The 230,686-nt window shown below is 70.5% G+C and carries 196 protein-coding genes, 4 tRNA genes, 2 pseudogenes and 1 riboswitch (2 of these 203 only partly in view); of the genes and pseudogenes, 140 read left to right on the forward strand and 62 right to left on the reverse strand.

From position 1 onward, the window contains the following. A protein-coding gene (locus tag HUT18_RS21400; protein ID WP_254879062.1) for a PepSY domain-containing protein crosses the window boundary here: on the forward strand, positions 1-896 show its 3' portion. It extends 553 nt beyond the left edge of the window; the window shows 896 of its 1,449 coding nt (coding positions 554-1,449); the start codon falls outside the window, past its left edge; the stop codon is at positions 894-896. A gap of 143 nt (positions 897-1,039) precedes the next feature. On the opposite strand, the gene HUT18_RS21405 is transcribed toward HUT18_RS21400, so the two are convergent. From HUT18_RS21405 to HUT18_RS21425, 5 genes are all read right to left on the reverse strand, one after another. Further along, on the reverse strand, positions 1,040-2,098 hold the full coding sequence (locus HUT18_RS21405) for a 2-oxoacid:ferredoxin oxidoreductase subunit beta (protein WP_176104712.1): 1,059 nt from the start codon (positions 2,096-2,098) through the stop codon (positions 1,040-1,042). A 34-nt stretch (positions 2,099-2,132) separates the two neighbouring features. Beyond that, positions 2,133-4,145, reverse strand: coding sequence for a 2-oxoacid:acceptor oxidoreductase subunit alpha (locus HUT18_RS21410; protein WP_176102198.1), 2,013 nt, complete (start codon positions 4,143-4,145; stop codon positions 2,133-2,135). 213 nt (positions 4,146-4,358) lie between these two features. After that, positions 4,359-5,018: a response regulator transcription factor gene (locus HUT18_RS21415; RefSeq protein ID WP_303246583.1), complete on the reverse strand. Its 660-nt coding sequence runs from the start codon at positions 5,016-5,018 to the stop codon at positions 4,359-4,361. A 325-nt stretch (positions 5,019-5,343) separates the two neighbouring features. Further along, on the reverse strand, positions 5,344-6,711 hold the full coding sequence (locus tag HUT18_RS21420; RefSeq protein ID WP_176102200.1) for a sensor histidine kinase: 1,368 nt from the start codon (positions 6,709-6,711) through the stop codon (positions 5,344-5,346). 149 nt (positions 6,712-6,860) lie between these two features. Next, positions 6,861-8,078, reverse strand: a complete 1,218-nt coding sequence (locus HUT18_RS21425; protein WP_176102201.1) for a sensor histidine kinase — start codon at positions 8,076-8,078, stop codon at positions 6,861-6,863. A gap of 469 nt (positions 8,079-8,547) precedes the next feature. Here HUT18_RS21425 and HUT18_RS21430 point away from each other — a divergent pair, with 469 nt between their 5' ends. From HUT18_RS21430 to HUT18_RS21485, 12 genes are all read left to right on the forward strand, one after another. After that, positions 8,548-8,940, forward strand: coding sequence for an NADH-quinone oxidoreductase subunit A (locus HUT18_RS21430; protein WP_176102202.1), 393 nt, complete (start codon positions 8,548-8,550; stop codon positions 8,938-8,940). Continuing rightward, entirely contained in the window at positions 8,931-9,602 is a 672-nt protein-coding gene (locus HUT18_RS21435) for an NADH-quinone oxidoreductase subunit B (RefSeq protein ID WP_176102203.1), read from the forward strand. Before HUT18_RS21430 ends, HUT18_RS21435 begins: the two co-directional genes overlap by 10 nt. Further along, positions 9,599-11,116: an NADH-quinone oxidoreductase subunit C gene (locus HUT18_RS21440; RefSeq protein ID WP_176102204.1), complete on the forward strand. Its 1,518-nt coding sequence runs from the start codon at positions 9,599-9,601 to the stop codon at positions 11,114-11,116. The genes HUT18_RS21435 and HUT18_RS21440 overlap by 4 nt, the downstream gene beginning before the upstream one ends. Continuing rightward, positions 11,113-12,078: a complex I subunit 1 family protein gene (locus tag HUT18_RS21445; protein ID WP_176102205.1), complete on the forward strand. Its 966-nt coding sequence runs from the start codon at positions 11,113-11,115 to the stop codon at positions 12,076-12,078. Before HUT18_RS21440 ends, HUT18_RS21445 begins: the two co-directional genes overlap by 4 nt. A 197-nt stretch (positions 12,079-12,275) precedes the next feature. Continuing rightward, complete coding sequence (locus HUT18_RS21450) at positions 12,276-13,001, forward strand: 4Fe-4S binding protein (protein WP_254879063.1); 726 nt, start codon at positions 12,276-12,278, stop codon at positions 12,999-13,001. A gap of 23 nt (positions 13,002-13,024) precedes the next feature. After that, positions 13,025-13,756, forward strand: a complete 732-nt coding sequence (locus HUT18_RS21455; RefSeq protein WP_176104713.1) for an NADH-quinone oxidoreductase subunit J — start codon at positions 13,025-13,027, stop codon at positions 13,754-13,756. Continuing rightward, entirely contained in the window at positions 13,756-14,181 is a 426-nt protein-coding gene (nuoK, locus tag HUT18_RS21460; protein WP_176102206.1) for an NADH-quinone oxidoreductase subunit NuoK, read from the forward strand. Before HUT18_RS21455 ends, nuoK begins: the two co-directional genes overlap by 1 nt. Then, on the forward strand, positions 14,178-16,217 hold the full coding sequence (locus HUT18_RS21465; protein ID WP_176102207.1) for an NADH-quinone oxidoreductase subunit L: 2,040 nt from the start codon (positions 14,178-14,180) through the stop codon (positions 16,215-16,217). Before nuoK ends, HUT18_RS21465 begins: the two co-directional genes overlap by 4 nt. 3 nt (positions 16,218-16,220) lie before the next feature. Next, complete coding sequence (locus HUT18_RS21470; RefSeq protein WP_176102208.1) at positions 16,221-17,795, forward strand: NuoM family protein; 1,575 nt, start codon at positions 16,221-16,223, stop codon at positions 17,793-17,795. Next, on the forward strand, positions 17,792-19,549 hold the full coding sequence (locus HUT18_RS21475; RefSeq protein WP_176102209.1) for an NADH-quinone oxidoreductase subunit N: 1,758 nt from the start codon (positions 17,792-17,794) through the stop codon (positions 19,547-19,549). Before HUT18_RS21470 ends, HUT18_RS21475 begins: the two co-directional genes overlap by 4 nt. Before the next feature lie 215 nt (positions 19,550-19,764). Further along, positions 19,765-20,628: a zinc metalloprotease HtpX gene (gene htpX / locus HUT18_RS21480; RefSeq protein ID WP_176102210.1), complete on the forward strand. Its 864-nt coding sequence runs from the start codon at positions 19,765-19,767 to the stop codon at positions 20,626-20,628. Then, entirely contained in the window at positions 20,625-21,023 is a 399-nt protein-coding gene (locus HUT18_RS21485; protein WP_176102211.1) for a YccF domain-containing protein, read from the forward strand. The genes htpX and HUT18_RS21485 overlap by 4 nt, the downstream gene beginning before the upstream one ends. Here HUT18_RS21485 and HUT18_RS21490 read toward each other — a convergent pair. Further along, positions 21,007-22,257: an APC family permease gene (locus HUT18_RS21490; protein WP_176102212.1), complete on the reverse strand. Its 1,251-nt coding sequence runs from the start codon at positions 22,255-22,257 to the stop codon at positions 21,007-21,009. The two genes, HUT18_RS21485 and HUT18_RS21490, sit on opposite strands and share 17 nt — an antisense overlap. Positions 22,258-22,480: 223 nt before the next feature. Beyond that, positions 22,481-22,969, reverse strand: a complete 489-nt coding sequence (locus HUT18_RS21495) for a YajQ family cyclic di-GMP-binding protein (protein WP_176102213.1) — start codon at positions 22,967-22,969, stop codon at positions 22,481-22,483. A 265-nt stretch (positions 22,970-23,234) separates the two neighbouring features. On the opposite strand from HUT18_RS21495, the gene HUT18_RS21500 reads away from it, so the two are divergent. The 5 genes from HUT18_RS21500 (at position 23,235) to HUT18_RS21520 (ending at position 25,772) form a co-directional block, all read left to right on the forward strand. Then, a tRNA-Tyr gene (locus tag HUT18_RS21500) sits at positions 23,235-23,316 on the forward strand. Positions 23,317-23,451: 135 nt separating this feature from the next. Next, a complete protein-coding gene (locus HUT18_RS21505; protein ID WP_176102214.1) occupies positions 23,452-24,309 on the forward strand; it encodes a GAF domain-containing protein in 858 nt (285 codons plus the stop codon). A gap of 48 nt (positions 24,310-24,357) precedes the next feature. Then, the gene (locus HUT18_RS21510; RefSeq protein WP_176102215.1) at positions 24,358-24,942 is read left to right on the forward strand and encodes a hypothetical protein; all 585 of its coding nucleotides are present in this window, start codon (positions 24,358-24,360) and stop codon (positions 24,940-24,942) included. A 74-nt stretch (positions 24,943-25,016) separates the two neighbouring features. Next, entirely contained in the window at positions 25,017-25,406 is a 390-nt protein-coding gene (locus tag HUT18_RS21515) for a GntR family transcriptional regulator (RefSeq protein WP_176102216.1), read from the forward strand. A 150-nt stretch (positions 25,407-25,556) separates the two neighbouring features. Then, the gene (locus HUT18_RS21520) at positions 25,557-25,772 is read left to right on the forward strand and encodes a hypothetical protein (protein ID WP_176102217.1); all 216 of its coding nucleotides are present in this window, start codon (positions 25,557-25,559) and stop codon (positions 25,770-25,772) included. A 111-nt stretch (positions 25,773-25,883) separates the two neighbouring features. On the opposite strand, the gene HUT18_RS21525 is transcribed toward HUT18_RS21520, so the two are convergent. The 4 genes from HUT18_RS21525 to HUT18_RS21540 all read right to left on the reverse strand — a co-directional run bounded on the left by HUT18_RS21525 (position 25,884) and on the right by HUT18_RS21540 (position 30,348). Next, complete coding sequence (locus tag HUT18_RS21525; protein WP_176102218.1) at positions 25,884-26,489, reverse strand: hypothetical protein; 606 nt, start codon at positions 26,487-26,489, stop codon at positions 25,884-25,886. A gap of 396 nt (positions 26,490-26,885) precedes the next feature. Next, positions 26,886-27,650 carry a DUF899 family protein gene (locus HUT18_RS21530; RefSeq protein WP_254878742.1) on the reverse strand — a complete coding sequence of 255 codons (765 nt, stop codon included), beginning with the start codon at positions 27,648-27,650 and terminating at the stop codon, positions 26,886-26,888. A gap of 259 nt (positions 27,651-27,909) precedes the next feature. Continuing rightward, positions 27,910-28,566 (reverse strand): NAD(P)H-binding protein, encoded by a 657-nt coding sequence (locus tag HUT18_RS21535; RefSeq protein ID WP_176102220.1) that lies wholly within the window; start codon positions 28,564-28,566, stop codon positions 27,910-27,912. 315 nt (positions 28,567-28,881) lie between these two features. After that, the gene (locus HUT18_RS21540) at positions 28,882-30,348 is read right to left on the reverse strand and encodes an amidohydrolase family protein (protein WP_176102221.1); all 1,467 of its coding nucleotides are present in this window, start codon (positions 30,346-30,348) and stop codon (positions 28,882-28,884) included. A 407-nt stretch (positions 30,349-30,755) separates the two neighbouring features. Between HUT18_RS21540 and HUT18_RS21545 the strand changes: the two genes are divergently transcribed. From HUT18_RS21545 to HUT18_RS21580, 8 genes are all read left to right on the forward strand, one after another. Further along, positions 30,756-30,828 (forward strand) — tRNA-Thr (locus tag HUT18_RS21545). A 49-nt stretch (positions 30,829-30,877) separates the two neighbouring features. Then, positions 30,878-30,950 (forward strand) — tRNA-Met (locus HUT18_RS21550). A 93-nt stretch (positions 30,951-31,043) separates the two neighbouring features. Next, positions 31,044-31,208 carry a 50S ribosomal protein L33 gene (gene rpmG / locus HUT18_RS21555; RefSeq protein WP_004571794.1) on the forward strand — a complete coding sequence of 55 codons (165 nt, stop codon included), beginning with the start codon at positions 31,044-31,046 and terminating at the stop codon, positions 31,206-31,208. Positions 31,209-31,412: 204 nt separating this feature from the next. Continuing rightward, the gene (locus HUT18_RS21560) at positions 31,413-31,868 is read left to right on the forward strand and encodes a MaoC family dehydratase N-terminal domain-containing protein (RefSeq protein WP_176102222.1); all 456 of its coding nucleotides are present in this window, start codon (positions 31,413-31,415) and stop codon (positions 31,866-31,868) included. Beyond that, the gene (locus HUT18_RS21565; RefSeq protein WP_176102223.1) at positions 31,865-32,299 is read left to right on the forward strand and encodes a MaoC family dehydratase; all 435 of its coding nucleotides are present in this window, start codon (positions 31,865-31,867) and stop codon (positions 32,297-32,299) included. Before HUT18_RS21560 ends, HUT18_RS21565 begins: the two co-directional genes overlap by 4 nt. 141 nt (positions 32,300-32,440) lie before the next feature. Then, positions 32,441-33,007: a TetR/AcrR family transcriptional regulator gene (locus tag HUT18_RS21570; protein WP_176102224.1), complete on the forward strand. Its 567-nt coding sequence runs from the start codon at positions 32,441-32,443 to the stop codon at positions 33,005-33,007. Between the two features lie 189 nt (positions 33,008-33,196). Further along, positions 33,197-34,717: a DHA2 family efflux MFS transporter permease subunit gene (locus HUT18_RS21575; RefSeq protein ID WP_176102225.1), complete on the forward strand. Its 1,521-nt coding sequence runs from the start codon at positions 33,197-33,199 to the stop codon at positions 34,715-34,717. 58 nt (positions 34,718-34,775) lie between these two features. Continuing rightward, positions 34,776-35,831, forward strand: coding sequence for a UDP-N-acetylmuramate dehydrogenase (locus tag HUT18_RS21580; RefSeq protein ID WP_176102226.1), 1,056 nt, complete (start codon positions 34,776-34,778; stop codon positions 35,829-35,831). A gap of 56 nt (positions 35,832-35,887) precedes the next feature. Here HUT18_RS21580 and HUT18_RS21585 read toward each other — a convergent pair whose 3' ends face one another. After that, the gene (locus HUT18_RS21585; RefSeq protein ID WP_176102227.1) at positions 35,888-36,526 is read right to left on the reverse strand and encodes an NAD(P)-dependent oxidoreductase; all 639 of its coding nucleotides are present in this window, start codon (positions 36,524-36,526) and stop codon (positions 35,888-35,890) included. A gap of 324 nt (positions 36,527-36,850) precedes the next feature. On the opposite strand from HUT18_RS21585, the gene HUT18_RS21590 reads away from it, so the two are divergent. Continuing rightward, entirely contained in the window at positions 36,851-37,447 is a 597-nt protein-coding gene (locus tag HUT18_RS21590) for a TetR/AcrR family transcriptional regulator (protein ID WP_176102228.1), read from the forward strand. A gap of 47 nt (positions 37,448-37,494) precedes the next feature. On the opposite strand, the gene HUT18_RS21595 is transcribed toward HUT18_RS21590, so the two are convergent. Both HUT18_RS21595 and HUT18_RS21600 read right to left on the reverse strand, forming a co-directional pair. Continuing rightward, positions 37,495-38,553: an adenosine deaminase gene (locus tag HUT18_RS21595; RefSeq protein ID WP_176102229.1), complete on the reverse strand. Its 1,059-nt coding sequence runs from the start codon at positions 38,551-38,553 to the stop codon at positions 37,495-37,497. Between the two features lie 200 nt (positions 38,554-38,753). Next, complete coding sequence (locus HUT18_RS21600; RefSeq protein ID WP_176102230.1) at positions 38,754-39,980, reverse strand: pyridoxal phosphate-dependent aminotransferase; 1,227 nt, start codon at positions 39,978-39,980, stop codon at positions 38,754-38,756. Positions 39,981-40,215: 235 nt separating this feature from the next. On the opposite strand from HUT18_RS21600, the gene HUT18_RS21605 reads away from it, so the two are divergent. The 12 genes from HUT18_RS21605 (at position 40,216) to HUT18_RS21660 (ending at position 55,974) form a co-directional block, all read left to right on the forward strand. Next, a tRNA-Trp gene (locus HUT18_RS21605) sits at positions 40,216-40,288 on the forward strand. Between the two features lie 100 nt (positions 40,289-40,388). Continuing rightward, positions 40,389-40,673: a preprotein translocase subunit SecE gene (gene secE, locus HUT18_RS21610; RefSeq protein WP_176102231.1), complete on the forward strand. Its 285-nt coding sequence runs from the start codon at positions 40,389-40,391 to the stop codon at positions 40,671-40,673. Positions 40,674-40,754: 81 nt separating this feature from the next. Continuing rightward, on the forward strand, positions 40,755-41,699 hold the full coding sequence (nusG, locus tag HUT18_RS21615) for a transcription termination/antitermination protein NusG (RefSeq protein WP_176102232.1): 945 nt from the start codon (positions 40,755-40,757) through the stop codon (positions 41,697-41,699). A 381-nt stretch (positions 41,700-42,080) separates the two neighbouring features. Continuing rightward, positions 42,081-42,608 carry a hypothetical protein gene (locus HUT18_RS21620; RefSeq protein WP_176102233.1) on the forward strand — a complete coding sequence of 176 codons (528 nt, stop codon included), beginning with the start codon at positions 42,081-42,083 and terminating at the stop codon, positions 42,606-42,608. A 178-nt stretch (positions 42,609-42,786) separates the two neighbouring features. After that, positions 42,787-43,221: a 50S ribosomal protein L11 gene (gene rplK, locus HUT18_RS21625; protein WP_030359033.1), complete on the forward strand. Its 435-nt coding sequence runs from the start codon at positions 42,787-42,789 to the stop codon at positions 43,219-43,221. 104 nt (positions 43,222-43,325) lie between these two features. Next, positions 43,326-44,048, forward strand: a complete 723-nt coding sequence (gene rplA / locus HUT18_RS21630) for a 50S ribosomal protein L1 (RefSeq protein ID WP_176102234.1) — start codon at positions 43,326-43,328, stop codon at positions 44,046-44,048. Positions 44,049-44,386: 338 nt separating this feature from the next. Then, positions 44,387-45,274, forward strand: a complete 888-nt coding sequence (locus HUT18_RS21635) for a DUF1396 domain-containing protein (protein ID WP_254878743.1) — start codon at positions 44,387-44,389, stop codon at positions 45,272-45,274. Between the two features lie 193 nt (positions 45,275-45,467). Beyond that, positions 45,468-46,397, forward strand: a complete 930-nt coding sequence (locus HUT18_RS21640) for a hypothetical protein (RefSeq protein WP_176102235.1) — start codon at positions 45,468-45,470, stop codon at positions 46,395-46,397. Positions 46,398-46,777: 380 nt separating this feature from the next. Next, the gene (gene rplJ / locus HUT18_RS21645; protein ID WP_176102236.1) at positions 46,778-47,308 is read left to right on the forward strand and encodes a 50S ribosomal protein L10; all 531 of its coding nucleotides are present in this window, start codon (positions 46,778-46,780) and stop codon (positions 47,306-47,308) included. A gap of 116 nt (positions 47,309-47,424) precedes the next feature. Next, complete coding sequence (rplL, locus tag HUT18_RS21650) at positions 47,425-47,808, forward strand: 50S ribosomal protein L7/L12 (RefSeq protein WP_176102237.1); 384 nt, start codon at positions 47,425-47,427, stop codon at positions 47,806-47,808. A 637-nt stretch (positions 47,809-48,445) separates the two neighbouring features. Continuing rightward, positions 48,446-51,931 carry a DNA-directed RNA polymerase subunit beta gene (gene rpoB, locus HUT18_RS21655; protein ID WP_176102238.1) on the forward strand — a complete coding sequence of 1,162 codons (3,486 nt, stop codon included), beginning with the start codon at positions 48,446-48,448 and terminating at the stop codon, positions 51,929-51,931. 131 nt (positions 51,932-52,062) lie between these two features. Next, complete coding sequence (locus tag HUT18_RS21660; RefSeq protein WP_176102239.1) at positions 52,063-55,974, forward strand: DNA-directed RNA polymerase subunit beta'; 3,912 nt, start codon at positions 52,063-52,065, stop codon at positions 55,972-55,974. Between the two features lie 74 nt (positions 55,975-56,048). Here the strand turns inward: HUT18_RS21660 and HUT18_RS21665 are convergent, their stop codons facing one another. Further along, positions 56,049-56,546, reverse strand: coding sequence for an ATP-binding protein (locus HUT18_RS21665; protein WP_176102240.1), 498 nt, complete (start codon positions 56,544-56,546; stop codon positions 56,049-56,051). Positions 56,547-56,784: 238 nt separating this feature from the next. On the opposite strand from HUT18_RS21665, the gene HUT18_RS21670 reads away from it, so the two are divergent. The 46 genes from HUT18_RS21670 to truA all read left to right on the forward strand — a co-directional run bounded on the left by HUT18_RS21670 (position 56,785) and on the right by truA (position 91,609). Continuing rightward, positions 56,785-57,636, forward strand: a complete 852-nt coding sequence (locus HUT18_RS21670) for a DUF5753 domain-containing protein (protein WP_176102241.1) — start codon at positions 56,785-56,787, stop codon at positions 57,634-57,636. Positions 57,637-57,647: 11 nt separating this feature from the next. Next, positions 57,648-57,866 (forward strand): DUF397 domain-containing protein, encoded by a 219-nt coding sequence (locus HUT18_RS21675; RefSeq protein WP_176102242.1) that lies wholly within the window; start codon positions 57,648-57,650, stop codon positions 57,864-57,866. A 93-nt stretch (positions 57,867-57,959) separates the two neighbouring features. Continuing rightward, positions 57,960-58,628 carry a hypothetical protein gene (locus tag HUT18_RS21680; RefSeq protein WP_176102243.1) on the forward strand — a complete coding sequence of 223 codons (669 nt, stop codon included), beginning with the start codon at positions 57,960-57,962 and terminating at the stop codon, positions 58,626-58,628. A gap of 209 nt (positions 58,629-58,837) precedes the next feature. Next, positions 58,838-59,644, forward strand: a complete 807-nt coding sequence (locus HUT18_RS21685) for a hypothetical protein (RefSeq protein ID WP_254878744.1) — start codon at positions 58,838-58,840, stop codon at positions 59,642-59,644. A gap of 115 nt (positions 59,645-59,759) precedes the next feature. Beyond that, a complete protein-coding gene (locus HUT18_RS21690) occupies positions 59,760-60,419 on the forward strand; it encodes a hypothetical protein (RefSeq protein WP_176102245.1) in 660 nt (219 codons plus the stop codon). 80 nt (positions 60,420-60,499) lie between these two features. Then, positions 60,500-61,144, forward strand: coding sequence for a hypothetical protein (locus tag HUT18_RS21695; RefSeq protein WP_176102246.1), 645 nt, complete (start codon positions 60,500-60,502; stop codon positions 61,142-61,144). A 1-nt stretch (position 61,145) separates the two neighbouring features. Beyond that, a complete protein-coding gene (locus HUT18_RS21700; RefSeq protein WP_176102247.1) occupies positions 61,146-62,201 on the forward strand; it encodes a hypothetical protein in 1,056 nt (351 codons plus the stop codon). Positions 62,202-62,661: 460 nt separating this feature from the next. Continuing rightward, positions 62,662-62,976 (forward strand): hypothetical protein, encoded by a 315-nt coding sequence (locus HUT18_RS21705; protein ID WP_176102248.1) that lies wholly within the window; start codon positions 62,662-62,664, stop codon positions 62,974-62,976. 10 nt (positions 62,977-62,986) lie between these two features. Then, positions 62,987-67,462 carry a DUF6531 domain-containing protein gene (locus HUT18_RS21710; protein ID WP_176102249.1) on the forward strand — a complete coding sequence of 1,492 codons (4,476 nt, stop codon included), beginning with the start codon at positions 62,987-62,989 and terminating at the stop codon, positions 67,460-67,462. Positions 67,463-67,471: 9 nt separating this feature from the next. Continuing rightward, complete coding sequence (locus HUT18_RS21715) at positions 67,472-67,777, forward strand: hypothetical protein (RefSeq protein ID WP_176102250.1); 306 nt, start codon at positions 67,472-67,474, stop codon at positions 67,775-67,777. 372 nt (positions 67,778-68,149) lie between these two features. Further along, a complete protein-coding gene (rpsL, locus tag HUT18_RS21720) occupies positions 68,150-68,521 on the forward strand; it encodes a 30S ribosomal protein S12 (protein ID WP_003948652.1) in 372 nt (123 codons plus the stop codon). A 2-nt stretch (positions 68,522-68,523) separates the two neighbouring features. Further along, the gene (gene rpsG, locus HUT18_RS21725; RefSeq protein WP_003998848.1) at positions 68,524-68,994 is read left to right on the forward strand and encodes a 30S ribosomal protein S7; all 471 of its coding nucleotides are present in this window, start codon (positions 68,524-68,526) and stop codon (positions 68,992-68,994) included. Positions 68,995-69,033: 39 nt separating this feature from the next. Continuing rightward, entirely contained in the window at positions 69,034-71,160 is a 2,127-nt protein-coding gene (gene fusA, locus HUT18_RS21730) for an elongation factor G (protein WP_176102251.1), read from the forward strand. Positions 71,161-71,314: 154 nt separating this feature from the next. Beyond that, positions 71,315-72,508 carry an elongation factor Tu gene (gene tuf, locus HUT18_RS21735; protein WP_176102252.1) on the forward strand — a complete coding sequence of 398 codons (1,194 nt, stop codon included), beginning with the start codon at positions 71,315-71,317 and terminating at the stop codon, positions 72,506-72,508. Between the two features lie 176 nt (positions 72,509-72,684). Further along, the gene (locus tag HUT18_RS21740; protein WP_176102253.1) at positions 72,685-73,269 is read left to right on the forward strand and encodes a Uma2 family endonuclease; all 585 of its coding nucleotides are present in this window, start codon (positions 72,685-72,687) and stop codon (positions 73,267-73,269) included. Positions 73,270-73,738: 469 nt separating this feature from the next. After that, on the forward strand, positions 73,739-74,047 hold the full coding sequence (rpsJ, locus tag HUT18_RS21745; RefSeq protein ID WP_003948644.1) for a 30S ribosomal protein S10: 309 nt from the start codon (positions 73,739-73,741) through the stop codon (positions 74,045-74,047). 17 nt (positions 74,048-74,064) lie between these two features. Next, a complete protein-coding gene (rplC, locus tag HUT18_RS21750) occupies positions 74,065-74,712 on the forward strand; it encodes a 50S ribosomal protein L3 (protein WP_176102254.1) in 648 nt (215 codons plus the stop codon). Positions 74,713-74,716: 4 nt separating this feature from the next. Then, a complete protein-coding gene (gene rplD, locus HUT18_RS21755) occupies positions 74,717-75,373 on the forward strand; it encodes a 50S ribosomal protein L4 (protein WP_176102255.1) in 657 nt (218 codons plus the stop codon). After that, positions 75,373-75,792, forward strand: coding sequence for a 50S ribosomal protein L23 (rplW, locus tag HUT18_RS21760; RefSeq protein WP_176102256.1), 420 nt, complete (start codon positions 75,373-75,375; stop codon positions 75,790-75,792). The genes rplD and rplW overlap by 1 nt, the downstream gene beginning before the upstream one ends. 38 nt (positions 75,793-75,830) lie before the next feature. Further along, complete coding sequence (rplB, locus tag HUT18_RS21765) at positions 75,831-76,667, forward strand: 50S ribosomal protein L2 (RefSeq protein ID WP_176102257.1); 837 nt, start codon at positions 75,831-75,833, stop codon at positions 76,665-76,667. A 12-nt stretch (positions 76,668-76,679) separates the two neighbouring features. After that, positions 76,680-76,961, forward strand: a complete 282-nt coding sequence (rpsS, locus tag HUT18_RS21770; protein ID WP_003974263.1) for a 30S ribosomal protein S19 — start codon at positions 76,680-76,682, stop codon at positions 76,959-76,961. A 42-nt stretch (positions 76,962-77,003) separates the two neighbouring features. After that, the gene (rplV, locus tag HUT18_RS21775; protein WP_040252685.1) at positions 77,004-77,351 is read left to right on the forward strand and encodes a 50S ribosomal protein L22; all 348 of its coding nucleotides are present in this window, start codon (positions 77,004-77,006) and stop codon (positions 77,349-77,351) included. Beyond that, entirely contained in the window at positions 77,351-78,187 is an 837-nt protein-coding gene (gene rpsC / locus HUT18_RS21780; protein WP_176102258.1) for a 30S ribosomal protein S3, read from the forward strand. The genes rplV and rpsC overlap by 1 nt, the downstream gene beginning before the upstream one ends. A 5-nt stretch (positions 78,188-78,192) precedes the next feature. Continuing rightward, positions 78,193-78,612 (forward strand): 50S ribosomal protein L16, encoded by a 420-nt coding sequence (gene rplP, locus HUT18_RS21785; RefSeq protein ID WP_176102259.1) that lies wholly within the window; start codon positions 78,193-78,195, stop codon positions 78,610-78,612. After that, entirely contained in the window at positions 78,612-78,836 is a 225-nt protein-coding gene (rpmC, locus tag HUT18_RS21790) for a 50S ribosomal protein L29 (protein WP_003974259.1), read from the forward strand. Before rplP ends, rpmC begins: the two co-directional genes overlap by 1 nt. Next, positions 78,836-79,126 (forward strand): 30S ribosomal protein S17, encoded by a 291-nt coding sequence (rpsQ, locus tag HUT18_RS21795; protein WP_176102260.1) that lies wholly within the window; start codon positions 78,836-78,838, stop codon positions 79,124-79,126. Before rpmC ends, rpsQ begins: the two co-directional genes overlap by 1 nt. A gap of 171 nt (positions 79,127-79,297) precedes the next feature. Further along, positions 79,298-79,666, forward strand: a complete 369-nt coding sequence (rplN, locus tag HUT18_RS21800; protein WP_003974257.1) for a 50S ribosomal protein L14 — start codon at positions 79,298-79,300, stop codon at positions 79,664-79,666. 2 nt (positions 79,667-79,668) lie between these two features. Beyond that, positions 79,669-79,992 carry a 50S ribosomal protein L24 gene (gene rplX, locus HUT18_RS21805; RefSeq protein ID WP_176102261.1) on the forward strand — a complete coding sequence of 108 codons (324 nt, stop codon included), beginning with the start codon at positions 79,669-79,671 and terminating at the stop codon, positions 79,990-79,992. After that, on the forward strand, positions 79,992-80,552 hold the full coding sequence (rplE, locus tag HUT18_RS21810; RefSeq protein WP_176102262.1) for a 50S ribosomal protein L5: 561 nt from the start codon (positions 79,992-79,994) through the stop codon (positions 80,550-80,552). Before rplX ends, rplE begins: the two co-directional genes overlap by 1 nt. 5 nt (positions 80,553-80,557) lie before the next feature. Next, a complete protein-coding gene (locus tag HUT18_RS21815; RefSeq protein WP_003956452.1) occupies positions 80,558-80,743 on the forward strand; it encodes a type Z 30S ribosomal protein S14 in 186 nt (61 codons plus the stop codon). Between the two features lie 263 nt (positions 80,744-81,006). Beyond that, positions 81,007-81,405 carry a 30S ribosomal protein S8 gene (rpsH, locus tag HUT18_RS21820; RefSeq protein WP_043443042.1) on the forward strand — a complete coding sequence of 133 codons (399 nt, stop codon included), beginning with the start codon at positions 81,007-81,009 and terminating at the stop codon, positions 81,403-81,405. Positions 81,406-81,425: 20 nt separating this feature from the next. Beyond that, positions 81,426-81,965, forward strand: a complete 540-nt coding sequence (rplF, locus tag HUT18_RS21825) for a 50S ribosomal protein L6 (RefSeq protein WP_176102263.1) — start codon at positions 81,426-81,428, stop codon at positions 81,963-81,965. Positions 81,966-81,968: 3 nt separating this feature from the next. Continuing rightward, positions 81,969-82,352 carry a 50S ribosomal protein L18 gene (gene rplR, locus HUT18_RS21830; RefSeq protein ID WP_176102264.1) on the forward strand — a complete coding sequence of 128 codons (384 nt, stop codon included), beginning with the start codon at positions 81,969-81,971 and terminating at the stop codon, positions 82,350-82,352. A gap of 39 nt (positions 82,353-82,391) precedes the next feature. After that, positions 82,392-82,997, forward strand: coding sequence for a 30S ribosomal protein S5 (gene rpsE, locus HUT18_RS21835; RefSeq protein ID WP_005313527.1), 606 nt, complete (start codon positions 82,392-82,394; stop codon positions 82,995-82,997). Then, positions 82,997-83,179: a 50S ribosomal protein L30 gene (rpmD, locus tag HUT18_RS21840; protein WP_040252703.1), complete on the forward strand. Its 183-nt coding sequence runs from the start codon at positions 82,997-82,999 to the stop codon at positions 83,177-83,179. Before rpsE ends, rpmD begins: the two co-directional genes overlap by 1 nt. 2 nt (positions 83,180-83,181) lie before the next feature. After that, positions 83,182-83,637, forward strand: a complete 456-nt coding sequence (gene rplO, locus HUT18_RS21845; protein WP_176102265.1) for a 50S ribosomal protein L15 — start codon at positions 83,182-83,184, stop codon at positions 83,635-83,637. 258 nt (positions 83,638-83,895) lie between these two features. Further along, complete coding sequence (secY, locus tag HUT18_RS21850; protein ID WP_176102266.1) at positions 83,896-85,209, forward strand: preprotein translocase subunit SecY; 1,314 nt, start codon at positions 83,896-83,898, stop codon at positions 85,207-85,209. Then, the gene (locus tag HUT18_RS21855; RefSeq protein ID WP_176102267.1) at positions 85,209-85,862 is read left to right on the forward strand and encodes an adenylate kinase; all 654 of its coding nucleotides are present in this window, start codon (positions 85,209-85,211) and stop codon (positions 85,860-85,862) included. Before secY ends, HUT18_RS21855 begins: the two co-directional genes overlap by 1 nt. Before the next feature lie 230 nt (positions 85,863-86,092). Beyond that, the gene (map, locus tag HUT18_RS21860; RefSeq protein WP_176102268.1) at positions 86,093-86,929 is read left to right on the forward strand and encodes a type I methionyl aminopeptidase; all 837 of its coding nucleotides are present in this window, start codon (positions 86,093-86,095) and stop codon (positions 86,927-86,929) included. Positions 86,930-87,137: 208 nt separating this feature from the next. Continuing rightward, positions 87,138-87,359 carry a translation initiation factor IF-1 gene (gene infA, locus HUT18_RS21865; protein ID WP_003948620.1) on the forward strand — a complete coding sequence of 74 codons (222 nt, stop codon included), beginning with the start codon at positions 87,138-87,140 and terminating at the stop codon, positions 87,357-87,359. A gap of 67 nt (positions 87,360-87,426) precedes the next feature. After that, positions 87,427-87,540: a 50S ribosomal protein L36 gene (gene rpmJ / locus HUT18_RS21870; RefSeq protein ID WP_003948619.1), complete on the forward strand. Its 114-nt coding sequence runs from the start codon at positions 87,427-87,429 to the stop codon at positions 87,538-87,540. Between the two features lie 243 nt (positions 87,541-87,783). After that, positions 87,784-88,164 (forward strand): 30S ribosomal protein S13, encoded by a 381-nt coding sequence (rpsM, locus tag HUT18_RS21875; RefSeq protein WP_176102269.1) that lies wholly within the window; start codon positions 87,784-87,786, stop codon positions 88,162-88,164. A gap of 95 nt (positions 88,165-88,259) precedes the next feature. Then, positions 88,260-88,664, forward strand: coding sequence for a 30S ribosomal protein S11 (gene rpsK / locus HUT18_RS21880; RefSeq protein ID WP_003948617.1), 405 nt, complete (start codon positions 88,260-88,262; stop codon positions 88,662-88,664). Between the two features lie 265 nt (positions 88,665-88,929). Continuing rightward, a complete protein-coding gene (locus HUT18_RS21885; protein ID WP_176102270.1) occupies positions 88,930-89,952 on the forward strand; it encodes a DNA-directed RNA polymerase subunit alpha in 1,023 nt (340 codons plus the stop codon). Positions 89,953-90,106: 154 nt separating this feature from the next. Then, positions 90,107-90,610 (forward strand): 50S ribosomal protein L17, encoded by a 504-nt coding sequence (gene rplQ / locus HUT18_RS21890; RefSeq protein WP_176102271.1) that lies wholly within the window; start codon positions 90,107-90,109, stop codon positions 90,608-90,610. A gap of 138 nt (positions 90,611-90,748) precedes the next feature. After that, positions 90,749-91,609 carry a tRNA pseudouridine(38-40) synthase TruA gene (gene truA, locus HUT18_RS21895; protein ID WP_176102272.1) on the forward strand — a complete coding sequence of 287 codons (861 nt, stop codon included), beginning with the start codon at positions 90,749-90,751 and terminating at the stop codon, positions 91,607-91,609. 108 nt (positions 91,610-91,717) lie between these two features. Here truA and HUT18_RS21900 read toward each other — a convergent pair whose 3' ends face one another. Then, positions 91,718-92,833 carry a hypothetical protein gene (locus HUT18_RS21900; RefSeq protein WP_176102273.1) on the reverse strand — a complete coding sequence of 372 codons (1,116 nt, stop codon included), beginning with the start codon at positions 92,831-92,833 and terminating at the stop codon, positions 91,718-91,720. A 375-nt stretch (positions 92,834-93,208) separates the two neighbouring features. Here HUT18_RS21900 and rplM point away from each other — a divergent pair, with 375 nt between their 5' ends. The 3 genes from rplM (at position 93,209) to glmM (ending at position 95,859) form a co-directional block, all read left to right on the forward strand. Beyond that, positions 93,209-93,652 (forward strand): 50S ribosomal protein L13, encoded by a 444-nt coding sequence (gene rplM, locus HUT18_RS21905; protein ID WP_176102274.1) that lies wholly within the window; start codon positions 93,209-93,211, stop codon positions 93,650-93,652. Between the two features lie 38 nt (positions 93,653-93,690). Further along, on the forward strand, positions 93,691-94,218 hold the full coding sequence (rpsI, locus tag HUT18_RS21910; protein ID WP_176102275.1) for a 30S ribosomal protein S9: 528 nt from the start codon (positions 93,691-93,693) through the stop codon (positions 94,216-94,218). Between the two features lie 282 nt (positions 94,219-94,500). After that, the gene (gene glmM, locus HUT18_RS21915; RefSeq protein ID WP_176102276.1) at positions 94,501-95,859 is read left to right on the forward strand and encodes a phosphoglucosamine mutase; all 1,359 of its coding nucleotides are present in this window, start codon (positions 94,501-94,503) and stop codon (positions 95,857-95,859) included. A gap of 199 nt (positions 95,860-96,058) precedes the next feature. Here glmM and HUT18_RS21920 read toward each other — a convergent pair whose 3' ends face one another. From HUT18_RS21920 to coaA, 3 genes are read right to left on the reverse strand one after another with little or no spacing between them, the layout of a single operon-like run. Next, positions 96,059-96,760, reverse strand: a complete 702-nt coding sequence (locus tag HUT18_RS21920; RefSeq protein WP_176102277.1) for an alpha/beta fold hydrolase — start codon at positions 96,758-96,760, stop codon at positions 96,059-96,061. 47 nt (positions 96,761-96,807) lie between these two features. Then, positions 96,808-97,857 carry a DUF389 domain-containing protein gene (locus HUT18_RS21925; RefSeq protein ID WP_176102278.1) on the reverse strand — a complete coding sequence of 350 codons (1,050 nt, stop codon included), beginning with the start codon at positions 97,855-97,857 and terminating at the stop codon, positions 96,808-96,810. A 57-nt stretch (positions 97,858-97,914) separates the two neighbouring features. Further along, on the reverse strand, positions 97,915-98,904 hold the full coding sequence (gene coaA, locus HUT18_RS21930) for a type I pantothenate kinase (RefSeq protein WP_176102279.1): 990 nt from the start codon (positions 98,902-98,904) through the stop codon (positions 97,915-97,917). 370 nt (positions 98,905-99,274) lie between these two features. Here coaA and HUT18_RS21935 point away from each other — a divergent pair, with 370 nt between their 5' ends. From HUT18_RS21935 to HUT18_RS21960, 6 genes are all read left to right on the forward strand, one after another. Next, positions 99,275-99,643, forward strand: a complete 369-nt coding sequence (locus HUT18_RS21935; protein WP_254878745.1) for a holo-ACP synthase — start codon at positions 99,275-99,277, stop codon at positions 99,641-99,643. A gap of 91 nt (positions 99,644-99,734) precedes the next feature. Then, a complete protein-coding gene (locus HUT18_RS21940) occupies positions 99,735-101,165 on the forward strand; it encodes an NAD(P)H-hydrate dehydratase (protein WP_176102281.1) in 1,431 nt (476 codons plus the stop codon). Between the two features lie 190 nt (positions 101,166-101,355). Continuing rightward, positions 101,356-102,510, forward strand: a complete 1,155-nt coding sequence (gene alr / locus HUT18_RS21945) for an alanine racemase (protein ID WP_176102282.1) — start codon at positions 101,356-101,358, stop codon at positions 102,508-102,510. Positions 102,511-102,817: 307 nt separating this feature from the next. Next, a complete protein-coding gene (locus HUT18_RS21950; RefSeq protein ID WP_176102283.1) occupies positions 102,818-104,080 on the forward strand; it encodes an alpha/beta fold hydrolase in 1,263 nt (420 codons plus the stop codon). Further along, positions 104,037-104,612: a tRNA (adenosine(37)-N6)-threonylcarbamoyltransferase complex ATPase subunit type 1 TsaE gene (gene tsaE, locus HUT18_RS21955; RefSeq protein ID WP_176102284.1), complete on the forward strand. Its 576-nt coding sequence runs from the start codon at positions 104,037-104,039 to the stop codon at positions 104,610-104,612. The genes HUT18_RS21950 and tsaE overlap by 44 nt, the downstream gene beginning before the upstream one ends. A gap of 196 nt (positions 104,613-104,808) precedes the next feature. After that, positions 104,809-105,066 carry a hypothetical protein gene (locus tag HUT18_RS21960; protein WP_176102285.1) on the forward strand — a complete coding sequence of 86 codons (258 nt, stop codon included), beginning with the start codon at positions 104,809-104,811 and terminating at the stop codon, positions 105,064-105,066. Between the two features lie 186 nt (positions 105,067-105,252). On the opposite strand, the gene HUT18_RS21965 is transcribed toward HUT18_RS21960, so the two are convergent. Next, positions 105,253-105,804, reverse strand: coding sequence for a hypothetical protein (locus HUT18_RS21965; protein ID WP_176102286.1), 552 nt, complete (start codon positions 105,802-105,804; stop codon positions 105,253-105,255). Positions 105,805-105,929: 125 nt separating this feature from the next. On the opposite strand from HUT18_RS21965, the gene tsaB reads away from it, so the two are divergent. The 4 genes from tsaB (at position 105,930) to HUT18_RS21985 (ending at position 108,813) form a co-directional block, all read left to right on the forward strand. After that, a complete protein-coding gene (tsaB, locus tag HUT18_RS21970; RefSeq protein ID WP_176102287.1) occupies positions 105,930-106,628 on the forward strand; it encodes a tRNA (adenosine(37)-N6)-threonylcarbamoyltransferase complex dimerization subunit type 1 TsaB in 699 nt (232 codons plus the stop codon). A 95-nt stretch (positions 106,629-106,723) separates the two neighbouring features. Continuing rightward, positions 106,724-107,356, forward strand: coding sequence for a GNAT family N-acetyltransferase (locus HUT18_RS21975; protein WP_176104715.1), 633 nt, complete (start codon positions 106,724-106,726; stop codon positions 107,354-107,356). Continuing rightward, the gene (gene tsaD / locus HUT18_RS21980) at positions 107,349-108,530 is read left to right on the forward strand and encodes a tRNA (adenosine(37)-N6)-threonylcarbamoyltransferase complex transferase subunit TsaD (RefSeq protein ID WP_176102288.1); all 1,182 of its coding nucleotides are present in this window, start codon (positions 107,349-107,351) and stop codon (positions 108,528-108,530) included. Before HUT18_RS21975 ends, tsaD begins: the two co-directional genes overlap by 8 nt. A 10-nt stretch (positions 108,531-108,540) precedes the next feature. Next, complete coding sequence (locus HUT18_RS21985; RefSeq protein ID WP_176102289.1) at positions 108,541-108,813, forward strand: hypothetical protein; 273 nt, start codon at positions 108,541-108,543, stop codon at positions 108,811-108,813. 47 nt (positions 108,814-108,860) lie between these two features. Here HUT18_RS21985 and HUT18_RS21990 read toward each other — a convergent pair whose 3' ends face one another. The 5 genes from HUT18_RS21990 to HUT18_RS22010 form a co-directional block, all read right to left on the reverse strand. Further along, complete coding sequence (locus HUT18_RS21990) at positions 108,861-109,862, reverse strand: alpha/beta fold hydrolase (RefSeq protein WP_176102290.1); 1,002 nt, start codon at positions 109,860-109,862, stop codon at positions 108,861-108,863. A 161-nt stretch (positions 109,863-110,023) separates the two neighbouring features. Continuing rightward, the gene (locus tag HUT18_RS21995) at positions 110,024-110,395 is read right to left on the reverse strand and encodes a hypothetical protein (protein ID WP_176102291.1); all 372 of its coding nucleotides are present in this window, start codon (positions 110,393-110,395) and stop codon (positions 110,024-110,026) included. Further along, the gene (locus tag HUT18_RS22000; protein WP_176102292.1) at positions 110,370-111,638 is read right to left on the reverse strand and encodes a CHAT domain-containing protein; all 1,269 of its coding nucleotides are present in this window, start codon (positions 111,636-111,638) and stop codon (positions 110,370-110,372) included. Before HUT18_RS22000 ends, HUT18_RS21995 begins: the two co-directional genes overlap by 26 nt. Next, positions 111,635-114,076, reverse strand: coding sequence for a hypothetical protein (locus HUT18_RS22005; RefSeq protein WP_176102293.1), 2,442 nt, complete (start codon positions 114,074-114,076; stop codon positions 111,635-111,637). Before HUT18_RS22005 ends, HUT18_RS22000 begins: the two co-directional genes overlap by 4 nt. 244 nt (positions 114,077-114,320) lie before the next feature. After that, the gene (locus tag HUT18_RS22010; RefSeq protein ID WP_254878746.1) at positions 114,321-115,799 is read right to left on the reverse strand and encodes a class I SAM-dependent methyltransferase; all 1,479 of its coding nucleotides are present in this window, start codon (positions 115,797-115,799) and stop codon (positions 114,321-114,323) included. Here HUT18_RS22010 and HUT18_RS22015 point away from each other — a divergent pair. From HUT18_RS22015 to groL, 3 genes are all read left to right on the forward strand, one after another. Next, a complete protein-coding gene (locus HUT18_RS22015) occupies positions 115,798-116,775 on the forward strand; it encodes a polysaccharide deacetylase family protein (RefSeq protein WP_176102294.1) in 978 nt (325 codons plus the stop codon). The genes HUT18_RS22010 and HUT18_RS22015 overlap by 2 nt on opposite strands. A 290-nt stretch (positions 116,776-117,065) precedes the next feature. After that, positions 117,066-117,374, forward strand: coding sequence for a co-chaperone GroES (gene groES / locus HUT18_RS22020; RefSeq protein ID WP_176102295.1), 309 nt, complete (start codon positions 117,066-117,068; stop codon positions 117,372-117,374). A 159-nt stretch (positions 117,375-117,533) separates the two neighbouring features. Continuing rightward, entirely contained in the window at positions 117,534-119,162 is a 1,629-nt protein-coding gene (groL, locus tag HUT18_RS22025; RefSeq protein ID WP_176102296.1) for a chaperonin GroEL, read from the forward strand. A gap of 245 nt (positions 119,163-119,407) precedes the next feature. On the opposite strand, the gene HUT18_RS22030 is transcribed toward groL, so the two are convergent. The 3 genes from HUT18_RS22030 to HUT18_RS22040 all read right to left on the reverse strand — a co-directional run bounded on the left by HUT18_RS22030 (position 119,408) and on the right by HUT18_RS22040 (position 122,459). Further along, positions 119,408-120,697 (reverse strand): glycoside hydrolase family 27 protein, encoded by a 1,290-nt coding sequence (locus HUT18_RS22030; RefSeq protein ID WP_176102297.1) that lies wholly within the window; start codon positions 120,695-120,697, stop codon positions 119,408-119,410. Between the two features lie 185 nt (positions 120,698-120,882). Continuing rightward, positions 120,883-121,659 (reverse strand): SDR family oxidoreductase, encoded by a 777-nt coding sequence (locus HUT18_RS22035; protein WP_176102298.1) that lies wholly within the window; start codon positions 121,657-121,659, stop codon positions 120,883-120,885. Between the two features lie 119 nt (positions 121,660-121,778). Beyond that, complete coding sequence (locus HUT18_RS22040; RefSeq protein ID WP_176102299.1) at positions 121,779-122,459, reverse strand: MOSC domain-containing protein; 681 nt, start codon at positions 122,457-122,459, stop codon at positions 121,779-121,781. 79 nt (positions 122,460-122,538) lie between these two features. Here HUT18_RS22040 and HUT18_RS22045 point away from each other — a divergent pair, with 79 nt between their 5' ends. Further along, positions 122,539-123,435 (forward strand): LysR family transcriptional regulator, encoded by an 897-nt coding sequence (locus tag HUT18_RS22045; protein ID WP_176102300.1) that lies wholly within the window; start codon positions 122,539-122,541, stop codon positions 123,433-123,435. A 64-nt stretch (positions 123,436-123,499) separates the two neighbouring features. Here HUT18_RS22045 and HUT18_RS22050 read toward each other — a convergent pair whose 3' ends face one another. Next, positions 123,500-123,856, reverse strand: coding sequence for a WhiB family transcriptional regulator (locus HUT18_RS22050; protein WP_176102301.1), 357 nt, complete (start codon positions 123,854-123,856; stop codon positions 123,500-123,502). Positions 123,857-124,297: 441 nt separating this feature from the next. Here HUT18_RS22050 and HUT18_RS22055 point away from each other — a divergent pair, with 441 nt between their 5' ends. The 4 genes from HUT18_RS22055 to HUT18_RS22070 all read left to right on the forward strand — a co-directional run bounded on the left by HUT18_RS22055 (position 124,298) and on the right by HUT18_RS22070 (position 128,706). After that, complete coding sequence (locus HUT18_RS22055; RefSeq protein ID WP_003948568.1) at positions 124,298-124,909, forward strand: response regulator transcription factor; 612 nt, start codon at positions 124,298-124,300, stop codon at positions 124,907-124,909. 244 nt (positions 124,910-125,153) lie between these two features. Further along, positions 125,154-125,729, forward strand: a complete 576-nt coding sequence (locus tag HUT18_RS22060; protein WP_303246549.1) for a sigma-70 family RNA polymerase sigma factor — start codon at positions 125,154-125,156, stop codon at positions 125,727-125,729. Positions 125,730-125,953: 224 nt separating this feature from the next. Further along, a complete protein-coding gene (gene guaB / locus HUT18_RS22065; protein WP_176102303.1) occupies positions 125,954-127,462 on the forward strand; it encodes an IMP dehydrogenase in 1,509 nt (502 codons plus the stop codon). 119 nt (positions 127,463-127,581) lie between these two features. After that, entirely contained in the window at positions 127,582-128,706 is a 1,125-nt protein-coding gene (locus tag HUT18_RS22070; protein ID WP_176102304.1) for a GuaB3 family IMP dehydrogenase-related protein, read from the forward strand. A 139-nt stretch (positions 128,707-128,845) separates the two neighbouring features. Here the strand turns inward: HUT18_RS22070 and HUT18_RS22075 are convergent, their stop codons facing one another. Both HUT18_RS22075 and HUT18_RS22080 read right to left on the reverse strand, forming a co-directional pair. Then, positions 128,846-129,460, reverse strand: a complete 615-nt coding sequence (locus HUT18_RS22075) for a hypothetical protein (protein WP_176102305.1) — start codon at positions 129,458-129,460, stop codon at positions 128,846-128,848. A 100-nt stretch (positions 129,461-129,560) separates the two neighbouring features. Next, on the reverse strand, positions 129,561-130,814 hold the full coding sequence (locus HUT18_RS22080) for a nucleotide sugar dehydrogenase (protein ID WP_176102306.1): 1,254 nt from the start codon (positions 130,812-130,814) through the stop codon (positions 129,561-129,563). Positions 130,815-131,129: 315 nt separating this feature from the next. On the opposite strand from HUT18_RS22080, the gene HUT18_RS22085 reads away from it, so the two are divergent. Then, positions 131,130-132,836, forward strand: coding sequence for a glycerol-3-phosphate dehydrogenase/oxidase (locus HUT18_RS22085; protein WP_176102307.1), 1,707 nt, complete (start codon positions 131,130-131,132; stop codon positions 132,834-132,836). 418 nt (positions 132,837-133,254) lie between these two features. Here HUT18_RS22085 and HUT18_RS22090 read toward each other — a convergent pair. Next, positions 133,255-134,297 (reverse strand): annotated as a pseudogene (locus HUT18_RS22090) (serine hydrolase domain-containing protein). A 138-nt stretch (positions 134,298-134,435) separates the two neighbouring features. On the opposite strand from HUT18_RS22090, the pseudogene HUT18_RS22095 reads away from it, so the two are divergent. Next, positions 134,436-135,305 (forward strand): annotated as a pseudogene (locus HUT18_RS22095) (serine/threonine-protein kinase); the annotation flags it as partial. Positions 135,306-138,077: 2,772 nt separating this feature from the next. Here HUT18_RS22095 and HUT18_RS22100 read toward each other — a convergent pair. Further along, entirely contained in the window at positions 138,078-138,860 is a 783-nt protein-coding gene (locus tag HUT18_RS22100; RefSeq protein WP_176102308.1) for a hypothetical protein, read from the reverse strand. Between the two features lie 577 nt (positions 138,861-139,437). Between HUT18_RS22100 and HUT18_RS22105 the strand changes: the two genes are divergently transcribed. From HUT18_RS22105 to HUT18_RS22130, 6 genes are all read left to right on the forward strand, one after another. Continuing rightward, a complete protein-coding gene (locus HUT18_RS22105) occupies positions 139,438-142,638 on the forward strand; it encodes a protein kinase (protein ID WP_176102309.1) in 3,201 nt (1,066 codons plus the stop codon). Positions 142,639-142,847: 209 nt separating this feature from the next. Then, positions 142,848-144,389 (forward strand): serine/threonine-protein kinase, encoded by a 1,542-nt coding sequence (locus tag HUT18_RS22110; protein WP_176104717.1) that lies wholly within the window; start codon positions 142,848-142,850, stop codon positions 144,387-144,389. 174 nt (positions 144,390-144,563) lie between these two features. After that, a complete protein-coding gene (locus HUT18_RS22115; RefSeq protein WP_176102310.1) occupies positions 144,564-146,210 on the forward strand; it encodes a serine/threonine-protein kinase in 1,647 nt (548 codons plus the stop codon). A 195-nt stretch (positions 146,211-146,405) separates the two neighbouring features. Next, entirely contained in the window at positions 146,406-148,259 is a 1,854-nt protein-coding gene (locus HUT18_RS22120) for a serine/threonine-protein kinase (protein WP_176102311.1), read from the forward strand. Positions 148,260-148,540: 281 nt separating this feature from the next. Further along, entirely contained in the window at positions 148,541-150,172 is a 1,632-nt protein-coding gene (locus HUT18_RS22125; RefSeq protein WP_176102312.1) for a succinic semialdehyde dehydrogenase, read from the forward strand. Positions 150,173-150,270: 98 nt separating this feature from the next. Continuing rightward, complete coding sequence (locus HUT18_RS22130; protein WP_176102313.1) at positions 150,271-152,109, forward strand: GMC oxidoreductase; 1,839 nt, start codon at positions 150,271-150,273, stop codon at positions 152,107-152,109. Positions 152,110-152,217: 108 nt separating this feature from the next. Here HUT18_RS22130 and HUT18_RS22135 read toward each other — a convergent pair whose 3' ends face one another. Together HUT18_RS22135 and HUT18_RS22140 are read right to left on the reverse strand one after the other, a co-directional pair. Beyond that, complete coding sequence (locus HUT18_RS22135) at positions 152,218-154,749, reverse strand: polysaccharide lyase 8 family protein (protein ID WP_176102314.1); 2,532 nt, start codon at positions 154,747-154,749, stop codon at positions 152,218-152,220. A 298-nt stretch (positions 154,750-155,047) separates the two neighbouring features. Continuing rightward, positions 155,048-156,133 carry an LPXTG cell wall anchor domain-containing protein gene (locus HUT18_RS22140; RefSeq protein WP_254878747.1) on the reverse strand — a complete coding sequence of 362 codons (1,086 nt, stop codon included), beginning with the start codon at positions 156,131-156,133 and terminating at the stop codon, positions 155,048-155,050. A gap of 362 nt (positions 156,134-156,495) precedes the next feature. On the opposite strand from HUT18_RS22140, the gene HUT18_RS22145 reads away from it, so the two are divergent. Further along, positions 156,496-157,860: an MFS transporter gene (locus HUT18_RS22145; protein ID WP_176102315.1), complete on the forward strand. Its 1,365-nt coding sequence runs from the start codon at positions 156,496-156,498 to the stop codon at positions 157,858-157,860. A 71-nt stretch (positions 157,861-157,931) separates the two neighbouring features. Further along, positions 157,932-159,266: a GH1 family beta-glucosidase gene (locus tag HUT18_RS22150; RefSeq protein WP_303246550.1), complete on the forward strand. Its 1,335-nt coding sequence runs from the start codon at positions 157,932-157,934 to the stop codon at positions 159,264-159,266. 341 nt (positions 159,267-159,607) lie between these two features. Here the strand turns inward: HUT18_RS22150 and HUT18_RS33915 are convergent, their stop codons facing one another. After that, a complete protein-coding gene (locus tag HUT18_RS33915) occupies positions 159,608-159,838 on the reverse strand; it encodes a chorismate mutase (protein WP_254879067.1) in 231 nt (76 codons plus the stop codon). Positions 159,839-160,605: 767 nt separating this feature from the next. Here HUT18_RS33915 and guaA point away from each other — a divergent pair. Then, positions 160,606-162,186 (forward strand): glutamine-hydrolyzing GMP synthase, encoded by a 1,581-nt coding sequence (gene guaA / locus HUT18_RS22160; protein ID WP_176102317.1) that lies wholly within the window; start codon positions 160,606-160,608, stop codon positions 162,184-162,186. A 136-nt stretch (positions 162,187-162,322) separates the two neighbouring features. Here guaA and HUT18_RS22165 read toward each other — a convergent pair whose 3' ends face one another. Then, complete coding sequence (locus tag HUT18_RS22165; protein WP_176102318.1) at positions 162,323-162,802, reverse strand: pyridoxamine 5'-phosphate oxidase family protein; 480 nt, start codon at positions 162,800-162,802, stop codon at positions 162,323-162,325. Between the two features lie 131 nt (positions 162,803-162,933). On the opposite strand from HUT18_RS22165, the gene HUT18_RS22170 reads away from it, so the two are divergent. From HUT18_RS22170 to HUT18_RS22180, 3 genes are all read left to right on the forward strand, one after another. Next, entirely contained in the window at positions 162,934-163,719 is a 786-nt protein-coding gene (locus HUT18_RS22170) for a class II aldolase/adducin family protein (RefSeq protein ID WP_176102319.1), read from the forward strand. A gap of 193 nt (positions 163,720-163,912) precedes the next feature. Continuing rightward, a complete protein-coding gene (locus HUT18_RS22175; protein WP_176102320.1) occupies positions 163,913-165,175 on the forward strand; it encodes a hypothetical protein in 1,263 nt (420 codons plus the stop codon). A gap of 173 nt (positions 165,176-165,348) precedes the next feature. Continuing rightward, positions 165,349-165,996: a DoxX family protein gene (locus tag HUT18_RS22180; RefSeq protein WP_254878748.1), complete on the forward strand. Its 648-nt coding sequence runs from the start codon at positions 165,349-165,351 to the stop codon at positions 165,994-165,996. 68 nt (positions 165,997-166,064) lie between these two features. Here the strand turns inward: HUT18_RS22180 and HUT18_RS22185 are convergent, their stop codons facing one another. Beyond that, positions 166,065-167,204, reverse strand: coding sequence for a substrate-binding domain-containing protein (locus tag HUT18_RS22185; protein WP_176102321.1), 1,140 nt, complete (start codon positions 167,202-167,204; stop codon positions 166,065-166,067). 287 nt (positions 167,205-167,491) lie between these two features. On the opposite strand from HUT18_RS22185, the gene HUT18_RS22190 reads away from it, so the two are divergent. The 6 genes from HUT18_RS22190 to HUT18_RS22215 are packed head-to-tail and all read left to right on the forward strand — an operon-like array spanning position 167,492 to position 174,737. Continuing rightward, on the forward strand, positions 167,492-168,841 hold the full coding sequence (locus tag HUT18_RS22190; protein ID WP_176102322.1) for an ABC transporter substrate-binding protein: 1,350 nt from the start codon (positions 167,492-167,494) through the stop codon (positions 168,839-168,841). Continuing rightward, positions 168,838-169,776: a carbohydrate ABC transporter permease gene (locus HUT18_RS22195; protein ID WP_176102323.1), complete on the forward strand. Its 939-nt coding sequence runs from the start codon at positions 168,838-168,840 to the stop codon at positions 169,774-169,776. The genes HUT18_RS22190 and HUT18_RS22195 overlap by 4 nt, the downstream gene beginning before the upstream one ends. Continuing rightward, complete coding sequence (locus HUT18_RS22200) at positions 169,773-170,702, forward strand: carbohydrate ABC transporter permease (RefSeq protein WP_254878749.1); 930 nt, start codon at positions 169,773-169,775, stop codon at positions 170,700-170,702. The genes HUT18_RS22195 and HUT18_RS22200 overlap by 4 nt, the downstream gene beginning before the upstream one ends. Beyond that, positions 170,699-171,748: a hydroxyacid dehydrogenase gene (locus tag HUT18_RS22205; RefSeq protein ID WP_254878750.1), complete on the forward strand. Its 1,050-nt coding sequence runs from the start codon at positions 170,699-170,701 to the stop codon at positions 171,746-171,748. Before HUT18_RS22200 ends, HUT18_RS22205 begins: the two co-directional genes overlap by 4 nt. A gap of 59 nt (positions 171,749-171,807) precedes the next feature. Next, the gene (locus HUT18_RS22210) at positions 171,808-173,817 is read left to right on the forward strand and encodes a PQQ-binding-like beta-propeller repeat protein (RefSeq protein WP_176102324.1); all 2,010 of its coding nucleotides are present in this window, start codon (positions 171,808-171,810) and stop codon (positions 173,815-173,817) included. 50 nt (positions 173,818-173,867) lie between these two features. Then, positions 173,868-174,737, forward strand: coding sequence for a heparin lyase I family protein (locus HUT18_RS22215; protein WP_176102325.1), 870 nt, complete (start codon positions 173,868-173,870; stop codon positions 174,735-174,737). A 161-nt stretch (positions 174,738-174,898) separates the two neighbouring features. On the opposite strand, the gene HUT18_RS22220 is transcribed toward HUT18_RS22215, so the two are convergent. From HUT18_RS22220 to HUT18_RS22230, 3 genes are all read right to left on the reverse strand, one after another. Beyond that, positions 174,899-175,234 (reverse strand): cupin domain-containing protein, encoded by a 336-nt coding sequence (locus HUT18_RS22220; RefSeq protein WP_176102326.1) that lies wholly within the window; start codon positions 175,232-175,234, stop codon positions 174,899-174,901. Between the two features lie 134 nt (positions 175,235-175,368). Beyond that, positions 175,369-175,629, reverse strand: a complete 261-nt coding sequence (locus HUT18_RS22225; protein WP_176102327.1) for a hypothetical protein — start codon at positions 175,627-175,629, stop codon at positions 175,369-175,371. Next, entirely contained in the window at positions 175,616-177,022 is a 1,407-nt protein-coding gene (locus tag HUT18_RS22230) for a PspC domain-containing protein (protein ID WP_176102328.1), read from the reverse strand. Before HUT18_RS22230 ends, HUT18_RS22225 begins: the two co-directional genes overlap by 14 nt. Before the next feature lie 167 nt (positions 177,023-177,189). Here HUT18_RS22230 and HUT18_RS22235 point away from each other — a divergent pair, with 167 nt between their 5' ends. Beyond that, positions 177,190-178,482: an ATP-binding protein gene (locus HUT18_RS22235; RefSeq protein WP_176102329.1), complete on the forward strand. Its 1,293-nt coding sequence runs from the start codon at positions 177,190-177,192 to the stop codon at positions 178,480-178,482. Then, on the forward strand, positions 178,479-179,198 hold the full coding sequence (locus tag HUT18_RS22240; RefSeq protein ID WP_176102330.1) for a response regulator transcription factor: 720 nt from the start codon (positions 178,479-178,481) through the stop codon (positions 179,196-179,198). The genes HUT18_RS22235 and HUT18_RS22240 overlap by 4 nt, the downstream gene beginning before the upstream one ends. 78 nt (positions 179,199-179,276) lie before the next feature. On the opposite strand, the gene HUT18_RS22245 is transcribed toward HUT18_RS22240, so the two are convergent. Continuing rightward, entirely contained in the window at positions 179,277-180,356 is a 1,080-nt protein-coding gene (locus tag HUT18_RS22245) for an NlpC/P60 family protein (RefSeq protein WP_176102331.1), read from the reverse strand. A gap of 393 nt (positions 180,357-180,749) precedes the next feature. On the opposite strand from HUT18_RS22245, the gene HUT18_RS22250 reads away from it, so the two are divergent. Then, positions 180,750-181,103, forward strand: a complete 354-nt coding sequence (locus HUT18_RS22250; RefSeq protein WP_176102332.1) for a hypothetical protein — start codon at positions 180,750-180,752, stop codon at positions 181,101-181,103. A gap of 124 nt (positions 181,104-181,227) precedes the next feature. Here the strand turns inward: HUT18_RS22250 and HUT18_RS22255 are convergent, their stop codons facing one another. Continuing rightward, a complete protein-coding gene (locus tag HUT18_RS22255) occupies positions 181,228-182,388 on the reverse strand; it encodes a C40 family peptidase (protein ID WP_176102333.1) in 1,161 nt (386 codons plus the stop codon). 8 nt (positions 182,389-182,396) lie between these two features. Then, a riboswitch (cyclic di-AMP (ydaO/yuaA leader) is annotated at positions 182,397-182,562 on the reverse strand. Between the two features lie 223 nt (positions 182,563-182,785). On the opposite strand from HUT18_RS22255, the gene pcrA reads away from it, so the two are divergent. After that, complete coding sequence (gene pcrA / locus HUT18_RS22265; protein ID WP_217710510.1) at positions 182,786-185,278, forward strand: DNA helicase PcrA; 2,493 nt, start codon at positions 182,786-182,788, stop codon at positions 185,276-185,278. Between the two features lie 146 nt (positions 185,279-185,424). On the opposite strand, the gene HUT18_RS22270 is transcribed toward pcrA, so the two are convergent. Continuing rightward, the gene (locus HUT18_RS22270) at positions 185,425-187,653 is read right to left on the reverse strand and encodes a M23 family metallopeptidase (protein ID WP_368661549.1); all 2,229 of its coding nucleotides are present in this window, start codon (positions 187,651-187,653) and stop codon (positions 185,425-185,427) included. Positions 187,654-188,264: 611 nt separating this feature from the next. Continuing rightward, positions 188,265-189,149, reverse strand: a complete 885-nt coding sequence (locus HUT18_RS22275) for an alpha/beta fold hydrolase (RefSeq protein ID WP_176102336.1) — start codon at positions 189,147-189,149, stop codon at positions 188,265-188,267. A 725-nt stretch (positions 189,150-189,874) separates the two neighbouring features. On the opposite strand from HUT18_RS22275, the gene HUT18_RS22280 reads away from it, so the two are divergent. Beyond that, positions 189,875-190,285, forward strand: coding sequence for a cobalamin B12-binding domain-containing protein (locus HUT18_RS22280; protein WP_176102337.1), 411 nt, complete (start codon positions 189,875-189,877; stop codon positions 190,283-190,285). Between the two features lie 193 nt (positions 190,286-190,478). Here the strand turns inward: HUT18_RS22280 and HUT18_RS22285 are convergent, their stop codons facing one another. Together HUT18_RS22285 and HUT18_RS22290 are read right to left on the reverse strand one after the other, a co-directional pair. Then, positions 190,479-192,149 (reverse strand): DUF5691 domain-containing protein, encoded by a 1,671-nt coding sequence (locus tag HUT18_RS22285; RefSeq protein ID WP_176104724.1) that lies wholly within the window; start codon positions 192,147-192,149, stop codon positions 190,479-190,481. A gap of 363 nt (positions 192,150-192,512) precedes the next feature. After that, positions 192,513-193,886, reverse strand: coding sequence for an SWIM zinc finger domain-containing protein (locus HUT18_RS22290; RefSeq protein WP_176102338.1), 1,374 nt, complete (start codon positions 193,884-193,886; stop codon positions 192,513-192,515). Between the two features lie 275 nt (positions 193,887-194,161). On the opposite strand from HUT18_RS22290, the gene HUT18_RS22295 reads away from it, so the two are divergent. The 4 genes from HUT18_RS22295 to HUT18_RS22310 all read left to right on the forward strand — a co-directional run bounded on the left by HUT18_RS22295 (position 194,162) and on the right by HUT18_RS22310 (position 200,213). Continuing rightward, entirely contained in the window at positions 194,162-195,331 is a 1,170-nt protein-coding gene (locus HUT18_RS22295; RefSeq protein WP_176104725.1) for an AAA family ATPase, read from the forward strand. 59 nt (positions 195,332-195,390) lie between these two features. Beyond that, a complete protein-coding gene (locus HUT18_RS22300) occupies positions 195,391-197,922 on the forward strand; it encodes a DUF5682 family protein (RefSeq protein ID WP_254879069.1) in 2,532 nt (843 codons plus the stop codon). A 113-nt stretch (positions 197,923-198,035) separates the two neighbouring features. Continuing rightward, positions 198,036-199,223, forward strand: coding sequence for a VWA domain-containing protein (locus tag HUT18_RS22305; protein ID WP_254879070.1), 1,188 nt, complete (start codon positions 198,036-198,038; stop codon positions 199,221-199,223). 129 nt (positions 199,224-199,352) lie between these two features. Continuing rightward, positions 199,353-200,213 carry a barstar family protein gene (locus HUT18_RS22310; RefSeq protein WP_176102339.1) on the forward strand — a complete coding sequence of 287 codons (861 nt, stop codon included), beginning with the start codon at positions 199,353-199,355 and terminating at the stop codon, positions 200,211-200,213. A 400-nt stretch (positions 200,214-200,613) separates the two neighbouring features. Here HUT18_RS22310 and HUT18_RS22315 read toward each other — a convergent pair whose 3' ends face one another. Beyond that, positions 200,614-201,024 carry a hypothetical protein gene (locus HUT18_RS22315; protein WP_176102340.1) on the reverse strand — a complete coding sequence of 137 codons (411 nt, stop codon included), beginning with the start codon at positions 201,022-201,024 and terminating at the stop codon, positions 200,614-200,616. Between the two features lie 261 nt (positions 201,025-201,285). On the opposite strand from HUT18_RS22315, the gene HUT18_RS22320 reads away from it, so the two are divergent. From HUT18_RS22320 to HUT18_RS22335, 4 genes are all read left to right on the forward strand, one after another. Further along, positions 201,286-201,771, forward strand: coding sequence for a hypothetical protein (locus tag HUT18_RS22320; RefSeq protein ID WP_176102341.1), 486 nt, complete (start codon positions 201,286-201,288; stop codon positions 201,769-201,771). A gap of 308 nt (positions 201,772-202,079) precedes the next feature. After that, complete coding sequence (locus HUT18_RS22325; protein ID WP_176102342.1) at positions 202,080-204,026, forward strand: hypothetical protein; 1,947 nt, start codon at positions 202,080-202,082, stop codon at positions 204,024-204,026. A gap of 221 nt (positions 204,027-204,247) precedes the next feature. Beyond that, on the forward strand, positions 204,248-205,093 hold the full coding sequence (locus HUT18_RS22330; RefSeq protein ID WP_254878751.1) for a Clp protease N-terminal domain-containing protein: 846 nt from the start codon (positions 204,248-204,250) through the stop codon (positions 205,091-205,093). A gap of 32 nt (positions 205,094-205,125) precedes the next feature. After that, on the forward strand, positions 205,126-205,584 hold the full coding sequence (locus HUT18_RS22335; protein WP_176102343.1) for a GNAT family N-acetyltransferase: 459 nt from the start codon (positions 205,126-205,128) through the stop codon (positions 205,582-205,584). Positions 205,585-205,730: 146 nt separating this feature from the next. On the opposite strand, the gene HUT18_RS22340 is transcribed toward HUT18_RS22335, so the two are convergent. After that, positions 205,731-206,324, reverse strand: coding sequence for a DUF1062 domain-containing protein (locus tag HUT18_RS22340; RefSeq protein ID WP_176102344.1), 594 nt, complete (start codon positions 206,322-206,324; stop codon positions 205,731-205,733). A gap of 242 nt (positions 206,325-206,566) precedes the next feature. Here HUT18_RS22340 and HUT18_RS22345 point away from each other — a divergent pair, with 242 nt between their 5' ends. After that, on the forward strand, positions 206,567-207,598 hold the full coding sequence (locus HUT18_RS22345; protein ID WP_176102345.1) for a S66 peptidase family protein: 1,032 nt from the start codon (positions 206,567-206,569) through the stop codon (positions 207,596-207,598). Positions 207,599-207,653: 55 nt separating this feature from the next. Here HUT18_RS22345 and HUT18_RS22350 read toward each other — a convergent pair whose 3' ends face one another. The 13 genes from HUT18_RS22350 to HUT18_RS22410 all read right to left on the reverse strand — a co-directional run. Then, complete coding sequence (locus tag HUT18_RS22350) at positions 207,654-208,586, reverse strand: peptidoglycan-binding protein (RefSeq protein WP_176102346.1); 933 nt, start codon at positions 208,584-208,586, stop codon at positions 207,654-207,656. Then, positions 208,579-210,159, reverse strand: a complete 1,581-nt coding sequence (locus HUT18_RS22355; protein ID WP_176102347.1) for a DUF6519 domain-containing protein — start codon at positions 210,157-210,159, stop codon at positions 208,579-208,581. Before HUT18_RS22355 ends, HUT18_RS22350 begins: the two co-directional genes overlap by 8 nt. Before the next feature lie 75 nt (positions 210,160-210,234). Then, positions 210,235-212,451 carry a hypothetical protein gene (locus HUT18_RS22360; protein ID WP_176102348.1) on the reverse strand — a complete coding sequence of 739 codons (2,217 nt, stop codon included), beginning with the start codon at positions 212,449-212,451 and terminating at the stop codon, positions 210,235-210,237. Then, positions 212,448-216,260: a putative baseplate assembly protein gene (locus tag HUT18_RS22365; protein WP_176102349.1), complete on the reverse strand. Its 3,813-nt coding sequence runs from the start codon at positions 216,258-216,260 to the stop codon at positions 212,448-212,450. Before HUT18_RS22365 ends, HUT18_RS22360 begins: the two co-directional genes overlap by 4 nt. Next, entirely contained in the window at positions 216,257-219,517 is a 3,261-nt protein-coding gene (locus HUT18_RS22370) for a putative baseplate assembly protein (RefSeq protein WP_176102350.1), read from the reverse strand. The genes HUT18_RS22365 and HUT18_RS22370 overlap by 4 nt, the downstream gene beginning before the upstream one ends. After that, the gene (locus HUT18_RS22375) at positions 219,514-219,900 is read right to left on the reverse strand and encodes a GPW/gp25 family protein (RefSeq protein ID WP_176102351.1); all 387 of its coding nucleotides are present in this window, start codon (positions 219,898-219,900) and stop codon (positions 219,514-219,516) included. The genes HUT18_RS22370 and HUT18_RS22375 overlap by 4 nt, the downstream gene beginning before the upstream one ends. After that, positions 219,897-220,259, reverse strand: a complete 363-nt coding sequence (locus HUT18_RS22380) for a hypothetical protein (RefSeq protein WP_176102352.1) — start codon at positions 220,257-220,259, stop codon at positions 219,897-219,899. The genes HUT18_RS22375 and HUT18_RS22380 overlap by 4 nt, the downstream gene beginning before the upstream one ends. Before the next feature lie 19 nt (positions 220,260-220,278). Then, the gene (locus HUT18_RS22385) at positions 220,279-220,806 is read right to left on the reverse strand and encodes a phage baseplate assembly protein V (RefSeq protein ID WP_176102353.1); all 528 of its coding nucleotides are present in this window, start codon (positions 220,804-220,806) and stop codon (positions 220,279-220,281) included. 56 nt (positions 220,807-220,862) lie between these two features. After that, a complete protein-coding gene (locus tag HUT18_RS22390; RefSeq protein ID WP_176102354.1) occupies positions 220,863-222,002 on the reverse strand; it encodes a hypothetical protein in 1,140 nt (379 codons plus the stop codon). Next, on the reverse strand, positions 221,995-222,393 hold the full coding sequence (locus HUT18_RS22395) for a LysM peptidoglycan-binding domain-containing protein (RefSeq protein ID WP_176102355.1): 399 nt from the start codon (positions 222,391-222,393) through the stop codon (positions 221,995-221,997). Before HUT18_RS22395 ends, HUT18_RS22390 begins: the two co-directional genes overlap by 8 nt. Before the next feature lie 12 nt (positions 222,394-222,405). Next, a complete protein-coding gene (locus HUT18_RS22400) occupies positions 222,406-223,110 on the reverse strand; it encodes a hypothetical protein (protein WP_176102356.1) in 705 nt (234 codons plus the stop codon). A gap of 62 nt (positions 223,111-223,172) precedes the next feature. Next, the gene (locus HUT18_RS22405; RefSeq protein WP_176102357.1) at positions 223,173-223,748 is read right to left on the reverse strand and encodes a hypothetical protein; all 576 of its coding nucleotides are present in this window, start codon (positions 223,746-223,748) and stop codon (positions 223,173-223,175) included. A gap of 3 nt (positions 223,749-223,751) precedes the next feature. After that, positions 223,752-230,686, reverse strand: the 3' portion of a protein-coding gene (locus HUT18_RS22410; protein ID WP_176102358.1) for a DUF4157 domain-containing protein. It continues 49 nt past the right edge of the window; the window shows 6,935 of its 6,984 coding nt (coding positions 50-6,984); the start codon falls outside the window, past its right edge; the stop codon is at positions 223,752-223,754.

Consider the following 230,686-nt stretch of genomic DNA (forward strand, 5'->3'; position numbering starts at 1 on the left):
GGCTCGGCCGCAGCAGGGGGCAGCGCGCCAAGTCGGTACGGGGCGTCCTGGTGCCGGACCGTTCGGCCAAGGGAGTGCGGCGTACCCGGAGTCTGCACGCGGTGACCGGTGTCTGGCTCGCGCTCGGGCTGCTGTTCCTCAGCGCGACCGGGCTGACCTGGTCGACGTACGCGGGCGCGCGGTTCGACAAGCTCCAGGAGTCCACGAAGGCGGCGGCCCCGGAGCTGGACACCGCGCTGCCGGGCGCCGGTGCGGGGGAGTCGGGCGGCGGTGAGCACGCCGGGCACGGCGGTCACGCGGGCCACGGCACCAAGCCCGAGCAGGCCGCGGCCGACCCCGCCGACTTCGACAAGGTGCTCGCCGAGGCCAGGCAGGCCGGGCTCGGCGGCACCGTCAAGGTCGTACCGCCGACGGAAGGCGGCACCGCCTGGACCGTCGCGCAGAAGGACAACACCTGGCCGGTCCACTACGACCAGGTCGCCGTCGACGCCGAGCGGGGCGAGATCACCGACCGCACCCGCTGGGCCGACTACCCGGTGCTCGCCAAGCTCAGCAAGCTCGGCGTGCAGGGGCACATGGGCGTGCTCTTCGGTATCGCCAACCAGATCGTGCTGGCCGTCCTCGCGATCGCGCTGATCACCGTGATCACCCTGGGCTACCGCATGTGGTGGCAGCGCCGTCCGACCCGGGCGGACCGCAGCGCGCCGGTCGGCAAGGCGCCCGCGCGGGGTGTCTGGCGCGGTGTGCCGGTGCCCGTCCTGGTGGTGGGTGTGCCGCTGGTGGCCCTGGTCGGCTGGGCGGTGCCGGTGCTCGGCGTCACCCTGCTCGGCTTCCTCGTACTGGATCTGGCGATCGGCGCCGTACGGCATCTGAGGCGGACGCGGGCCGCCGGGTGAGCGACGCGGACTTAGCCGCCCGAGACACGAACAGGCCGGTGGCGGAAGGGAGTTGGTTTCTTCCGCCGCCGGCCTCTGTCGTTCCTGATCAGCCTCTGGTGTGCGTGCGGTCAGCCCGCGTCAGCCTCCGGCGTGGGTACGGGTCAGCCCGCGACCGTCCAGGTGTCGTTGCCGGACAGGAGGGCGCCGAGGTCGCCCTTGCCGTTCTGCTCCACGGCGGCGTCGAGCTGGTCGGACATCAGGGTGTCGTAGACCGGGCGTTCGACGGAGCGCAGGACACCGATCGGGGTGTGGTGCAGGGTGTCCGGGTCGGCGAGCCGGGACAGCGCGAAGGCGGTCGTCGGGCTGGTCGCGTGCGCGTCGTGGACCAGGATCCGGTCCGCGTTGGCGTCCGTGACCGTGACGATCTCCAGGTCACCGGTGGCCGGATTCCGTACGACGCCCTTGGTGTTGTCCGCGCCGAAGCGGATCGGCTGCCCGTGTTCGAGGCGGATGACCGCTTCCTGGGCCTGGTCCTTGTCTTTCAAGGCCTCGAAGGCGTTGTCGTTGAAGATGTTGCAGTTCTGGTAGATCTCCACCAGCGCGGTGCCCTGGTGGTCGGCCGCCTGCCGCAGTACCTCGGTGAGGTGCTTGCGGTCGGAGTCGATGGTCCGGGCCACGAAGGACGCCTCCGCGCCGATCGCCAGCGACACCGGGTTGAACGGGGCGTCCAGGGAGCCCATCGGTGTCGACTTGGTGATCTTGCCGACCTCGGAGGTGGGCGAGTACTGGCCCTTGGTCAGCCCGTAGATCCGGTTGTTGAAGAGCAGGATCTTCAGGTTGACGTTGCGGCGCAGCGCGTGGATGAGGTGGTTGCCGCCGATGGACAGCGCGTCGCCGTCGCCGGTGACGACCCAGACCGACAGGTCGCGGCGGCTGGTGGCCAGGCCCGTCGCGATGGCCGGGGCACGGCCGTGGATGGAGTGCATCCCGTAGGTGTTCATGTAGTACGGGAAGCGGGAGGAGCAGCCGATGCCGGAGACGAAGACGATGTTCTCCTTGGCCAGGCCGAGTTCGGGCATGAAGCCCTGCACGGCGGCCAGGATCGCGTAGTCACCGCAGCCCGGGCACCAGCGCACCTCCTGGTCGGACTTGAAGTCCTTCATCGACTGCTTGCCCTCGGCCTTGGGCACCAGCGAGAGCAGTGTCGGCGCGGTGGGCACGGGGCCGCCGGTGAGAGGCGTCTCGGTGAGGATCTCAGCCATCGAGGGACTCCTTGAAGACCGTGGCGAGTTGTTCGGCCTTGAACGGCATGCCGCTGACCTGCGTGTACGACCGGGTGTCGGTCAGGAACCTGGCCCGGATCAGCGTGTTGAGCTGGCCCAGGTTCATCTCCGGCACGATCACCTTGTCGTAGGCGGCGAGCACCGCGCCGAGGTTGGCCGGGAACGGGTTCAGGTGCCGCAGGTGCGCCTGGGCGATGACCTCACCGGCGCCGCGCAGCCTGCGTACGGCCGCGGTGATCGGTCCGTACGTCGAGCCCCAGCCGAGCACGAGCACCCGTGCCTGCCCCGAGGGGTCGTCCACGGCAAGATCCGGGACCTCGATCCCGTCGATCTTGGCCTGGCGGGTGCGCACCATGTGGTCGTGGTTGGCCGGGTCGTAGGAGATGTTGCCGGTGCCGTCCTGCTTCTCGATGCCGCCGATCCGGTGTTCCAGACCGGGCGTACCGGGCACCGCCCACGGCCGCGCGAGCGTGTGTTCGTCGCGCTTGTACGGCCAGAACACCTCGGTGCCGTCGGCCAGTGTGTGGTTGGGTCCCTGTGCGAACTGCACGCGCAGATCGGGCAGTTCGTCCGGCTCGGGCACCCGCCACGGCTCGGAGCCGTTGGCCAGGTAGCCGTCGGAGAGCAGGAACACCGGCGTGCGGTAGGTCAGCGCGATCCGGGCCGCGTCCAGTGCGGCGTCGAAGCAGTCCGCGGGCGTGCGCGGGGCGATCACCGGGACCGGTGCCTCGCCGTTGCGTCCGTACATCGCCTGGAGCAGGTCCGCCTGCTCGGTCTTGGTCGGCAGTCCGGTGGACGGGCCACCGCGCTGGATGTCGATGACAAGGAGCGGCAGTTCGAGGGAGACCGCGAGGCCGATCGTCTCCGACTTGAGCGCGACACCGGGGCCCGAGGTGGTGGTCACCGCGAGCGCGCCGCCGAAGGCGGCACCGAGCGCGGCGCCGATCCCGGCGATCTCGTCCTCCGCCTGGAAGGTGCGGACGCCGAAGTTCTTGTGCTTGGACAGCTCGTGCAGGATGTCCGAGGCCGGGGTGATCGGGTACGAGCCCAGGTACAGCGGCAGGTCCGCCTGCTGCCCGGCCGCGACCAGGCCGTACGAGAGCGCCAGGTTGCCGGAGATGTTGCGGTACACGCCGGGCGCGAAGGCTCCGGTGGCGGGCGCCACCTCGTAGGAGACGGCGAAGTCCTCGGTGGTCTCGCCGAAGTTCCAGCCCGCCCGGTAGGCCGCCAGGTTCGCCTCGGCGATCTCCGGCTTCTTCGCGAACTTCTTGCGCAGGAAGGCCTCGGTGCCCGCGGTCGGCCGGTGGTACATCCACGACAGCAGGCCGAGCGCGAACATGTTCTTCGAGCGCTCCGCCTCCTTGCGGGAGAGGTCGAAGCCCTCCAGGGCCTGCACGGTCAGCGTGGTCAGCGGCACCTGGTGGACGCGGAAGGCGTCCAGGGAGCCGTCCTCCCACGGCGCCGCCGCGAAACCGACCTTCGCCATGGCCCGCTTCGTGAACTCGTCCGTGTTCACGATGATCTCGGCGCCGCGCGGCACATCGGCCAGGTTCGCCTTGAGGGCCGCCGGGTTCATCGCCACCAGGACGTCCGGGGCGTCGCCCGGCGTCAGGATGTCGTGGTCGGCGAAGTGCAGCTGGAAGGAGGAGACCCCCGGCAGTGTTCCGGCGGGCGCCCGGATCTCGGCCGGGAAGTTCGGCAGAGTGGACAGATCGTTGCCGAACGACGCGGTCTCGGACGTGAAGCGGTCGCCGGTGAGCTGCATGCCGTCCCCGGAGTCGCCCGCGAACCGGATGATCACCCGGTCCAGACGGCGGACATCCTTCGCCGCGCCGGACTCCTCGGTGGCAGTCGGCTCGGCGGCGGTCTGTGCGGCAGCGGTCTGTGCGACCGGGCTGCTGACCTCGCTGGTCACTGAACTGGACCTCCCTCGAAACGGGTCGGCGGGAGCGGCCGGCGGACCGGTCCTCCCGAGCCCCACCATACGTGGGTAAGGGTTACCTTCCCCTGGTTCTCCGTGTCCCGGTCGTCACACCGGACTATCCGTTTGTCCTGTTGTGCCATGATTTCCGGCCCCCCTGGGCGCACCCTTCGGTGACCCGCCGCTCATCCATTGGTTCTAGGTCCTCGGACGTAGCCTTCTGTTCCGCTCCGCGCTGTCGAGTGCCGCTCCCCGGTCCGGCCCGTCCGGTTCCGCTCAGGAATTGAGATAGGTCAGTACGGCGAGCACGCGCCGGTGGTCGCCTTCACTCGGCGAGAGCCCCAGTTTCAGGAAAATGTTGCTCACGTGCTTCTCCACCGCTCCGTCGCTCACGACCAGCTGCTTGGCGACCGCGGAGTTGGTCCGGCCCTCGGCCATCAGCCCGAGGACCTCGCGCTCCCGGGGCGTCAGTCCGGCGAGGACGTCCTGTTTGCGGCTTCGGCCCAGAAGCTGCGCCACCACCTCCGGGTCGAGCGCGGTGCCGCCCTCGGCGACCCGGACCACCGCGTCCACGAACTCCCGCACCTCGGCGACCCGGTCCTTGAGCAGGTAGCCCACGCCCCGGCTGGACCCGGCGAGCAGCTCGGTCGCGTACCGCTCCTCCACGTACTGGGACAGTACGAGCACTCCCAGGCCAGGGTGCGCGCGCCGCAGTTGCACGGCCGCGCGTACGCCCTCGTCGGTGTGGGTCGGCGGCATCCGTACGTCCGCCACCACCACGTCCGGCAGTTCGTCCCGGTCGGCGAGTTCGCCGATCGTCTTGACCAGTGCCTCGGCGTCGCCGACGCCCGCGACCACCTCGTGGCCCCGGTCGGTCAGGAGCCGGGTCAGGCCCTCCCTCAGCAGCACCGAATCCTCGGCGATGACCACCCGCACCCAGTCCTCCACAGCTCTCGGTCCCACGGCGCCGCTGCCACGGCGCCGGACTGAAGCATCTCAGCATGCGGGATCCGTGTGCGCCCGGGCCGGACAAAGCCTGCCGTGCGGGCGGCCCGGGCCGAAGTCCAGTGGCCGGATTGAGGTGGCGGAGCGGAGCTGTCAGGGGGCGGACGGGGTGTGAGTGGGGGAGCGGGGGGTGGCACGGGGGTGTGCGGGTGGTGCCGGGCGCGGGATCCTCCCGCCGCTCGGGCGCCCGCGTACGTGCGCCGCGCGCCCACGCCCGCGTACGCGCTCCCGTAGGCACTCCCCGTACGCGCTCCGCTCAGCGCCGCCAGGGGAGTTCGGCCACGACCCGGGTCGGTCCGCCCGGCGGGGAGTCGACGACGAGGATGCCGTCGACCGCGTCGAGCCGCTCGGCGAGACCGGAGAGGCCGGAGCCCGCGGTGACGTCGGCGCCGCCCACCCCGTCGTCGATGACCTGGAGCATCAGCCGGTCGTCCACCCTCCAGACGTCGATCGTGGCCTGGGTCGCGCGGGCGTGCTTGCTGATGTTCTGCAGCAGTTCGGAGGCGGTGAAGTAGGCGATGCCCTCGATCGCGGCGGCCGGGCGGCTGGGCAGGTCGACCTCCACCAGGACAGGGACCGCGCAGCGCGAGGCGACCGCGGAGAGGGCGGCGTCCAGACCGCGGTCGGTGAGGACGGCCGGGTGGATGCCGCGGGCCAGATCGCGCAGCTCCTGGAGCGCGGTCTTCACCTCGCCGTGCGCCTCGTCCACCATCCGGGCCGCGGCCTCAGGGTCCTCGGCCAGCTTCTCCTTCGCCAGGCCCAGGTCCATGGCCAGGCTCACCAGGCGGGCCTGGGCGCCGTCGTGCAGATCGCGTTCGATACGGCGCAGATCGGCGGCCGCGGTGTCCACCACCACACCCCGGTCCGACTCCAGCTCCACCACCCGGTTCTCCACCTGCGAGGGGCCGAGCAGCCCGGAGACCAGCAGCCGGTCCACCATCGTCAGACTGCGGATCATCCACGGCGTCGCCAGCGTCAGGAGCAGGCCGACGAGCGCGGTGACCGTCAGCTCGAAGGGGTTGTCCAGATAGACGCTGTGCCGCTCGTCCCCGTAGAGCTGGATCCCGTCCACCCCCGCGTAGACCGGCAGCGCCCAGTGCCAGAGCGGGTAGGTGAGCGCCGCCCAGCCGTACGTCCACAGGGACACCGACAGGCTGAAGGCGAACACCGACCAGGGCATGTGCAGGACCGCGTACAGCAGATGCCGCCACGAGCTGCCGCTCTTGAGCACCGCGCCCATCCACGAGAACGGCGAGTTCTTCGCAGGCCGCAGCGGCGCCGGGGCGGCCACCTGGAGCCCGAGCAGCCCGCGCGCCCGCGCACGCTCCAGTGCGCCGAATCCGCGCAGCGCGAACAGGCCGAGCGCGAGCACCGGGATGCCGAGGAAGGTCACGAGCAGCCCGACCCCGAGCGCGAACATGGTCACCGCGAAGCTGAACACCACCACCGAGATCGGCAGCCCGACCACCTGGTAGCCCAGCTCCCGCAGCGTCCGCCCCTCGACAGGCGCGCGCAGCACCGCGGGGACCCGGTGCCGGGCCCCGCCCGCCGGACCGACCCCGGACCCGTCCGCCGCGCCGAACCCATGCCCGCGGCCGTACCCCTGTCCGTACTCGCTGGACATCGCTCACTTCCGTTTCTTCCCTGGCCGGTGCGCTCCTGGCCTGGCCGCTTCACTCCCGGCCGTCGCCCGTCGACCGGCCCACTCCACAGTCCTCCCGGACGCGGCCGCGGACCATGCGGTGCGTCGGTCTCTTCGGCCGGGGGTTTTCCCTACCCCCGCCGGACGTCGTCCCGCGTGGGCTCCTCGACGCGGTCCCGCCACGGCAGTTCGGCCGTGACGGTGGTCGGCCCGCCCTCGGGGGAGTCGATGACGAACAGACCGTCCACCGCCCCGAGCCGGTCGGCGAGACCGGCCATGCCCGTACCGCCGTCCAGATTCGCCCCGCCCCGGCCGTTGTCCGAGACCTGGATGAGCAGCCGGTCCTCGGACCGCCACACATCCACCGTCGCCGCGCTCGCGCCGCTGTGCTTGCTGATGTTCTGCAGCAGTTCGGAGACCGTGAAGTACGCGATGCCCTCGATCGCCGCCACCGGACGGCTCGGCAGCGAGGCCGTGACCGTCACCGGCACGGTGCAGCGCGAGGCCACCGAGGACAGCGCGGCGTCCAGGCCCCGGTCGGTGAGGACGGCCGGGTGGATGCCGCGGGCCAGATCGCGCAGCTCCTGAAGGGCGAGCTTCACCTCGCCGTGCGCCTCGTCCACCATCTGGGCCGCCCCGTCGGGGTCCTCCAGAAGCTTCTCCTTGGCCAGGCCGAGGCCCATGGCCAGATTCACCAGGCGGGCCTGGGCGCCGTCGTGCAGATCGCGTTCGATACGGCGCAGATCGGCGGCCGCGGTGTCCACGACCACACCCCGGTCCGACTCCAGTTCGGCGATCCGCCGCTCCAACTCGTCCGAGGGCGAGAGCAGTCCCCGGATGAGCATCCGGTCGACGTTGCTGAGCCCGCGCGCCAGGAACGGCAGCACCGGCCACAGCACGAACAGCGAGACGAGTACGAGGGCGAACGTCAGCACACCCCACGGCAGCCGGATGAACTCGTACAGCATCGTCCGCCAGGCCACCGTGTCCTTGAGCTGGGCCCACAGGCGGGTCAGGAACTCCTGGTCACGGCGCGGCAGCGGGCTCGGCTCGTCGATCCGCAGCCCGAGCAGCTTCCGCGCCCGCGCCCGCTCCGCCTTGCCGAGCTGCCGGGCCCCGAGCAGGCCGAGCGCCAGCAGCGGCAGACCGATCAGGGTCACCGTCAGGAACGCGCCGGTGGACAGCACCGTCACCGCGTACACGAACCCGATCAGCGCCGTCGGCAGGTTCAGCAGGAGATGCGCGATCTCCTTCCAGGTGAAGGCGTCGAAGGCGAAGCGTGGCTGCGGCGGACGGTCCTGGCCGTCCGCCTCGCCGCTCCGTGTCGTGGTGAGCGTGCGTGCGGTCATGGCGGACAGCCTGCCCGGCCGCGCGCCGCGGCGCCATGAGGTGCACCGGCCGGTTCAGCTGGGGTTAACCCCACCCTTCCCGGCCACCGGCGGTGCGCCTTCCCGCGCACCGGCCGGTACCGCTTCCCGCTCACCGGCCGGCAGCGCTTCCCGCTCACCGCCGTACCTGCTCCGGCCCACCGGCCCGATTCCGCCCGCCACTTGACGCCGCACTTGACGACCCGCCTGACGTCCCGCTCGACGCCACGCGGCGGACGCGCGCCGAAGTACCCCGGTCGCGACCCCCTGCCGCCACCCCTGCCACCCGCGAGCGGGCCGTCCCCCGCCCAGGTGTGCCCATCTCCCGGACCAGCACGTGAGACGGCCTGCTTACCCTGCCCTTAGCAGGGCCTAGACTCCCGTGCGTACAGGTTGTCGGACAGATCGAGCGCGGGCGCGAGAGCGCCGGGCCGAGGAGCGAGGAGCGGACGTGCAGGAACCGACCGTTCTCGCCGCAGGCTATTTCGCGTCGTATTCGACCGTCGGGCTGCTCGCCCTGGTCGGCGTGCTGTTCGTGGCCGTCGCCTTCGGCGCGAACCGGCTGCTGCGGCCGATGGTGCCGACCCCCGAGAAGCTGCTCACCTACGAGTGCGGCGTCGACCCGGTCGGCGAGGGCTGGGCGCACACCCAGGTCCGCTACTACGTGTACGCCTTCCTCTACGTGATCTTCGCCGTCGACTCGATCTTCCTGTTCCCCTGGGCGACGGTCTTCGCCGCGCCCGCCTTCGGCGCCGCCACCCTGGTCGAGATGTTCGTCTTCCTCGGCTTCCTCGCCATAGGGCTGCTCTACGCCTGGAAGAAGGGAGTCCTCTCATGGATGTGACCGAAACCCCGGGCGCCGGGGCGGCCGGGAACGCCGCACCCCACGGCGCCACCGCACAGGACCTGCCCGACCCGGTACGCGTCCCGGCCACCGGCCGCGGCAAACTCGGCGTGCTCTCGCGGCTCGCGCCCGAGCCGATGAAGGTGGTCCTCAACTGGGGCCGCCGCTACAGCCTCTGGGTCTTCAACTTCGGACTCGCCTGCTGCGCCATCGAGTTCATCGCCGCCTCCATGGCACGGCACGACTTCATCCGGCTCGGCGTCATCCCGTTCGCGCCGGGCCCGCGCCAGGCCGACCTGATGATCGTCTCCGGCACGGTCACCGACAAGATGGCCCCGGCGGTCAAGCGGCTCTACGAGCAGATGCCCGAGCCCAAGTACGTGATCTCCTTCGGCGCCTGCTCCAACTGCGGCGGCCCGTACTGGGACTCGTACTCGGTGACCAAGGGCGTCGACCAGATCATCCCCGTCGACGTGTACGTGCCCGGCTGCCCGCCCCGGCCCGAGGCGCTGCTCCAGGGCATCCTCAAGCTCCAGGAGAAGATCGCCGAGGAGTCGCTGCGGGACCGGTACGGCAAGCGGGCGGCCACCGCCCGCCCGTCCACCGCCCAGTTGCAGAGCGGCCTGGTCAAGCCGCCCGTACCGGGGGAGGGCGACCGGTGACCGGCTGGCTGACCGCACCCGTCGAGGAACTCTTCGGCGAGGGCGCCACGGCGGAGGAGAGCTACGACGTCCTCACCGTCGACGTCCCGCCCGAGCGCTGGACCGAGGCGCTCACCACCGCCCGGGACACCCTGGGCTGCACGTATTTCGACTGGCTGAGCGCCGTCGACGAGCCCGGCACCGGCTTCCGCGTCGCCGCGCACGTCGTGGCCCTCGCTCCGGTGCGCCGCCTCCTGGTCCGCACCACCGTCGCGCACGAGGCGCCCGTACTGCCCACCGCCGTCGGTATCTACGCGGGCGCGGGCTGGCACGAGCGCGAGACCCACGAGATGTTCGGCGTCGTCTTCGAGGGCCACCCGCACCTCGAACCGCTGCTGCTCCCCGAGAACTTCGAGGGCCACCCCCTGCGCAAGGACTTCGTCCTCGCCGCCCGCGTGGCCAAGGCCTGGCCGGGTGCCAAGGAGCCCGGGGAGTCCGAACACGGCGGGCCCAAGCGCCGTCAGATGCTGCCGCCCGGTGTCCCCGATCCCAATGAATGGGGGCCGCTCAAGGGGCAGTTGCCGCCTGCTCCGGCTCGGCCTGCCCGGGGGGCGGGGCGTGCGGCGGGTGCCGGTGGTGCGGGTCGTGCGGCCGGAGCGGAACGTGCGGCCGGTGGCGCTGCCGAGCGGGGCGCGCGGGCTGCGGCGCGGGGCGCGGGGCGTGCGGCCGGCGCGGGCGCGAGCACGGAGACGGGCACGGAGGCCGGCGCTACGGGTGCCGCCGAGGGCGCGCCCGCGGCTGGGCGCGCCGGTACCGAGCGGCCTGCGCGCCGGGCGCGGACGGCGGCCGAGGGGTCGGTCAGTCAGGCGCGGGAGATTGGCGCGGGGAACGGTGCTGGTGCCGGTACGGGCGCGGGTTCCGGTACGGACACGGGTTCCGGTACGGGCGGCGCGGGTGCTGGTGAGGGTTCGGGTGCCGCTTCGGCGGGTGCCGCGTCCGATGCTCCGTGGCACCAGGCGCGACCGGCCTTCGACGAGTCCGAGAGTTCGGCGGGGGAGAGCGGCGCGAAGGCCGAGGCGAAGGCTGACGCCGAGAAGTCCGACGCGAAGTCCGACGCGAAGGCTGCCGACGAGAAGGCTGACGCCAAGGCCCCGGAGACAGCTGCCGAGAAGGCCGCAGAGGAACCTGTCGAGAAGCTTGAGAAGGCCGACAAGGCCCCAGAGGCAGTCGCCGAGGAGAAACCGGCCGCTCCCGAGCCCTCGGGTGGTGGCGAGAAACCGCCGCCTCCTGCGCCGCCGTCCGATGGCGGAAAGTCCGGCGCACCCGAGGCGGGCCAGGCCGAAGTGACCGCCCCGGACAGCGAGTCCAGGGATCGCGAGTCCAGGGATCGCGAGTCCAGGGATCGCGAGTCCACGGACCGCGAGTCCAAGGACCAGGAGTCCACGGACAGCGAGTCCACGGACGCCGAAGACCCCCGCCCCACCCGCGAGCCCGACCCCACCCCCGACCCGGAAGCCCCCGGAGGTACGCAGTGAACGACGTGCTCGACGTCGCGCTGCGACTTCTGATCGTCTTCGTCGCATTCCTCGTGCTGCCGCTGGTCGTGGGCCAGACCGAGCACAAGGTGATGGCGCACATGCAGGGGCGGCTCGGCCCCATGTACGCGGGCGGTTTCCACGGGTGGGCCCAACTCGTCGCCGACGGCGTGAAGTTCGCGCAGAAGGAGGACGTGGTCCCGGCGGGTGCCGACCGGCGGATCTTCCAGCTCGCGCCCGCTGTCGCGCTGCTGCCGTACCTGCTCGTCCTCCTCGCCATCCCGGTCGGCAAGGGCGACGGGGCGGTCGGCGAGGTCATTGACGCGGGCATCTTCTTCGTCCTGGCCGTGATGGGTGTCGGCGTGCTCGGCTCGCTGATGGCCGGGTGGGCGTCCGCGAACAAGTTCTCGCTGCTCGGCGGTCTGCGCACGGCCGCGCAGCTCCTCGCGTACGAGCTGCCCATGCTGCTCGCCGCCGCCTCGGTCGCGATGGCCGCGGGCACGGTCTCGCTGCCCGGGATCGTGGACGCCTTCGAGTGGTGGTGGCTGCCCTGGCAGATCGTCGGCGCGCTGGTCTTCTTCATCGCCGGTCTGGCCGAACTCCAGCGCCCGCCGTTCGACATGCCGGTCGCCGACTCGGAGATCATCTTCGGCGCGTACACCGAGTACACCGGCCTGCGCTTCGCGCTCTTCCTGCTCGCCGAGTACGCGGGCATCGTCGTCCTGTGCGGACTGACCACCGTCCTCTTCCTCGGCGGCTGGCAGGGACCGTGGGGCGCCGACATCGGCTGGGTGTGGACGCTGCTGAAGACGGCCGTACTCGCCTTCCTCGTCATCTGGTTGCGCGTCACCTATCCCCGGCTGCGTGAGGACCAGCTCCAGAAGCTCTCCTGGACGCTGCTCGTCCCGCTCGCCCTCGCCCAGATCGCCCTCACCGGCGTCGTCAAGGTGGTGATCGAGTAACCATGACCGAATCCTCGCCGCACTCGCCGTCCTCGTCGCACGACCACACGCACACCCACTCCTCGCACGAGGGACACCAGCACGCGCACCCGTCCCAGGCTTCCGCCGGGTCCACGGCGCGCGCCGACAACCCCGCGCGCCGCTCGCGGTTCCCCGGCTCGGGCCTCGCGAAGGGGCTTGCCGTCACCCTGCGCACGATGACGAAGAAGACCGTCACCGCGCAGTACCCCGACGCGCTGCCCCAACTGCCGCCCCGCACCCGCGGAGTGATCGGCCTGTTCGAGGAGAACTGCACGGTCTGCATGCTCTGCGCCCGTGAGTGCCCGGACTGGTGCATCTATATCGACTCCCACAAGGAGACGGTCCCGGCCGCCACTCCGGGCGGGCGCGAGCGCAGCCGCAATGTGCTCGACCGTTTCGCCATCGACTTCGCGCTGTGCATGTACTGCGGTATCTGCATCGAGGTCTGCCCCTTCGACGCCCTCTTCTGGTCGCCGGAGTTCGAGTACGCCGAGACCGACATCCGCGAACTCACCCACGAGCGCGACAAGCTCCGCGACTGGATGTGGACCGTCCCCGAGCCGCCCGCCCTCGACCCGCGCGCCGAGGAACCCAAGGAACTCGCCGCCGCCCGCAAGACCGCGGACAAGCTGGCGGCCGAGGCGGAGGCCGCCCGGGAGGCACAGGCCGCCGAAGGCGCGGAGGCAGCGGACCCCAACGCCGCGACCGACACGGACAACGGCACCGGCACGGCTACCGGAACCGGTGCCGACACCGGCACGGGCAGCGGAACCGGTGCCGACACCGGCACGGGCAGCGCCACGGGCACTGGCTCCGACGCCGATGCCCGCCCCGCCGACGCTCCCGAGAGCGACCGGAAGAGCGGCCCCGAAGAGTCCGGCCCGCAGGGAGGAACGGCGTGAGTGACCTGAGCCAGGTGAGCCACGTGGGCCTCGCGGCCCAGACGCACGGGTTTCTGTCCCCGACCGGTGTGGAGGTCACCTTCCTGCTCGTCGGCCTGGTGACCTTCGGCGCGGCCGTGGTCACCGTCACCACCCGGCGCCTTGTGCACGCGGCGCTCTGGCTGGTCGTCGCGCTCGGCGGACTCGCCGTCGAATACCTCCTGCTCACCGCCGAGTTCATCGCCTGGGTCCAGGTACTGATCTACGTCGGTTCCGTCGTCGTCCTCCTGCTCTTCGGTCTCATGCTCACCAGGGCGCCCATCGGCCCGTCCCCGGACGCCGACTCGGAGAACCGCTGGGTCGCCCTCGGTGTCGCCGTCGCCGCGGCCGCCGCGCTGATCTGGGTCGTGGTGGACGCCTTCCGTACCACCTGGATCGACCTCGAAGGCGCTCCCCAGGGCAGCACCAGACTCACCGGAGAGAGCCTGTTCCGGGGCTGGGTGCTCCCCTTCGAGGCCCTGTCCGTGCTGCTGCTGGCCGCCCTCGTCGGCGCCATCGTCATCTCCCGCAAGAACGCGGAGGGCGAGACACCGGGCGGCGCCGACGGCGGTCGCACGGGCACCGGCGCCGCACCGGCCCCGACCCGCCCGGCCGACGGCCGCGCCCGCGCCGCCACGCCGGGCAGCACCCCGGCGCACACCCCCGCTTCGGGCAACGCCCCCGCCGACGTCCCTACTCGGGGAGACGCCCCCGCCAACGAGGAGGAGCAGCGCTGATGCACCTCGCCTATCCCGCGGTGCTGTCCGCGCTCCTCTTCTGCACCGGCCTCTACGGAGTCCTGGCCCGGCGCAACGCGATCCTGGTGCTGATGTCGGTCGAGCTGATGCTCAACGCCGTCAACCTGAACCTGGTCGCCTTCGACGCGTGGTTCGCCCAGACCGCCGAGGACACCCTGCACTCCGGCCAGGCGCTGACCCTGTTCATCATCGCCATCGCGGCCGCCGAGATCGGTATCGGTCTCGCCGTCGTCCTCGCGGTCTACCGCGCCCGGGGCACCTCCGACATCGACCGCCTCCGGGACACGGCCGAGGGCCACGGCCCGGACGACCCCCACGACCCTGACGACATCGTGGGCCCCGACGGCACCGGGACCGCCGCGGACGCCCCCGGCACGGCAGACAGGACTGAGGCCGCCGCGTGACCACCACGACCCTCGCCGTACTCGTCCCGCTGCTGCCCGCCCTCGGCGCCCTCGCCGGACTGCTGCTCGGCCGCACCGCCCCCGGCTTCGTACGGCCGCTCGCGGTACTGCCCACCCTGGCGGCGGCCGTCCTCGCGGTCACCGTCGCCGTCCGGCAGGGCGGCAACAGCCCGGTCGCCGCGGCCCGCGAGCTCACCCCGACCGGTTCGGTACCGATCGAACTCGCCCTGCACATCGACGGTTTCGCCGCCCTCGTGGCCGTGCTCGTCGGTGTCGTCGCCACCTGTGTGCAGCTCTACTCGACCGGCTATCTGCGGAACGACCCCCGCTACCCCTCGTACGCCGCGATCGTCTCGCTGTTCACCTCCGCGATGCTGCTCGTCGTCTACTCCGGCGACCTGATGGTGCTCCTGGTCGGCTGGGAGATCATGGGCATCTGCTCGTACTTCCTGGTCGGCCACTACTGGGAGACCCCCGAGGCGCGGGCCGCCTCGCTGAAGGCCTTCCTGGTCACCAAGCTCGGCGACGTCCCGTTCCTGATCGGTCTGTTCGCCCTGGCCACCGAGGCGGGGTCGTTCCGGATCACCCGGATCCTCGGCACCGTCGCGAACGGCGGCCTCGACCACCCCACGGTCATCGCCCTGCTGCTGCTCGCCGGAGTCGCGGGCAAGTCGGCGCAGTTCCCGCTGCACACCTGGCTGCCCGACGCCATGGCGGGCCCCACCCCGGTCTCGGCACTGATCCACGCCGCGACCATGGTCGCGGCCGGTGTCTACTTCATCGCCCGGCTCCTCCCGGTCTTCGTCTCCTCCGAGGCCGCCTTGGTCGTACTCGCCGTGATGGCGGCGGTGACCATGGTCGGCTCCGGCATCGCCGCCCTCGCCCAGGACGACATCAAACGGGTCCTCGCGTACTCGACGATCGGTCAGCTCGGCTACATGACCGGCGCCCTCGCCGTCGGCGAGCGCGGCGCCGCCGTCTTCCACCTCCTGTCGCACGGTGCCTTCAAGGCGCTGCTCTTCCTCGCGGCCGGTGTCGTGATCCACGCGGCCGGTACCAACTCGCTCGCCGCCATGTCCCGTATGCGCGGCCTCAAGGACCGGATCCCCGACGCCTACTGGACGATGACCGTCGCCCTGCTCGCGCTCGCGGCGATGCCGCCCTTCAGCGGCTTCTTCTCCAAGGAGGCCGTGCTCGGTGCGGCCGAGCACGCGGCCACCGGTCACGAGAGCCAGGTGCCGGGCGCGGCGGGCTGGATCGTGCTCGTCGCGGGCCTGGGCACCGCACTGCTCACCGCCGCCTACGCGACCCGGTTGTGGCTGCTCACCTTCCACTCCCCGCTCGCCGGTCCGGTACCGAACGGCAAGGCCGCCGCCGAGGCGGCCGAGGCAGGCGCCCACGGCAAGGAGCCGGTGGTGATGAACCTGGTGCTATGGGTTCTCGCCCTCCCCTCCCTCGCCTTCGGTCTCGCCGTCGGCGTCCTCCCGGACTGGTTCGACGGACACTCGCTCAACCCGACCCTGACCACCTCCGTACTGGGCACCGGCCTGGCACTCGTCGGCGGTCTGGTCACCTACGGCACCTGGCGGCACACCACCGCCATGGCCGCACGGTTCCCCATCGGCGCCGTCACCGCGCACCCTTCGGAGAGCCCCGCCGAGGTCGAGGCCGAGGCCATCGCCGCCCACGAGCAGGTGTACGGCAACATCGCCTCCGCACCCGACCCGGCCGACCCGGGCAGGCTGCTGCTCGGCCCGCTGCACAAGCCCGCCGCCGCGGGCTTCCACCTGGACGCCGTCTACAGCGCGCTGTTCGTACGCCCCGTCAAACAGGCCGCGCGGCTCGTGGCCTTCCTGGACCGCGAGGTCGTCGACACCTACGTACGGGCCGCCGCCACCGCGCCCCGATGGTTCGGCGCCGCCGTACGCCGCGCGCAGACCGGCAACGTCCAGACCTACGTCAGCGCACTGCTCGCCGGCTCCCTGGTCCTGGCGCTCGCCGTGGTCGTCCTTGCCAACGTCAACGCGGGGTCGTGAGCCGTGATCGATATCAGTTCGTCCGTGATGCAGCTTCTTCTCGCGTTGATCGTGGTCGGCCCGCTCATCGGCGCCGCCGCGGCCCTGCTGCCCGCCCCGCCCGGACTGAAGGGGAAATCCCCCGAACAGGCCGTACTGCGCCACGGCGTCGTCGTCACCGGCGCGGTGCTCCTCGCCGCGGTGGTCCTCGCCCTCGGCTTCGACCACGACCACCCGTCGAAGATCCAGGCCAGCACCGATATCAGCTGGATCCCGGCGCTCGACGTACGTCTCCACCTCGGTGTCGACGGCATCTCGCTCCCCCTTGTCGTCCTGACCGCGCTGCTCACCTTCCTGTGCGCGCTCTACAGCTACTTCAAGCGCCCCGAGGGGCCCGCCCCCAAGGCCTTCGTGGCCCTGGTACTCGTCCTCGAGTCCGGCACCCTCGCCACCTTCGCCGTCCTCGACCTGCTGCTGTTCTTCCTGGCCTTCGAGATGGTGCTCATCCCGATGTACTTCCTCATCGCCCGCTGGGGCGGCGAGGGCAGGGCCGCTGCGGCCTGGAAGTTCATCCTCTACACCCTGCTCGGCTCCGTCGTCATGCTCCTCGGGCTGCTGCTCGTGGGCATTGATTCCGGCACCTTCGACATGGTGGCACTCGCCTCTGACAACGGCCGCTCGCTGAGCACATCCGTGCAGGTCATCGCCGCTTTGTCGATCGGTATCGGGCTCGCCGTGAAGACCCCGATGTGGCCCCTGCACACCTGGCTGCCGGACGCCCACACCGCCGCCCCCACGGTCGGCTCGGTGCTGCTCGCCGGCGTCATGCTGAAGATGGGCACGTACGGCTTCGTCCGCATCCTGCTGCCGGTGGTGCCCGAGGGCGCGGAGACCTTCGCGCCCTATCTGGCCGCCTTCGCGGTGGTCGGCATCATCTACGGCTCGCTGGCCTGTCTCGCGCTGGCCCGGCAGGGCGCGGGCGGCGACCTCAAGCGGCTCATCGCGTACTCGTCCGTCGGGCACATGGGCTTCGTCCTGCTCGGTATCGCCTCGATGACGCCGACCGGGGTCAACGGCGCGCTGTTCGCCAACATCGCCCACGGCCTCATCACCGGCCTGCTCTTCTTCCTGGTCGGCGCCCTCAAGGACCGCACCGGCAGCAGCGACCTGGACGCCCTGGCGAAGGAGACCGGCGCCGCCCTGTACGGCCGCGCCCCCCGCTTCGGCGGACTGCTCGCCTTCGCCGCCGTCGCCTCGCTCGGACTGCCCGGACTCGCCGGATTCTGGGGCGAGATGCTCGCGATGTTCGGCTCCTTCGACCCCGCGGAGGGCCTGCACCGGGGCGCCTTCCTCACCTACACCGCGCTCGCCGGATTCGGCACCCTGCTCACCGCCGCGTACCTGCTCGTCGTCGTGCGCCGGGTGTGCATGGGCGCGGTCCCGGAGAAGGCGCCGGAGTTCGCCGAGGTCCGCGGCTACGAACTCGCGGCCTGGTCCCCGCTCGTCGTTCTCACCGTCGTCGCCGGACTGTGGCCCGCAGTGCTGCTCGGCCTCACCGACCCGGCGGTCCAGAAGCTGCTCGCCGGAGGCGCGTCATGACCGACCTTGCCGTGACGGGGCCCGCCGCGGGCGGCCTCGCGGAGTCGGCGGCCACCGGCTTCGCGCAGTCGGGGACCACCGGCCTCGCGCAGTCGGCGGTGCAGTCCATCGACTGGCTCGCCATCGCGCCGCCCACCGTGACCGCCGTCGCCGCGCTCGTGGTCCTGGTCGCCGACCTCTTCCTGCCCACCGCGCGCAAGCCGCTGCTCGGCTGGATCTCGATCGCCGGACTCGTGCTCGCCGGGCTGTCCCTGCTCCCGCTCCTGGACGGCGACCGGGACGCCTTCTGCCTCCAGGGCAAGCCGGACGTGTGCAGCTACACGGCGGACAGGTTCGCCCTGGTCGTCCAGCTCCTGGTGCTAGGCGGCGCCCTGCTCACCGCGCTGCTCTCCATGACGACCATCCGGGACTCGAAGCCGCACGCCCGCGCGGGGAAGGGCGCCACCGCGCCCGGTACCACCGGCGCGCGCTCCGGTGAGCCGCTCCCGGCGGGCGAGTACTGGTTCCTGCTGCTCAGCTCCGCCGCGGGCGCCGCCCTGCTGCCCGCCTCCCGCGACCTGGCGACCCTCGTCGTCGCCCTCGAAGTCGCCTCGCTGCCCGCGTTCGCGCTGGTCGGCCTGCGCCGCGGGGACCGCCGGAGCACCGAGGCGGCGCTGAAGTTCTTCCTGTCCTCGGTCACCGCCACCGCCGTGTCGCTGCTCGGCATCAGCTTCGTGTACGCGACCACCGGCAGCCTCTTCCTCACCGAGATCGCCACCGACATCGCGGACGTCGACGCGCAGTTGGAGACCCTCGCCCGTACCGGCGTCGTCCTCACCCTGGTCGGCTTCGCCTTCAAGACCGCCGCGGCGCCCTTCCACTTCTGGGTCCCCGACACCTATGTCGGCGCCCCCCTGCCGATCGCCGCCTACCTCTCGGTGGTCGGCAAGGCGGTCGGCTTCTCCGGACTCATCCTGGTGACGGTCGTCGCCTTCCCCTCCTACGGGCACGACATCTGGGGCCCGGCCCTGGCCGTCCTCGCCGCGCTCACCATGACCGTCGGCAATGTGGCCGCCCTGCGCCAGCGCGCCGACCGCGCCTTCAGCGCCGTACGGATGCTGGCCTGGTCCTCGGTCGGACAGGCGGGCTATCTGCTCGTCCCGCTCGCCGCGGCCGCCTACACCGACGACGGCCGGCGCACCATCGGCTCGACCCTCGCGTACGCCCTGATGTACGCGGCGGTGAACCTCGGCGCGTTCGCGGTGGTCGCCGTCCTCGCCCGTACGAAGCCGTCGGCGCGGATCTCCGACTTCCGCGGCCTGTACGCCACGCGCCCCCTGATGGCCCTGCTGCTCGGCTTCTTCCTGCTGTGCCTGGCCGGTCTGCCGCCCGGCATCATCGGGCTCTTCGCCAAGGTCGCCGTCTTCGCCACCGCCGTCGACGCGGGCCTCGGCTGGCTGGCCGTCCTGATGGGCGTGAACGTGGTGATCGCCCTCGTCTACTACCTGCGGTGGACGGCGGTGCTGTTCCGCGCGCCGCAGGCCGCGGGAGCCGAGGAGCCCACGGGCGCGGGCGTGGAAGCGGGCGCCCACGCGGGCGCGGAGTCCGGAGCGCGAGCCGGTACCCCGGCGGGCGGCACGCCCGTCGGCGCCGCACCCAAGCACCGCGTCCCCGCACCCCTCACCCTCGCCCTCGCGGCGACCGCCGTGGTGGCCGTCGCCCTCTCCGGCGCCCCGCAGATCGTGCTCCGGTTCGCCGATATGGGCCTCTTCTAAAGGCGTTCCGGGGGCCGCCGCTCCCGTCCCTCCCGCACCTCCGCCCCACCGTCACCCGCCCGGCCCACCCTCCCCACGTGCGCGTTCCCGGCCGACCGGGGAACTGGCGGTCCTCGCCTGGCGTTGACCAGTACGGGAGGGTCCACTGGAAGGTGGAAGGCAAGCAATCGGGTCAGCAGCGGGTTTCCCTGCGCGAGGCAACAGGAGGGCGTTCCGTGCACCGCCGGCACAACGGGCTGAGAACCGCGGTACTCCTCGGGGGACTGTCCGCGCTCATCATTCTTCTGGGCAGCTTCTTCGGGCGTACCGGACTGATCATCGCGGTCGTGGTGGCTCTTGGCACCAACGCGTACGCGTACTGGAACAGCGACAAGATGGCGCTGCGGGCCATGCGCGCGCGCCCGGTCAGCGAGTTCGAGGCGCCCGCGCTCTACCGGATGGTCCGCGAGCTCTCCACCCAGGCACGCCAGCCCATGCCGCGCCTGTACATCTCGCCGACCGAGGCGCCGAACGCCTTCGCCACCGGCCGCAATCCGCGCAACGCCGCGGTCTGCTGTACGGAAGGCATTCTGCGCATCCTCGACGAGCGCGAGCTGCGCGGCGTCATCGGGCACGAGCTGAGCCATGTCTACAACCGGGACATCCTGATCTCCTCGGTCGCGGGAGCCCTGGCCTCGGTGATCATGTTCCTGGTCAACTTCGCGTGGCTGATCCCCATCGGCCGCTCGGACAACGACGAGGGCCCCGGCATCTTCGGCATGCTCCTGATCATGCTGCTCGGCCCGCTCGCCGCCTCGATCATCCAGCTCGCCATCAGCCGCTCCCGCGAGTACGAGGCCGACGCCTCCGGGGCGCAGCTCACCGGCGATCCGCTCGCCCTCGCCAGCGCCCTGCGCAAACTGGAGGCGGGCACCAAACAACTACCGCTGGCCCCCGAACCGCGGGTGGAGACGGCCAGCCACATGATGATCGCCAACCCCTTCCGGCGCGGCGGTGGTATGACGAAGCTGTTCTCGACCCACCCCCCGATGGCGGAGCGCATCGCCCGCCTCGAAAAGATGGCAGGTCCCCAGCGATGAAAACAATCCTCAACGTCATCTGGCTCGTGCTGAGCGGATTCTGGCTCTTCCTGGCCTATCTGCTCGCCGGGCTCATCCTCTGCATCACCATCATCGGCATCCCGTTCGGCATCGCCTCGTTCCGGATCGCCGGTTACGCACTGTGGCCCTTCGGCCGGACCACCGTCGAACGGCCCGACGCCGGGGCGCCCTCGCTCGTCGGCAACATCCTGTGGATCGTGCTCGCGGGCTGGTGGCTGGCGCTCGCGCACATCACCACCGGCATCGTGCAGTGCCTGACGATCATCGGCATCCCGCTCGGCTTCGCGAACTTCAAGCTGATCCCCATCTCGCTGATGCCACTGGGCCGCGAAGTCGTCAGTACCGACCAGGCGTTCGCTACGACGCGCTGGTAGCCCCGCCGCCGCGCCGCCTCCGCAGGAAGTAGAGCGCCGCCCCCGCCGCCAGTACGGCCGCACCCGGCAGTACCGATCCGGCGGGCAGCGCACAGGCGAGCACCAGGCATCCGGCGAGCCCGACCGCGGGCAGCACCCGGTGCGAGCCGAGCGTCCAGGCCGAGGCATTGGCGATCGCGTAGTAGACGAGCACGCCGAAGGACGAGAAGCCGATGGCGCCGCGCACATCCGCCGTGGCGGCGACCACGGCGACCACCGCGCCCACCAGGAGTTCGGCCCGGCGCGGCACCTGGAACCGCGGGTCGACGTGCGCGAGCGCCTTCGGCAGATGACCGTCGCGGGCCATCGCGAGCGAGGTCCGCGAGACACCGAGGACGAGGGAGAGCAGCGAGCCGAGGGCGGCCAGCGCCGCTCCGGCCCGTACCACCGGCGCGAGTTCGGGCACCCCCGCGGCGCGCACCGCGTCGGACAACGGCGCACCGGCCGCGCCGAGACCGTCGGGCCCGAGCACGGAGAGCGCGGCCACCGCGAGGGTCGCGTAGACGAGCAGGGCCAGGCCGAGGGCGAGCGGGATCGCGCGCGGAATCGTGCGCGCGGGCTCGCGCACCTCCTCGCCGAGGGTGGCGATCCGCGCGTACCCGGCGAAGGCGAAGAACAGCAGCCCGGCACCTTCGAGCAGTCCGGATACACCCCCGGAGCCCGCCGGGCCACCGCTGGTGAGCCGGTCGGCCGCCGCCTCGGACGAGCCGAGACAGACAACGGCCACGACCGCCAGTACGGCAAGGACAACGGCGACGATCACCCGGGTCAGCCAGAGCGACTTCTGTACGCCCAGGCAGTTCAGCGCGGTGAGTACGACGACCGCCGCGACGGCGACCGCGTGCGCCTGCTCCGGCCACAGGTACGCGCCGACCGTGAGCGCCATCGCGGCACAGGACGCCGTCTTCCCGACCACGAAGGCCCAGCCCGCCAGCCACCCCCAGAACGGCCCGAGCCGCTCCCGCCCGTACACATACGTCCCGCCGGAGCGCGGATAACGTGCGGCCAGGCGGGCCGAGGACATGGCGTTGCAGTAGGCGACGAGGGCGGCAAGGGCCAGCGCGGGCAGCAGCCAGGACCCGGCCGCGCGCGCCGCGGGCGCGAACGCCGCGAACACCCCCGCCCCGACCATCGACCCGAGCCCGATCACCACCGCGTCGGGCACCCCCATGGTGCGCCTGAGCTGGTCGGACATGGTCCGTTCTCCGTCCTCGGTACGGCGGCGGCCCGGCCCGGCCGGAGCGCGCCCGGAGCCGACACGACGCAAACCCGGCGCCGCACTGTACGGCGCCGGGCTTGCGTCCGGTACGGGGGCCGGGTTACCGGCAGTTCACGATTCCTCGGCGGTTCACGATCCCTCGGTGGTTCACGCATGCCCGGCGGTTCACGACTGCCCGGCTGCGCGCGGGCCTCCGCTTCTACCGGTAGTTCACGAACTGCAGCGCGAAGTCGAAGTCCTTGCCCTTGAGGAGGGCGATCACGGCCTGCAGATCGTCACGGCTCTTGGAGGTGACCCGCAGCTCCTCGCCCTGCACCTGCGCCTTGATGCCCTTCGGGCCCTCGTCGCGGATGATCTTCGCGACCTTCTTCGCGTTGTCCTGGGAGATCCCCTCCTCGATGGAGGCGAAGATCTTGTACTCCTTGCCGGACAGCTGCGGCTCACCCGCGTCCAGCGACTTCAGCGAGATACCGCGCTTGACCAACTTGGTCTGGAAGACGTCGAGGATGGCGTTGACCCTGTCCTCGGAGTTGGCCTCCATCAGAATCTTCTCGCCGGACCAGGCGATCGAGGCGCCCACGTTCTTGAAGTCGTACCGCTGCGAGATCTCCTTGGCTGCCTGGTTGAGGGCGTTGTCGACCTCCTGCCGCTCGACCTTCGAGACGATGTCGAAACTGGAGTCGGCCATGTCCTGTGGCTCCTTAGGGTGCGTCGGGGCGGCCATCGAGCTGCGCCGCATCCCACAAAGCCTAGAGGAGTCGGATCCGGGAACCGGTCGCCCTGCGGCACGGTTCTCGCAGGCGGGGCGCTCTTGACGGCCCGCGCGGGACCCGGGCCGCCGAGTGATCCATCCGCCGGTCAACCGAGTGGCGAAGCACCCCGGGGGATCGGGTATCGTTTACGTCGTTGCCACGGAACGGCGCGAAAAGCGCGGTTCACCAGGCAGCAACCCCGGCGGTGTGCCCGAGCGGCCAAAGGGAGCAGACTGTAAATCTGCCGGCTTCGCCTTCCCAGGTTCGAATCCTGGCGCCGCCACTTCAGGGGAAGACCCCCTCCGGTCCACGGAAACGTGGAGCGGAGGGGGTCTCTCTGTATGTCCACCTGTATGCCCACGCGTTCGCCGCGCACGGTCAACTCCCATTCCGCTCCCTACAATTGGGCCCGTACCCGGTGGCGAAGGAAGCCCGGGAACGGGGGCAGTGGGGTGGGATGGCCTGGCTTCGCAAGTACTGGTTGAAGATCTTTCTGCTGACGCTGTCCAGCGTGCTGGCCGCGGGCGTGTTCGTGTCCTCGGTGCTCGCCGGGGACGAGAAGTTCAAGGACCGCGACAGCGCGCTGTGGATGGGAGCGGCGGCAGCCCTGGTCGTCGTGCTCGTGACGGCGAGCGAGACCGCGCTCAACGAGCGGGAGAAGACCAAGGCCCGCGAGGAGGCGCGCCGGACGGCGGGCCAACTCCGCCTCTGGTACAACGACGTTCTGGCGGACCTCTCCGAACCGCTCGGCAAACTCGCGCACGAGTACGCGCAGGCCTACGCGGCCACCACCGCCACCCCGCCCGCCGCTCTCACGGCGGCCCAGTCCGGTGAATCCACCAAGATCCTCCGCGCGGTGCTCGTCGGCGCCGCCACCCTGACCGCACCGCTCGACCCCGCAGGACTGCCCACCGCCCGCAGCGCCTTCTACCGCCTCACCGACCCGACGCGGCACGAGTTCACCCTGGAGGACTGGGCGGGCCGCCCCTACAGCCCGCGCGGCAAGATCGACGGCTCCGCCGGGAGCCACTTCCTGCACGACGTCCTGGAGGGCAGGGCCCCGTATCACGCGGGCGCGGACACCGGACTGGTCAGCAAGGTCGACCAGTCCGGCGCCCGCTATCGCTCGGTGATCGCGGTGCCGGTGGTGGCGGGCTCCCGGGAGTTCGGCGTCCTGGCCGTCGACGCTCCCGGGGACACCGACCTCACCACCCCGCATGTGCGCTCGCTGCAGAGCCTGGCCGAGTTCCTCGGTGCGACCCTGGCGTTGGCGTAGTCATGGTGCGGCTCGGGCAGCGGCCCCGTACGGGAGGAGGGACGGCACATGGCGCGTAACCCGCTCTCCGCCCTCGCCGCCCTCCGCGACCGGCGGCGGGAACGGCGCCGGGAACGGCGCGGCTACGAGGAGGAGTCGATCCCGGAAGGGATGAACCACGTCGGGCACACCCTCGCCCTCGCGCGCGCCCGGCAGCGCTACGAGGAGCAGGCGGGCCGCGAGTTCGACGACCTGGTGGCGCGGGAGAGCGGCACCTTCGGCTGGGAGACCTTCAACCTCTGCATCCTCGTCGCGGGCAGCGCGGGCTGCGCCGTCCTGGGCGCCGTCAACGGCATGGTCGGGCCCGCGTTGGTCCTCGGCGCGCTCGGGGCGCTGTGTCTGACGCTGATCCTGCTGCGGTGGTGGTACGCGGTGCGGTCTCGGCCGGGACGTGACCGCGAACCTGATCGCGAACCCGACCGCGCTTCGGACGACTGGAACGGGCGCGGTGGGCGGGGCGGCGGGGGAGCCGTGGTGGCTCGACCGGGTCTCCTCGAACGTCTGCGCCGTATCGGACGTTCTCGTCGTACGCGTCCGGGGCGTGGTGAGCGCCGTTCGGACCGTACGCGCGGTTCGGACGGGCCCTTCACCTGATCGTCGCGGAGGATTCGCCCGCGCTTCGGGCGGGCGGCCGGAGCCGCGCAGGTGGGGTGGCTAGCGTCCCCGGCATGGAGGGGCTGCGACAGAACATCACGTCCGAGGAGATCGCCGCGACGATCCGGGCGGACATCGAGGCCGGTACGTACCGGCCCGGTGACCGGCTGCCGGAGGCCAAGGAGATGGCCCGCGGACTGCGCCTCCTGGTGCCCCGTTCCGTGGATCTCGCGTACGGACTGCTCGTGGCCGAGGGGACGCTGGAGCAGGGGCCACCCGGACTGCCGCCCGTGGTGGCGGATCCCACGGAGGATCCCCGCGTACGTGAACTGCGCGCGACGGTACGGGAGTTGCAGGGCCAGGTGCGTCGGCTCGACGAGACCGTCGAGGAACTCACCCGGCGCACGCGCGCTTTGGAGCGCGGACTGAGGGAGACCCGGGCCGAGTTGCTGCGGCGGGCTTGAGGGCGGTGGGCTTGAGGGCGGCGGTCTTGAGGGTAGCGGGGTTGAGGGCGGCGGTTCGGGGCCCGACCGTCGGGGATGGGGCGGCGGCAGCGGGGCGCGCCAGGGGCTTTCGCCGGGGCGGTGTCAGTGGGGCGTCGCACACTGGGAGGCATGTCGTCGCGTCGCAGGAATTGTCCCGAGTGCCGCCGCGAGATCGCCGTCGTCGCGGGGCGCTTCGCCCGTCATGATCCGTCGGGGCCTCGCGGACCCGGTGAACTGGTCTCGTGCCCCGGCTCGTTGAGACGTGCGCCGTGGGAGGCGGAGAGTCAGCCGGACCTGGCCGGGTTCGTGGTGCCGGACTTCGCCGGGCAGCTCGCGCTGTTCTGAGCCACCCGGCGAAGTCCGGCAGTTCTGAGGAGGGGAGTACGAGGGAGGAGCAGGAGGAGGGAGTAGGAGGACAGGAACGCGCGGAGAGGGGCGCGCCGTTGAGGGCGGCGCTTACTTCGGGACCGTGATGCCGCCCTGGGCGTGCGCCGGGTTCCAGGTGCCGTCCTCGGTGCCCGGGTAGGCGGCCTCGTAACCGAGGCGCAGCGTCTGGGCGTTGACCGAGACGGGCTCGCTGTCGCAGAGCGCCCTGCCGTTGCGGTCGGTGTACGCGGTGCACAGGTGGGTGCCGTCGGCAGCCGTGAAGGTGATCTCGGCCCCGAACAGCGGGCTGCCGTCCTCGCGTTCGGCCGTGGCGGTCAGACCGTGGATCACGTACGGGTACATCGTCGTGGCGCGCGCCTGGCCCGCCGTCAGGGTCGGGGTGTGGTCGCTGGGTGCCGCCGCGGCACGGTCGCACCGGCTCGTCGTGGGGTCCGGGCCCGAACCGTCGACGTAGTACAGCCGTTGCCCCTGCTGGTCGAGCTCGCAGGGCGTCTCCTCGGCCGGTCGCAGCGGCCCGCAGGCGTAGAAGGAGTGGGCGTCGTTCGGGTTGGCGTACTCGCCCGCCGGGAGCCCCGCACAGCTCGGCTCGGTCTGGTCGGCGGAGAGCGCGGGCGTGGCCGGGCCGACGAGGAAGGCGCACGCCCCGAGGGCGCAGGCGCCGAGGGCCCTGGCCACGCCGAGTCCCAGCGGCAGGGGCAGCCGCCGCCGTCGCGGGCCGGACCGGAGCGAGGGGAGGGGGGTAGGACGGGTCGAGGGGCAGGGCGAGGAGGACGGGTTCGACTGGGGGGTGGCATACGTCATGGACGGTGATATTGCCGGGATTGTCCGAGCGGTCGTGGGCAACGCGCCGGGCGCGAGGGCGGCCGGTCGGTGCGGGCGTCGGGTCGGTACGGGCGGCGGGTCCGCAGGTCAGTACGTGCCGTCGGGTCCATTCGGTCAGTGGGACCGCCGGGTCTGCGGTCAGCGCGACCGCCGGGTTCGCTGCCCGGCTCAGCGTGGCCGTAAGCCCGCCCTTCAGTGGGGTTCGCCGCTCAGTGGGGTCGCCGCTCGGCGCGGCCGTAAGCCCGCCTTTCAGTGGGGCCCGTCCTGGCGGCCGAGGCTCTCCACCGGACCCGCCCCGGGGCGGGTCCACTGCGGTACGGGACGGCCGGTCGGGCCCCAGGTGGCGTTTCCGTCCGCGTCCGAGCGCCAGTACCAGCAGGCCTGGCGGCCCTCGGCCGGGTACCCCTCGCGGACGTCGCCGAGCACGGGCCGCCCCTCCGGGTTGTCCTCCCACGCCTCGCCGCGCCCGTACGGCGTCATGTCGAGGAGGCCCATCGCCGAGTTGACCCGCTCGTTGCCCCGGCCCGTTGTCGAGTAGGTCAGGAACGTGCGGTCGCCCTCGCGCAGGTAGCAGGTGAGGTAGCCCATCGCGCCACCGACCGGCTCGGCCACGTCGCGTACCGAGTACCAGGGCTGGGTGTAGCCCATGAACGCGACGTAGGCGGCCACTTCGTCGGCGCGGCCGGTGGTCAGGACGGCGAACGAGACGCCGCGGGCGTTGAGGTAGGCGGCGTCGTCCAGATGCCAGGCCGTGGTGGTGCAGCCCTCGCACTGTCCCTGGTGCGGCGCTCCGTCGTACCACATGTGCTTGTAGACCACGAGCTCGTCGCGGCCCTGGAACAGGTCCAGGAAGGGGACCGGGCCGTCGGGCCCGACGACCTCGACCGTCCCGTCGAACTCCACCATCGGCAGCCTGCGCCGGGCCGCGGCGATCGCGTCGCCCTCGTGGGTGTGGGCCTTCTCGCGGACAAGCAGTTCGTCACGGGCGGTCTGCCAGGTGGCCAGATCGACCACGGGCGGGAGGCCGGGGCGCGGGGCCGTCGGTTCGTTCGGCGTGGCCGGGCCATCATTCGGTGTGGCCGGTCCATCGTTCGGCGCGGCCGGTCGATCGTTCGGCGTGGCCGGTCCGTCCGGGGTGGTCGTCATGGTGTCCTCCGCGGTGTGCGGTGTCTCGTGCCGGGCGCGCCGTCGTACGACGGCGCGATGACGGTCACCAGTAAGGACTCGCGGCCGGGCCGGAACTCATCGCCGCGGTGGGCGCTCCCGGCCGCGCTCAGTTCCCCGAAACCGCCCGTACCGCGACCGGAACCGAGTCGCCGCCGCTGATGAGTTCCAGGGTGAGACCGGCGGTGGCCGGGGTTTCGAGGAGTTCGGCGAGCACGGCGGCGACGTCGTCGCGCGGGACCGGGCCGCGGCCGGTGGCGGCGGCGAGGCGGACCGTGCCGGTTCCGGCGTCGTCGGTGAGGATGCCCGGGCGCAGGATGGTCCAGTCGAGCGCGGTCTGTGCCGTCACATACGCGTCGGCCTCGCCCTTCGCGCGCAGATAGGCGTCGAAGACCTCCTCGCCCCGGTGCTCCGGGTCGGCCCGCATGGCCGAGACCACCACATGCCGCCGGACTCCCGCCCGTACCGCGGCGTCCGCGAACAGCACGGCGGCGTCCCGGTCGACGGTCACCTTGCGCGCGGCCCCGCTGCCCGGTCCCGCGCCCGCGGCGAAGACCGCCGCGTCGGCGCCCCGGAGATGTCCGGTGACCTCGTCCAGCGACGCCGACTCCAGGTCGCAGACGAGCGGTTCGGCCCCCGCGGCCCGCAGGGCGTCGCCCTGTCCGGGCGTACGGATGAGCCCCGCCACCTCGTCACCGCGCGCGGCGAGCAGCCGCTCAAGCCGCAGCGCGATCTGACCATGACCTCCGGCGATGACAATGCGCATGACTCGACCGTACGACGGCCAGCGGCAGTTCGCCCGCGCGGCCGGACCCCTGCGCACGGGCCACGGCCGCCCGCACGCCACGGCCGCCCACACGGGCCACGGCTGCCCGCACGCCACAGCCGCCCGCACGCACCGACCTCCCACATCGGCGTACGAGGCGCACGAAGCGTACGAGGCACACCGGGTCAGCCCGGCGAACACACGACCTCGACGCGCCCCACCGCCCCACCACCCCACCGCAACGCCGCCCCACCCCCCACACCGCCCCACCCCCACGCCTTCAACAGCCTTGCCCCCGGCCTCGGTTGCCCCGCCCTACCTGCCCCCGCCGGCGTCCCCGTCCGCCCCCGCACCCCCGCTGCCCCCACCCCCGGGCACCCGCACCTGACGCGGCAGGTCGAAGCCCGCCGCCACCGCCGAGTCGCAGTACTCGCGCACCGCGCTGGTACGCGCCACGACGCGGCCGCGGTGGATGACGATGCGGCTGTACGCGAGGGACAGCGCGGCGGACAGGTCGGTGCCCCGGACGGCGAGGAGTTCGGCCGGGAAGCCCGGGGCGATCCGTACCTCCGGCAGGCCCAGGAGGGCTCGGGCGTCGGCCGAGACGGCCGCGTAGGCCGCCGCCGGGCTCAGCCCGTGCTGGGCGGCGAGCAGGAACGCGGCCTCCAGCGGGTCGCCCCGGCCGACCGGACGCGCGCTGTCCCGCAGCGCCCCGCTCCCGGCGGCCAGCCGCACCCCCGCCGCACCCAACAGCCGCACCGGCGCCACCACGGACGGCCCGAGCCCGCAGCACCGCCCGACCTGGACCTGACACTCCGCACCCGCCCCGCCGCCCCGACCGCCCTCACACTCCGCCCCCGAACCGCCTCGCCACCCCGCCATCCCGCATCCCCCCTGCGGAAGGCAGATCACCCCGACCCCCGCCCCGGCCAGCCGTTCCGCGACGCGCGCGGCGGACTCGTACGGCAGGCGGGAAAGGCCGCCGCAGGGGCCGACCGTGACCGCGACGCCGAGCTCGGACGCCAGCGTGGCCAGCCGGTCGAGGAGCTTCGGGGCGCCGCCGTCCAGGTGCAGGTCGACGGCGCAGCCGCAGTCCGCGGCGAGTTCGAGGAGGGCGGTGATGTGGCCCTCCGGGTCCGGGTCGAGGTCCGGGCAGCCGCCGACCGCGCTCGCCCCCATCCGGACCGCGTCCCGCAGCAGCGCCCGCCCCTCGGCCCCGTCCCGGCCGGTCAGCACGCCCGCCACCGCCACCGTCGTCAGCTCGCCGAGTCCGTGCAGCGAACGCCGGGCGCGGAGCAGGGCCTGGAGACCGGCGAGCCCGTGCGGCCCGCCGACGCGTACGTGCGAGCGCATCGCCGTCGCCCCGTGGCCGAGCTGGAGCAGTGCCGCCTCGGTCGCTCGCCGCTGGATGTCGCCGGGCTGGTACGCGGGACCGGGCAACGGGCAGGCGCCGCCCGCCGGTTGGGACGAACCCTCCGCCCTCCCGCGACCGCTCCCCGCCCCATCCCCCTCCGCCGTCAGCGCCACGTCGAAGTGGGCGTGCGGTTCCACCGGGGCGGGGAGGAGGAGGTGGCCGTGCAGGTCGATGCGGGTGGCGGGGGTGGGGGCGGGGCGGGCGCCGGCGGGGGTGACGGCCGTGATGCGGCCCGCGTTCAGCCGTACGTCCACGGTCCGGCCGTCGGTCAGGCGCGCACCGCAGAGCACCAGTGAGGCGGGCTCGGACCTGCCGTCGCCGGGGCGCGGGCCCCGTGAGGACGGCTGCTGCGGCTGGCTGTCGGGCATCGCGCTCCAGAGCTCGTACGGCACTCGGCCCTGAGGACTCGTACGGCGCACGGCGCGTGGTCCGGCGCACGGGCGCGGGGGAGGGCGCCCATTCCGTGCAAGATCACTCAGCGTGACCCGAGCCTAGGACCGGGCCGGGCGGCGGGGGCGGAAGAGGGCAATAGTCGTACCGGTGTGGTGCGACGGTCCGGGCGGGCGCACGAGGGCTCTCGCGGATGCTTCGCAAGCGGTGCGACGGGTGGTCGCGGACGGCGTGCGCGGAGCGGTGGCCGGTGCCCTGTCGTGGCCGCCGGGGCGCCCGGGGCGGGGGTGAACGAGACCTGAACGGTCGCCGGAACATGCGAGGCCGCCCGCCCTGAAACGGATTTGGGCGAACGGGCGGCGAGCGTGTAATGTCTTCATCGCTCGCCCCAATAGCTCAGTCGGCAGAGCGTCTCCATGGTAAGGAGAAGGTCAACGGTTCGATTCCGTTTTGGGGCTCTGATGCAGTGAGAATTCCCGTCTCGTACGGGGGTCCGCATCGCATCGCAGCGGTGTAGCTCAGTCGGTAGAGCAAGCGGCTCATAATCGCTGTGTCACCGGTTCAAGTCCGGTCACCGCTACTCTCGGTAGCCGATTGTGGGCTCGGTCCTTCGATCGGCTACTCTTCTTTGCGTTAAAACATCTGTCCATCAGTTCGTCCTAGGAGCACTCACGTGGCTGCCACCGACGTCCGCCCGAAGATCACGCTGGCCTGCGTGGAGTGCAAGGAGCGGAACTACATCACCAAGAAGAACCGGCGTAACGACCCGGACCGTCTTGAGATGAAGAAGCACTGCCCGCGCTGCAACGCGCACACCGCGCACCGCGAGACGCGATAAAAACAGGCTCGATCGCGAGGCCGTCCCCGCACAGGGGGCGGCCTCGCGGCGTTCTCCCCGCGCGTGATACCAAGCGTCCGGGACGCTTCGCCGCCCGCCTCCGACACGGTCGCCGCCCGGCAACCCCGGTCCGGTACACAGGTCCTCGAGGCAGGCCCGTCGTTTGCCCCGAACTGTCTGTGACTCCCAGGAGGTGCCGAGCCGATGGCGCTCGATCAGTCCTTCGTCGGGCGGACGTATCCGCCCGCCGACTCCTACGAGGTCGGCCGCGAGAAGATCCGCGAGTTCGCCCTGGCCGTGGGCGACGGCAATCCCGCGTACACGGACCCGGAGGCGGCGAAGGCGCTCGGCTACGCCGATGTCATCGCCCCGCCGACCTTCTCGTTCGCCATCGCCTTCGCCGCCGCCCGCCGCGTGGTCGACGACCCGGCGCTCGGGCTCGACTACGACCGGGTGGTGCACGGCGACCAGAAGTTCGCGTACACCAGGCCGGTACGGGCCGGTGACCGGCTGAGGGTCACCTCCACCATCGAGGCGATCAAGTCCCTCGCGGGCAACGACATCGTGGACGTCCGCGGCGAGATCGAGGACGAGTCCGGCGAGCACGTGGTCACCACCTGGATCAAGCTCGTCTCGCGGGCGAAGGAGGACGCGGCATGACCACGGCAGCGAAGATCGCGTACGCGGACGTCGAGACCGGGACCGAGCTTCCCGCGCAGACCTTCCACGTCACCCGCGAGACCCTGGTGCGCTACGCGGGCGCCTCCGGCGACTTCAACCCCATCCACTGGAACGAGAAGTTCGCGCGCGAGGTCGGCCTGCCCGACGTCATCGCGCACGGCATGTTCACCATGGCCGAGGCCGCCCGTGTGGTCACCGACTGGATCGGCGACCCGGGCGCGCTCGTCGAGTACGGCGTCCGCTTCACCAAGCCCGTGGTCGTGCCCAACGACGACGAGGGCGCCACCATCGAGGTCAGCGCCAAGGTCGCGGCCAAGCTCGACGACAACCGGGTGCGGGTCGACCTGACCGCGATGTCCGGCGGACAGAAGGTCCTCGGCATGGCGCGCGCCGTCGTGCGCCTGGCCTGACCGGGGGACCTGGCTACGCCAAGAGGTTCGGGGGCGCTCGCTGTCGGCGGGCGCCCCTTTTTGCTGCCGGGCGGAGTCGGGCAACGGGCTTCGGTGGATAGGGACTTGCTTAGTTAGTGATTGGCCACTAACTTTCTCTTCATGGTCAGGATGAGTGCAGAGGAGCGGCGGGCCGCGGTGATCGCCGCGGCCGTCGAGGAGTTCGCGCGGACCGGTTACCGGGGGACGTCCACCGAGGTCATCGCCCGGCGGGTCGGCGTCTCGCAGCCGTACCTCTTCCGGCTCTTCCCGAACAAGCAGGCCATCTTCCTTGCCGCGGTGGAGAGTTGCCTGGAGAAGATGCGCGGCGTCATGGTGCGGGCCGGCGAAGGCGTGGAGGGTGTCGAGGCCGTCGAGGCGATGGGGGCGGCGTACCAGACCCTGATCGCCGAGGATCCCGCGGTGCTCGACATTCAGCTCCAGCTCTTCGCCGCCGCTGCCGCCGCCCGGGTCTCGGGCGACGAGGAGTTCGCGGCGGCGGTCCGGCGCAAATGGCTGGAGGTCTGGGACGCCATGCACCTGGCCCTCGGCGCTGACATCGAGGAGACCACCACCTTCATGGCGTACGGAATGCTCGTCAACGTCCTTCGTGCGATGGGCTTTCCGCCCGATCACCGCGTCTGGGACGGGATCTACGAGAAGGCCCGCCCGGTCGGTGACGTCGGCTGAGTGGTGGGTGCGGCCTGTCGGGTCGTGCCGTGCCGTGTCACGTTCCGCATCCGCCGTACCTACTGCTGTCCGCGAAAGTTAGTGATCAATAACTAATTGCCGTCGCCTGTTCCCGCCGCGTCGTACGCACCCGGCGAGCCAGGCACCCGCCACGCAAGTCCCGTGAATCACAGCTCACTTGGGGGAGTTATGCACAGCACCGACGACAGCAGTACTGACGACAGCAGCACCGACGACAGTGCGAGCGCAGGGCCCGACCGTGCGCGCGCCATATGGGCGCTGGTCATCACCAGCGCCGCCGGATTCATGGCGGCCCTCGACAACCTCGTCGTCACCACCGCCCTGCCTTCGCTGCGCAAGGACCTCGGAGGCTCGCTCGACGACCTCGAATGGACCGTCAGCGCCTATACGTTGACCTTCGCCGCGCTGCTGATGTTCGGTGCCGCGCTCGGTGACCGGTTCGGGCGCAGGCGGCTCTTCCTCGCCGGGCTCTCCGTCTTCACCGCGGCCTCCGCGGCGGCGGCCCTGTCGGACGGCATCGGGGAACTGATCGCGGCGCGTGCCGTGCAGGGCGTCGGCGCGGCCGTGATGATGCCGCTCACCCTCACCCTGCTCACCGCGGCCGTCCCGGCGGCCCGGCGCGGCGCCGCGCTCGGCATCTGGAGCGCCTGCCAGGGGCTCGCGGTGGCCTGCGGCCCGCTCATCGGCGGCGGTCTGACCGAACACATCTCCTGGCACTGGATCTTCTGGCTCAACGTCCCGATCGGCCTGCTCCTGCTCCCGCTCGCCCGGCTCCGGCTCGCCGAGTCCCACGCGCCCGGCGCCCGCCTCGACCCGGTCGGCACGGTGCTCGCCAGCGGCGGTCTGTTCGGGATCGTGTACGGGCTGGTGCGCACCTCCAGCCACCCGTGGAGCGAGAGCCTGGTGCTGCTCAGCCTGTTCTCCGGGGCCGCGCTCCTGGTCGCCTTCGTCCTGCACGAGCAGCGCACGCGGCGCCCCATGCTGCCGATGCGGCTGTTCCGCAGCCGTGCCTTCAGCGGCGTCAACGCCGCGAGCCTGCTGATGTACGTCGGCATGTTCGGCTCGATCTTCCTGCTCAGCCAGTTCATGCAGGTGGTGGGCGGGCACTCGCCCACCGAGGCCGGGCTGCGGATGCTGCCGTGGACCGGCGTACCGATGCTCGTCGCCCCGCTCGCGGGCATCCTCTCGGACCGCATCGGCGGCCGCCCGGTGGTCGCGCTCGGCCTGACCCTCCAGGCCGCCGGACTCGCGCTGTACGCCATGGTCGCCGCCACCGATGTGTCGTACGCGGCCCAACTGCCCGCCCTGATCATCAGCGGCGTCGGCATGGCGCTGTACTTCGCGCCCGCCGCGCACCTGGTGATGTCCAGCGTGAGCACCGGGGAACAGGGCATCGCCTCCGGCGCCAACAACGCCCTGCGCGAGGTCGGCGGCGCGCTCGGCATCGCCGTACTCGCCTCCGTCTTCTCCGCCCGGGGCGGGTACCGCGACCCGCAGGACTTCGTCGACGGGCTCGTGCCCGCGCTGTGGATCGGTTCGGGGGTCGTGCTTCTCGGCGCGGTCGCGGCGCTGCTGATGCCGCGCGGCGCCGGGCTGGACAAGGACGGGCAGTTCGGCGGGCAGCCCGGGAACGGACCGGAGGCCGGGCGCGGGGCCGCGCTGCCGGAGCGTGCCGGAGCCGGGGTCTGAGCGGACGCCCCGACGGTCCGTGGCCGGGCAACCGTGCCACGGACCGTAGGCTTGGGCCGTGCAGGAACTCCATGACGCCCCGCTCGCCCCGCTGACCACCTTCCGGCTCGGCGGTCCCGCGACCCGCCTGGTCACCGCCACCACGGACGCCGAGGTGACCGAGACCGTCCGGCGCGCCGACGCCGAGGGCACCCCGCTGCTCCTGATCGGCGGCGGCAGCAATCTGGTCATCGGGGACAAGGGCTTCGAGGGCACCGCGCTGCGCATCGCCACCCGCGGCTTCGAACTGCGCGGCACCGAGCTGGAGTTGGCCGCCGGTGAGGTCTGGACGGACGCCGTCGCGCGTACCGTCGAGGCCGGTCTCGCCGGAATCGAGTGCCTGGCCGGTATCCCCGGTTCGGCGGGCGCGACCCCGATCCAGAACGTGGGCGCGTACGGCCAGGAGGTCTCCTCGGTGATCACCGAGGTGATCGCGTACGACCGCCGGACGCACGAAACGGTCACGCTGACGAACGAAGAGTGCCGGTTCGCCTACCGCCACAGTCGCTTCAAGGCCGAACCCGACCGTTTCGTCGTCCTCAGGGTGCGCTTTTCGCTCAGTGACGAAGCGGGTCTGTCAGCACCGGTCAAATACGCGGAGACCGCCCGCGCCCTCGGCGTCGGGACCGGCGACCGCGTCCCGCTGGAGGACGCCCGCAGGACCGTGCTCGCCCTGCGTGCGGGCAAGGGCATGGTGCTCGACCCCGAGGACCACGACACCTGGTCGGCCGGGTCCTTCTTCACCAACCCGATCCTGGACGAGGCGGGCTTCGCCCTCTTCCGGCGCCGGGTGGCCGAGCGCCTCGGCCCGGACACCGAGCCGCCCGCGTACCCGGCCGGGCAGGGCCGCACCAAGACCTCCGCGGCCTGGCTGATCGACCGGGCCGGTTTCACCAAGGGCTACGGCGAGGGCCCCGCCCGTATCTCCACCAAGCACACCCTCGCCCTCACCAACCGCGGCTCCGCGACCACCGAGGACCTGCTCACCCTCGCCCGCGAAGTGGTGGCCGGGGTCCACGCGGCCTTCGGCATCACCCTCGTCAACGAGCCGGTGACGGTCGGCGTCGAGATCTGACACCGGCGCGCGCCCAGGGGCCCCGCGCGGTACGCGGCTTCCGCTCAGTACACGACTCAGTACGCGACCCCGACCGGCTTCCGCAGCGTCGTCGTGTCGTCGATCAGGGCCAGCATCGCGTGCGCCACGTCCGCCCGGCCGATGGTGCGCGCGCTCGGCGGATTGGCGCCGACCACCTTGCGGTAGCTGCCGCTGAGCGGGCTGTCGAGCAGGCGCGGTGGGCGTACGCACGTCCAGTCCGCGGCACTGGACGCCAACTCGGCCTCCATCCGGGCCAGATCGGCGTAGGTGGCCCGGAGCACCGACCTGATCACCTTCAGCGCGAGCCGGTCCTGGAGCGGCTGGCCCGCGGGCGCCTCGCCCACCGGCACCGCGCTGACGACGAGCAGCCGCCCCCGGCCCTCCGCCTCCATCGCGGCGAGGACGCTGCGGGTGAGGCGGGTGACGACGCCCGCGCTCGCGTCCCGGCGGCTGCGCGCGCCGAGCCCGGACAGCACCGCGTCGCTCCCGGCGACCGCGGGCCGCAGCGCCTCGGGGTCCGACAGGTCCGCGCGTACGAGTTCGAGTCGCGGCGTGCCGCTCGCGAGCTTCGAGGGATCGCGTACGACCGCCGTCACCTTGTGGCCCGCGGTCAGCGCCTGCCGCACGATCTCCCGGCCGACTCCGCCCGTGGCTCCGAACACCGTGAGCCGCATCGGTGCACCTCCAGCTCTCGTGAGAGCTCCGGCGGGAGCACTCATGACCGTTGATGACAGTTCTTGGACGACTCCGCGAGCGTGATTGTGACAACCCCTGAGAAGTATGTGCGGGAGCACGCGTCGGGTGAGTGAATACTTACCCACCGAGCGGGAGCCTACCGGGGGCCATCTCCGTACGATCCGCCGGTGTGTCCGCGGAACCGGCCGCGCGCCGGATACCGTCTGTCGTCCCGTCCGCCACCGCAATACGGGAGCCCCGGGCCTCCCATCGGCCCGGACCCACTGCCCGCCGTCACCGCCCGGAAGGAAGTCAGCGACCCCATGCCGCAGCAGCCGACCAGGCTCCGCATCCTCGACGCGGCGCACGAGCTGATGCTCCGCCTCGGCCTCGCCCGCGTCACCACCAAGGAGATCGCGAAGGCGGCGGGCTGTTCCGAGGCGGCGTTGTACAAGTACTTCCCGAGCAAGGAGGAGCTGTTCATCAGCGTCCTCACCGAACGCCTGCCCCGGCTCGGCCCGCTGCTCGACGAACTCGTCGCCGCCCCGCCGGAACGCTCCGTCGAGGGCAACCTCATCGAGATCGCCCGGCAGGCCGCGCTCTTCTACCGCCAGAGCTTCCCGATCGGCGCCTCGCTCTACGCCCAGACCCAGCTCAGGGAGCGGCACACCGAGGCCATGCGCGCACTGGGCGCCGGACCGCACCGCCCCATCGAGGGCCTGGCCGCCTACCTAGGCGCCGAGCAGCGCGCGGGCCGCATCCGCCCCGACGCCGACCCGCACGCCGCCGCCTCGCTGCTGCTCGGCGCCTGCGCCCACCGCGCCTTCGTCTACGACATGACCGAGACCGGCGAACCCCCGCAGTCCCTCGACGAGTTCGCGGCGGGCCTGGCCCGCACCCTGCTCGCCGGAATCGCCTGAGGCCAGGACTCCGGCCCCGGCTCACGCCGTGAGCCGGGTGGCCGCCCTCACTCCGTGAGCCAGGCGTCCACTCCCGCGAGCAGCCGCTCGCGATGCTCCTCGGGCGCCATCGACGCGCGGATCGACTGCCGTGCCAGCTCGGCCAGTTCGGCGTCCTCGAAGTCGTGGTGGCGCCGGGCGATCTCGTACTGCGCGGTCAGCCGCGAGCCGAACAGGAGCGGGTCGTCGGCGCCCAGCGCCATCGGCACCCCGGCCTCGAACAGGGTGCGCAGGGGTACGTCCCCGGGCTTCTCGTAGACGCCGAGGGCGACATTGGAGGCCGGGCACACCTCGCAGGTGATCTCGCGGTCGGCGAGCCGCTTCAGCAGACGCGGGTCCTCGGCGGCGCGCACCCCGTGCCCGATCCGCCCGGCGTGCAGGTCGTCCAGGCAGTCGCGTACCGAGGAGGGCCCCGTCAGTTCGCCGCCGTGCGGCGCGGAGAGCAGTCCGCCCTCGCGCGCGATGGCGAAGGCACGGTCGAAGTCCCGTGCCATACCCCGGCGTTCGTCGTTCGAGAGACCGAAGCCGACCACCCCGCGGTCGGCGTAACGCACCGCGAGCCGGGCCAGGGTGCGCGCGTCCAGCGGGTGCTTCATCCGGTTCGCGGCCACCAGTACGCGCATCTGGAGCCCGGTGTCGCGGGAGGCCGTCTCGACCGCGTCCAGGATGACCTCCAGCGCCGGGATGAGCCCGCCGAGCCGCGGCGCGTACGAGGTCGGGTCGACCTGGATCTCCAGCCAGCCGGAGCCGTCCGCCAGGTCCTCCTCGGCCGCCTCGCGCACCAGCCGCTGGATGTCCTCGGGCGCACGCAGACAGGACCGGGCCGCGTCGTACAGGCGCTGGAAGCGGAACCAGCCGCGCTCATCGGTGGCGCGCAGCTTGGGCGGCTCGGGATCGCGCAGGGCCTCCGGCAGGTGGACGCCGTACTTCTCGGCCAGCTCCAGCAGCGTCGTGTGCCGCATGGAGCCGGTGAAGTGCAGATGCAGATGCGCCTTCGGCAACTTGCCGAGATCACGGCCGGACGCCGTGCGCGGAGGGACGTCGGGAAGTTCTCGTACACGCTCCATCCCAGGATCTTGCCGTATGCCCGCGGCACATCGGTAGCCGAGTTCACCGTTTGTGTGCCCGAGAGCACGTGTGTGCGCCTTCGCCCTCGGACGCGCGTACGGTCAACTCCCCGCTCCCACAAGCGATTTGGTACGACGACGGGGCCGCCCCTCCGGTCGGAGGAGCGGCCCCGTCGTGGTGGCCGGACGCGGGGGCGGGATCAGTCCCGGGCCTCCGCGAGCAGCTTCTGGATCCGCGAGACACCCTCGACCAGGTCCTCGTCGCCCAGCGCGTAGGACAGACGCAGGTAGCCCGGCGTACCGAAGGCCTCGCCCGGCACCACCGCGACCTCGACCTCGTCCAGGATGAGCGCGGCCAGCTCCACCGAGCTCTCGGGGCGCTTGCCGCGGATCTCCTTGCCGAGCAGACCCTTGACCGAGGGGTACGCGTAGAAGGCGCCCTCCGGCTCGGGGCACACCACGCCGTCGATCGCGCTCAGCATCTCCACGATCTTGCGGCGGCGCCGGTCGAAGGCCTCACGCATGGTGTCGACCGCGGCCAGGTCGCCGGAGACGGCGGCGAGCGCGGCGGCCTGCGCGACGTTGGAGACGTTGGAGGTGGCGTGCGACTGGAGGTTGGTCGCCGCCTTGACCACGTCCTTCGGGCCGATGATCCAGCCCACCCGCCAGCCGGTCATCGCGTACGTCTTGGCGACACCGTTGACCACGATGCACTTGTCGCGCAGCTCGGGCAGCACCGCCGGGAGCGAGGTGAACTTCGCGTCGCCGTAGACCAGGTGCTCGTAGATCTCGTCCGTCATCACCCACAGGCCGTGCTCCACGGCCCAGCGCCCGATGGCCTCGACCTCGGCCTCCGGGTACACGGCCCCGGTCGGGTTGGACGGCGAGACGAACAGGACGACCTTCGTACGCTCGGTGCGCGCGGCCTCCAGCTGCTCGACGGAGACCCGGTAGCCGGTGGTCTCGTCGGCGGTGACCTCGACCGGCACGCCGCCCGCGAGCCGGATCGACTCGGGGTAGGTGGTCCAGTACGGGGCGGGCACGATGACCTCGTCGCCCGGGTCGAGGATGGCGGCGAAGGCCTCGTAGATGGCCTGCTTGCCGCCGTTGGTGACGAGCACCTGCGAGGCGTCGACCTCGTAGCCGGAGTCGCGCAGCGTCTTCGCCGCGATCGCCGCCTTGAGCTCCGGCAGCCCGCCGGCCGGGGTGTAGCGGTGGTACTTCGGGTTCTTGCACGCCTCGATGGCGGCCTCGACGACATAGTCGGGGGTCGGGAAGTCGGGTTCCCCCGCGCCGAAGCCGATGACCGGACGACCGGCCGCCTTGAGGGCCTTGGCCTTGGCATCGACGGCGAGGGTGGCGGACTCGGAGATCGCACCGACGCGGGCGGAGACCCTGCGCTCGGTGGGTGAGGTTGCAGCACTCATGAAGGACATGCTTCCAGACGGTGAACGCCGCCGACACAGGCATTCCGCACAACGAACACCCGTGCGCTCGAGCGATCAAGGTGCCCGCCCCGTCGCACCGCGGGACTTTCTGTTCGACGTGCGCCCGTGAAACACGTACACTCATGCCTCGTTGGCCTTCAGCCGCCGCTGATCCACAAAGAATCCGGAGCGATCCGGACGGCGTGGAATGATGCGGTAGGTTGAGGGAAATCAAAGGGTCGTAGCTCAATTGGTAGAGCACTGGTCTCCAAAACCAGCGGTTGGGGGTTCAAGTCCCTCCGGCCCTGCTACACACTCCGCGAGGATGTGTGCGCATGTACGTACTGCACCGCCGTGCGGCTCGACCGGGCGCGGCACGGCCACGACCCGGGAATCAGGTGAGGACGAGTGACGGACGCCGTGGGCTCCATCGACAAGCCTGATGCTCAGGACGAGGCTGCCGAGTCCAAGAAGTCACGCAAGGGCGGCAAGCGCGGCAAGAAGGGCCCGCTGGCGCGGCTCGCACTCTTCTACCGCCAGATCGTCGCGGAACTCCGCAAGGTCGTCTGGCCGTCCCGGAGCCAGCTGACGACATACACCACCGTGGTGATTGTCTTCGTTGTCATCATGATCGGTCTCGTGACCGTGATTGACTATGGGCTTGACGAGGTCGCGAAGTACGTCTTCGGCTGAGCCGCCGAAAGCGAAGGACGCCGTCCCTGGCGTCCCTATTCGCGCGTTCCACCACTCTGTATCCAGGAAGAAGCAGCCACAGTGTCTGACCCGAACCTGAACGACGCCGCTGAGTCTGTGGGCGAGAGCTTCGAGTCCGCTGAGGACGAGCGGGACATCGTCGAGGCCGCGGACGAGGACCAGGCAGAGGCAGCCGACGCCGCCGCGGGCGCACCGGCCGAAGAAGAGGCCGTACACGTCGAGGACGAGGCCACGGCCGAGGTCGAGGCCGCGGAGGACGAGACCACCGAGGACGAGAACACCGAGACCGCCGAGGACGACGACGCCGAAGAGGCCGAGTCCGAGGAGGCCGCCGAGGGTGAGTCCGAGGAGACCGACGAGGAAGAGCCCGCCGAGGAGGCCGAGCCGGTCGACCCGGTCGCGGCCCTGCGTGAGGAACTCCGCACCCTGCCCGGCGAGTGGTACGTGATCCACACCTACGCCGGTTACGAGAACCGCGTGAAGACCAACCTGGAGCAGCGCGCCGTCTCGCTGAACGTCGAGGACTTCATCTTCCAGGCCGAGGTGCCGCAGGAAGAGGTCGCCCAGATCAAGAACGGCGAGCGCAAGACGATCCGTCAGAACAAGCTGCCCGGCTATGTGCTGGTCCGCATGGACCTGACCAACGAGTCCTGGGGCGTCGTCCGCAACACCCCCGGCGTCACCGGCTTCGTGGGCAACGCCTACGACCCGTACCCGCTGACCCTGGACGAGATCGTCAAGATGCTCGCCCCCGAGGCCGAGGAGAAGGCGGCCCGCGAGGCGGCCGAGGCCGAGGGCAAGCCGGCGCCGCAGCGCAAGGTCGAGGTCCAGGTCCTGGACTTCGAGGTGGGCGACTCGGTCACCGTCACCGACGGCCCGTTCGCCACCCTCCAGGCCACGATCAACGAGATCAACGCCGACTCGAAGAAGGTCAAGGGCCTCGTGGAGATCTTCGGCCGCGAGACCCCGGTCGAGCTGAGCTTCGACCAGATCCAGAAGAACTGACCCCTCAGGTCCGGTTCGCAGACACCGCCCGCCGGGCCCGGTCTCCTCGTCTCGTACGAGGGGCCGGGCCCGGCGGCGTTCGTACGGGGGCGTGCGCGCTGTTCGTACGGGGCTGTGCGCACGGGCGTGTGCGCGGGGGAGCGCACGGCCGCGCGTGGAGCGGGAACGGTGGTTCGGTGGGCGACTCGATCGGGTGATGTGTGAGGTGCGGCACAACCATCGAGGGGGGACGCGGGTCTGACTTGGTGACCGAATCGCGTTAACAGTTTCCTTTGCGGTGATGTGTATCGACCTGCCCTGAATTAAGGGGAGTTGATCGTGTCGCCACGTGAGGTCGCCACGTGATTCGGGCCGACATTCGCCGAGCTAGGGGGACATCCCATGCGTGCTCGCACCACCGTCATCTCCGCGATCGCCTGTACCGCGGCCCTTCTCGTACCGGCCTCCTCGGCCTTCGCGGGCACCGGACCTTCGCCCTCGCCCGACAAGCAGCGGCAGTCCAGGTCCACCGCGCCGTCCGCGGCCGGCAACCCGCTCAGCGCCCGGGCCCAGGCGGCCGGGGTCTGCGCGGACGCCCGGCAGATCGGCACCACCGCGTACATCGACAAGGGCGGTCAACACGTCGCCTCCGTCAAGCAGTTCTACTCGTCCGACTGCAACCGCAACTACAGCTACGTCTGGGTCTGGCAGGCCTACCGGGACAAGGTCAAGGACTACGACGTCAGTACGGCCGTCTACAGCTACAGCGACGACCTGCGGCACGGGGAGCGGTCCTGGGTGAACACCAACGTCGCCGAGTTCTGGTCCGACCCCGCCGCGACCGCCAGCCACTGCACGGCGGGCGTCGGCACCCTGCGCGCCCCCGGTGAGCCGCTGCCGGGCCAGGCGGCGTCCAGCAAGGTCTGCTGACCAGCGCGAACACCTGTCGATCGGCAGCGCGAACAGCGCGGGCCGGGCGGTCCTCAGGGGCCGTCCGGCCTGCTCGTTTTTGGCCCAGCGTCGCGAACCGTTATCGTTGTGCGGTATGCCTCCATCCGGATGACCGGATGCGGGCAGTCTCACTCTCACTAGGACCCGGAGAGAGCTAATGCCTCCCAAGAAGAAGAAGGTCACGGGGCTGATCAAGCTCCAGATCCAGGCCGGTGCCGCGAACCCGGCTCCGCCGGTCGGCCCCGCGCTGGGTCAGCACGGCGTCAACATCATGGAGTTCTGCAAGGCCTACAACGCCGCGACCGAGTCGCAGCGTGGCTGGGTCATCCCGGTGGAGATCACGGTCTACGAGGACCGTTCCTTCACCTTCATCACCAAGACCCCGCCGGCCGCGAAGATGATCCTCAAGGCCGCGGGCGTGGAGAAGGGCTCCGGCGAGCCGCACAAGACCAAGGTCGCCAAGATCACCCAGGCGCAGGTCCGCGAGATCGCCACCACCAAGATGCCCGACCTCAACGCCAACGACCTCGACGCCGCGTCGAAGATCATCGCCGGTACCGCCCGCTCCATGGGCATCACCGTCGAGGGCTGACACACCCCGTACGACCTTGTGGCAGGGCCGAGCGCGGCCCGGACCACGACTCCCTTTTCCGCCGGTGCGGCGCGGCCGCCCGGTGCACTACCTCAGGAGCAGAAGTGAAGCGCAGCAAGAACCTCCGCGCTGCGGACGCCAAGATCGACCGGGAGAAGCTGTACGCCCCGCTCGAGGCCGTCCGCCTCGCCAAGGAGACCTCCTCGGCCAAGTTCGACGCCACCGTCGAGGTCGCCTTCCGTCTGGGTGTCGACCCGCGCAAGGCCGACCAGATGGTCCGTGGCACCGTGAACCTCCCGCACGGCACCGGTAAGACCGCCCGGGTCCTGGTCTTCGCGACCGGTGACCGTGCCGAGGCCGCGCGTGCCGCGGGCGCCGACATCGTCGGCGCCGACGAACTGATCGACGAGGTCTCCAAGGGCCGCCTGGACTTCGACGCCGTCGTCGCCACCCCGGACCTCATGGGCAAGGTCGGCCGCCTCGGCCGCGTGCTCGGTCCGCGTGGTCTGATGCCGAACCCGAAGACCGGCACGGTGACCCCCGACGTCACCAAGGCCGTGAACGACATCAAGGGCGGCAAGATCGAGTTCCGCGTCGACAAGCACTCGAACCTGCACTTCATCATCGGCAAGGCGTCCTTCGACGACACCAAGCTGGTGGAGAACTACGGTGCGGCTCTGGAGGAGATCCTCCGTCTGAAGCCGTCCGCCGCCAAGGGCCGCTACATCAAGAAGGCCGCCCTCAGCACCACCGTGGGCCCGGGCATCCCGCTCGACCCGAACCGCACCCGCAACCTCCTCGTCGAGGAGGACCCGGCCGCCGTCTGAGCCCTGGCTCAGTTCCGGCAGTCGCTCCCTCAGCGCACGCGCTGTGGGACGGGCCCCGCACTTCGTACTTCCGGTACGAGGGCGGGGCCCGTTCCCGTTTCCGGGGCCGTACGAGAGTTCCGGCCGCGGTGGCGCGAACCCGCCTGTGACCTTTGCGTACCCGAGGCGTGGGGAATCTGTGTGCGGCCCTGGTCAGCGGTCGGGTAATGTCCCCTCCGAAGTGCTGATTTGAGTTCCTCTTTGCACTTCTTCGGATCATTTCTCTTCGATTGCCCGGATCAGGCAGGTCCCTTGGGGGGAGTCACCTGTTTCCGGCCATGTGTTTCAGGGGTGGGGACGTGGCTTCAGCCATGCGTGCGGTACGGAAGAAGGCGGGCGTCGCCGTAGTGGCGGCGGCGCTGGTGTGCGGGGCGGCGGCGTGTTCGTCGTCCTCCGACAAGGACGGCAAGAGCGACGCCAAGGCCGAGGGCCGCAAGCAGGCGGAGGCCTCGCCCCGCCTGGCGCCCGCCGCGGCGGTCAAGAAGGCGACGGAGGCCAGCGAGAAGCTGACCTCCTTCCGCTACCGGGCCAAGGGCACCGTGCCCGGCGAGGGCAAGGTCCAGGCCGAGGCCGCGATGAGCATCGACCCGTTGCGCGTCAGCATGAAGGCGACGACCAGCGAGTCCGGGACGCCCGAGACCGGTGAGTTCCGGCTGATCGACGGCACGATGTACATCGGCAACGGCAAGCCCGACCCGGAGCTGGACAACAAGTCCTGGATCAAGATCTCCATGGACGAGAAGGAGCTCACCGAGGGCGAGGACGGCGTCTCCAACCAGGCCGAGAAGAACCCGGCCGCGGAGACCTCCTTCCTGAACGGCTCCAAGGACCTCAAGCTGGTCGGCACCGAGACGGTGGAAGGCGTCCGTACCCAGCACTACACGGGGACCGTGACCCTCGACCAGATGCGCGACTCCCTGAAGGGCACGAGCGGCCCGAAGCGCAAGAGCCGCGAGAAGAGCCTCAAGGAGTACGAGTCCATGGGGATCAAGACCTTCACCATGGACATGTGGGCCGACGAGGAGGACCACACCAAGCAGTTCCGGATGCGGGCCAAGGGCGCCAAGGGCCCGATGGACCTGACGATCACCTTCCTCGACTACAACAAACCGGTCGAGGTGAAGGCCCCGCCGGTCGCCGACACCTTCGACTTCGCCAAGGAGATGGAGGCCATGGGCGCCTCCTGACCGTGGCCGTCGTCCGCCCGCGCCCTTGGTGACGGGCGGACGACAGCCCGCACCAGGCGCGCTTTTCGGCCATGGGATCCGACGGCTCCGCAACCGCCCGGCGGTGCGGGGCCGTCTGGTTCCCGGGACCGGTCCGAGACCTCATGTACTAGCGTGCAGAGGCTCAGAAATCTGGGATTCACAGGGGTGGGAAATGAAGAGCGTGAACGTACGCCGTCTCGGTATATCGGTGGCCGTGGTCGCGGCCCTCACATCGGTCGCCGCCTGCGGTGACTCCGACGACAAGAAGGACGACAAGGCGGTCGCGAGCCCGCAGGCCTCCGGCAAGACCGACGGCTCGGACTCCGAGGGCAACAACGCCCCCAACGCCATGACGGCCCTGCGCTCGGTGGAGGAGTCCACCGACGCCGCGGAGAGCTCCGAGGTCGACGCCTCGATGTCGCTCGGCAACGTCCTGTCGATGACCTCCAAGGGCGAGCTGTCCTGGGAGGACGGTCCGACGGGCAACATGACCATCACGTACACCGGTGGTCAGATGGCTCAGCAGATGCAGCAGGCGGGCTCCAGCTCGATCGAGGCCCGGTACCTGCCCGACGAGTACTTCGCGAAGATGGGCGACACCTTCGCCGCGCAGGCCGACGGCAAGCACTGGATCCACTACAGCTACGACGACCTGGAGGACCTGGTCGGCGGCTCCAGCGGCGCGTACATGAAGGACCAGCTCCAGAACTCCACGCCGAACCAGTCGGTGAAGCTGCTGCTCGCCTCCGGCGACGTGCGCAAGGTCGGCGAGGAGAAGGTGCGCGGCGAGCAGACCACGCACTACAGCGGCACCGTCGAGGTGGCCGACCTGGCGGCGAAGAACTCCAACCTGAGCGCCGACCAGCTCGCCGACCTCAAGAAGCAGCTCCAGGCCTCCGGTATCACCACCGAGACCATCGACATCTGGGTCAACGACGAGAACCTGATGGTCAAGAAGGTCGAGAAGGCCGACACCGCCCAGGGCGCGCTGAACTCCACCGCCTACTACAGCAACTACGGAATCCACGTCACCTCCGAGGCCCCGCCGGCCGACGACACGGTCGACTTCCAGGAGCTCCTGAAGCAGCAGCCGCAGCAGTAAGGGCGGCGGGTACGGACCGGTTGCCGCGCCCCGGTGCGGTGACCGGTCCGTACGCCTTCCCGGCCTGCGGACTTGCGCGTGCGCGGGCTCCCGGGCGCGGATTTGCTTGCACGCGAGCCGTTCCCGTACTCTTCACCAGAAGCCAAAGACCGCTGGTCGTTTACCGGACTCTCAGCCGAGAGAACGGTGGCCGAAGGATCCGCTGAAATATGCGGGCGACCCGCGTAGGTGACTGTGGAAGCGCTCCCGGCCTCGATTCGATGAACGAATCCGGTACCGGTCGAGCTCACGCCCCGTGCACCTGCGCCGGGGCGTTTCGTTTTTCCCAGTCCTCCTTCGGGTCCGCGCGGTCGTATTCACCCGGAAGGAGGCCGAGGCTCATGGCGAGGCCCGACAAGGCTGCTGCGGTTGCCGAGCTGACGGACAAGTTCCGTAGCTCCAACGCCGCTGTGCTGACCGAGTACACCGGTCTCACCGTGGCGCAGCTCAAGGAGCTGCGCCGTTCGCTCGGTGAGAACGCTACGTACCGCGTGTCGAAGAACACGCTTTCCAAGATCGCGGCCAACGAGGCCGGGATCTCCACGCTCGACGACCTGTTCAAGGGCTCGACGGCGATCGCCTTCGTCACCGGTGACCCGGTGGAGTCGGCGAAGAGTCTCCGTGACTTCGCCAAGGACAACCCTGCCCTGGTCGTCAAGGGTGGCGTCATGGACGGCAAGCCGCTGTCCGCCGACGAGATCAAGAAGCTTGCGGACCTCGAGTCCCGCGAGGTTCTGCTCGCCAAGCTGGCGGGCGCCATGAAGGCCAAGCAGTCCTCCGCGGCCGCTGTCTTCCAGGCGCTCCCGTCGAAGTTCGTCCGCACCGCGGAAGCGCTTCGCGCCAAGAAGGACGAGCAGGGCGGTGCCGAGTAATTCGGCTCGCACATTGATCGTCGCCCGCTAGGGGCGACGGTCGACAGCGGGCCCGACGTACGCCCGCCTCACATGTACATCCGGCACCAGCCGAATTAGTGGAAGGACCGCCCATCATGGCGAAGCTCAGCCAGGAAGACCTGCTCGCCCAGTTCGAGGACATGACCCTCCTCGAGCTCTCCGGCTTCGTGAAGGCCTTCGAGGAGAAGTTCGACGTCACCGCTGCCGCTCCGGCCGCCGTCGCCGTCGCGGGCCCGGGTGCCCCGGCCGCCGAGGCCGCTGCCGAGCAGGACGAGTTCGACGTCGTCCTCACCGGCGCCGGCGACAAGAAGATCCAGGTCATCAAGGTCGTGCGTGAGCTGACCTCGCTGGGTCTGAAGGAGGCCAAGGACCTCGTCGACGGCACCCCGAAGCCGGTCCTCGAGAAGGTCGACAAGGCCGCCGCGGAGAAGGCCGCCGAGGCCCTCAAGGGCGCCGGCGCCTCCGTCGAGGTCAAGTGACCTCACGAGTCCCCGTGACTCTTTCGTCCCGCCGCCGGGGCTCCCGGCTGTAACGGCAGGACCGCCAAGGGCGATCACCCATCAGGGTGGTCGCCCTTCGGCGTTGACGGGGCCGGGGGATCGGCATCCCTTGCGTGACGGGTTCCGGCGAGTAGGGTGATCTTCGCTCCGGCCCGCCGGGAGGCGAGGGCACACGGGGCGCCGCTCGGCAGTGACGAGCGCGGCATGCGGTTTGGCCTGGGGGCCCTTGACGAACCGGACGCGGCGCGCGATTCTCAGGACGCGTCGCCAGATCCGATTCTGATCCGAGGCATGGATCGGTGGCGAAGAGGGCAGTATCGATGTGCATCGAGGGCATGGCTTACCGCGAGTGATGAGAACAACGAGGGTCGTGGGGCACGTGATGGTCCCGGAAAACCCGGAGTGGACATCAGTGGGCCAAGTGGCTACACTGACCCTTTGCGCTGCCTGTTAGCTGCCTCCTGCCCGTCACCAGGGGCATGCCCGTGCTTGAGCACAGAGGAAAAAACCGGCCCTGACCTGGCCTTTCACCGGGTTGCTCCAGTTTTTCCGCTCTGAGTTCCCGCATGGGGCCGGTACGCGCGTAGTGAGTCCGAGCCCTCGGAAGGACCCCCTCTTGGCCGCCTCGCGCACTGCCTCGACCGCGAATACGAACAACGGCGCCAGCACCGCCCCGCTGCGCATCTCCTTTGCAAAGATCAAGGAGCCCCTCGAGGTTCCGAACCTTCTTGCTCTGCAGACCGAGAGCTTTGACTGGCTGCTCGGTAATGACGCGTGGAAGGCTCGTGTCGAGGCGGCTCTGGACAGTGGACAGGACGTCCCCACCAAGTCCGGTCTGGAGGAGATCTTCGAGGAGATCTCCCCGATCGAGGACTTCTCCGGGTCGATGTCCCTGACGTTCCGCGACCACCGCTTCGAGCCGCCGAAGAACAGCATCGACGAGTGCAAGGAGCGCGACTTCACGTTCGCCGCCCCGCTCTTCGTCACCGCCGAGTTCACCAACAATGAGACCGGCGAGATCAAGTCCCAGACGGTCTTCATGGGCGACTTCCCGCTCATGACGAACAAGGGCACCTTCGTGATCAACGGCACCGAGCGTGTCGTGGTCTCGCAGCTCGTCCGCTCGCCCGGTGTCTACTTCGATTCCAACATCGACAAGACCTCGGACAAGGACATCTTCACCGCCAAGATCATCCCGTCCCGGGGTGCCTGGCTGGAGATGGAGATCGACAAGCGCGACATGGTCGGTGTGCGTGTCGACCGCAAGCGCAAGCAGTCGGTCACCGTGCTGCTCAAGGCGCTCGGCTGGACCACCGAGCAGATCCTGGAGGAGTTCGGCGAGTACGAGTCGATGCGCGCCACCCTGGAGAAGGACCACACCCAGGGCCAGGACGACGCGCTCCTCGACATCTACCGCAAGCTGCGTCCGGGCGAGCCGCCCACCCGTGAGGCCGCGCAGACGCTGCTCGAGAACCTCTACTTCAACCCGAAGCGCTACGACCTCGCCAAGGTCGGCCGCTACAAGGTGAACAAGAAGCTGGGCGCCGACGCCCCGCTGGACGCCGGGATCCTGACCGTCGAGGACATCATCGCGACGATCAAGTACCTGGTGAAGCTGCACGCCGGTGAGACCGAGACGGTCGGCGACAGCGGCACCCAGATCGTCGTCGAGACCGACGACATCGACCACTTCGGCAACCGCCGCCTGCGCAACGTCGGCGAGCTGATCCAGAACCAGGTCCGTACGGGTCTCGCCCGTATGGAGCGCGTCGTGCGCGAGCGCATGACCACCCAGGACGTCGAGGCGATCACGCCGCAGACCCTGATCAACATCCGGCCGGTCGTCGCCTCCATCAAGGAGTTCTTCGGCACCAGCCAGCTGTCCCAGTTCATGGACCAGAACAACCCGCTGTCCGGGCTGACGCACAAGCGTCGTCTGTCCGCGCTCGGCCCGGGTGGTCTCTCCCGTGAGCGGGCCGGCTTCGAGGTCCGAGACGTGCACCCGTCCCACTACGGACGCATGTGCCCGATCGAGACGCCCGAAGGCCCGAACATCGGTCTGATCGGTTCGCTCGCCTCCTACGGCCGGGTCAACGCCTTCGGCTTCGTGGAGACCCCGTACCGCAGGGTCACCGACGGTGTCGTCACCGACGAGGTCGACTACCTGACCGCCGACGAGGAAGACCGCTTCGTCATCGCGCAGGCCAACGCGCCGCTCACCGAGGACCTGCACTTCGAGGAGTCCCGCGTCCTGGTCCGCCGCCGTGGCGGCGAGGTCGACTACGTCCCCGGCGACGACGTCGACTACATGGACGTCTCCCCGCGCCAGATGGTGTCCGTCGCGACCGCGATGATCCCCTTCCTGGAGCACGACGACGCCAACCGTGCCCTCATGGGCGCGAACATGATGCGCCAGGCCGTTCCGCTCATCAAGGCGGAGGCGCCGCTCGTCGGCACCGGCATGGAGTACCGCTGCGCCGTCGACGCCGGTGACGTCATCAAGGCCGAGAAGGACGGTGTCATCCAGGAGGTCTCGGCCGACTACGTCACCGTCGCCAACGACGACGGCACGTACACCACGTACCGCGTCGCCAAGTTCTCCCGCTCCAACCAGGGCACCTCGGTCAACCAGAAGGTCGTCGTCACCGAGGGCGACCGGGTCATCGAGGGCCAGGTCCTGGCCGACGGTCCCGCCACCGAGAACGGCGAGATGGCGCTCGGCAAGAACCTCCTCGTCGCCTTCATGCCGTGGGAGGGCCACAACTACGAGGACGCGATCATCCTGTCGCAGCGCCTCGTACAGGACGACGTCCTCTCCTCGATCCACATCGAGGAGCACGAGGTCGACGCCCGTGACACCAAGCTCGGCCCGGAGGAGATCACCCGGGACATCCCGAACGTCTCCGAGGAGGTCCTCGCCGACCTCGACGAGCGCGGCATCATCCGGATCGGTGCCGAGGTCATCGCCGGTGACATCCTCGTCGGCAAGGTGACCCCCAAGGGCGAGACCGAGCTGACCCCCGAGGAGCGCCTGCTGCGCGCGATCTTCGGTGAGAAGGCCCGTGAGGTCCGTGACACCTCGCTGAAGGTGCCGCACGGCGAGACCGGCAAGGTCATCGGCGTCCGCGTCTTCGACCGCGAGGAGGGCGACGAGCTTCCCCCCGGTGTGAACCAGCTGGTGCGCGTCTACGTCGCGCAGAAGCGCAAGATCACCGACGGTGACAAGCTCGCCGGACGCCACGGCAACAAGGGCGTCATCTCCAAGATCCTGCCGATCGAGGACATGCCGTTCCTGGAGGACGGCACCCCGGTCGACATCATCCTCAACCCGCTGGGTGTGCCGTCCCGAATGAACCCGGGACAGGTCCTGGAGATCCACCTCGGCTGGCTCGCCAGCCAGGGCTGGGACGTCTCCGGCCTCGCGGACGAGTGGGCCGAGCGCCTCCAGGCGATCGAGGCCGACCAGGTCGCGCCGCGCACCAACGTCGCGACCCCGGTCTTCGACGGCGCCCGCGAGGACGAGCTGGCCGGTCTGCTCGAGCACACCATCCCGAACCGCGACGGCGACCGCATGGTGCTGCCGTCCGGCAAGGCGAGGCTGTTCGACGGCCGCTCCGGCGAGCCGTTCCCGGACCCGATCTCCATCGGGTACATGTACATCCTCAAGCTGCACCACCTGGTCGACGACAAGCTGCACGCCCGCTCGACCGGTCCGTACTCCATGATCACCCAGCAGCCGCTGGGTGGTAAGGCCCAGTTCGGTGGTCAGCGCTTCGGTGAGATGGAGGTGTGGGCGCTGGAGGCGTACGGCGCCGCGTACGCCCTCCAGGAGCTGCTGACCATCAAGTCCGACGACGTCACCGGCCGCGTGAAGGTCTACGAGGCCATCGTCAAGGGCGAGAACATTCCGGAGCCCGGCATCCCCGAGTCCTTCAAGGTGCTCATCAAGGAGATGCAGTCCCTGTGCCTCAATGTGGAGGTGCTGTCCAGTGACGGTATGTCCATCGAGATGCGCGACACGGACGAGGACGTCTTCCGTGCCGCCGAGGAACTCGGAATCGACCTGTCCCGGCGCGAGCCGAGCAGCGTCGAAGAGGTCTGACAGTCCGGCCGGGGTCTTCGACCCGTAGACCCCGGCCGCTCCCCGGACCCCTCAGACCATTGATGAAGCGCCCCCTTTTCCCGCTGCGGCGAGGTGAGGGGCACAACCCCCGAAAGAGGGATTGACGACAAGTGCTCGACGTCAACTTCTTCGACGAGCTGCGGATCGGCCTGGCGACCGCGGACGACATCCGACAGTGGTCCCACGGCGAGGTCAAGAAGCCGGAGACCATCAACTACCGCACCCTGAAGCCCGAAAAGGACGGACTCTTCTGCGAGAAGATCTTCGGTCCGACCCGGGACTGGGAGTGCTACTGCGGTAAGTACAAGCGTGTCCGCTTCAAGGGCATCATCTGCGAGCGCTGCGGCGTCGAGGTCACTCGCGCCAAGGTGCGTCGTGAGCGGATGGGCCACATCGAGCTGGCCGCTCCCGTCACCCACATCTGGTACTTCAAGGGCGTCCCGTCGCGCCTTGGCTACCTGCTCGACCTCGCCCCGAAGGACCTGGAGAAGGTCATCTACTTCGCGGCGTACATGATCACGTTCGTCGACGAGGAGCGCCGCACCCGCGACCTGCCCTCGCTGGAGGCGCATGTCTCCGTCGAGCGTCAGCAGATCGAGCAGCGCCGCGACTCCGACCTGGAGAACCGCGCCAAGAAGCTCGAGACGGACCTCGCCGAGCTGGAGGCCGAGGGCGCCAAGGCCGACGTGCGCCGCAAGGTGCGCGAAGGCGCCGAGCGCGAGATGAAGCAGCTGCGCGACCGTGCCCAGCGCGAGATCGACCGTCTCGACGAGGTGTGGAACCGCTTCAAGAACCTCAAGGTCCAGGACCTCGAGGGCGACGAGCTGCTCTACCGCGAGCTGCGCGACCGCTTCGGTACCTACTTCGACGGTTCGATGGGTGCCGCGGCGCTGCAGAAGCGCCTGGAGTCCTTCGACCTGGAGGAGGAGGCCGAGCGCCTCCGCGAGATCATCCGTACCGGCAAGGGCCAGAAGAAGACCCGTGCGCTCAAGCGCCTCAAGGTCGTCTCCGCGTTCCTGCAGACGTCCAACAGCCCCAAGGGCATGGTGCTCGACTGCGTGCCGGTCATCCCGCCGGACCTGCGTCCGATGGTGCAGCTGGACGGTGGCCGCTTCGCGACCTCCGACCTGAACGACCTGTACCGCCGTGTCATCAACCGCAACAACCGCCTGAAGCGGCTTCTCGACCTCGGCGCGCCCGAGATCATCGTGAACAACGAGAAGCGCATGCTCCAGGAGGCCGTCGACGCGCTCTTCGACAACGGCCGCCGCGGCCGCCCGGTCACGGGCCCCGGCAACCGTCCGCTGAAGTCGCTGTCCGACATGCTCAAGGGCAAGCAGGGCCGCTTCCGTCAGAACCTGCTCGGCAAGCGCGTCGACTACTCGGCCCGTTCCGTGATCGTCGTCGGCCCGCAGCTCAAGCTGCACCAGTGCGGTCTGCCGAAGGCGATGGCGCTTGAGCTCTTCAAGCCGTTCGTGATGAAGCGCCTGGTCGACCTGAACCACGCGCAGAACATCAAGAGCGCCAAGCGCATGGTCGAGCGCGGCCGCACGGTCGTGTACGACGTGCTCGAAGAGGTCATCGCCGAGCACCCGGTTCTGCTGAACCGTGCGCCCACCCTGCACCGCCTCGGCATCCAGGCCTTCGAGCCGCAGCTGGTCGAGGGCAAGGCCATCCAGATCCACCCGCTCGTCTGCACCGCCTTCAACGCGGACTTCGACGGTGACCAGATGGCCGTGCACCTGCCGCTCTCCGCGGAGGCGCAGGCCGAGGCCCGCATCCTGATGCTGTCCTCGAACAACATCCTCAAGCCCGCCGACGGTCGCCCCGTCACCATGCCCACCCAGGACATGGTGCTCGGTCTGTTCTTCCTGACCACGGGCGGCGCCGAGCGCGAACTCAAGGGCGAGGAGCGTCCGTTCGCCTCCGTCGCCGAGGCGATCATGGCCTTCGACGCGGGCGAGCTCTCGCTCCAGTCGAAGATCGACATCCGCTTCCCGGTGGGCACCATCCCGCCGCGCGGCTGGACCCCTCCGGCCGACGTCGAGGGTGACGAGTTCGGTGCCGGTGACTGGCAGCAGGGCGACTCGTTCCGGCTGCGGACCACCCTGGGCCGCGCGCTCTTCAACGAGCTGCTGCCCGAGGACTACCCGTTCGTCGACTACGAGGTCGGCAAGAAGCAGCTCTCCCAGATCGTCAACGACCTGGCCGAGCGCTACCCCAAGGTCATCGTGGCGGCGACGCTCGACAACCTGAAGGCGGCCGGCTTCTACTGGGCCACCCGCTCCGGCGTCACCGTGGCCATCTCCGACGTCGTCGTTCCCGAGGCGAAGAAGGAGATCGTCAAGGGCTACGAGGCGCAGGACGAGAAGGTCCAGAAGCAGTACGAGCGCGGTCTGATCACCAAGGACGAGCGCACTCAGGAACTCATCGCGATCTGGACCAAGGCGACCAACGAGGTTGCCGAGGCCATGAACGAGAACTTCCCGAAGACCAACCCGATCTTCATGATGGTGAACTCGGGCGCGCGCGGAAACATGATGCAGATGCGTCAGATCGCCGGTATGCGTGGTCTGGTGTCGAACGCCAAGAACGAGACCATCCCGCGTCCCATCAAGGCGTCCTTCCGCGAGGGCCTCTCCGTCCTGGAGTACTTCATCTCCACGCACGGTGCCCGTAAGGGTCTCGCCGACACCGCCCTGCGTACCGCCGACTCGGGTTACCTGACCCGTCGTCTGGTCGACGTCTCGCAGGACGTGATCATCCGCGAGGAGGACTGCGGCACCGACCGCGGTCTGCGCCTGGCGATCGCCGAGCGCGGCGCCGACGGCACCCTGCGCAAGACGGAGGACGTCGAGACCTCCGTGTACGCGCGCTGCCTCGCCGAGGACATCGTCGTGGACGGCAAGGTGCTCGCCCCGGCCGGTGTCGACCTCGGTGACGTCCTCATCGACCAGCTGGTCGCGGCCGGCATCGAAGAGGTCAAGACCCGGTCGATCCTGACCTGTGAGTCCGCCGTCGGCACCTGCGCCATGTGCTACGGCCGCTCGCTGGCCACCGGCAAGCTGGTCGACATCGGTGAGGCGGTCGGCATCATCGCCGCCCAGTCCATCGGTGAGCCCGGTACCCAGCTGACGATGCGTACCTTCCACACCGGTGGTGTGGCCGGTGACGACATCACCCAGGGTCTGCCCCGTGTCGTCGAGCTCTTCGAGGCTCGTACGCCCAAGGGTGTCGCCCCGATCTCCGAGGCCGCGGGCCGCGTCCGCATCGAGGAGACCGAGAAGACCAAGAAGATCGTCGTCACCCCGGACGACGGCAGCGACGAGACGGCGTTCCCGATCTCCAAGCGTGCCCGTCTCCTGGTGGGCGAGGGCGACCACGTCCAGGTGGGCCAGAAGCTCACCGTGGGTGCCACCAACCCGCACGACGTGCTGCGCATCCTCGGCCAGCGCGCCGTCCAGGTGCACCTGGTCGGCGAGGTCCAGAAGGTCTACAACTCGCAGGGTGTGTCGATCCACGACAAGCACATCGAGATCATCATCCGGCAGATGCTGCGCCGCGTGACGATCATCGAGTCCGGCGACGCCGAACTGCTGCCGGGCGAGCTCGTCGAGCGCTCCAAGTTCGAGACCGAGAACCGTCGTGTGGTCCAGGAAGGCGGCCACCCGGCCTCCGGCCGGCCGCAGCTGATGGGTATCACCAAGGCCTCGCTGGCGACGGAATCCTGGCTGTCGGCCGCCTCCTTCCAGGAGACGACCCGAGTCCTGACGGACGCGGCGATCAACGCCAAGTCCGACAGCCTCATCGGCCTCAAGGAGAACGTCATCATCGGTAAGCTCATCCCGGCCGGTACGGGCCTCTCCCGCTACCGCAACATCCGGGTCGAGCCCACCGAGGAAGCCAAGGCCGCGATGTACTCGGCGGTCGGCTACGACGACATCGACTACTCGCCGTTCGGGACGGGGTCGGGTCAGGCTGTGCCGCTGGAGGATTACGACTATGGGCCGTACAACCAGTAAGGTCCCGCTGCCGTAAGGCTGTTGAAGGGCGGTCACCCCGGGTGGGGTGGCCGCCCTTCGGGCTTTCTGTCTGTCTACGGGCGAGCGCTGATCGGGACGCTGGGAGCGGGCTGCGAGGAACCGAGCTCGCACCACACATACTTTCCGGTGGCCTGTGGGTGCCAGCCCCAGAGGTCGGCGCAGGCGTGGACCAGGCTGAGTCCGCGGCCGTGGTCCTGGTCGGTGGGGTTCGGGTCGGTGGCTTTCGCCAACTCCGCTGCGGAGTCGGGTGGTTGGGGTGGGTGGGGTAGGACGAGTGGCAGGGGCGGCTCCGGGTCCGCGTCCCAGGCTCCGATACGGAGGACGCCCGCGGACCAGCGCACACGCAGGGCGGCGGGTCCTTTGGTGTGGCGTACGGAGTTCGAGATCAGCTCGGTGGCGAGGAGTTCGGCTTTCTCGGCGAGAGGGAGTAAGCCGTGCATCGTGAGGATCAGGCGGAGGGTGCGGCGGCAAATGGTGACGGCGCGTAGGTCGTGGGGGATGTAGAGGGAGTACTCCCAGGGGGTGGTGGGGACGGTCTCAGCTTCGGGCATGCGTGAACTCCTGGTGGGGGAGGGGGAGGGGGAGTTGGGTGTATGCGGATCGTGGCGGGCGGTGGCAGTGTCGCGGCCGTCGTGGCAGGACGGGGCGGTGCGCTTCCGGGGCCTCGGGAATCCGCAGGGTGTGCGTCGCATCACTGACAGTAGAGCAAAAATTTTTGCTCACGCAAGCCATTGCGTAATCTGGCCCACGAACGAAGAGTCATGGCGGGTGAGTTGAAGGCGGGGAGGCATGGCGCCAAGGAGTCGACCTACCGCGCGGCAGGAGCGCCTGGGTCGTGAACTGCGCAGGCTACGAGAGGCGGCGGACATGAAAGCCCGCGAGGTGGCGGGCTTGCTCAGTTCGACGTCGGCGCAGATGAGCCAAGTCGAGGGCGGCTTCGCCGGGGTGAGCGAGGAGCGAGTGCGCCGGTTGGTCGCTCACTACGCGTGTGCCGACCGCGCACTGGTCGATGCTTTGGTGGCCATGGCGACCGAGCGCATGCAGGGTTGGTGGGAGGAGTTCCGGGGCGTCCTGCCGCCAGTGTTCCTGGACGTCGCCGAACTGGAACATCACGCGGTGTTCTTGCGTGAAGTCGTGATCACTCACGTTCCGGGTCTGTTGCAGACTCCGGATTACGCCCGGGCCGTCTTCGGATACATGGTGCCGGAATTGCCCGAGAGCGAGCTGGCCCCACGCGTTGAGCACAGGATGAAACGGCGGACTGTGCTCACACGCGAATCTCCAGTCCCGTACGAGACGATCATCCACGAAGCCGCACTACGTATCCGTGTCGCCGACCGGAAGGTGGCTCGGGCTCAACTGCGGCAAATCCTGGACGAGATGGAGTGCGGGCACGTCACGGTGCGCGTCATTCCGTTCGATGTCGACGGGTTCGCAGGTGCCAGTGCCGCCATGATGCATCTGGGCGGCCGCGTTCCGCGCCTGGACACGGTGCTCAGAGATTCGCCGAGCGGGACTGCCTTCCTGGATGCCGAGTCTCAACTGGGCCGCTTTCGAACGCTCTTCCGTAAGGTGGAGAACGCAGCACTCGGCCCCGCGGAGTCAGCGGACCTCATTCATCATCTTGCGAAGGAATTGTGAGGGCAGTACGTGTGACCGGACGTCGTCACTGGAAGAAGTCGTCCTTCTCCGAAGGGGGCGATGGCAACACATGTGTGGAGATAGCGGACTTCGGTGCCCGGGTCGCGATACGCGACTCTAAGGATCCAGCTCAGGGCTTGCTCTCCTTCCCGCCTGGAGCCTTCACCGCTTTCGTCAAGGTCCTCAAGTCCGATGCGGGTTCGGGTGAGTTCGGGCAGATTGCGATGTGATCCAATCTCGACCCGGAAATAGTGGCGGAACCAACTCGCCGCTCGCTAGCGTCTATAGGCCAGTCGAAGTCTCATCCCCACCGGGAGTTGTCCGTGTACCGCACTCGTGTGCTGCCCGCCGCCGTCTCGCTCACGGCTGCTGCTGCCCTGCTTCTGACCGGTTGCGGGGGCGGCGATGACGACAAGGACAAGGAGCCGATCGAGGGGGCGGGCGGGGAGAGCAAGTCGAGCGCGCCTGCTAGTCCTTCGGCTAGCGCGGGGCCGAAGATCGACCGGCCGGTGATGAAGTTCCCGTCGGACGTGGAGCTCGTCTTCGACAAGGCTCAGGTAACGCCCGAGCAGGCAGCCCCGCTCAACGACGCGCAGAACTTCCTCCGTTCCATCGAATACGGAATCGTCAAGCAGGACCCCAAGGAGCCTGCGCACAGGTTCTACAGCGAATATCCGGGCACGGCTTTGGACTACGCGAAGAGCCAGATCAAGGGGCACGCTGACGCGGGCGCCACGATCACCGGCAAGCGCCATTACTACAACGCCAAGGTCAAGCTGTCGGACAGCGGCAAGACCGGTTTCGTCAGCATGTGCAGTGATGGCTCCAAGCTTTACGGCAAGGACGTGAAGACCGGAGAGGTTCGCCGCACGAAGAAGAGCGTCAAAGACTACTACTTCTGGCAGATCCAGATGGCGGCGTCCGACAAGACCGAAGGGCTGTGGCGCGCCAAGGAGATCCAGGTTGCGGGGGAAGCCAAGCAATGCATGTGATGAATGGACGCCGAATTCTGACTGTGATGACGGTGGGAGCCCTCCTCACAGTTGTCACCGGCCTCCCTGCTGCGGCTGAAGACGACTATGGAAAGGCCACTGGCGGGGCAAAGAAGACGGACGACGGCGGCGGTGCGATCGATGCGAAGATTGTTTTCCGTGGGTCCGGAGTTGGCGGCGGTACGAAGGGCTCCGGGGGCCTGACGTCCGTGGACGCCAACTGGGAGCCGCCCGGCTGTTGGTACGCCCCCCAGTGGAAGTCCGGCGAGTTCCGCGACCTCCGGCACAACATCTATTTCGGTGCCGTGCACGACCCCGACGGCCGTGACTACGTCGGGGAGATATCCGACGAGAACGAAAAGTACGCCAAGGACGAGTACCACGACGGCGACAAGGGCATGTACTGGGGCGCTGTCCAGAACCCCGACGCCTCGTACGAGGAGCAGTGGGCCTGCGACAAGGACCCCTTCTGGGTACCGGAAGGCGAACAGCCCGACGAACCCCAGGCGGTCTCCCCGGAGGTCCTGGCGGGCCTTGCCTACAACCAGATCAAGGTCCCGGGTACGAAGGTGACGCTGGCCCCGGCGGGCGCCAGCAAGGTCAACCTTCCGACCTGGGCCTGGCTGGACAAGGGTGAGTACAAGCCGGTGTCCGTGACGGCCTCGCTGGACTTCCCGGGCTTCCACATGGAGGCGACGACGACGGCTGAGCCCGTCGGCCTGCACATCGACCCGGGCACCGAAGACGCCGACGTCCTGCCGGCCTCCGGCAACTGCGAGCCCAACAAGGACGGTTCGATCGGTGAGCCGTACGCCCGCGGCAAGGCGGAGCAGACGCCGCCGTGCGGTGTCACGTACCGGAAGTCCTCCGGCGGCGGCACGTACGACCTGAACGCGACGGCCACTTGGAAGATCACGTGGACGGGCAGCAACGGTACGGGCGGCGACTTGCCCGATGGTGAGTACGGCAACGACCAGCAGGTCGAGGTACAGGAGGCACAGGCGGTCAACCGCTGAGTCCCTGGCGGGAGTTGGACCCAAAGAGTAGGACGGGGGAGAGGGGGCGGTCGTTCATGGAGCGGCCGCCCTCTCTGTTTTTCACCTACTGGACCCACGGCGGAACGGAGTTGATGTGAGCAGTACGCAACAGGCGCGCCTTGAACGGGCGCAGCGGCTGGACTCGGATGAATCGAATGGCACCGTGCCCGCGCCGGTGCACGTACTGCCCATGCTCTGGATGGGAGTTGTGGGTCCCCTGCTGTTGGGGGCGGCGGCGTTGCTCTGGTTCTCCGGGCAGTTGGCGTCCTTCTGCTACCTGATGACACTCACCTCGCTCGGTCCCGGCAGCATCCTGGTCCGGCTCGGCTGGGCGAACCGCGCCGAGCGAGCGCTGAGCCGAAGGACCCGCCGCCTCGTGGCTGCGCAGCCGCATCCCGCGTACTCGGTGAGGCTAGGGCTGAACGCATCCGACGGGCGCGCGCCGGGACCGGTTTCCGAACTCGACGTGGGCCCTGCCCAGGATGGCGTGTGTGCGGTCGGTCCGGAGGCGCTGTACCTGGTCGGAGTGGATGGCCGCGAGGTGACCATCCCGCTGGCTGAGCTGCGGGGAGCGGTTCAACTGCCCCGTTCGCAAGGCTCGTTGGATATCCACCTGCGCGATGGGCAGAGCCTGGAGCTGAAGGCAGCCCACCCCCGCAATTTCCTGATTGCGGTGTGCGGTAGAGGCGTCCGCATGTTGTGGGAGGGCGAGGTCCCGCATGCGGATTCGAGCACCGTCACCCGACCCCGATGAGGCACGCGTCCGAGTGGCATGATGCAAGTGAGACACAAGACCTAGATGGCCGATAACCCATCCCCCACTGGGAGTTCGAAGTGAAGCGCAGCACCCTGTCCGCCGCTGCCGCAGTGGCTGCGAGCCTGGTTCTTGCCCTGAGCGCCTGCTCGTCGGGCGGTGACGACGACGGTTCCGACGAGATCGAGGGCGCGGGCGGCGGCAGCGACAAGCCGTCGGCTTCGGCCTCGACGAGTGAGCCTCCGTCGAAGGCCGGGCGGCCGGAAGTGAAGCTCCCCTCGGACTTCACGATGCAGTTCGAGGGATGGAAGAACAGCGACCCCGAGCTCCAGGCGATCCTCGACGACGGCCGCGAGCACGTACGCGCCGACCACGCCGCGGTCATCGACGCCGACGCGGACGCGAAGTACCTGCACTTCTACAACGAGGGCGAGTCCCTTGTCTCCTCGCAGACTTGGGTGAAGCAGTACATCAAGGCCAACGTCACGCTGGTGGGCGAGATCACCGTGTCCGAGCCTCAGGCGAAGGTCGTGAAGAAGGACACGGGCGTACTGACCTACTGCCTCGACGAGGGCAAGGCGTTTGCCAAGAACCGCAAGACAGGGAAGCAGACCGGCACGCCCGAAGGCGACAGCCCGCGGCTCCAGTACCGCACCACGCTCGTGAAGTCGCCCGAGGGTGTGTGGCGTACGACCACTGCGGACACCAAACGAGGGGGGTGCTGACATGAATCGCCGTTTGCGCACTCTCGGTCAGGTCTCGGGTGTGGGCCTGGCCGTGGTCTGCACGATCGCACCAGGTGGTGTCGGGGACGACGTCCACCGGCCCGGCACAGGCGGCGGGGCCGAGAAGAACACCCTCAACGCTTCTGCCACCGCCTCCAACATCCAGGTGACGAACGTCAAGGGCGGCGGCTCCGGCAGCAAGCCTCTGATACCGGCCGACCCGAACTGGAAGCCGCCCGCCTGCTGGTACGAACCGGTGGCCACCCCCGAGCAGTTGAAGGATGCCGTGGAGGGGGTCAAGAAGAGCGGTGGCCGCACCACGGTGCGCGTCGGCGCCTACACCGGCTGGGGCGAGCAACTCCTCGTCGACCACTACGAGAAGGGCCGGGACGACGGCACCGGCGAGCCGTCCTGGAAGAACTACAACCTCGGCAAGGACGGCAAGTGGTGGCGGGCCGTCGTGCGTGAGGACATGGAGTTCAGCGACGAGTCCTTCAAGTGCGACAAGTTCCTGTTCTGGCAGGACGCCGGCACCCTGCCGAACGACCCCAACGCACCCACCCCGGACGTCCTCGCGGCCTACGCGTACAACGAGATCAAGATCCCGGACACCAAGGTCGAGCTCAAGCCCGACGGCCCGACCAAGGTCAACCTCCCCACCTGGGTCTGGCTCGACAAGGCCAAGTTCGACGACGTCGTGGTGCGGGCCGAACTGCCCGGCACCGGCGTCTGGGCCGAGACCACCGCCAAGCCGGTCAGCCTCCACCTCGACCCAGGATCGGGTGACGCCCGGACCTACCCCGCCTCCGGCGAGTGCGCGATCAACGACGACGGCAGCATCGGCCGACCGTACCGCCGGGGCGATGCGGAGAAGACCCCGCCGTGCGGCGTGCAGTACGGCCGCTCCAGCGCCGGCAAGTCCTTCCCGCTGAAGGCGACGGTTACCTGGGAGATCACCTGGGAGGGCAGCGGCGGTACGGGCGGCGACCTGCCGGACGGCACCTTCGAGGGCACGCAGAACGTGGTCGTGCAGGAGGCTCAGTCGGTCAACCGCTGACGGTATGGATGTCGGCGGCACGTCATGGGGCGGTCACTCCTTGTGGGTGACCGCCCTGATGCGTGAGGTCGTTTCGCCCGCGGGGCACTGCTATCCGTTGGCAGCAGTGAGGAACGGGCGCGGCGCCAACGCCCCATACTTCCTCAGGATCAACGGGACCGTGCTCTGTGTCAGTCCGTTCCGTCGGAACATCAACTCGCGTCTCAGTCAGGTCTGGTGTGCCAGTCCCATCGGTCCGGGGCGGCGCGGTCTCGGAGCCTGGTGGGGGGCGAGGCCGCTCAAGTTGATTCGGGTCTGAGTGAGGGCAACAGCGCTGAGGTGGGACCGCGTTCCTCGACACCGGCGCTGTTCCACATCGTGGTCGGCTGGTGACGTATCGCATGGATTTCCGATACCCAGGTGAGCTAACGTGCTTCGTTGGCATGTGCACACACCAGCGCTGCAGGGGGCGGGCCTAGTCATGGGCGATCTCGGTAAAGAGTCGGCGTCGATAGCGAATGCGGCCCCGTTGCTCCGCAGGGCCCCGCACCACATCTCCAAGCCCTTGCAGCAGTTCAAGTCGCAGACGGACGACCTGTCCGCCCTGGGCGCACTCGGCGCCCTGATGAGCGCGACCGACGACGTGCGCGAGGGCATGGAGACCTTGTCCAAGCTCGTCGAGCAGGTGGTGGACGAGTGGCACGACGAGGCGAAGCTGATGACCGATCTGTCCGATGCCTTCGACGTCCTGGACGTGCTGCTGGACGCGGCGCAGGGCAAGGGCAAGAAGGGCTGAGGTCGGAGTCGTGGTCGACTGGAATCCGCTGCATCACGTTGATGACATCAACCCGCTCAAGCTGATCAACAAGTTCAACCACATGGCCGGCGACAATCTGGCCAGCATGATGCAGTTCCTCGGCATCTCGGATCCCGCGGTGGATCCGGACGGGGTGCGGGACATCGCGAAGAAGTGGCGTGCGCTTGCCGACGCCGTCGACGACTCGGTCACGGACGCCGAGAAGGCCCTGGCGGAGGTCGACTGGGAGGGCAAGACCGCCAAGGAGTTCTTCAAGCGGGCGAAGAAGACCCGGCAGCATGCTTCGAAGATGGCCGACGGGCTGCGTGACGGCGCCGACGGCCTGGACAAGTTCGCCGACGAGGCGGAGCAGCTGCTGAGCGAACTCGGCGTGATCGTCGTGGAGATCATCGAGGTCGAGATGGCCGGTCTCGCCCTCAGCGTGCTGACCGGTGGCGCCTCCGCCGTGGTCAGCAGTCTCGCGGCAGGTGCGCGGTTCGCGAAGGTGACGGCGATCATCGCGCGGATCGAGAAGGCGGGTACGGCACTTGGCCGCACCATCCGCGTCGTCATGGAGACGATCCGGGCTCTGATACGTGCCCTTCGCGCCCTCAAGCAGATCAAGGGCGTTGCACAGGCTGGCAAGTTGGCGGCGCAGGGCGCCAAGTACTCGGCCCTGGATGCCCTGTTGCAGGACCCGAGCACGTTCAAGGACCCCGAGAAGCTGGCCGAGACGCTCGCGATGGGCGCGGCCCTCGGCGTCGGCCTCGGCGGCCTGGGCAAGCTGCTCGGCAAGGGCCTGGGCAAGCTCAAGCCCAAGGACCTGTCCAAGCTGCGCCAGACGCTGAAGCTGAACTGCTCGACGCTCAACCGTATGAAGGCGCGGCCGGGTTGGGACAAGCTACCGGCCTCCGTGCAGAACGCTCTCAAGAAGTTCGTACGGGACCCGATCGACGTCGCGACCGGCGACATGGCGCTTACGCAGAAGGACGCCGAACTGCCGGGCGTGCTCCCGCTGATCCTGGAGCGGACCCACATCTCCTCGTACAGGTACGGGGGTTGGTTCGGCCCGTCGTGGGCTTCGACGATCGACCAGCGTTTGCAGATCGATGAGGAAGGCGTCGTCTACGTCGCGGCCGACGGCTCGCGACTGTGCTTCCCCCTGCCGGATTCCGACAGCGGCGAGGCGGTGCGCCCGGAGACCCCCGGCTCCCGGCTTACTCTCCGCTTCGCGCCCGGGTTCGACGGTGCGCTTCACGTCAACGACCCCGATTCCGGGCTGACTTACGCCTTCCACAGCCCTGTGCCCGCAGCCGAAGGCACAGCGATCGATCTCCCCCTCCAGTACATCCACGACCGCAACGGCAACCGCGTCACCATCGAGTACGACGAGAAGCTCAGCGACCTCCCGCGCACCGTCGTCCACTCGGGCGGCTACCGCATTGCCCTGGACCGTCACGAAACCCTCGACCGGATCGTGCGGCTGAGGCTGCTCGACCCGTCCGACTCCGACAGCGCCGGTACGACGCTCATTTCCTTCGGCTACGACGAGACAGGGCAGCTCACCGAGGAGGTCAATTCGTCCGGGCTGCCCATGCGTTACACGTACGACGACGAAGGGCGCATTACGTCGTGGACCGACCGCAACGGGACCATGTACTGGTACCTGTACGACGAGCGAGGGCGAGTCGTCGAGACGGGCGGCACCGGTGGCGCCCTGGCGTCCACGCTCAGCTATGAGGACGGGACGCGTACGACTCGGGTCACCGACTCGCTCGGGCACACACGGGTGTACGAGCACAACGAATCCTGTCGCCTGGTCCGTGAGACGGATCCGCTGGGTAACGTCACGGTGCGGGAGTGGGACGAGAGTCTGCGACTGACCTCGGTGGCTGATCCGTTGGGGCACACCTCTCGGTATACGTACGGCGAGTGCGGACGTGTGACGGCGGAGATACGCCCGGACGGCGCGATGCTGACCACGGAGTACAACCACCTCGGACTACCGACGGTGGTAACCGACCCGGATGGATCGCGCTGGGTCCAGGAGTACGAAGATGGGAAGCCGGTCACGGCCACCGACCCCGCAGGCCGAACCACCCGGTTCACGTACAACCCAGCCGGGCATCTGACCGCTGTCACGGATGCCTTCGGGAATACGACGCTAATTCGGAATAACCCCGCTGGTTTGCCGCTCGAAGTAACGGATGCGCAAGGGGCCGTCACGCGCTACGAGCGCGACGCCTTTGGTCGCCCAAACCGACAGGTTGACCCGTTCGGTGCCGAGACTCGACTGGAATGGACGGTCGAAGGCAAGCATGCCCGTCGCATCACTGCAGATGGGAGTGAGGAGACTTGGCTATACGACGGTGAAGGAAACTGTATTCGTCACATCGATACAAACGGGGGTGTTTCTCAGTTTGAGTTCTCTCACTTCGATGTCATGTCCGCCCGCACGAGCCCGGACGGTGTGCGATACGAGTTCACCTATGACACCGAACTGCGTTTGGCTAGGGTACTCAATCCGCAAGGATTGGCGTGGACTTACACGTATGACCCAGCCGGGCGTCTGATTGCTGAAGCCGATTTCGACGGGCGCGCGCAGCACTATGCGTACGACCTTGCAGGTCGGCTCAAGGAAAAGACAACACCACTCGGTGACGTAATCCGCTACCAGCGGGACACGATAGGGCTGGCCTTGCGCAAGGTGGCTGCCGACCAGGTCACTGAGTACTGCTACGACAGCATGGGGCGGCTGGAGCGGGCTGCTGGTCCGGATGCGGTACTGGAGGTTATCCGCGATGAGTTCGGCCAGGTTCGTTGTGAGCGGGTGAATGGCCATGAACTGAGCTACACATACGATGAGTTGGGGCGGCGCGACGGTCGCCGGACGCCATCCGGCGCGGTGAGCACATGGCAGTACGACTCGGCTGGAAACCTCACCGAGTTGACTGCCTCCGGCCGTGCTTTGCGGTTCTCGCACGATGTTCTGGGGCGCGAAGTCGAGCGGGAATTCGGTGCCGCCGGTGGGTTGGTCACCTTGTCCACGGTATTCGATCAGGTGGGTCGGCCGACAGAGCAGATTCTTGTATCCGGCGAGCGCACGTTGAAAGCGCTGAACTTCGAGTACCGGCCGGACAACTATCTGAATTCCCTGTCTGATTCGGTCACTGGCACTACACAGCGCTTCACGCTGGACGCTACTGGGCGTCCCCTCGCCGTGGCTGCCCACGACTGGGATGAGACGTATGCCTACGACAGCGCCGGGAATCAGAGAGAGGCTCAATGGCCTGACGGTGTGCCAAACTCCGATGTCCGTGGACACCGAACCTACTGCGGAACCCGGGTGCTCACCGCCGGAAAGCTGCGTTACGAATACGACGAAGCAGGCCGCACGATCGTACGGCAGAGGCCGCGCCTGTCCCGGAGGCCCGATACCTGGCACTACACCTATGACGCGGAAAGTCGGCTTACTTCTTGTGTCACGCCTGACGGGACCACCTGGCGCTATCTTTATGACCCTCTGAACCGTCGCATCGGGAAACAGAAACTGGCTGCTGACGAAGAGTCCGTGGTCGAGCATGTGAACTTTACGTGGGATGGTTCCCGGTTGGTCGAGGAGGCCAGCACTGCCACCGGAATCGTCCGCACGTGGGATTATGCAGGCCATAGACCGCTGACCCAGACTGAGCGTCGAATCGGTGGCGATGAAGACGAGGTCAAATTTTATGCCGTCGTCTCAGATGCGGTCGGCACTCCGACAGAACTCGTGGACGAGGCAGGGGGCATCGCCTGGCAGTCACGAAGTACTCTGTGGGGGACTGTTTCGTGGAATGAAAATGCCACAGCGTACACGCCTCTCCGCTTCCCAGGTCAATACGCCGACCTTGAGACGGGCCTACACTACAATTACTTCCGACACTACGACCCGGGAATAGGCCGCTACACGACACCTGATCCCCTCGGCCTGGCGCCCTCGCCTAATCCGACTGCCTACGTATCCAACCCGAGAGTGTTTACCGACTCTACGGGATTGGCCCCGGACTGTGATGATTTTGTAGATCTTTATCATGGCACGGATAGAGTCGCAGAAAGGAATATTAGGGCGGGTGGTGTGGATACTGGGAGAAGTTCACGCCCCATGGACTTCGGAAACGGCTTCTATACGACACGGGACAGGCAGCAGGCTGAGGATTGGGCGGCCAGGTTTGGAGATCAAGGGGCGGTTCTACATTTCCGTATCCCTAAGGGTGAGTTCGATAGTCTGAGTTCTAAGGTATTTCAGAGGGATGATCCGGTTCTAGTAGACTTCGTGCGATATTACCGTGGCGGCGGGAAAGGTGAGCTGTACGAGGTGGTGGAGGGGCCAATGCTTAGAAATATTAACCCCTTCATGAAAAAGGGGCGGCCGCCTGTTTGGTCCGGCAATCAGGTCACATTCTTTGGTGATCGGGCGGGTGGCATCCTGACTCGAGCACTGCAATAGGGAGATTAGATGTCTGAATTTTTGGCGAATGTCAGCGAAGATGTCCTCGAACTCCTCGGTGAGATTTCTGACGAGATGGTCCAGATGTTTGGAATTCGACGCGCCGAAGCCGTAGCTCGGATCAATGCGCAGTGGCCCGAGCAAAAGTTTCTTGAACAAAGCGAAATCATCCTCCATGAGGACGCCTACTATTGGGCTCTATTTATCTACTACGATGGCCAAGTTCCCGACTGGGGCCCTGATGCGGACCGGTCTGGCTGGCAGCCTCGGCAGGCACCGGGTGCGGGTACCGAGTTCTGGACGCTCGGGCGCTGAATCGCCTGGAGGTCGAACCGCTTGGGGGGTACGTCTGAGCGCTGCGGGGTGTGACCCTGGGGACTGCCACCGGTCAGGCGTGTCGTCGTTGCCGTCCCGTCACGTCCCTCTGATGCGATCTTCCTCCCAGCCGGCCTGGCCGCATCGCTTTTGACCCCACCCCCCATCCCAGTTACGCTCAGACCTTGTGCCTGGGGTGTGCCCTGGCCCCCGTGCGTGCCTTCAACCGTACGGGCGCCGTCATCGGCCGCACCGCAATCCGCGCCTCTGCCTGCCTTGCGGCGGGAGTCTGCGGGATTCGACACACCCGACCGCGTGGGTCGGCGAAGTTCCAGGTTAGCTTTACATCGGCACACAGAAACCGGAGAAGTAGTGCCTACGATCCAGCAGCTGGTCCGCAAGGGCCGGCAGGACAAGGTCGAGAAGAACAAGACGCCCGCACTCGAGGGTTCCCCTCAGCGTCGCGGCGTCTGCACGCGTGTGTTCACCACCACCCCCAAGAAGCCGAACTCGGCGCTGCGGAAGGTCGCGCGTGTGCGTCTGACCTCCGGCATCGAGGTCACGGCCTACATCCCGGGTGAGGGACACAACCTGCAGGAGCACTCCATCGTGCTCGTGCGCGGCGGCCGTGTGAAGGACCTGCCGGGTGTTCGCTACAAGATCATCCGCGGTTCGCTCGACACCCAGGGTGTCAAGAACCGCAAGCAGGCCCGCAGCCGCTACGGCGCCAAGAAGGAGAAGTAAGAATGCCTCGTAAGGGCCCCGCCCCGAAGCGCCCGGTCATCATCGACCCGGTCTACGGTTCTCCTCTGGTGACCTCCCTCATCAACAAGGTGCTGCTGAACGGCAAGCGCTCCACCGCCGAGCGCATCGTTTACGGCGCCATGGAGGGCCTGCGCGAGAAGACCGGCAACGACCCGGTCATCACGCTCAAGCGCGCTCTCGAGAACATCAAGCCGACCCTCGAGGTCAAGTCCCGCCGTGTCGGTGGCGCCACCTACCAGGTTCCGGTCGAGGTCAAGCCCGGCCGTGCCAACACCCTGGCGCTCCGCTGGCTGGTCGGTTACTCCCGCGCCCGTCGCGAGAAGACCATGACCGAGCGTCTGCTCAACGAGCTTCTCGACGCTTCGAACGGCCTTGGTGCGGCCGTCAAGAAGCGCGAGGACACGCACAAGATGGCCGAGTCCAACAAGGCCTTCGCGCACTACCGCTGGTAGTCGCTACCCACATCGAGACCGAGAGAAGACTGAAGCCTTATGGCTACCACTTCACTTGACCTGGCCAAGGTCCGCAACATTGGGATCATGGCCCACATCGACGCGGGCAAGACGACCACCACCGAGCGGATCCTGTTCTACACCGGTGTCTCGTACAAGATCGGTGAGGTCCACGACGGCGCTGCCACCATGGACTGGATGGAGCAGGAGCAGGAGCGTGGCATCACGATCACCTCTGCTGCCACCACCTGTCACTGGCCGCTGGACGACGTCGACCACACCATCAACATCATCGACACCCCGGGCCACGTGGACTTCACCGTCGAGGTGGAGCGTTCCCTGCGTGTGCTCGACGGTGCCGTGACGGTGTTCGACGGCGTCGCCGGCGTTGAGCCGCAGTCCGAGACGGTGTGGCGTCAGGCGGACCGCTACGGCGTTCCGCGTATCTGCTTCGTCAACAAGCTCGACCGTACCGGTGCCGAGTTCCACCGCTGCGTCGACATGATCAGCGACCGTCTGGGTGCCCAGCCGCTGGTCATGCAGCTGCCGATCGGTGCCGAGGCCGACTTCAAGGGTGTTGTGGACCTGGTCCGCATGAAGGCCCTGGTCTGGTCCGCCGACACCAAGCTCGGTGAGGCGTACGACGTCGTCGACATCCCGGACACGCACACCGAGGCTGCCGCCGAGTACCGCGGCAAGCTGCTCGAGGCCGTGGCCGAGAACGACGAAGAGATCATGGAGCTGTACCTGGAGGGCCAGGAGCCCTCCGAGGAGCAGCTGATCGCCGCGATCCGTCGGATCACCATCGCCTCCGGCAAGGCCGACGGCACCACCGTCACCCCGGTGTTCTGCGGTACCGCGTTCAAGAACAAGGGCGTTCAGCCCCTGCTCGACGCGGTCGTGCGCTACCTGCCTTCGCCCCTGGACGTCGAGGCCATCGAGGGCCACGACGTCAAGGACCCGGAGAAGGTCGTCGCGCGCAAGCCGAGCGACGAGGAGCCGCTGTCGGCCCTCGCGTTCAAGATCGCGAGCGACCCGCACCTGGGCAAGCTCACCTTCGTCCGGGTTTACTCGGGCCGCCTCGACTCCGGCACCGCGGTGCTGAACTCGGTCAAGGGCAAGAAGGAGCGCATCGGCAAGATCTACCGCATGCACGCGAACAAGCGTGAGGAGATCGACTCGGTGGGCGCCGGCGACATCATCGCCGTGATGGGCCTGAAGCAGACCACCACCGGTGAGACGCTGTGCGACGACAAGAGCCCGGTGATCCTGGAGTCCATGGACTTCCCGGCGCCGGTCATCCAGGTCGCGATCGAGCCCAAGTCCAAGGGTGACCAGGAGAAGCTGGGTGTCGCCATCCAGCGTCTCGCGGAGGAGGACCCCTCCTTCCAGGTCCACTCGGACGAGGAGACCGGCCAGACCATCATCGGCGGCATGGGCGAGCTGCACCTCGAGGTGCTGGTCGACCGCATGAAGCGCGAGTTCAAGGTCGAGGCCAACGTCGGTAAGCCGCAGGTCGCGTACCGCGAGACCATCCGCAAGGCGGTCGAGCGGATCGACTACACGCACAAGAAGCAGACCGGTGGTACCGGTCAGTTCGCCAAGGTGCAGATCGCGGTCGAGCCGCTCGAGGGTGGCGACACCTCGTACGAGTTCGTCAACAAGGTCACGGGTGGCCGCATCCCCAAGGAGTACATCCCCTCGGTGGACGCGGGCTGCCAGGAAGCCATGCAGTTCGGCATCCTCGCCGGTTACGAGATGACCGGTGTCCGCGTGACCCTGCTCGACGGTGCCTTCCACGAGGTGGACTCCTCCGAGCTCGCGTTCAAGATCGCCGGCTCGCAGGCCTTCAAGGAGGGCGCGCGCAAGGCGAGCCCCGTGCTGCTCGAACCGATGATGGCCGTCGAGGTCACCACGCCCGAGGACTACATGGGCGATGTGATCGGCGACATCAACTCCCGCCGTGGCCAGATCCAGGCCATGGAGGAGCGTGCCGGTGCCCGCGTCGTCAAGGGCCTCGTTCCGCTCTCGGAGATGTTCGGCTACGTCGGCGACCTCCGCAGCAAGACGTCGGGTCGCGCAAGCTACTCGATGCAGTTCGACTCCTACGCCGAGGTTCCGCGGAACGTCGCCGAGGAGATCATCGCGAAGGCCAAGGGCGAGTAACTCGACAGAGTTCACGCCTTAGGCTTGACTCCGGAGCCTTCCGGGGCATTTCGCCGCAACACCGGCGGAGTGCCCCGGGGCCCGGGCTTCCCAGCAAAGATCACCTGGCGCCGATGAAGCAAGGCGTTCAGAACCACTCCACAGGAGGACCCCAGTGGCGAAGGCGAAGTTCGAGCGGACTAAGCCGCACGTCAACATCGGCACCATCGGTCACATCGACCACGGTAAGACGACCCTCACGGCCGCCATTACCAAGGTGCTGCACGACGCGTACCCGGACCTGAACGAGGCCTCGGCCTTCGACCAGATCGACAAGGCTCCTGAGGAGCGCCAGCGCGGTATCACCATCTCCATCGCGCACGTCGAGTACCAGACCGAGACGCGTCACTACGCGCACGTCGACTGCCCCGGTCACGCGGACTACATCAAGAACATGATCACGGGTGCGGCGCAGATGGACGGCGCCATCCTCGTGGTCGCCGCCACCGACGGCCCGATGCCGCAGACCAAGGAGCACGTGCTCCTGGCCCGCCAGGTCGGCGTTCCGTACATCGTCGTCGCCCTGAACAAGGCCGACATGGTGGACGACGAGGAGATCCTGGAGCTCGTCGAGCTCGAGGTTCGTGAGCTCCTCACCGAGTACGAGTTCCCGGGCGACGACGTTCCCGTCGTCAAGGTCTCCGCTCTCAAGGCGCTGGAAGGCGACAAGGAGTGGGGTGAGTCCGTCCTCAACCTGATGAAGGCCGTGGACGAGTCCATCCCGCAGCCCGAGCGTGACGTCGACAAGCCGTTCCTGATGCCGATCGAGGACGTCTTCACGATCACCGGTCGCGGTACGGTCGTCACCGGCCGTATCGAGCGAGGCATCCTCAAGGTCAACGAGACCGTCGACATCATCGGCATCAAGACCGAGAAGACCACCACCACGGTCACCGGTATCGAGATGTTCCGCAAGCTGCTCGACGAGGGCCAGGCCGGTGAGAACGTCGGTCTGCTGCTTCGCGGCATCAAGCGCGAGGACGTCGAGCGCGGCCAGTGCATCATCAAGCCGGGCTCTGTCACCCCGCACACCGAGTTCGAGGCCCAGGCCTACATCCTGTCGAAGGACGAGGGTGGCCGTCACACCCCGTTCTTCAACAACTACCGCCCGCAGTTCTACTTCCGTACCACGGACGTGACCGGCGTCGTTTCCCTCCCCGAGGGCACCGAGATGGTCATGCCGGGCGACAACACCGAGATGACCGTCGAGCTCATCCAGCCCGTCGCCATGGAAGAGGGCCTGAAGTTCGCCATCCGTGAGGGTGGCCGGACCGTGGGCGCCGGCCAGGTCACCAAGATCAACAAGTGATTGTCGATCTGACCTGGTAGCTCACTGAGCAACCGGAAGGGCCCGTACGACTCGTGGGAGACCACGGGTTCGTACGGGCCCTTTTCGTTTCGTGCGGCCGGTACGGGCTGCGAGGCCGTCCCATAGACTTCCTGCACACCGGCTCTGCCACGGCACCGAGGGGAGGACGATCTTCGATGAGCATCGCTCCGGGTGAGCAGCGACAGACGCACCAGTACCAGGTGCTCCGCGAGTTCCTGGGCTCCATGGACGACACCCTCCCCGGCAAGTTCGAGATCACCAGGGAAGGCATCGTCCACGACATGATGGCGCCCACAGGGCCGCACGAGCTGACCGCGCTGCGCATCCGCAAGCGGCTCGAGAAGGCGATGCCCGAGGAGATCGTCGCCCACACGGGGACCCCCGACGTCGAGAGCCCGGCCGAAGGCATACTGCGCCACCCGGATCTGATGGTGATCGCCGAGGCCGACATGGAGATCGAGGGCGCCTTCGACCCTCGTGCGCTGCTGGCCGCCATCGAGGTCGTCTCCCGCTCGAACCCCGACAACGACTGGGTGAGCAAGGTCCGCGACTATCCGCTCATGGGCGTGCCCGTCTACGCGGTCTTCGACCCGCGTACAGGCACCGGGGCGGTGTTCTCCGACATCCACCGGACCCCCGACGGCCCGCGGTACGCGACCCGCAAGGACTTCGTCTACGGGGAGCCCGTCACCGTCGGCGACTGGACCATCTCCACCGACGACCTGCCGCGTTACGCGTAGTCCGGCTCGCGCCCGCGTCGGGTCCGGGGCTCGGCAACTTCCGCCCCGTGTTTGGCCGTACGCCCCCGCGGGGTAAGATCCCCGGCTCGATTGGCGTCGGGTCTGCCCCGTATGGCAGACTGTCCGGGTTGCTCGGTTGAGTGCCGATGCTGCGCGCCTCCCGCCGGGAGGACCGGAAGCGAGTCCCACAGTACTCGTCGTTCCAACTGCCTCAGGGGTTTCTCCTGGGGCAGCGCTGGGGCGGACGTACGGGAATCTTCCGGGAAGTGCGGCGGGGTGCCTCGGCCAGGCGCCCGGTGGGTGTCTCATCCCCGGTCCCGCGGTCGTGACCGCAGCCCATGGCAGGGAAATCCGTACGGAGATTTCTGTTGGCGGCAGCGCGACACGCCCGACCGCGTGGGTCGGAGGGGGAGAGTGTTCGCCCCCCGGGTTCCAGAGCGTTTACGAGAGACAGGACTACGAAGTAGCCATGGCGGGACAGAAGATCCGCATCCGGCTCAAGGCCTACGACCACGAGGTCATCGACTCTTCGGCGAAGAAGATCGTCGAGACGGTGACTCGCACTGGTGCGTCGGTCGCGGGCCCGGTGCCGCTGCCCACTGAGAAGAACGTGTACTGCGTCATCAAGTCGCCGCACAAGTACAAGGACTCGCGCGAGCACTTCGAGATGCGCACGCACAAGCGTCTCATCGACATTCTCGACCCGACCCCGAAGACCGTTGACTCGTTGATGCGCCTGGACCTTCCGGCCGGCGTTGACATCGAGATCAAGCTCTGAAGGCGGGCTGATCAACGATGACGACCAAGAACATCAAGGGCATCCTGGGCGAGAAGCTCGGCATGACCCAGGTCTGGGACGAGAACAACCGTGTCGTCCCGGTAACCGTGGTCAAGGCCGGACCCTGCGTCGTGACCCAGGTCCGCACCAACGACTCCGACGGCTATGAGTCGGTCCAGATCGCCTTCGGCGAGATCGACCCGCGCAAGGTGAACAAGCCCCTCAAGGGCCACTTCGCCAAGGCCGACGTGACGCCCCGTCGCCACCTCGTCGAGATCCGTACCGCCGGTGCCGGCGAGTACACCCTCGGCCAGGAAGTGACCGCCGAGACCTTCGAGGCCGGCATCAAGGTGGACGTCACCGGCAAGAGCAAGGGCAAGGGCTTCGCCGGTGTCATGAAGCGCCACAACTTCCGTGGCCTCGGCGCCGGACACGGCACCCAGCGCAAGCACCGCTCGCCCGGTTCCATCGGTGGCTGTGCCACCCCGGGCCGTGTGTTCAAGGGCCTCCGTATGGCGGGCCGTATGGGCAACGAGCGGGTCACCACCCAGAACCTGACCGTCCACGCCGTTGACGCGGAGAAGGGTCTGCTGCTCATCAAGGGCGCGGTTCCCGGTCCGAACGGCGGCCTCGTCCTGGTCCGTACTGCGGCCAAGGGGGCCTGAGGTAATGAGCAGCATTGACATCCTTTCGCCTGCTGGCGACAAGGCCGGGTCCGTCGAGCTCCCCACGGAGATCTTCGACGCGAAGGTCAGCATCCCGCTGATCCACCAGGTCGTCGTCGCGCAGCTGGCCGCGGCCCGTCAGGGCACGCACAAGACCAAGACGCGCGGCGAGGTCCGCGGTGGCGGCAAGAAGCCGTACCGCCAGAAGGGCACCGGCCGCGCCCGCCAGGGTTCGACCCGTGCGCCGCAGTTCGCCGGCGGTGGCGTGGTCCACGGCCCCGTGCCGCGTGACTACTCGCAGCGGACCCCGAAGAAGATGAAGGCCGCCGCCCTGCGCGGTGCCCTCACCGACCGGGCCCGCAACAACCGCATCCACGTCGTCTCCGACGTGATCGCGGGCGAGGCGCCGTCCACCAAGGCCGCCAAGACCCTGCTCGGCAAGATCTCGGAGCGCAAGAACCTGCTCCTGGTCGTCGAGCGGGCCGACGAGGCCGCGTGGCTGTCCGCCCGCAACCTGCCCCAGGTGCACATCCTGGAGCCGGGCCAGCTGAACACGTACGACGTGCTCGTCTCGGACGACGTGGTCTTCACCAAGGCCGCCTTCGAGTCCTTCGTGTCCGGCCCGCAGAAGGCTGATGAGACCGAAGGGAGCGAAGCCTGATGGCTACGCGTCACCCGAGCATTGCCTCCAAGGCGGCCAAGGCCGCCAAGGCCGCGCGCGTCGCCAAGGCGAAGCGCCACGCCGCGGAGGGCAAGCAGACCGTCGAGACCCCGCTGAGCAAGAGCTTCACGGACCCCCGTGACGTGCTGCTCAAGCCGGTCGTCTCCGAGAAGAGCTACGCACTGCTCGACGAGGGCAAGTACACCTTCGTCGTCGACCCGCGTGCCAACAAGACCCAGATCAAGCAGGCCGTGCAGTCGGTCTTCTCGGTCAAGGTCACCGGGGTCAACACGATCAACCGCCAGGGCAAGCGCAAGCGGACCCGTACCGGCTTCGGCAAGCGTGCCGACAGCAAGCGCGCGATCGTGACCCTCGCCGAGGGCGACCGTATCGACATCTTCGGCGGTCCGACCGCTTAAGCGGGTCGGATCGTCCGAAATCGGACGAGGACTGAGAAATGGGAATCCGCAAGTACAAGCCGACTACGCCGGGCCGCCGTGGCTCCAGCGTCGCCGACTTCGTCGAGGTCACGCGGTCCACGCCGGAGAAGTCGCTGGTCCGCCCGCTGCACAGCAAGGGCGGCCGTAACAACACCGGTCGTGTGACCGTCCGCCACCAGGGCGGTGGCCACAAGCGCGCCTACCGCGTGATCGACTTCCGTCGTCACGACAAGGACGGCGTGCCGGCGAAGGTCGCGCACATCGAGTACGACCCCAACCGCACCGCGCGTATCGCGCTGCTGCACTACGCCGACGGCGAGAAGCGCTACATCATCGCGCCGCGCGGCCTGTCGCAGGGTGACCGCGTCGAGAACGGTCCCGGGGCCGACATCAAGCCGGGCAACAACCTGGCGCTGCGCAACATCCCGGTCGGTACCACGATCCACGCGATCGAGCTCCGTCCCGGTGGCGGCGCCAAGTTCGCGCGCTCGGCCGGTGCCTCCGTGCAGCTGCTGGCCAAGGAGGGCGCGATGGCGCACCTCCGTATGCCCTCCGGCGAGATCCGCCTGGTCGACGTGCGCTGCCGCGCCACCGTCGGCGAGGTCGGCAACGCCGAGCAGTCGAACATCAACTGGGGCAAGGCCGGCCGTAAGCGCTGGCTCGGCGTCCGCCCGACCGTTCGCGGTGTGGCGATGAACCCGGTTGACCACCCGCACGGTGGTGGTGAGGGCAAGACCTCCGGTGGTCGCCACCCGGTCAGCCCCTGGGGTCAGAAGGAGGGTCGTACTCGCTCGCCGAAGAAGGCATCGAGCAAGTACATCGTCCGCCGCCGCAAGACGAACAAGAAGCGCTAGGAGCGGGTTTAGATGCCGCGCAGTCTCAAGAAGGGGCCCTTCGTCGACGACCACCTGATCAAAAAGGTGGACACGCAGAACGAAGCCGGCACCAAGAACGTCATCAAGACCTGGTCCCGTCGCTCGATGATCGTCCCGGCGATGCTGGGCCACACGATCGCGGTGCACAACGGCAAGACCCACATCCCGGTGTTCGTCACCGAGTCGATGGTCGGCCACAAGCTCGGCGAGTTCTCGCCGACCCGCACCTTCCGGGGCCACGTCAAGGACGACCGGAAGTCGAAGCGCCGCTAAGGCGGGGTGGAAACGATCATGACAAACACCGAAGGGACAACCATGGAAGCCAGGGCCCAGGCGCGGTTCATCCGCGTCACGCCCATGAAGGCCCGCCGCGTGGTGGACCTCATCCGTGGCATGGATGCCACGGAGGCTCAGGCGGTCCTGCGTTTCGCCCCGCAGGCCGCCAGTGTGCCGGTCGGCAAGGTGCTGGACAGCGCCATCGCCAACGCCGCGCACAACTACGACCACACCGACGCCGACAGCCTCTTCATCAGTGAGGCGTACGTCGACGAGGGCCCGACCCTGAAGCGGTTCCGGCCGCGTGCCCAGGGCCGTGCCTACCGGATCCGCAAGCGGACCAGCCACATCACCGTGGTCGTCAGCAGCAAGGAAGGAACCCGGTAATGGGCCAGAAGGTAAACCCGCACGGGTTCCGGCTCGGTGTCACCACGGACTTCAAGTCGCGTTGGTACGCCGACAAGCTGTACAAGGACTACGTCAAGGAAGACGTCGCCATCCGTCGGATGATGACGTCCGGCATGGAGCGCGCCGGTATCTCGAAGGTGGAGATCGAGCGCACCCGTGACCGCGTGCGGGTGGACATCCACACCGCTCGTCCGGGCATCGTCATCGGCCGCCGTGGCGCCGAGGCCGACCGCATCCGCGGTGACCTCGAGAAGCTCACCGGCAAGCAGGTCCAGCTGAACATCCTCGAGGTCAAGAACCCCGAGACCGACGCTCAGCTGGTTGCCCAGGCCGTCGCGGAGCAGCTGTCCTCCCGCGTCTCCTTCCGTCGTGCCATGCGCAAGAGCATGCAGACGGCGATGAAGGCCGGCGCCAAGGGCATCAAGATCCAGTGCGGTGGCCGTCTCGGCGGCGCCGAGATGTCCCGCTCGGAGTTCTACCGCGAGGGCCGTGTGCCCCTGCACACGCTCCGCGCGAACGTGGACTACGGCTTCTTCGAGGCCAAGACGACCTTCGGCCGCATCGGCGTGAAGGTCTGGATCTACAAGGGCGACGTCAAGAACATCGCCGAGGTCCGCGCCGAGAACGCCGCGGCCCGCGCCGGCAACCGTCCGGCCCGTGGCGGCGCTGACCGCCCGGCCCGTGGTGGCCGTGGTGGCGAGCGTGGCGGTCGCGGTCGCAAGCCGCAGCAGCAGTCGGCTCCGGCCGCCGAGGCCCCCAAGGCCGAGGCGCCCGCCGCTGCCGCTCCGGCTGAGAGCACCGGAACGGAGGCCTGACCGAAATGCTGATCCCCCGTAGGGTCAAGCACCGCAAGCAGCACCACCCCAAGCGCAACGGCATGTCCAAGGGTGGCACGCAGATTGCGTTCGGCGAGTACGGCATCCAGGCGATGACCCCGGCTTACGTGACGAACCGTCAGATCGAGGCCGCTCGTATCGCCATGACGCGTCACATCAAGCGTGGTGGCAAGGTCTGGATCAACATCTACCCGGACCGTCCGCTGACCAAGAAGCCTGCCGAGACCCGCATGGGTTCCGGTAAGGGTTCGCCGGAGTGGTGGGTCGCGAACGTCAAGCCCGGACGGGTGATGTTCGAGCTGTCCTACCCGAACGAGAAGATCGCGCGCGAGGCCCTGACCCGTGCGGCTCACAAGCTGCCGATGAAGTGCAAGATCGTTAAGCGCGAGGCAGGTGACCTGTGATGTCGGCCGGTACCAAGGCGTCCGAGCTGCGCGAGCTGGGCAACGAGGAGCTTCTCGCGAAGCTCCGCGAGGCCAAGGAAGAGCTGTTCAACCTCCGCTTCCAGGCGGCGACGGGCCAGCTCGAGAACCACGGCCGTCTCAAGGCGGTCCGTAAGGACATCGCGCGGATCTACACCCTGATGCGTGAGCGCGAGCTGGGCATCGAGACGGTGGAGAGCGCCTGATGAGCGAGAGCAGCAACGTGACCGAGAAGACCGAGGAAGCTCGCGGTTTCCGCAAGACCCGTGAGGGTCTGGTCGTCAGCGACAAGATGGACAAGACCGTCGTCGTCGCTGTCGAGGACCGTGTGAAGCACGCGCTGTACGGCAAGGTCATCCGCCGTACGAACAAGCTCAAGGCGCACGACGAGCAGAACGCCGCGGGCGTGGGCGACCGTGTCCTCCTCATGGAGACCCGGCCGACCTCCGCGACGAAGCGCTGGCGCGTCGTCGAGATCCTCGAGAAGGCCAAGTAATTCCTCCCGGTGCCCCGCCGGAATTCCGGCGGGGTCCGGTACGGAAATGCTTGATGGAAATTTCCTGAGGGGTTTCCCTCAGGTTCGTTCCGCCAGGCTCGGCGAGTGCCGTGACAGCTTCGAAAGAGTCACCGCACTCGCCGGGAACCGGCAGACATTCAGGAGATAGACGTGATCCAGCAGGAGTCGCGACTGCGCGTCGCCGACAACACGGGTGCGAAGGAAATTCTCACCATCCGTGTTCTCGGTGGCTCGGGTCGCCGCTACGCGGGCATCGGTGACGTCATCGTCGCCACCGTCAAGGACGCGATCCCCGGTGGCAACGTGAAGAAGGGTGACGTCGTCAAGGCGGTCATCGTTCGCACCGTCAAGGAGCGCCGCCGTCCGGACGGCTCGTACATCCGCTTCGACGAGAACGCCGCCGTCATTCTGAAGAACGACGGCGACCCTCGTGGCACCCGTATCTTCGGCCCCGTCGGCCGTGAGCTGCGCGAGAAGAAGTTCATGAAGATCATCTCGCTCGCGCCGGAGGTGCTGTAAGCATGAAGATCAAGAAGGGCGACCTGGTCCAGGTCATCACCGGTAAGGACAAGGGCAAGCAGGGCAAGGTCATTGCCGCTTACCCGCGCGAGGAGCGTGTCCTGGTCGAGGGTGTCAACCGGGTCAAGAAGCACACCAAGGCCGGTCCCACCGCCTCCGGCTCGCAGGCCGGCGGCATCGTGACCACCGAGGCGTCGGTGCACGTGTCCAACGTGCAGCTCGTCGTGGAGAAGGACGGCAACAAGGTCGTCACCCGCGTCGGATACCGCTTCGACGAGGACGGCAACAAGATCCGCGTTGCCAAGCGGACCGGTGAGGACATCTGATGACTGCCACCACCACAATTCCGCGTCTCAAGACGAAGTACCGCGAGGAAATCGCCGGAAAGCTGCTGAAGGAGTTCTCGTACGAGAACGTCATGCAGGTTCCGGGCCTCGTCAAGATCGTGGTCAACATGGGTGTGGGCGACGCCGCCCGCGACTCCAAGCTGATCGAGGGTGCCATCAAGGACCTCACCACGATCACCGGTCAGAAGCCGGCCGTCACCAAGGCCCGCAAGTCCATCGCGCAGTTCAAGCTGCGTGAGGGTCAGCCGATCGGTGCGCACGTCACCCTTCGCGGTGACCGCATGTGGGAGTTCCTGGACCGCACCCTGTCGCTCGCGCTGCCGCGCATCCGCGACTTCCGCGGTCTGTCCCCGAAGCAGTTCGACGGCCGGGGCAACTACACCTTCGGTCTCACGGAGCAGGTCATGTTCCACGAGATCGACCAGGACAAGATCGACCGCGTCCGGGGTATGGACATCACCGTGGTCACCACGGCGACCAACGACGACGAGGGCCGCGCCCTCCTTCGTCACCTCGGCTTCCCGTTCAAGGAGGCGTGAGCGAGATGGCGAAGAAGGCTCTGATTGCCAAGGCTGCTCGTAAGCCCAAGTTCGGTGTGCGCGCGTACACCCGCTGCCAGCGCTGCGGTCGTCCGCACTCCGTGTACCGCAAGTTCGGCCTGTGCCGCGTGTGCCTTCGTGAGATGGCCCACCGCGGTGAGCTGCCGGGCGTGACCAAGAGCTCCTGGTAATTCCGCCCACCCGTCGCCCGACCACCGCCCCTCAAGGGCGGCCCTTCGGGCCGACAGGCTGGATGTGAATGCTGGGCTCTCGGTAAGTAAAGGGCGGTGTCAGGTGCCCACCCCTTCATGGCTTAGTCTTGGAGGGTTGGGCGCCTGGACGCCCGTACGACTTACTACGCCGTAGGTCCCCGTGCCGCACCCGTCCCGTCCCGGATCGGGGAGAGGGATGGCACAGACAGGAAACCCCGGCGAGAGAGGCCGAAGGCCAATTCATGACCATGACTGATCCGATCGCGGACATGCTGACTCGTCTGCGTAACGCGAACTCGGCGTACCACGACAGCGTCGGTATGCCGCACAGCAAGATCAAGTCGCACATCGCGGAGATCCTCCAGCAGGAGGGCTTCATCACGGGCTGGAAGGTCGAGGACGCCGAGGTCGGCAAGAACCTCGTCCTGGAGCTGAAGTTCGGCCCCAACCGTGAGCGCTCCATCGCGGGCATCAAGCGGATCTCCAAGCCCGGTCTCCGGGTTTACGCGAAGTCCACCAACCTGCCGAAGGTGCTCGGCGGCCTGGGCGTGGCGATCATCTCCACGTCGCACGGTCTGCTCACCGACAAGCAGGCAGGCAAGAAGGGTGTGGGCGGGGAAGTCCTCGCCTACGTCTGGTAATCGGGAACGGAGGAATAGCAATGTCGCGAATCGGCAAGCTCCCCATCCCGGTTCCCACCGGCGTGGACGTCACCATCGACGGCCGGACGGTGAACGTGAAGGGCCCCAAGGGTTCCCTCTCGCACACCATCGCCGCGCCGATCGAGATCGCCAAGGGCGAGGACGGCGTGCTGAACGTCTCCCGTCCCAACGACGAGCGTCAGAACAAGGCCCTGCACGGCCTGTCCCGCACGCTGGTGGCGAACATGATCACCGGTGTGACCCAGGGATACGTGAAGAAGCTCGAGATCAGCGGTGTGGGTTACCGCGTGCTCGCCAAGGGCTCCAACCTGGAGTTCTCGCTGGGCTACAGCCACCCGATCCTGGTCGAGGCCCCCGAGGGCATCACCTTCAAGGTGGAGTCCGCGACCAAGCTTTCGGTCGAGGGCATCGACAAGCAGAAGGTCGGCGAGGTTGCGGCCAACATCCGCAAGCTGCGCAAGCCCGACCCGTACAAGGCCAAGGGCGTCAAGTACGAGGGCGAAGTCATCCGCCGCAAGGTCGGAAAGGCGGGTAAGTAAGCCATGGCATACGGTGTGAAGATCGCGAAGGGCAAGGCCTACAAGGCCGCTGCCATCAAGCGCCGCCACATCCGCATCCGCAAGAGGATCTCGGGTACCGCCGAGCGTCCGCGCCTGGTCGTGACGCGCTCGAACCGCCACATCGTGGCCCAGGTCATCGACGACATCAAGGGTCACACCCTGGCGTCGGCGTCGACCCTGGACACCTCGATCCGCGGTGGCTCCGAGGACAAGTCCTCGCAGGCCGGCAAGGTCGGCGCGCTTGTCGCCGAGCGTGCCAAGGCCGCGGGTGTCGAGGCTGTCGTATTCGACCGTGGTGGCAACCAGTACGCCGGGCGCATCGCCGCCCTGGCGGACGCCGCCCGCGAAGCCGGGCTCAAGTTCTGAGCCTGCCGTAGCTAGCGGAAACAGAGAGAGGTAATTCCAATGGCTGGACCCCAGCGCCGCGGAAGCGGTGCCGGTGGCGGCGAGCGGCGGGACCGGAAGGGCCGTGACGGCGGCGCTGCTGCCGCCGAGAAGACCGCGTACGTTGAGCGCGTTGTCGCGATCAACCGCGTCGCCAAGGTTGTGAAGGGTGGTCGTCGCTTCAGCTTCACCGCGCTGGTCGTGGTGGGCGACGGTGACGGCACCGTGGGTGTCGGATACGGCAAGGCCAAGGAGGTGCCGGCCGCCATCGCCAAGGGCGTTGAGGAGGCCAAGAAGCACTTCTTCAAGGTCCCGCGTATCCAGGGCACCATCCCGCACCCGATCCAGGGTGAGAAGGCCGCGGGCGTCGTCCTGCTCAAGCCGGCTTCCCCCGGTACCGGTGTTATCGCCGGTGGCCCGGTGCGTGCCGTGCTCGAGTGCGCGGGCGTTCACGACATCCTGTCGAAGTCGCTCGGCTCCGACAACGCGATCAACATCGTGCACGCGACCGTGGCGGCCCTGAAGGGTCTGCAGCGTCCCGAGGAGATCGCGGCCCGCCGCGGTCTGCCGCTCGAGGACGTCGCCCCCGCGGCTCTGCTGCGTGCGCGTGCCGGGGCGGGTGCGTAATGGCCCGTCTCAAGATCACGCAGACGAAGTCGTACATCGGCAGCAAGCAGAACCACCGTGACACGCTGCGTTCGCTTGGCCTCAAGAGGGTCAACGACGTGGTCGTCAAGGAGGATCGTCCCGAGTTCCGCGGCATGGTGCGCCACGTCCGCCACCTCGTGACGGTCGAGGAGGTCGACTGATCATGGCGGAGCAGAACCCGCTCAAGATCCACAACCTCCGTCCCGCCCCGGGTGCCAAGACCGCCAAGACCCGTGTCGGTCGTGGTGAGGCCTCGAAGGGTAAGACGGCCGGTCGTGGTACCAAGGGTACGAAGGCCCGTTACCAGGTTCCGGAGCGCTTCGAGGGTGGCCAGATGCCCCTCCACATGCGTCTTCCGAAGCTGAAGGGCTTCAAGAACCCGTTCAAGACCGAGTACCAGGTCGTGAACCTGGACAAGCTCTCCGCGCTCTACCCCGAGGGCGGAGAGGTCACCGTTGCCGACCTGGTCGACAAGGGTGCGGTCCGTAAGAACAGCCTCGTCAAGGTCCTCGGCCAGGGCGAGATCTCGGTGGCGCTGCAGGTGACGGTGGATGCCGTCTCCGGCTCCGCCAAGGAGAAGATCGCCGCTGCCGGCGGCACCGTCACCGAGCTCGTCTGAGCCCAGTGACATGAACGATCCCAACCGGGGATATCCCAACAAATGGGGTATCCCCGGTTGGTCGTTCCAAGGGGGGCACAGTCGCAGGTAAGGTGGCGTGCGCTGTTGCTGTAACGGGTTGGGTCCGTGCCCCTTGCCGATCCGCTTGCCCACAAGGCGAGTAGAGCGGTACGGCGGACTCAACGCATGCGTAAAACATTCGTCGAACCTCAAGACCGTCACCTCTGACGCACGAGCGCGGGGGTCGCAGGAGGCACCGTGCTCACCGCGTTCGCCCGGGCGTTCAAGACGCCCGACCTGCGCAAGAAGCTGCTGTTCACACTGGGCATCATTGTCCTGTACCGGGTCGGTACGCACGTACCCATTCCAGGTGTGGACTACCAGAACGTCCAGACCTGTATGGAGGACGCGAAGGCCAACAGCGGCCTCTTCGGTCTGGTCAACATGTTCAGTGGCGGCGCATTGCTGCAGATCACGATCTTCGCGCTGGGCATCATGCCGTACATCACGGCGAGCATCATCCTTCAGTTGCTGACCGTGGTGATCCCACGCCTGGAGGCCCTCAAGAAGGAGGGGCAGGCGGGTACCGCGAAGATCACGCAGTACACCCGTTATCTGACGGTCGCGCTCGCGATCCTGCAGGGCACCGGCCTGGTGGCCACCGCCCGCAGTGGTCAGCTCTTCTCCGGTTGCCGCGTCGCCGGTGAGATCGTGCCGGACCAGTCGATCTTCGTGACCATCACCATGGTCATCACCATGACCGCGGGTACCGCGATGGTCATGTGGCTCGGTGAGCTCATCACCGACCGCGGTATCGGCAACGGCATGTCCATCCTGATGTTCATCTCGATCGCCGCGACCTTCCCGAGCGCCCTGTGGGCCATCAAGGAGCAGGGCGATCTCGCGGGCGGCTGGATCGAGTTCGGCACCGTGGTCCTGGTCGGCCTGGTCATGGTCGGCCTGGTGGTCTTCGTCGAGCAGGCCCAGCGCCGGATTCCGGTGCAGTACGCGAAGCGGATGATCGGCCGCAGGTCCTACGGCGGTACGTCCACCTACATCCCGTTGAAGGTGAATCAGGCGGGTGTGATTCCTGTCATCTTCGCCTCTTCGCTGCTCTACATCCCGGCTTTGATTTCTCAGTTCTCCAGCGAGGATTCGAGCTGGAAGCGGTGGATCGACCAGAACCTGACCCAGGGCGACCACCCGATTTACATCACTATGTACTTCTTGTTGATCGTGTTCTTCGCCTTCTTCTATGTGGCGATCTCGTTCAACCCCGACGAAGTCGCGGACAACATGAAGAAGTATGGTGGCTTCATCCCGGGCATCCGGGCTGGCCGACCGACCGCTGAGTATCTGAGCTACGTACTCAACCGGATCACCTGGCCGGGTTCGCTGTATCTGGGCCTGATCGCTCTTGTGCCGACGATGGCGTTGGTTGGTTTCGGGGCAAACCAGAACTTCCCGTTCGGTGGGACGAGCATCCTGATCATCGTGGGTGTCGGTCTCGAGACGGTGAAGCAGATCGAGAGCCAGCTCCAGCAGCGCAATTACGAAGGGTTCCTCCGCTGATGCGTATCGTCCTCGTCGGGCCACCTGGCGCCGGTAAGGGAACGCAGGCCGCGTTCCTCGCCAAGAACCTGTCGATTCCGCACATCTCCACGGGTGACCTTTTCCGCGCCAACATCAGCCAGGGCACCGAGCTCGGCAAGCAGGCCAAGGCCTTCATGGACGCCGGAAACCTGGTCCCGGACGAGGTCACCATCGGGATGGCCAAGGACCGCATGGAGCAGCCCGACGCCGAGAACGGCTTTCTGCTCGACGGCTTTCCGCGCAACGTCTCGCAGGCCGAGGCGCTGGACGAGACGCTGAAGACCGAGAGCATGAAGCTGGACGCGGTGCTCGACCTCGAGGTCCCCGAGGACGAGGTCGTCAAGCGCATCGCGGGACGCCGTATCTGCCGCAATGATTCCGCGCACGTCTTCCACGTCACGTACAGCGCGCCCAAGCAGGAAGGTGTCTGTGACACCTGCGGCGGCGAGCTCTACCAGCGTGACGACGACAGCGAGGACACCGTGCGCAAGCGGCTGGAGGTCTACCACACGCAGACCGAGCCGATCATCGACTACTACCGCGCGCAGGGCCTGGTCGTGACGATCTCCGCGCTCGGCAAGGTCGAAGAGGTCACCGAGCGCGCGATGGCCGCGCTCAAGCCCGGCGAGTGACGAGACGCACACAGCACGGAGAACGAGGGCGAAGGCCGCGAACCCGGTGACGGGGGAGCGGCCTTCGTCGTGTGCGGGCACCGCGGGGCGGCCGACGCCCGTGGGCGGGCCCAGGCCGTGCGACGGTCGCCGCGGTCTCGGTGCACAATGGGTGGTTGCGGCGGTGAGCCGCGTACCGCGGGCCGTCCGGCCGCGGACCCCGTAGCGGAAGACGAAGAGGCGACGCCCCCATGGTGGAGATCAAGACCCCCGAGCAGATCGCGAAAATGCGTGAGGCGGGGCTGGTCGTCGCCGAGATCCACCGCGCGACCCGTGCGGCCGCGGTGCCCGGGGCCAGTACGAAGGACCTCGACGACGCCGCGCGCAAGGTGATCGCCGAGCACGGCGCGAAGTCCAACTTCCTTGGCTACGGAGGCTTTCCGGCCACCATCTGCACCTCGGTGAACGAGGTCGTGGTGCACGGCATCCCGAGCGCGGAGGTCGTCCTCAAGGACGGGGACCTCATCTCCATCGACGCCGGGGCCATCGTGGAGGGCTGGCACGGCGACGCCGCCTTCACCGCCTTCGTCGGTGAGGGGCACGCGCCCGAGCTGGTCGAACTCTCCCGGGTCACCGAGGAGTCGATGTGGGCGGGCATCGCCGCGATGAAGACCGGCAACCGGCTGGTCGACATCTCCCGTGCGGTGGAGACCTACATCCGCCGCCAGCCGCGTCCGGGCGGCGGCAAGTACGGGATCATCCAGGACTACGGCGGCCACGGCATCGGCAGCCAGATGCACATGGACCCGCATCTGCTGAACTACGTGGAGCGCCGCCGCGGCCGCGGGCCCAAGCTGGTGCCCGGCATGTGCCTGGCCATCGAGCCGATGGTCTCCCTCGGCACCCCGAAGACCCGGGTGCTCTCCGACGACTGGACGGTCGTCACCACCGACGACACCTGGTCCTCGCACTGGGAGCACTCGGTCGCGATCACCGAGGAGGGGCCGCTGGTGCTCACGGCGCCCGACTGCGGTCGCGAGCGGCTCGCACCGTACGGGGTCACGCCCGCGCCCGACCCCCTGGGCTGAACAGCGCGGTGGTTAACGATCTTGGGGGCCGGGCAGGCTTGCTCATTGCCCCCCGATTTCGTTTTTCCTTCGGCACTGGCGTAGACTGACGCGTCGGCTTTCGTGTCCCCGCATGTCCTCATTCCGTACCAAGTGATCTCCATGATCGCCACGGAATGGGAGCGGGGTTGGCGGAGCCGATCAAGGTAGTCGATTCGAAGGGCGAAGCGTGGCCAAGAAGCAAGGTGCCATCGAGATCGAGGGCACTGTCGTCGAGTCTCTTCCGAACGCCATGTTCAAGGTCGAGCTCCAGAACGGCCACCAGGTCCTGGCACACATCAGCGGCAAGATGCGTATGCACTACATCCGTATCCTCCCTGACGACCGGGTCGTGGTGGAGCTGTCTCCGTACGACCTGACGCGTGGCCGGATCGTCTACCGGTACAAGTAGATCTTGCCCGCACTCCGCAGCCGGGAGGCTGGGGGGTGGTGGCACTGACCCGGAGAACCTCACACCCATGAAGGTCAAGCCGAGCGTCAAGAAGATCTGCGACAAGTGCAGGGTGATTCGCCGTCACGGCCGAGTCATGATCATCTGCGACAACCCGAGGCACAAGCAGCGCCAGGGCTGACGCAGGTCTGCATTCGCAGAACTTCGCGCGACGCAAGCGATACGTACATACGCAGGGCCCGTCTAGTACTTCCATGGCTTCGGCCGTGAAGTGGCGGCACCCCCGGTCGGAGGCCGGGGACCCAGTTCGTACCCCCACCCGAGAGGTGATGGGGGCACCTCCCGCTCGAGCGAAGCCGAGAGTGGGGGAGGCGAATGGGAGCGGTCCTGTGGAAGACCTCCGCGAATCAACTGGAGCCATTGAATGGCACGCGTTTCCGGTGTCGACATCCCGCGCGACAAGCGTGTGGAGGTCGCCCTCACCTACGTGTTCGGCATCGGCCGGACCCTCTCGCAGCAGACGCTGGCCGAGACCGGCGTGAACCCCAACACCCGCGTTCGCGACCTCTCCGAGGAGGAGCTGGTCAAGATCCGCGAGTACGTGGACAACAACATCAAGACCGAGGGTGACCTCCGTCGTGAGGTTCAGGCCGACATCCGCCGCAAGGTCGAGATCGGCTGCTACCAGGGTCTGCGCCACCGCCGTGGCCTGCCCGTGCACGGTCAGCGCACCAGCACCAACGCCCGCACCCGCAAGGGCCCGCGTCGCGCCATCGCCGGCAAGAAGAAGCCGGGCAAGAAGTAGTCCTCAGCGGACACTGCGGATCTTGGGGGCGACTCCAGGGCCCGCATGCCAGCGGTCTTCGCTGTAGGACCGACCACCTCCCGTAGGAGTAAGAGATGCCCCCCAAGGGACGTCAGGGCGCTGCCAAGAAGGTGCGCCGCAAGGAAAAGAAGAACGTCGCTCACGGCCACGCGCACATCAAGAGCACGTTCAACAACACCATCGTGTCGATCACGGACCCGACCGGCAACGTGATCTCCTGGGCCTCCGCCGGCCACGTCGGCTTCAAGGGCTCGCGCAAGTCGACTCCGTTCGCCGCGCAGATGGCCGCCGAGTCGGCCGCCCGCCGCGCGCAGGAGCACGGCATGCGCAAGGTGGACGTCTTCGTCAAGGGTCCCGGCTCCGGCCGTGAGACCGCGATCCGCTCCCTCCAGGCCACCGGCCTCGAGGTCGGCTCGATCCAGGACGTCACCCCCACCCCGCACAACGGCTGCCGTCCGCCGAAGCGTCGTCGCGTCTGACGCAGAGTCCCCGGCTCCGGCTGGGGGCGTGGGGGTTACTCCCCACATGTCGCAGTACGGCTGCCGTCCGCCGAAGCGTCGTCGCGTCTGACGCACGGCCTCCGGCCGCTCCACGGCCGGGCTTGGCAGGATGTCTTCGGGTTTCGGGCGGTACGGGTCCTTGTGGTACGTACCGCCCGTACCCTTGCAGTACCCGCGCGGTTCTCCGTGCGGACCGTCGGGCGTCAAATAGCGGGCGTCCACGACTGAAGGAACTGATTCACACATGCTGATCGCTCAGCGTCCCTCGTTGACCGAAGAGGTCGTCGACGAGTTCCGCTCCCGGTTCGTGATCGAGCCGCTGGAGCCGGGCTTCGGTTACACCCTCGGCAACTCCCTGCGCCGTACGCTCCTCTCCTCGATCCCGGGTGCGGCGGTCACGTCCATCCGTATCGACGGTGTCCTGCACGAGTTCACCACCGTGCCGGGCGTCAAGGAGGACGTCACCGACCTGATCCTCAACATCAAGCAGCTGGTCGTCTCCTCGGAGCACGACGAGCCGGTCGTGATGTACCTGCGCAAGCAGGGCCCGGGTCTGGTCACCGCCGCCGACATCGCGCCCCCGGCCGGTGTCGAGGTGCACAACCCCGACCTCGTGCTCGCCACGCTGAACAGCAAGGGCAAGCTGGAGATGGAGCTGACCGTCGAGCGCGGTCGCGGCTACGTCTCCGCGGTGCAGAACAAGCAGGTGGGCCAGGAGATCGGCCGGATCCCGGTCGACTCGATCTACAGCCCGGTGCTCAAGGTCACGTACAAGGTCGAGGCGACCCGTGTCGAGCAGCGCACCGACTTCGACAAGCTGATCGTCGACGTCGAGACCAAGCAGGCCATGCGTCCGCGCGACGCCATGGCTTCGGCGGGCAAGACCCTGGTCGAGCTGTTCGGCCTGGCCCGCGAGCTCAACATCGACGCCGAGGGCATCGACATGGGTCCGTCCCCGACGGACGCCGCGCTCGCCGCCGATCTGGCGCTGCCGATCGAGGAGCTGGAACTCACCGTCCGCTCCTACAACTGCCTCAAGCGCGAGGGCATCCACTCCGTGGGTGAGCTCGTCGCCCGCTCCGAGGCCGACCTGCTCGACATCCGCAACTTCGGTGCGAAGTCGATCGACGAGGTCAAGGCGAAGCTGGCCGGCATGGGCCTGGCCCTCAAGGACAGCCCGCCCGGATTCGACCCGACCGCCGCCGCCGACGCCTTCGGCGCCGACGACGACGGCGACACCGGTTTCGTGGAGACCGAGCAGTACTGATCTTCCCTCTGCGGGGCACTCGGACCGGGTGCCCCGCAGTGGCGCACAGACTTCCGGCACCTCACCGGGTGCTGGATCTCCGTCGGGCACACGCCCGCGCGGACACTGACACCGGTACCTGACACGGCCGGTGCAGATCTGAAGGAGTAACACCATGCCGAAGCCCACCAAGGGTGCCCGTCTGGGCGGCGGCGCCGCGCACGAGAAGCTGCTTCTCGCGAACCTCGCGAAGTCGCTGTTCGAGCACGGCCGCATCACCACCACCGAGGCGAAGGCCCGCCGTCTGCGGCCGTACGCCGAGCGTCTGGTGACCAAGGCGAAGAAGGGCGACCTTCACAACCGCCGTCAGGTCCTCCAGGTCATCACCGACAAGAGCATCGTGCACACGCTCTTCACGGAGATCGGCCCGCGCTACGAGAACCGCCCGGGTGGCTACACCCGTATCACCAAGATCGGTAACCGCCGTGGCGACAACGCGCCCATGGCCGTCATCGAGCTGGTGGAGGCCCTCACCGTGCAGCAGAAGGCTGTCGGCGAGGCCGAGGCGGCGACCAAGCGCGCCGTCAAGGAAGACTCCCTCAAGAAGGACGAGGCTCCGGCCGCGGACCTGACGAAGGACGACGCCGAGGCTCCGGCCGAAGAGGCCAAGGACGCCTGAGGTCCCTGAGCAGCAAGGCCGTGGGCCCGTACCTCCTCCGGGGGTGCGGGCCCGCGGTTTGTGCCGGGGGCGCCGGGGTGGCGTGGGTGGTGGCACCGGTTGGGGTGCCGGACAACGGTGGACAGGAGGCAGGGTCCGGTGTCGGACGAGGTGGAGCCCGGGTTCGTGCGGGTGCGGCTGGATCTTTCCTACGACGGGAAGGACTTCTCGGGCTGGGCGCGGCAGCGCGAGGGGCAGCGGACCGTACAGGGCGAGATCGAGGACGCGCTGCGGGTGGTGACGCGCTCGGAGCGGTCGTACGAGCTGACCGTGGCCGGGCGTACCGACGCGGGCGTGCACGCGCGCGGGCAGGTGGCGCATGTGGACCTGCCGGTCGAGCTGTGGGAGGCGCACCGCGAGAAGCTGTTGAAGCGGCTTGCCGGGCGGCTGCCGAAGGACGTCCGGATCTGGCGCCTGAGCGAGGCCCCCGCGGGCTTCAACGCCCGGTTCTCGGCCGCCTGGCGCCGCTACGCCTACCGCGTCACCGACCACCCCGGCGGGGTCGACCCGCTGCTGCGCGGCCATGTGCTCTGGCACGACTGGCCGCTGGACGTCGCCGCCATGAACGAGGCCGCGCACGGGCTGCTCGGCGAGCACGACTTCGCGGCGTACTGCAAGCGGCGGGAGGGCGCGACGACCATCCGTACGCTCCAGGAGCTGAGCCTGGTGCGGGGCGCGGACGGGGTGGTCACGGCCACCGTGCGGGCCGACGCCTTCTGCCACAACATGGTCCGCTCCCTCATCGGTGCCCTGCTGTTCGTCGGCGACGGGCACCGTACGCCGGACTGGCCGGGCCAGGTACTGGCCGCCCGGGTGCGTGACTCGGCGGTGCACGTGGTGCGGCCGCACGGGCTCACCCTGGAGGAAGTCGGTTACCCCGCCGACGAGTTGCTCGCCGCGCGCAACGCGGAGGCGCGCAACCGGCGGACGCTGCCGGGGGCGGCCGGCGGGTGCTGCTGAGGGGCGCGTACGAGGCCTGGGGCGCCCGCAACGAGCTCTGAGGCGCCCGTACGGGCCCTGGGGCGCCGGGCGTGCGCGCCCCGGCGCCCGCGCGCGGGCTGGCGGGTGCTACCGCGGTTCCTGTGCCGCCGCCGAGGCCTGGGCCTCGCCGCGGCGGTTGATCTGGCGGCGGGTGAACTCGCGCAGGTCGTCGCTGAGCGTGTAGACGGCGCGGTCCTTCTTGGTGACGCTCTTGCCGCTGGTGAAGCCCGAGATGCTGAAGTAGGCGTACCGGCCGAGGGAGTTGGCGGTGGTGCGGCAGAAGCCGGTGCGGCAGTACGTGCCGACGGTCTTGTCGGTCAGCGAGACGATGTTGCCGCCGTCCGCCTGCTTCACGGCCTTGGCGGCCTGGGCCGCGGTGTCGAAGAGGGCGACGCCGATGGTGACCGAGACCTTGTCCTTGGTGTAGGCGGCGCGGATCAGGCGGGTGCACTTGTTCTTGGTGAGCACGCCGCCGAGGTCGCCCTTGGTGGCCTTGGCGCACTTGCGGGTGTCGTTGGTGGGGCCCTTCTTGTAGACCCGGTCGCCCATCGTCAGCTTGGTGCCGGGGAAGAGCGTGTTCGGGCCGATCGGGGCCTTGTCCTTCTTCGCGCTGGAGATGAAGTCCATCGGGTCCGGCGGCGGGGGCGGCGTGGTGGCCTCGAAGGAGGGGCCCGGCTTGCTGGTGTCGCTCGGGATGTCCGCGGTCGCGGGCAGGTCGGCGCTGGGCTTGTCGGAGGCCTCGCTGTCGCCGTTGGCCGAGACCACGGCGACGGCCACACCGACACCGATCAGCACGGTCGCCAGCGCCGCCGCGCCCGCCATCAGCCACTTGCGCTTACGGGCCCGGGTCTCGGAGGCATCGGCGAGCGCACCCCAGTCCGGGGTTTGCCCGGTGCCGGGCTGGGGCCCCTGCTGTGCGTGCTGCTGGCCGTACGGCTGCTGCTGTCCGGGCGTCTGCTGCGGGTAGCCGTAGCCCTGCCCGCTCTGCCCGCTCTGACCGCCGCCGTTCTGCTGCTGGGGATAGCCGTAGTCACCGCCCTGCTGCTGGGGGTAGCCGTATCCGCCCTGTTGCTGCGGGTAGCCGTAACCCTGGCCACCGCCCTGCTGGGGCTGGCCGTACTGCTGACCGCCCTGGCCCTGCTGCCCGCCCTGGCCACTCTGACCGCCCGAACCCCAGTGGGGTCCCCCCTGCCCTACGCTCATGGGGCGCATCCTAGGACGGGCCCGCGGGGAGCGGTGCGCGGGGCAGGTGTGGAAAGTGCGGGGGAGGGGCGAGGGGGCGGGAGACCGCCGGTTCGCGCCGGGGCGTGCGAGGGGCCGGGGCCGCGTTTTGACCCCTGTGGGTACGCGCGGGTATTCTGCTCTTTCGTTATGCGTTCTGGTTCGCTCAAACTCACGTGAGCAGACCGTTACGCCGGTCCACCGGGCCGATGACCAGCGACCTGCAGGCGGTTTGCGTCGACCGCCGCGGTCATGGCTGTCGTGATCGTCCGTGGTGACCTCGAAACAGGACCCTGTCCCTGGCTCCCTCTCACGGAGTCGGTGGCATCCACCACAGAAGAAGCGAAGGCTACGACCGTGCGTACGTACAGCCCCAAGCCCGGCGATGTGACGCGCCAGTGGCACGTCATCGACGCCCAGGACGTTGTCCTGGGTCGTCTGGCGACCACCGCCGCCACCCTCCTGCGTGGCAAGCACAAGCCGATCTACGCGCCCCACGTCGACACCGGTGACTTCGTCGTCATCATCAACGCCGACAAGGTGCACCTCTCCGGCAACAAGCGGACCCAGAAGCTCGCCTACCGTCACTCCGGTTACCCGGGTGGTCTGCGCAGCGTCCGTTACGACGACCTGCTCGCGAACAACCCCGAGAAGGCCGTCGAGAAGGCCGTCAAGGGAATGCTTCCGAAGAACACCCTGGGCCGTCAGATGCTCTCGAAGCTGAAGGTCTACTCGGGCGACCAGCACCCGCACGCTGCCCAGCAGCCGGTGCCGTTCGAGATCACCCAGGTCGCGCAGTAATTCCGGCCACCGAGACTGAAGAGAATCTGAGGAGAATCGTGGCCGAGACCACCGCTGAGCAGCCTGTCGACGAGCAGCCGCTCGAGGACATCGAGATCGAGCAGTACACCACCGAGTCCGAGGTTCCCGTGGAGGGCGAGTACTCCACCGAATCGCTCGGTTCCCGCTTCGGCGAGCCCCAGCCGGCCGCCGGCCTGGGCCGCCGCAAGAACGCCATCGCCCGCGTCCGGATCGTTCCGGGCACCGGCAAGTGGAAGATCAACGGTCGCACCCTCGAGGGCTACTTCCCGAACAAGGTGCACCAGCAGGAAGTCAACGAGCCCTTCAAGGTGCTGGAGCTCGAAGGCCGTTACGACGTGGTCGCCCGTATCGCGGGTGGCGGCGTCTCCGGCCAGGCCGGTGCCCTGCGCCTCGGTGTCGCCCGCGCCCTCAACGAGGCCGACGTGGACAACAACCGCGGCCCGCTGAAGAAGGCCGGCTTCCTCAAGCGCGACGACCGTGCGGTCGAGCGCAAGAAGGCCGGTCTGAAGAAGGCCCGTAAGGCTCCGCAGTACAGCAAGCGCTAATCACAGGATTACGCTCTTCCTGTACTCACGTTCGCCCCGGCGGCACATGTGCCGCCGGGGCGTTCGTTTATGGCAGAACCTGGGCGTAAAGCGACATCAGACGTTCAGAGACTTGCCAGTTCGGATAATTCCCGACGACGCTCGAAGACAGGCAGGGTCTCAAGGCCCCTGTGCTGTACGGGGTCCTTGAAGCTCATCCGGCTCGTTCGGCTCGCGTGGTGCGGGCCCGGCCGCTTCGACGCGGGCATTTCTTCGAGGATTGAGAAAGTTCGGAGGACACCAGTGGGACGACTCTTCGGCACGGACGGCGTGCGCGGTGTCGCCAACGCGGATCTGACGGCGGAGCTCGCGCTCGGCCTCTCCGTCGCGGCGGCGCACGTACTCGCCGAGGCGGGCACGTTCGCAGGTCACCGGCCGAAGGCCGTGGTGGGCCGGGACCCGCGTGCGTCCGGGGAGTTCCTGGAGGCCGCCGTGGTGGCGGGCCTGGCCAGTGCCGGAGTCGACGTGCTGCGGGTCGGCGTGCTGCCCACCCCGGCGGTCGCCCACCTCACCGGTGCCCTCGGCGCCGACCTCGGTGTGATGCTCTCGGCCAGCCACAACGCCATGCCCGACAACGGCATCAAGTTCTTCGCCCGTGGCGGCCACAAGCTCGCCGACGAGCTGGAGGACCGCATCGAGTCGGTCTACGAGGAGCACCGCACCGGCGCCCCCTGGGACCGTCCGACCGGTGCCGGGGTCGGCCGCGTGGGCACGTACGAGGAGGGTGGCGAGCAGTACCTCGCGCATCTCCTCCAGGTGCTGCCGAACCGGCTCGACGGGCTGCGGATCGTCCTGGACGAGGCGCACGGCGCCGCTTCCCACGTCTCTCCCGAGGTCTTCCGGCGGGCCGGTGCCGAGGTCGTCACCATCGGCGCCGAGCCGGACGGGCTCAACATCAACGACGGCTGCGGCTCGACCCACCTCGGTCTGCTGAAGGCCGCCGTCCTGGAGCACGGCGCCGACCTCGGCATCGCCCACGACGGCGACGCCGACCGCTGCCTGGCCGTCGACCACACCGGCGCCGAGGTGGACGGGGACCAGATCCTCGCCGTCCTCGCGCTCGGCATGCGCGAGCGCGGGGTGCTGCGCGAGGACACCGTGGTCGCGACCGTGATGTCCAACCTCGGCTTCAAGCTCGCCCTCGAACGCGAGGGGCTGCGCCTGCTGCAGACGGCCGTCGGCGACCGGTACGTCCTGGAGGAGATGAAGGAGCACGGCTTCGCCCTCGGCGGCGAGCAGTCCGGGCACGTCATCGTCCTCGACCACGCCACCACCGGCGACGGCACCCTGACCGGCCTGCTGCTCGCGGCCCGGGTCGCCGAGACCGGCCGCCGTCTGGCCGACCTGGCCGCCGTGATGGAGCGCCTGCCGCAGGTCCTGATCAACGTCCCCGACGTGGACAAGGCCCGCGTCACCACCTCCGCCGACCTCGCCGCCGCCGTCTCGGACGCCGAGCGCGTCCTCGGTACCACCGGCCGCGTACTGCTGCGTCCCTCCGGCACCGAGCCGCTGGTGCGGGTGATGGTCGAGGCCGCCGACATCGACCAGGCGCGCTCGGTCGCGGGGCGGCTCGCGGACGCGGTCAAGTCGGCGCTGGGGTAGGGAAGTTCGGGCGGCGCGCGGGTAGCGCGAGCCGCCCGCGCAGACACGCAGACACGCAGACACGCAGAGCTGTACAGCCGTTCGTACGGGCCGGTCTCCGAGGCGGGGGACCGGCCGTCGGCTTTGCCGGGCCGAACTCGGTCGGGCCGAACTCGGTCGGGCCGAACTCAGCAGGACAGGTCCCCGGCCCCGCCGGTGCTCAGCCCTCCGTGGCGGCCCGGTGCAGCACCTCGGCGAGTTCGCGTGGGCGGGAGAACATGGGCCAGTGGCCGGTGTTCATCTCGACCAGGTTCCATCGCTCGCTGCCGAGCAGGGCGGCTACGTCCTCGCTCGGCTCGTCGCCGTCGAGCAGGCACTTCACGTAGGTGGCCGGCAGCTCGCCCGGGGAGCGGGTGAGTACGGCCGGTTCGGTCAGGGCGGTGCCCGGGTGCGGGGTGGCTCCGGCGAGGAAGTGGTCGATCTGTCCGGGGTCGAGTTCGTGGCCCGCGCACTCCGGTGCGGTCAGGGGTGCCCAGAAGCCGTCGTTGCCCGCGATGTCGGCCTCGAGGGCCGCGCTGCCCTGCCACCAGCGGGAGGCGAAGGACTCGCCGTCGGCCGGGACCACGGCGTCCACGTACACGACCCGGGCGAGCCGGTCGCCGATGCGCTCCGCGGCCTGCCCGACCGGAATGCCCGAGTAGCTGTGGCCGACGAGCACCACGTCCCGCAGATCGCCGCGCGCCACCTCGTCGAGCACGTCCTGGACATGGGTCTGCTGCCCGGCGGGCGCGCCACGCTTCTCGGCCAGGCCGGACAGTGTCACGGCGTGCGTGCGGTGCCCCGCCGCACGGAGCTCCCGTGCCACCTCCTCCCACGCCCACGCGCCCAGCCAAGCCCCCGGTACCAGTACGAAATCAGTCATGGCGGCACCGTAGTGCGTGGGTCTGACAAGGACGGTGACCCGCAGGCTCAGTCGCGGTGCCGCGGTGGTCCGGGGCGGTGGTGGTTGGGGTGGTCGTGGTGGCCGAAGTGGTTGCCCTCGGACGGCAGTTGACGGGGGGCGGGCCGGAAGTGGCCGTGGCGGCGGCGGGCGCGCCGGACGAACCTGTTCGACCACAGGGCCTTCTGGGCGAGCAGGGTGCAGGTGCCCGCGAGGACGATGCCGAACAGGTTGAGCAGGAGCTGCTGGCTGGAGCCCACGGCCTGTTCGTAGTCGTCGAAGCCGAAGGCGACCGCGGCGTTCGCGGCGGCCGGGATGGTGGTCACCGAGATGGCCACGCCGACCAGGGCGCCGGACTTGGACGAGGTCAGCGAGAGGGTGCCCGCGCATCCGGCCAGGACGGCCACCACGAAGGAGAACCAGTCGGGCCGGTAGATGAAGTTGGTGTTGGGGCGTTCGGCGTCGAGCTTGGTGTCGCTGAACAGGCCGACCCAGTCCATGAAGTAGCTGAAGACGACCGTGGCGACCATGGCGGCCGCGAAGCCGACGAGCAGCGCGGTCAGCGAGCGTACGGCGAGCCGGGGCGCGCGCCGCACCAGGGCCGTGCTCACGCCCGCCAGCGGGCCGAACTCGGGGCCGACGGCCATCGCGCCCACGATCAGGATCGCGTTGTCCAGGACCACACCGCAGGCCGCGATCATCATGGCGATCGTCATGAACGCGAGGTAGGTGACGCTGAGCGTGGACTCCTCGTGGGTGGCCTCGCTGAGCTGCTCCCACAGCACCGCGTCGGCGGCCTCGCCCGGCGCCTCCTCCTCGGCCTTGTCGGCCCGCTCGGAGAGGGTCAGGTCGATGTGCTCCATGGTGACGGCGCCGGTGGCCGGGATGTCCAACTCCCGCAGCCCGGCGATCAGTTCCTCGCCCGCCTCGCGTGCGACGTCGCAGTTCACGATGTCGCCGGGCGGGTTGCGCGAGGCGCCCGGGTAGACGGCCAGGTGCGCCGTGCCCACACAGGACTCCATCAGGCGCACGACGTCCTCGGTGCGCTCCGCCGGGCAGGTCACGCGCATGTGCAGCATGCGTGCACACTAACGGGGACGGCGCCGGCGCCCCCGTCACTGTGCACGCATGGGCGCTCAGAGCTTGCGCAGGCTCAGCCGCTGCACCTTGTGGTCGGGGCCCTTGCGGACGACGAGGGTGGCGCGGCCGCGGGTGGGGGCCACGTTCTCCACCAGGTTGGGCTTGTTGATGGTGCGCCAGGTGGTCCGCGCGTAGTCCAGGGCCTCCTCCTCGGAGACCTCGGTGTACTTGCGGAAGTACGAGGAGGGGTTCTGGAAGGCGGTCTCGCGCAGCTTGCGGAAGCGGCTCAGGTACCAGCTCTCGATGTCCTCGGTGCGCGCGTCCACGTACACACTGAAGTCGAAGTAGTCCGCGAGACCGACCCTGGTGCGGCCGTCCTGTCCGGGCAGCGCGGGCTGCAGGACGTTCAGGCCCTCCACGATGAGGATGTCGGGCCTGCGCACGGTGAGCTTCTGGCCGGGGACGATGTCGTAGATGAGGTGGGAGTAGACGGGTGCGGTGACCTCGTCCTTGCCCGCCTTGATGTCGGCGACGAAGCGGGTCAGCGCGCGGCGGTCGTAGGACTCGGGGAAGCCCTTGCGGGAGACGAGGCCGCGCTCGCGCAGTTCCTTCATGGGGAGCAGGAAGCCATCGGTGGTCACCAGCTCCACCCGGGGGTGCTCGGGCCAGCGGGCGAGCAGGGCCTGGAGGAGTCGGGCGACGGTGGACTTGCCGACGGCGACCGAGCCCGCGACCCCTATGACGAAGGGGGTGCCGGACTGCGAGCCCTTCTCGCCGAGGAAGGTGTTGAGCGCGCCGCGCAGCCCGTCGGAGGCGGCGACGTAGAGATTGAGCAGCCGCGAGAGCGGCAGATAGATGTCCCGTACCTCGTCGAGGTCGATGACATCGCCGAGGCCCCGCAACTGCTCCACTTCCTCGGCGGTGAGCGGCAGCGGGGTCTTCTCGCGCAGCGCGCTCCACTGGGATCGGGTGAGGTCGACGTAGGGAGTCGCCTCCGGCCGTGGCCGGTGAGCGCTCCTTGGCGGCGAGGAGACCGGTGAGATCACCAGTTCATTGTTACGGCTGTGTGGCGAACGCGGTGGGTGGAGTGCGTCACCTTCGGGAACGGCGGGAGGCGGGCGCACCTCGCTGAGCAGGAAGGTTCGTCGAAACGCCCGTAGGCTGCCGTCATGTGCCCTCTTGCGCGATTCGTCGGTACGTGGTGGGTCGGTGAGGCGGCGCGTGGCCCGGCCGGGGCCCGTACGCGGGCGCGCGTACGGGCGGGTGGCAAGCCGCCGTACGATCATGGGCGCCGCGGCGGACGGCCGTGACGGCGAAGGACCGGTGGGACGGCGCGCGACCGAGGACCGAGGACGGCTCAGGGCCGGGACGGTCGGGCGCGGGTGCCACCGGCCGAGGTGCGAGGAGAGCGCTGACGTGATCATCGGGGTGGGCATCGACGTGGCCGAGATCGACCGGTTCCGTGCCTCGCTGGAACGCACCCCCGGCATGGCCGAACGCCTCTTCCTGCCACAGGAGTTGACGCTGCCGAGCGGCGAACGGCGCGGCATCGCCTCGCTCGCCGCCCGGTTCGCCGCCAAGGAGGCCCTCGCCAAGGCCCTGGGCGCCCCGCCGGGACTGAAGTGGCTGGACGCCGAGATCCGCGTGGAGGACAACGGCCGCCCGCTCCTTAAGGTCACCGGCACCGTCGCCCGCCGCGCCGCCGAACTCGGCGTACAGGCCTGGCACGTCTCGCTGAGCCATGACGCGGGCGTGGCCTCGGCGGTCGTGATCGCGGAGGGCTGAGCGACCACGGACGCGGACACGTACACGGATACGTACAACGAGCAGGGGCACGGTCACCGAAGGCGGAGAAGAGGAAGGCGGAGGGCTGAGGATGCGCAGCGCGTACGGGGTGGAGACGGTGCGGGCCGCCGAGCGGGCGCTGATGGCGCGGCTGCCCGAGGGCACGCTCATGCAACGGGCGGCGGCCGGACTCGCCGCCGCCTCGGCCGAGTTGCTCGGCCGGGTCTACGGGGCCCGGGTGGTGCTCCTGGTCGGCAGCGGCGACAACGGCGGCGACGCGCTGTACGCGGGCGCCCGGCTGGCGCGGCGCGGCGCCTCGGTGGCCGCCGTGCTGCTGAACCCGGACCGGGTGCACCGAGGCGGCCTGGCCTCGCTGCGCGCGGCGGGCGGCCGGGTCTCGGCCGACCCACGGGCGGACCTGGCGGGCGCCGCGCTCGTCATGGACGGCATCACGGGCATCGGCGGCCGTGGCGGGCTGCGGCCCGAGGCGGCCGAACTCGCCCGCGCGGCACGGGAGTCGGGCGCCGCGCTCGTCGCCGTGGACCTGCCGAGCGGCGTCGACGCGGACACCGGCGAGGTGCCCGGCGAGGCGGTGCGCGCGGACGCGACGGTGACCTTCGGTACGTACAAGCCGGGGCTGCTCGTCGACCCCGGCAGGGAGTACGCGGGCGCCGTGCGCCTGGTCGAGATCGGGCTCGAACTGCCGCCGCAGGAGGCGGTGCTGTGCGCGCCGCAGTACGCGGACATCGCGCGGCTGCTGCCGAGGCCCGTGGCCGAGAGCGACAAGTACCGGCGTGGTGTGGTCGGTGTGGTGGCAGGCTCGGCGCGCTATCCCGGGGCGGCGGTGCTCGCGGTCGCGGGCGCGCTGCACGGCGGCGCGGGCGCGGTGCGCTATGTCGGCCCGGCCGCCGACGCGGTGATCGCCCGGTTCCCCGAGACGCTGGTCAGTGCCGGGCCGCCGGAGAAGGCGGGGCGGGTGCAGTCCTGGGTGGTCGGGCCCGGCATCGGCGAGAACCCTGAGGCCGTGGCGGAGGTGCTGCGCGCCGAGGTGCCGGTGCTCGTGGACGCGGACGGGCTGCGGTTCGCCGGGGAGGCGACGCTGCGCGCCCGCCGCGCGCCGACCGTTCTCACCCCGCACGCCGGGGAGGCGGCGGCGCTGCTCGGCACGTCCCGCGACGAGGTGGAGTCGGCACGCCTCACGGCGGTGCGCGAACTCGCCGCGCGGTACGGGGCGACGGCCCTGCTCAAGGGTTCGACCACGCTGGTCGCGGCGCCCGGCGGCGGTCCGGTACGTGTCAATCCGACGGGCACCCCCTGGCTCGCGACGGCGGGCAGCGGCGACGTCCTGTCCGGCCTGACCGGCTCCCTGCTCGCCGCGGGCCTCGACGGTCCCGACGCCGCCATGTCCGGCGCCTACCTGCACGGCCTCGCGGGCCGCTTCGCCGCCCGGGGTGGCCCGGCCCGCGCCTTCGAGGTGGCCGAGGCGCTGGCGGAGGCGTGGCGGGATGTCCGGGACGGGTGACGGGACGTCCCGTGCGCGGGGGCCGCACTTCGCATTCCCGGCGCCCGCATGTGACCTGCACCGCGCGCGAGTTGGCGCCGAATGGACCGTCGACCCCGCGATGACCTGCGGCGGAGCCCAGACGGCCGGGGCCGTGGCGAGGGGCGGGGGCGGCAGCCGGCGGCCGGGGCTCTGAGAGACTGAGTGCGCGATGACTGAAACTGCTCCCCTGCGCGCCCGCGCCGAGATCGACCTGGCCGCCCTGCGCTCCAATGTGCGCGGCCTGCGCGAGCGGGCGCCCGGCGCCGCCTTCATGGCCGTGGTCAAGGCCGACGGCTACGGCCACGGCATGCTGGCCAGCGCGCGTGCCGCGCTCCAGGCCGGGGCGAGCTGGATCGGCACCGCGACCCCGCAGGAGGCACTGGCCCTGCGCGCGGCCGGCATCGGCGAGGACCGGGCACGGATCATGTGCTGGCTGTGGACGCCGGGCGGGCCGTGGCGCGAGGGCATCGAGGCCGGTCTCGACATGTCGGTGAGCGGCCGGTGGGCCCTGGACGAGGTGACGGCCGCGGCCCGGCTCGCGGGCCGCACCGCCCGTATCCAGCTCAAGGCCGACACCGGTCTCGGCCGCAACGGCTGCCAGCCCGCCGACTGGCCGGATCTGGTCGCCGCCGCCCGGGCCGCCGAGGCCGAGGGTCTGGTCGCCATCACCGGGCTCTGGTCCCACTTCGCCTGCGCCGACGAGCCCGGGCACCCGTCGATCGCCGCGCAGCTCGACCTCTTCCGCGCCCTGGTCGCGCACGCCGAGCGGGACGGCGTCCGCCCCGAGGTACGGCATCTCGCCAACTCCCCGGCGACCCTCACGCTGCCCGAGGCCCACTTCGACCTGGTCCGCCCCGGCATCGCGATGTACGGCATCTCCCCGAGCCGCGAGACCGGCACCCCCGCCGACTTCGGCCTGCGCCCCGTGATGACCCTGTCCGCCTCGCTCGCCCTGGTGAAGCAGGTGCCCGGCGGCCACGGGGTCAGCTACGGCCACCACTACGTCACCCCCGGCGAGACCACCCTCGGCCTGGTCCCGCTCGGCTACGGCGACGGCATCCCCCGGCACGCCTCGGGCACCGGCCCTGTCCTCGTCGGCGGCAAGCTGCGTACGGTCGCGGGCCGGGTGGCGATGGACCAGTTCGTGGTGGACCTCGGCGGCGACACCCCGGAGGCGGGGGCCGAGGCGGTCCTGTTCGGCCCCGGCGACCGGGGCGAGCCGACGGCCGAGGACTGGGCCCAGGCCGCGGGCACCATCGCGTACGAGATCGTCACCCGCATCAGCGCGCGGGTACCCCGGGTGTACGTGAACGAGCTGCCCTGACGCGCGGTGCCCAGAGCGGGGCGGCCCGGGTGGCTGTCCCCCCGACGAGGTCCCCTCGCCGTAGTGCGTTCCGCCACCCCTGACGGTGACTTGAGACGGAACCCCCTACGCGTCGCCGCCGTCGTGCGCCCGTACGACCTGGGCTTTTACGGCCGGGTGCGGGCGGCGGGCGGTGTGCTGTGAGCCAGACCGCTGTGGACAGGTGAACCGGGGCGCCACGATGATCGTCCGAGAACCGGTCCGGGTCGCGGGAAGCAGACCCTGGGCAGGGTGCCCGGGAACCGGCGGCGCGGGAAGGGACGGGAACGTGAGCGGGAGCAGCGGAGGGGCAGCGGAGGCGGCGGCCTCGGCCGGTGACGTCTGGCGCAAGGTCTCGTTCGCCGGGGCCGCGATCGGTGTGGTGGCCGCGGGCGCGGCGGCCGGGGTCGCCGTCGAGCGCCTGACCGTCGGACGCGGCATGCGCAAGAAGGCCCGGCTCGCCCTGGACGCGACCGGCTCGTACGGCTCACTGCGCGGCACCCCCGGCACCGCGATCGCCGACGACGGCACCGAGCTCCACTACGAGATCGAGGAGCTCGGCGAGCGGGGCGGGGCGAGGAAGGACGACTCCGGTGAGAGCGGTGGGGGCCGGTCGCGGCGGAGCGTGTTCGGGCGGCGGCGTGCCCCCGCCGTCACCGTGGTGTTCAGCCACGGCTACTGCCTGAGCCAGGACTCGTGGCACTTCCAGCGGGCGGCACTGCGCGGCGCAGTCCGCTGTGTGTACTGGGACCAGCGCAGCCACGGCCGCAGCGGGCGCGGCATCGCCCAGGCCGAGAGCGGCGAGCCGGTCTCCATCGACCGGCTCGGGCAGGACCTGAAGACGGTCATCGAGGCGGCGGCGCCCGAGGGGCCGCTGGTGCTCGTCGGGCACTCGATGGGCGGCATGACCGTGATGGCGCTCGCGGCGCAGTATCCGGAGCTGGTGCGCGAGCGGGTGCGGGCGGTCGCCCTCGTCGGTACGTCGGCGGGGCGGCTGAGCGAGGTCAGCTACGGCCTCCCGATGGCGGGGGTCAAGGCCGTCCGGCGCGTACTGCCCGGAGTGCTGCGGGCCCTCGGCCAGCGGGCCGACCTCGTCGAGCGGGGCCGCAGGGCGACGGCCGACCTGTTCGCGGGCCTCATCAAGCGGTACTCGTTCGCCGCCAAGGACGTGGACCCGGCGGTGGCCCGGTTCGCCGAGCGGCTGATCGAGTCCACCCCGATCGACGTGGTCGCCGAGTTCTACCCGGCCTTCGCCGAGCACGACAAGACGGCGGCGCTGGCCCGCTTCACCGACCTTCCGGTACTCGTCCTCTCCGGCGAGCAGGACATGATCACGCCCAGCGGGCACAGCGAGGCCATCGCCGCACTGCTGCCCGACGCCGAGCTGGTCGTCGTCCCGGAGGCGGGGCACCTGGTGATGATGGAGTACCCGGAGCTGGTCACGGACCGTCTCGTGGAGCTCCTGGTACGGGCCGGGGCGGTCCGGGCAGGCGCTAACGTGGGCGACTATGGAGCGAGCAGTACCGGCGGCAGCGCCGAACAGGGCGGCTGAGAACCCGGGCCCGGCGGCGGCGGATCCCGCGGTCCGTCTGGCCGTGGCCTCCCCCGAGGAGATGCAGGAACTGGGCCGGGGCCTGGCACGGCTGGTCCGGCCCGGCGATCTCGTGATGCTCAGCGGTGAACTCGGCGCGGGCAAGACGACGTTGACCCGCGGCCTCGGCGAGGGCCTCGGAGTCCGGGGCGCGGTCACCTCGCCCACCTTCGTCATCGCCCGCGTCCACCCCTCGCTGGTCGACGGGCCCCCGCTGGTGCACGTGGACGCGTACCGGCTCGGCGGCGGGCTCGACGAGATGGAGGACCTGGACCTCGACGTCTCGCTGCCCGACTCGGTGATCGTCGTCGAATGGGGCGAGGGCAAGGTGGAGGAACTCACCGAGAACCGCCTGGAGATCACCATCGACCGCACCACCGGCGACCTGGCCCCCGCCGACGGCCGCGAGCACGACGAGACCCGCGGGGTGACCGTCCGGGGCCTTGGCCGTCGCTGGGCGGGGGAGGACTTCGCCGGGCTGACGGGCGGCTGACGGACTCCTGACGGGTCAGGTCCGGTCGGTCGGCCTGCGGCTTTTGTTACAGCCCGCCGAACATCCCGACAAGGTGCCGACAAGCTGTCGGCAAGATGTTGCGCGAGGGGTGCCGTCCGTGGTGACATGGGGAGCAGTCCTCAGTTAGGCATGCCTAACTGTGCCTGTCTGTCCTGGGAACCACAGGAGGCATCCCATGTCGGCACCCGAGCGCAAGGCGCGGCCGGAGCACAAGACTCCCTCCTCCATGCCGCCGGTGCCGTCCGGCCTCTCGATGAGCGAACTCCTGAAGTCCTGCGCTGCGGCCGACGCGGTGTCCACCCCGCCGCGTGACCCGGACCCGGAGCGCGGTCCCGCGAGCGGCGCCACGCGGCACGGTGAGCAGTCCTCGGATCACCAGTCCCCGGACCGCGAGTCCCCGGATCACAGGAGCGGTGGACGCGAGGCGGCCTGAGGCCCGGCGTCCGGAACCTTCGCAGCGCGCCGCGCTCAACCCTCGTACGTACGCAACCCCCTGCTCGTACGTACGCAACTCCCCGCTCGTACGTACGCAACTCCTCGCTCGAACGTACGCAATTCCCCTACGAGCAGCGGCAGTTCAGGCACTCAGGGGCGGGCGAACCCGTCGCCCCGTGTGTCCTCAGCGGACCACGACCACCTTGTGGCCCTCGCCCGCGAACTTCCACATCACGTTGCCGTTGGAGCGGGACTGGCGGATGCCGCCGGTGCGCTTGGCCGGGTCGGGGTCCGGGGTCGCGCCGTCGACCCGGGCGCTGAAGCCGATCACCACGCCGTCGGTCACGGCGAACCGCACCACGTTCTCGATCGGTACGCCGTCGGAGCCGACGACGGACTCCGAGCGCGAGGTGACGCGGTAGGTGCCCGGCAGCGGGTCGACGGTGCTCGGGGTGACCGCGTACGTGGCCTGGGCCGCGTTGTCGTCGCCGACCAGCCAGACACGGTCCGCGCGGAGCGAGTAGACGACGCGTTCGCCGGTACCGGAGTGGGCGGGCAGCTGTTCGGGCTTCGGGGTGCCCGGGGCGGGGGAGGCGGGCGAGCTCGATCCCTTGTCCGAGGGCTCGCGGCCCAGGTCCTCCGGCGCCTTCGCCGAGGCCTGGTAGGCGAGGAAGGCCACCCCGGCCATAGCCGCCGCGGTGAGCCCGGCCACGAATCCCGAGCTGCTCCGTGCCACCAGTGCCGCCTCTCGTCCCGTACCCGGTGCCGTGTCGACCGGGGAACGTGAAGTTGACGGTAGCAGCAGGGCCACCCCGCCCCGGCCCGGCCGTGCGGGGGTACGCGGCGCCGTAGGCTGTTCGTGTGCTTCTGCTCGCTCTCGATACCGCCACCCCCGCCGTCACGGCCGCCCTGCACGACGGAACCGATGTGGTCGCCGCTCACAGCCAGGTGGACGCCAGGCGCCACGGGGAACTCCTGCTCCCGGCCGTGGACCGGGTGCTCGCCGAGGCGGGGGCCCGGCTCTCCGACGTCACCGCCGTGGTGGCCGGGGTCGGCCCCGGCCCGTACACCGGACTGCGTGTCGGCCTGATGACCGCCGAGACCTTCGGCCTCGCCCTCGGCGTACCGGTCCACGGACTGTGCACGCTCGACGGCCTGGCCCACGAGTCCGGCCTCACCGGTCCCTTCGTGGTCGCCACCGACGCCCGCCGCAAAGAGGTCTACTGGGCGCGCTACGAGACCTCCGGGGACGCCGGGAACGCCGGGAACACCGACGGCTCCGCCGCCACCGTGACCCGTATCGGCGAACCCGCGGTCGACCGGCCCGCCGAGATCGCGGCCGAGGTCGCCGGGCTGCCCGCGGTCGGCGCGGGCGCGCTCCTCTACCCGGACACCTTCACCGATGCCCGCGGACCCGAGCACGTCTCGGCGGCGGCGCTCGCCTCGCTGGCCGCGCACCGGCTGGCCGCGGGCGAGGAACTGCTCCCGCCGAGGCCGCTGTACCTGCGCCGCCCCGACGCCCAGGTGCCCAAGAACTACAAGGTGGTCACGCCGAAGTGAGCACGCGGTCCGAAGGCAGTGGCGGCGCGCCCGTGGACGCCGGTGCTCCCGCCGAGAAGGGCGCGCCCGGTCGGGCCGAGGTGCGGCTGCGCGAGATGCGCTGGTGGGACATCGAGCCCGTCCTCGCCCTGGAGAACGCGCTGTTCCCCGACGACGCCTGGTCGCGCGGGATGTTCTGGTCCGAGCTCTCGCACGCGCGCGGGGCCGGGGCCAACCGCCGTTACGTGGTCGCCGAGGAAGTCGGGCAGGGCGAGGAAGCCGGGGAAGGCGAGGAGGCCGGGGAAGTCAGGGAAGCCGGTGACACGGGCGGGCGGCTTGTCGGCTACGCGGGCTTCGCCGCCTCCGGCGGGCTCGGCGACGTACAGACCATCGCGGTCGACCGGACCCACTGGGGCACCGGCCTCGGCGCCCGGCTGCTCACCGATCTGCTGCACTGCGCGACGGCCTTCGACTGCACCGAGGTGCTCCTGGAGGTGCGCGTCGACAACACCCGCGCCCAGCGGCTCTACGAACGCTTCGGCTTCGAACCGATCGGCTTCCGCCGCGGCTACTACCAGCCCGGCAACGTCGACGCCCTGGTGATGCGCCGCGTCATGGACCCGGAGCACACCCCGTTCGCACCGCCCGCCACCGCCGTGCCCTCCTCGTCCCCCGCATCCCGCTCATCCCGCTCATCCTCCTCAACTCCCGCACCCGCACCCGGTCCTCAAGGAACGCTCCATGGCTGACTCACGCGACGAGCCCCTGGTTCTCGGCATCGAGACCTCCTGCGACGAGACCGGAGTCGGCATCGTCCGCGGGACCACGCTGCTCGCGGACGCCGTCGCCTCCAGCGTCGACGAGCACGCGCGCTTCGGCGGCGTGGTGCCCGAGGTCGCCTCCCGGGCCCACCTGGAGGCGATGGTCCCGACCATCGACCGCGCCCTGAAGGAGGCCGGTGTCGCCGCCAGCGACCTGGACGGCATCGCGGTCACGGCGGGGCCCGGTCTCGCGGGTGCGCTGCTTGTCGGGGTCTCGGCGGCGAAGGCGTACGCGTACGCGCTCGGCAAGCCGCTGTACGGCGTCAACCACCTCGCCTCGCACATCTGCGTGGACCAGCTGGAGCACGGCACCCTGCCCGAGCCGACCATGGCGCTGCTCGTCTCCGGCGGGCACTCCTCGCTGCTGCTGTCCAGCGACATCACCTCTGACGTACGGCCGCTCGGCGCCACCATCGACGACGCGGCGGGCGAGGCCTTCGACAAGATCGCCCGGGTCCTGAACCTCGGTTTCCCCGGCGGCCCGGTCATCGACCGGTACGCGCGCGAGGGCGACCCGACGGCGATCGCCTTCCCGCGCGGACTCACCGGGCCGCGCGACGCCCCGTACGACTTCTCCTTCTCCGGTCTGAAGACCGCCGTCGCCCGCTGGATCGAGGCGAAGCGGGCGGCCGGTGAGGAGGTGCCGGTGCGGGACGTGGCCGCCTCCTTCCAGGAGGCCGTGGTGGACGTGCTGACCCGCAAGGCCGTACGTGCCTGCCGGGACGAGGGCGTGGACCACCTGATGATCGGCGGCGGGGTGGCCGCCAACTCCCGGCTGCGCGCGCTCGCCCAGGAGCGCTGCGAGAAGTACGGCATCCAACTGCGGGTGCCCAGGCCCAAGTTGTGCACCGACAACGGCGCCATGGTCGCCGCGCTCGGAGCCGAGATGGTCGCCCGCAACCGGTCCGCCTCCGACTGGGACCTGTCCGCCGACTCCTCGCTGCCGGTCACGGACCCGCATGTGCCGGGCAACGGCAACGGCAACGGCGGCCTGGAGTCCGGGGACGCGGGCGACCACGGGCACTCCCACGGTCACGGCCACTCGCACTCGCACGACCACGATCACGTGCACGAGATGGCGAAGGACAACCTCTACCCGTGAAGGAGCCCCGTTGACCGTCGCGCTGATGTGGGAGGCCCGGGCCGTCGAGGGCCGCGGGCCCGAACTGCTCGCCTGGGCCCGCGCCCAGGAACTCGCGCCCGCGCCACTGCGCCGCGAGACCTTCCGCGCACCGCAGGACCGCGTCCTCGTCATCACCTGGTGGGACGCCCCCTACGCGGCGGAGCTGCCGGAACTGCCCGAACCCACAGGGGAGTTGGTGACCCGCGCGGTGCACAGGTGGCGGTTCGAGGCGGTGGCTGAGGGGCCTGCGGGGGAGGTCTGAGCGGCAAGTCTGAGAAGGAAGTCTGAGAGGGAAGCCCGAGGGCGGCCTCAGCCGTCCAGCGCCCGCGAACCCTCACTGCCCGAGCCGGATTCGGTGCCGCTCCCGGTGCCCTGACCCTCCGTGCCCGTGCCCGTGCCCGCGCCCGCGCCCGCGCCCGTGCCCGTGCCCGGCCTGGGCCGGACCGCCCGCAGGTCGGCCGTCCACTCGGCGATCCGGTCCGCGAGTTCGGCGGCGGCGCGCGGCCAGCGCAGGTGGCCGGGGCGGGAGCCGTCCGAGGGGCGCCAGTGCAGCCGGGTGGCCACGCCCTCGGGGAGTTTGCCGACCAGGCCGTCGACGGCGCTGCGCGGCGAGTACTGCGTATCGCCCGAGACGGAGACCGCGAGCACCGGCAGCCGGGTCTCGCGCAGCAGTGCCTCGTAGTCGACGTCCGCGCCGTCCGGCCGGAACCGGCCGGTACGGGCGAGCCGTGCCCAGTCCCGCATGAGCGGGGCGGGCTGGCGGCCGCCGAAGCCGAGCCGGTGGCCGGGCCAGTAGCCCCAGAGCTGGGAGAAGGCGGCGGCGATCTGTGAGAACGCGAGTACCCCGGCGCGCTGCACCTTCGGGAAGGCGCGGAAGTGGGCGGTGCCGGAGGCCACCAGGACCAGCCCGTTCACCGGGGCCTTGGCGTGCGCGCGGGCGGCGTAGAGCAGCGAGATCTGGCCACCGAGGCTGTGGCCGAGCAGGTAGAGCGGCAGTTCGGGCCCGAAGTGCGCGCGGGTGGCGGCGACCAGGGCCGGTACGTCGTGCGCGACGAGCTGCTGGTACCCGTGCCGGGTGCGGCGGCCGGAGCGGGGGCGGCTCGCGCCCTGCCCGCGCAGTTCGTTGACGACGACGGCGAGTCCGTGCCGGGCGAGCTGCGCGCCGAACCGCGCGTAGTACGTGGCGGGTACGCCCATCGCCGGGGTGAGGACGATCACCGCGACCGGATCGCCCGGCGGCAGCGTGAGCTGGGCGTCGCCGAGAACCTCGTGCCGAATGCCGTTCAACGGCTCGTCCCTTCCTGGACTCACGGGGCCATCGGTACGGTCAACGGGCGTTCCGCGTCGTCAACAGCCGCTCCGGGCAACATCGTCGGCGCACAGCGACACCGCGCGCAAGGCACAAGTGAGCGCTCTCACTCCGCCACATCTCCGCGGACGACCGCCCGATTCACCTGGTCCGCCCAGCTCCCCTAACTCCGCGTGAACGTGAACGTGATCCCCGCCCGCCCCGCCAGCTCGCCGCCGGAGCCCAGCAGGGAGACGGTGCCCTTGGCGCTCACCTCGGCGGTGAAGCTGACCTCGTTGAGCTGGAACTGGCCCGCTTCCTGCGGCAGGGAGGCGATCATGTCGCGCATCGTGGCCGCGAACTCGCCCAGCCGGGAACGGAGTTCCTCGGCGGGGATCTCCGTCCTGGCGGCCCGCCATTCCGCCGGGCGCCGCAGGGACAGCCGTTCGCCGCGCCCTTGGTCGGTGTCCTCCAGGCCGAGGACGCTGATGGTCTCGGCGACTTCGGCGACTTCGGCGGCTTCGGTGGGCTCAGGGCTGGGCGTGGGCTGCGGCATGGGGTCTCTCCTCGGGGGTCGGCCGGACGTGCAGTGCGGGATCGGCGTACGCGGCGTAGGCGAGGCCGAGCGGATTGCGCAGGGTGTGCAGGAGGTGCCGCCGGGCGTCCAGGAGTGCGCGGCCGAGCGGAATCCGGCGGATCAGGAATCCCTCGTACAGCGCCCGGGAGAAGGCGGCCGCCACGTCGTCGGGGATCTCGGTCTCGGTGCCGACGAACCCGCGGTTGCCGTTCATCAGGAACAGGTACGGGAACGAGGGCGCGCCCGGAGCGCGCATCCGGCCGGAGCCGCAGGCGTTCATCACGACCAGCGGCAGGTCGAAGTCGCGCAGGTCCCGGCTGGTGCCGAGGGCGACCAGGTCCGCGCCGAGGTCGCCGAGGGTGGTCCGGGAGTGCCGGCCGCCGCCGCTGAGTTCGATCTCGGCGGTCAGCGCGTCCTCGGAGCGGGTGTAGCAGTGGCAGGCGAAGTGCTGGATCTGGTCCGGCAGTTGACGCAGCGATCCGTCCAGGAGCAGCCGGGGGTCGAAGATCTGCTCGGCCAGGCCCGGCGCGTCTTCCCCGCCGTCCGGGTAGGGGCCCTCCAGGTCGACGTGGGCGCTCGCCTTCCCGGCGAACCAGTCCAGTTCCTCGACGGCGCCGTCGAGGTGCTCGTAGTAGAGGTAGCGGGCGGGGACGCGGCCCTCGGGCCCGGTGCACAGCGCCTGCCCGCCCGGCACCGGGAAGGGCAGCATGGCGCGGCGCACCACACAGGAGAAGCCGACCAGGGTGCGGCAGGCGGCGGCGAAGTCCGCGCGGGTCTCGACGGTGGGCCCGGGGAACATCCGGAACAGCGGCAGGAACTCCAGCGGCAGAAAGCTGTCCTTGGAGCCCACGCACTCCACGAGCGGCGGCGGCAGTTCGGGGTTCATCCCGAGCGGCAGGGCGTCGTTCCAGAACTGCTGCACCTGGCGCAGCACCGCCTGCTGCGCGCCGAACAGGAGGAACAGCAGGGTGCGGCCGAGTCCGTGCAGCGTACGGAAGACGCGGTCCAGGTCCTTGTCCTCGACGCTGAACGAGGTGAGTTCGTCCTTGAGCCGGGTGAGTCCCGAGTCGAGCTCGTGCCGGACCCTGACCAGCGCGTCGCCGCCGAGCAGCGTGGCCCGCACCGGTACGACTCCGGCGCGGCGGGCGGTGAACTCCAGCTGGGTCGCCTCGCCGGTGGTCAGTACGCGTACGGTGACGTCCGGCGGCCGGGCCGCGCTCACTCGCCGTCCGCCGCTGCGCCCGGGCCGGGGGCCGGGCCCGAAGTCGCCTGCTCCGCCTCGATCTTGAGGGCGACGACCTGGACGAGATGGCCCGCCTGGTAGAGCTGGATCCAGACCTCGTGGCTGCCCTCCTCCTCGGGCATGCGCAGTCCGAAGGCGCTCTGCACCTCGTCCCGCACACTCAGCCGCGCGCGCTGCGGCAGCGCGGTCAGCGTCGAACTGTCGGCCATCGCCTCGAAGGACACCGTCCCGGCCTCCCGGCCGCCCTCGACGCGTACCGGCTCGAAGACGAAGAAGTCCCGGCCCGGGCGGCTCTCGACGACGGTGGCGAGGCTGCCCGCACGGCGGTCGCGGACCACCGAGAGCACCAGGTTCACCCGCCCGCCCACCGGCGCCCTGAGCACGCCGCCCTCGGCCCGGACCGCGGACCGCTCCCCGCTCCCGGGGCGCCGGTCGAGCTCGATGGTGAGGTAGCCGAGGAAGTTGGTCAGCTCGGGACCGGTGACGGAGGCGTTCAGCGAGGTGCGGATGGTGTCCCGGACGTCCTGGTGGAACTCCCGCTGGACATGCGTCAGATGCTCCCTGAGGCGCAGGCTCACCGGGTCGGCCGCCTCGGCCGCGATGTTGCGCGCGAGCTCCGCGAGGTCGGGCTCGGCGAGGGTGGCGGGGGCCGGGTTGGCCCGGGCGGCGGCCGGATACTCCTCCTGGATCGCCCGACGTACCTCTTCGCGGACTGCCCGGCGTACGTCGTTCTGGATGTCGTCGCCGCTGCCGCTGATGTGGAGGTCGCCGCCCACGTGGTAGATTCTCTCGCCGGTGATTCCGCTGAGGCGCCGACCTGCCAAGGGGTCGCGCTCGTCGTCGCCGCTGCCGCTGATGTGGAGGTCGCCGCCCACGTGGTAGACGCTCTCGCCGGTGATTCCGTCGAGGCCCCGACTTGCCGCTGGATCGCGCTCGTCCCCGGTGGACCGGGCCGTCCGCCGTTCTCGCTCCACCTCGCTCAGGGCCTGCTCACCGCTCAACACGGGGGCCAGCGCGATCAGTTCCGCGACGTCCTCGGGCGGCGGCAGCCGCAGGGCCCGCACCAGTTCGTACCTGAGGACGTCGACCGCCTGCGCCTTGCGTGCGCACACCTCGGCGAGCTGCCCGCGCGCCTGGGTCAGCGCGAACGCCGCCAGGAGCAACGGTCCGACGACGATCAGCGGGGCCGCGCCCTGTCCGAGGCGGACGTCGCCGAGGCCGGTGAGCCCGGTCAGTAGCCAGGTGACCGTCGTGCACACGGCGCTCGCGAGGACGATCCGCCAGCCGAGCACGCTCCGTTCGGCCCGCCGCACCTCGCTCCGCAATTGCTCGTCGCCGACCTGCGCCAACCGCGGCCAGGCCCGGTCCAGGTCGAGTCCGGTCTCCAGGGCGGTGCGCCGGTGGATCGTGAGGACGGCCGTGGACTGGAGCGGCCGGCCCAGGCCGCCGAGAGCGGTCCGCCGCACGGCGCCGAGATCGAAGCTCGGGTCCCGGTCCGCGAGCGAGGGCCTCGCCGGTGCGCGGCGCCGGTCGTCGTCCGCCTCCCGGCCCCCGGGCGGGTGGGCCCGGCCGTACGGATCGCCTCCGGGGCCGCGGCCCGCGGGGTACCGGCCCGGGCTGCCGCCCGTCGGGGCGGGGCCGCGGCGGGCCCTGGACCAGTGCCGCGGGGCGCCGAGAGCCAGCCGGTCCTCCAGACGCTCCCGCGCCCGTTCGCGTGCCTCGTCGGTCAGTACGGTCAGCCACCACCGGGGCGGCGCGGTGCTCGCCCAGGCCAGTACGGCGGCCTGCGCCACCAGCAGGAGCACCGCCGTTCCGGCGAGCCAACTCCCCGCCAGGAGCAGGCCGTTGTCCCATTCCCCGGCGCTCCACGACTCCTCGTCCCGGACCGCCCACGTCACCCCGGCGAGCGGCGGCAGCAGCCCGGCGAACTGGGCCAGGAGCGGAGCCGCGTCGCCGGGGACGCGCCTGCCCCACGGCAGGGCGAAGCCCTCGGCCGCGCGGCCCCGGCCAGGAGCCAGGACGGTGAGACGCCGGGCTGCTCCGGCGAGGAGCAACAGGAGCATCGCGCCGGAGGTCCAGGCCGTCGCGGCCTCCTCGCCCCGCAAGAACCGGGCGGTGAGCAGGGCCAGTTCGGCCACCAGCACCGCCGAGAGGGCCGCCGTGACGCGGAACCGCCACTTGTGCGAGGTACCGGAACCGCGCGCACCTGCCCGGGAGTTGGCGAGCAGGAAGAGCAACTCGACGCAGGTGACGGCGAGTACGCCCAGCACCAGCCAGGTGACAAGCAGTCCCCAAGGGCCCCCGGAATAGGTGGACAGGGGGACGTGAATGGCCAGCAGGCCCCCCGACGCGATCGCCAGGACGACCGCCGCCCCGAAGAGCGCATTGCCGACGACTCTGCCCGCACTCGTACTCATGGCCCTCCAGCGGCCGTTTCCCGCCGAGCAACTTCCCGCTCAGTATGGCCAGTTGGAGGGCTTCCCGCGAACCCGTCGGGCAGCTCGGGCCCGGCGTGCCACCAGCTTCCCACCGGCGCCCCACCGGTGGACCGTCCTGCGGCGACCGTCCCTTCGGGAGGCCGCCGCAGCGCCGGTCATCCCTGCGGAGCCCTGCTCGTCAGAGGCCCGTCACCTGTCCGGATCCCCGTCCGTCAGAGGCCCGTCATCCGTCCGCATCCCCGTCCGTCACCGGTCCGCCGATCAACATCGTCGGCGCCCCCGCGACCCGGGTCAGGAACACTGTCGCGGAGTGCGGGCCCTGGGGTTTGACCTTGCGGCGGAGTTCTTCCGGTTCCACGGCGGAGCCGCGCTTCTTCACGGTCAGGGTGCCCACTTCGCGTTCGCGCAGCAGGGCCTTCAACTTCTTGAGGTTGAAGGGGAGTTGGTCGGTGATCCGGTAGGCGGTGGCGAACCGGGTGGGGTGGGCGTGGTCGGCGGTGACGTAGGCGATGGTCGGGTCGATCAGGCCGCCGTCCACCTCGCGGGCGACCTCGGCGACCAGATGCGCGCGGATGACGGCGCCGTCGGGTTCGTACAGGAACCGTCCCACCGGGCGTACCTCGGGATCGGGCAGCATCCCGGCGAGCGAGGCCGTGAGGGAGGCGCCGGAGGGGAGCAGGGTGGCCCGTCGGGAGGCGGGGGCGTCGGTGCCGAACCACAGCACCGCCTCCTTCACCTCGCCGCGCTCGGAGATCCACTCCGTCTCGGCGTCCTCGGGGATCATCTCGTGCGGGACGCCCGGGGCGATCTTCAGCGCGGCGTACGGGGCCCGGCGGGCGGCGGCCACGGCCCAGGACAGCGGGGGCGAGTAGGCCTCCGGGTCGAAGATGCGGGCGTTGCCTCCACCCCCGGCGCTCCCCGCGCCTCCACCCGTGGGTGCACCCTTGCCTCCACCCCGGCCGCCGCCGCGCCCGGCTCCGCTCCGTCCGCGGCCGCCCGCCGGGGCGCGCCGTGCCGGGTCCACGAAGACGGCTCCGTACCCCTCGGTGTCCACCTCGGTGACATCCGCCTCGCGTACCTCGATCAGTGAACCGAGGCCGAGGGCAAGGGAGTTGGCGCGGGCGACGGCACAGGTCAGCGGGTCCCGGTCGACGGCCAGTACCCGGATTCCGGCGCGCGCCAGGGCCAGCGCGTCACCGCCGATGCCGCAGCACAGGTCCGCCACCTCCCGTACGCCGAGCGCCGTGAGCCGGGCGGCGCGGTGCGTGGCCACCGAGGCGCGGGTGGACTGCTCCACCCCGTGCGGCGTGAAGAACATCCGGCCCGCGTCCTCGGCACCGAACTTCGCCACCGCCTTCCGGCGCAGCCGCTCCTGCGTCAGCGCGGCCGAGACGAGACCGGCCGGATAGCGGCGCCTGAGCCGGGTGGCCACGGCCAGCTCCTGCCCCGGCTCGGTGCCCGCGACCTCGTCGAGCAGCGCCCGTCCGGTGTCCGTGAGCAGGGCCTCGAAGGCGGCCACCGGGTCCGGGGCGTCGGCGAGGGGCTGTGCCTCGGTGGCGCCCTGCGAGGCGTGCGGCTGGTCGTCGGGGGCGGGGGAGCGGTCGGTCACCGGGCCATTGTGGGCCAAGTCGGTGTACCGGCCGTTCGCGGTGGTGGTGTCGGCGGCCGGGGCGGTCGGCCGCTTGGCAGGATGCGGCGCCATGCGCCTAGTACGACAAGCTGCACAAAGGGCCGGATGGTGGAAGCGGCAGGCGCGCTGCGCCGCCGCACTCCTCGCCCTCGGCGCCCTGGCCATCGGATGCGCGGCGCTCGAATACCCGCAGCCGATCGAGGGGATCGCCGGGGCCCCGGGCGCCCACGGACCCCCGGCCGGCGGCGGCGCACCCGCCCGTGGCGCACCGGCCCGTGGCGCCCCCGCCCGCCCGCTGGACTCGTACGCCTCACTGCGCGGCGCCGAGCGCTCCGCGCAACTCGCCGCCGCCCTGCGCTGGCGTCTGATGGCGCCCCCGCGCCCGGCCCCGCCGCCTCCCGACAGCAAGCCCCGGCTGCGTACCCGCAAGGGCTTCGAGGTCGACGGCGGCGACGCGGGCCTGCCGCCGGTCTTCACCGGCGTGCCCACCAAGGAGAAGATCGTCTTCCTGACGATCGACGACGGGTACGAGAAGGACCCGGCGTTCCTGCGGATGACCAGTGAACTGCGGATCCCGTACAGCGCCTTCCTCTCCGACTACGTCATCAAGGACGACTACGCCTACTTCCGCCGCATGCGCGATTCCGGCGTGACCCTGAGCAACCACACCCTGCACCACCCCGATCTGCGCGAGCTCTCCTACGCCGAGCAGCGGCGCGAGATCTGCGGGATGCAGGACGTGATGGCCAAGGAGTTCGGGCGGCGGCCGACGCTGCTGCGCCCGCCGTTCGGCAACTACGACCGGGACACCCTGCGGGCCGCCAAGTCCTGCGGGATCAAGGCGATTCCGCTGTGGAACGAGGAGATCGTCCTGGACCGGATGGAATACCGGGACCTAGACAAGAAGCTGCACCCCGGGGACATCGTCCTCACCCATTTCCGGGGCCGCGGCGAATGGCGCGGCACGATGCCGGACATGCTGCGCAACTTCCTGAAGGAGCTGACCAAGCAGGGCTTCGCGGTGGCGCGCCTGGAGGACTACGTCTGAGAGCGGCGGCGGCCGGGCTTGCCCCCGGCCGCCGCGACCGACCGCGGGACAGGGGAGCGCGGCGGGCGGGATCCGTACCCCTCGGACGGGGGGTTTTGGGCTCGCCGTGGCCGCCGCGTTGGCACTCCGCTTGACCGAGTGCTAATCGCAGTCATAGTGTCGCCCTTGGCACTCCCCGACGGAGAGTGCCAGAAGCGACGGGCAGGTCCGGCACCCGCGACGACGGATCCACCTGGTCGCCACCTCAGATCAGTTAACCCCGTGAGATCTCCGAAGGGGGAGGTCGGATCGTGACGACCGCCAGCTCCAAGGTTGCCATCAAGCCGCTCGAGGACCGCATTGTGGTCCAGCCGCTCGACGCCGAGCAGACCACTGCCTCCGGCCTTGTTATCCCGGACACCGCCAAGGAGAAGCCCCAGGAGGGCGTTGTCCTGGCCATCGGTCCGGGCCGGGTCGAGGACGGCAAGCGCGTCGAGCTCGACGTGAAGGTCGGCGACGTTGTCCTGTACAGCAAGTACGGCGGCACCGAGGTGAAGTACAACAACGAGGAGTACCTCGTTCTCTCGGCTCGCGACGTGCTCGCGATCATCGAGAAGTAATTCACCACCACTTGCTTGAGATCTGCGCCCCTGGCACCCGCTCATCGCTGCGTTCACTCACAGCCTGCCGGGCGCCCGGGGCGCAGTTCGTTTTTTCCAGCGATGGCGGCCGTTCCGCGCGAGCGGCCGAGGATCGCAACGAGAGGAATGAACCGCTCCATGGCGAAGATCCTGAAGTTCGACGAGGACGCCCGTCGCGCCCTCGAGCGCGGCGTCAACAAGCTTGCCGACACCGTGAAGGTGACCATCGGCCCGCGTGGCCGCAATGTCGTCATCGACAAGAAGTTCGGCGCCCCGACCATCACCAACGACGGCGTCACCATCGCCCGTGAGGTCGAGGTCGAGGACCCGTACGAGAACCTCGGCGCCCAGCTCGTCAAGGAGGTGGCGACCAAGACCAACGACATCGCGGGTGACGGCACCACCACCGCGACCGTGCTCGCCCAGGCCCTGGTCAAGGAAGGCCTGCGCAACGTCGCCGCCGGCGCTTCCCCGGCCGCCCTGAAGAAGGGCATCGACGCCGCCGTCAAGGCCGTCTCGGACGAGCTGCTCGCCACCGCGCGCCCGATCGACGAGAAGTCCGACATCGCCGCGGTCGCCGGTCTGTCCGCCCAGGACCCGCAGGTCGGCGAGCTCATCGCCGAGGCCATGGACAAGGTCGGCAAGGACGGTGTCATCACCGTCGAGGAGTCCAACACCTTCGGTCTGGAGCTGGACTTCACCGAGGGCATGGCCTTCGACAAGGGCTACCTGTCCCCGTACTTCGTGACCGACCAGGAGCGTATGGAGGCCGTCCTCGACGACCCGTACATCCTGATCCACCAGGGCAAGATCTCCTCCATCCAGGACCTCCTGCCGCTGCTGGAGAAGGTCATCCAGGCCGGCGCCTCGAAGCCGCTCCTGATCATCGCCGAGGACGTCGACGGCGAGGCGCTGTCGACCCTGGTCGTGAACAAGATCCGCGGCACCTTCAACGCCGTCGCGGTGAAGGCTCCCGGCTTCGGCGACCGCCGCAAGGCCATGCTCGGTGACATCGCCACCCTGACCGGCGGCACCGTCATCGCCGAGGAGGTCGGCCTCAAGCTCGACCAGGTCGGCCTGGATGTGCTGGGCACCGCCCGCCGTGTCACGGTCACCAAGGACGACACGACCATCGTGGACGGCGGCGGCGAGAGCGCCGACGTCACGGGCCGCGTCGCCCAGATCAAGGCCGAGATCGAGGCCACGGACTCCGACTGGGACCGCGAGAAGCTCCAGGAGCGCCTCGCGAAGCTCGCCGGTGGCGTGTGCGTGATCAAGGTCGGCGCCGCCACCGAGGTGGAGCTGAAGGAGAAGAAGCACCGTCTGGAGGACGCCATCTCCGCGACCCGCGCCGCGGTCGAGGAGGGCATCGTCTCCGGTGGTGGCTCCGCTCTGGTGCACGCCGCCAAGGTGCTCGACGGCGGCCTCGGCAAGACCGACGACGAGGCCACCGGTGTCGCCGTGGTCCGTCGCGCCGCGGTCGAGCCGCTGCGCTGGATCGCCGAGAACGCCGGCCTGGAGGGCTACGTCATCGTCTCCAAGGTCGCCGAGCTGGAGAAGGGCAACGGCTACAACGCCGCCACCGGCGAGTACGGCGACCTGGTCAAGGCCGGTGTCATCGACCCGGTCAAGGTCACCCGCTCCGCCCTGGAGAACGCCGCCTCCATCGCCTCCCTGCTGCTCACGACCGAGACCCTGGTCGTCGAGAAGCCGGCCGAGGAAGAGGCCGACGCCGGTCACGGCCACGGTCACGGCCACGCGCACTGAAACCGGCCCGGGCTCACACCCTGAGCCCGGCCCGAGAGGCTGACCCACGTCGGCCCCGACGGCACGGCTGACAACGGCCCGGCATCCCGCGAGGGGTGCCGGGCCGCTGCGTTTTGGTCCTTACGGGACGGTCCTACGGGAACGGGCGTACGGGACGGTCCTGCGAAACGGGCGCGTACGGGACACGGTCCTACGGAACGGGCATACGGCAGCCGCGAGCGCGCGAACTGCCGTACGCCACAAGGTCATCGGCGCGGGCTCACCCGCAGCAGCACCGTGCCGTGGGCCGGGACTTCGGCCGTCAACTCGCCCTTGGTGGAAGTGAGTTCACCGCTCCACAGGTCACGTACCGCATAGCCGCGCGGCGCCGGGTCGAGGCCCGCCGCGGCGGCCGTGGTGGACAGACGCTGCGTCTGGTCCGTGGCGTTGAACAGCGCGACAGCCCTGCTCCCGTCGGCCAGTTCCTTGCTCAGCACCCAGCGGCCGTCCTGCCGCGAGACCACGGTGGCCTGCTTGCCCAGCGGGTCCTGGTCGACCGCGATCACCCGCTTGTTGCCGAGGATCCGCTCGGTCTCGGGCGACATGGTGCGCAGGTCGTTGCCCATGATGAGGGGCGCCGCGAGCACCGACCACAGGCTCATGTGGGAGCGGTACTCGGTGTCGGTCATACCGCCGTTGCCCACCTCCAGCATGTCCGGGTCGTTCCAGCCGCCGGGGCCCGCGGCCTCGGGAAACTCCGCGGCGGCCTCGAAGTTGCTCACCATGCTGGCCCAGTTGTCCGCGATGTCGGTCGAGGTGCGCCACAGGTTCGAGGTGGTGCGCGCCCACTGCTCGAAGTCCAGGTCCTCGCAGCACGCGGAGAGGCTGTACACGATCGGCCGCCCGGTCTTCTCCAGTGCTTTCGCCATCCGCGGGAAGAGCACCTGGGCGAGCTCCTTCTGCGAGTACCCGGGGAAGTCGGCCCACATGTCCGGGGATTCGGTCGCCGAGGTCTGACACCAGTCGTGCTTGAGGTAGTCCACGCCCCACTCGGCGAACTTGTCCGCGTCCTGCTGCTCGTGCCCGTAACTGCCGGGCCGCTTCTGGCAGGTGCCCTGGGTCGGGGACTCGTAGAGCCCGAACTTCAGCCCGCGCGCGTGCAGATAGTCGCCGAGCGCCTTCATCCCGGACGGGAAGCGCTCCGGATCTGCGGTCAGATTCCCTTGCGCGTCACGGGACTTGGCCATCCAGCAGTCGTCGACCGTGACGAACCGGTAGCCCTTCTTGTCGAGCCCCTTCGCCACGATGGCGTCCGCGATGCCGCGCACGTCCTCCTCGTCGACTGCGCACCGCAGCTTGTTCCAGCTGTTCCAGCCCATCGGCGGGGTGAGCGCGAGCCCGTTGTACGAACCCTCGCTGGTGGACACGGACTTGGGCGCGGCGTCGCCGTCCGGGCGGATGGTGGGGGCGGCGGCGGTGGCCGGGCCGGGCAGCAGGCACAGGGACGCGGTGACGGCGGCCAGGGCGACGGCGAGTGCGGAGCGGGTGCTTCTCATCGGGCGTGGGCCTCTCTCGTGGGGTGGACGGGAGAGGCACCACGGTGGCCGGGGGCGCGCACGGCGGCCATGGAGAAGTGCGCACGCACTCTTGGACTTGTTGTCAGCAGGTGTTCAACGGGCCGCGGCAGGCGTTCAACGGGTCGGCAGGGTGCAGCCCTTGGAGCGGCGTGCGCGGGCGGTGCTCAGTGCTTGGGGCCGTACTTGCGTCCCGCCTTGGAGGAGACGCCGCCGAGCAGTGCGCGCGGGGTCAGCTTCACCACGCCCATCAGGGCCTTGTAGCGCGGGTCGGGGACGGACAGGGTGCGGCCGCGGTGCAGGTCGGCGAGGGCGGCGGTGACCAGCTTGTCGGCGTCCAGCCACATCCACTTGGGGATGTTGTCGGTGCCCATCCCGGCCCGCTCGTGGAACTCGGTACGGACGAATCCGGGGCACAGGGCCATCAGCCGTACCCCGGAACCGGCCAGATCACGGGCCGCGCCCTGGGTGAACTGCACGACCCAGGCCTTCGAGGCGCCGTAGGTGCCGCGCGGCACGAAGGCGGCGACCGAGGCGACGTTGACCACGCCCCCGCGCCCCCGGTCGCGCATGACCCGCGTCGCGGCCGTGGTCAGCCGGAGCACCGCCTCGCAGTGCACCTTGAGCATGGTCAGCTCGTCGGCCATCGGGACGTCCAGGTAGGCGCCCTTGTGGCCGAATCCGGCGTTGTTCACCAGGAGGTCGACGGGGCTGCGCTTGTCACCGAGGCGTTCCTCGACGGAGCCGATGCCCCGCTCGGTGGCGAGGTCGGCGGTCAGCACCTCGGCCTCCACGCCGTGCCGGTCGTGCAGTTCCGTGGCCTGTTCCCGCAGCCGCTTCGTATCGCGGGCGACGAGCACCAGATTGTGCCCGTCGGCGGCCAGACGGCGGGCGAAAGCGGCGCCGATACCGGCGGTGGACCCCGTGATGAGAGCCGTAGTCATGCGCCAAGGTTAGTGACCTTGGGCGGGCGCCGTGCGCACCGCCCACCCGCTCGCGGGAGTGTTCCCGGCGCTTGTCCCGCTCTGCCCGGCTTGCGCTCCCGGAGCGTTCGCGCGGGGGCTCAACCCGCCGTACCGGCACCGTACTTGGCGATGTAGGCCTGCGCCTTCTCGCGCGCCTCCGGGTGCAGTGCGTCCCCGGCCTCCAGCAGCCGGGGCAGCAGGGAGCGGTCGGTGGTCACGGCGCGGAACTGCAGGTCGACGCTGATGCCGTGGGCGGGGCGGTGCAGGATCTCGACGGTGTCCCCGGTGCGGATCTCGCCCGGCTCGATCACCCTGAAGTAGGCGCCGGTCAGCGCCCGTTGGGTGAAACGCCGGACCCAGCCCTCCTCGCCGATCCAGCCCGCGAAGGTCCGGCAGGGCACCCGGCCGCTGGTGGCCTCCAGGACCAGCTGCTCGCCGACCCGCCAGCGCTCCCCGACCAGCGTGTGCGAGACATCGATACCGACCGTGGTGAGGTTCTCGCCGAACGCGCCGTCGTCGAGAGTGCGCCCGAGCTCGCGCCCCCAGGCGTCGAGGTCCTCGCGCGCGTACGCGTAGACCGCCTGCTCGTTGCCCCCGTGGTAGCGCCGGTCGCAGACCGCGTCGCCCGCCAGACCGCTGCCGCCGATCCGCATGGGGCCCGGCGGGCTCACCATGACAGGGTGCGTCACCGGTCGCTTGTCGATCCCGGTCAGCCCCTGGGCCTGACTCGTGTACGCCACTTTCGTCGGTCGGCCCACGTTCACGGAGAGAACCTTCATACCCGCAGCTAACCAGGGAGCACCCAAAGCGTCCATGTGAGCCGGAGCGCCCGGCCCAAGCGGGTCTTATGCTCAACGGGTGATCGAGGCCCGTCATCTGCGCGTGCTGCGGCAGGTCGCCGCCACCGGTTCGTTCTCCGCCGCCGCCCGGGCCCTGGGCTGCACCCAGCCCGCGGTCAGCCAGCAGATGAAGGCACTCGAAGCCTCGGTCGGTACCCCCGTACTGGTCCGCTCCGGGCGGAGCATGCGGCTGACCGAGGCGGGCGAGGCCCTGGTCCGGCACGCGGCCGGGGTGCTTGCCGGGCTCACCGCGGCCGAGGAGGAGGTCGCGGCGATAGCCGGACTGCGCTCCGGCCGGGTACGGCTGGTCTCCTTCCCGAGCGGCAGCTCCACCCTGGTCCCGGCCGCCCTCGCCGCTCTGCGCGCCGCCCACCCCGGCACCCGGGTCTCCCTGGTCGACGCCGAGCCGCCGCAGTCGGTGGAGATGCTGCGCGAGGGCGACTGCGACATCGCGCTGGCCTTCCGCTACTCGGGCACGGCCGATCCGGGGGAGTGGGACGACCTCGTCGTACGGCCGTTGCTGGCCGACCGGTTGGTCGCGCTGGTGCCGGACGGGCACCGGCTCGCGGGGCGGCCGAGCCTGGGTATCGGCGAGCTCGCCGGGGAGGCGTGGATCGCGGGTTGCCCGCGCTGCCGTACCCAGCTCGTCCAGGTGTGCGCGGGCGCCGGTTTCACCCCGCGTATCGACTTCGCGACCGACGACTACCCGGCGGTGGTCGGCCTGGTGGGCGCCGGGCTCGGGGTCGCCGTGCTGCCCGCGCTGGCCCTGCAACCGGTGAATCCGAAGCGGGCGTGCACGGTACGGCTCGAACCGCCCGTACACCGCGAGGTGGTCGCGCTCACACTGCCCGATCTGGCCCAAGTGCCCGCGGTCCGGGCGACGTTGGAGCACCTGGCGCGGGCCGCGCGGCGCTGAGGCCGCGAGGCCCGGGTGCCCGGACAGCCTCGGGTGAAACGTTCCTCCGCTGTGTCGGTCCGCGTCAGCGGGCGGAGACCGAACTCGGTTCGCCGGGTGCGCGTGCGGCCGTCGCCGTGGGGGTGCCGGTGTGCACCAGGCGGCTGCGCGCACGGCCCATGAGTTCCTCGCGCTCGTCCTCGGTCAGCCCGCCCCAGACGCCGTACGGCTCGCGGACCGCCAGCGCGTGCGCGGCGCACTCCGCGCGCACGGGGCACCGCATGCAGACCTCTTTGGCCGAGTTCTCGCGCGCGCTGCGGGCCGCGCCGCGTTCGCCCTCCGGGTGGAAGAAGAGCGAACTGTCCACCCCGCGGCAGGCCGCGAGGAGCTGCCAGTCCCACAGATCGGCGTTCGGTCCGGGAAGGCGGGAGAAGTCTGCCATTGCGTGTCCCCTCATAGCGTCATCGCGCTTGCTCGCTGCGGGCGGTGGCCGTGACGAAGCTGTGGCGCACACAGTGCGCACGACCGCACAACTATTGTCTAAGGAGATGAAAATATGACTCTTGCGAATCTAGCGTCAGACACCAGGTAAAGGGAAGAAATGGCGCTGAATGGGGCATAAGTGCACGCGCAGTGCCTGGTCAGCCGAGCGGTGACCTGTGGCGGCCCTACCGTGTTCGCCCGCTTACGCAGAGTGCCGAAAGTGCGGCTCGGGCCCGTAACTCTTTCGGGTGACCGTCGTTGAGAGTCCCGTAGGCGGTTGAAAGCCCCGCGCCCGGGCATCTTTCTTGACCGGGGCGTGGTGGGACGCCAACCGCACAGGTGACGATTCGTACCCAGCCTGGAGGCTCAAGGTGACGCGCATCAGCTGCGGAGGGCGGCCATGACATCCGTCCTCGTCTGCGACGACTCCCCGCTCGCCCGAGAGGCGCTCCGCCGCGCGGTGGCCACCGTGCCCGGCGTCGAGCGAGTCACAACGGCGGCCAACGGCGAGGAAGTGCTCCGCCGCTGGGGCGCCGACCGCTCGGATCTTATTTTGATGGACGTGCGCATGCCCGGCCTGGGCGGCGTCGAAACCGTACGGCGACTGCTGTCCGCCGACCCCGGCGCGCGCATCATCATGCTCACCGTCGCCGAGGACCTGGACGGTGTCGCGCTCGCCGTGGCCGCGGGCGCCCGCGGATATCTGCACAAGGACGCCTCGCGCGCCGAACTGCGGGCCACGGTCACCCAGGCGCTGGCCGACCCGACCTGGCGGCTCGCCCCGCGGCGGCTGCGCAGCGCCGAGATGGGCGCCGCCCCGACACTGACCGCCCGCGAGATCCAGGTGCTCGAAGGCATGAGCCACGGCCGCTCCAACGCGGAGATCGGCCGTGAGCTGTTCCTCTCCGAGGACACCGTGAAAACGCACGCGAGGCGGCTGTTCAAGAAGCTCGGCGCCTCGGACCGCGCGCACGCTGTTGCGCTCGGTTTCCGCTGGGGTTTGGTGCGCTGAGCGTGCCGCCCGGGGCGCATTTCCCGCCGGGCGCACGCCGCCCGGCGGGCCGGGTGGTGGGCGCCCGGTCCTGGTTTCCCGTCCGATGCCGCATCCTTGAGGTGTGGAGTTCCTCGGGGACAGGTCGGCCGAGCGGGAGGGGAGGGCGCAGCGGATGAGTTCCGGCGCACCCGCTCATAACGCTTCGATGCACAACTACGGACGCGGTGCCACAGGCGAATCGGAGCCAAGGCACCATGGACCGATGCGCGACGACGAGACGACTGCCATCGGTGCGCTCGTCCATGGAGCCGTGGAGGGCGATCAGCAGGCGACACACGACCTGCTCGCCCATGTGCACCCGCTCGCCCTGCGTTACTGCCGCACCAGACTTTCCCGGCTGCCCGGGGACGCGCGGCACTTCGTGGAGGACCTGGCGCAGGAGGTGTGCGTGGCGGTGCTGCTCGCGCTGCCCCGCTACAAGGACACCGGCCGTCCCTTCGAGGCGTTCGTCTTCGCCATCGCCGCGCACAAGGTCGCCGATCTTCAGCGGGCCGCGATGCGTCACCCCGGTTCCACGGCGGTGCCCTCCGACGAGATGCCCGAGCGTCCGGACGACTCGCTCGGTCCCGAGGAGCGCGCGCTGCTCAGCAGTGACGCCGAGTGGGCCAAGAAACTTCTCGCCAATCTTCCGGAGAACCAGCGCGAACTGCTGCTGCTGCGGATCGCCGTCGGCCTGACCGCCGAGGAGACCGGCCAGATGCTCGGGATGTCCCCGGGCGCCGTGCGGGTCGCACAGCACCGCGCACTCAGCCGCCTGCGCGCCCTCGCCGAGCAGTAGGCGGCGGGGCGGGCGGGGCAGGGGCGCGTGCCGTGTCTCACAGGAGCCGCCGCGTGCCCGCGTAAGGGGCCCCGCGAGGGGCGCGTGCGTGGTGGCCGCGCGCGGGCGCACGGCGTTCGGAGGATCGCACGATTCCGACAGGTGATCTTCCTGGTGGAATTCGCCGCCGCCAAAGGCCGTTAGCATGGACATCCGCACCGATCAAGGCCATTGGGGAAGGTGTCATGACTGCACACGACGGCGGAACGCCCGAAAAGTTCGCGACCCTCGGGCTGACCTACGACGACGTGCTGCTGCTGCCCGGTGCGTCCGACATGGCCCCCGAGGACATCGACACCTCCTCGCACCTGTCGAAGAACGTGAAGCTGAACGTCCCGCTGCTGTCCGCGGCGATGGACAAGGTGACCGAGGCGCGGATGGCCATCGCGATGGCCCGCCAGGGCGGCGCGGGCGTGCTGCACCGCAACCTGTCCATCGAGGACCAGGCCAACCAGGTCGACCTGGTCAAGCGCTCCGAGTCGGGCATGGTCAGCGACCCGATCACGGTCCACCCGGACGCCACCCTCGGCGAGGCCGACGCGATCTGTGCCAAGTTCCGGATCAGTGGTGTCCCGGTCACCGACGGCGCCGGCAAACTGCTCGGCATCGTCACCAACCGTGACATGGCCTTCGAGACGGACCGCTCCCGCCAGGTCCGCGAGGTCATGACCCCGATGCCGCTGGTGACCGGCAAGGTCGGTATCTCCGGCGTCGACGCGATGCAGCTGCTGCGCCGCCACAAGATCGAGAAGCTTCCGCTCGTGGACGACGCGGGCGTGCTCAAGGGCCTGATCACGGTCAAGGACTTCGTGAAGGCCGAGCAGTATCCGAACGCCGCCAAGGACTCCGAGGGCCGCCTGATCGTCGGCGCCGCGGTCGGCGTCGCCGGTGACGCCTTCGAGCGTGCGCAGGCCCTGGTCGAGGCGGGCGTCGACTTCGTCGTTGTCGACACCGCGCACGGCCACTCCCGCCTGGTCGGCGAGATGGTCGCCAAGATCAAGTCGAACGCCTCCGGGGTCGACGTGATCGGCGGCAACATCGCCACCCGCGACGGCGCCCAGTCCCTCGTCGACGCCGGTGCGGACGGCATCAAGGTCGGCGTGGGCCCCGGCTCGATCTGCACCACCCGCGTGGTCGCCGGTATCGGCGTCCCGCAGGTCACCGCGATCTACGAGGCCGCGCTCGCCGCCAAGGCGGCCGGTGTCCCGGTCATCGGCGACGGCGGTCTGCAGTACTCCGGCGACATCGCCAAGGCCCTGGTCGCCGGTGCGGACACGGTGATGCTCGGCTCGCTGCTCGCGGGCTGCGAGGAGTCGCCGGGCGAGCTGCTCTTCATCAACGGCAAGCAGTTCAAGTCGTACCGGGGCATGGGCTCCCTTGGCGCGATGCAGTCCCGCGGCGAGCGCAAGTCCTTCTCCAAGGACCGTTACTTCCAGGAGGGCGTCGCCTCCGACGACAAGCTGGTGCCCGAGGGCATCGAGGGCCAGGTGCCCTACCGCGGCCCGCTGTCCGCGGTCGTCCACCAGCTCGTCGGCGGTCTGCGCCAGTCGATGTTCTACGTCGGCGGCCAGACCGTGCCCGACCTCCAGGCCAACGGCAAGTTCGTACGGATCACCTCGGCGGGCCTCAAGGAGAGCCACCCGCACGACATCCAGATGACCGTCGAGGCGCCCAACTACACCAGCAAGCGCTGACCCACCGCGAACCCCGCGGTACAGCTCAGGGGGCGGACCGGATTCCCCGGTACCGCCCCCGAGGTGTGCGTGGGAGATACTTGCCGGTGGCGCAGAAGCGATGAGGAAAGGCCACACACGTGACTGAGATCGAGATCGGGCGCGGCAAGCGCGGCCGCCGGGCGTACGCCTTCGACGACATCGCCGTCGTCCCCAGCCGCCGTACGCGGGACCCGAAGGAGGTCTCGATCGCCTGGCAGATCGACGCCTACCGCTTCGAACTGCCCTTCCTGGCCGCCCCGATGGACTCCGTGGTCTCCCCGCAGTCCGCCATCCGCATCGGCGAGCTGGGCGGCCTCGGCGTGCTCAACCTCGAAGGTCTGTGGACCCGGCACGAGGACCCGCAGCCGCTGCTCGACGAGATCGTCGGCCTGGACGAGGACACGGCCACCCGGCGCCTCCAGGAGATCTACGCCGCTCCCATCCGCGAGGAGCTGATCGGCCGCCGTATCAAGGAGGTGCGGGACTCGGGCGTGGTGACCGCCGCCGCGCTCTCCCCGCAGCGCACCGCCGAGTTCTCCAAGGCCGTGGTGGACGCGGGCGTCGACATCTTCGTCATCCGCGGTACGACGGTCTCCGCCGAGCACGTCTCCTCGGCCGCCGAACCGCTGAACCTCAAGCAGTTCATCTACGAGCTGGACGTCCCGGTCATCGTCGGCGGCTGTGCCACGTACACCGCCGCCCTGCACCTGATGCGCACCGGCGCCGCGGGTGTCCTGGTCGGCTTCGGCGGCGGCGCCGCGCACACCACCCGCAATGTGCTCGGCATCCAGGTGCCGATGGCCACCGCGGTCGCCGATGTGGCCGCGGCCCGCCGCGACTACATGGACGAGTCCGGTGGTCGCTATGTCCACGTCATCGCGGACGGCGGCGTCGGCTGGTCCGGCGACCTGCCCAAGGCGGTCGCCTGCGGCGCCGACGCGGTGATGATGGGCTCCCCGCTCGCACGCGCCACCGACGGCCCCGGCCGCGGTGTGCACTGGGGCATGGAGGCGGTGCACGAGGAGGTGCCGCGCGGCAAGCGGGTCGACCTCGGCACGGTCGGCACCACGGAGGAGATCCTCACCGGACCCTCACACACCCCCGACGGTTCGATGAACTTCTTCGGCGCCCTGCGCCGCGCCATGGCGACCACCGGCTACAGCGAGCTCAAGGAGTTCCAGCGGGTCGAGGTCACCGTCGCGGACTCGCAGCACAAGCGCTGAGCCCCGGCCCGCGCGGCGCCGGCGGGCAGCAGGGCACGGACAGCCGAAGGGCCCGTCACCTCGTGAGGAGAGGAGGTGACGGGCCCTTCGCGGTGCGCGGTGCGCCGCTCAGCGCGATCGCTCAGTACATCGCGGTCGGTCAGTACATACGGGGCTGCTGGATCCCGGGACCGGGGCGTCCGACGCGGCCGCCCGCGAAGGCGGCCACGGCGCCGAGGACGGCACAGCCGATGAAGTAGAGAATGTCCACTCCCACCAGGTTTTCCTTCCAGAGTTCGCTCACGTGGCTGAACTCCTCGAAGAACAGCTCGGTGCCCTGGTCCGAGGTGGCGGTGAGCAGGAGGCAGATGCCCATGATCTGCCCGAAGTACATGGCGACCGGGCCCAGGAGCGCACTGGCGATCGGCATCCCGGGGCTGCGGCCGCCGACCAGGCCCATCAGGAAGCCGAGAGCCGGTCCGAAGAGCAGGCCGAGCCAGCCCACCAGGTGCTCGTCCTCGGCGTCCTCGATGATCACCGCGTACACGAAGAAGAAGATCACGGCGGCGACGAGACCCAGGAAGAAGCCGAGCGCCGGCAGCTCACGGCGACCCGGTCCCTGCGGACCGCCGCCGTACGGCCGGGGCTGGAACCCCTGCGGCGGCCAGCCCTGCTGCGGCGGCGGACCCTGCGGCGGGAAGCCGCCGCCCTGGGGAGGGCCGTAGGGGCCGGGGCCCTGCGGTGGCTGCTGCGGCGGCGGATAGGAGTAACTCATCGGATCCCCCGAGGTGTTCGACTGCGGAATGCACCGCGACTACAAGTCAATTCCGCCGAACGTTAGCACCAGCCTCGGACACCCTTGCCCGGGTGGGATCTCACAGCCGGTGGGCGGCCCCGGTGGGCGCGGCTCCCCGGGTGTCGAGCAGGAGTTGGGCCTTCACGGACAGGCCCTGGAGGTCGTACGTGCGGTGGTGCTGGAGCAGGATCGTCAGATCGGCGTCGGCCACCGCCTCGTAGAGGCCCTCCGCGCGCGGCACCGGGCGTTCGAGGACGCTCCACGAGGGCACCAGCGGATCGTGGTAGCTGACCGAGGCGCCCAGTTCCATCAGGCGCAGCGCGATCTCGCGTGCGGGGGAGTTCTGCTGGTCGGCCAGGTCCGGCTTGTAGGTGACGCCGAGCAGCAACACCCGGGCGGCGCGTGCGGACTTGCCGTGCTCGTTGAGCAGGGCAGCCGCGCGCTGCACCACGTATCCGGGCATGTGGTCGTTGATCTGCTGCGCGAGTTCGACCATGCGCAGCGGGCGGACCAGGTGCGGCGGCCCGGCGAGTTCCTGCGGCACCGCGTGGCCGCCGACGCCGGGCCCGGGCCGGAAGGCGTGGAAACCGAAGGGCTTGGTCTCCGCGCAGCGGATCACGTCCCACAGGTCGACGTTCAAGTCGTGGCAGAGCACGGCCATTTCGTTGACCAGCGCGATGTTGACATGGCGGTAGTTGGTCTCCAGGAGCTGTACGGTCTCCGCCTCGCGCGGGCCGCGGGCGCGGACCACCTTGTCGGTGAGCCGGGCGTAGAAGGCCGCCGCCGATTCGGTGCAGGCCGGGGTCAGTCCGCCGATGACCTGCGGGGTGTTGGAGTGCGAGTGGCTGCGGCTGCCGGGGTCCAGCCTGCTGGGGGCGTACGCGAGGTGGAAGTCGGTGCCCGCGCGCAGGCCGGAGCCCTGTTCGAGGAGGGGGCGCAGGGTGTTCTCGGTGGTGCCGGGCGGGACCGCGGACTCCAGGATCACCGTGGTGTGCGGGCGCAGCCGGGCGGCCAGGGCGCGCGCGGCCTCGGTCACCTGGCCGAGGTCCAGCGGGCCGTGCGCGCTGCGCGGGGTGGGCAGGGTGATCACCGCGGTACGGACCCGGCCGAGTTCGGCAGGGTCGGAGGTGGTGCGAAAACCACCCGCGAGCATCCGGCGCAGTTCGGCGGGGCTGAGGGTGCCGGGGTCGAGACGGTCGGCGGCGGGGGCGCCGGAGGGCGCGGGCGCCCGCCCGGGGTCGTAGCCGATGGTGGGGATCCCCGCGGTGACCGCCGCCTGGGCGAGGGGCAGGCCGAGGTGGCCGAGTCCGATGACGGCGAGGTCTGCGGGCATGTCGAGGGCCGTCCTTCCCAGTAGCCGGAGCGCTGACTGTGCGCAAGTCCTGTGGACAAGGTGGACCAGCGCACTGTCACACTAGGAGTAAATATGACCCAGTTTGTGGGATTGATTTGGTGGAAATCGACGTGTCTCGTCGGCGTGTGGGCCGAATGCGCGCCCCGCCCGCACCGGGTCGGCGCCGGTTGTCCACAGGCGCCGAGCGCGTAGTGGCTGAACCATGGCAGTCCGGTCAGAATTTGGGCATGGCGGATGTGCGTCCGGGCACACGCGACGGGGTGTGACCGAGGCGGCGGACGACGGGAGACAGCGGTGAGGACAGCGGCAATGGGCCCCGAGCAGCGGGCCGAGGCACTCGCGGCAATGGCCGAGCGGGAACTCGACGTACTGGTGGTGGGCGGCGGCGTGGTCGGCGCGGGCACCGCGCTGGATTCCGCCACACGCGGACTGAGCACCGCGATCGTCGAAGCGCGCGACTGGGCCTCCGGCACCTCCAGCCGCTCCAGCAAACTCATCCACGGCGGGCTGCGCTATCTGGAGATGCTGGACTTCGCCCTGGTCCGTGAGGCACTCAAGGAACGCGGTCTGCTCCTGGAACGCCTCGCGCCCCACCTGGTCAGCCCCGTGCCCTTCCTCTACCCCTTGCAGCACAAGGGCTGGGAGCGGCTGTACGCGGGCTCCGGCGTCGCCCTCTACGACACCATGTCGATGGCGCGCGGACACGGCCGGGGGCTCCCCGTGCACCGGCACCTGAGCCGCCGTCACGCCCTGCGGGTCGCCCCCTGCCTGAAGAAGGACGCCCTGGTCGGCGCCCTGCAGTACTACGACGCCCAGATGGACGACGCCCGCTACGTCGCCATGCTCGTCCGTACCGCCGCGGCCTACGGCGCGCTCACCGCCAACCGCGCCCGGGTCACCGGCTTCCTGCGCGAGGGCGAGCGGGTCGTCGGCGCGCGCGTCCAGGACGTCGAGGGCGGCGGGGAGTACGAGATCCACGCGAAGCAGGTGGTCAACGCCACCGGAGTGTGGACCGACGACACCCAGGCGATGGTCGGCGAGCGCGGCCAGTTCCACGTCCGGGCCTCCAAGGGCATTCACCTCGTGGTGCCCAAGGACCGCATCCACTCCACCACCGGACTGATCCTGCGCACCGAGAAGTCCGTGCTCTTCGTCATCCCCTGGGGCAGGCACTGGATCGTCGGCACCACCGACACCGACTGGGACCTCGACAAGGCCCACCCCGCCGCCTCCAGCGCCGACATCGACTACCTCCTCGAGCATGTGAACGCGGCCCTCGCCGTTCCGCTGACCAGGGACGACGTCGAGGGCGTCTACGCCGGTCTGCGACCGCTGCTCGCCGGTGAGTCCGACGCCACCAGCAAACTCTCGCGCGAGCACACCGTCGCCCACCCGGTGCCCGGGCTCGTGGTCGTGGCGGGCGGCAAGTACACGACGTACCGGGTGATGGCCAAGGACGCCGTCGACGCCGCCGTGCACGGGCTCGACCAGCGGGTGGCCGAGTGCGTCACCGAGGAGATCCCGCTGCTCGGCGCCGAGGGCTATCCGGCCATGTGGAACGCCCGCGCCCGGATCGCCCAGCACGCCGGGCTGCATGTCGTACGGGTCGAGCATCTCCTCGGCAGGTACGGCTCGTTGACCGAGGAACTGGTCGCTCTGATCGCCGAGGACCCCTCCCTCGGTGCCCCGTTGCAGCACGCCGACGACTATCTGCGTGCCGAGGTCGTCTACGCCGCCTCGCACGAGGGTGCCCGTCACCTCGACGACGTTCTCACCCGCCGTACCCGGATCTCCATCGAGACCTTCGACCGCGGCACCCGCAGCGCACAGGAGGCCGCCGAGCTGATGGCGCCGGTGCTCGGCTGGGACAAGGACCAGATCGCCAGGGAGGTGGAGCACTACAAGAAGCGGGTCGAGGCCGAACGAGAGTCCCAGCGCCAGCCGGACGACCTCACGGCCGACGCGGCGCGGCTGGGGGCGCCGGACATTGTGCCGTTGTGAGGGGTGGATGGGGCGTGGCGGGAGGGGGGCTGGGCGCTGGCCGTTGGGAGTTGGGAGTTGGGAGCTGCGCGTTGCGTCGGCGTGACGGCTGATGCCGCCTGGCTCGGGGCGTTGGGCATCGTGCGGGTGTGACGGGCGGCGCGGTGCGGCTCGGTGTCGAGGGGCATCGTGACGGTGTGAAGGGCGCGCTGTCGGCCGGGGACGGGGCTCGTGGGACCGAGGACGGGGCTCGTGCGGCTGTGAACGGGGCTCGTGCGGCCGGGCACAGGGTCTGTGCGGTGTGAACCGGGCGGTGGGCTGTAACCGGGCCGTGCGGTGATGTTGGCCGTGAGGTGTCGCTGAGATGGCTCGGTTCGCGGTGTTGAGGGGCGGGGTGGGGTGGGGTGGGAGGGGGAGGGGGGAGGGGGAAAGCCGGGGCTCAAGGAGTGCTCGGGCAGAACTCGGCCGCCAGCAGGGCGCGTTCCGAAGCACGGTCGACCGGGGCGTCGGAGTTGAGCCGGAAGGTGAGGACCCGGCTGCCGTCCGCGCTGGCCGCGGTGCGGACGTAGCTGCCCGTGATCCGGCCGTTGTGGCCCCAGACGGTGCGCCCGCACGGCAGCTTGCTGGGCATCAGGCCGAGTCCGTAACGGCCTTCGGCGGTACGGGTGTTCAGCATGGCGCGCAGGATGCGCGCGGGCAGCAGCTCGCCGCCGAGGAGCGCGGCGTAGAAGCGGTCCAGGTCGGCGAGCGTGCTGACCAGTTCGCCCGCGGCACCGGCGACGCGCGGGTCGAGCCGGGTGACGCGGCGGCCGTCGGCGGTGTACCCGGCGCTGTGCGGCGCGGGCAGCCCGGTGCGCGCGCCGGGGAAGGACGTACCGCGCAGCCGGAGCGGACGCAGTATGCGGCGCTCGGCCTCGGCGGCGTACGGGCGTTGGGTGAGGTGCTCGACGACCATGCCGAGGAGTACGTAGTTCGTGTTGGAGTAGGCGAAACGGCCGGGGCGGAAAGGGGGATGGGCCAGGGCGAGTTGTACGGCGCGCAGCGGGCGCACGGGTACGCGGCCCGCGGTGTCGCGGGTGTAGTCGGGCAGGCCGCTGGTGTGGCTGAGCAGGGCGCGCAGGCTCAGGCGCCGACCGTCTGGCCGTTGCCGCGGATCAGGCCCGGCAGATGTGTGTCCACGGTGTCGGACAGTGACAGGCGCCCCTCGGCGGCGAGTTGGAGGACCACGGTGGCCAGGAAGGTCTTGGTGATGCTTCCGGCGCGGAAGTGGTCGGCCCGGCCGATGGCCGGGGCGGTGGCGGCGAACCGTGTGTCGCCCTCCTCGCGGGCGAGCAGCGCGGCGGCCGGGGCCTTGCCCTCACCCGTGAGCGCGGGGAGAGTGGCGTCGGTGGCAGTGGTCCGGCGGACCGGGGCGCTGCCCGGGAGCAGGACGGCGAGCACCACGGTGAGCACCGCGGCCGACAGGGTCCGGGACCGGATCATGAGCGGTTCCTGGCGTTGTACGGCGGGGGTTGCCCATCATGCGGGACGACCGACCCTGCGGCGCCGTCCGGTCTTCGGGTAAGGGACAATGGTGGCACTTTCGGGGCGGGTTGCGGAGCAAGGGCACAGAGGGGACTCATGTCGGAGGCGGAGCAGACGGGGGCAGCCCGTAAGGAAAAGCGGGAACGTCTCCTCGCCGGTCGCTACCGGCTCCAGGACGTGCTCGGCCGTGGCGGCATGGGCACCGTGTGGCGGGCCCAGGACGAGACACTCGGCCGCGCGGTGGCGGTCAAGGAACTGCGGTTCCCCTCCGCCATCGACGACGACGACAAACGCCGTCTGATCACCCGCACCCTGCGGGAGGCCAAGGCGATCGCGCGGATCCGCAACACCAGTGCCGTGACCGTCTACGACGTCGTGGACGAGGACGACCGGCCGTGGATCGTCATGGAACTCATCGAGGGCAAGTCCCTCGCGGATGTGATCCGGCACGACGGTGTGCTCGGCCCGCGCCGGGCCGCCGAGGTCGGCCTCGCGATCCTCGACGTGCTGCGCTCCGCGCACCGCGAGGGCATCCTGCACCGCGATGTGAAGCCCTCCAACGTCCTGATCTCCGAGGACGGCCGGGTCGTCCTCACCGACTTCGGCATCGCCCAGGTGGAGGGCGACCCCTCGATCACCTCCACCGGCATGCTCGTCGGCGCCCCCTCCTACATCTCCCCGGAGCGCGCACGCGGCCACAAGCCCGGCCCCGCCGCCGACCTGTGGTCGCTCGGCGGTCTGCTCTACGCGGCGGTGGAGGGCGGCCCGCCGTACGACAAGGGCACGGCCATCGCCACCCTCACGGCCGTGATGACCGAGCCCGTCGAACCCCCCAAGAACGCGGGCGAGAAGCTCACCGAGGTCATCTACGGCCTCCTCGCCAAGGACCCCGCCCAACGCCTCGACGACGCAGGCGCACGCTCCCTGCTGACCGCGATCGTCAGCGCTCCCGAGCCCGCGCCCGCCCCGCCGACGGACCGTTCGACCCACCATCTGCGGATGCCGCCGCTGCCGACCCGGCCGCCGGGCGACGCGGTGCGCGAGGCTTCGGCGCGGACGGGTGGGCGCGGGAGCGGCTTGGGTAACGGTGGTGCGGACGACGGCGGCCCCGGTGGTCGCGGCGCGGCTTCTTCGTCCGGCTCATCCGGCTCATCCGGTGCATCTGGTTCGCCCGGGGCGAGTGCTGGCGTCTCGCCTTCGTCTCCTTCCTCGCGGTCTTCCTCCAGCTCTTCGTCGGCCCCCGCCTCCTCTGCCGCCTCTGGCTCGGCGTCGGCCGCTGCTTCGGCCGCCGGGTCCGGTTCCGCGACCGGCAAGCGTTCCGAGGAGGTCGCCGAACGTCTGCGGGGCGCGTTGCGCGTGGTGCGCAGGGCGGCGGGCGGCTCCGGTGAGGGGCGGAACAAGTCGGGGGCGAAGTCCGGAGCGAAGTCCGGTGCGGCTGAGGTGAGTTCGGGCACGGGCGCGGAGTCCGGTGCCGCCGGAATGGGTGCGGGTGCGGAGAGGCGCTCGGATACGGGACCGGAGGCGCCGAAGAAGCCGAAGGCACGTCCGCGTACCGGTTCACGTTCGCCCCGGTCGAGTTGGGGAGTCGCCGGTACGAGTGACGTGGGGGCCGATCGTGAGCCCGTGCGCCCTGAGGCCGCCCCGGAGTCCAACGACGAGGTGACGGCGCGGGGTTCGGGCGACGTCGCGCAGACTGCCGTGCTGCCGAGTGTGGGTGGCACGGCCGAGGGTGCCTCTGCTGAGGCGGCGCCCGAGACGGAGGTGCTGCCCACCGTTGCCTCGGGGGCTGACGCGACTCCTGCGGACGCGGCGCCCAAGGACGAGGTTCCGACCGCTGACAAGACGGCGGCGAGCGAGCCGTCCGAGGACGCTGCCGCTTCCGGGCCGACGGTCTCCGGGGACGGGGTCGCCGCAGACGCGGTTCCGGTGTCCTCGCTCGTCGACGAGGCGTTCGGACCTTCGCCGATCGCAGCCAAGTCCCTTCTGGGCAAGGCGGGTTCGAAGTCGGACGGCACGGATGGTGCGAAGTCCGGGGTTGGGACCGAGCCGGAGCCGGAGCCGGGGTCGGCGTCGGCTGCGTCCAAGGTTGAGCCGGGCAAGGGCAGCGGTGGCAGCGGTGCGGAAGCCGGTGGTGATACGGAGGCCGGTACGGGTACGGCTGAGGGCGCCACGGGGGCAACCGCTACGGACGCCGCGTCCGGGGCTACGGATCCCGGCGAGTCCGGTGACGCCGACCAGCCGAAGGACGCGTACCAGAAGGCCGCGGTCCCGGGCGGGACGCTCGTACTCGGTTCTGTAGCCGGGGCGGCGGCTGCCGGTGGCGGTCGAGTGGGAGGCTTGGGCGAGGAAAGCCCGAGTGCTTCGGAAAGCTCGGGCGGATCGGAAAGCTCGGGCGACGCGGGCACGGGCACGGGCACGGACGCGGACGGTGCCGCGAAAGGCGCGGGCAGTACGGCAGGTGCCGAGCGTGCGGCGAGCGGCGAAGCCGCAGGGGAGAGTGGCACGGCTGCTGCCGGTGGCAAGCCAACGGGCGCCGACGGAAAGGCTGTTGCGGCAGCCGCCGGGGCCGCGGCTGCCACGTCGGCCGCTGATCCCCGCACCATGCACCTCGGCCAGGTCGGCGGCAAGTCCTCGGCGTCCGCTCCCTCGGCACCCGCTCCCTCGACAACCGCTCCCGCTCCCTCGGCTTCGGCGTCCACGGCCGCTGGGAGTGCGGCGAAGCCGGATGTCCGTACGACAGCGCTCTCGGCGGTGAAACAGGACTCCGGCGCCGCACAGGGCACCGCGGCCACTGCCGCCGGAACGCCCGCCGACCCCACAACCTCCGCCACCAGCAGAGAGGTTGGCGCAGGCGCAGGCGCAGGCGCAGGCGCAGGCGCAGGCGCAGGGTCCGGGGCTTCGGTGGCCGGGGTTTCGCGGCGCACGCTTGTGATCGCGGCCGTCATCGTGGCGCTCGCGGTGCTGGGCACCGTGCTGGGGCTGGCGCTGCGGGACGGATCGGACGGTACGGACAAGGACTCCGGTGACAAGAACAGCTCCGCGGGGGTGAGTTCGGGCGGCGGCGACTCCGGTGGTCAGGGCGAGGAGTCGGGTCGTAACGGCGGATCGGAGCAGGAGAACGGCGACAGCGGCGGGAAGACCGACGGCGGAACCGGCGAGGACGGCGACCAGGGCGAGGACGCGGGCGAGGGCCACGACCCGGGCCGCACCGGTGGTTCGGGCCCGGGCGGCGGAGGCATCGAGGACACCGTCACCCGGTACCGGCACCCGCAGGGCTTCTCCATCGGCCTTCCGCAGGGCTGGAAGTACACGTCGACCAGCAAGGCCGGAGCGCACTTCCAGGGCCCGCGCGGCCAGAAGCTGCTGATCGGCTGGACCGGTACGCCGAAGGACAACCCGGTCGTCGACTGGCGCAACCAGGAGAAGTACATGTACCGGTCGGAGTACCGGCGCATCCGGATCGAGCCGGTCGGCTTCCGCGGCTGGGAGACGGCCGACTGGGAGTTCACCTACGTCGACAAGGGCGTCAAGTACCGCTCCATCGACCGCGGTTTCGTCGTGAACTCCCGGCTCGGCTACGCCCTGATGTACACGGCGAAGGACGCCGACTGGAACACCGACCAGCGCCGCGACACCTGGCGCGTCTTCACCCGGACCTTCACTCCGAAGTCCTGAAGCCCTGAGTCCTGAGCCCAGGACCTCGGCCCTGAGGGCCTGGGCCGGGCCCCGGGTCCCGGCTCAGCCCCCTCCGCTCAGCAGACGTGCCCCGTCATGGTCGTCGACCAGCGCATGCCGGCGGATATGTGCTCCAGGTAGCTGTCGTCGGTGACCCTCACGGTGATCTCCACGTAGGGGAGCGCGGGGAAGAGACGGTCGCGCAGGACGTCCCAGATGTCGTAGTCGTCGAGGTCGGCGGGGCCCGTCAGGGAGCTCGGGGTCCCAGGGTTGGTCCGGGTTCTGCGCCGCCGCGACCTCACTCAGCAACGGGACGTTCTGGTACGGCCCCACGTCGTACGAGGCCACGATGTCGGCGGCGCGGCGGGAGAACTCCTCGGCGTTGCCGGGGGTCATGACGTAGTGCGAGACGCCGTCGTAGCCGCTGCCTCCGCTCAACTCGTAGACGTCCGCCGCCTTGCGCCGGGGTTCGAGGACGCTGCTGCCGTCCTCCGTGAGCAGGTAGCCGTCCTTGGTGACCCGCACGGTCCGGCCGAGGACGAGCTCGTAGAGGCGTGCGTACTCGCTCCTGCGCCGCATGCCCGCCACGGCGTCCTTCCCCTGCTGCTCGGACCAGGGGTTCCTGTCCCAGCCGTGGTCCTCGTTCCTCGCCAGCTCCTCGGAGTTCTCGTCGTCCTCGTCGCGCAGGAAGCCGTTGTCCAGGTGCCACCAGACGTCCACAAGCAGGGACAGCGGGAACACGGGCTCCTTCGGTGCTAACGGGACGTCGGGGTTGATGAGGTGCACCCTTCCCCGCAGGGTCGGGCCTTCGATGGAGTCGACGGAGACGGTGAAGATGGTGGTCATGCGGTTGCGCCCCTTCGGTTGGCTGCGGTCACGGGATTCACGTGGTGCGGCGTGCCGCGAAGTTGGTGTGCTCGGCCACGGCTGTGTGCGGTCCGCCGTGGGCCAAGGCGATCGGATGTGGTGGTCGCGCTTGATCGCCTGTCCTTTCGGAGAGTAGGCGCGATCACTGACATTCGTGCCCTGCGTCACACGGGTCAGTCGGTGGGAGACAGGCCCCACGGATCCCCGGGACTCAGAGACCCAGGGACCCGCACTCCCAGGGACTGGCAGACCCCCGACCGCCCCTACCATCCGATGCCGATTCGGGGTTGTCTGGAGCGGTGCAGGGAAAGTTGGGGAATGCCGAGGCCGCACAGCGGCGGGTTGGTTCCGGGCGTCCGCCCGGGCGACCACGGGTTCCGTACGGCGGACCGGAGCTGTTTTCCGGTCGGGTACGGAAGTTGTGGGATCCGTTCGGTGTGCGGTAGGGCTGGCACGTATCGTGAACCCTTGCGGACCGTCTGCATCCACAAGGGGCGCGGGGACGAACGGAATTGACCGGGACGGGTGGACCAGCCGTTCCCGTGGGGGAGGCGACATGGAGGAGTACGCGGGCCGGGTGCTGGCCGAGCGCTATCGCCTGCCGCTGCCCGTTTCCGGTGGGTACGACCCTTCCCAGACCCGGGCCTTCGACACCTACAGCGGTCAGGAAGTCCTGGTCCGGCACGTTCCGTTGCCGGAGGTGGTGGAGGCCGAACTGCTCGCGCCGGACGGGGCGCAGGCAGGGCACGGCCGACGTACGAGTCCGGGACGCCGGGAGACGGCGCCGCGCGAGGTGGCCGATCCGGTCGTACGACGGGCGATCGAGGCGGCCCAGGCAGCCGCTCAAGTCCCCGACCACCCGCGGCTCGACCAGGTCTTCGACGTGTTCGCCGAGGACGGCGCCCTGTGGATCGTCAGTGAGCTGGTGCCGGCCCGCTCGCTGGCCACCTTCCTCGCCGAGGCCCCGCTCTCGCCGTACCGCGCCGCCGAAGTGGCCGCCGACGTGGTCACCGCGCTGCGCGCCCTGCACGCGCACGGCTGGGTCCACCGCAACATCACCCCGCGTACGGTGCTGATCTGCGACGACGGACGGGTGATGCTCACCGGCCTCGCCGCCGGAGCGGCCGAGGAAGCCCTGTGCGGCTACGACCCTCGCCCCGAGCCCACCACGGACGAGCCCGAGCCCCACGAGCCGGGCCCCGGCGAGTCCACCGCGCCTGGCTCCACGGCCGCAGGTCCCGCAACCGGCCACCGTGCGCTCGACGGTGGCGCCCACCCGCACCCGGGCGCCGCTCCCACGACCCGGGACAACCAGTCTCGCGGCGAGGCCCCTCCGTTCGGAGAAGGCCGCCCGCCTGCCGACAGTCGCCCGCCTGCCGACGGTCGCCCGTCTGCCGACAGTCGCCAGTCCGCCGACGGCCGCCCGCGCGCCGGATCCGCGATCGCCGCGTACCACGCGGGAACCCGCGCCGTGATGCGCCTCAGCGAGGAGAACCTCGCCAACCACGCGGCCCGCAGCGGGAACCAGGCCCAAGAGAACCCTGCCCAAGGGAACCAGGTCCAAAGGGACCAAGCCCAAAGGGACCAAGCCCAAAGGGACCAAGCCCAAACGGATCAGGGCGGCAGCCAGGGCGGCGAGCAGCACAGACCCTCCGCCCCGGGCCCCGACCCCTCCAACACCCCTGCGCGACCCGGCGACTTGGGCGACTCCGTCACGCCGCCGCCCGGGCAGATCGCCGACCCGTACGGCGTGCACGGCGCCCCGCGACCGTGGCACGGTTCGGTCCCGCGCGCGGGTCACGCGGCCGCACCCGCTCCGGGAGCGGGCGACCCGGACCGTACGGGCCAGCGACCCGGCCCAGCGGCCGACGACGGCCGCCCCGACCGGCCGGACAGCCGTCAGGAGCACCCCGGCAGTGGCCCCGGTGCCGGCGTCGGCCCCGGCCACCCCGGCACCGGTATCCGCCCGCCCGCCCCTCGCTCCTCCACCGGCCTGCCGCCCCTGCCGGTCGGCTGGGACCCCAACCCGGCCCAGGACAACCGGTTCTCGACCCCCAACCCCGCCCAGGACAACCGGCTCTCCGGCCTCACACCCGGCAGCGGCCACCCTGATGCGCGCCCGGCAGCCCGCCACCCTGAACCCACTCCCGGCCGCCACCCCGAACCCACCTCCGGCCGCCACCCCGACACCGCCCCCGCACCGGCGGCCCCGGGCACCCGTACCACCGCACCCGCACCCGCACCCGCATCTGCCCTCACCCCACCGGCCAACCCCCACCCCCCAACCCCCCGTTGGGACTCCCCGGCCCCCCGCCCTCCCCGTCGAGGCCCCGCCACCGCGCTCGCCGCCGAGCGGGCGCGGCAGGCGCGGATGACGTTGATCGGGCCGGTGACCGAGCGCTGGGCGCCCGAGCAGGCAGTGCCGGTGCACGAGAACTGGCAGTTGGCCGCGCCGATCGGGCCCGCTACGGACCTGTGGGCGCTCGGCGCGCTGTTGTTCCGTGCGGTGCAGGGGCATGCGCCGTATCCCGAGGAGAGCACCGGGGAACTGGTGCAACTGGTCTGTGCGGAGCCGCCCGCCTTCGCCGAGGAGTGCGGGCCGTTGCGGCCGGTGGTGGAGTCGCTGCTGCGCCAGGACCCCACCGAGCGGCTCGACTTCGAAGAACTGCGAGGCTGGCTGCGGTCGTTGGTGCGGTCCGCGCCGGAGCCCGAGGCCGGTGCGCAGGTGGTCGCGGGGCCGCCCGCCGACCCGCATCTGCTGCCCATCAAGCGGCGGCGCGGTGAGCTCGTCCGCAGGTGGCGCCGGCGTGGTGCGGCGGGGTCCGCGCGGCACAGGCGCGCGGCCGCCCGCAAGGCGGAACAGCCGCCGCACGAGCGGCACGAGGCGCGCGAGCACGCACCCGTGACGGAGAAACCGCGCGGGCCGGTACGCGAGCGCCCCGCACGTGAGAAGCGCGAGCGGGCGATCCGCGAACCGCGGACACCGCGCGAGCCGCGCATCGGCAACAGCAGGGGCGGCGGCAAGAGCAGGAACGCCAACCGGTCCGGTGGCGAGCCCCGTTCGCTGGGGCGGACGCTGCTCGTGCTGATCCTGAGCGCGCTGGTCGCCGCGGTCGTCTTCGCGATGATGTTCCTGCCGGAGGCCGAGGACGACAAGGGCGGCGCCGGGCCGAAGCCCGCCGAATCGGTGGGTCAGCAGCCCGGGCCGACCGAGCAGGAGCAGCCCGGGGAGGGCGGCGACGACCGTCCCTCGGATCCGGCGACCCCCGGCTCCGAGCAGCCGCAGAACTCCAGCCCGGAGCTGCCCGCCGGATTCGTGCTGCGCAAGGACGACGAGGGCTTCCGGGTGGGCATGCCCGAGGGCTGGCAGCGCGCGGCGAAGAACGGGCACGGCCAAGTCCTGTACACCAAGGGCGAGTTCACCCTGCTCGTCACGCCGGGCCGGGACAGCACCGCCACGTACGGGGACGACCCGATGACGTATCAGCGGGAGCGGGAGTACGAGTTGCAGCCCTTCCGCGACTCGACCTGGGCCACCTCCAGCGGGATGCGCAGCATCGACGTCGGCGGGCGGAAGATGGCGGAGGGCCAGTTCACCTGGCAGGAGTCGGACGGCCGTGAGGTCTACGTACGCAATCTGGCGATGGTGTTCGGCGGCCGGTACCACGTACTGCAGATCCGCGGTCCCGAGACCGAGCGGGACGAGGTGACCCGGCTCTACGAGGCGGCCTCGGCGAGCTACCGGTACACCGGCTGAATGGGACGGCCAGTCGGTGCGGGACTCAACTCCCGTAAGAGAAACGGTGTTTGACGGGGGCACAAACCCTCCGTCCGGTGAACTCCCGTGAACGTGCGGCGGGAGAACCGTCACAGTGCGATCTCCTTGCGGGGCGCCGTGTTCCCCCGGCCGGGCACGGGTACTTAGGCTTGGCTCGTCAAGACCATTTGCGGGGGAACGTGAACCAGATGCAGGGCCTGCTCCTCGGCGGCCGTTATCGGCTGGGCGAGTCCATCGGCAGGGGCGGTATGGGCCGCGTGTGGCGCGCGCACGACGAGTTGCTGCACCGGGCCGTGGCGGTGAAGGAGCTGACGGCGGCCCAGTACGCCGCCGAGGCCGACCGCGCCGTCCTGCTCATCCGCACCCAGACCGAGGCGCGGGCCGCTGCCCGGATCAACCACCCGGCCGTGGTCACCGTCCACGACGTGCTCGAACATGACGAACGGCCGTGGATCGTCATGGAGTTGGTGGACGGTCCCTCGCTGGCCGACACCGTCAAGGCCGAGGGCAGCGTCGACCCCGTCCGCGCGGCCCGTATCGGCCTGTGGGTACTGCGCGCCCTGCGCGCCGCGCACACCGCCGGAGTCCTGCACCGCGACGTCAAGCCGGGCAACGTCCTGCTCGCCCGCGACGGCCGGGTCCTGCTCACCGACTTCGGCATCGCCCAGGTCGAGGGCGACACCACCATCACCCGCACCGGCGAGATCGTCGGCTCGGTGGACTACCTGGCCCCGGAGCGGGTGCGCGGCGCCGAGCCCGGGCCCGCGTCCGACCTGTGGGCGCTCGGCGCGACCCTGTTCACCGCGGTCGAGGGGCGGTCCCCGTTCCGCCGTACGACGCCGCTGAACACCATGCAGGCGGTCGTCGACGAGGAGGTCGAGCCGACCGAGGTGTCCGGCTCGCTCGGTCCGGTGATCAGCGCGCTGCTGCGCAAGGACCCCGCCCAGCGTCCGGACTCCGAGGAGGCCGAGCAGATGCTCGCCGAGGCGGCGGACGGCCGCCGCCCGGTGGCGGCGCAGATGTACGTGCCCACCCAGTCCACGTCGATCCGGCGGGAGTCGGCCACCCTGCACGGCCCGCCGCCCGCCCCGGTCACGGCCGCGCCGGAGCCGCGCCGCCGCCGCGGCTGGCGGACCGCCCTCGCCGTACTGGTCGCCGCCGCGCTGATCGGCGGCGGCACCGCCGTCGGCCTGCGCCTGCTCGACGCGAAGGAGGGCGGCGGGGCGGACAACAGCGCCTCGAGCGAGCCGACCGGGCCCAAGGAAGGCGAGATACCCGCCGACTGGCGTCGCGTCCACGATGTCAAAGGCTTCTCCATGGCGGTCCCGCCCGGCTATGAACGCCAGACGGACGGCACCCAGGTCGACTACACGGCGGACGACGGCAATCACTTCATCCGGATCGGGGTGGACGAGACTCCCGACTTCGACAACGCGTATCTGCACCAGCTCGACCTCGAACGGTCCACCTCGGGGCTCACCGACTACCGCCGTCTGCGGCTGACCCCCAACTCCTTCGGTGGCGGCGAGGGTTCGCTGTGGGAGTTCACCTGGACGGCAGCGAAGGAGAGGCCGTACCCCGGTCCACGGCGCGTGATCGAGGAGACGTACATCGCCGAGAACGGTGTCGAGTACGCGATCTACATGTCCTCACCGGCCAAGGACTGGGCCACCACCCGCAAGCAGTTCGACGCGGTACTCGCCAGTTGGCGGGTCTCGCCCCCGAGTTGACGACCGGCCCGACGCCGCGGGACAGGCATGATCGAAGCGGGGCCGACCCAGGGGCGCGCCGCTCTCCCCGGGCGCACGCCCGCGCGTAGGAGGCCACCCGCCCGGCCGCTTGCTTCCGGTCACCTCGCATGAGACGCCCCGGGAGTGATCGCGGCGTTGGGGCATGATGGGCGCATGGGGACCGAGGGGGACACCGTCCGCGTCATCGCGGGCCGCTACCGGCTGCGGGAGCGGCTCGGTCGGGGCGGCATGGGCGTCGTCTGGCGGGCCCACGACCAACTGCTCGGTCGGCAGGTCGCGGTCAAGGAACTGGTGCTCGACGAGTCCCTGTCGCCGGAGGAGTCGCGCGAGTGGCGCGACCGCATGCTGCGGGAGGCGCGGGCCGTCGCACAGTTGCGGCATCCGCATGTGGTGGTCGTGTACGACGTGGTGGAGCACGCCGAACGCCTGTACATCGTCATGGAGTTGATCGAGGGCGGCTCGCTCGCGCAGCACGTCTTCGACCACGGTCCGCTGCCCGCCGCCGAGGCGGCCAGGATCGCCCTCGCCCTGCTGGGCGCCCTGCGCACCGCGCACGACTCCGGGGTGCTGCACCGTGACCTGAAGCCCGCGAACGTGCTGCTCGAACCGGCCACCGGGCGGGTCGTCCTCACCGATTTCGGCATCGCTCACGTCAACGGCGCGACCACGCTCACCGAGACGGGGTCCTTCGTCGGCTCCCCGGAGTACACGGCGCCGGAGCGGATGTCGGGCGGGCGTACCGGCCCCGAGTGCGATCTGTGGTCCCTGGGCGCGCTGTTGTGCGCGATCCTCTCCGGTGTCTCGCCCTTCCACCGCGACTCGCTCGGCGGCGTGCTGCACGCCGTGGTCGTCGACGACATCCGCCCGCCCGAACAGGCCGCGCCGCTGCTCCCGGTCGTGCTCGGCCTCCTCGAACGCGACCCCGCGCGCAGGCTGGGCGCCGCCGACGCCGAACGTATGCTGCGCGCCTTTCTGGCCTCCGGCCGCACCCCGGCCGCCGTCGGGCACGGCGGCACCACGGTGGGTCTCGGCACCGGCCCGGCCGAAGGCAAGGGCCAGCCGCCGCGGTTCGGACGGCCGGTCCTGATCGTCGCCGCGCTGGCCGCCGCGATCGCGGGCGCCGGGATCTCGGCCGCCGCGCTGCTCGTCGGCGGCGGCCCCGACTCGCCCGGCTCGCCCGGCAGTTCGGCCTCCTCCACGGTCTCCCTGACCCCCGGCCCGAGCGGCACCGGGCGGCCGAGCCCCTCCGCCTCGGCCGAGCCGAGCGCCTCCGGCTCCGCGACGGCGGGCGGGACCTCGGACCCGGCAGCGGACCCGACGACGGACCCGGCAGCGGACGAGTCCCCGGCCTCGCCCCCGGCCGGATATCTGCACACCCTCGACCCCGAGGGCTTTGCACTCGACATTCCCCAGGGGTACGGACGCAGCGTCGAAGGGCCGCGGATCTTCTACGTCTCCCCGGACGAGGCGATCCGGATCGGAGTCAAGGAGACGGCCCCCGAGGAGGGCGGGCCGCTCGCGGTGGCCGCCCGGTCGGATGCCGCCGGGCCGAAGAACAACCCCGGCTACCGCGACGGTACGGTGACCAGGGCCACACGCGGCCGGTACCCGGCGGCCCGCTGGGAGTTCACCTGGGACGGCTTCTCCGCGGCGGAGGGGCCGCGTCACACTTTCGACCTGTGCTGGGAGGAGGGCGGGCGGATGTACGACGTCTGGGTGTCCGCTCCCCTGGCACGGCTGCGGGAGGCCGAGCGGCACTTCGACACCGCCGTGGAGGGCTTCCGGGCGGACCCCGGCTGACGGGATCCGGCCACTCACCGTGCGGGTGGCGCGCGCGGGACCGGCGACCGGTGCCGGGTCAACCGCGGGGCGGTACGGATCGGGCAGCACCAGGCCTGCCGTACGCACCCCGAAACCAGGGCAAAACGGTATGCCCGGTCACGGCTCTGTGACCGGGCTGGAATCCGTACTGCCGCACGCGATAGAGAAGGATGTATGAGCAACGACGGGGGAACCCCCTACGGGCCCGGCGAGCCCACGAGCTACGGGCTCCAGCCGCCGCGTCCCCAGCACCCACAGGCCCCGGGGCAGTGGCAGGCCGACGGCGCCGCGCACGGGGGTGAGCCCTACGGTCAGCACGGACAGCAGGGCGGACAACAGGGCGAACAGCACGGCCAGTACGGGCAACAGGCCCCGTACGTACCGCAGTCCGAGCAGCAGACGCACTACCAGCAGCACCCTCCGCAGCAGACCGGGCACCAGCCGCCCGGGCAGCGGCAGGGCCCGCCGCGGCCGCCCTCGCCGTTCGCCGCGCCGACCCAGGTGGTCTCCGAGCAGGCGCCGTCCGACCCGGGCTCGGGCCGGCTGATAGCCGGGCGCTACCGGCTGCTCAACAAGCTGGGCCACGGCGGCATGGGCACCGTCTGGCGCGCCAAGGACGAGACCGTGGACCGCGAGGTGGCGGTCAAGGAGCCCCGCGTACCGGACCATCTTCCCGAGCGGGAACGCGCGAACGTCTTCGAGCGCATGCGCCGCGAGGCGCGGGCGGCGGCCCGGCTCGACCACCCGGCGGTGGTCGGCGTGCACGATGTCGCGGTCGAGGACGGACAGCCGTGGATCGTCATGGAGTTCGTGCAGGGGCGCACGCTCGGCGAGGCGCTCCAGGAGGGCACCCTCGGCGCCCGCGAGGCCGCGCGTATCGGCCTTGAGGTGCTCGGCGCGCTCGACGCCGCGCACCAGATGGGCATCCTGCACCGCGACGTGAAGCCCGACAACGTCATGCTCGGCCGCCACGACCGCGTCGTGCTCACCGACTTCGGCATCGCCCAGATCGAGGGCGAGACCAATCTGACCGACACCGGCGGCTTCGTCGGCTCGCCCGAGTTCATCGCGCCGGAGCGTGTGCTCGGCCAGCGCCCGGGTCCGGCGAGCGATCTCTGGTCTCTCGGCGTGGTCCTGTACGCGGCGGCGGAAGGTGTCTCGCCGTTCCGCCGCAACAACACGCCCGCCACCCTGCAGTCGGTGCTCAACGCGACCCCGGCGGCGCCCGCTTCGGCCACCGGCCCGCTCGCCGACGCCATCAACGGCCTGCTGAACAAGGACCCGGCACACCGCCCGTCCGCCGCGCGGGTGCGCGAGCTCCTGGAGAAGGCGGCGGCGCCCACCGCGCCGACCCAGGTGGTACGCGTACCGGGCCCCGGCGGCGGCAGTGGCGGCGTCACGCTCAGCCGCAAGGTGCTGCTCGGCATCGGTGCCGCGGTGGTGGCCCTCGCCGTCGTCGGTGGTGTGCTGCTCAGCAACTCCTCCGGTGACTCGGACGAGTCGGCGGGGCCCTGGAAGAAGGACGTGGCCAAGGGCCTGAACGGCACGGTCTCGGTGCCCGAGCACTACAAGAAGTCGCTGCCCGACGACACCAGCACCGAGCAGAACTGGGTCTGGTACCAGGATCCGAGCGGCGGCATCTGGCTCAAGTACGAGGTCACGTTCAAGAAGGACGACAGCCTGGGCGAGGTCGCGGGCTCGGCGACGGCCGAGGCGTACGACGACGCCGAGGACTTCAAGAAGACCGGCGAGAGCAATCTGGGCATCAGCAGCGACTCGGGCGTCAAGGTCCGTACCGAGAAGACCCAGTACAAGGGCGGGGAATCGGCCGAGAACACGGCCACGTTCGTCGACACCTCGGACAGCGACAGTCCGGTCCCGCGCGAGATCCGGATCTTCTACTACAAGTCGAAGGCCGGGGACATGCACAAGCTGACCATCGGCTACCCGGGCAAGGGCGACTTCACCGAGCGCGGCCGCGAGGTCGCCGACAAGGCGATCAAGGAGCTGGAGATCAGCAAGCTCTGAGGCGCACGTCCGCACCGGCCCGGTCACCCTCGGCGGCGGCCGGGCCGGGTGCGTGCGACGCGTGTGCGAAGTGCGCGGGAATGGCGTGAAACCCCTGTCACCGCTCCGGCACCCACCGTTAATCTTGTGTCGATCCGCACACACCACTCCTTGTACCGAAGGCCTGCTGAGCTCCTGATCAGGCCTGTTGTGCCAGTAACCACTGGCAGAGTGTGGGTGTTGCGTGAATTGCTGTTACCGATGGGTACACAAAGGCCGACTTCAGGAATACCCTCACGCACATGACGGACTCGCAGGCCACCGCACCCCGCCAGGACACCAGCACGTCGACCGGTAACCCGGTGGCGCCCGCCCCCGCGGGTGCCCGTACCGCCGCCGACGTCGTGACCCCGGAGCTGGTCGCCCAGCTCACCAAGGGGGTCGTCGGTTCCGGACACACCTGGAACCATTCGCCGCTGACCGGTAAGAAGCTGGCGGACCTTCCCGAGTCCACGCCCGAGGACGTCGAGACCGCCTTCACGCGGGCGCGCGCGGCGCAGCCGGTGTGGGAGGCCGTACCGGCGCGCAAGCGGGCGGGTGTCCTGCTGCGCTTCCACGACCTGCTCCTGGAGCGGCAGAACGAGATCCTCGACATCATCCAGCTGGAGACCGGCAAGGCCCGGCTGCACGCGCACGAGGAAGTGCTCGCCGTCGCCCTGGCCGCCCGTCACTACGGCCGCAAGGCGCCCGCCTACCTGGCGCCCAAGCGGCACAGCGGAGCGATCCCGGTCCTCACGCACGTCAGCGAGCGGCGCCACCCGCGCGGCGTGGTCGGCCAGATCGCCCCGTGGAACTACCCGCTGGAGCTCACCATCGGCGACGCCCTGCCCGCCTTCGCCGCGGGCAACGCGGTCGTCCTCAAGCCGGACACCGAGACCGCGCTCACCGGCCTGTGGGCCCGGGACCTGATCATCGAGGCGGGTCTGCCCGCCGAGGTCTTCCAGGTCGTCATCGGCGACGGCCCGGTGGTCGGCCCCGAGCTCGTCAAGCGCGGTGACTACGTCTCCTTCACCGGCTCCACCCGTACCGGCCGCGAGGTCGCCAAGGGCGCGGCCGAGCGGCTGGTCGCCGCCTCGCTCGAACTCGGCGGCAAGAACCCGATGATCGTGCTCGACGACGCCGACATCGAGAAGGCCGCCGAGGGCGCCACCCGGGCCTGCTTCTCCACCGCGGGCCAGCTCTGCATCTCCATCGAGCGGCTGTACGTCCACGAGTCGATCGCCGACCGCTTCGTGGAGGCCTTCGCGGCCAAGACCAAGGCGATGCGGCTCGGCAACTCCCTTGCGTACGGCGCCGAGATGGGCTCGCTGGCCAGCGAGCGCCAGCTCAAGACCGTCACCGAGCACGTGGACGACGCGGTCGCCAAGGGCGCCAAGGTGCTCGCGGGCGGGCGCGCCCGCCCGGACCTGGGCCCGTACTTCTACGAGCCCACCATCCTCGACGGCGTCGTCGAGGAGATGACGCTGTGCTCCGAGGAGACCTTCGGCCCGGTCGTCTCCATCTACCGCTTCCGCACCGACGACGAGGCGGTCGAGCTGGCCAACGCCACCCCGTACGGCCTCAACGCCTCGGTCTGGTCGAAGAACGGCGCCCGCGGCCGTGCGCTCGCCGCCCGGGTGCGCGCCGGAACGGTCAACGTCAACGAGGGCTTCGCCCCCGCCTACGGAAGCGTCAAGGCGCCGATGGGCGGCATGAAGGACTCCGGTCTGGGCCGACGGCACGGCAGCGAGGGCATCCTCAAGTACACCGAGGCGCAGACCGTCGCCCACCAGCGGCTGCTGCCGATGGCGCCCTCCTTCGGTCTGGACGACGAGAAGTACGCGGCCCTCATGTCCGTGGGCATGAAGGCGATGAAGGCGCTGCGCCTGCGCTGACAGGCGTGCGGGCCCCCGGCCCGCGACCCGGCGGGGCCGTGCGCGTGTGCCACGGCCCGGCCGAGCCGTGACATTTCTTGATCACAGAGGAGAGCAAGGTGGCACAGGAGAACTCCGCCCAGGCCGCGCCCGCGACGTCCGAGGACGAGCGCGACGACGCCTACGACTACGACGTACTGGTCGTCGGCTCGGGCTTCGGCGGCTCGGTGTCCGCCCTGCGACTGACCGAGAAGGGTTACCGGGTCGGCGTCCTGGAGGCGGGCCGCCGCTTCACCCGCGAGAGCCTGCCCAAGAACTCCTGGGACATCAAGAACTTCCTGTGGGCCCCGGCGCTCGGCTGCTACGGAATCCAGCGCATCCACCTGCTCGGCAACGTCATGGTGCTCGCCGGAGCCGGTGTCGGCGGCGGTTCGCTGAACTACGCCAACACCCTCTACGTGCCGCCGAAGGCCTTCTTCGACGACCCGCAGTGGAAGGACATCACCGACTGGCAGGACGAGCTGAAGCCCTACTACGAGCAGGCGCAGCGCATGCTCGGGGTGCGGCTCAACCCGACCATGACCCCGATGGACGTCCACCTGAAGGCCGCCTCCGAGGAGATGGGCTTCGGCGACAGCTTCCACATGGCACCGGTCGGCGTCTTCTTCGGTGACGGCGAGGACACCGACGGCACGGTGAAGGCGAAACCCGGCGAGGAGGTCGCCGACCCCTTCTTCGGCGGCGCGGGTCCCTCCCGCAAGGCCTGTACCGAGTGCGGCGAGTGCATGACCGGCTGTCGGCACGGCGCGAAGAACACCCTCAACGAGAACTACCTCTACCTCGCCGAGAAGGCCGGCGCGGTGGTGCACCCGATGACCTCCGTGGTCGCGGTGACCGAGGACTCGCGCGGCGGCTACGCCGTCAAGACGCTGCCGACGGACAACAAGCGCAAGGGCCAGGGCCGCACCTTCCGCGCCCGCCGTGTGGTGATCGCCGCCGGTACCTACGGCAGCCAGACCCTGCTGCACCAGATGAAGGACACCGGCCTGCTGCCGCACATCTCCGGGCGGCTCGGCGAACTCACCCGTACCAACTCCGAGGCCCTGGTCGGCGCGCAGACCGACCGCCGCCGCTACGGCAAGCAACACCCGGGCAAGGAACTGGACTTCACCAAGGGCGTGGCGATCACCTCCTCGGTCCACCCGAACGCGAACACCCACATCGAGCCGGTCCGGTACGGCAAGAAGTCCAACTCCATGGGCGCCCTGACCGTCCTCCAGGTGCCGTTCAGCCCGAACGGCAAGCGGGTCACGCGCTGGCTGGCCAACAACGCCCGCCACCCGCTGCTCTTCTTCCGCGCGCTGTCCACCCGCCGCTGGTCCGAGCGCACCATCATCGGCCTGGTCATGCAGTCCCTGGACAACTCGCTGACCACGTACCGCAAGGAAAAGGGCCTGGGCAAGGGCATGCTGACCGCCCGTCAGGGCCACGGTGTGCCGAACCCGACCCAGATCGCCGAGGCGACCGAGGCGGCCAGCGTGATCTCCCATGAGATCAACGGCTTCCCCGGGTCCAACATCGGTGAGCTGACCGGGATGCCGCTGACCGCGCACTTCCTCGGCGGCTGCACCATCGGCGCGGACGCCGAGTCGGGCGTCATCGACCCGTACCACCGTCTCTACGGGCACCCGGGCATCTCGGTCGTGGACGGCTCGGCGGTCTCCGCGAACCTGGGTGTGAACCCCTCGCTGACCATCACCGCCCAGGCCGAACGGGCCATGTCCTTCTGGCCGAACAAGGGCGAGGAGGACACCCGTCCCGCCCAGGGCGGCGCCTACGTACGCGTCGCCGCCGTCGCGCCCAAGGAGCCCGCGGTACCGGCCGACGCCTTCGGCGCGCTGAAGCTGCCCTTCCTCGGCATCCCCGAGGTGCCGAAGAAGAAGGAGACCCAGGGCTAGGTCTCAATCGGCACCGGAGAACGGTGCATTGAGCGGCGCGTTGGCCAACAGGCCCCTGAAGGGAGCCTGTTGGCCAACGGCTTTTTCCAGCGGGCCTGTTGAGGCGTCTCAGCCGAGGGAGACCTCGCACCGATGGCTGGCGCCCAGGGTGCCCGGAGTGACGCGCAGGGTCAGGGCGTCGCCGGTGCCGGTCACCTCGATGGACCGGTCCTTGGAGAGCACCCTGCGCACCGGCCGGTGCCAGGTCAGCTCGAACTCGACGCCCTCGCGCGGCGGTTCGGCGACACAGACGGTCGCCCGGCCGTCGCGCACCCGGACCAGGACGCTCGCGGGCACCGTCACCGAGAGGTCGCCGAGGCGGCCCGCGGACCAGAAGTTGACCGCGGTCAGGCCGAGCGAGGGCACTGTGGCACCCTGCCGCTCCTCGGTGTTGGCGAGCAGCTTCAGCCACCCGCTGTCGGCGGCCCGCGCGGCCGTGGCCACGGTGCTCGCACCGGGCAGCACCAGATACGCGCAGGCGCCTCCCGCCGGATCGGTGCCGTGGTCGAACCAGAGCGTGAGATAGCGGCGGGTCAACTCGGCGTCGCTGCCGCCCTGGTTGATGTCCCGCCAGGCGCCGGTGCGTTCCTCGCGCAGCGCCCGTACGTCCGCGCCGCCCGGGAAGACGTAGCCGCCGTGCCCGGCGAGGTGCGCCCAGCGCGCGCCCTTGAGGGTGGCGCTCCAGCCGAGGGTGTCCGGCGCGGGCTTTCCGTCCACCGTCAGGCGGTGGGTGCCCGCCGCGCCGAGGTTGCGGTTGTCGACGACCGTGTCCACGCCGGTGCCGTCCGTACCGCGCACCCCGGCCGTCAGACACAGCACCGCGTCGTCCAGGAAGAGCCACGACTTGCGCGCGGTCAGCGTGGACGACAGACCGCGCAGATGCTGGCCCGAGATCCCGTACGTACCGTCCGAGGTGCCGCCCGTCCACCGCACATCGGGCCGGGCCGCGCCCCAGGCACCGCCCTCGCCGTCGGCGAGCTTCTTCTTCGACGTGGTCGTGCCGGGCAGCCGGTACGGGTCGACGGTGGGCCAAAAGGCGTCGCTGTACTGGCCGTTGGCGACGTTCTTGGGCCACCAGTAGAGCATTCCGGAACCGGTGTGCCAGCCGCGCAGATTCTCGCCGTTGCCGTTCTCGTAGTAGGTGATGCGGCGCGAGGCCATCGAGACGTTCGCGGCCCAGCCGGGGCGGCGGTGCACGGCGCGGTCGATTCCGGCGAAGAGCCGGTGTTCCACCGGTTCCTGGCTCGGCCTGGCCGGTCCGCTCTCCACCTCGGCGAGCCTCGCCGCCGCGGCGACGCCCAGCGCGGGGTCGGTGAGCAGCGGTGCGTAACGGGCGCGTGCCGACCAGCCCTTGATCATGGACTGCCACCGCTCGTTGTACGTGGCGGGGGCGCTGCGCGCGAGCAGGGCGATGGCGGCGATGACGAGATGGCCGCGGACATGGTCGCTCTGCGGGGTGAGCCCGGTGGCCCCGGACGCGGTGCCACGGCTGATGGCACGGCCCGAAACACTGTCCATGGCAAGGCCGTTGAACAGGAACGGGGCGTAGGCCCTGTCGACGGAGTCGAAGATGATCCGCCGGTTGTCGTCCGTCACCGCCCACTCCGAATCCGTGAGCAGCGCGAAGAGCAGCGAGAGCCCGCCGAGCATCACCGAACCGTACGACCCGGCGTAGGGGACGTACGTGTGCTGGATGAACGACCCGTCGGCGTAGAGCCCGTCGCCCTTGGTGACATACGGGAAGACCGGCGAGAGCGCGTCACGGGCGAGGGCGATCTTGGGCGCCGACTTGCCGAGGACACCGCGCAGTGCGAGCACCCGGCACAGGTCCACCCGGTTCGCCCCGGTCGAGGTGCCGGTGTAGCTGCCGACCGCGCTGTCCGGTACGAAGTGGTCGACGGCGGCGGTGAGTTGACCGATCCGTTCGGCGCCGAGGTCCTCGTGCAGATGGACCGCGATGTCGAGCAGGGCCTGCGGGCAGCCGATCTGCCAGTTGTACCAGTTGCCCCAGCGGGTCTGTCCCGCGTGGTAGGCCTCGTCGTGCAGATGGTCGAAGCCGGTCAGGATCGCGGTGCGCAGCGCGGCGTCCCCGGTGAGGCCGGTGCCGGGCTGTGCGTACGCCTCGGCCATGGTGCGCAGCTGGTAGTAACTGCGTTGCAGCGCCTCGGAGTAGCGGTACGACTCCGGGTCGGTGTCGGGTTCCGGGTCGGCGTAGACCAGGTCCGGCCAGAGCGAACCCGTCGCCGGGGCAAGGGAGTCGCGCAACTCCTTGGCCGCCTTGCCCAGCGCGGCGAGTTTGCTCCGGTACGGCTCGGTGGCCGGGTCGAAGCCCGAACCCAGTTGCAGGGCACGCCACTTGAGGCGCAGCGCGTCGAAGGCGTCCTGCTCGGCGGCGTGCGCGGGGGCGGCGGGGCCGGCGAGGTGCAGGGCGGCCGGTGCGGTGAGCGCGGTGGCGGTCGCCAGGCGCAGCAGCCCGCGACGGGAGAGGAAGGACGTGGCGAGCGGGGCGGGGCTGCCGGTGGTGGCGAGCCCAACGATCGGACCGGTGGGCTCGGTTCTGTCGGCCGGGCTCGATCCGGCGGGGGAGGGAGCGGAGGGCATGGGCGGGGAACCTCCGTACGGAGAGCGGAACGGGCGGCTGTGCGGCCCGCACCAAGGGGGAAGTAAGCGCTTTCTAGCACGGCCCCGAAAGGCGGGCAATGCTTGTGACGTCGGGTGTCCGTCCGCGTGTCCGACCCCGTACACGGGTGCTTTGCCCGCCCATGTCCGCCATGTCGCCCGTACGACCAGGCGCTCCCTGCCCAAGCTCCCGTCCCCCGGCGGGAGTTGGGACGGAAAACGACGAAGGGACCTGCGCCCCCCTCCGAGCGCAGGTCCCTCCTGATCGTGGTGGTGCGTGTTACGCGGTGGCGTCGGCCTTACGACGACGGACCACGAACACCGCACCCGCACCGGCCACTACGGCGAGACCGCCGAGCAGACCGATGGTGGGCAGCACCGAGGACGAACCGGTCTCGGCGAGGCTGCCCCCCGGCAGCTCGGAGACGTCGCCCGAGGGCTTCGGCTGGTTGCCGGGCTTGCCGTCCTTGCCGGTGCCCGTGCCCGGCTTGGCCTCGCCCGGGTCGGTGTTGTTCGAACCGGCCTTCAGGACCGCGAAGTCGTACGCGGCCCAGCCCTCGGCGATGCAGTCCTGGCCGTCGATGTTGTCCAGGTACGCACCCGAGCCGAAGGAGTACGCGTCACCGGCCGGGGCGTTCTTGGCGATGCTGACCCGCAGCGGGACCTGCTCGCTCTTACCGGCCTTCAGCTTCTCGGTGTAGAAGAAGTAGTCACCGGCCCACTCGTCGCTGCCGATGCGCTCCCACTTGTTCGACTCGGGGTTCTTGAACTCCAGGTCGACGTACTGGCTGAGGAACTTGGACTCGTCCTCGACCTCGTAGTTCTCGATCTCGGCGTAGAAGGCGACACCCTCGACGTCGATCTTCGAGTCGTTGGTGACCTTCAGCGTGAAGTTGTGGAAGCCGCTGCCCGCGACGATCTTGCCGGGCAGGCCGTTGATCGCGGCGGAGACGCGGGCGCCCTCGAAGTCCTCGTCCAGCTCCTCGCAGTACGGGGCCTCCTCCTCCGGGTCCTCGGACTCCGACGGGCTCGGCGAGGGGGCCGCGGTGGGGCTGCCGGACGGGGCCGGGCTGGTGGGAGCCGAGGTGCTGGGCTCCGGGGCGCTGGTGGTCGGAGCGCTGGTCGACGGCTCAGGCGAGCTCGTGCCCGTCTCGGGCGCGGAGGGCTCGGGGGTCGCGGTGGGCTCGGTCGCGGTCGGCGACGGCGATTCGGTCACCGTGGCGGGGTCGGTGGTGTCCGCGAAGGCGGCCGGTGCCGACAGCAGCGCGAGCGGGGCTATGACAGCCGTCGCGGCCGCAGTGGCCATGGCGCGGCGAAGCTTCATGAAGACCTCAGGGAGTCCGGCGTACCGCATGGTGTGCGGCACGGGTGGGAGGCCTCCGCGGCGTGGGGACGCGGGTGTGGCCGTTGTGTCTGCATGGATGACCTGCGACCCCGGGGAATGGTTGTCCCCGGTTTCACAGAATTCTCATGTGGTCTGGATCACGCGATAGGGGGTTGCCGTCCGGATAAGGGGTTGTCGTCCGGCGGTAACCGGTGCAGTCGGCGCGGGGGTTCGTGACGGGGGCGCACTGGGGCGATCGCGCGCGCGGCGGCGAAGCCGGGTGCGTCGCATTCCAGAAAAGCTGAGCAGGACGATTGACCTGGAAAGTGCCCCGGGTCATGATCGGTTCGCCGTTCGCGGCCTTACGCACCACGCGCCGACCCCCACAGGCGGAGGAACCCGGGATGCACGGGACGGACCGGACTGACGGGACGGACGGGATAGACAAGACGAGCGGGACGGACGGGACGCAAGGCAACGACGTGCGGCGCGAGGGCGAGGGCGCGCCGCAGGAGGAGCTCCCGGTGCGCTGGGTGCTGGCCCTCTGTCTCGCCGTACTCGGCACCTTCGCGGGCTGGTTCGGACCGTTGCAGATCCTGCTCGCCAAGCAGGCCGACGCCTTCGCCCCCGGGGACAAGGAGGACACCCTCGCCCTGGTCGCGCTGCTCGGCGCGGCCGTCTCCGTGGTCGCCAACCCGCTGTGGGGCGCCCTGTCGGACCGCACCAACTCCCGTTTCGGCAGGCGCGTTCCGTGGATCGCGGGCGGAACTCTGGGCGGTGTCGCGGGACTTGGTCTGCTCGCCGCCGCCGACGGCATCACGGGCATGATCATCGGCTGGTGTCTCGTCCAGCTCGCGCTCAACGCGCCCTTCGCCGCCCTGTCGGCCGCGATACCCGACCGGGTGCCGGAGCACCGACGCGGCGCGGCGGGCGGCTGGTTCGGTATCGCGCAGACGGTCGGCGTGATCGCCGGTACCGGCGCCGCCGTCGCGGGCCGCACCATCGTCGGCGGCTATCTCGCGTGCGCGGCCCTGGTGTTGCTCTCGGTGTTGCCGTACCTGGTGCTGGGGCGTGAAGTGGCCGTCGGGGAAAAGGAGTTGGCCACGGTCGACGGAACCCGGGCGGGGCAGCGCTCCGAAACGTGGTCCGAAACGTGGTCCGGGCTGTGGTCAGGCATGTGGTCCGGTATGTGGATCAGCCCACGCCGTCACCCCGACTTCGGCTGGGCCTGGCTGACCCGGTTCCTGATGAATCTGAGCAACGCGATCGCCCTGCTCTATCTGCTGTTCTTCCTTCAGGACGCGGTGGAGGTGGACGACCCCGACGCCGCCGTGCTCGTACTGACCGTCGTCAACGCCCTGACCGTACTGCTCACCGTGGTCTGGGCCGGGGTCTGGTCGGACCGGATCGGCCGCCGCCGGATCTTCGTGACCGTGTCCGGTCTGCTGATGGCGGCCGCCTCCGGACTGCTCGCCCTGGCCCCGACCTGGACCTGCACCCTGGTCGCCGCCGCGCTCCTCGGCGTCGGCTTCGGGGTGTTCACCTCGGTCGACTTCGCCCTGATCACCCTGGTCCTGCCCGCCGAGGCCGACCACGGCAAGGACCTCGGCCTGCTCAACATCGCCAGTTCGCTGCCCCAGGTACTCGCCCCGGTGATCGCGGCGCCGATCGTCGGCCATGTGGGCGGCTACCCCGCGCTCTACGGCCTCTCCGCCCTGACCGCCCTCATCGGAGCCGCGCTCGTGCACCGCATCACGGGCGTCCCCTGAGCACCCCGCCGACGGACCCACTCGACCGCATTCGCGCACTCATCGCCCAACTCACCGTGGAGGCAACCGTGTTGACGTTCCCCAAAGACTTCGACTGGGGTGTGTCCATGTCGGCGTACCAGATCGAGGGCGCGCACGACGCCGACGGGCGCGGCCTCTCCGTCTGGGACACCTTCAGCCACCGGCCCGGGAACATCGCCGACGGCACCACCGGCGACACCGCCTGCGACCACTACCACCACTGGCCCCGCGACCTCGACCTGATCGCGGGCCTCGGCTCCGTCTCGTACCGTTTCTCGGTCTCCTGGAGCCGCGTCCATCCCGAGCCGGGCGGTCAACTCTCCACCGCCGGGCTCGACTTCTACGAACGGCTCGTCGACGGCATGCTCGAACGCGGCATCCGCCCGGTGCTCAACCTCTTCCACTGGGACACCCCGCAGTGGGTGCAGGACGCGGGCGGCTGGCGGCAGCGCGACACCGCGGACCTGTTCGCCGCGTACGCCGCCGACGTGGCCGCCCGGCTCGGCGACCGGGTGGCCCGCTGGAGCACGGTCAACGAGATGTTCGAGCACCTCACGCTCGGCCATGTCCTCGGCGAGCACGCACCGGGCCTCAAGCTCGGCATGGACGAGGCGTTCCCGATCGCGCACCACCTGATGCTCGCCCACGGCAAGGCGGTTGGGGCCCTGCGCGCGGCGAGCGACGCCCCGGTGATGCTGGTCAACAGCTACGCACCGGCACGTCCGGCGACCGACGCGGAGGCGGACCACGCGGTCACCGGCCTGTACGACATCCTCCAGAACCGTCTGTTCACCGATCCGGTACTGCTCGGCCGGTACCCCGCCGAGGTCGAGCCCTGGCTCGGCGACTGTGTGGCCGACGGCGACCTGGACCTCATCGCCGCGCCGCTGGACGCGCTGGGCGTCAACTACTACACGGTCAACGCGGTCCACGCGACGGAGGGACCCGTACCCCTCGAAGTGCGGCCGCCCGAGGGCCACCCGCGCACCGCCTTCGGCTGGGCGGTCGTCCCGGACGGCCTGCGCGAAACCCTGATCGGCCTGCACGGCCGCTACGGCAGCGCACTGCCGCCGCTGTACGTCTCCGAGAACGGCTGTGCCTACGACGACGTCCCCGGTCCCGACGGCCGCTGCGACGACCGGGAACGCATCGCCTTCCTGGACGGCCATCTGCAGGCCCTGCGGGCCGCCCTCGACGTCGGCGTCGACGTCCGCGGCTACTGGGTCTGGTCGCTGCTCGACAACTTCGAGTGGGCCGAGGGCTACACCAAACGCTTCGGCCTCGTCCACGTCGACTATCCGACCCAGCGGCGCACACCCAAGGCCTCGTACGACTGGTATCGCGAACTCATCGCGGGGGCACGGCAGTTGGGGGAGCAGCGGTAGTCGGGGAGCAGAAACGATAGTTGGGGAGCAGAGGGGGAGCGGCGAGATCCGCCGACCGGCGACCGGTCTTCGGCGGGAAGATCGTCGGCCGGCTCCGGGCGTCCCCGGAGCCGGCCGTTTCTCCTGGTGACCGGGCCGCTGTCCCCTGCGGTCCGGTCACCTTCTCCGAAGCGAGGTCCCACGACGCACGTCCGTACGTCTCATCGCTCCGGGCCGAGCCACGCGTGGTTCTTCTTTGGGGCCCGCCCCTGGCTGGCACGGACAACAGGCCCAACGAAGCCTGTGCCTTGACGGTCACGCGCCGTACGGGTGAGAAGCGGCCGAACGCAGGTGCGGCGAGGTCAGACGCGGCCTCGGCAGAGTTCGAGCAGCGTCATCGCCAGCGTGGTGCCCGGCTTGCCGAGCGCGTCGCGGTACTGGCCGAGGATCTCCATCTCCCGGGCCAGACTGACCCGTCGGCCGCCGGAGGAGATCCGCTGTTCCTGGATGACCGCGGAGACGGCCATCCGCTCCTGCACCAGACCGATGATGTGCGCGTCGAGCGCGTCGATACGGGCCCGTGAGGCGGTGATTGCCCCGGCCGCCTCGTCGGTACGGGCACCCGTCCACTCGGCCTCCGAACGCTTCCCCTGCTCCGGGGCCCGCCTCGTCCGGGCCCGCTCTTCAGGCGACCGCTGCCCACCGCGGTGCTTGTCCTGCTTCTCGCGGTCACCGAGCTTGGCGTGCTTGGGCTGCTGAGGGTGCCTGGTGGTCGCGGCGGTCGTGGCCGTCATGGCTTCGGCGGCAGTGGTTTCGGTGGTGAGCGCTTCGGTGGTGATGGCGTCGGTGGTGAGCGCTTCGGTGGTGGTGTGCACGGTCATGGTCCGGGCTCCTCGGGGACGGGTCGGGGTGCCACGGTCCGGTCGGGTCCGGGAAAACGACAGGCGCCCCGGACCTTGTCGGTCCGGGGCGCCTGGGAAGTCGCTTGTCAGGTGATCAAGCAGCACGTCCATGGCAGCCGGCGGACCGGATGCCATAGGTAAAGACGAAGCTGTGCTGGATCACGGCGCCAGTATGCCCGTACCGGCCGCCGCCGGGTCAAGCCGCACTCGTCCGGTCACCCGCCGTCACACACGGGCGGCCATCCCTTGTGGGCACTGCGGACCCGGTGAATCCCGGGCGTCGCGCGCGTGGCCCATGGGCGCCGCGTACGTGGCGGGACGCACACCCGTCCCGTCGGATGAGACGAAAGGTGACGTCCCGGACCCCGTTAGAATCGACAACGAGCCCCCTGTTCTCCGCAGATCCCAGACTCCTGTACCTCGCAGAGCTGCCTGCTCAACGCCGGAAGGCCGCCGCCGTGCCATCAGCGTCCCCCGCCGCCACCGACACCGTTCTGGTCGTCGACTTCGGTGCGCAGTACGCCCAGCTCATCGCCCGCCGGGTCCGTGAGGCCCGGGTCTACAGCGAGATCGTGCCGAGCACCATGCCCGTCGCCGAGATGCTCGCCAAGAACCCCGCGGCGATCATCCTGTCCGGCGGTCCCTCGTCGGTGTACGCGGAGGGTGCGCCGACCGTCGACCGCGCGCTGTTCGAGGCCGGGGTGCCCGTCTTCGGCATGTGCTACGGCTTCCAGCTGATGGCGACCACGCTCGGCGGCACCGTCGACAACACCGGCGCCCGTGAGTACGGCCGCACCGGGCTGCACGTCACGCGTCCCGCCTCCACCCTCTTCGAGGGCACGCCCACCGAGCAGCAGGTGTGGATGTCGCACGGCGACGCGTGCAGCGCCGCCCCCGAGGGCTTCACGGTGACCGCCTCCACCGAGGTCGTCCCGGTCGCGGCCTTCGAGAACGACGAGAAGAAGCTGTACGGCGTGCAGTACCACCCCGAGGTGATGCACTCCACGCACGGCCAGCAGGTCCTGGAGCACTTCCTGTACCGGGGCGCCGGGATCAAGCCCGTGTGGACCATGGGCAATGTCATCGAGGAGCAGGTCGCGGCGATCCGCGAGCAGGTCGGCAACCGCCGCGCCATCTGCGGTCTGTCCGGCGGCGTGGACTCCGCGGTGGCCGCGGCGCTGGTGCAGAAGGCCATCGGCTCCCAGCTGACCTGCGTGTACGTCGACCATGGGCTGATGCGCAAGGGCGAGACCGCGCAGGTCGAGAAGGACTTCGTGGCCGCGACCGGCATCAAGCTCAAGGTCGTCGACGCCGAGAAGCGGTTCCTGGACGCGCTGGCGGGGGTCAGCGACCCGGAGCAGAAGCGGAAGATCATCGGGCGCGAGTTCATCCGCGTCTTCGAGCAGGCGCAGGCCGAGATCGTCGCCGAGGCGCCGGGCGACCAGCCGGTGGAGTTCCTGGTGCAGGGCACGCTCTACCCGGACGTGGTCGAGTCCGGCGGTGGCACCGGCACCGCCAACATCAAGTCCCACCACAACGTGGGCGGTCTGCCCGAGGACCTCGAGTTCAAGCTGATCGAGCCGCTGCGCCAGCTGTTCAAGGACGAGGTACGGATGGTCGGCTCCGAGCTCGGCCTGCCCGAGGAGATCGTCCAGCGCCAGCCCTTCCCGGGCCCGGGCCTCGGCATCCGTATCGTCGGCGAGGTCACCCGCGAACGGCTCGACCTACTCCGCGAGGCCGACGCCATCGCCCGTGAGGAGCTCACCGCCGCCGGTCTGGACCGTGACATCTGGCAGTGCCCGGTCGTGCTGCTCGCCGACGTCCGCTCGGTGGGCGTACAGGGCGACGGCCGCACCTACGGCCACCCGATCGTGCTCCGCCCGGTCTCCTCCGAGGACGCCATGACGGCCGACTGGTCGCGCCTGCCGTACGAGGTGCTCGCCCGTATCTCGACCCGGATCACCAACGAGGTCGCCGACGTCAACCGCGTCGTCCTCGACGTGACCAGCAAGCCGCCGGGCACCATCGAGTGGGAGTGACCCGGTCTCAGGGTCCTCCCGCACAGCAGCACACCGCCTGCCGTCGTCCCCGCCGGGACGGCGGCAGGTGTGTTTCCCGGCCGTCGTGCCCCGTGGCCTGCTTTTCCCCGTCGCCCCTCAGATCCCCTGCCGCCCCTCAGGTCCGCCGCACCGTACGCACCCCCTCCCCGGGCCGCCAGATCCGCAGTACCAGGTACTTCTCTTCCTCGATCGAGGTCCGCACCACCTCGGTGAGCTCGGTCCGGAAGAGATGGAAGGCGCCCGGGTCCGGTGGGTTCACCTCGTTCGTGTAGCCGGCGCGCGCCTCGGGGTCGGTGACCTCGACGGCGCGGCCGCTCACCCGTACGTCGCCGTGCTCCATCTCCGTGCCCGGACCCGGATTGGCCTGGAGCGAGAAGCGCGGATCGCGGCGCAGGTCCAGTGCCTTGGCCGAGCGCGGCATCATGCCGAGCCACAACTCGCCGTTCAGGAAACGGACTTCGAGACCGTGCGTACGCGGCGAGCCGTCGGGGCGCAGGGTCGCGAGGACATGGTGCGCGGCCAGCCCGAAGCGCTCCTCGACCTCTCGGGCGAGCGGCGGCTCGGCTTCGGTGAAGTGTGCCCAGTTGAAGGTCATGGGTGCAGTGTGCCGCCCGCCACTGACAACGCCCGGCCACCGGCGCCGCCACCCTTCGGTACGGGGACTGTTCCTGCCGCACCCACCGGAGGTAGCTTCCGCTGCGTACCGCCCCATGCGATGGAGGAAAGATGCACGGGCCCAGTCCGATACCCGTCGACCAGTTGCGGCTCGCCCTGCCGCCCGTGCACGAGTCGGCCGAGGAAGAACGCCGTCATCGCAAGGAACGTCTCGCCGGAACCCTGCGCCTGTTCGGCCGCCTCGGCTACGAGGACGGGGTGTCCGGTCACCTCACCGCCCGCGACCCCGAACTCACCGACCACTACTGGGTGAACCCGTTCGGCATGCCCTTCGCCTGTGTCACCGTCGGCGACCTGGTGCTCGCCAACGAGGAGGGGCAGGTCGTCGAGGGCTCCCGGCACGTCAACCAGGCCGCGTTCACCGTGCACGCCGCGATCCACCGGGCCCGCCCCGATGTGGTCGCCGTCGCGCACTTCCACTCCGCGCACGGCCGCGCCCTGTCCGCCCTCGGCGAGTTGCTGAGCCCGATCACCCAGGAGTCCTGCGCCTTCTTCGAGGACCACTCGCTGTACGAGGACTACTCGGGCGTGACCGTCGACGCGGAGGAGGGCCGCCGTATCGCCGCAGCCCTCGGGCCGCACAAGGCGGTCATCCTGCGCAACCACGGCCTGGTCACGGTCGGCGAATCGGTGGACGCCGCCGCCTGGTGGTTCGTGACCATGGACCGCTGCAGCGGGATCCAGCTCGCCGCGCGCGCCGCCGGGACCCCGCTGATCATCGACCACGCCCGCGCCCTGGCCACCCGGGAACAGCTCGGCCACGACCTCGTCGCCTGGATCAACTTCCAGCCGATGTGGCAGGAAATCAGCCGCGCGGAACCGGACTTCCTCGCCTGAGCCACGGGCCTGCGCGGCGCCCGGCGTGCGCCCGGCGCGCGCGGTCAACGGGGGCGTCGCCGGATCACCCTGACGGGAGGGCCCGGCCGACCCCGAGGGCGTCCGAGTACGGCACAATCCCAGGCACGGCAGAAAATTCCATGATCATGATCACATCGGGCGATCATCTGCCGAGAGGGACGGGAGCGGGTCCGTGGCGGTCCAGGAAGCGCGGCCGAGCGCGCACGAGGGCGGGTGCGCCTGCGGCGACTGTCCGCACGGTGCCCGTGAGGGACACCGCAGGGCGGTGGCCCGGTTCCTCGCGCTGCGCGACGAACTCGCCGCGGGTCAGGGGCTGCCCGCCGCCGTGGCGCACTCCGCGAGCGCCTCGCGTCAGTGGGTCTCCGAGGAACTGAACCGGTCCGCGGCCGATGTGGCCGAACGCGGCCGGGCCGAGGACACGGCCCGGCTCGGACCGCTGTGGCAGCGCACGGTCCAACTCCTGTGGGCGGGCGTGGCCGTACTGGTCCTCGTCCAGGCCCTGACCGCACTCGGCAGCGGCTGGACGCCGGGCCGCACCGCGGGCCTGGTGGCCGCCGCCCTGCTCGCCGCACCGCTCAGCGCCGCCGCGTATCTGCACCGCGCCCGCGGCGGTCTGCTCGCGCCGCTGACCCGCGAGGACAACCGTCTGTCGACGACCCGCGCGGTGGCCGCCGCATGGCTGCTCCTGTTCGGCTACGCCCTGCTCGTCCTGACCGTCCGGGCCGCCGTCGCGGACGAGGCCGGACGCGAGGACCTCCTCGACTCGCTGGCCCTGGACCACAGCGCGGGCACCGTCACCGTGCTCGGCACCCTGGTCGCGGTGGCCGTCCTCGCCGACCGGGCCGCCACCCTGCGCCTGGCCCGCGGGCGGCTGCAACGCGTGCCCGCCGCCCGGCCGCGCGGCGCCGATCTGCTCACCGACGAGTCGGGGCGCGGCAGTTTCACGGCGGTGCAGTACGTGTGTGTCGCGGGCGGTGCGCTGGTGCTCGCCTGTGTGCTGCTCGCCCGGCGCCCGGGGGAGTTCCCGCACCTGCCGTGGGGTCTGGTTCTCGCCGTTCTCGTGTCGGCGGGCGTGGCCGCGGGCGCCGCCTGTACGACGGGCAGCCGCCCGGTGATCCTCTCCGTGGTGCGGGCCCGCGAGGCGGGCGGCCTGGACGGGCCGATCCGTACCGGCGACGACATCGAGATCCGCGGCACCGGCTTCGTCCCGCCCGGTGCCCGCACCGCCGACCAACTCGCCAGGATCACCGTCCGGTTCGGCGCGGTGCACACCCAGGTACCGCTGGTCCCGGTCGCCGGAGGTTTCGCCAACCCCGCGGACACGGTTCTCACGGTCCCGGTGCCCATCGACGTCGAGCCCGGCCGGGTCGAGGTACAGGTCGTGACCGCGGCGGGCGTGGAGACCGGCCGCTGCGCGATCGACGTCTCGGACTGAGCGGGCCCCGCCACCTTCCCCCTGCCGCCCGCTTCCTTCGGCCGGGCGCGGCCGCGGAGCCCGGCCGTAGGCTGGAATCAGCCGTCGACCGGGCGGTGCTGAGCAGGTCCGGCCCGGCGTACGTACCACCTGTGACGGGCCACCAGGGCCCGGCGTGAGAAGGCGGTCAGGTGATGGCGCACAGCATGCGGGGCGAGAACGGCGGCAACACGTCCTTGGGCGAGAGCCGGGCCGGGGGGTGGTTCGGGAGACTGTCCGGGTCCGGCGGCCGTGCGGCGGGGGCGGGACACCTCGCGGGCGGCGGTGCGCAGGGACTACAGGCGCAACTCGGCCAGTACGCGCTGCTTCCGCTGCGGATCTTCCTCGGGATCACCTTCATCTACGCCGGTATCGACAAGCTCACCGACAGCGCGTTCATGTCCGCGTCCGGACCGGACTCGATCGGCGAGACGATGCGCAGCGTCCAGCAGACCGCCGCCATCCCGCCCATGGTCGACATGGCCCTGGAAGCCCCGCTCTTCTTCGGCTACGCCATCGGCATCGGCGAAGTCGCCGCGGGCATCGGCACCTTGTTCGGCATCCTGGCCCGGGTCGCGGCCCTCGGCGGCATGTGTGTCTCGCTGAGCCTGTGGCTGACGGTCACCTGGGCCACCGAGCCCTACTACTACGGCAACGACCTCGCGTACGCGATGGCCTGGCTGCCGCTGGTGCTCGCCGGTGCGCCCTATCTCTCGGTGGACGCCTTGCTCCGGGACCGGCGCAAGTGGTCGCGTGGGGACGGGGGCGACAACGGGGACGGGGCCGGGGACCGGGACGGCTGACCCAACGGCGTACGTGAGGGCGTCCGTGACGGCTTACGTCACGGCGGTGGCCCGCGAAACGGATCGAGTCAGCGGTTCGCCGGGGGAGTGGCGGCCGCCATGCCTCCGCAGGACGCGCGGACGACGAGCGTGGGCCACAACTGGAGCCGGTGGACGGGGCGTTCGACCGGGTCGGCGGCGCGGGCCAGCGCCATCTCGGCGGCCAGGGCGCCGAGTCGGTGTTTCTGTGGCCGTACGGCGGTCAGGGGCGGGTCGGCGGCCGCGGCCACTTCGTCGTCGTAGGTGATGACGGCGAGGCCGTCGGGGACGGTGAGGCCGTGGTCGCGGGCGCGTTCGACCAGGCCGATGGCTTCGCTGTCGGAGTGCACGAACAGGGCCGTGGCGCCCGCTTCCCGACAGGCGCGCAGCGTGGCGTCGTAGGCGTCCGCCCACCCGGCGGACCCGTACGGCGGCACGTCGTGCGCGAGGCCTTCGTGGTCGGGGAGGCCGAGGGAGGCGATGGTCTCCCGCCACCCTTCGCGCAGGGCCTTGGTGGTGGGGCTGAAGCGCGCGGTGATGAAGGCGATACGGCGATGGCCGAGGGTGACCAGATGCCGCACGGCCAGCCCCGCGCCGAGGTTGTGGGCGGTGGTGACGGCGTCGAGGGGCAGAGTGGGCAGGGTCGGGGGCGGCAGCCGTTCGACGAGCACGACGGGGATGTTGAGGGTGCCGAGCCAGCGCAGCAGATCCTGGCCCGCCTCGCCGGTGTTGGTCGGCGCGACGAGCAGGGTGCGTACGCCGCGTTCGAGGAGGCCGGTCACCTGGCGCCGGTCCTCCGCCGCGTCGTAGGCGGACGCGCGGAGCACAAGGCGTCCGCCCGCGGCGGCCACGGCCGACTGGGCGCCCTGGATGACGGCCGGCCAGTAGTACTCGACGGTGGGGACGACCATGCCGACGAAGGCCTGGTCGGGCAGCCGCCCGGAGGCGAAGGCGCCCCGGGCGGTTCTCTCGTCGGGCCCCTGCGCGCCCTGCCCGCCCTGTCCGCGGTACGGCAGGGTGACCCCGCCGTGGACGCGCGCCACCAGGCCCCGGTCGGCCAGCGTCGTGACGTCGCGGCGGACGGTCACCGCGGTGACGCCGAGCCGGTCGACCAGATCGGCCAGGCGCACGGTGCCCTGTTCCCGCACGGTGGCCAGAATGAACTCCTGCCGTTCCGATGCCAACGCCATCGCGGTCCCCGGCCCTTCGTTGTGATCGTTTTGTTTTGTTCGGTTTCTTTTGGGTCTCTTCTGTTCTATCGCAGCGTCCCGGACGTGGGAAACGATCGAGAGACTTTGTCACTACTCGCATGAGATCCCGTACGGAGAGTGCGTACCGCACCGCCCCAAGGCGCTGCTCACCCACTTTGATCTTTCCTTTCCGATCGATGTTGATCGATGTGTTTCGTTACCGTTGACCGAAAAACACCGGGGCGCTGAAGTGTGCGAACACGTTCCTGCGTGAAAGGAAACCCTTGGTGTTCGGCTCCTCCTCCGACGCCGGTGACAGCGGCAGCACCGCTCGCACGCGCTGGTCCAGAAGGTCCCTGTTGCGGACCTCCTCGGGCCTTGGCGCGGCGCTTCTCGCCGGCGGTCTCACCGGTTGTTCGCGCAGCTCCTCCGGCGCCACGCGGGTGCGGCTGTGGTCCTGGCTGACCGGCATGGACCAGTACGTCGCCGCGTTCAACTCCGCCCAGCGCGACGTCCATGTCGAGCTCAGCGTGATCGCCGCCGGGATCTCCGGCGGCTACGCCCAGCAGACCAACGCGATCCGCGCGCACAACGCCCCGGACATCCTGCACGTCGAGTACCAGGCACTGCCGCAGATCGTGACCACCGGCGGCCTGCGCGACCTGAGCGCCGAGGTGGACGACCTCGCGAAGGGTTTCCTGCCGGCCGCGTGGCAGAGCGTGCGCCCCGGCCAGAAGACCTGGGCGGTGCCGATGGACTTCTGTCCGATGGCGTTCTTCTACCGCAAGGACCTCTTCGACAAGGCGGGCATCCAAGTCCCCCGTACCTGGAAGGAGTTCGGGCAGGCCGCTGCGGCGGTCCGCCGGGCCGACCCGAAAGCACGGATCACCACCTTCCCGCTCAACGACGGCGCGTTCCTCGCCGGGATGTCCTGGCAGGCGGGGGACCCCTGGTGGCGCATCGCCTCCGACGCCTGGCAGGTCGGCATCGACGGTGCGGGCACGATGCGGGTGGCCGAGTACTGGCAGGACATGGTCTCCTCCGGCCGGGCCGCCCATGACGCCACGGGCACCCAGAGCTGGATCTCCGCGATGCACCACGGACGGCTCTGGGGGATGCTCGGGGCCACCTGGGGCGTGGGCATGCTGAAGAAGTCGCTGCCCGAGGACAAGGGGCGCTGGGCCGTTGCCCCCTTGCCCACCTGGGGCGACAACCCGTCCACCGGAGTGTGGGGCGGCTCCGCGTTCTCGGTGTCGGCCGAGAGCGAGGTGCCCGAGGCGGCTCTCACGTTCCTGCGCTGGCTGAGCACCGACCCCGCGGTCCCACGGATCGGTTCGAAGGTCACCTTCCCCTCGCCCGCGTACCTGCCCAACCGGGAGGTCGCCCGCGAGGTGTACCAGGACGACTTCTTTGCCGGCGGTCCGATCTTCGACGTACTGGACAAGGCCGCGACCAGGGTTCCCGAGTGGACCTGGGGACCCACCTCGCTGAGCGCCTTCTCCACCATCGCCGACGCGCTGGGCCCGGTGTCCGCCGGAGCCACCACGATCCCCAGAGCGATGCACAAGGTCCAGTCCTCGACCGTCGCCACCATGCGCGCACGCGGCCTGGCCGTCACGGACGGGAGCCGGACATGACCACCGCAGTGACCTCCTCGAAGGCGCCCGAGTCGCCCCCCGCGTCACCCTCCGCGCCGCCCCGCCGACGGGCGACCCGGCGCCGCCTCACCGGTGCCGCGCTGGCCGCGCCATTCGCGGTACTGCTGCTCTGCACCGTGCTCGTGCCGATCGGGTACGCCTTCTACCTGAGCCTGTTCACCGACCGGCTCTCCGGGCTGGGCTTCGACGGCTACCGCCAGGTCTTCACCGGCTTCGGCAACTACGCGGACGTTCTCCAGGACCCCGCCGCCCACGACAGCGTGGCCAACGTCGCGCGCTACGCCCTCATCCACATCCCCGCGATGTTCGCCGGCGCCCTGCTCATCGCCCTGCTGCTCGACTCGGCCACCGTACGGCTGCGCCAACTCTGGACCCTGGCGGTGTTCTTGCCGTACGCGGTCCCGGGAGTCATCGCCGGTCTGATCTGGGGCTACCTCTACAGCCCCGGCATCGGCCCGGTCGGCGACGCCCTGCCGTTCGACCCCTTCGGCGAGTCCGGTGTGCTGCCCTCCATCGTGAACATGGCCACCTGGCAGTGGATGGGCTACAACGTGATCATCTTCTACACGGCGTTGCAGACCGTGCCCCGCGACGTGCTGGAGGCCGCCCGCGCCGACGGCGCGAGCGCCATCCGTACCGCACTGTCCATCAAGGTCCCGATCATCCGCCCGACGATCTTCGTCGCGCTCGTCTTCACCACCATCGGCTCCCTGCAACTGTTCACCGAGCCCATGGTGTTGCGCACCTTCACCGGCACGGTCACCAGTACCTGGACCCCCAGCCTCTACATCTACGACGCGGCCTTCATCCGTGACGACTACGGGCGTGCCGCCGCCGCGTCCATCCTGCTCGCCCTCGCCTCGGCCCTGCTCTCGGCGCTGGTGATGCGGCTGTCCTCCCGGAGTTCACGATGAGCGCACCGACCACCACGCCGACTCCCGCACCCACGCGCCGGGTTCCCGCCCGCCGCCGGACCACCGAAAGACCGGAGCCCGGCTCCCGGAGCTCACGCTGGACCTCACGCGGCGCCGTGCACGGCGTCCTCCTGCTCGCCGCCCTCTACAGCGTCCTGCCCCTGGTGTGGCTGGTCACCTCGGCCACCAAGTCCGTCGGCGACTTCTCCAGCACCAGCGCCTTCGAGCTCGCCGACTTCAACCTCTGGGGCAACCTGCGTGATCTGTTCGCCCGGGAGGACGGCGTCTTCCTGTACTGGATCCGCAACTCCCTGCTCTACGCGGGCCTCGGAGCCGTACTCGGCGCACTGATCTGCACCGCCTGCGGCTACGCCATCGCCAAGCTGGACTTCCCCGGGCGGCGCGCCCTGTTCGCGGTGACCCTGGCCGGTGTCCTGGTGCCGCCCACCGCACTCGCGCTGCCGCTGTACCTGCTGGCCTCCGAGCTGCACCTGGTGAACACCTTCTGGGCGGTGTTCCTCCCGCTGCTGACCAACCCCTTCGGCGTCTACCTCGCGCGCACCTTCGCCGACGCGGCCGTACCCGACGAGGTCCTGGAGGCGGCCCGTCTCGACGGAGCGGGTGAGTTCCGCATCTTCCTGACGATCGCCCTGCCGATGATGATGCCCGGGTTCGTCACCATCCTGCTGTTCCAGTTCGTCTCCATCTGGAACAACTTCTTCCTGCCGCTGGTGATGCTCACCGACCCCGAGCTGTTCCCCATGACACTCGGCATCTACCAGTGGAACACCCGCGCCCCGCAGTTCCCGGACTACAACCCCCTGGTCATCACCGGGTCCCTGCTCGCCGTCGTCCCGCTGATCACCGCCTTCGTGGTGCTCCAACGCCAGTGGCGCAGCGGCCTGTCCGCGGGGAGCGTCAAGTGACCGAGACCGTACGGACCGGGACTTCGCGGGCCGAGTCCCCGCGCAGGCCCGAAACCCTGCTCCTGATGAACGAGCCGACCCGGCGGACCCAGTTCGGCCCCCGGGAACTGGCCCGGCTGCACGCCGCCGCCTCGCTCGGGGAGCCGTACGCCGCCTCGCAGCTGGACTCCGAGGCGGTACGGGCCCGCCTCTCCGAGGTGGAGGTACTGATCACCTCCTGGGGCTGCCCGGCGCTCGACGAGCAAGTGCTGCGCGCCGCACCGCGGTTGCGGGCCGTGCTGCACGCAGCGGGCTCGGTGCGCGGTCACGTCCGGGACGCCGTGTTCGACCGTGGGCTCCTGGTGACCACGGCGGCCGACAGCAATGCCGAGCCCGTCGCCCAGTACACCCTCGCCGCGGTCCTCTGGGCGTTCAAGAAGGTGCCCTTCCTCGCCATGGACGCACGCCGCTTCCGCGAGGACTGGAGCTACGTGGACGGCAGGGGGGAACTGAGCGGCCGTGACCGCACGGTCGTCCTCGTCGGTTTCTCCCGGATCGGACGCCGGGTGGCCGACCTCCTGCGCACCCTCGATCTCGCCCGGGTGCTGGTCGTCGACCCCGTCGCCGACCCGGCCGAGATCATCGCCGCGGGAGCCGAACCGGCGCGGCTGGAGGAGGCCCTGCCGCAGGCGGACGTGCTCAGCCTGCACGCGCCGGAGCTGCCGCAGACCCGGCACATGATCGGCGCCGCCCAACTCGCCGCCCTGCCACCCGGGGCGGTGCTCGTCAACACCGCACGGGGCTCCCTCGTCGACACCACGGCGCTGGAAAGCGCCTGCCGCGACGGCCTCCACGCCGTCCTCGACGTCACCGACCCCGAACCCCTGCCCGCCACCAGCCCCCTGTACGACCTGTCCAACGTCGTCCTCACCCCGCACATCGCCGGCTCCCTCGGCTCGGAGACCCGCACGATGGCCGACGCCGCACTGACCGAACTGGAGCGCTACGCAGCGGGGTTGCCACCACTCGCCCCGGTCACCGAACAGTCCCTGGCCACCCAGGCATAACCGGCGCCCAACTCCCACCGGATCTCACACCCAGCCCAGGAAGAAAGGTACGGATCGCCGTGAACAACCAACACCTCAGCAGAAGAACCGTGTTGCAGGCAGGCGGCTTCGCAGGCCTCGCGGCGGCCATCGGCCTGTCCGTCAACTCGGCGACCGCGGCCCCCACCGCAGGCCCCGCACAGGCCGCGGTCGTCGACCTGGGCCCGGCGGTGTCCCAGTTCGCCCTGATGAGCGCGGTGCTCGTCGGCGACACCGTCTACATCGGCTCCCGCAACATCGAACCCGTCCAGATCATCGCCCTGCACCTGCCCACCCAGAAGGTCGTGGCACGGACGGAGCTGGCCACCGGCCACTCCATCCAGGCGCTCGCGGCGGACGACAGCGGCCGCTACCTGTACGCGGGGATCCTGCAGAAGGCGGCCAGCCAGGCCAACCTCTACCGCTGGGACCTGAGCACACCGGACAAGCCCGCCGAAGCCCTCGGCCGCATCGCGGACCGTGACGTACGCGCCCTCGCCGTGGCGCCCGACGGCGTCCTCTACGCGGTCGGCGGTGGCAGCTCCACCGCCCCGGCCCTGTGGGAGTACGACCCCGCGACCGGCGAGGTGCGCAACGTCGGGACCCCGGACCCGAAGGTCAGCCTGGCGCGTGCCGTCGCGGCGACCCGCACCCACGCCTACTTCGGCGCGGGCACCACGTTCAACGGCGGCGGTGACGCCAGCAGGGCCGCGCTGTACGCCTACGACAGGTCCGCCAAGACCTTCACCTCGATCGCGCCCACCGAGATGCAACGCGACCCGAGCATCCGTGATCTCGCGGTCTTCGGCGACAAGCTCGCCGTGAGTACCGCGGGCTCCACCGAGGAGTCGAAGGTCGGTCTGCTGGACCTGGCCGATCCGTCCACGTACAAGGTCACGACCTCGATCGGCAAGGTCGCCAAGTCGTTCACCATGATCGGCGACACCGTCTACTACGCCAACGAGGAGGGCCTCCTCGCCTACCGGCCCGAGACGAACACCGTCTCCCCGGTCGCGTACGAGGGCCCCGAACTCGGCGAGATCTGGGGCGTGGACAGCCGCGACGGCAAGGCCGTCGTCACCTCCGCCTACGGCTTCGTGGCCCAGATCGACCCGGCCGCGAGGACGGCCGCCGAAATCGACCTCGGCAAGGCCGGTGCTCCGATGGCCGCGCAGACGGTGATGGGCATCGCCGCGGGCGGCGGCTACGTCTACGTCGGCGGCAACGCGATCATCGCCCGGCACCGGCTCGGCAGCGACAAGGTCGTCAACCTGCGGGCGCCGGGTGAGGCCAAGGACGCGATCGTCGTCGACCGCTTGCTGTACACCGGCCAGTACAACTCCCAGGGCATCTGGCGCTACAACCCCCGCACCGGTTCCCTCGGCCAGGCCGCCCACTTCCCGTCCGAGCAGAACCGTCCCCTGGATGTCACCTACGACAAGGACAACGGTCTCGTACTGGCCGGAGTGCAGTCCGACACCGAGGGCGGCGGCGCGCTGTGGACGTACCACCCGAGGACCGGCCGCTACCGCCACTTCGCCGACCCGGTCGACGCCTCGCAGTGCGTACGCGGCATCGCGACCCGCGAGGGCGTGACCTACCTCGGCGGTGACAACGTGGCCCCCACCGGACCGCGCAGCACCGTCGTCGCCTTCGACCCCGTGGCGGGCAAGGAGCTGTGGCGGATCGACCCGGAGCAGACGGCGGGTGTCGCGGCTCTGGCCGTACGCGGACGTCACCTCTACGGACTGTCCCGCAAGGGCGGCCTGTTCGTCATCGACATCCCGCGGCGCAAGCTGATCCACCGCGCCGACGTCACCTCGGTCAGCAACGGCTTCGCGGCCCTGGTGACCACCAAGGGTGTCGTCTACGGCGTCTCCGACAAGAACGTCTTCCGCTTCCACCCGGAGACCTTCGCCGTCACCACCGTCGTCGCCGACATCAACGGCGGCTGGTACAGCGGCTCGCACATCGCGGCCGACGAACAGGGCCGCCTGTACACCATGCGGGGCCGCAACCTCGTCCAGATCACCGACGACCCCCGGTACTGAGGCACCGGACCCGATCCGCGTCATCCCCCCACCATCGCAAGGGAGTTCCCATGTCGAAGGCGCACAAGAAGAAGGCCCACAGGAAGAACGCGTACAAGAAGATCGCCCTCGCCGTCTGCGTCGCCGCGGTCGCCGGTACCGGATATGCCGCGACCGCCATCGCGACGCCGGCGGAGACCAAGCACCGTCCCGCCTCGCCGAAGGCTTCGTCCGTCCTGCTCGACGTCGACTACGAGTCCGGCACCCTGGACTCCGGCATCCCCGGCCTGACGACGACCCACGCCAAGGCCGACGACGCCTCGAAGGTCGAGAACGGCGGCGACGGCGGCAGCTCCCACTCGGTCTCGCACAAGGTGACGCTGAACGACCCGGACTACGTCTCCGACGGCGCCCCCCGCAGCGAGAGCGCCAACAACGAGCTGCAGGAGTCGCTCATCCAGGTGGGCGACGTGCACCGCTACGAGTTCAGCGTCATGCTCAAGGACTGGGAGGCGAGCGACGGCCCCGCCGGCGACATCCTCTTCCAGGGCAAGCACGCGGGCGGGAACAAGCCCTCCTTCTACCTGATGGCGAAGCGCGATGAGATCGCCTTCCGCTCCCCGCTCCTGAACCTCCAGGCGCCGGTGGTCGCCGACTTCCGCGACTACGTCAACAAGTGGATGCGGTTCCGTATCGACGTCAAGTGGACCGACGACAACACCGGTTACTACAAGGTGTCCTCCCAGCTCCCGGGCGAGTCCGGCTACACGCTCAAGAAGACGTACTCGAACGTGAAGACCTTCCACCCGGAGAACCCCACGACCTTCGGCTACATCAAGTGGGGTCTGTACCGTCCCGCCTCCTCCACGGACGCGGGCGACCCGGCGACACGGATCGTCCGGCACGACGACATCCGGGTCTTCGACCTGGCCAAGTCCTGAACCACTGAACCCCGGGCCCGCCTCCCCCCTGGCCCGGCACCGACCCGAGGGGACGGCCGCGGCAGGCCCCACACTGCCCAGCGGCCGTCCCCTCGGTCATCGGTCCCTTCGGTCTCGGCACCGTCGTCGATGTCGCACCGCCCCGGCCGGAGTTGTCGGGCTCAGTGGCGGGCGGTGGAGAGCACACCGTCCGCGTGCGGAAGGTGTTCGACGATGACGAGCGTGCCCCGGCTGCCGGGCCGCACCGCGTGCTCGACTCCCGCCTCGACGAGGTACAGCTCTCCCGCACGCACGTCGACCTCGATGCCGTCGGCCACCAGCCGCAGCACACCGTCCAGCACCAAGAGGGCCTCTGCCCTGTCATGGGACTCCGGTTCCCCCGGATGTCCGTCCATCCGGAGCACTTTCACGCCCGCGCCCCCGACCTGCCCCAGCAGGAGCGAGTTCCAGGCCTCGGGCAGGTTCGCGGCGGTGTCCGGCAGGTCGATCGCGTTCACAGCATGCCTCCTGGCGGGTCGTCCGGCCGGAGAGCTGCCATGAGCCGCCGGGGACACCCGCAGTCGTGATCAAGGGATGCGGCGACGTTACGACGCGGCGGCGCCTCGTGGGTCGACCGTTCGGTAAAACCTCCTCACCGCCCTCCCGCCGCGCCCCCCGCGTCCGCCCCCGGCGGCGCCCCCCGGTGTCTGCGCCCGCCGCTCGCGCGGTGCCGTACGACATAGCCCACGCCCGCCACCGCGGCGGACAGGAACAGGCCGCCGCAGACCATCGGGATCACGACGAACCAGGCGGTGTGCCACCAGCCCGCCGCGTCGCCGAGGTAGCACAGCGAGGTGCCGAACAGGGCCAGTCCGGCGAGCAGTTTTCCGGGGCGGAACTCATGGCGCGACACGGGTCACCTCCACCTGTCCCAGGCCGACTTCGAGGTGCAGTTCCAGGGTGCCGAGGGGCTTTCCCCGTCCGGCCGGTGGCAGCACGGCGTCCTTCGTCTTGTCGGGGGCGATGTCGACGTCCTGTTGGTCGTCGCCGGGCAACTGGACGTCTCCGACGCCGACTTCGGCGTGCAGCCGCACCGTGGTCCGCTCGGGCACCACGACCCGCAGCCGTCCCGCGCCGACCTCGGCGTTGACCGGCAGGGTGCGGCCGGGGGCCACCCGGACGTCCGTGAGGTTCAGGACGGCGTCGCCCGAACCGAGTTCGTAGGAGGACCTCACCTGCGCCGCCGAGGCGGGGTGCCAGGTGCGGTCCATCCAGTCGGTGGTGATGTTCGAGGGCAGGGCGGCCGAGGCGCCGAGCAGGCCCGCGGTGAGTACGGCGAGCAGCATCGAGCCGCTGCCGGTGCGGCCGTACCAGGAGCTGAGCGCGATGCCGAGGCCGAGCACGGCGAGCGCCGAGGCGAGGCCCGTCTGCAGGCTCGCGCCGAGGTTCACGTGCTCCCAGGTGGCGCCGGTGCCGACGCCGCCCGCGACCAGCGCGAGCAGGACGATCCAGCCGCCGATCCAGCGCGGCCCCTTGGACTTGGGCTCCGGCGCGGGCGGCTTGGGTCCCTGCGGCCTCGGCCGGAACGCGCTGCGCAGCACCCCCGGCACCGAGGCGGGGTCCTCCAGTTCGGGCGGGCCCCACAGATATCCGGTGCCGCCGACGTGCGTACCGTCCTTGACGATCGGCTCGCGCCACCAGCTCTCGACCCGGTCGGGCGCCGGCGGCGCCTGCGCCTCCGGCGGCGCGCCCCCGTACACGGTGGCCGCAGGGGCGTCCTTCCCGGTACCCGCCGTCTCGCGCGTCTCACCGCCGTCCGCCTCGACGCGCTGCCGCGACCAGTAGGCGGTGGCGGCGAGCATCAGCGAGAGGGCGGTCGCGAAGGTGACCACGGTGGCGTTGCTCATCATCGACAGGAACAGACCGGTGCCGACGAGCTTGCACAGCACCGCGGTCAGGGCCGGGCCGTCGACCCGGCCGGAGAGCAGCCGTCGCGCCTCGTTCTCGTCCTCGCCGTCCAGCGGCACGAACAGCCAGGCGAAACCGTAGAAGAGCAGGCCGAGACCGCCGGTGACGGCGAGCACCGCGAGCACGATCCGGAAGATCACCGGGTCCAGGTCGTAGTGACGACCGAGGCCCCCGCAGACACCGCCGAGGATCTTCTGGCCGCGGTCACGTCGCAGCCGCGGCTGCTCCGGCGGTGGGTGCTCCGCGCCGGGCCGCTCCTGCGGCCCGGGCCCGGCAGCACCGGATCCGCCGCCCCTGCCGGGCGCCGGATCCGGCTCTGCGTACTGCTGATCCGTCATGCCTCCATGGTGACGGCCCAAGCGGCGCCGCGGGAGCGGGGAAGACCCTGGCTGAACCCTGAGTTCCAGGTCCGGCCCGGGCCGGACCGCCCGCGAAAGCCCCGCTCAGGGAAGTCTCCGGGTCCGACCCTGATGTCTTCGCCGCGCGAGCGTGTGACCATCGGTGCATGCAGGATGCCGCCACCGCTCCCACCGACGCCGAGCGGCCCGTACGCAAGCTCTACCGCAGCAGTGACGGCCGCTGGCTCGGCGGTGTGGCGCGCGGGCTCGCCGGGCATCTCGGGCTGCCGGTGATCTGGGTCCGGCTCGCTTTCGTCGGCCTGTTCATGGCGGACGGGCTCGGCGCCCTGCTGTACGCGGCGTTCTGGTTCTTCGTACCGCTCGGCCTGGGCGGCGTGGAGGAGGGGCGCAAGGGCGCCGTCACCACCGAGGCCGCGCCGGACGGGCGGCTGCGCCTGGTCGCGCGCAAGCCCGACAAGGGGCAGATCGTCGCCCTGATCGCGATGGTCATCGTCTCGATGGTCTTCGTCCGCGAGGTCGACCTCGGCGGCCCCGCCAAGCCCTATCTGTGGCCGACCCTGCTCGTCGGCGCCGGTGTCGCCCTGGTGTGGCGGCAGGCGGACAACTCCCGCCGGGCGCGCTGGATCCAGGTCGGCCGCCGCCGTCGCACGCTGACCCTGCTGCGTTCGGCGGCCGGGGTGGTCCTGGTCGGCGCCGGGGTCACCAGCATCTTCGTGATCCAGGGCTCGGCCGAGGACCTCGGCGCCGTCATGCAGGCCTCGCTCGCGGTCCTGGTCGGCATCGCCCTGCTCGCCGGTCCCTATCTGGTCCGGATGGCACAGGACCTGTCCGAGGAACGCCTGATGCGCATCCGCGCCCAGGAACGCGCCGAGGTCGCCGCCCATGTGCACGACTCGGTGCTGCACACCCTGACCCTGATCCAGCGCAACGCCGACCAGGCGGGCGAGGTGCGCCGCCTGGCCCGCGCCCAGGAACGGGACCTGCGCGAGTGGCTCTACCAGGGCATGGGCAAGAGCACCGAGGAGACGGACGCCGAGCCCGAGACACTGGCCGCCGCCGTCAAACGGTGCGCGGCCGAGGTCGAGGACAAGCACGGTGTCCCGCTGGAGGTCGTGGTGGTCGGCGACTGCCCGCTCGACGTCCGCCTCGGCGCCCAGATCCAGGCGGCGCGCGAGGCGATGGTCAACGCCGCCAAGTACGGTGGCGAGGGCGGCGCGGTGCAGGTGTACGCGGAGGTCGAGGAGAAGAAGGTCTTCGTGTCCGTGCGCGACCGTGGACCGGGCTTCGACCTGGACTCGGTGCCCGCCGACCGCATGGGTGTACGGGAGTCGATCATCGGCCGGATGAAACGCAACGGCGGTACGGCGCGGCTGCGCGCGGTGCCGGACGGCGGTACCGAGGTCGAGTTGGAGATGGAGAGGGCGGAAGCGACGTCATGAGCGAGCCGACCGGGGCCACGGGCCCCGCCGCGCAGGAGCAGCCCGGCCACGGCGAACGGCGGGTGCGCGTCGTGCTCGTCGACGACCACCGCATGTTCCGTACCGGGGTCCAGGCCGAGATCGGTGAGACCGCGCAGACCGGGGTCGAGGTGGTCGGCGAGGCCGCCGACGTCGACCAGGCGGTCACCGTGATCACGGCCGTACGCCCCGAGGTGGTGCTGCTCGACGTGCATCTGCCCGGCGGCGGAGGCGTCGAAGTGCTGCGCCGCTGCGCCTCGCTCAGCGCGGACCCCGAACGGCCCGTGCGCTTCCTCGCGTTGTCGGTCTCCGACGCCGCCGAGGACGTGATCGGTGTGATCCGCGGCGGCGCCCGCGGCTACGTCACCAAGACGATCACGGGCACCGACCTGGTCGACTCGATCTTCCGGGTGCAGGAGGGCGACGCGGTCTTCTCGCCGCGCCTCGCGGGCTTCGTACTCGACGCCTTCGCCTCCACCGACGCCCCGCCGGTCGACGAGGACCTCGACCGTCTCACCCAGCGCGAACGCGAGGTGCTGCGCCTGATCGCCCGCGGCTACGCGTACAAGGAGATCGGCAAGCAGCTCTTCATCTCGGTGAAGACGGTCGAGTCCCACGTCTCGGCGGTACTCAGGAAGCTCCAGCTCTCCAACCGCCACGAACTCACCCGGTGGGCGACGGCACGACGGCTGGTGTGAGCGGCAGCGCGGGAAGCGCCCAAGTGGCCTGAGGTGCTGGGCGGTTGGCCCTTGTCCCCCTCAGCCTCCGCAGGGCGCTCAGGCCACTCTCGCCGCGCCCGCGAACGGCATCTGGTCGATCGGCGCGACGCGTACCGGCGCGCCCGGCTTCGGCGCGTGGATCATCTTCCCGTCGCCGATGTACAGGCCGACATGGCTGACGCCGGAGTAGAAGAACACCAGGTCGCCGGGGCGCAGTTGGCCGCGTGAGACCCGCTGTCCGGCGTTGATCTGGGAGTAGGAGGTCCGGGGCAGCGAGACACCCGCCGCGCGGTAGGCGGCCAGGGTGAGCCCGGAGCAGTCGTAGGAGCTGGGGCCGGTCGCGCCCCACACATAGGGCTTGCCGAGGGCGCGGTACGCGTACGCGATCGCGGCGGCGGCCCGGGAGCCGGGCAGCGCCTGCGCCACCGGCGCGGCCACGGGGGCCGACCGCTCGGCGTCGCGGGAGGCGCGCTGTTCCTTCTCCCGCAGGCGGGCGCGTTCGTCGGCGGTGAGCCGGGCGAGCAGGTGCCGGGCCTCGCGGAGCTTGCCCTGCACGGTGCGCTTGTTGCGGGCCAGATCGCGCTCGCGGGTGGTGAGCCGCCCGGCCAGGCGGGCCGACTCGTCCCGCAGCCGGTCGAGTTCGCGCAGTTCACCGCGGGCCTCGGCGAGCGTCGCCGACTGCCGGTCGCCCGCGCGCTCGGCCAGCTCCGCGCCGCGCAGCCAGTGCGCCGGGTCCTCGGACAGCGCGAGCCGCGCCACCGGGCCGAGAGTCCCCTCCCGGTACTGGTCCTTCGCCACCGAACCGAGCGCCGTGCGGGCCGAGTTGAGCCGCTGCGTCCGGCGCGCGGCCTCGTCCTGGAGCCGGTCCAGCGCCTTCCGCGCCTCCTTGGCCTGCTCCTTGGCGCCGTGGTACTTGTCCGCCGCCGCCTCCGCCTCCCGGTAGAGGCTCTCCACCCGGGCCTGCACCCGGTCCGGGTCCCCGGATGGTGCGGCGGCCGCGCTCTGGCCGAGGACTCCGGCCGTCGCCGCCCCGGTGAGGGCGAGCGCGGTGGCGGCGCGGGCGGCGGCCTTGCCGCCCAGCGGGCGGCGGCCGGGTTTTCGGTGGGTCTGCTTGCGGTGCTTGTGCTGCGCGGCCACGAGGGCTCCACGTCCTTCCGTGCGACGGCTCCGTGCGGTCTCCGCCACGGCGTGCGCGGCGGATGCCCGGCCCCGGCGGCGTCCCGTACGGGGGAGCGGACCGCCACCGGAGCCGGGGGCAGGTGTCCGGCGACCGTCCTCGCGGACGGCGGTGAGAGGCCGGACACCTGGGGGAGGACGCTAAACGGCGCGCACAGACGATTAACCCGATGTCCACAAGTGCTCGCACAGGCGGGCATGTTGACCATGTGCGACCGGACGCGGACACCCGGGCCACCGCGTTGGCGCCCCGAGCTGACCGATCGGCGCAAGCGCCGCGCGCCGGGTCCGGGCCGGTGCTACGGCGCCGTCCCGCCCGAGGCCGCCGCGGGGCGGAGGGCTACGCTCCGGGACATGGACGTACTCATCCACCTCTTCGTGGGCCTGCACATCATCGGCATCGCCTCACTGCTTGGCGGATTCCTCACCCAGATGAAGGCCATGGGCGAAAACACCGCCCGCTTCAGCCCGGCCATGCTGCACGGCGCGCTCACCATGCTGGTCACCGGTGTGATCCTGGTCGGCCTCAACCAGGCCGACGACGCCGACGTCAACAACATCAAGATCGGCCTCAAGCTCGCCCTGCTGATCGTCATCCTCGGGCTCGTCTACGTGAAGCGCGACGAGGAGCGGGTCGACAAGTCCCAGTTCGCCCTCGTCGGCGCCCTGACCACGGCGAACATCTTCATCGCGGTGCTCTGGACCTGAGGGCTCGCACGCTCCGGCACGCCGAGGGCCCGCTTCCTTCCCCAGGTGAACTCCTGGGCAAAGCGGGCCCCTTCGCGTATCCGCCGCTCAAGTACGCCCGTACGGGCGGCCGTTGCCCAAGGCGCTACCCGGGCCGCACCACACTGTGGATCGGCATGTAGTACACCGACTCCTCGCGGACGTTGGTGCCCGGCTTCGGGGCGTGGACCATCTTGCCGTCGCCGAGGTACAGGCCGACGTGGCTGATGTCGTCGTAGAAGAACACCAGATCGCCCGCGCGCGCCTGGGAGATCGGGATGGTGGTGCCGGTCTTCACCTGGTCCCAGGTGGTGCGCGGCAGCGTGATGCCCGCCGCGTCCCAGGCCTTGAGGGTCAGCCCGGAGCAGTCGAACGAGCCGGGCCCGGTCGCGCCCCACACGTACGGCTTGCCTATCTGCTGCCGTGCGAAGGCGATGGCCTGCTCGCCCTGGGCGGCCGTGGTGCCGCCGGGGGTGTCGGTGCCCGTGCCGGGGTCGGTGGTCCCGCCCCCGCCGCCGTCACCGTCGTCGTTGTTTTCTTCTTCCTCGCGCTCGCGCCGCTCGCGCTCCGCGGCCTGCTGCCGGGCGAGTTCCTCGGCCTTGCGGCGGGCCTCGTCCTCTTTCCTCTTCTCGATCGCCGCGAGCCGGGCCTTCTCCTCGGCCGTCAGCTTCGACAGCAGCTCGCGGGCCTCGGTCAGCTTGGACTGCACGTTCTGCTTGGAGGTCTTGAGCGAGTCCTGGGTGCCGGTCAGCGTCTCCAGGCTGCGGGCCGCCTCGGCCCGCTTGCGCGAGGTGGCGAGCTGCTGCGCCTGGAAGTCGTCGACCGCCTGCTTCTGCCGTCCGGTGAGCCGGTGCATGAGCTGCTTCTGCTCGGTGTACTCGCCCGGGTCGTCGGCGAGGAGCAGATTGGCGGTGTCCGAGAGGCCGCCCGTGCGGTACTGGGCGGCGGCGTACGAACCCAGCTCGCGCCGTGCGTCGTTGAGCTTGTCGGTGCGCTTGGCCACGTCGTCCAGAAGGGTGTCGACCTTCTTGCGCTGCGAGGTCGCGCGTTCCTTGGCGGCGTTGTACTTCTGCGTGGCGACACCCGCCTCGCGGTACAGGTCGTCGACCTTCTTCTTGACCTCTTCGATGCTGGGCCGCGGCTTCTCGGGCGCGGCGGTCGCGCTCTGCGAGAGCAGGGCGACCGAGGTGAGCGCGGCGGTGGTCAGGCCGAGGGCGGGACCGGAGGGCGCCAGGCGGGCCGGGCGCGGCTTGCGGTGTGACGCCACGGAGGGCGACTCCTTCCGTTCGGCCGCCTACCGGGTTAGCTGTCGGGTTCGGGCTGGGAAGGTCTGCCCTACGGCTCCGCGCCGTGAACGCGGTGCCGATTCACCCCAAGGGATCCTGGTGGGTCCCCGGCTCCGGCTGCCCCGTGGGCGCACCGGACTCGGCGGGAGCGGCCCGTCCCGGCGAGATCTTCCCCGGTGGTGGCGGACTGCCCGACCGGCACGCTAGCCAACTCGTGGAACGCCTGTGAAGGTTGGTGTTCGAATTGCCCGATACATTTTCGTGACTTTCGCGCTGCGTGAGAGCACGTAAGCGGAGCGCTCCGTACCGGGCGCGCGGGAGTGGCCTGGGCCGAACCCGGGGCGGGCTGTCAGTGGGGCCGCCTAGACTCGGGAGGCGATGAGCAGCCTCTTTGACGAAAGCTTCCTGGCGGATCTGCGTGCCCCGCGCGAGGAAGCGCCCCCGCCACCCGAGGATGAGGGCCCGGAAGAAGTACCCGACGACTTGTTCGGAGGGAAATTCGACGTGCCGCCACCCCGCGACGCCCACTACCGCGACGGCGCCCCGCGCCCCGTGGTGGATCCCGCTGCCCTGGTGGAGGGACTGAACGAGGAACAGCGCGCCGCCGTCGTGCACAGCGGCTCGCCCCTGCTCATCGTGGCCGGCGCGGGCTCCGGCAAGACCCGGGTGCTCACCCACCGCATCGCGTATCTGTTGGCCGAGCGCGGCGCGCACCCCGGCCAGATCCTCGCCATCACCTTCACCAACAAGGCCGCGGGCGAGATGAAGGAGCGCGTGGAGCAGCTCGTCGGGCCGCGTGCGAACGCCATGTGGGTCTCCACCTTCCACAGCGCCTGCGTCCGCATCCTGCGCCGCGAGTCGAAGAAGCTCGGCTTCACCTCCTCCTTCTCGATCTACGACGCCGCCGACTCCAAGCGTCTGATGGCCCTGGTCTGCCGCGACCTGGACCTCGACCCGAAGAAGTTCCCGCCGAAGTCCTTCAGCGCCAAGATCTCCGGCCTGAAGAACGAGCTCATCGACGAAGAGGACTTTGCCGACAAGGCCGCCGACGGGTTCGAGAAGACGCTTGCCCAGGCCTATGCGATGTACCAGGCGCGGCTGCGCGAGGCGAACGCCCTCGACTTCGACGACCTGATCATGACCACGGTCAACCTGCTGCGCGCCTTCCCGGACGTCGCCGAGCACTACCGTCGCCGCTTCCGGCACGTCCTGGTCGACGAGTACCAGGACACCAACCACGCCCAGTACGCCCTGGTGCGCGAGCTCGTCGGCCGTGCGCCGGTCGAGGGCGAGGCCGCGGACATCCCGCCCGCCGAGCTGTGCGTGGTCGGTGACGCGGACCAGAGCATCTACGCCTTCCGCGGCGCCACCATCCGCAACATCCTCCAGTTCGAGGAGGACTACCCGGACGCCACGACGATCCTCCTGGAGCAGAACTACCGCTCCACCCAGACCATCCTCAGCGCCGCCAACGCCGTCATCGAGCGCAACGAGTCCCGCCGCCCCAAGAACCTGTGGACCAAGGCGGGCGCGGGCGCGCACATCACCGGCTACGTCGCCGACACCGAGCACGACGAGGCGCAGTTCGTCGCCGACGAGATCGACCGGCTCACCGACAAGGGCGAGGCCAAGTCCGGGGACGTCGCGGTGTTCTACCGCACCAACGCGCAGTCCCGTGTCTTCGAAGAGGTCTTCATCCGGGTCGGCCTCCCGTACAAGGTGGTCGGCGGCGTCCGCTTCTACGAGCGCAAGGAGGTCCGCGACGTCCTCGCGTACCTGCGCGTCCTCGCCAACCCCGAGGACTCCGTCCCGCTGCGCCGGATCCTGAACGTCCCCAAGCGCGGCATCGGCGACCGTGCCGAGGCCATGATCGACGCGCTCTCCCAGCGCGAACGCATCAGCTTCGCGCAGGCCCTGCGCCGCGTCGACGAGGCGTACGGCATGGCGGCCCGCTCCGCCAACGCCGTCAAGCGGTTCAACACGCTGATGGAGGACCTCCGCACGATCGTGGAGTCCGGGGCCGGACCGGCCACCGTCCTGGAGGCCGTACTCGAACGCACCGGCTATCTCGCCGAGTTGCAGGCCTCCACCGACCCGCAGGACGAGACGCGGATCGAGAACCTCCAGGAACTCGCCGCCGTCGCCCTGGAGTTCGAGCAGGAGGGCGAGGAGGCGGCCGGAGGGGTGGCCGAAGGGGCCGAGGAGACCGCGACCGGCGGTGGCCTCGCCGCGTTCCTCGAACGCGTCGCCCTGGTCGCCGACTCCGACCAGATCCCGGACGAGGAGGACGGCGGCGGCGTCATCACGCTGATGACCCTGCACACCGCCAAGGGCCTGGAGTTCCCGGTCGTCTTCCTGACCGGCATGGAGGACGGCGTCTTCCCGCACATGCGCGCGCTCGGCCAGACCAAGGAGCTGGAGGAGGAACGCCGCCTGGCCTACGTCGGCATCACCCGGGCCCGCGAGCGCCTCTACCTGACCCGCTCGACCCTGCGCAGCGCCTGGGGCCAGCCCTCGTACAACCCGCCCTCCCGCTTCCTGGAGGAGATCCCCGCCGCGCACCTGGAGTGGAAGCGCACCGGCCCCCTCGCCCCGGTCTCCTCGGGCCCCGCGGCCGGTATCGCCGCCTCGCTGTCCTCCTCCCGCTCCCGCTCGGCCGCCTCCGGCGCCTCGGGCTTCGCCACCCGCCGCGCGGGCGACAAGCCGGTCGTCGCCCTGGCGGTGGGCGACCGCGTCAACCACGACCAGTTCGGCCTCGGCACGGTCGTCGGCGTCAAGGGCAGCGGTACGAACGCGGAGGCGACCATCGACTTCGGCGACACCAAGCCGAAGCGGCTGCTGCTGCGGTACGCGCCGGTGGAGAAGTTGTAGGGGGAGAGGGCGACGGAGGCCGCGCGGCTGACCACCGCGCGGCGCCGACTACGGGGGGGCGGGCTGACCAACGGGCCAGCCCGGGGAGCGAGTTACTGCCGGACCGACTACTACTGCCGGACCGACTACTACTGCCGGACCGACTACTACTGCGGGTCGAGTCCGTGGCTCTGGAGCCACGGCAGCGGGTTGACCGCCGAGCCGCCGCCGGGGCGCACCTCGAAGTGGAGGTGCGGGCCGGTGGAGTTGCCGGAGTTCCCGGAGAAGGCGATGGTGTCGCCCGCCTTGACCTCGCCGCTGAAGACCTTGTGGCTGGAGAGGTGGCAGTACCAGGTCTCCGTGCCGTCCTTCGCGGTCACGATCGCCATGTTCCCGTACGCGGTGTTGTACTGCGTCCGTACGGTTCCGTCGGTCGCGGCCAGTACAGGCGTGCCGTAGGAGACCGGGAAGTCGATTCCGGTGTGGATGGACATCCAGTTGACGCCGGCCTGGCCGTAGTAGGCGCTGAGGCCGTGCCGCGCGACCGGCAGGCTGAACTTCGGGCGCAGCCGCTCCTTGCGGGCTGCCTCCTCGGCCGCGGCCTTGCGCTCGGCTTCCTTCTTGGCCTTGAGGTCGATGCGCTCCTGGGTGCGGCTGGCGCGGTCGGCGAAGTCGCCCGCGTCGGCGGTGACGCCCTGGAGCTGGGTGTCGAGCCTGCTGTTGGCCTCGGAGGGCCGCACGCTCGTCGGGTCGGGAGCGGAGGCCGTGGTCTCCTTGTCGCCGTCGCCGAAGTCGCCCACGGAGGCGGCGGCGATACCCGCGACGCCCATCACACAGGCCGAGGGAACGGCGACGGACAGCAGCGCGGAACGCTTCTTCGGGCCGGTACGGCGCCGGGCCCGCACCCGCGAGGCCGCCGCCGAGGAGCGCTCGCCGGGGTGCTCGGTGGCCACCTCGGGAAGTTCGAGCGCCTCCCCGAACTCCGGGGCGTCCGCGGGCAGTTCGGCCCGGCCGTGCTCGGGCGGGGAGACCGGCGGCAGGGGCGCGCCGGGGACGGCGGTGTAACCGGCGTCCGCGTCCATGGCATGGGTGGCGTGCGCGGTGTGGGTGTTCCCGGGGGCGCCGTGCGTGGGCGGCAGCTCGTCGTCCGTCAGGGGGAACCCGTCGGTTCCGTAACGGGGTTCCTCGGGGTAGGCCGGGGCCTCGTAGATCGCCTCGAAGGTGGCGGTGTCGAAGCCGGTGGTCTCGTACGAGCCGGTCGGGTTCAGCGGGTCCGTGGCGTCGTAGGCGCCGCTCGCCTCGGGGTGGGCCGCGAATCCCTGGGCGGGAACGGCCGGGGTGCCGCCCTGTGCCGGTACGGACGGGGCCGCGGGTGCGCCGTAGGCCGGAGCACCGAAGGCCTCGGGGGCGTCGAGGGCGGTGTGCGCGACGTGTGCGTAGTCCTGGGCGGCGTAACCGTGGCTCGCCTGCTCGCCGTTGGCGTAGGACGCCGCCTCCAGGCCACCGCCTTCGAGACCGGAAGCGTCGAAGCCGCCGGTGTCGTAGCTGCCGGTGCCGAAGCCGTTGGTGTCGTAGCCGTTGGGGGCGAAGGCGTTCGTGTCGAGGGGGTTCGCGTTGAGGGCGTTCGCATCGAACGTGCCCGTCTCGAAGCCGCCGGTCTCGAAGCTGCCCGTGTCGAAGCCTCCGACAGGGAAACCGCCGTTGTCGAAGCCGCCGTTGTCGAGGCCCTGGACCGGAAGGCCCTGGCCGTCGGTCCCGTAGCCGGGCGTCTCGTAGCCCTGTGCCGCGAGGCCCGTGGTGTCGAACTGCCCGGTCCCGTACTCGGGTTGCTGCCAGCCGTCCGGGCCGGGCGCCTGCTGCTCGTAGCCGGTCGCCGGGTACCCCGTGGGGTCGAAGCCCTGGGTGCCGAACTGGCCGGTCTGCTGCTCGTAGCCCGCACCGTCGAAGGTCTGCGGGTCGAAGTTCTGCGTCTGCCACTGACCGGTGGCGTCGGTGCCCGGGTGCCCCGCGGCCTCGGCCGGTTGCTGGGTCGCCCAGGTGCCCGTGGTGTCGTAACTGCCGGTCTGGTAGGCGCCGGTGTCGTACGCGGCCTGAGGCGCGCCGTACGGGTCGGCGCCGTAGGAGTCGTACTGCCCGGTGTCCGTCACGCCGTGCGGCGGGGTCTGCTGGACCGTGGACCAGGAACCGCTCTCGTACGCGCCGCCGCTGCCCGGCATGTCGCCGAAGAGGGGGTCCGCGTCGAAGCCGGTGGTGGCGTAAGTGCCGGTGCCGTAGCCGTCGTAGCCCGGGAAATTGCCTTGCTGCCCGCCGTGGTCGTAGGAACCATGGGCTGCGGAGGCGGCGTCGGGAGCAGATGCCGGAGCATGAGCGGCCCCTGACGGGTGACGGTCGTTCACCAACTTCTCTTTCGCCTCGACAGCAGGGCCGGGTCCCGGGGGACCCACGGTCGTGGACCGTTGAAGCGCTGATCCGGGTGGCGGAGCAGTGCCGCGACTGTACCCGCCGGTTATCGGGCGCCACAATCTTCCGCTGGTTTCAGCACTCCGGGAAACGGGCATTCGGCCGCGTTTCGCCGCCCGTAAAACGGAGCCTTGGCTCTATGTTCGAGGCGTGTTCGAAGTTTTGGGACGGAACCGCTGCACACAGTTCCGCCGACGGCAGCCCGAATTGGCCGCTCTGGTGCGGTTATTGGCGAACCTCGGCGCAGTAGTCCCCTGCGTGCCCGGGGCGGAATCTTGTCGGGTTCCGCTCGAACCGTGGCTGAGAGGGCCAGGAGGTCGGGAGGGCCGGGCGGGTCGGCGGGGTGGCGCTGTCGGCGGCGCAGGCGCCGGAGGGGGCGGAGGGGGCAGCGCTCGCCGTGCTCCTGCCGGCACCGGGCCGAGCCCAACTCCGCCTTGTGCGGCGGTCGTCGTATTCCGTACCCGACTCGTCGTTCCCGTACGCCGGTTGTCGTTCCCCGTTCCTCTGTTCCTCTGCGCCTCTGTGTCGCTGCGCCGGTCGTCGTCGCTCAGGCCACGGTGAGCGTTCCGTCCGCCCCCGACCCCGTCGCGGTCGCCGCCTTGTCCACGGACTGCAGGATCTCGCGGATCCGGGTGGCCACCGCCGGGTGCGCGGGCAGGGCGAGATGGCCGATGCCGGTGACCCGTACGTTCTGGGCGATGAGGTCCGGGTGGGTGATCCGGGCGGTCTCCACCGGGACCATGATCTGGTCCAGGTTGCTCCAGAAGGCGAAGAAGCGGGTCCCGCACTGGGGGGCGGGGCTGCGCAGTTCCTCGACCAGGTCGGAGCCCGGACGCATCTGCCGCACCACGGGGTGCGCGTCCATCAGTGGGACGAACCGGGTGCCCTCGTGCGGAGTGCCGAGGGTGATGAGGGTGCGCACGCGCGCGTCGCCGCCGAGCCGCTGGACGTAGTACCGCCCGATGAGTCCGCCCAGACTGTGCCCGACCACGTCCACCTGCTCGTGCCCGGTGCGCTCGCACAGCTCCTCGATGTGCCGGCCGAGCAGGTCCGCCGCGGCGCGGATGTCCGAGGTGAGCGGTGAGTAGTTGAGCGACTCCACGTGGTGGCGGCCGTCGCGGGTCAGCCAGCGGTGCAGCAGGACGAACACGGACCGGTTGTCGATGAAGCCGTGCAGCAGGACCACCGGCGGACGGGTGTCCGTCGGCAGATGTTCCGCGCCCGCGTCCCGCTGCCCCGGGCCGGACCTGCGTTCCTGGGCGATGCCCGCGGGATAGAGGACCAGATGCCCGGCGAGGATGGCGGCCTCAAGCACCGCCGCCCTCAGCAGGGTCACGGACAGCCGCGGCACTGTCATCGACAGTCCCGCCAGCTCCTTCGGGAGCAGTCTGCGGCAGAGGGGGAGCAGGGGCAGTGCCTTGATGACCTGCATGGCCGACCTCCCGTCGGCCCGCGGAACGGATGCCGGTGTGCCACCTGACGGACGCCGGTGTCCCTCGCGGGCGCTAGCGGAGAGCCGGGAGTGGTCGGCACGTGCGTACGGTGAAGCCCGCGCACCGCTGTGTGGTGGGTGGACTCCGCGGCCGGACGGCCCGCGCGACCGTCGAGAGCACCTCATGTGCCCGCCGGTCCGTGCGGTTCACGGAGCGGGGAGGTGGTCGGACGGCTCCCCTCGCGCCCGGGCCCGGGTGCGGCTCCCGTACCGCCTCGGGGGACCTGACGCGGTGAACATGTCCCACGGATGATTTCCCCCTCCGCCCCCGCAGCGAAACTGCCCCGGATGGCCCCCGCCGCCTGGCCTGCGCGCGGAGTGGCGAGGTCAGGGGCACGAAAGCGCCGGGATCAGGGGTGCCAAAGCTCCGGGGGCGGAGGGGTACGGGTACGAAAGCTCCGGGGCGGAGGGGTACGGGTACGAAGCTGCGGGGCCCGGCCCCGGCCCCGGGCGCGGAGCTGGAGGGCACCGGGTGCGGCGCGGGATCGCCGCCCGCCTCGTCACAGGGCGGGCGGCACCGGGCCGGACGTACATTGTGGGCGTCGTGTCCTGCTCGCCGTTGTGTCGCTGTCGCTGTCGCGGGCCATACCGACGCGGACGGGACCAGCACGTCGGGTATGGCCCGCGAGGACCCGAGAAAACCGGGGAGAACCGGAGAGGGAGTGATGGCCGTGGCAACGGGGCCGATCCGGGTGGTGGTCGCCAAGCCCGGGCTCGACGGGCACGACCGCGGTGCCAAGGTCATCGCGCGCGCCCTGCGCGATGCCGGTATGGAGGTCATCTACACCGGCCTGCACCAGACGCCCGAGCAGATCGTGGACACCGCGATCCAGGAGGACGCCGACGCGATCGGCATGTCCATCCTCTCCGGCGCGCACAACACCCTCTTCGCCCGCGTGATCGAGCTCCTCAAGGAGCACGACGCCGAGGACATCAAGGTCTTCGGCGGCGGGATCATCCCCGAGGACGACATCGCTCCCCTCAAGGAGCAGGGCGTCGCCGAGATCTTCACCCCGGGTGCGACCACCCAGTCCGTCGTCGACTGGGTCAGCGCCCACGTCCGTCAGGGCGCGTAGGACTCGGGGCGTCGGCGGGTACCTCGGCGGCAGGTTCCTCGGTGGTGGGTCCCTCGTGGCGGCGGCCTCCCTTTCCTTTCCTCCTCCTTTCCTCGGACACGTCTTTTCTTTCCCCCGGCCTTCGCCTTCCCCCGGACCTTCGCCGCCCCCTGGCCCCCTCCTTCTCCTTACTTCGGCCGCGCGCCGACCGCCCTCACCGCGCGCCCATCAGCTCCTCCCGCATCGTGGAGCGCAGGCGGAGGGTGCCGAGGAGGCGTTGGAAGGACTCCGCCCAGTAGCCGCCCGCGCCCGGGGAGGAGTCCTCGGTCTCGTCCGGGATCGCGGCGAGCGGTTCCAGGCGGGTGGCCTCCGAGGGATCGAGGCAGCGTTCCGCGAGGCCGAGTACCCCGCTGAAGCTCCATGGGTAACTGCCCGCGTCCCGCGCGATGTTGAGCGCGTCCACCACCGCACCGCCCAGCCTTGGAGCCCAGGGCGCGGCGCAGGTGCCCAGGAGCTGGAAGGCCTCGGAGAGACCGTGCGCGGCGATGAACCCGGCCACCCACTCGGCACGTTCGGCCGCGGGGAGCGCGGCGAGCAGCTTGGCGCGTTCGGCCAGGGACGAGGCGCCCGGTCCTCCGGCACCCGGCGCGGAGGGCTCGGCGAGCAGGGCCCGCGACCAGGCGGCGTCGCCCTGCCGGACGGCCGCCCGGCACCAGGCCGCGTGCAGCTCGTCCCGCCAGCCGTCCGCGACCGGCAGTGCCACGATCTCCTGCGGTGATCTGCCGCCCAGCGTCCGGGGCCAGAGCGACAACGGCGCCGCCTCCACCAACTGCCCGAACCACCAGGCCCGTTCACCCCGTCCGGCGGGCCGTTTGTGGACCACCCCGTCCCGCTCCATCTCGGCGTCGCACTCGCCGGGCGGCTCCACGAGCAGCGTCAGCTCCAGCGGGCCGGTCGCCGTCGGCTCGTGCGGCACCCGGCCGGGCGCCGGTGCCTTGCCCAGGCGTACGCAGGCTCCGGCACGCTCTGCCATCCTGCCCGCGAGGGCGGATCCGGGCAGGGAGGACAGGAGTTCGGCCGCGGTGGCGCGGACGTTGCGGCTGCGGTCCGTCAACGCCCTTTCCAGGAAGGGCTCGTCGGGTGCGGAGAGTCTCGCCCGCAGACAGTCCAGGAACATCAGCCGGTCCTCGGCGCGCTCCTTGGTCCAGGTGGCCGCCAGCAACTCCCGTGCCGCCGCCGGGTTGTGCACCCGTACCGACGTCAACAGGGCCACCCGCTCCGCGAACAGGCCCTCCTGCCATCTGCGTTCGACCTCGGCGGTGTCGTCGGGCGCCGGAAGCGAGGCACTGCCGCCGGGAGTGGCGCGCAGCGCGTACTTCCAGTCCGGGTTCAGCCGGGCCAGCCACAGTCCGCGCGACCCCGCGAAGGCCAGCACCTCCGCACGCAGATCGCTGCGCCCGCGCGCCGCGTCGAGCAGCGCGGGCAGCAGATGGGGCGGCGGACCGAAGCCGCGCGCGTTCGCCAACGCCAGCCACTGCGGCAGCAGTTCGAGCAGGTCCGGCGCACTGCCCCGGCGCCCGCCCGCACTGCCGGGCCGGTCGGTGAGCAGGGTGCCCAGCCGTTGTACGGCCGCGGGCGGCGGTGTCGGACGCGGATCCGGCGTGGCCACGTCGAGCGCCGGGGCGGCCGTCGCCGGACGCAGCGCCGCCCGACGGCGCACCGTCTGCACGGCGGCCGCCTCGAGCAGCGCCGTCTGCGGCAGCGCGCCCGCCCGCCCGCGCACGGGCGGCGTGCGCCGGTCCGTCCCAAGCAGCGCCGCGGTCACCAACTCGTCCCAGGCGGTGTCCTCGGTGTCCGTGGTGTCTCCGGCGGCGGTGCGCGGCATGGCTTCGGCGATGTGCGGTGCGGCTTCGGTGGTGCGCGGTGCGGCTTCGGTGGTGCGCGGCGCCTCGTCGGTGGCCTCCATCGAGTCGCCGGTGGCGGCCACCCCGTTCCCAGGGGCGCCCATCGCCTCCCCGGTCAAGGTCGCGGAGCCTGCCCTCGTCCTCACGGTCCCCATCCCCTTATCCCCCCATCCCTTCATCTCCCTTTCCCCGCCTGCCGATTCGCGCCGCGACTCGTCCCTCTCTGCCGATACGGGCCGCTCCCCTTCCCCACCTGCTGATACGGGCCGCACTCCTTCCCGGTCGGGATCGCGCTGGCCCGCTCCCTGCGCGCCGTGCGCGCCCGGCCGCGTGCGCCTCGCGTCTCAGCACAGCGACACCAGCTCCCCGCCCGGCCCGTCCCACGCCGCGAGAGGTGTGAAGCCGCGGTGGCCGCACTCGCCGAACACGCTCACCGGGGCGCCGCCCGAGAGAGCCACCAGCCGCCACAGCCCCGCCCTGCTCCCGGCCGAAGTCGTCAGCGGAAGCGCGGAACCCTCTGCGGTGTCGACCAGTTGCCAGCGTTCGTCGTCCGGGGCCGAGGCCGGGGCCGGGGTGACCGAACGCAGAGTCACCGGCCAGGAGTCCAGCCACGGGTCGTCGCGCAACGCCGTCCCGTACTGTGCGAGCGCCTCGCCCGGACCGACGCCGGTCGGCCGGGTGGTCGCGGGCGCCGGGGCGGAGAACTGTTCGCCCAGGTCGGCGCGGAGCCCGCCGCCCGGGTGGCCGGACAGCTCCGCGTCGAGGGCGAGCCCGACCGGGAGCGCGAGCCCGGGCGCGCGGCCCGCGGCGCCGAACGACAGCAGCAGCGCCGTACGGCCGGACGCCTCGCCGTGGACCCAGGTGCGGCGGGTGACCAGGTGGCCCTCGGCGGTGTCGTAGCGGGCCAGGACCAGCCATGTGTCGCGGGCGGCGGGGCCCTCGGCGGTGGCGGGCAGGCCCACCCGGGTGCGTACCGTGGCGGCCAGTTCGGGCGGCAGGCTCTCGCGGCGCTGCCAGCCCTGCCCGAGCAGATGGAGCAGTGCGCACTCCTCCAGGAGCCGCACCGGCCAGCCCGCACCGGAGCCCGGTATCGCCCCCAACTCCCTTGCTCGCGCGGCAAGACCGGGAGCCTGGGCGTCGACCATGCGCGCGGCGGTCTCCTCCCAGAGCGCGTACCCGGACTGCTCGGCGGAGGCGAGACCGCCGCGCAGCAGATCGGCGAGGCGCTGTTCCAACTCGCTCGCGCCCGCGGTGATCCGTTCCGCGCGCCTGCGCGCCCGCTTCCGCGCGGCCTCCGGGTCGGACCCCTGCGACCGGCCCGGCCCCTGCGCGCCCGTCGTCTCCTTCTTCTTCTCTTCTCGCGCGCGCCGCGCGGTCAGCCACTCCCGCGCCCAGCCCGGCGGCTCTCCGTCGGCGGCGACCGCCGGGTCCGTACCGGACCACAGCAGCAGCAGACCGAGCGCGTGCTTGCACGGGAACTTCCTGCTGGGACAACTGCACTTGTACGCCGGGCCCGCGGCGTCGGCGAGGTCCACCACCGTCTGGTACGGCTTGCTGCCGCTGCCCCGGCACAGTCCCCACACCGTGCCCTCGCCGGTGCAGCCCGCATCGGACCACGGCCCGGCCGAGCCGAGCCTGCTTCCCGCTTTGCGCGACGAGGCGTCAGGAGCCAGTGCCAGCACCTGATCAGCCGTCCAGCGCACCCCCTGCTGAGTCATACGAGCGACCGTACGACCCGCCACTGACAACGCCCCGGCCCGAGCCCGCCGTACTCGCCCTCCTCGGCCCGCCACCCGGCATCCATCCGTCCGTCGACCTCGCAGCCCCGGCTCCCGCCTCCTCCTCCCCCTCCCTTCCCAACCCCCTTCCCACCCCGTTCCCACCTCTCCGTGATCGGTCGCGATCGGCGTTTGCGCAGGTCGGAACGGATTGTCAGTGGGGTGGTGCACGGTGGGTGACATCCGATCAGGAACAGCTGGAGGGGGACGGCTTCATGTCCGTGACGTCTGCGGAGTCCACACAGTCCGTGCAGTCCGCGAGCGCCGCGAGTGCCGGGAGCACCGGTGCGTCGGCGGACGGCGGCGCGCAGGCCCTGCGGCCGCACGCCGAGGACGCCTTCGCCGCCGAACTCGCCGCGCTCGCCGCCCAGGACGACCGGCCGCGCCCGGCCCGGTGGCGCCTCTCGCCGTGGGCCGTGGCCACCTATCTGCTCGGCGGCACGCTGCCCGACGGCACGGTGATCACACCGAAGTACGTGGGCCCGCGCCGGATCGTCGAGGTGGCCGTGACCACTCTGGCCACCGACCGCGCCCTGCTGCTGCTCGGCGTCCCGGGCACCGCCAAGACCTGGGTCTCCGAACATCTCGCGGCCGCCGTGAGCGGCGACTCGACCCTGCTCGTGCAGGGCACCGCGGGCACCCCGGAGGAAGCCATCCGTTACGGCTGGAACTACGCGCGCCTGCTCGCGCACGGTCCCAGCCGCGAGGCTCTGGTACCCAGCCCGGTGATGCGGGCGATGGCCGACGGCATGACGGCCCGGGTCGAGGAGCTGACCCGTATCCCGGCCGATGTGCAGGACACGCTCATCACGATCCTGTCCGAGAAGACGCTGCCGATACCGGAGTTGGGCGACGAGGTACAGGCCGTCCGCGGCTTCAACCTCATCGCCACCGCCAACGACCGGGACCGCGGCGTGAACGATCTGTCCAGCGCGCTGCGGCGCCGGTTCAACACGGTCGTCCTGCCGCTTCCGGACAGCCCGGAGGCGGAGGTGGACATCGTGTCCCGGCGCGTGGACCAGATCGGCCGCTCGCTCGATCTGCCCGTCGCCGACGGCGGCATCGAGGAGATCCGCCGGGTCGTCACCGTCTTCCGCGAGCTGCGCGACGGCATCACCGCCGACGGCCGTACGAAGGTGAAGTCCCCGAGCGGCACCCTGTCCACCGCCGAGGCGATCTCGGTGGTCACCAACGGGCTTGCCCTCGCCGCCCACTTCGGCGACGGCGTGCTGCGCCCGAGCGACGTCGCCGCGGGCATTCTCGGTGCCGTCGTCCGTGATCCGGCGGCGGACCGGGTGGTCTGGCAGGAGTACCTGGAGGCGGTCGTGCGCGAGCGCGAGGGCTGGAAGGACTTCTACCGCGCCTGCCGTGAGGTGAGCGCGTGACCCTCGTCGAATCGCCCGCGCCGGAGCGCGCCGTACCGGAGTCGGAGGCCGCGCCCCCTGTGGCATGGCCGCTGCTGCTCGGCGTGCGCCACCACGGCCCGGGTTCCGCCCGTGCCGTACGCGCGGCCCTGACGGAGGCCCGGCCGCGCACCGTACTGATCGAGGGCCCGCCCGAGGCCGACGAGCTGATCCGGCTCGCCGCCGAGGAGGGCATGCGCCCGCCCGTCGCACTCCTCGCCCATGTCGTCGACGAACCCGGCCGGTCCTCCTTCTGGCCGTTCGCCGAATTCTCCCCGGAGTGGGTCGCGATCCGGTGGGCGCTCGACCACGACGTACCGGTCCGCTTCATCGACCTCCCCGCCGCCCACAGCCTGGCCCAACGCGCCCCGGAACAGGACGCCCAGGCACAGGACGCCCCGGTGCCGGAGGCAACGAGGGAAGAAGAGGGGAAGGGAGGGGAGACAGGAGAGTCGGGAGAGACAGGAGAGAGGGAGGAGAGCGGGGAGAACGGGGAGAGCGGGGCGGGGAACGGCGACGAGCCCGGTGAGGAAGTGCGGGTCGATCCGCTGGCCGTGCTCGCCCGTACCGCCGGATACGACGACCCGGAGCGCTGGTGGGAGGACGTCGTCGAGCACCGGGGCGGCGGGCACGAGGGGGCCTTCGCCCCCTTCGAGGCGCTCGGCGAGGCGATGACGGCGCTGCGCGAGACGTACGGCACCGGTGGCCACGACCGGGACGAGGTGCGCGAGGCGTATATGCGGCTCCAACTGCGGGCGGCGCAGAAGGAGTTCGGCCAGGAGGTGGCGGTGGTCTGCGGCGCCTGGCACGTACCGGCGCTGCGGACGCGCACCACACTGACCGCCGACCGTGCCGTCCTCAAGGGGCTGCCCAAGGTCAAGGCCGAGATGACCTGGGTCCCGTGGACGTACCGCAGGCTGTCGCGGGCGACCGGTTACGGCGCGGGCATCGAGTCGCCGGGCTGGTACGGCCACCTCTTCCACTGCGCGGACCGGCCCGTCGAGCGCTGGATGACCAAGGTCGCCGGGCTGCTCAGGGAGGAGGACCGGCTGGTCTCCTCCGCCCATGTCATCGAGGCCGTGCGCCTCGCGGATACGCTCGCCGCGATGCGCGGCCGCCCGCTGGCCGGTCTCGCGGAGACGACGGACGCGATCCGTGCGGTGATGTGCGAGGGCTCCGACGTACCGCTGGACCTGGTGCGCGACCGGCTCGTCGTCGGTGACGTACTGGGGGAGGTGCCCGACTCCGCACCGGCCGTACCGCTGCAACGCGACCTGACCCGTCTGCAGCGGCGGCTGCGGCTCAAGCCGGAGGCACTGGAGCGCGAACTCGACCTCGACCTGCGCTCGGAGAACGACGGCGCCCGCAGCCGTCTGCTGCACCGGCTCCGGCTGCTCGGTATCGGCTGGGGCGAACCCGCGGCCGGCCGCACCGGTACCGGAACCTTCCGTGAGAGCTGGCGGCTGCGCTGGGAGCCGGAGCTCGCGGTGCGGGTCGCGGAGGCGGGCGTGTGGGGCACGACGGTGCTCGGCGCGGCGACCGCGAAGGCGGAGCAGGAGGCGGTCTCGGCCACCGTCCTGGCCGACATCACGGCGCTCGCCGAGCACTGCCTGCTCGCCGAACTCCCGGACGCCCTCCCCGTGGTGATGCGCGCCCTGGCCGACCGCGCCGCGCTCGACGCCGATGTGGGCAGGCTCGCCCAGGCCCTGCCCGCCCTGGTGCGCTCGCTGCGCTACGGCGATGTACGGGGGACGGACACGGCCGCGCTCACCGAAGTGGCGGCGGGGCTGGCCGAGCGCATCTTCGTGGGGCTGCCGCCCGCCTGCGTCGCACTGGACGGCGAGGCCGCCGAGGAGATGCGGCGCCATCTGGACGCGGTGCACTCCGCGGTGGGGCTGCTCGAAGAGGTGCCGCACCCGGGCCACACGTCCTCGCGTGAGCCGACTCCTGGGGCGGGCCCGGCAGTTGAGGCGGCGGAGGGTTCTGGACCATCCCTGTCCGAAGAGGCGGTGGCCGCGCCCTCTGGGATGCGCGTCCGCTGGTGGCGCGTGCTGCGTACGCTCGCCGCCCGGGAGACGGTGGCCGGGGTGCTGCGCGGGCGATGCGCCCGACTCCTCCTGGACGAGGGCGAGTTGACGGCCGAGGAGGCGGCCCGGCTGATGGCGCTCGCGCTGTCCAGGGGCACCCCGCCCGACCAGGCGGCAGCGTGGATCGAGGGGTTCGTGGGCGGCGGCTCGGGCGGCATGCTCCTGGTCCACGACGAGCGGCTCCTCGCTCTGGTCGACCAGTGGCTCACCCAGGTACCCGACGCCGCGTTCAACGATGTGCTCCCACTGTTGCGGCGCACCTTCTCCGCGTACGAGACGGGCGTCCGCAGAACGCTCGGCGAGCTGGTGCGTCGGGGCCCGGCGGGGGCCAACTCCCTTGCCGGGGGCACGGGTTCGGCGCCGTCCGGGTTCGCACCGGAACTCGATCCCGTACGCGCGGACGCCGTACTGCCGGTGCTGTACCTGCTGTTGGGCGATCCACGGGGCGTGAGCGGTGCGGCGGAGGTCTCGGGGTGCGGGACTTGACAGAGCGGGCGGAGACGAACACGAGGGCAGGGGGCGTCGTGACGAAGGCAGCAGGGGGCGCGGTGGCGAAGGAAGCCGGGAGCACGGAGCCGGATGTGCGGGACGCGCCGGACGTGCCGGACGCGCCGGACGTGAACGACGAGGCGTCGGCGGCCGACGAACGGCTGCGGCGGTGGCGGCTGGTGCTCGGTGGGGAGGCGGCGGACGGTACCGGGCGGGCGCTCACCGGTCGGGACGCGGCCATGGACGGGGCACTGTCCGCGCTGTACGGGAGCAAGGACAAGGACGGGCGGGGCAAGGACCGGTCGGCGGGGCTCGGGGCCTCCGCGCCCTCGGTCGCACGCTGGCTCGGGGACATCAGAACGTACTTCCCCTCCTCCGTGGTCCAGGTGATGCAGCGCGACGCGATCGACCGCCTTGGCCTCAACACCCTGTTGCTCGAACCGGAGATGCTGGAGGCGGTCGAGGCGGACGTCCATCTCGTCGGCACCCTGCTCTCGCTGAACAAGGCGATGCCGGAGACCACCAAGGAGACCGCGCGCGCCGTGGTCCGCAAGGTGGTCGAGGACCTGGAGAAGCGGCTGGCCACGCGGACCCGCGCCACCCTGACCGGCGCTCTGGACCGCAGTGCGCGGATCAGCAGGCCGCGCCACCACGACATCGACTGGAACCGCACCATCGCGGCCAACCTCAAGCACTACCTGCCCGAGTACCGCACCATCGTCCCGGAGCGGATGATCGGCTACGGCAGGGCGGCCCAGTCGGTGAAGAAGGACGTGATCCTCTGCATCGACCAGTCGGGCTCGATGGCCTCCTCGGTCGTCTACGCCTCGGTCTTCGGCGCCGTCCTCGCCTCGATGCGGTCGATCGCGACCCGGCTCGTCGTCTTCGACACGGCCGTGGTCGACCTGACCGATCAACTGGACGACCCGGTGGACGTGTTGTTCGGCACCCAGCTCGGGGGCGGTACGGACATCAACCGGGCGCTGGCGTACTGCCAGTCGCAGATCACCCGGCCCGCGGAGACCGTGGTGGTGCTCATCTCGGACCTGTACGAGGGCGGCATACGTGACGAGATGCTGAAGCGGGTGGCGGCGATGAAGGCGGCCGGGGTGCAGTTCGTGGCCCTGCTCGCCCTCTCCGACGAGGGCGCCCCCGCCTACGACCGCGACCACGCCGCGGCACTCGCCGCCCTGGACGCCCCCGCCTTCGCCTGCACCCCCGACCTCTTCCCGGACGTGATGGCCGCGGCGATCGAGAAGCGCCCGCTGCCGGTACCGGACAAGGAGGTGGTGCGGTAGCCAGGGGGAGAGGAGTTCAGGCGGACGCAGGAGGCGCAGGAAGCGCGGGAGGCGCAGGAGGCGGGGGAGATACGGTCGGGCTGGAGCGGGGGCCGGGGGCTACGTCAACACACCGGGGGAGCAGGCCAGTTGGGCAGTGCAGGACATGCGGGGAGCGCGGCGGCGCCGCAGTGCGTCCTCAGCAGCGACGAGGACCCGGACGAGAGCTGGGGCACGGCGCTTCAGGCCAGGGGACTGTTCACGCCGGTGGGGGGCGGGGGACTCCGGACGGTCCAACTGCTGGGCTGCGCGCCGAGTGGCGCTCTGGCGAGGAGCGCCGGTCACCTCGGTGGACGCTGTGCCGAGGCGGGGAACGCGGACTTCGCTCTGCTGGACACGGAGGGCCTCGGCATGGGGTCGTACTTCGTGAACGACGTGACCGTGACCGCGGCCGGACCCTCGCGGTACGGGGACGGCCTGCTGGATCTGACGGTGAGCCTGTGGTGCGCGAGCGCGCTGCCGCGGTCCGGTGAGCTGTGGGACCTGATCCGGCACGGACGGCTGGACCGGCCCGGCATGTGGCGCTCCTTCGGGCCGAAGGGGCGCCTGGCCTGGCTGTCGGTGGCGCTGACCTCCCGTACGTACCGGCACCGTGAGAGCCCGGAGGACGCGCCTCCCGGGCAGGTGTACGTACTGGACGGCACGCAGGTGGTCGACGAGGACAGCTTCTACTGCGCGCTCGGCGAGGCGGTCAACGGACCCGGCGGCTACTTCGGCTGGAATCTGTCCGCCCTGGACGACTGCCTCAGGGGCCGGTGGGGTGCCGCCCCGCCGTTCACGCTGCGGTGGCTCAACTCCGGGGTCGCGAAGTCGCGGTTGCGCGAGCGCATCGACGGTCGCATCGACGCCCGGGACGACGCCCGGGACTCGCAAGGCAAAGCACCCTCCACACTCTTCGACGTTCTTCTGGAGATCTTCGGGGAGCACGGGATCGAGGTCGAGTTGAGGTAGGGGCGTAGGCGGAACGGCCGGGTCCGGAACGGCACTTAGCCGGGCGTGGGGCGGTGAACCAGCGGAGAGCGCGCATTTCACGCATGCCGACGCATCACCGCCACGGGGCTTGCGCAACCCTTCCCGGGGCGTGCGAGGATCACTGCCGGGCAGCCGGAGGGACACGTTCCCTTCTCTGCCGCTCCCGCGCCGCGCGCCGCCGTCGGATGCCGGTCTGCGCTCTCGCAGGCCTGTGCCTTCACCGAGCGTGGCGTACCTCGGAGCCCGGGGTCCTGGCACGCCCGAGTACGCGCCGTCGCACGAAGGACAAGTCCAGCTTGTGAACCTGATACCCGCTCCTCTCGGAGCCGCCGGGCGCGTACTGCGCACGACGGCCGGGGGACGTGTGCTTCAGGTGGTCCTACTCGCCGGTGCCCTCTGGGCCTTCGGCGTGATCTGCGGCGGCGTACAGGCTCAGGCTCAGGAACAGGGGCAGGGGCAGAGTGCGGCCGACGACGCCCACAGTGCCCACGACGCCGAACGGGCCGACGTCCGGCAGACGTTGACGTCCCTCGTCTCCCCGGCCGTGCCCACGGACGACAAGCCAGGCGCGAAGGCTGCCGCTCCGGACAGCGAGCAAGCCGAGCAGGCCGAACAAGTCCAGGAAGAAGCGCAAGAAGCGCGCGACGGGCAGGAAGAGCAAGGCGAGGGCGGGAACGCCGCGAGCGACGGCGCCGGGAACGGCGATGCTGCGGTGCCCGGTGTCCCGGACAACCGGCACCGGGCGGAGCCCGTTTCCGCCGCCACCGCTGACTCCGCTGACTCTGCTCAAGCAGTGGCGAAGGCTTCGGCCACAACCGCGACGGCAACCGCAGCACCGGCACCGGCAGCCAAGCCAACACAGCAGCCAACGCAGAAGCCAGCGCCGCAGCCCGTACAGCAGCCGGTGCAGAAACCCGCACAAGCATCACCACAGGCGCCCGCGCCACTTCCGACCCCGCACGAACTGCTCGACCAGACACTCTCCGCCGCTTCCGAACTGCCCCTCACTCAGGCGTTGTCCCGGGATCCCGGGCTGCCCTTGGAGCAGGCAGTGGACGACCTTCCGGCGGTCCCGGGCCTGCCCGTACTTCCTGGTGGCCTGCCCGACTGGCCCGGCCTGCCCGGTGGTGCGCCGCCGTCCGACGGGAGCGGTCCCGCGGACACCACGTCTCCCGGGGCGCCGCGCCCCGGAGCCGAACCCGAGCAGCGCGACGAGCGCACCGGGGCGGACGGGACGACGTTCCCCACCGTCACGGACTCTCGTGCGGCGGCTGCCGTGGCGCCCGCCGCCCACGCGGCTTCCCGGCCGAACACCCCGGCTCCCGCGTCCGGACCCTTCCGGAGCGGCGGGTTGCCCGGTGGCCCGCTCGTCTCGGCCACCACCGAGGCGGGCTCGGCGCGGCAGGCGGACGCACAGACGGGCTGTGCGTTGTTCTCCGGTGGTGCGACCGCCGCTCTGACGCGGGGCGCGCTCGCTCCGGAGCAGGGCGGGCCCGTTCGCGACCGGCACCGCGACATCCTCGAATTCCCCGGCTAGGGCAGCCCTTCTCCCCGCTCAAGACCTGACGCGCGGGGGCGGGACAGGTCTGCCCGCCGTCCGGAACAGGTTGCCGGGGCAGCGCGGTACGGGTGAGCAGTGCCCCGTACGGCACGTTCGCGTACACACCCACGCACGCGTTCGCGGCCCGTACACGCACCCCCACCCCGTACGTCTGCGACGTACGTACAGACGTACACATGCGCCGCCCCGCAGCCGACTCACCATCCCACCGGACGGATGCCAATGGCCCCGAACGGGCCGCCGAGGGACGCACCCTCGGACATTCCGAAGGATCTGACGACAGCATGCACAAGAACATCCGCCGTTCCATCGTCATCGCCGCGGGCGTGACCGGGGCCTGGGCCCTCGGCTCCGCGGTGGCCAGCGCGGACGAACTGCCCGCGCACTCCCTCTCGTTGCCGGACCGTCCGGTCGACGGCGTCGACGTTCCGGACGCCGGGGCCGCCACCGACGTCGTGGACAACGCCACGAAGGCGACCAAGACCGCCAAGGCCACCGACGCGCTGACGGACACGGCCACGAAGGACACGGGCAAGACGTCCCGCACCGTGGACGAGGTCCGCAAGACGGCCGACTCGGTCAAGGCCGGGGACGCCGGTCAGGCAGTGGGTACGGCCCACTCGACCGTCGGCAAGGTACGCGCCCAGGCCGAGTCCGGCACCGCGCAGGCCGGGGGCGCCCTGGCCGACCTCGGCGCGAACCCCGGCCTCCCGCAGGCCGACGGCACGCTTCCGCAGGTGGACCAGGGCCTGCCGCAGGTGGGCGAGACCCTTCCGCAGGTCGACCAGTACCTTCCGCAGACCGGCCAGCTCCCGCAGGCGGGCGACGCCCTGGCCCAGCTCGGACAGCTCCCTCAGGGCGCCCAACTCCCCGAGGCCCAGCTGCCCCAGACCGGTCAGCTCCCGCAGACCGGTCAGCTCCCCGAGGCCCAACTCCCCGGCGCCCAGCTCCCCGGAACCGGTCAGCTCCCCGGAACCGGCCAACTTCCGCAGGCCCCGGCCCTGGACGGCCTCGACGGCCTCGACGGCCTCGACGGCCTCGGCGGCATCGACGCCCTGAACAGCCTGAACGGCGTGACCGGTCTGGCGCAGTACCAGGCCGAGCAGGTCCGCCAGTACGTGGAGGGGACGCTGCCCGGGTACGACACCGCGCTGCCCGGCACGCCGGGCCTGGACGGCGACCTGGGATCGGTCGCCCCGCAGGTTCAGGGCACGGTCGACTCCCTTGCCCCGCAGGCTCAGAGCACCGTTGAGGGTCTCGCTCCGCAGGCTCAGTACACCCTCGGTGGTCTGGCTCCCCAGGTCGAGGGCGCCGTTGGCGGTGTCGCGCCGCAGGTGCGGTACACGGTCGACTCGGTGGCTCCGCAGGCGCAGGACGCTCTCGGGTCCGTCGGTTCGCTGGGTGCCGTCGACTCGCTCGTGCCTCAGGCGGGCGGGGTCCAGATCCCGGAGAACGGGGTGGGGGCGCTGCCGGTCGACGTGGCGCAGGTGCCGGACGCGGTGCCGTCCGTGGGTGCTCCGCAGGAGTCCGTGGACTACCTGTTCGGGCCGCTGTCGGCGTTCGCGCCGGAGCTCGAACGCGCCCTGAGCCAGGCGCAGTCGGGCGTGCCCGCCGCCCCGGAGGCCGTACGGCTGCCGGGCGCGGTGCAGGGCGGTGTGAGCCAGGCGCAGGCCCGTCTGGACGGTGCCGTGCAGGGTGCGCCCGGGCAGGTCGCGGGTGCCGGGTCCCTGGTGACCCCGGTCGTCGACGAGACCGCCGAGTCCGTACTGCCGCCGGTGGCCGCGACCGCGGTGCAGGGTGTGGTGCCGGTCGCCGGTCAGGCCGTGCAGGACGCGACGGTCCTGGTGGGCGGCGTCACCGACGAGGTGCAGCCCGTCGTGGGCGGCGTGGTCGCCGATGTGCCGCCGCTGGCGCAGAACCTGGTCGCCGGTGATGTGGCGCCGTTCGCCACCGAGCTGGTGAACGGTCAGGTGCGTCCGGTGGTGGAGACGGTGACCGAGCAGGTGGCGCCGCTGGCCACCGGTGTGGGTACCGGTGCGACAACGCTCGCGCAGGGTGTCGGCGAGGACGTCCAGCCGTTCGCGGCGGGCACCGGCGCCGAGGTCAGGCCGCTGGCCGAGGGCCTGACGGGCGGTGTCACCACGGACGGACAGTCCCTCGCGGGCAACGCGGCGAACGGCGTCCAGGACCTCGGCGCCTCGCTCACCCCCGGCTACGTCGCGGGGATCTGAGCCCGCACGAGGGTTCCACCCGCGTGATTCCCCCGCGTGATTCCCCCGCGTGATTCCACCTGGGTGATTCCACCCGTGTGATTCGGTCCGCCCGGCCCCCTCCGCCGGGCGGACCGGATGTCCCTGAGTGGAGCGGACCGGATGTCGCCGAGTGGAGCGGACCGGATGTCGCTGAGAGGAAGCCGGTTGTCGCTGAGCGGCGGGCCCCGGATGCCGCCGGAGTGAGAACGCAAGTACGCCTTGACGCTCCTCAACTGTCAAGGCGTACTTGCCTCCTGGCGCTTCCCGATCTGGACGAACTCATAGCGGAAGTCGACAGGACGTGTCGGGCCGCGCACGTTCCCGACAGCGGCCGGGAACAGCCCGACTGGCTGGCGCTGCTCACCGTCCGGGCCCGGATCTCCGGCCAACTCCAGACTCTCGCCGACGACTTGGTCGAGGACTCCGTCGAGCACTGCCGGATGCACGACCGCACCTGGACCGACATCGGCACCGCGCTCGGCGTGACCCGGCAGGCGGTGCAGCAGCGGTTCCACGCGCCCCACAAGCGGTACCCGGCCGAGCGGTTGACCGAGGAACTGCGTACGGCGATGGCCGAGGTGAAGCGGGCCGTCGTGCAGCACTGGAACAACTACATAGGAACGGAGCACCTGTTGTGGGGGCTGACCGCCGCCGCACAGGACAACGGCGCCACCCGCTGGCTGCGCGACGCGGGTATGGCGCCCGAGGAGGTGCACCGCGCCGTCGCCGCCCGGCTGAGTACGGGGGCCTCGCAGGCCGCCGAACGCATCGCGTGGACGTCGTACTCGCGCAAGGCGATGGCGCTCGCTCAAGAGCGGGCCGAGGGCGAGGGCCGCGAACTCATCGACTGCGCGGACCTGTTGCTCGGCCTGGTCCGGATCGACCGGGGCGTCGCCGCGACCGTACTGACCGAAGCCGGTCTGGCGACGGCACCGACCGAGGACGGTCTCGCGACGGTATCGGCCGACGCCGGCCTCGCGGCCGTACCGGCCGAGGACGTGAGCCAGGACGGTCTCGCCGCCGCGGACCCGGCACAAAGCGATTGACGTGCGGCGAAGCCGAGGGTTTCCTGCTGCGGGTGACCCAGCTTCGCTTCGTACAGGTGGACGCCCAGGCGGACGGCGGAACAGCCGCCGAGGACTGGCGGCACGTCCACAACACGATCATTCCCTCCTCGCCGCTCACCCTCGACGACGTGCGCGAGCGGTCCGGGCGTAACCTTCTGGAGGTCGCGTACCTGGACGGCGTGCTCGTCGGCTGTTCCACGGTGCGCTCGCCCACCGACGAGGACGCGGCCACCGTGATCGCCCGGACCCTGCCCGCGCACCGAGGCCGGGGGATCGGCACGGCGCTCTACGAGCGGGGCCTGGCGCGGGCCCGGGAGCGCGCGGTCGGCGGCCTGGTGGAGACCGTGGTCTGGGAGGCCAACACGGAAGGCCTCCGGTTCGCGCTGTCCCACGGGTTCGAGGAGACGGACCGGTACGTACTGCCCGGCGACGACGTCCCCTGGATCACCCTGGCGCAGACCTTCGCCTGACGAACACGAGGACAGCCACGAGCAGATGAGGCGGAAGAGGCGCCAGGACCTGCCCGGCCCAGGACCTGCCCGGCGGATCTCGCCGAACAGGCCCCAAGTCCCGGACAGGCCCCAAGTCCCGGACAGCCCCAAGTCCCGTACAGCGCTCAGCGCTTGAGCAGGAAGCCGAAGTCGCCGGAGACCTTGCCGCCCAGCCGTACCGCCGAGACGAGCTTGCCCTCCGTGAGCAGCCGCTCGACCTCGGCCCGGGACAGACCGCAGCCTTCGGCGATCAGCCGCACCGGCCGGACCGGAATCCGTGCCGCGAAGTGGACCGAGACGTCGAGTACGGAATCGTCGGTCACCCAGTCGTCGGCTGCGGACTCCCCGTTCAGCTCGCGGTGAAGGTGATCCTGTTCGCCGGTGTCGAGGCGCCAGGCGTCCGCCCAGTCGAGGGCGATGCGATTGCGTCGCCGTACGACCGGATCCTGGAGCAACTCGGCTGCCAGGGCGAGGTCGTTGGCGTGCATCCGCTCGAGGAGCTCAGGTCGTACGGAGCGTACGTTCATCCGCTCCAGGACCGTGAACTTCGCCGTTTCCCCGCAGGAGACGCAGAGCGCGAGGAGCCAGGCGTCGAGCAGCTTGTGGTTGGCGTTGACGCGAAATTTGCCGTTCGCCCGGAAGAACTCGGACGCGCACGCGTGGCAGCGGTGGCGAACGAGAGGCAGGCAGGTGGGCATGACCATCCAGGTCTTGAGCACAGCAGTACACCGGTTCCAGTGAGAAGTCCGCAGCAAAAAGGAGCGCGGCGCACAGGCGCGACGCGCGACAGATCAGCTCTCGGGAGGTCTCACACGGTGTACAACGGCATGTCCTTGCCTGGACGACTTGGGCGGGCAGCACGATAACGGCGCCCAGCGGCACTGCGCCACCGGTTTTAGGAGCGTGCCTGGCCCACAGAAAAGCGCTGTCCCCCTCGCACCGCGCTTGCCAGAATCCCGTCATGTCGATTCGCTATCCCCGCCCCCTCCGCCCCGGCGACCGCGTCGGAGTCACCTCTCCGTCGAGCGGCGTCCCCGACGAACTGCGTGCGCGGCTCGACGTCGCCCTCGGCGATGTGCGGGCGCGCGGCTACGAGGTCGTCGTCGGCTCGTGCATGGACGGTTCGGGGCACGTCAGTGCGCCCGCCGAGGAGCGTGCGGCCGAGCTGATGGAGATGCTGACCGATCCGACCATCCGGGCCGTGATCCCGCCCTGGGGCGGCGAGTTGGCGATCGACCTGATCCCGCTGCTCGACTGGGAACGGCTGGCCGCGGCGGAGCCGACCTGGTTCGTCGGCTACTCCGACGTGTCGACCCTCCTCACCCCGCTGACCCTGCTCACCGGCACGGCGACGCTGCACGGCAACAACCTGATGGACACGCCCTACGAGGTGTCCGAGGGGCTGGTGTCCTGGCTGGATCTCGTCGCGGCGCCGCCGGGGTACCGGTTCACCCAGACCCCGCCCGGCCGTCACCGGACCGTGGGCCACGACGACTTCGCCGCGTTCCCGGAGATCCGTACGTACACGCTCGATTCCACGGGCCCCTGGGTACGGCTCGACGGCAGCGGCGACGTGACGGCCGAGGGACGGCTGATCGGCGGCTGCATCGAGACGCTGGCCGGTCTGGCCGGGACGCGCTGCCTCGACTCCACCGCCTTCGCCGAACGCGAGGCCCCGGAGGGGCTGTTGGTGTACGTGGAGGCGTGCGAGGACAACGCGTTCGTCATCTGCCGCAATCTGCACGGCATGCGGCTCGCCGGGTTCTTCGACCGGGCGAACGCGATCCTGGTCGGCCGCACCGGCGCGCCGGACAGCCGCACCCTCACCCAGCACGAGGCCGTCCTCGACGCGCTCGGCTCCCTGAACGTGCCGATCCTGGCCGACGTCGAGTGCGGCCACGTGGCGCCCTACATGCCGATCGTCAACGGGGCCCGCGGTCGCGTCGTCCACACGGCCGAGGGCCGCGGCGAGCTGACGCAGACGCTGGACTGACCGCCGGGCCGGACACCGGCCCGGCGGGGCCGCGGCCGCCCGCGACCGTCGGCCCTCAGGGGTTGGGCACCTTCAGCAGGTCCCAACTCACCTTCCCCGGAACGCCGTCGGCGTCCTTGCCCTTGAAACCGAGCTTGTGCTGCCAGGCCTGGTACGACTTGCGGTCGGCGTCCGTCCAGTCGTCGCTGGGGCCGTGTTCGTAGCGGCCGCAGCCCTCGGCGTTGAGGCGGTGGCCCATCATGGTGATCAGCGGATGGCTGCGGCCCGCCCGGAAGAAGTCCTTGCCCGGGTAGGGCGCGTACTTGGGCCGGGGCCGCGGGCCCGGACCCGGTTCCCCGCCCTGGCCGGGCCGCTCCTTCGGCGGCTCGGTCGAGGTGTCGCCGTCGCCGCCCGCACCCTCCTGGCCCGCGAGACGGGCCTTGATCCGCCCGCGCATGCCGTCCATGGTGAACCCGCGCGGGTCCACCTTGCCGGGCTGCCACTCCTTGTGGCCGATGACGGAGCGTTCCGTCCAGCCGTGGGCGCGGCAGAGCGCGGCGGAGACCTTCTCGATGGCCTCCAACTGGGCTTTGGGCCAAGGGTCCTTGCCGTCGCCGAGGTTGATCGCCTCGAAGCCGTAGAAGCGGCTGTTGCCGTCGACGGTCGCCTGGTTGTCGGCGGGCAGTCTGCGCTCGTCGACGACGGCGGCGAGGACGTCGGGGTCGCCCGAGCCCGCGTGGTTGGCCCGGCCGTGGCCCACCATGAAGATCTCGCCCTTCTTGGTGATGACCCCGTGGCACAGCGGCCCGGGCAGGCCGGCGTGGCCGTCGTAGCAGAGGTCGACCTGGTTCTCGCTGCCCGCGGTGTGGTGGATCATCACCCCGTGCACCGGTCCCCAGGCGCCCTTCGCGTTCCGGTTGTGGCGGCGCCAGTTGCGCACCTCGTGCACCTTCAGGCCCTCGTCCCTGAGGATCTGCAGGATCTTCGAAGCGCTCAGCGGTTCAGCCATGGTCCTCTCCCCTCTCGCCCCCTCTGTCGGCCGCGTCCTCGGCCTCGGCGGTCGTCTGTGAACGGCTGCTCGCCGGACCCGGGGCGGGCCCGGCCTCCGCCGCGAGCTCCTCGTCGCGGGCCTGTGCCTCCAGGGCGAGTTCGGCCTCGGAGGCGGCGGGCACGGGCTCGCCCAGCGGGGCGAACTGCCTGCGCAGGTCCAGCTGGCTGCCCTCGCCGGTGATCACGGCGAGCGGCGCGTGGTGCGTCGCGATGCCGAGCGGGGCCCGCAGCAGCGGCCTGCGCGCGATGTCCACCGGCCACTGCACCGAACCGGTGGCGGTGCGCGCGGGCACGATCCAGTGGTCGCCGGTGCGGTAGGTGCCGCCATTGGCGAAGTAGACCTCCACGCCGTCCTCCAGGTGCAGCCAGCGGCCCTCCTCGAGTGCGACCGCGCCCTGCTTCAGCTTCGCGCCCGCACCGTCCTTGCTCCTCTTGTACCCATCGCGGTGGTCCCAGCGCCGCAGATACGGGTTCAGCTCGGCGCGGAGGCCGATGCCGCGCTGCGGCTCGTCGGACAGCCGTACCCGGCGGCCGGGCAGGTCGAGCTCCTCCACCCGCAGCAGCGGCAGCGGTTCGAGCCTGCTCGTGTACGCGCTGTCGACGAACTCGACCCGGTCGCCGACATCCAGGTCCAGCTTGTCGTCACCGCCGAGGCTCGCCAACTGCACCCAGGTGCCGTCGAGTTCGTCCACCGGGAAGACGACGCTGCCGTTCTCCCGCGACCATTTGAAGGTGGCCTCCTTGGTGGTGCCGCCGTCGTGGATCTCCACCCGGTAGAGCTGGTTCTCCGGGCCCCGGTAGCGGGAGTCCGGCTTGACCAGGCAGGGGTCCTCGTCGCCGTGGCCGGGGCGCTCGGCGCGGAAGGCGGCCTTCGCCGCGGGGGTCTCCTGCTTCGCGGCCCACTCGCGGAAGGCCTTCGCGACCTGGTCCGCGCTGGGTTCGCCGTCGATGCCGAGCCGGTCCAGGCCGGTGGCGAGCACCTGCCAGACCACCTTCACCCGGGCCGCCGTGTCCGGCATCGCCGAGCCGAGGGCCACCTCCCGCAGCTCCGGGTCCTCGGCCGCGGTCACCAGGCGCTCCCACACCTTCAGATAGACCAGGTACGGGAACCGGGTGGGCAGCCGGTCGCCCGGCACCTCCGGGTCGCGATAGGCGTCGGGCTGGTCCCAGTACGACCAGAGCGCGGGCGCCTTCGGGGCGGCCTTGTCCTCGTCGTCCGCCTCGTCGGGCACCGGCTCGCCGGGCGCCGGACGGGTCGAGTCCAGCTCGATCCCGTCCACGTAGTAGCGGCCGCCGCCGATCTCCAGGCTGTCCAGGTCCCGTTGGCCGTCGAAGTGCACCGCGAAGCCGAGGTTGCCCGCCGGGCCGCCGTGCTGCCCGATCAGTTCCGCGGTCAGGGCCCGGGTACGGGCCAGGTCGATCAGCGTTTGCTCGTTGCTGTCCGCGTCGAGCTGCACCCGGCCCTGCTGGGCCACCACGGCGGAGTAGTGCCGCTCCGGCCGGAAGGTCAGGCGCGAGAGGTCAGCGTGCATGAAGGAAGTCCCCCTGATTCTGCGGGTGGGTGGCGGTGCTCGTGCTCAGGTGCGGGTGGCGGCTCATGTGCCGGTTCATGTGACGAAGAGGATTCCGGCGTCGGTGCCCGCCGGGGTGTACTGGGCGAGCCGGGCCCGCAGGCTGTCCTCGCGCTGTGGCAGATACAGGTCGTGGAAGGCGCCCATCTCCGCGCCGTCCTGGGCCCCGCGCCGGATCTCCTCGGCGCAGGAGTCGGAGAGCCGTCCGTACGAGGGTGTTCCGTAGCGCTCGGAGGCGAACAACGGCCGTACGGTGTCCGCCTGTTCGGGGCCGATCAGGTCGGGCTGGCAGCGATGGCGGCGCGGGGTGCGCGAGCCCGGGGTGACGTAGCTGTAGCGCAGGCAGCCGATCTGGCGGCGGGCCACGTGCAGACGGCCCATGAACAGCGAGTCCTCGGCCAACTGCACGGCGTGCGTGTGCACTTCGCCGATCACGGTGGTGCGCCGGATGTGCAGGACGGCGTGCGCGTGCGCGCAGTCCGGGGCCGAAAGGGCCTCCCGGTGGGGGCTGGTGGCGTCCAGGACGCTGTCGCGCAGATGGATGTGCAGCGGCTCGGTGGAGACCTCGTCGCCGATGACCTCGATGGTGCCGAGGATGCTGTGCTCCACCTGGAGGCAGGCGCTGGTGCGGTCCAGGACGATGCTGGGTTCCTCCGGCTGGTGCGGGTCGCACTCCGGCTCCAGGGACCAGCCGGGCACCAGGGTGCAGTGCCGGATCACCACGGCGGCGACCGGGCCGGTCACATTGATGCCGCGTCCGGTGACGAGCAGTCCGTCGAGCACCAGGCGCGGCTGCTCGCGCGGATCGCAATCGGCTTGTACGCCACGGACGTTGAGGGCGTCGGGCCGGTTGCTGTACCAGTCGAGCAGCCGGATCACCGGCCGGGTGCCCTCGGCGGCGCGCACCTCCAGACGGTCGCCCGGGTCCAGGTCGAAGTCGAGCTGTTCCTGGTAGGCGCCGCTGTGCGTGATCTCGATGATGCCGTCCGGACCGGTACCGCCGGACCTGCGGTCGCGCTGCCAGTCCCGGTAGGCGTCCATGATCCGCTGGTACGGCTGGCGCGGCCCGACCCGGTACACGGCCGCGGCGGTGGGGTCGGTGCGACCGGTGCGTTCGCGCGGGTACTCGCCGCCGCCCATGTCCGCGGCGAAGGCGTAGTGGTAGTCCACCCACACGCCCTGCCGGGGCGCGCTGCGCGAGCCGAAGGCGATCCGCCCCAGCTCGGGGTCGACCGCGACCTGGCCGCGCCTTGCCCGGTAGCGCCACTCGGACAGGTCGGCCACCACGATGTCGGACGGCGGTACGGGCCGGTCCTCGCCGTCACGCCGGATGACGAAGCTCTTGCCGGGCCCGTAGTAGTCGGTGAGCCGGTCGGCGAGCTGCCTGCGAGTGATGTACGCGGGCACATTGTCGAGGGTCGCGATGTGCGTGGCCGAGGGCTCCGGCACCGGCTTGGTCACCAGCGGGCTGTCGTTGCCGAGGATCGAGAAGGTGTAGAGGTTGCGGGCCCGGTCGATGCAGTACGCGGGCGAGGTGCGCAGGGAGTACGGCTTCAGGCGCCATACGAACAGGCCCACCCCGGCCGGGGTCAGCCCGCCGGGCCGGTGCCGGGAGTCCGCGCGCCGTACGTCCACCGACCGGGCGAGAGTGCCGAACGGAGTGAGATGGGGGTACCCCCGGCCGGAGGCTGGGGGAGGGCCCCCCGCCAGGTCGAGTTGGGCGCTGTCGCGCAGGTCGGCGGTGCGGCCCCGGGAGAGCCGTAGGGTATCGGCGGCGAGCGAGCCGGTGCCGTACAGCTTCACCGGTTGTGCGTGGGAGACCAGCCGGGACAGCTCCACGGCCCGTGCGGGCCAGTCGGCGACCCTCTCGGAGAGCTCCTCCAGGAGGGCGAGGGTGCCCTTGCGGCGGCGGCTCGCCACCGTCGCGGCCACGTCGCGGCGCGGTGCCAGCGCCTCGGCGAGCCGGGCCCGCGACTCGCTGGGCCGCCCGTCACCGCCGAGCCCGGCGGCGAGCACCCTCTCGTATCCGGGCAGCGGCTCGTAGCCCACGAGGTCGCCGAGATACGGCAGCACCCAGGGCGCCGCCGTCTCCACGAACCAGTCGTCGTAGCCCTGGTCCACGCCCTCGCGGACCCGGTCGAGCTGTTCGTTCAGCACGGCGAGCAGCGCGCGCAGCGGCTCGCCCTCCTCGGCGTCCCGGAGCCGGTGCCACTGGGGCAGCAGCTCGAAGAGCGCGTCCGGCCTGGCCGTCATCGGGTGACCTCCGAAAGAATCAGCGTGTCGGCGATCCTCGGCGTGAGCAGGGCGAGCTGCGCGGGCCGGATGCCGCGGAAGACGAACAGCGAACGCCCGGGCGCCAGGCGGCGGGTGTCGGTGATGTCGGGGTTCAGACGCAGGAGTTCGGCCAGCGGAAGCCCGTGGGCCGCGGCCACCGAGGACAGCGTCTCGCCGTCCGGGTCGGTCACCGTGTACCGGCGCTCGGCGAACTCGGCGCCCCGGGCGGGTACCACCTCGCGCGGCTCGCCCAAGGAGTCGAGCAGCGCGGCGAGTTCGGCGGCGGTCACCGAGGCGGGGATGCCGGTGAAGGCGTCCACGTCGACGTAGTCGACACCGGGCACGGTGTGCGCGGCGGCGAGTACCTCGGACAGCCGCGCGGGCTGTCCCAGCCCCCGGCCCTGGTAGCCGAGCCGGGCCAACAGCGCCTGCCGCAACCTGGGTTCGACCACCTCCCAGCTGTGGTCCGGCGCCACCTTCACCTTCGCGGCGAGCAGCAGCACGACCAACTCCCGTACGTCGACGCGCACTTGCAGGCGCGGGTCGCCGTACTCGGCGAGCGCGGAGCGCAGCGCGGGCAGCACCCTGCCGTCGCCGTCGAGCGGGACGTCGTCGGTGCCTGCGACGGTCACGTGCAGCAACCGCCGTCGCCCGTCGAAGAGTTCACTCGCCAGGGCCCGGCCGATCCCGGCCCGGGAGCGGGCGAAGTCCTCGTAGTCCCGGGTGGAGACGAGGCGGTCCAGGGCGGACACGGCCAGCGGGACGGTGCGCCGGGTCAGCGCGGGGCCGTCCGCGTCCGCGCCGCCGGTCGCCGGGCGCGGATTGGTGACCGAGGTGACGCCGAGCGGACGGGTGATGGCCTGGGTGATGCGCCCCGCCTTGACGTTGGCGGCGCGGCCGGTGCCGAAGCGGTAGCGGGCGCGGACGTTCTCCTGCCCGGTGGGCAGCCGCGCGCCGTGCACACCGTCGCCGAAGGTGACCGTGGTGCGCCCGTCACCGGTGGACCCGGTGATGTACACCCGCTCGCGCGGCCCGCGCCCGGCCAGGCTGTCGACCTCGTGCCACAGCAGCCCGTCGACCCGGACCTCCAGGGTGGGTACCGCCCCGAGGGGATTCCCCGCCGGGAGCCAGGTCAGCGGGGACTGCCACAGCGCGAAGGTCTGGTTGACCCGGCCCGCGTCGCCGCTGCCGATGGCCTCGTCCCGGCTCTCGCCGTGGGTGGCGGCGACCACGTTGCCGAGGATCTTCACCGTCTCGCGGCGGTAGCGGTGGGCCAGGTCGGCGGTCAGGGTGAGTGTGGTGTGCACATGGTCGCCGGGCAGATTCGGGTCGGCGCCCTGCGCGACGTCCTCGATCACCACGATCTCGGTGGCCCGCACCCCCGAGGTGCCCGGCACGTCGCTGCGCTCGCCGGAGACCACGAGCGTGCGCCCCGGCCGCAACCCCTCGTACAGCTCGGCCAGTTCGATCTCGTTGCCGTGCACGTCCTCGCCGAGCGGCTCGTCCGCGAGCCGCAGCGGGTCGCCGTCCGCGTACACCACGGTGTCCCGGATGTGCGAGAGCAGGACGTCCTGCTCGTCCAACCAGGGCTCGGCGAGCAGGAGTTCGGTGCCGCGCCCGGTGATCCCGTAGTTCGCGTACGTGGCGGTGCGCGCCGCGACCACCTTCGTGGTCACGTTCGCCAGTTTGGGGTCGCCCGGGATGCCGTCGGGGCCCGGCTTGCCCTTGCGCGGCCGCTTGATGGCCACCCAACTGCCGGGCTGAATGCCCTCGTGGACGGAGTCGAGCGGCAGCACCCGCAGATCGGACGGTGCGGCCTTGGTGGCGATGCTGATCTCGACGTTGGCGGGTTCGGTGCCCACCGTGTACCGCACGGTGATGTCGAAGTCCCCGTGCGGGAAGTGCCGTTGGGAATTGGGTTCCAGCCGGTCCTCCCACGGGTCGCCGTTGTGCACGGCCACCTGTACCCGGCCCTCGTCGTCCGGCCGCGAGATGAACAGGGTGCGCTGCGGCAGCCCGCCGCTCAGCCGCGCGGTGACACCGGGCTCCTGCGAGTCGGTGGGGCGGCGGCTGAGCCAGTGCAGATCGCGGTCCTGGGCGGTGCGGGTGCTGAACTCGACGTTGCCGGGCCCGAGTTCGAAGCTGCCCTGTTCCGGCAGATTGGCCGAGTGCTGCTCCGATTCATTGCCCTCGGCCCACTGGAACTGTGCCTTCCGCGGAATCTTCCCGGCCGGGTCGTACACCACCCGCATGGTGGTCAGCGTGGCGCCCGTCGTCGGCCAGTCGGCGTTGCGGATCACCCGGCCCCGGTCGTCCTGCACCGGCTTGAGCGGCGCGGTCGCCCCGAACGGCGCGGCCCGTACCCGCATCACCTGCAGTTCGCGCAGCGCCTCGGGCGGGCCCGGCACGGCCGCCCGCCGCCAGGCCGGGTGGAGCCCGCCCGCCAGGCGCGGGTCGAGCACCGAGAGCAGCCGCGCGGCCAGGTCGGAGCCCGGCCGGGCGGACGCGGCCGGATGCCGGGCCGGGGCGTCGCTGCCGCGCAGCGCGGGCAGCACCTCGGCGAGCGCGCGCAGCGCGGTGGCGTTGCGGTCCGCCGCCGACACCGGCCGCGTCCGCAGCTTCGGATCGGCGGGCACCGGCGCGGGCTCGTCCGGCTCACCGCCTCCCTCCGGCGGCTCAGGCCGGGACGGGGCCAACAGCCCCGCCCGGTCGCCGAGTTCGGCCAGCACGGCCTCCAGCTCCTCGAACCACGCCGCCACGTCCTCGTAGGCCCGGGCGAGGACCTGCGCCTCGCCGAGCCGCGCCAACGGGTCGACGAGCCGGGCCTGGAAGGACTCCGGCGTACGGACGGTCGGCAGATCCGCGCGCAGCGACTTCAGTACGTGCTCGTCGAAGTCCTCGATGATCCGGCTCACCGGACGCGGGTTGGGCACACCCTCGGTGGGCGGCTCCTCGCCGGGGGCGCCGGGCTGTTCCGGCTTGGCGATCCAGCGGCCCGCCTCGGTGATCAGCTCGGAGAGCTCCGGCAGCGGCTGGCCCTCCACGGCGAGCGCGGTGACGTCCTCCTCGCGGTCGATCCGTACCCGGGCAAGGGGCAGCACCCCACGTGTGGCGCCCGCCTGCTCGCCGAAGACGAACAGCAGCTGGTCGCCTGTGCTCAGCGCGTTGTCGATGCCCTCCACGAAGATCTCGGAGCGCTTCTGGGCCAGCCGCGGGGTGAGCAACATCGGCCGGTGGCGGCGCACTTGGAGCTCGTTCCAGTCCCAGCGGGCGGTCAGGTCCTCGCTGGTCTCGAAGGTCTGGGTGTCCTCCTCGGAGGAGGCCGGAACGCTGTGGCTGCGCGCCCCGCGCGGGATCACCACCGGCAGGTCCTCGGCCCGCGGGTCGCGGTCGAGGGTGTACGCGAGGTAGGTGCCCGCCGCCACGCCGGGCCGCGGGCGGTGCCCGACCAGACGGCCGAGCAGCACCAGCGAACGGTGGTCGTTGGCCGTCCGCAGATAGCCCTCGTCGGCGATCCGCTCCGAGTGGAAGGTGAGCAGGTCACCGAGGACGGCGGTGGCGTCGAGCAGCCCGAGCGCCGGGTCGTCGGGGGTGCGTACGGTCAGGTTCCGCAGCGCCGGATGGGCGGGCGAGGCGAGGCGGTCGCGCAGCGCGGCGAGGAAGTCGCCGTACTCGCCGACCCGGTAGTCCAGGGCGGTGCGCCCCGGGGGATTGTGCACCGGAGCGGGCGCCAGCCTCTCGTCGTGGCCGCCGCAGCCGCAACCGCAGCTGCCGTCGGTGGCGTTCATCGGACACCTCCCGGGGTGCCGGTACCGGTAAGCGTGATCTCCAGACGGCCGTTCTCGGGCCGGTCCGGATCGCTGTCGCAGGTGGCGATCTCCAGCGGGCCGAGCCGCAGCACGCCGTCCTCCCTCTCTCCTCGGTCCTCGTGGAACAGCCTTCGCAGCCGCGTCACCCGGACGCTCACCACACCCGGCACCGCCGCCGCCACGGCGACCAGACGGCTCAGCCGCACCGGCTCGCCGAAGCTCAGCGCGTCCGGGTGGAAGAAGCCGAGCCGTCCGCCCGGCAGCCGTCCGCTGCCGAGTACCCGGTGCAGCTCGGCGAGGATCTGCCCGTGCTGGTGGCCCGGCGCGGCGCAGACGCGGAGCGCGATGTCGAGCGGCACCAGTCGGGCCGGTCCCAAGACCAGGTCGTGGCCGATCCTGCGGTACGCCTGAAGGGCCTGGCCGACCGCGTCGAGCAGCGCGGGCGCGGGCTCGCCGCCGCCGAAGCGCGCGGTGGCGGGCGCGAGCGGATCCACCGCGATGTGGACCTCCTGCACACTGCCCGTCCAGCGGATGTCCGCCGCCGCACGCTGCACACCGGGCAGCGCCGAGGCCAGCTCGGCGTAGTCGGCGGCGGTGATGGCGCGCACCTTGCTGCGCCTGAGGTCCAGCGGCGCCAACTGCCTTACCTGGTCCACTGGTTCGGGCGCCGTGCCGCCGGTCGCGGCCAGCGGATTGCGCACCCCCGCGACGGGCGGTGCCTCGGTGACCTCCGGGTCCCGCAGCAGGACCAGATGGTTGATGGCCTCGGCGCCCACATTGCCCGCGGTGCCGCCGCCGAGCCGGTAGTGCAGGGCGAGCCGGGTGCCCGGAGTGGGCCGGGCGCCGTGGTGCCCGTCGCCGAAGCGCAGCGCGATCCGCCCGTCGTCCTCCAGCTCGCCGACGAAGTGCCGGTCCCGGCGCCCGCTGTCCAGAAGATCGCGACGCGGCAGCCACTCGGCGCCCGCCCCGTCCTCGTCGCAGGCCCCGGGGTCGTCCTCCCTCACACTTACCGCGGGCAGCGCCGCCCGCGGATCCTGCGCGAGCGCCGCACTCGCGGGCCCGCGCAGCTCCGTCTCCTGCGGATGCAGACCCACCGCGTACGCCGGTCCCCAGCTGTGCGCGATCTCCCACGGCAGATGCCCGTCGAGCACCGTCCCGGCCCGCGCCCGCGCCGTGAGCACCTCGATCCTGCGCCGCTTGGCGGCCAGCAACTCGTCGCTGCGGTGCAGGAGTTCACGCAGCGCGCGGACCGGATGACGGCGCAGCTCGTAGCGTTCGATCACCTTGATCCCGAACAGCACGGTCAGCTCGGCGATCTCCGCCTCGTCGAGACCGTCCCGGTCGCGGGCACTGCGCCACAGCTCCACCAGCCGCCCCTCGGCCCGGCCGGGTATCGCCGCGAGGCGCTCCGCCTGCCCCGCCGCGACCCGCTCCGGCAGCGGGAACGGCACCGCCTGGGTGACGGGGGAGCGCTGGAGCACCGGCCGGAACCGGGGCACGATCCCCGGGTAGACGGACTGCGCGAGCAGCGTGCGCAGCGCCCCGGCCTGCGCGTACGCCGTCCCGGGTACGACCCTCTCCTGCCGCTGCCCGGCCAGTTCGAGACCGAGCCCGGCCCGCACCGACTGGGCCTCGCCGACCTCTGTGAACAGCTCGCGGATGTCCTCGGGTGTCAGCAGACGGCCGCTGTCGGCCTTCTCCGTAAGGGAGTTGATCAGCCGAGCGGGCGCATTGCCCTCCTCGCGGTCGGGGCAGCCGAAGTCCGGCGGGCCACAACTGGCCACCACCGCCGGATCCGGCGGCACGGTCACCCACTCGGGCAGATCCTCCGGGCCGAAGGTCAGCGAACGCCCGTGGTCCACCAGGGCGACATTGCCGCGCGCCACACTCACGTCCGCGACCGGCGAGCAGTCGGTGCCGCCCAGCGTCGCCAGGCAGAGGGGGAACGCGAGGGCGTCCTCGGCGGCCCACGTGACCTCCAGGACCGGCTGGTTCTCCACGGAGTCCACGGCCGGGGTGACCGAGGTCAGCCGTACGGCCTGCCGGTGCGCGGGGTCCGCGTCCCCCGGTGTCCCACTGCGCGGCCCCTTGACCTCCTCCAGGACGAGGAGGTCACCTGCCCGCAGGCTCAACTGCCGCCCCTCGCAGGCCTCGTCGGCCCACTCGTCGCGCAGCGTCGCCGAGGTCGCGCCCTTCGGCAGCGCGCACACCTCGCCGCCCCAGGTCCACAGCCGGATCGCGTTGTGCACCTCCCGCAGCACCAACGGCTCCCCGGCCGCGACCGGTTCAAAGACCTCCACGTTCCCGTACTCGTCGAGCACGGCCAGGTCCCGGTCCTCGATCACGGTGCCCGGCTGCGGCCGGTCGTGCGGGTCCAGGGTGCGTACGTCCACCGCCGCGAACCGGTAGGTGCCCGGCAGCAGCATGCACTCGCCCGCCGTCTCCACACTCACGAAGGCGCGGGCGTTGCAGCCGTCGTGCATCGCGTAGTCGATCAGCCGGACATGACGCCGTACGGAGACCCTGCGGCGCGCGGTGTCCAGATACGCCTCGGTCGCCACCGCGTCCTGCTGGTAGCTGATCCGGTCACCGGTGTACGCCAGCAACTCCACGAGTGTCGTACCGAGATCGGCGGGATTGCGCTCGACCCAGTCCGGGGTCGTCAGCGTGAGACGATCCAGGAGCAGACGGCGAATGGTCTCGTAATCACGTGCCGTGTAGTCGACAACGGGCGTGGCGGGGAACTGGTCCTGAGGGCTGCCGCTGTCGTCCACGCAGTCGAAGGGCGAGGGACAGTCGGGCCGGAACACGAACTCGGCGGTGAAATAACGCTGTTCGAAGCCGGGATAAGGAGTGCTGCCGGGCCGCCCGTACGGATCCTCCTCCACGACGGAGAGGCGGTAACGGGAGGAATCCCCGGCCTTGTCGAGCGTGACGTAGAGCCGGTCGTCCAGCTCCGGGTCCTCTTCGCGCTCGACGGCGACCTCCACCGCCTCGATGCCGGTGATCCGGCGGCCGCCGTCGATCCGTATGTTCGCCGGGCACAGCCCGTGCGGCGCCTTCCCCAGGAAGGTGACGGTCAGCGTCAGCCCGTCGTCGCTCACCTCGACCGTGTCGATGCCGTTCAGCTCGGCGGCCCTGACCCGCCCGCGCCGTCGTGTGTCGTCCCGGCAGACCAACTCGCCGCCCGGGACGGCCGGACCCTCGGCGGTGTTCGTACGCGTCTCGCTGCTCATACGGCGGCCCTCCCCTCGAAGACCTCGTCCCTGCTGGTGCCGGTGGCACGGACCACGTACCGCAGAAAGACCCGCACCGTGTTGTCCTCGCTGACCACGTCCAGCGCCTCCACCTCGATCAACTCGCCCAGCCAGCGCTGCAGAGCGGCCTGCACGGACAGTTCGAGCGCCGAGGCCAGCTCCGGACTGTTCGGCGTGAAGACCAGATCGAGCAGCCCGCAGCCGAAGTCGGGGCGCATCACGCGCTCGCCCGGCGAGGTGAACAGCAACTGCTCCACCAGATCGCGCACATGCTCCTCGTGAGCGGCATGCGCACTGCGCCCGCGCCGGTCGATCCGGTACGGGAACGCGATGTCGGTACGTATCTGAGCGCGGGCCCTCATCCCACTTCCACCCCTCGTCGGTCGGGCGCCACCACGGGCGGGCCCTGCGGCACAAGTCCTGCGGTGAAGCACTGCGCGGCACTCGTGTCGAGCAGCACCGGCACCCCGTCGATCCGCACCACGTCCTCGTCCGGCGTCCAGTGGACGCTGGTGCACGGGGACGGGACCCCGCGCACGGTGTGGGGGCAGCCGACGACCGTATGGGCGGGCCCGGCGGTCGAGACGGGCACGCCGTCGAGCAGTACGGCATCGGACCCCGGCACGGAGACGGCGCTCGCGCGCCCTCCGTGCGGGCAGCTGATCACGGCACCGGCGCCGACCAGATGGCCGGCGGCGCCCCTGCCGTTGGTCCGGGACACAGCCTGAACTCCCCCTGTCCTAACGCTTCTTGGGCACGATCAACCGGCCCTCGTTGATGTTCACCTGATTGCCGATCAGCGTGATCACGGCGCCCGCGCCGTTCCCGATCGTCACGCCCTTCTCGTCGATGTCCAGCCAGGCGCCGGTCGCCGCCTCCAGGTGGATGCCGCCGCCCGGCGTGTCCGACATGACGATCTTGTGCTTGCCCGGGGTCTGGATCACGACGGGCTTGGTCGCCCCGGCCTGCAGCTCTTTCTGCGCGTCCAGGGGCAGTTCGTCCGCGGAGCCGTACCAGGCGCCCGTCCACACCGGGAAGCTCGGATCCCCCTGCTCGAACTCCACCCACACACCCGCACCGACCGCGGGCACCACGAACTGCCCCGACTGCGGCCCGGTGAACGGCAGGCAGGGCAGCGCCCAGGTGGACGCCTCGTCACCGAGCACATCCGGGACCGAGACGGTCAGCCGCCCGATCCGCAGCGGATCGTTGTTGTCCACCACCCGGCCGCGGAACTTGCCGAGGAAACGGTTATTGGGTGCCGCCATGCGTCAACTGCTCCTGGGTTGTGGGCCGTTGCTGCTCGTAGGGGGGAGTCGGGGGCCTACGGCCTTACGCGGTCGCTCATCGCGATCAGGCCCTCGCGGGTCAGGGTGAAGTTCTGCTGGTACGAGCCCACGCGCAGGTTGTGCGTGACGCTCTTGACGTAGTAGTCGCCGTCGTAGGTGACGCCCGCCCCGCGGACGCCCACCAACTCCCGCGGCCTGAGCAGGTATCCGTGCCGGTTGACGTCGAGGGAGCCCGAACCGGAGATCGCGTCCGCCGAGGTCGCCGCACGGGCGAGCAGCTCGGCACTCGCCTGCTCGGTCTCCTTCTTCGCCGTACCCGGCAGAGTCTTGCGCTTGAGAGCCGGAGTTGCACGGCGGCCCAACGGAGGACGCAACGGCTCAATGTCCGGCTGAGGCAGCAGAGTTGAGACCCTGGTCCCCGGATCCTGTACGCGCGCCATCGGCTCCTCGCGCGCCGTCCCGTCGTAGGCGAAGGTGAGCTGGTCGACGGTCGAGTTGGCGTCCATGTTCACGTTCAGCGCGTGCTGGCGCAGCCCGACGCGCTTCTCGGGGCCCCAGTACGCGGTGGAGCGGTTGGGGGTCGGCCCCGGTTCGAGGTAGAAGGTGTAACCGTTCGCGCGCGCGAGGTCGTTGACGTACTCCAGATCCGTCCCGGTCTGGTACCCGACCCGCAGCCGTTCGCGCGGCGGCTGCTCGATCTGCTCCTGCACGATCATCGGCTGGATGCCGTAGTCCGCGTACTTGGACAGAATCCGCTCAACTCGCTGCCAGGGCCGCAGGTTGGGGTAGCGGTCGGTGCGCTCCTCCAGGTCCATGAGCAGGGTGACGTCCTCGCCGGTGATGGTAAGGGTGGTCTGGCCCGGCTGGTTACTGGCCCCGACCTCCTGCCGGACGATGAGACCGTCGAGCAGAACGGCGGGCGTGCCCTTGACGCTCACGGTGAGGACGACCCGCGTCTTCGGGTCGAAGTAGCCCTCGGGCAGCAGGCGTTTGATGATCGCGCCGCCCTTGGTGAGGTCGAAGGCGAGCTGAAAACCACTGCGTTCGCCGGCGGTGCTGGTGATCTGGGCGGAGAGCAGAGCCTCCATCAGCTCGGGCGGCGCCGGGCGTGCGAGCTTGGGGCCCAGGTAGAGGGCGGCGTGGATGGGGCCCTGGCCCACCGGTTCGTCAGCCATGCCGGAATCCGCTCCCGCCACCGGGGTTCATCGCGCCGGGGAAGCCACCGGGCAGGGGGATGTCGATCACCTGGCCCGGTTCGTCGGTCAGCTCCTGCGGGTCGAGAACCGGGTTGGCGTCGGCGATCTGCCACCACTGGCCGGGGTCACCGAAGTAGCGCTGCGCGAGCAGGTCGGGACGCTCTCCGGCGTTGACCGTGTGGGGCGTCGTGTCCTCGTCCGGCGTGGCGTCGAGCGGGGGCAGTAACCGCCGCTTGGTGTACCGGACTTCACTGCCGTCCGCCTGCCGGTGCACCCCGATCTCGGCATCGTGGTAGCGGCTGGAGCGGGGGTAGGGGTGGGCGCCCGGTATCGCGTCCAGCGCGTTCTCGTACGGCTCGATGGTGGCCATGGTGTCTCCTCCTCAGCGCCTTCCTGGTCCAGCTGCTGCTCCGGCGCCGATGTGGCCGGGGTTCAGGCCGAGGGCACCCAGACTTCCGGCGCGCGCGGCGCCCGCCAGCCGCTCCTTCTGCGCGAGGTGGGCGAGGTACAGCTCGGCGCCTCGGTGGCCCGCCGGGAGGTCGCTCACGGTGAGCACCTTCAGGCCGATGCTGAGGGTGGCCCGGATGGGGTTCAGGTTCACGTCGAACGCCGACTCGTTGATGCTGAGTTCGGTGATCCGGACCGGCATGACCCGCTTGCTGCCCCAGGTGAAGAGGGTCAACGGCATCTCGATCGGGCTGATCTCGATGGCACCCTTCTGAGCATTGCGGGTGGCCTCGCGCAGTTGGGCGACCGTGGGGTGCACCAGCATTTCGAGGACGGCGAGTTGGGGGTGGATGCCGTCCGGGGCCGCGATTTCGAGCTGGTCGGTGGCGTCGATCTCGGCGGTGAACTTCCAGGTCTCCTGGGCGGGGCCTTTCAGACGCAGGGCTTCGTTACGGTCGCCGTTCCCGGCACCGCCTCCGCCGGAGTCGCCGCTGCCGCCTGCGGATTGGGGGGTGAGGCTGCGTTCTAGGGTGTCCGGGTTGAATTGGAGGACGATGATGCGTTGGGGGGTGCCGCGTTCGGGGTCTATTAGGACTATGCCGGAGCGGATGGGTTTGGGGATGTTGGGGTAGCGGGTCATGTGCGGAGCTCACTTCCAGTCGTCGAGGGGGCGGGCCGGGCCATGTGATGCCATGTACGGTCCTATTGCTGTGCCAGCAATCCCCGAACGCCGTTTCGCACGTCCTCGTTTGGCTCGTTCTCGGCCATCCAGCGCAGCATTTCTTCCGCCTGAGGCCAGGTCAGATAGACAGTGGACCAAGCGGCAATGTTTCTGATCTGTGGATCCTGGTCACGGGAGGCTTCGCTAATCACTGCGAAGATCTCCTCGTCGAATTCGGCGGAGGCAGCCAGGGTAAGTCGGACAATCCGCCTTGCCTTTTCAGTGCGAGCCTCTGTGCTTGTACCGGGGGCAAGGAGTTGCTCACGGGAGAAGGGTTCCAGGAAGAAGCTGACCCGCTTCGCGTAGTCGTCCACGGCTTCTTGGCCGGTCCCGAACACCACCGCACAGGAAACGTGCGTGATGGTGTCCTCGATGTAGGTGACCCAGAGGTCGTGATTCACACCCCAGGTGATGACGGTCTTGTAATCGGCATCTGCGCGGCCTTCGTTGGTCTCGACGACCTGCCACCCGCCGCGCTGCGCGATATTGGCGACCTTCTCAAGGCCGGGCAGCTCGCGCAGGACCATCCTGTGCTCCAGGTACTTGTCTACGGCCATGGTTCAGCGGCTCCTGAGGCGTGCTTCGAACGACGGGTCTGCGGGGATGTTGAGTATGTTCGTAAATTCTTTGTAGATCTTGACCAGGAAGTCGCCCTTCGCTTTGGAGGCCTGGTCCTTCGAATAGTCGAGCTTCATTGTGTCGGCCCACAACTTCATGTTGTCCGCGGTGCGCTGCAGAACCACCTCGGCCGCCGGTGAGGGAGTCATCTGTGCGGAGCTTCCCGTGGACATGCTCTCTCCGACGCTTTCCCAGAGTCTGGGGTTGTTGCGATTTAGGTTGGGGTTCACCTCAAGACCGTGTGCCTGCTGGATGATCTTTCCTGAGATGTCGAACTGTTTACTGAGGGCCTGAAGTTGACCCATCTGGTCGTTTGGCGCGGTCGGGGTTCTCGAAAGATAGCCAGTGCCGATGGAGGTGGAGGTGGAGAGGCCTTGTGAGGTGTCGAAGTAGGTCGGGGCACCCATGGCGCGCAGCGAAGCGAGCAGCCATTCCGTCTGCCGCCCGGCCTCCTGGGCTCCGGTGGTGTCGTCGCCGTAGTCGCCCTTCGTCCGCTTCGATCCTGGGCGGACCGGGCCGCCGGACAGCGGAGTCGTGCCGATGGTGTCGGCGATGTGTAGACCGCCCCGGTGTGACACGTCCACGGTTGCCAGGTTGGGAACCATAACGAACGGTGTGCGGAGGGGCTCGATCACGCCGAGCAGCGTGGCGGCGAGTGCCGCCCGGTTGAGGCTCTCATTGTCGAACTTCGTGCCGCCTTGCCACCCCGCGCGATTGCCCCCTGCAGCATCCAGGATCAGCCCGCCCATGGTCTGTCCGTCACGTCCCCCTGCTCGCAGGCTTCGTGCCTCCTGTCCGTACGTCGGGCCCCGCTTGTGCCCGGCCTTGGTGAGATAGGCGCCCGCGAAGTCATTTGTGCGCTCGACAGCCAAATGTGCGTCGACTTCGGAATCACCGGCCATGAGGTCCAGCGATTCCTTCTGATTCTTCTGCAGCGGATTGTCGAAAAGGCTCCTGGCGATGGCCGCCGTGCCGGTGTTCGGGTCGGCCTTGAGTCCCGGCTGCGCTCCGGACGGCTGCCCAGGGGGCGGTCGTACCCGGGCGGCCTGGCTCGTGATCGCACCCGAACGCAAGATGTGGGCGACCATGGCGTCGATGGCGTCCACGAGCTCCACCGTGTCCATCTTCAGGCCCTTTGCGACTTCGGCTGTCGGGTTCAGGCGGGCGATGATCCCAAAACTCTCGCCACCCTCGGCTTCGAGCGCGGACAGCCGGTACAGGGCCCGCATGCCGGTGAGAGCCGCCTTAAAGAGGGGGTGCTTGATGCCCTTCCTTAGCATCGCCTCGATCCGTGGGCGAATGCGTGCCACGATCTTCCGCAGTCGCTCATCCTTGGACTCCTTGGACTCCTCCTCCTTCTTGCGTTTGTCCTTCTCTTCCTGCTTCTCCTTCTTCCGGTCCTCCTTGGACTTCCCGTCCTTTCCGTGCTTGTCCTTCTTCCCCTTGCTGTCTTTGTCCTTCTTGTGCTTGTCCTTCTTCTTGCCCTTGGGCTTGTTGTCCTTGCCGTCCTTGTCCTTGTCGCTGTCCTTCTTGCCGTCGCCCTTGCCGTCCTTGGACTCGTCCGTCTTGTCCTTCTTCGGATCGGTGGACGAGTCCTTGTCGTTCTTCTTGTCGTTGTCCTCCTTAGAGCTGTCCTTGCCGCTGTCCTTGTCCGGCTTCGGCTTGGTTTCCGTATCAGGCTTCGGCTTCGCGGGCGGGTCAGGTTTCGGCTTGGGTTTCGGCGTGGGCGTGGGACTCGTGTCCTTCTTGTCGTCGTCCTTGCCCTTGGAATCGGCGCCCTTGTCCTTACCGCCGGACCCCTTGGCGTCCTTGCCGCCCGGCCCAGTGTTGTTCTTAGAGCCGTCCTTACCCTTGCCCGGAGTCCCCTGCTGCCCCTTGTCGCCCTTACCGCCAGAGCCCTTGTCCTTGTCGCCCTGGCCCTTCTCGTCCTTGTCCTTGTCCTTGCCGGGCCCCGGCTGGTCCTTGTCCTTCTCTTTGTCCTTGTCCTTCGGGTCGTCCCCCTGCGCACCCTTGTCGCCGCCCGGCTTGTCGTCCTTGCCCTTGTCCTTGCCCATGTTGTCCGCCACGCCCTTGAGGCGGTTGCCGACCTTGGACACGTACTTGCCGATGCCGCTGAGCAAGGCCTGGTAGAGGACTTCGAGGAGGGCCACCACACCGGCCGCGACCGCCTTGGCGAAGAGCAGGCCCGCGCCGCCTTGGCGTACCGCCTTGAGCCAGGCGAGGACGGCTTGGAGTGAGGAGAGGATGGCGCTCAAAGCGCCCCAGGCCGTGCGGATGGCGTCGATGACGGCGATGGCCCAGCCCGCGCCGGGGATCAGCTTGGCGACGACCTTGGTCATCACCAGTTCGCCGATGATCAGGGGGAGTTGGGGGACTACGGCCTCCCATGCCTCCTTGACCATGTCGTCCAGCGACATGCCGCCCTTGACCAGCTTGTCGATGATGGCCTTCGGGACGCCGAGGATCTCCTGGATCTTCTCCTTGAACCACTGCTTGACCGCGCTGGACACCTCGTTGAAGAGGTGGTTCTTGGCGCCGTCCTCGGCGGAGTTCTTGGCGCCGCTGAGCCAGCCGCCCGGGTCGGAGAGGAAGTCGGCGGCGATCAGCATCCACTCGCCGAGCGCGAGGAGCAGATTCTTCGCGAAGTCGACGATGGCCTTGATGCCGGAGACGACCGCGTCGACCACGGCGCTGAGCGCCTTGCCCAGGAAGTCGAGGGCCGCGGAGAGGGCCTTGCCGAGTGCGTCGAGGAGGTCCCCAACGGCCTCCATCAGCGCGGTGGCGAGCTTCTGGACGAAGTCGATGGCGGCCTTGACGACGCTGACGATGGCCTCGCCGATCTTCTTCGCGAGGTCCACGACGGCCTGTACGGCGCTCTTCACGAAGTCGACCACGGCGTCGACGAACTTCGTGACCTTGTCGGCGATCCACTTACGGGCGTCGTTGATCCACCCGCCGACCGCTTTGGCGAAGTCATTGATGAAGCCGGTCACCGCGGTGAAGGCCTTCTCGACCAGTTTGGTGATGGCGTCGACGAGGTCGTTGAAGAGGTCGACGATGAAGTCGAAGGCCTTCTTCCACAGGGGGGCGTCGTCCTTCTTCTTTTTCTCCTCTTGCTGCTTCTTCTTGGCCTCCTCCCTGGCCCTCTTCTTCTCGTCCCGGATCTTCCGGTCGCTCACATCCTTTTCTTTCGCCGTCTTCTCGTCGGTCTCGGCCTCCTTGTCCTTCACCTCCTGCCGGGCCTTCTTGTGCTTCTCGGACTTCTTGTCGCCGAGCTTCTTCACCTCGGCGTCCTGTTCGGCCCGCCACTGCTCGCGCTGACCGGTGACGTCGGCCATCGCCTTCTGGCGTTCACCGGACTGCTGGTCGGAGTTGGTGGCGATCTCCTTGTCGACCTGCTGCTTGTGCTTGCTCTGGGTGTCCCGGAACTCGCCGTCCTTCTTCTCCTTGGCGCCGCCCATGTCCTTCTGGCCCTGGGCGAACGCCTGTTGGAGCTCGGGCCCCTTCTCGTGCTCGGCCACCTCCGAGGCGGCCTCCACCGGGACGGCCCCGGTGTTCACGGACGTCTTGGCGCCCCCGCCCTTGCCGCCCCGCGGACCCGGGACCTTGGACTCCATCACCGTCTTCGGGACGTCCGGGAAGATCTGGTCCTCGCCCATGCCGCGGGCGGCGTCCTGGCGACCGGTGGCGAGGGTCTCCCGGGTCTTGGCGTCGACCGCCTCGTTCTGCGCCTTGGCGGTCTCGTCGGCCGCGTCCTGCATCTCCACGCCGGGCGCGGTGCCGGCCTCTGCCTGGGCGATGGACGGGTCCTCGGTTTCGACGGCGTCGAGGTCCTTGCCGTCACTGTTCTTGCCCGGGTCGAAGTCCTTGTCGGGCAGCTTGGCGCCCTCGACCTTCGCCTCCTCGGCCTTCGGCGCCTCGGACTTCTGTACCGCGTCCTGGTTGTACTGGGCGGGTGCGTCGGTCCGCGGCGCGCCCTGCAGGGTCTGCGGGGAGCCGGCGGGGCGCGTCATCGAGGGTGGGGCCGCCGACAGTTGCTTGTGCTCGTCGCCAACCGTGCGGTCCACGGAGGCGGAGATGCCGCCCATGGCCTCCATGGCGCGGTGCGGCTTCAGCTTGGCGGCCTGGCTGAGGCCCGCCTCGGGGGCGACCTGCGAGAGGTTGGGTGCGGCGGCGGAGTCCTTCTTCGCCTTCGCGGGCGCACCCTTGGCGCCGCCCCCGCCGCCACGCTTCGGGGCCGCACCCTTCCCGGCAGGCTTCCCGCCGGGTTTCGGAGCGGACTTGGCCGCCTTGGGTGCCGGTGCCTCGGCCTTCGGCGCCGAGGAGTTGGCGTTCGAGACGCGTCCTGCGGTCTTCTTCCCGGGCTCCGGGGCCGACTTGGGGCTCCCGGAGGCCGCGGAGTCCGGCTTGGACGAGCTCTTCTCCGTCTGCGTGGACCCTCCGGACGTGGATCCGGACGAACCGGAGGAGGCGCCCGAGGAACCGTCCGAGGAGGAACTGCCCGACCCCGACCCGTCGCTGTTGCCGGAGCCGGAGGACTGGCCCGGGACATCGGCGTTGGAGCCTCCCGTGACCTGGCTGTCCCGTCCTGCGGAGGGTGACTTGTCGTCGTCGGTGGCGCCGTTCTTCTCCTCGGGAGCGGTCTCCTCCTTCTTTCCCGCGTCCGTTCCCGAGTCCTTGGCGCCCTCCCCGTCCTTCTTCTCCTCCGCCGAACTCGCTTTGCCCTCGGCCGACTTGGAGCCGCCCGCCTTCTGCGACTCTCCTTCGCCCTTGGCGCCCTCCTTGTCCTTCCCGGCGCCCTTGCCCTCCTTGGCCGCCTCCTCGCTCGCGGCCTCGGCCTCCTTCTTGCCCTTGGCCTCCTGCTCGGCGGCGCGTGCCGCGGCGGGTTCGGCCTTCTCGTCCTCGCCGGTCTTCGGCGGGGCACCGGCGAGACCGGAGCCGGGCTTGGGGCCGGAGGCTCTGTCGACGGCGTTCAGGCCGAGTCCGGCCTCGGGGCTGCCCTCGGTCTCCAGCGAGGCGTCGGGGAGCGCGGGCCCCTGCGACTCCTCCTCCGCTTCGGGCTCGGCCTCCTCCTCGGCGTCTTCCGCGTCCCGCTCGGCCTGGACCTTCTCCGCCTTGGTCGGCGGGGGAGCGGGGAACGAGGGCATGGCGGGCTCGGCGCCCCCGGCGGCCGGGTCGAGCTTGTCGGCGGTCGGCACGCCGGAAACGTCGAGGTCCTTCTCCGGGACGAAGTCCTCCGGCTGCAGCTTGGTGTCCCAGGCGCTCTTCTCCCCGCCGCCGACCTCCACCTCGGAGTCGCCGCCCTGCGCGGGGCCCGGCTCCTTCTCCTCCGGGTCGAGGTCCTGGGAACGCTGCCCGTCGAGGAGACTCCGCTTCGCGGCGTCGAGGTCCGGCTTTCCGGAGAACGACGGCGAGCCCGTCGGCTTGTCGTCGGCGGCCTTCTTGTCCTCGGCCGGGAGCTTCTGGCTCTCGACCAGGGCCTCCGCGACGCCGGGACGGTTCTTCGCCGCCGACTCCTCCTCGCTCGCGGCCGGAGCCTCCTCCTGCTCCCCGCCGCCGGCGTCCTCCTCCTTGCCGCCGCCCCCGTCCTTCTCGTCTCCCTTGTCCCCGTCCTTGCCCTCGGCGTCCTTCTTCTCCTCGGCGGCGCCCCCGGACTTCTCGTCCGCTGCCGCGCCGTCCTTCCCCCCGCCCTGCTGGTCCTTCCCGGCGGAGGCGGAGTCCCCGCCGTCCTGCTCGGACTCCCCTGAACCGGCACCGGAACCGGCCTCGGTCCCAGGTCCCTCGGTCCCGGGCCCCTCCGGAGCCTGGCCGCCCTCCTGCTGACCGGGGTTGGGCGCGTGGTTGCCGCCGCCCGGCTCCTCGGTCTCCTCACGCCCGCTCTCGGGCGGACGCTGCTGGTCCTGGCCGGGCACGGGAGCCGGCTCCCGGCCCTCCACCGGACGAGGCTTCGCCGACCCCGGTGCCTCTTCCGTGCGTTCCTTGCCCTCCGGGGCGGGAGCCTCGGCCGGGCGCTCGTCGCGTGCTTGCTCCTTCTCCCCGTCTCGTTGCTCGTTCTCCCGGTCGCGGAGGATCTCCTCCGCCGCGTCGGGCTCCACGAACGGCGCGCCCAGGGGGCTCTGTTCGGGGCCGTCGCCGTCGTAGAACTCCTCGGCGTCCGCCCCGTCGACCAGTTCGATCAGCCGGTCCAGTTCGGTGCTGAGCAGCCGGTTCTCCAGCCGCTCGTACACCTGGTCCTGCAACTCCTCGGAGAGTGCGCCGAGTTGCAGCCGGGCGCGCTTGGACCGGTCCTCCGGGTCACCGTGCAGCGAGCGCACCACCGCGTTGGCCAGCCGGTCCACCAAGGTCGCCGGGTCCAGCTGTTCGAGGCGGTTGCGGTCGGCGTCCACGTGTGTGTAGCGCAGCCAGCCGGGAGTCGCCTGGCCCGCCTCGACCTCCGGCGCCGCCGTGGCCGACGACTCAGCGGACGTCAACTCCTGGGCGGCCGTCTCCGCCTCCCGCTCAATGGCCTCCTGCGGCAGCGATACGGCGCCCGGCTCACGCCCGGCCTGGAGCGCGCCCGAGCCGTGCGGGTTCTGGATCGTGTGCAACAGCTCGTGGGCGAGGAGGCGTTGGCCCTCCTGGGTGCCCGGCTGGAAGGTCCCCTCGCGGAAGAAGATGTTCTGCCCGACGGCGAGGGCGTCCGCGCCCATCAGATCCGCGAGTCGACCGGCGTCACGGTCGGTGTGCAGGCGCACTCGGCTGAGGTCGTGGCCGAGCTGCTCCTCCAACTCCCGTCGTACGCCCGGGTCCAGAGGCTGTCCGGCGCCGCTGACGATGTTCTTCGGTTCGAGCGCGCCGTTCTTCGCGCCGCGTTCCTTGCGCTTGCGGCGGCGTTCGG

The sequence above is a fragment of the Streptomyces sp. NA04227 genome (assembly GCF_013364195.1).
Classification (GTDB): domain Bacteria; phylum Actinomycetota; class Actinomycetes; order Streptomycetales; family Streptomycetaceae; genus Streptomyces.

What these genes read in the sequence shown, in the direction of transcription:
- rplB (WP_176102257.1), top strand. Translation starts at nt 75,831, where the DNA reads ATGGGAATCCGCAAGTACAAGCCGACTACGCCGGGCCGCCGTGGCTCC.
- HUT18_RS21600 (WP_176102230.1), bottom strand. Translation starts at nt 39,980, where the DNA reads ATGAGTGCTGCAACCTCACCCACCGAGCGCAGGGTCTCCGCCCGCGTC.
- HUT18_RS21490 (WP_176102212.1), bottom strand. Translation starts at nt 22,257, where the DNA reads ATGTCCGACCAGCTCAGGCGCACCATGGGGGTGCCCGACGCGGTGGTG.
- HUT18_RS22170 (WP_176102319.1), top strand. Translation starts at nt 162,934, where the DNA reads ATGCACGGGCCCAGTCCGATACCCGTCGACCAGTTGCGGCTCGCCCTG.
- HUT18_RS21585 (WP_176102227.1), bottom strand. Translation starts at nt 36,526, where the DNA reads ATGCGGCTCACGGTGTTCGGAGCCACGGGCGGAGTCGGCCGGGAGATC.
- rpsM (WP_176102269.1), top strand. Translation starts at nt 87,784, where the DNA reads ATGGCACGCGTTTCCGGTGTCGACATCCCGCGCGACAAGCGTGTGGAG.
- HUT18_RS21510 (WP_176102215.1), top strand. Translation starts at nt 24,358, where the DNA reads ATGGCGCGTAACCCGCTCTCCGCCCTCGCCGCCCTCCGCGACCGGCGG.
- HUT18_RS21620 (WP_176102233.1), top strand. Translation starts at nt 42,081, where the DNA reads ATGCGTGCTCGCACCACCGTCATCTCCGCGATCGCCTGTACCGCGGCC.
- rplP (WP_176102259.1), top strand. Translation starts at nt 78,193, where the DNA reads ATGCTGATCCCCCGTAGGGTCAAGCACCGCAAGCAGCACCACCCCAAG.
- HUT18_RS21565 (WP_176102223.1), top strand. Translation starts at nt 31,865, where the DNA reads ATGACCACGGCAGCGAAGATCGCGTACGCGGACGTCGAGACCGGGACC.
- HUT18_RS21540 (WP_176102221.1), bottom strand. Translation starts at nt 30,348, where the DNA reads ATGCCCGACAGCCAGCCGCAGCAGCCGTCCTCACGGGGCCCGCGCCCC.
- rpsE (WP_005313527.1), top strand. Translation starts at nt 82,392, where the DNA reads ATGGCTGGACCCCAGCGCCGCGGAAGCGGTGCCGGTGGCGGCGAGCGG.
- rplV (WP_040252685.1), top strand. Translation starts at nt 77,004, where the DNA reads ATGGAAGCCAGGGCCCAGGCGCGGTTCATCCGCGTCACGCCCATGAAG.
- HUT18_RS22230 (WP_176102328.1), bottom strand. Translation starts at nt 177,022, where the DNA reads ATGACGGATCAGCAGTACGCAGAGCCGGATCCGGCGCCCGGCAGGGGC.
- HUT18_RS22385 (WP_176102353.1), bottom strand. Translation starts at nt 220,806, where the DNA reads ATGGCGGCACCCAATAACCGTTTCCTCGGCAAGTTCCGCGGCCGGGTG.
- rpsK (WP_003948617.1), top strand. Translation starts at nt 88,260, where the DNA reads ATGCCCCCCAAGGGACGTCAGGGCGCTGCCAAGAAGGTGCGCCGCAAG.
- guaB (WP_176102303.1), top strand. Translation starts at nt 125,954, where the DNA reads ATGACTGCACACGACGGCGGAACGCCCGAAAAGTTCGCGACCCTCGGG.
- HUT18_RS22240 (WP_176102330.1), top strand. Translation starts at nt 178,479, where the DNA reads ATGAGCGAGCCGACCGGGGCCACGGGCCCCGCCGCGCAGGAGCAGCCC.
- HUT18_RS22035 (WP_176102298.1), bottom strand. Translation starts at nt 121,659, where the DNA reads ATGACTACGGCTCTCATCACGGGGTCCACCGCCGGTATCGGCGCCGCT.
- HUT18_RS21485 (WP_176102211.1), top strand. Translation starts at nt 20,625, where the DNA reads ATGAAAACAATCCTCAACGTCATCTGGCTCGTGCTGAGCGGATTCTGG.
- rplE (WP_176102262.1), top strand. Translation starts at nt 79,992, where the DNA reads ATGACTGCCACCACCACAATTCCGCGTCTCAAGACGAAGTACCGCGAG.
- rplJ (WP_176102236.1), top strand. Translation starts at nt 46,778, where the DNA reads ATGGCGAGGCCCGACAAGGCTGCTGCGGTTGCCGAGCTGACGGACAAG.
- rpmD (WP_040252703.1), top strand. Translation starts at nt 82,997, where the DNA reads ATGGCCCGTCTCAAGATCACGCAGACGAAGTCGTACATCGGCAGCAAG.
- HUT18_RS22075 (WP_176102305.1), bottom strand. Translation starts at nt 129,460, where the DNA reads ATGAGTTACTCCTATCCGCCGCCGCAGCAGCCACCGCAGGGCCCCGGC.
- HUT18_RS22285 (WP_176104724.1), bottom strand. Translation starts at nt 192,149, where the DNA reads ATGCCGCGCACCGCCGCCGGAGACACCACGGACACCGAGGACACCGCC.
- pcrA (WP_217710510.1), top strand. Translation starts at nt 182,786, where the DNA reads ATGAGCAGCCTCTTTGACGAAAGCTTCCTGGCGGATCTGCGTGCCCCG.
- HUT18_RS21450 (WP_254879063.1), top strand. Translation starts at nt 12,276, where the DNA reads ATGACGAAGAAGACCGTCACCGCGCAGTACCCCGACGCGCTGCCCCAA.
- groL (WP_176102296.1), top strand. Translation starts at nt 117,534, where the DNA reads ATGGCGAAGATCCTGAAGTTCGACGAGGACGCCCGTCGCGCCCTCGAG.
- HUT18_RS22295 (WP_176104725.1), top strand. Translation starts at nt 194,162, where the DNA reads ATGTCCGTGACGTCTGCGGAGTCCACACAGTCCGTGCAGTCCGCGAGC.
- rpsH (WP_043443042.1), top strand. Translation starts at nt 81,007, where the DNA reads ATGACCATGACTGATCCGATCGCGGACATGCTGACTCGTCTGCGTAAC.
- HUT18_RS21410 (WP_176102198.1), bottom strand. Translation starts at nt 4,145, where the DNA reads ATGGTGGGGCTCGGGAGGACCGGTCCGCCGGCCGCTCCCGCCGACCCG.
- rpsJ (WP_003948644.1), top strand. Translation starts at nt 73,739, where the DNA reads ATGGCGGGACAGAAGATCCGCATCCGGCTCAAGGCCTACGACCACGAG.
- rpsQ (WP_176102260.1), top strand. Translation starts at nt 78,836, where the DNA reads ATGAGCGAGAGCAGCAACGTGACCGAGAAGACCGAGGAAGCTCGCGGT.
- HUT18_RS21705 (WP_176102248.1), top strand. Translation starts at nt 62,662, where the DNA reads ATGGGCGATCTCGGTAAAGAGTCGGCGTCGATAGCGAATGCGGCCCCG.
- rplL (WP_176102237.1), top strand. Translation starts at nt 47,425, where the DNA reads ATGGCGAAGCTCAGCCAGGAAGACCTGCTCGCCCAGTTCGAGGACATG.
- HUT18_RS21535 (WP_176102220.1), bottom strand. Translation starts at nt 28,566, where the DNA reads ATGCGCATTGTCATCGCCGGAGGTCATGGTCAGATCGCGCTGCGGCTT.
- HUT18_RS22015 (WP_176102294.1), top strand. Translation starts at nt 115,798, where the DNA reads ATGCGCCTAGTACGACAAGCTGCACAAAGGGCCGGATGGTGGAAGCGG.
- HUT18_RS22370 (WP_176102350.1), bottom strand. Translation starts at nt 219,517, where the DNA reads ATGAGCAGCGAGACGCGTACGAACACCGCCGAGGGTCCGGCCGTCCCG.
- HUT18_RS22200 (WP_254878749.1), top strand. Translation starts at nt 169,773, where the DNA reads ATGAGCGCACCGACCACCACGCCGACTCCCGCACCCACGCGCCGGGTT.
- HUT18_RS21435 (WP_176102203.1), top strand. Translation starts at nt 8,931, where the DNA reads ATGGATGTGACCGAAACCCCGGGCGCCGGGGCGGCCGGGAACGCCGCA.
- rpsS (WP_003974263.1), top strand. Translation starts at nt 76,680, where the DNA reads ATGCCGCGCAGTCTCAAGAAGGGGCCCTTCGTCGACGACCACCTGATC.
- rplO (WP_176102265.1), top strand. Translation starts at nt 83,182, where the DNA reads ATGGCGGAGCAGAACCCGCTCAAGATCCACAACCTCCGTCCCGCCCCG.
- HUT18_RS22115 (WP_176102310.1), top strand. Translation starts at nt 144,564, where the DNA reads ATGGGGACCGAGGGGGACACCGTCCGCGTCATCGCGGGCCGCTACCGG.
- HUT18_RS21575 (WP_176102225.1), top strand. Translation starts at nt 33,197, where the DNA reads ATGCACAGCACCGACGACAGCAGTACTGACGACAGCAGCACCGACGAC.
- HUT18_RS21670 (WP_176102241.1), top strand. Translation starts at nt 56,785, where the DNA reads ATGGCGCCAAGGAGTCGACCTACCGCGCGGCAGGAGCGCCTGGGTCGT.
- HUT18_RS21570 (WP_176102224.1), top strand. Translation starts at nt 32,441, where the DNA reads ATGGTCAGGATGAGTGCAGAGGAGCGGCGGGCCGCGGTGATCGCCGCG.
- HUT18_RS22005 (WP_176102293.1), bottom strand. Translation starts at nt 114,076, where the DNA reads ATGAGTACGAGTGCGGGCAGAGTCGTCGGCAATGCGCTCTTCGGGGCG.
- HUT18_RS22120 (WP_176102311.1), top strand. Translation starts at nt 146,406, where the DNA reads ATGAGCAACGACGGGGGAACCCCCTACGGGCCCGGCGAGCCCACGAGC.
- HUT18_RS21940 (WP_176102281.1), top strand. Translation starts at nt 99,735, where the DNA reads ATGCGCAGCGCGTACGGGGTGGAGACGGTGCGGGCCGCCGAGCGGGCG.
- HUT18_RS22055 (WP_003948568.1), top strand. Translation starts at nt 124,298, where the DNA reads ATGACATCCGTCCTCGTCTGCGACGACTCCCCGCTCGCCCGAGAGGCG.
- HUT18_RS21475 (WP_176102209.1), top strand. Translation starts at nt 17,792, where the DNA reads ATGACCGACCTTGCCGTGACGGGGCCCGCCGCGGGCGGCCTCGCGGAG.
- HUT18_RS21640 (WP_176102235.1), top strand. Translation starts at nt 45,468, where the DNA reads ATGAAGAGCGTGAACGTACGCCGTCTCGGTATATCGGTGGCCGTGGTC.
- HUT18_RS22080 (WP_176102306.1), bottom strand. Translation starts at nt 130,814, where the DNA reads ATGCCCGCAGACCTCGCCGTCATCGGACTCGGCCACCTCGGCCTGCCC.
- HUT18_RS22395 (WP_176102355.1), bottom strand. Translation starts at nt 222,393, where the DNA reads ATGGCCACCATCGAGCCGTACGAGAACGCGCTGGACGCGATACCGGGC.
- nuoK (WP_176102206.1), top strand. Translation starts at nt 13,756, where the DNA reads ATGCACCTCGCCTATCCCGCGGTGCTGTCCGCGCTCCTCTTCTGCACC.
- HUT18_RS21560 (WP_176102222.1), top strand. Translation starts at nt 31,413, where the DNA reads ATGGCGCTCGATCAGTCCTTCGTCGGGCGGACGTATCCGCCCGCCGAC.
- HUT18_RS22145 (WP_176102315.1), top strand. Translation starts at nt 156,496, where the DNA reads ATGCACGGGACGGACCGGACTGACGGGACGGACGGGATAGACAAGACG.
- HUT18_RS22165 (WP_176102318.1), bottom strand. Translation starts at nt 162,802, where the DNA reads ATGACCTTCAACTGGGCACACTTCACCGAAGCCGAGCCGCCGCTCGCC.
- HUT18_RS22275 (WP_176102336.1), bottom strand. Translation starts at nt 189,149, where the DNA reads ATGCAGGTCATCAAGGCACTGCCCCTGCTCCCCCTCTGCCGCAGACTG.
- rpmJ (WP_003948619.1), top strand. Translation starts at nt 87,427, where the DNA reads ATGAAGGTCAAGCCGAGCGTCAAGAAGATCTGCGACAAGTGCAGGGTG.
- rpmC (WP_003974259.1), top strand. Translation starts at nt 78,612, where the DNA reads ATGTCGGCCGGTACCAAGGCGTCCGAGCTGCGCGAGCTGGGCAACGAG.
- HUT18_RS22050 (WP_176102301.1), bottom strand. Translation starts at nt 123,856, where the DNA reads ATGGCAGACTTCTCCCGCCTTCCCGGACCGAACGCCGATCTGTGGGAC.
- HUT18_RS22105 (WP_176102309.1), top strand. Translation starts at nt 139,438, where the DNA reads ATGGAGGAGTACGCGGGCCGGGTGCTGGCCGAGCGCTATCGCCTGCCG.
- HUT18_RS22405 (WP_176102357.1), bottom strand. Translation starts at nt 223,748, where the DNA reads ATGGCCGTAGACAAGTACCTGGAGCACAGGATGGTCCTGCGCGAGCTG.
- HUT18_RS22030 (WP_176102297.1), bottom strand. Translation starts at nt 120,697, where the DNA reads ATGAGAAGCACCCGCTCCGCACTCGCCGTCGCCCTGGCCGCCGTCACC.
- HUT18_RS22350 (WP_176102346.1), bottom strand. Translation starts at nt 208,586, where the DNA reads ATGGCTGAACCGCTGAGCGCTTCGAAGATCCTGCAGATCCTCAGGGAC.
- HUT18_RS21815 (WP_003956452.1), top strand. Translation starts at nt 80,558, where the DNA reads ATGGCGAAGAAGGCTCTGATTGCCAAGGCTGCTCGTAAGCCCAAGTTC.
- map (WP_176102268.1), top strand. Translation starts at nt 86,093, where the DNA reads ATGGTGGAGATCAAGACCCCCGAGCAGATCGCGAAAATGCGTGAGGCG.
- HUT18_RS22250 (WP_176102332.1), top strand. Translation starts at nt 180,750, where the DNA reads ATGGACGTACTCATCCACCTCTTCGTGGGCCTGCACATCATCGGCATC.
- HUT18_RS21855 (WP_176102267.1), top strand. Translation starts at nt 85,209, where the DNA reads ATGCGTATCGTCCTCGTCGGGCCACCTGGCGCCGGTAAGGGAACGCAG.
- HUT18_RS22345 (WP_176102345.1), top strand. Translation starts at nt 206,567, where the DNA reads ATGTCGATTCGCTATCCCCGCCCCCTCCGCCCCGGCGACCGCGTCGGA.
- tsaE (WP_176102284.1), top strand. Translation starts at nt 104,037, where the DNA reads ATGGAGCGAGCAGTACCGGCGGCAGCGCCGAACAGGGCGGCTGAGAAC.
- rplC (WP_176102254.1), top strand. Translation starts at nt 74,065, where the DNA reads ATGACGACCAAGAACATCAAGGGCATCCTGGGCGAGAAGCTCGGCATG.
- HUT18_RS21520 (WP_176102217.1), top strand. Translation starts at nt 25,557, where the DNA reads ATGTCGTCGCGTCGCAGGAATTGTCCCGAGTGCCGCCGCGAGATCGCC.
- HUT18_RS22135 (WP_176102314.1), bottom strand. Translation starts at nt 154,749, where the DNA reads ATGCCCTCCGCTCCCTCCCCCGCCGGATCGAGCCCGGCCGACAGAACC.
- HUT18_RS21700 (WP_176102247.1), top strand. Translation starts at nt 61,146, where the DNA reads ATGAATCGCCGTTTGCGCACTCTCGGTCAGGTCTCGGGTGTGGGCCTG.
- rplK (WP_030359033.1), top strand. Translation starts at nt 42,787, where the DNA reads ATGCCTCCCAAGAAGAAGAAGGTCACGGGGCTGATCAAGCTCCAGATC.
- HUT18_RS21715 (WP_176102250.1), top strand. Translation starts at nt 67,472, where the DNA reads ATGTCTGAATTTTTGGCGAATGTCAGCGAAGATGTCCTCGAACTCCTC.
- alr (WP_176102282.1), top strand. Translation starts at nt 101,356, where the DNA reads ATGACTGAAACTGCTCCCCTGCGCGCCCGCGCCGAGATCGACCTGGCC.
- HUT18_RS21925 (WP_176102278.1), bottom strand. Translation starts at nt 97,857, where the DNA reads ATGCTGCACATGCGCGTGACCTGCCCGGCGGAGCGCACCGAGGACGTC.
- HUT18_RS22100 (WP_176102308.1), bottom strand. Translation starts at nt 138,860, where the DNA reads ATGACCACCATCTTCACCGTCTCCGTCGACTCCATCGAAGGCCCGACC.
- HUT18_RS22040 (WP_176102299.1), bottom strand. Translation starts at nt 122,459, where the DNA reads ATGAAGGTTCTCTCCGTGAACGTGGGCCGACCGACGAAAGTGGCGTAC.
- rplF (WP_176102263.1), top strand. Translation starts at nt 81,426, where the DNA reads ATGTCGCGAATCGGCAAGCTCCCCATCCCGGTTCCCACCGGCGTGGAC.
- tsaD (WP_176102288.1), top strand. Translation starts at nt 107,349, where the DNA reads ATGGCTGACTCACGCGACGAGCCCCTGGTTCTCGGCATCGAGACCTCC.
- HUT18_RS22290 (WP_176102338.1), bottom strand. Translation starts at nt 193,886, where the DNA reads ATGACTCAGCAGGGGGTGCGCTGGACGGCTGATCAGGTGCTGGCACTG.
- HUT18_RS22185 (WP_176102321.1), bottom strand. Translation starts at nt 167,204, where the DNA reads ATGGCGTTGGCATCGGAACGGCAGGAGTTCATTCTGGCCACCGTGCGG.
- HUT18_RS21900 (WP_176102273.1), bottom strand. Translation starts at nt 92,833, where the DNA reads ATGAGCGTAGGGCAGGGGGGACCCCACTGGGGTTCGGGCGGTCAGAGT.
- HUT18_RS22125 (WP_176102312.1), top strand. Translation starts at nt 148,541, where the DNA reads ATGACGGACTCGCAGGCCACCGCACCCCGCCAGGACACCAGCACGTCG.
- HUT18_RS21515 (WP_176102216.1), top strand. Translation starts at nt 25,017, where the DNA reads ATGGAGGGGCTGCGACAGAACATCACGTCCGAGGAGATCGCCGCGACG.
- HUT18_RS22355 (WP_176102347.1), bottom strand. Translation starts at nt 210,159, where the DNA reads ATGCACGCTGACCTCTCGCGCCTGACCTTCCGGCCGGAGCGGCACTAC.
- HUT18_RS21995 (WP_176102291.1), bottom strand. Translation starts at nt 110,395, where the DNA reads ATGCCGCAGCCCACGCCCAGCCCTGAGCCCACCGAAGCCGCCGAAGTC.
- HUT18_RS22180 (WP_254878748.1), top strand. Translation starts at nt 165,349, where the DNA reads ATGGCGCACAGCATGCGGGGCGAGAACGGCGGCAACACGTCCTTGGGC.
- HUT18_RS21595 (WP_176102229.1), bottom strand. Translation starts at nt 38,553, where the DNA reads ATGGAGCGTGTACGAGAACTTCCCGACGTCCCTCCGCGCACGGCGTCC.
- HUT18_RS21960 (WP_176102285.1), top strand. Translation starts at nt 104,809, where the DNA reads ATGTCGGCACCCGAGCGCAAGGCGCGGCCGGAGCACAAGACTCCCTCC.
- HUT18_RS22060 (WP_303246549.1), top strand. Translation starts at nt 125,154, where the DNA reads ATGCGCGACGACGAGACGACTGCCATCGGTGCGCTCGTCCATGGAGCC.
- rplD (WP_176102255.1), top strand. Translation starts at nt 74,717, where the DNA reads ATGAGCAGCATTGACATCCTTTCGCCTGCTGGCGACAAGGCCGGGTCC.
- HUT18_RS22010 (WP_254878746.1), bottom strand. Translation starts at nt 115,799, where the DNA reads ATGGCGCCGCATCCTGCCAAGCGGCCGACCGCCCCGGCCGCCGACACC.
- HUT18_RS22365 (WP_176102349.1), bottom strand. Translation starts at nt 216,260, where the DNA reads ATGAACGCCACCGACGGCAGCTGCGGTTGCGGCTGCGGCGGCCACGAC.
- rpsG (WP_003998848.1), top strand. Translation starts at nt 68,524, where the DNA reads ATGCCTCGTAAGGGCCCCGCCCCGAAGCGCCCGGTCATCATCGACCCG.
- HUT18_RS22215 (WP_176102325.1), top strand. Translation starts at nt 173,868, where the DNA reads ATGTCGAAGGCGCACAAGAAGAAGGCCCACAGGAAGAACGCGTACAAG.
- HUT18_RS21975 (WP_176104715.1), top strand. Translation starts at nt 106,724, where the DNA reads ATGCGCTGGTGGGACATCGAGCCCGTCCTCGCCCTGGAGAACGCGCTG.
- rpsC (WP_176102258.1), top strand. Translation starts at nt 77,351, where the DNA reads ATGGGCCAGAAGGTAAACCCGCACGGGTTCCGGCTCGGTGTCACCACG.
- rplR (WP_176102264.1), top strand. Translation starts at nt 81,969, where the DNA reads ATGGCATACGGTGTGAAGATCGCGAAGGGCAAGGCCTACAAGGCCGCT.
- HUT18_RS22400 (WP_176102356.1), bottom strand. Translation starts at nt 223,110, where the DNA reads ATGACCCGCTACCCCAACATCCCCAAACCCATCCGCTCCGGCATAGTC.
- HUT18_RS22235 (WP_176102329.1), top strand. Translation starts at nt 177,190, where the DNA reads ATGCAGGATGCCGCCACCGCTCCCACCGACGCCGAGCGGCCCGTACGC.
- fusA (WP_176102251.1), top strand. Translation starts at nt 69,034, where the DNA reads ATGGCTACCACTTCACTTGACCTGGCCAAGGTCCGCAACATTGGGATC.
- HUT18_RS21740 (WP_176102253.1), top strand. Translation starts at nt 72,685, where the DNA reads ATGAGCATCGCTCCGGGTGAGCAGCGACAGACGCACCAGTACCAGGTG.
- HUT18_RS22325 (WP_176102342.1), top strand. Translation starts at nt 202,080, where the DNA reads ATGCACAAGAACATCCGCCGTTCCATCGTCATCGCCGCGGGCGTGACC.
- HUT18_RS22110 (WP_176104717.1), top strand. Translation starts at nt 142,848, where the DNA reads ATGCAGGGCCTGCTCCTCGGCGGCCGTTATCGGCTGGGCGAGTCCATC.
- HUT18_RS22280 (WP_176102337.1), top strand. Translation starts at nt 189,875, where the DNA reads ATGGCCGTGGCAACGGGGCCGATCCGGGTGGTGGTCGCCAAGCCCGGG.
- HUT18_RS21885 (WP_176102270.1), top strand. Translation starts at nt 88,930, where the DNA reads ATGCTGATCGCTCAGCGTCCCTCGTTGACCGAAGAGGTCGTCGACGAG.
- HUT18_RS21420 (WP_176102200.1), bottom strand. Translation starts at nt 6,711, where the DNA reads ATGTCCAGCGAGTACGGACAGGGGTACGGCCGCGGGCATGGGTTCGGC.
- HUT18_RS21920 (WP_176102277.1), bottom strand. Translation starts at nt 96,760, where the DNA reads ATGACTGATTTCGTACTGGTACCGGGGGCTTGGCTGGGCGCGTGGGCG.
- HUT18_RS22390 (WP_176102354.1), bottom strand. Translation starts at nt 222,002, where the DNA reads ATGGCTGACGAACCGGTGGGCCAGGGCCCCATCCACGCCGCCCTCTAC.
- HUT18_RS21665 (WP_176102240.1), bottom strand. Translation starts at nt 56,546, where the DNA reads ATGCCCGAAGCTGAGACCGTCCCCACCACCCCCTGGGAGTACTCCCTC.
- HUT18_RS22195 (WP_176102323.1), top strand. Translation starts at nt 168,838, where the DNA reads ATGACCACCGCAGTGACCTCCTCGAAGGCGCCCGAGTCGCCCCCCGCG.
- HUT18_RS21495 (WP_176102213.1), bottom strand. Translation starts at nt 22,969, where the DNA reads ATGGCCGACTCCAGTTTCGACATCGTCTCGAAGGTCGAGCGGCAGGAG.
- HUT18_RS21425 (WP_176102201.1), bottom strand. Translation starts at nt 8,078, where the DNA reads ATGACCGCACGCACGCTCACCACGACACGGAGCGGCGAGGCGGACGGC.
- HUT18_RS21590 (WP_176102228.1), top strand. Translation starts at nt 36,851, where the DNA reads ATGCCGCAGCAGCCGACCAGGCTCCGCATCCTCGACGCGGCGCACGAG.
- HUT18_RS22375 (WP_176102351.1), bottom strand. Translation starts at nt 219,900, where the DNA reads ATGAGGGCCCGCGCTCAGATACGTACCGACATCGCGTTCCCGTACCGG.
- HUT18_RS22360 (WP_176102348.1), bottom strand. Translation starts at nt 212,451, where the DNA reads ATGACGGCCAGGCCGGACGCGCTCTTCGAGCTGCTGCCCCAGTGGCAC.
- rplX (WP_176102261.1), top strand. Translation starts at nt 79,669, where the DNA reads ATGAAGATCAAGAAGGGCGACCTGGTCCAGGTCATCACCGGTAAGGAC.
- rplQ (WP_176102271.1), top strand. Translation starts at nt 90,107, where the DNA reads ATGCCGAAGCCCACCAAGGGTGCCCGTCTGGGCGGCGGCGCCGCGCAC.
- rplW (WP_176102256.1), top strand. Translation starts at nt 75,373, where the DNA reads ATGGCTACGCGTCACCCGAGCATTGCCTCCAAGGCGGCCAAGGCCGCC.